Consider the following 215,285-nt stretch of genomic DNA (forward strand, 5'->3'; position numbering starts at 1 on the left):
ACGGTCTTGGTGATCCCGGCCAGCAGCCCATCCGGCCCGACCAGCGACACTCCTTCAGCCTTGGCCCGCTCGATCAGCTCAGCCGCGAGCTGGACATCCAACCCGCTACCTGTCTCGTCCTCATCGTCGTTGGTCACGCATGATCCTTCCCGGCCGGGGCCTCAGCCCCAGCCTTCCGGATCACCACCCCACCCACACGATCTTTCAGACAGTCCCCAGTCGTCGGCATGACTTTCGAGAAGCCGGAGTAGGGCGACGACCAGGACCAATCCGGCGACAAGGGCGAGACGCGCTCCAGGCCGAACGGGAGCTCACCCGACGTCACGACATTGCCGAGGAGAGCAGGACACCGCGAGGCGGCAATCCGATGGCCTCGCATCACCGGATCCCCTTACCTGCCAATCCGTAGTGCAGCGAGGCGGGTTCGAGGTTCAGCGCTCGGTATGGGGCTGAGATACGGGCTTGGTATAGCGATGGCAGGGCACCGTGATTGGACCGTCGGGACCGGGGGCTTGATGGCCGAACGGGCCTTCGTCGGCCCAGCCCTGCCGCTCGTAAAAGCGCCGAGCCCGGCCGTTGCCCGCGACGACCGCGAGCCAGGCCTTGGCGTGGCCGTTCTCGCCGACCTGCCGTTCCGCCTCAGCGAGCAGGATGGCCGCGATGGTGGACCCACGGTGGCGCGCGGCAACATAGACCTGCTCGACCTCGTCACCGACCACCATCACAAAGCCTGCGACCTCGTCGTTGACAACCGCCACCGTGGTGTCCGTGACACGTTCCGCAGCGCGGCTCTCGAACGATTCAGGCGTACGCGCCGCGACCAGCTCGTCGGGAACGTGGCCGAGATGGCCGTCCCGCCATCCGTCCCGCCAGATGACGGCCACTGCGGCCGCATCGTCCGAACTGGCTGGGCGCAGGCCGAGGGATGACATCCAGCCAGCGTACTCAGGTCGATCAGCGGACCGAACGGAGGAACGCGACCCACTCGGTGCACGTTGGTGACGTTCGGGGATGTGCGGTGGCTGACGCACGAATTGGTGTTGTCGGATGTGGGCATGCCTGTAGGCCCGGCGTGGTGGTGCGCCGGGCCGCAGGCTGGATTATGGGTGTTTCAAGCCGCCAAGTGGTCGTCGTGCCAGGGGTTGGCGGCCGGGTCGATAGGTCTGCCGCGTGTGGATCTGGCGATCCCGTCGGGTGGCAGGGCCCGATATCGGTAGCGTCCCTCGTCGGTTTTGGTGATCTGTATTTGGTCGGGGCGGGTGTGTTTCCACCGGTTGTGCCAGCCGCAGCACAAGGCCAGTTTGTCGATGTCGGTGGGGCTGTTGCCCAGCGCCCACCCATCGACATGGTCGACTTCGCACAAGAATCCCGGCACCTCACAGCCCTGCACCGCGCAGCTGTCGTACAGGGTTTCCAGCACCCGGCGTTGGCCGTGGCTGGCGATCCGCACGGCGTGGCCCAGATACAGCGGCTCGTGGTCCGGGCCCAGGATCAGGGGCGAGACCCCCGCGGTCAGCGCCAGGCGCCGCACCTGGACCGGTATCGGATTGTGACATTTCGCCCCGGTCTCGTCCTGGTCGTCCCCCTGCGGGTCGTCGGGGTGTGGGTGGACGGATGCGGCCTTGAGTGGGGTTGCGGGCCGCTTAGCCTGTCCCGGCGTACGGGTGCCCCTTGGGGGTCCCCGGCGAAACGCCCGCTGTGCGGTCCGCTAAGGGGTCCCCGGTCAAGGCCGCATCCGGCCGCCCGTGCGCACGCTCAACCCCCCGGGATGGGGCGCGCCTGGTTGGGCCTGCGGGTCGGTGACTTAGCGCGCGGGCAGGGTCGCACCGCTCTTATGAGTACTGCCCAACGCCGGAGGCGGGTCCGGTTCCGGGGTGGGGGCCGGGGTTAGTTGGGAACCGAATGAACATCAGCGCTCCTCGCCTACTGGGGCGCAGAGCGCGGGGTGTGAATCTTCGGTGTGCGCTTGGCGTCCGGATTGCTCGGGTACCTCCTGGTGTGGTCGGGGGGTGGATGTCACGGGAGGCGTGCATGGGTCGGTTTCGGGTGGTCTTCACTGAAGAGCAGAACCTGTCGGGGACGTTGCTGACAGAGATCACGGTGGATGCGGCGCGGCTGGTGCTGCTGAGTGCGGACAATGACGCGCTGCTGGATGTGCCGGTGGATGTGGTGCAGTCGGCGGACCGGGGATCGACGGCACGCACCGAGCGGTTGCGCGGGACGCACAGCAATCACGGGCGGGCGTGGACGGCGCAGGAGGAAGCCGAGCTGCGGCGGCTGTGGAGTGAGGGCAAGGGCGTGCAAGAGATCGCCGAACGGCTGGGACGTTCGCGCGGCGCGGTGGGTTCTGCGGCTCGGCGCCTGGGCCTGGTGGACAAGCCGGTGGGGAGCTCGTAATCGTCGCGAGATGGCGGAGCCGGGGGCGGTCTGCGACGGAGGTCAGGGCCGGTGGATGGGACAGCGCTCGGTGCCGGACCGGCATCCGGCCGCAGACCCGAGCCGAGTGGGGTAGGGGCCCCGCTCGGTCTCGTGGGATTGCGTGTCGGAATGCCGGTGACGGCGCCGTGGGTGCTGTCCCGGAACGCCGGTCCCGCGCCACGGGCGCAGACCGACCCCGGCGGCGCCACCGATCAGGGCGACGTGCCGCGCGCCGCTGGCGCGCGGACGTTCTTGACCTGAGTAGGGAAACTCTCAACACACAGGGGTCGGTGCTGGCCTCGGGGCGGATGGACAGTGCCGGGGTGTGTGGGGGTCTAGGAGCGCTTGCGTCGCTGCCGTTCCCGGGTTGGGCGGGTCGGCATGCTCGGGGGTCTGCTGACCGTGGTGACGGAGATGCCGTGCGTCTTGGTCAGGTTGTCTTTGATTTCACGCTCGTAGGCGGCGAGTGTCTCCGCGCATGTGGTGGCCATGCACTCGCGAAGGCTCCATTGAACTAGCGCCGTCTCACTGGGCCGGTAGATGTAGGCGGCCCGCTCGCCGTGCTCGGGCATCTTCTCGACGGTGTCGGCCAGGGACTTTTTGGCCTTGAGGAATGGAAACCAGTTCACCACGTCGGCGGCCAATGCCAGGGTGGCCGCCGCCGCGTCAGGGAATTGATCAAGAAACATGAACAAGTCCAGCTCTGGGTTCGCTGCCAGATCGACTCTGGTCCGCGTGAAGTGCCAGTGGCTCACCGCCGGTCCACCTGCCACCCCGGATCACGGTTGACTCGTCTGCACGGCATGGGATGTGTTCCCTTCGCGACTGGTGGGCAGTGATCACGGCCCGTGTGGGCTGACCTTCTGCCGTCGGGGTTCAGTACGTGATGCGTGCCCAGACCCATTTGCCATGGGGCCGGGTGCGGGTGGTGCCGCATTCGGAGGCGAGAGCCAGCACGAGCGGGAGACCCCATCCGCCGTTGTTGTCGAAGTTCTGTGGAGATAGGTCGAGGTCTTCGGGCTCCAGCTCGACCACGGGGCGGGCTTGGGGCATGGCGTCGGAGGAGTCCCACACCGCCAGCAACACCGCACCCGGCTGACGGGTGAACCAGACACGGATCTCACCCTCAGGGGTTTCGGTGCATGCGTTGACGATCAGCTCGTCAGCGATCACGAAGGTGTCTGCGGCGATGTGCGGCAGCCGCCAATCCGCGAGGCGGAGTTCTATCCGCCGACGTACCTCGGCCGCTACGGTCCCGGCCGCGATGCACGTCATGTCCAACTCGCTGGGGGTTACCGTCTGGCTGCCCATCTCATCCTGCTCTCGTTTCTGGCTTCTAAGAGCCAGAGTGGCCGTCGCGCGCTATCTTGTCGCGTATCGGCGATACTCCCGATACCCCGGAGCGTGGTGGATGGCCCCCATAGAGTCACTGAACCCCGATCTGTCGTTCAAGCACTGGATCGCGTCTGACTTGCGCTTCTATCGTGAGCAGAACGGAAAGTCGCTCGCTCAGATGGGGGTGATCATGGGTTGCGCGAAGGCGACCGTATCGAACCTTGAATATGCGCGAGATGGCTGGAACATGAACGAAGACCAGGCCGGGAAGCTAGATGAGCACTTGAAGCTCAACGGGCACTTCGCGCGCCTGGTTCGATACGCCCGGACCGCTCACGATCCGGACTGGTTCGCCGAATACGCCAAGCACGAGGGGAAGGCGCTGGCGGTCCGCTCGTACCGGCTCTCGCTGTTCCCGGGTCTGCTCCAGACGCCTGAGTATGCCCGCGCGCTGCTCACCGCGTCCCGGCTGGTCGCAGATGTGGAGGGGGCGGTCGAGAACCGTATGAAGCGCCAGGCGGTGCTCACGCGAGAGACACCACCGCATGTCTGGATCCTGCTGGATGAGAACGTGCTACACCGGCCGGTCGGCGGGGCTCGCGTCATGCGGGAACAACTCGCAAGGCTGCGGGACGCGATCGAGCTACCGCACGTGACGATTCGAGTGGTGCCGCAGACGGCGGGCTTCTACCTGGGGCTGGACGGCTCGTTCAACACTCTGACCATGGACACTGGGGACCTGGTTTACGTGGAGGCGCCGGGCGGTGGAAGGCTGATCCAGGGGAGCACAGAGGCACGCGAATTCGGGGTACGTTGGGACCGTATCGGAGCAAGCGCCCTACCGTGGGACGCCTCGCGAGATCTCATAGCACAAGCGATGGAGCGGTTTTGATGATCACCTGGCGCAAGTCCAGCCGGAGTGGCGGCGGCGGCTCGGGCGGCCAAGAGTGCGTAGAGGTTGCCCAGGTCTCTGGGGCGATTGGCGTACGGGACAGCACAGCTCCAGACGCCGGGCATCTGTCAGTCTCGACTCAGAGCTTCGCTGACCTTGTTGCGCGAGTGAAGCGGGATGAATTGGATCTTTGAGGCAGCAGGAATCGACGCGAGCCCCGGCTACGGCCGGGGCTTCTTCGTTCCCGGGGAAGTGTCCGTTAGCACGGTGGATAACCGTCAGGCAAGAGACCGAATGGGGTGGACCACCCGGGGCCGTTCCCGTTAGCCCGATTGACCTGCGGCGTCACGAACATTGGCCGGATACGGCCATCGCTACGTGTTGGACGCTCGGCAAACGCATTTGTCAAGAGGGGGCACTGTAGGGGTTGCTGGTTAGTTTCGCAATGGTTGCGTGCAGATTGTTGGTAGGGATCTGCGACGTGAGGTGATGCGGAATGACCGGGGCAGGCACGACGGGGCCGGTAGCGGGATCGGTGTTGTCGGGGATGGTGGCGCGGGTATCGGCGGGTGAGTGGGGGCCGTGGTCGCGTCAGGTGGAGCGGGCGGGGTTTTGCTGGCGGCCGGTGCGGCTGCGGGGCCGTGCCTTGGCGGTGGACACCACCACGGGCGAGATCGCGGCGGAGTACTCGACCGGTGATCAGCCGGATGGGTCGGTGTTGGTGGCGTGCAAGGACCGGCGGGCGGCGGTGTGCGGTCCGTGTGCGGAGACCTACCGGCGTGATGTGTGGCATCTGGTGGCGTCGGGGTTGCGTGGCCGGAGCGTGCGTGAGCTCCGTCCGAGGGCGCGGGCGGGTGCGGCGGTGGAGGTGGTGCCGGGGTCGGTGGCGGCGCATCCGGTGGTGTTCGCGACGTTCACGGCGCCGGGGTTCGGGGCGGTGCACGCGGCCCGTGATGGTGGGCGGGGGGTGTGCCGGGAGCGGCGCGGGGATGTGCGGTGCCGTCATGGTCTGCCGGTGGGCTGCTCGCATCGTCACGCAGAGGATGACGGGCGGGTGGGTGATCCGCTGTGCTGGGGCTGCTACGACTACGACGGGCATGTGCTGTGGCATGCGGCGGCTCCGGCGCTGTGGGCACGCACGATCATTTACCTGTACCGGGCGCTGGCACGGCTGGCACGTCTGACGGTTCGGGCGGTCCGGCAAGAAGTGCGAGTCAGCTACGTGAAGGTGGCCGAATGGCAGCGGCGGGCGGCGGTGCACTTCCACGCGGTGCTGCGGCTGGACGGCGTGGCTGCGGGTGACCCGGACGCGGTGGTGGCTCCTCCGGCGTGGGCGGACGCTGCGGTGCTGGAGGCGGCGATGCGGGACGCCGTTGGACGCGCTCAGGTGCCGTTGCCTGCGGTGGGCGGCGGGGCACGGGCGGCGCGGTGGGGCGCTCAGCTGGACGTGACGGCGGTGGCCGATCCCATGCGGACGGCGGCGTATGTGGCCAAGTACGCGACCAAGACGGCGGGCGACACGATCGCCGGGTTGCCGGTGCGGGCGTTCGGCCGGGGCGAGGCCGCGCGGGTGCGTGAGCAGGTTCGGTCGTCGCATGTGATGCTGCTGGTGGCGGCGTGCCTGCGGCTGTCCAAGCGGGAAGACTGCGCGGGGCTGCGGCTGGCCGACAACGTTCATGCGCTGGGGTTCGGCGGGCACTACTGCACCAAGTCGCGGCACTACTCGGTGACGCTGGGCGCGTTGCGGCAGGCCCGGCGGACCTGGCGAGCGGAAGCGGCGGGCGAGGATGGCGGCCCGGTCGATCCGTGGGCGGCGGCGCGGGGCCAGCACGACTCGGGCGGGGTCGGGGCGGTGACGCTGGTGGGTGACTGGCGGTATGCCGGGTCGGGGTTCACCCGGCTGGGAGATGCGGACCTGGCGGCGACGCTGGCCCGCGACCACGCGGCGTGGCGAGAACACGAACGCGATCGGCGGGCTGAAGATCACGCCTGGCGGCGGCTGATCCATGACAACGACGCGATCGTGGTGGGTGAACCGCTATGAGGCGGCGCGCTGCTGACAGGGATGCGGGCATGGAGCCACTGTTCAGCATGCAGGAAGTAGCGCAGGAGGCGGGCGTGGACGCGACACCGGAGCCTGAAGCAGTGCCGGTTGGTGGGCCGGTGCCGGAGGCGGAGGCGGTGCCGGAGGCGGAGACGGTGCCGGTGGCGGAGACGGTGCCGGTGGCGGGGGAAGAGGATGAGTTGGCGGCGCATGTGCGGGCGGTGGTTGACCGGATGGGCCCGCTGAGCCCTGCGCAGGGGGACTTGCTGGCGCTGTTGTTCCGGCGCAGTGCGTGACGGGCGACAGGGGGCAGGGGCCGCGGCTTCCCGGTTCGGAGACAGGGTCGGGGCCTGCCGGTATGGCCGTAGGCCACCCCGTAGGGGCAGCCGTTCAGGCGAGTCCGGCCGGCGCCGTTGCGGCAATTCCAGGCAAATGTGTGGAGTGCTAGAAGCCGCTGCCCCGGGCGCAGCGGTGCGGAAGGTCGCGGCCAAACGGCCCTGGTCTGCGCGACGGCGCGGGCTGGCAACAGCAGGGACGCATGGGGAAGGCGCGCCGCTTGCGGCTCATTGAGGGGTGGTTGGGCGGGGGCTTGTGGGACAGGCCACCGACCCGCAGATGATCTTGAACCGGTGGCGGGCATGCCATGGCCCCCACCGTGCGGGCGGGGGCCGTGAACCGGGGTGCGGGACTAGGCGGCGCGGGCCTGGGTGACGCGGGGCGCGGGCTGGCTCGCGTGGCCGGTGGCGGGCGTGGTGGCGGGCGGGCCGAAGGTGATGCGTTCGTGGATGGGTACGCGCTTGCCCTTGCCGCACGGCTGGATGCTGATGGTGAACAGGGCCTTGATCGCGGCGCGTTGCTGCCCTAGGGGAAGGTCGTGCCATGCCTGGGCGACGTCGGCGACGTCGATCAGCGGGGCTAGCGGGGACTGCTCGGTGGCCTGGTCCAGCTGGGCCTGGATGGCGGCGGCCTTGGCGCGGCGGCGGTCGGTCTGGGTGAGGAACTGGGCGCGGGTGATGCGGTCCTGTTCGTAGTCGTCGGCGATCTGTTCAAGGCGGGCGTTGTGCACGGCCAGTTCGGCCCTGAGCGCCGGTACGTCGATGGTGGCGCTGGGGGTGGCGATCAGCTCGGCGGCGTCCGGGCGCGACAGCCGCTCGATCACCACGCGGGACACGTACTCGTCGGCGTCGGCGCGCGGGATGGTGACGTGTCCGGGGGCACCGGTGTCCTTGCACCGGTAGACCGGCCGGTGCGCCACGCTGGCGGTGGTGTTGGAGCGCATCTTGCCGCCGCACGGGCACCGGTAGATGCCCGATCCCAGCCACTTGGCGGCCGGTCCGGGCTCGTGGTTGGTGCGGCGGGCCGGGTCGGTCAGCTTGGCGACGATGCTGCGCCACACGTCCTCGGGCAGGATCGGCTCCCACGGTGCGGTCCCGATGATGTCGGCCTCGGTATAGGGGCTGCGGTCCCGCTTCTGCCCATGCTTGGGCTCGGGCCGGTACACCAGAAACCCGGCGTTGCGCGGGCGCAACAGGATCTCCCGCACGTTGTTACTGGTCCACCGCAGGCTACGGGTGTTGGGCACCTCGCGTTCCCGCAGATCACGGGCGATCGCCTTCAACGGCACCCCCGACAGCACGGCGTTGGCCATGCGCACGATCTCGGCGGCCTCCTCGGGCTTGATCGTGCTCCCATCGGCTTCGAAGCCGTACGGGCGGGTCCCGCCGCTGAACACCCCGCGCTTGGCCTGGCGCTGCTTGGCGAGCCTGACCCGTTCAGACCGGTGCTCGGACTCATACCGGGCGATCGCGCACAACTGCCGGGCGACCATGCGGCCGGTCGGCGTGGCCAGATCCAGCGGACCGGCCTTCACGGTCTCGGTCGCGACTTGGTGCGTCTCGACGACGTTGATGTAGTCCTCAAGCTCGGTGTTGGAGCGGTGAAGCCGGTCGGTGTGCCACGCCAGCACCCGATCCGCGTTCCCAGCGGCCAGATCCCGCATCATCCGCAGATAGGCCGGGCGCGGCTTTCCCGAATACGCCGACAGGTCGTTATCCACGTACACCTTCACCACCGAATAACCGCACCGGTCCGCCAATTCCCGGCACTGTTCTTCCTGCGAATCCACCCCCAGACCCGCCCCGGTCCTGTCGCGAGAGATACGCACATAGATAACCGCGCGAGTCTCGCTCATGCCACTGCCCTCCGCTGTCCCGATTTCGCTTTCCATACCTCCATTCTTCCCTTTCAGAGTGCCAATATCCGCAGTTCGCGTGCGCGGCCGGGATCGGCGTGCCATCACGCAGCCACCCCGGCTGGTCGTCCCCGGTGAGGGTGTCCAGGTGGGCGATGACGGTGACGCGGGTGTTGCGGTGCCCACCCGACAGCACCGCGGTGAGGGCGGCGGCGGTGCGTTCGGCCAGATCGCGGCGGTCGTCGCTGCCGGCGGGCTTGGCCAACGGCGCCAGGGTGCCGTCCAGGAGGGCGGTGTCTTCGGGATTGAGCCAGCCCTTGACGTAGCAGCCACCATCCAGCGACCGGCTCACCGCCAGCCACGACCGCTCATACCCACGCCGCACATCCTCCGGCTTATCGTCACCGTTGTGTTCGGCGACCAGGTCATGAATCTTGTTAGCGAGCCGGGCGACCTTGCCCGCTGACAACCCATCCTCGGCGGCCTGTAGCAGGATGTCTTCAGCGGTCGCGCAATCCTCATTGCTCAAGCGGTGGACGGCGTCGGCGATGGTCGCGGCGAACCCGTACGACAGGTCCCCGGTGGCCATCTGCGCCTTCACCCTCTCGAGCCGGGGCAGTTGCCGGGCCAGGGTGATGCGCTCTTTGGCGCGGCCTTCGCGCATGCCCATCCGGCACCGCAACCACGCCTGGGTGGACGGCAGCCCCCAATGTTTCATTTCCCCGGTCCGGTCCACCACCGCGATCAATCCGGCGAGGGCGTATTCGGTTTGGTCGATGGCGGTGGCCAATTGCTCGGCCAGCTCCATGCACGCAGAACCAGAATCCGGAGCGGATCGTTGCGCGAGTTGGGCAGCGATCGCGGCTGCCGCTTCCACCAATTGCGCGGTGGAAGCGGACGAAAGATCCGCGATCGAATTCATACTGTTATGATATCGTCACGAACAGTCACACTGCAAGGCATTGAGGTGTATCGGCGGCTGTATCTGGCCACCGGATTTCCTGCGTCGGTTTGGGTGTTTTGCGCACCGGCCTTCGTTGCTGAACGACGGCTGAGTCGAGGCCAGGTCAACATTGTCATGCGTGATCAGTATTGTTTGTGGCCGTCGTTGATGGATGGTCGCCCGGATTGCCGTCCCACGGTTGCAACCTAGTTGGGGACGGGTGAGTCGGAGATTAAGTCGGCTGAGCTGGGTGGGCGGTTGAGCGGTGCCGAAGTGACCCTTTGCGCGCCCGTACGGCTGGCTGTGTGTTGCTGTCACGTTGGTTGCGGTTGCGGAAGTTCAACCATGCACGAAGGTTGAGCCGCCACCATTCTTCAGTGCCACATGTCCATGCGGTGGCCGTCGTTGATGGATGGTCGCCCGGATTGCCGTCCCACGGTTGCAGCATGCCTGAGGGCGGGTGAGTCGGAGATTAAGTCGGCTGATCTAGGTGGGCGGTTGAGCGGTGCCGAAGTGACCCTTTGCGCGCCCGTACGGCTGGCTGTGTGTTGCTGTCACGTTGGTTGCGGTTGCGGAAGTTCAACCATGCACGAAGGTTGAGCCACCATCATTCTTCATGGTCAGCATGTCCATGTGGTGGCCGTTGTTATGGATGGCCGGGTGGTGAGGTTCCCCTGTAGCACGGCCACCTGCGGTGAGATGGGTCAGTCTGCGGTCAGTGAGGTGCGGTACTGCTCCTCGTAGGTGACCGGGCTGAGCATTCCGATGCTGGAATGCCGTCTGAAAGGGTTGTACCAGCATCAACGTGGCCGTGGAACGGGGGGAAGCTCAGTGGGCGGCCGTCCCACGGTTGCTCCGTGGTTGGGGGCGGGTGAGTCGGAGATTAAGCCGGCTGATCTGGGTGGGCGGTTGAGCGGTGCCGAAGTGACCGTTTGTGAGTACGTGCAGTTGGCTGTGTGTTGCTGTCACGTTGGTTGCGGTTGTGGGGGTTCAGCCAGGGTCGCGTCCATGGGGTTGGTGCATGGGTTTGGCCAGGTCAGAGGGTGCGGCGTCGTGGCGTGAGACGGCCATCGCGTGATCCTTTGAATCGACCAAGATCGAAGGAGAAGAAACGCGATGGCCGTGAACGACAGTGTGGACCTTGCGGGCTGGTTGGCCGAGTAGATCGGGGCGGGTGAGCCGGATCTGTTGCGGCAGATGGTGACCACGATGGCGAATGCTTGATGTCGGCCGAGGCCGGTGCGATGTGCGGCGCCGGCTACGGGCAGCGGTCGCCCGAGCGGGTCAATCGCCGCAACTGGGTAGCGGGAGCGGGAGCGGGACACCCGGGCCGGCACCGTGGAGCTGCGATCCCGAAGCAGCCACTCGGGGTCGTACTTCCCCTAGTGGCTGCTGGAACGCCGTCGGCGGGCCGAGCAGGCCCTGATCTTGGTGGTGGTCTTATCTGCTGGGTGTGTCGACGCGGCGGGTGGACAGCTGGTGGAGCAGAGGGGCATCAAGAACATCTCCAAGAGCCAGGTCAGCGAGATGTCCAAGGTGCTGGAGGTCCAGGCGCAGGCGTTCGGCAACCGGCCGCTGGAGGCAGGGCCATATGTGTTGGTGTGGGTGGACGCCCTCACTCACAAGGTCGGTGAGGGCGGCCGGACCCGTGAACGTGCACGTCCTGGTGGCCGCCAGCGTCAACGCCGACGGGCACCGCGAGATCCTCGGGGTCGAGGTCACCTCATCCCAGGACGGCGCGGGCTGGCCGGCGTTCCTGCGCGGCCTGGTCGCCCGCGGCCTGACCGGCGTCCAACTGGTCATTTCAGATGCGCACCGCGGCCTGGTCGAGGCGATCGGATCGACGCTGCCGGGCGCGGCATGGCAACGCTGCCGCACCCACTACTTGCGCAACCTGCTCACCAAGGTCTCCAAGTCCACCCAGCCCTGGGTAGCCACGCTGGCGCGCATCATCTTCGGCCAGCCCGCTGCCCAAGGGCAGCTCAGCATGCCCGGGTGGTCGACTGGCTGCAGGCCAAGCACCCCCCGACGCCGCCGAGCACCGCGACCAGGCCAAAAGCGATCTGCCTGCCTTCACCGCGTTCCCGCGGCAGGTGTGGCGGCAGATCTGGTCGAACCATCCCCAAGAACGGCTGAACAAAGAAATCCGGCGCCGCACCGACGTGGTCGGCATCTTCCCCGACCGGACCGCGATCGTCCGCCTCGAGGCACCGTTGTGATGGAACAGACCGACGAATGGACCAAGGCCCGCCGCTGCATGGGCCTGGAATTCCCATCCCAAGCCCGCCTGACATCTCATCAAGGGCACCACACCCGCCCCCACCATCGGCCAGCACGAACTCACCGCTTAACCTGCAACAACAGGACCACGCGGACCTGCTCGTACACCACCTCGCCGGACGTGACCTCAGCCAGGCGCGAACGGTGAGGGTGGGCCGCCGCCTGAGGTTGCGCCACATCCCGCTGGTTTCACGCGTGAGTCATAGCTCCACGTTCAGCCCCTTCTGGCGCCACCTCGTCGCACGTGATGGTGACTTGGGGAAGATCATGCGGTCCTTGCCGGGTGGCATCGGCGCACGTAGTAGGCGTACGTCAGCGCCAGCGTCAGTGGGCCCCACAGACCGACCGGACTGATGCAGATCTTCGCCAGCGCCTCCCACCAGCCGTTCTCGTAGCCGGTTCCATCGATGACGCCGATCCAGGTGAGCGCCATCATCACCGAGACGGCGGTCATGACCAGGCCGCCGATCGCCGCCGGGACGATTACTGCTGCCGGACGGATGCTCTTGCCGCCGATGAAAGGGATCCAGGCGGGGGCGACCTCGCCCCACCCTCGTACCAGGCCGATGCCCAACAATGCCGCCGCCTCCGTGAGCACGCTGAGGCCGAAGACGTACGGAATGCTGATCCACAGCGCCGCCGTGGCCGCAGCGTCGACCTGGCCCATCTCGAAATGGAAGGCGAACGGCAGCCGCCACAGGCACGAAGGCAGGACAAGCAGCGGGATCGCATAGGCGGTTCGCAGCGCCCAGCGCGGGACGGGCCGTTGGGTGTCGCTGACAGAGGGGGCCGCGTGAATCAGTTTGATCGCCATGCCCCGACACTCTTCGACCTGCAAGGACTGGTGATCACTCGTTCAGGGGAACCGGCTCCCCCGCCGGAGTGAGATGCCAGAGGGTGGTGACCGGGTCGGCGACCGGCACGCACTGCGCGAGCCGTCGTCCTGCCCTTCATCGAGCCCGGCGGACTCACCAAGCCCAGGAAGGGCCAGGAGCGCCAGAGCCCGCAGGGTGGGGCCAAGAACATGTTCGAAGAACCAATCCCGCGCTCTTCGCGGCAGAGGCCGAACATCAGCAACGAGCAAGGGGGCGCATCTGAACGTGCGGAGCGTTGCTGCGAACGTCCAGTGCGTTGCTGTCACATTGGCGAGGTTTGCAGGGAGCCTGGTCTGGGCGAAAGGGTGGCGGTGGCCTGGGGTGGGTAAATCCCGCGCCCCGCGCGGCTCAGGGCTCGGGCATCAGCCACCAGGAAACCTGCGCCTTCCCAACGTGCCTTGCCCGCCGCATACTTTCTTGTCGCTGCCGCTTTTGGTCTTTAGCCCCCTCCTGTCGGCGGCCGGACGGGGTGCTGCGCCAGAGGGGTGACCGCTGCCGTCAACCGCGAAGCGGCATAGCAGTAATCGCCCGATACGCAAAGCCACAGGCAACAACAATCAACAACCACAGCCCCAGGTGGCTACCCGCACAACACTGCCGCGCCTCACCCAATACCTACATTCTTATCGCCACCGCTTTTAGATTATTAACCCACCCGCCGACTGCCGGATGGTTGAGCGGTGCCGAAGTGACCGTTTGTGGGGCCTGCGGGTTTGCTGTGCGTTGCTGTTACGTTGGTTGCGGTTGCGGGCGCCCGGTTTGTGCAAATGTGTGAGGGTAGGCAATGGCCAGGAGTTGCATAAATCCGTGCGCTCCGCGCGGCTATGGTTCGAACGTCAGCCACCAGGAAACTTGCGCCATCTGAACGCGCCAGGTCCGCTCCGCAGCTCCATGTTCGGACATCAGCCGCCAGGAAACCTGCACTTTCCGAACGTGTTTGGCCTGCCGCCTACTTTCTTGTCGCTGCCGCTTTTGGTCTTTAGCCCCCTCCTGTCAGCGGCCGGACGGGGTGCTGGGCCAGAGGGGTGACCGCTGCCGCCAACCGCGAAGCGGCATAGCAGTAATCGCCCGATACGCAAAGCCACAGGCAACAACAACCACAACCCAGGCAGCTACCCGCACAACACCAACACCTACATTCTTATCGCTACCGCTTTTAGGCCTTAGCGCTCCTGACAAATTGATCGTTGTGGCTGCCTTGCAGTGGGAGTGCCGGTTTGATCAATCTTTGTGAGAAGGGGGTGAGCAGGCGCGGTGGGTCGTGCGTGACAGCTTGTGGGAGCGGGTCGGGCCGCTGTTGCCGAAGGCGGAGCGGTGCACTGGTTACCTGGGCCGCAGGCGGCTGGGCGACCGCAAGGTGTGGTGCGGGCTCTTGTTCGAGCTGCACACCGGCATACCGTGGGAGTTGTTGCCCCGGGAGCTGGGGTCGGGCGCTGGGGTTGGGGTCGGGCATGACCTGCTGGCGCCGGTTGAAGGAGTGGCACCAGGCGGGCGTGTGGGAGCGGCTGCATCAGGTGCTGCCGGCCGGGGTTGCACGCGGCCGGGAAGCTGGACTGGTCGCGGGCGGTGATCGACAGCCCGCGCGTGCGGGCGCTCACGGGTGGCCCAAAACCGGGCCGAGCCCGGTCGACCGCGCACGAACGGGCTCGAAACACCACGTCCTCGCCGGCGGCCACGGCACCCCGCTCGCCGGTCAGCCTGACCGGCGGCAACCGCAGCAAGGTGACTCAGCCGATGCCGCTGCCGGCCGCCATCCCACGTGGACACGTCCGGGCAGCCGCGCCGACGGCCCGACTGCCTGGACGCCGACCGTGGCCACGACCACGACAACTACCGGCGGCCGGACGGCGCCAAGGGCATCAAACACCAGATCGGCCGCCGCGGCACCGCGCACGGCTCTGGCCCGGGCAAACACCGCTACATCGTCGAACACACCATCGCGCTCCCGCACCGGTCCCGCCGTCTGCGCATCCGCTGGGAAATCCGCGATTACATCCACCAAGCCCTCATGACCCTGGCCGCAGCCATCATCTGCTGGCGACGCCTCGTCCGCTGACCTTTCTGTTAGGACCTCTTAGCCCCGTTCCTGTCGGCTGACGGGCGGGATGTTTAGTCAAATCGCTGCAGCCGAGCGCGAAGCGGCGCAGCAGGGACCTACGGATGCACAAGCCAGCAGGCGGGCGCAGAACCCAACGGCCCCAGCGACTTTTTCTTCGCTGCCGATAGCTATGTCGTGTTGTATCCGGCGCGGACACATCATGTTGGGCGTCCGTCAACGGCCGAGAGTTGCGGAACCTCGCCACGGGGGTGGATCGGGTTCGGCAACTGACCGTAGAGGCTTGGGCAGTGCTTCGCTAGCGTCGGCGTCCAGCGGGGTGGAGGCCGCGCCGTTGGGGGTTGGGAGCGGTCCTCAGGGGCGGGCGAGCGCGGCGATGACCTTGTCCCATACTCGGGGCGGCAGCTCCTGGCCCGTGCCGGGCAGGCGGATCAGCTCGGCCCCGGGGATCTCCCGGGCCAGCGCCTGGCCGTTGCCGATCGGGAAGAACGGGTCGTCCTCGCCGTGGATCACCACCGTCGGGGCGCCGATTCCACCCAGCCGTTCGCGCCAGCGGTCACCGGAGTCCATTGCCGCGAACGCGCTCGCGAGCTGGTTGGAGCGGTGCACCGTGGCGGGGTCCGCACCGAGCGGCACCACCGCGCGGTCGAAGATCCGGCCTGCCCGCTCACGCGCCGCGGCCTCGTCGAATCCTGCCCGGCCGGCCATGTGCCGCGCCTTGTCGGCCATGGCCGCCACCACCGACGCGCGGTCGGTCCAGTCCGGCTGCGGCGCCGAGATGATGAACCTCATCAGCTCCGGATCGTGCTCGGGGAGGTCGGCGTCCACCGGGCCCGGCGGGTTGGGGCGGGTCGCGATCAGGGTGAGTGCGGCCACCCGATCGGGGTGGTCCAGCGCCAGCAGCTGCGCGATCCACCCGCCGACCCCGAAGCCCGCCACGTGCGCGCGGGGCAGCCCGAGCGCCGCCAGCAGTCCCGCCGCGTCGGCGACCAGGTCGCGCAGGGTGTAGCCAGGGGTGCCGGGGTCGATGGTGGTGGACCGGCCGGTGTCGCGCAGGTCGTACCGCACGACCCGGCGCGGCGTCCGGGCCAGCCGCTCGCACAGCTCGTCCGGCCAGGTCAGCAGCGTGTTGCCGATCAGCAACACGGGCGGCGCGGTCGGCTCGCCGAAGGTCTGCACGCACAGTTCCACACCGTTCACCGGCACCAGGCACTCGTCATCCACGTTCGCTTCCTCCTCCTACGTCCAGGGACCCAGTGATCCTTGACCTGCTGACTCGGACGCGGACGGAAACTCATCGGGTCCTAATACGACAGGGCGCCGGTCGTTTTGACGCTATGCCGGGTGCTGCCCTAAGCGGGGGGACTGCCTGGGAGGGCAGAAGCGGTTGGATTCGGCCTGAAGGGGACGAAGGCCGCCAGGAGCAGCAGGGCGTAGACGATCGCGTCCAGGGCGGTTCTGATCTGGTTCAGCGATGACCACCGTTCGATGTCGGCCTCCACGTCCGCCGACATCACGTTGCCGGACTGGATGAGCGCGTCTTCGATGGACACCACGTGCGGCCCGAAATACAGGTAGGTCCAGGCTCGGACCAGGTAGAAGACCGCTGCCGCCGCGACCACCAGATGTCGCCGCCGCCCGCCGACACGCCAGGCCAGCAGCACCGCGACAGGCATGATCAGCCACTCCGTGGAGCCGTTGGCGACGTTGAAGAAGACACCCATGGCGTCGGCTGCCGGGCCGTTGAAGTCCTCGGCCGTCATGTGGCCCGGTCCGACCGCCGAGCGTTCGATCGCACCGAGAAATCCGCTGGCGAAGACCAGTCCCGTGGTCACTGTTCCCGCGAACAGCAGCGTGTTCGACGCTCCTGGCAGGAGGCGATCGCCTATGAAGCGGGCTGCCAGGAGCGCGGCACCGAGCCCCCACGCCAGTCCAACGGTCGCGCCCACCAAGGCGGGGAGCACACCGTCCCCGACGAACGCTCCCTGCAATCCACCGGTGACGGCGAGCATGATGGCTGCGAATCCGGCCGGCCGGATGTTCACACTTTCTCGCGTCATGAACAGATGGTCGGCGAACTGTCGGCGACCGACCATCAGGGATGTCCCCGAGTCGCCCCTGAGATGGATGACTTCACACCACGGTGACAGGGAAGATTCACGGTGGCCAGAGGATGCAAGCAAGCGTACGCTTGGGCGCTGAATGTCCGTTCGAGATGGTGCGGAGCCGTGGTGGACCAGGTCGGAGCGTCGCGCAGGCAGGTGCTGGGCGCGGGTGCTCTGCTTGCGGCGGGCCTGCCAGGTAGGGCCCTGGCCGACGGCGGGCGGCGCGGGCCGAACATCGTGTGGCTGGTGAGCGAGGACAACAACCCGTTCATCGGCGCCTATGGGGATCGGCTGGCGCGGACGCCCGCCATCGACCGGCTGGCCCAGGAGGGCGTGCGGTATGAGAACTCCTTCTCCACCGCGCCGGTGTGCGCGCCCTCCCGGTTTGCGATCATCACCGGCATGTCTCCGGAGAGCTGTGGTCCGGCCGAGGACATGCGGGCCAGCGGGAGGATTCCCGCGTTCCTGCGCGGCTTCCCCGAGTACCTGCGGGAGGGCGGTTACTACTGCACGAACAATGCAAGACCGACTACAACGCGCCTATCGATCCGCGGAAGACCTGGGACGACTCTGGTGTCTTCGCGCACTGGCGTAACAGGCCTAAGGGCGCGCCTTTCTTCGCAGTCTTCAACTCTGACATCACGCACGAGTTCTTCTTGTCCCTGGCAGGTCCCGGAAAGACTCGGCCAGCGGACGTACGGGTGCCGCCCTACCTGCCCGACACCCCGGGGATCCGCGCGGATCGAGCTCGGTATTACGACCTGATGGAGGTGATGGACCGGCAGGTCGCCGCACGCCTGGCGGAGCTGGACGCGGATGGTCTGGCGCAGGACACCATCGTCTTCTACTACTCCGACAACGGTGGAGTTCTGCCACGCAGCAAACGGTTCTGTTTCGACAGCGGCCTGCGCACCGCCCTGATCGTCCGCTACCCGCCCAAGTGGGCGCACCTGTCACCGGCCGGGCCGGGATCGGTGGTCACCGCGCCCGTATCATCGGTCGACCTGGCTCCGACGGTGTTGTCGCTGGCCGGTGTGGGGGTTCCGGCGTATATGCAGGGCACCTCCCTGACCGGAAGTCGCCCCCGATATGCGTTCGGTATGCGCAACCGCATGGATGAGCGGTACGACATGATGCGGACTGTCAGGGACGAACGGTTCCGCTACATCCGCAACTATTCGCCGCACCGCGTCTACGGACAGCACCAAGCGTTCGCCTGGCGCCAGAAGGGCTACCAGGACTGGGAGCAGGCCCACATCGACGGCACGCTGAACGCGGTGCAGGACCGGTTCTGGCGGGAGAAGCCGGCCGAGGAACTCTACGACCTTCACGCCGACCCCGACGAGGTCCGCGACCTCGCTGCCGACCCTCGCCATCGAGGCCGGCTCGACCGCATGCGCAGCGCCCTCGACGCTCACATCATCCGGACCAACGACAACGGCTTCATCCCCGAGGGCTCGCCGCTGGAGGGCTACGACCAAAGCCGCGTGCCGGGCGCCTATCCGCTCCGCCGCGTCCTGCGGCTGGCAGGGACCGCGATCCGCCGAGACCCGGCCAACGTGCCGCTCTTCATCCGCTCCCTCGACGACGGCAACGAGGTGATCCGTTACTGGGCCGCCTCCGGGTTGTTGATGCTCAAACGGCGGGCGGCCCCCGCAGCCGAGGCGCTCGCCCGGCGTCTTGATGACGACTCTTCCCCGCAGGTACGCATCGTGGCGGCGGAGGCGCTGGCCGTGCTAGGTCGTACCGAACGGTCGGTGCCATTTCTCGCCGACACCCTCAGCGAACACGCCGACCTCAAGGTGCGGCTGCAGGCGGTCAACGCGCTCACCTACATCGGGCCAGCGGCTCTGCCCGCGCTTCCGGCCATCAAGCGTGCTGCGTTCTCGACCGACGAATACCTACGAGGAGCAGCGCGTTACCTGCAACTGGTCCTGACCGGTGCCTACACACCGGGCTCCATCATCTGGTGACCACCGCAGCCATGAAGGGAGGCGGCACCATGCCCTCAGCCTCGGCACCGAAGAGTCCGTGCTGCGCAACGGGCATAGGGACCACCGGTGCCGCCGCCCGCGTGGTGCCCGACCAGGCGCCCACGAGCACGCGCGGGCAGGTGCGCATCCCCGGCGGCACCTTCGTGATGGGCGACCACTTCGGCGAGGGGTACCCCGCCGACGGCGAGGTGCCACTGCACGAGGTCGAGCTGTCGCCGTTCTTCATCGACCCGACCCCGGTGACCAACGCCCAGTTCGCCAGGTTCGTCAAAGCGACGGGATGGGTCACCGAAGCCGAGGAACTCGGGGTTTCCGCCGTGTTCCATCTCGCCTTCCAGGGGTCACCAGGCGACATTGTGCAAAGCGTCGCGGAGGCGCCATGGTGGCTGGCCGTTCGCGGCGCGGACTGGCGGCACCCTCAAGGCCCAGGGTCGGACATCACCCGTCTGCAGAACCACCCCGTCGTCCATGTGACGTGGCACGACGCCCAGGCATACTGCGCCTGGGCGGGGAAGGTGCTGCCGACCGAGGCCCAGTGGGAGTACGCCGCGCGTGGCGGTCTGGCCGGGGCACGGTTCCCGTGGGGCGACGAGCTCACCCGGCGCGGACGATGGCGGTGCAACATCTGGCAGGGAACCTTTCCCGTCGAGAACACCTGCGATGACGGCTACTTCACGACCGCGCCCGTCAAGACCTTCGCTCCGAACGGCCATGGCCTCTACCAGGCCTCGGGCAACGTCTGGGAGTGGTGCCAGGACTGGTTCGCCGCCGACTACTACGCCCGCTCCCCGCGCACGGACCCGCCCGGATCGGTGACCGGGACGGCCCGCGTGATGCGTGGCGGCTCCTACCTCTGCCACTCCTCGTACTGCCAGCGCTACCGTGTCTCGGCGCGCTCCGGCAACACGCCGGACTCCGCCTCGGCCAACATCGGCTTCCGATGCGCGAATCCCGGTAACGCCTCCGCCTAACGAATGGCTGTGAACGGCTGAGGCATGGCGGCACGTGGGCATCGTCGAAGTGTTCGCCCTCGGCCAAACGCAGTCGCGAGTTCGGATGGCGTGGCAACAGGATGGGCGTATGCAGCCGATCTTCGTGCTCGTTCACAGTCCGTCGGCAGACCCCTCAACCTGGCACCCGGTGGCCGAACATCTGACCGAGACGGGATAGCAGGCGAGGGTGCCATCCCTGCTACATGTGGGCGCCGGTGGCCCGCCCTTCTGGCCCCGGATCGTCAGCGCCGTCCGCGACGACCTCCAAGAGGTCCCGCCCCTCAACCCCATCACGCTGGTGGCGCACAGTAACGCAGGCTTGTTCATCCCGGCGATCCGCTCAGGTCTCGACCATCCAGTGACCAACTCGATCTTCGTCGACGCCGCGCTGCCGGCCCGGACCGGGCCAACGCCTGTCCTCTCACCCGAGTTGCTGGAGTTCCTCCGCCCTATGGCCGTCAACGGCACACTGCCCCGCTGGACCGACTGGTGGGACGAGGCAGATCTCGCCCCGATGTTCTCTGATCCGACAATGCGCCAGACAGTCATCGACGAGCAGCCCACCCTGCCACTGTCCTACTACGAGCAGCAGATCCCCGTTCCTGAGGGCTGGAACGACCACTCCTGCTCCTACCTGCTTTTCAGCCCTCCATACGACGACGTCGCCGCCGAAGCACACCAACGCGGCTGGCCCGTGGCACACCTGCCCGGCGCACACCTGCATCAGATCGTCGACCCCGCCGGCACGGCCCGGCACCTCATCGAGCTCGCCTCCAAGCCCTGATCCACTTCTGAACTGGCGTCGCCGTAGGCGTCCCACCAGCCTTGCTCAGTGGGCGTTCTCCAGTCGAGAGATCTTCGTACGGGACTGGCAGTGAGGTGTGACGGTGCGTTCCGATTCCGAACGTTCGGCTGCCGCACGTTCCCGGTGAGCGCGTGCCGATCCTCACTTGGAGGTGACGGACACCCATATGTGGGTGCCTGGGCGAGCACACACAGTGACGATGGAGACCGTTCGAACCGTTCCCCGCGTTCCGTGAGGTGGCCGATGTTGCCCGCCGTCCCCGACCAAGCCGACTACGAGACACCGATGATCTGGAGGCGCGAATTCCCCGGCACCGATGACCAAGCCCGGGCCGTGCGGGTCTTCGCCGCGACGCTGCTCGTCACCTGCCCGGTGCTCGACGATGTCCTGCTGGTGCTGGACGAACTCGTGGTGAACGCGTTGCTCCATACCCGTTCAGGGCTCGATGGAGGTCGTCTCACCGTGGAGATCTCCAGGGACGCGGGCGGGATCGCCGTCAGTGTGGCGGACGAGGGCGGACCGGAGGTGCCGTGCGCCGGCGTTCCCGCCGTGCTGGCGGAGTCGGGCCGCGGCCTGCTCACCGTGGCGGCCCTGTCCACCGGGTGGTCGTGGACGGGTGACGAACGGGGCCGGACGCTCCGCGCCACCTTCGCCGTGCCTTGAGGTGATGCCCGAATGGGCATGATTTTGGGGGTGTGGGGGCGGGGCACATCACGTCTTACCGCATCAGCGATGTCGGGAGACATGATGAGAATGCACCTCGCTGCCGTGGCCGCCGTGGCCGCGCTCGCCGGTGCCGCGGCCGGTTATCTCCTTTCCCCGTTGCCGGGGACGGCCGGGACGGAGCACGTGTCGTTCGCGCCGGTGAAGACCAGGCATGTCGCGCTGAACATGCCGGCCCACGATCGGGCCAAGGCTGCCGCGCTGGGCTACGACCTGTTCGACGTCGATCCGGATGAGGGTGAGATCGCCTCGCTGCCGAAGGGCAGCCAGGCGTTGGTGTGGGTCGGCAACACCACCTGCGGCGGCTTCGGGATGACCGAGGACGCGTTCGCCGACACGGTGCGGCGGCTGGCGCGCAACCCGCGGGTGTACGGCTGGTATCTCAGTGACGAGCCGAATCCGGCGGAGTGCCCGGACATCGTCGCGCAGATCCGCCGGCGGGCCGACGTCATCCACCGGTACGCGCCGGGGCAAAAGGCGTTCGCCTCGCTGACGGACTGGACGATGACGCCGCTCAGACCGTCCGCGACGCACCTCGACCTCATCGGGCTCGATCCGTACCCGTGCCGGACCGACGACCGGGGCTGCGACCTCCGGGCGATCGACCGGATGGTGGGCCAAGCCGTCAAAGCGGGCTTTCCGAAGAGCATGATGGTGCCGGTCTTCCAAACGTTCGGCCAGTCGTGCAACCAGGGCGAACGGAACTGGCGGCTGCCGACAGCGGGCCAGCTCCGATCGATCCTGGAGCGCTGGAACGCCCTGCTGCCCACGCCCGCGTTCGACATCAGCTACTCGTGGGGCCGCCAATCCGAGTGGGCCTGCCCGACGCTCGCGGACTCCCCCGCGTTGCAGGCGGTCATGAAGGAGCACAACAACAGGCGGCTGGGTCCGGCTCCGAACGCGCCCGCCCCGCCACCTCGGAACGTACCGCCCGCGCCCGCCACGCCGCCTCGCGATGCACCGCCCGCACCCCCTCGCGCACCGGCGGAGACGCCGTCTCCGTGTACGACCGTCAGCTGACGGCCAGCGCCCGGCCTGCCTGAAGCGCGGTCCCGACCGAGTCGCGCAGCATGGTCTCGGCGCGCTGGGCGTCGCCCGCCAGCCGTTCGATCTCGTCGCGGGCCAGGTCGTGGCCGACGGTCCGGGCGAGCAGGTCGCGGTAGCGGGCGTTCTGCTCAGGCAGCCGTTCGACCACCTGCCATTCGTGGTACGCGTCGTCGGCGTCGCGCGCACGGCGGGCGTAGGTCTCCAAGGCCTCGATGCGGTCGGTGATGGCGCGTACGGACAGGTCCATCGCGCGGCGCTGAGGTTCGAGGAGGGCAAGGACACGGGGTGTGAGGCGTTCGGGACGCTGGGCCCGGCGTTCCCGGCGGAGTTTGGTGTGCTCCGCCAGCGCCCACGCGATCTCCCATTCCTGCCGGGGCAGCACAACGGTGTTGTCGACGTCGTCGAGCAGCCCGGCCCGGTGCGACTCGGAGCCGAGGACGGCGTCGATGGCCCGCTGGGCGCGCAGGAGCAGCTGGGCGGCGGGCCGGTCGAAGTCGGCGGGCAGCAGGTACCGCCCGTGGTAGTCCCGCGCGGCGCTCGCGGCGGCCGGTTCGCGCAGGTGCCGGATCGCGCCGATCGTCCATCCCGTGAAGCTGGCGGCGGCGAGCACCGCCGCGGCCTCGCCCTGGCCGAGGAGGATCAGCAGGATCTGCACGGCCGGAAGCGCCATCATGGCGAGCAGCGCCGTGCGTCCCCACCGGAAGACGCCGTCCAGCAACGTGTCGTCGTCGAGCGAGGCCAGGAAGAACACCCGGAACCAGCCGCCCGGCAGGACCCCGTAGAAGAACGCGAAGGCCGGGATCCAGAAGGCGCGGGCGACGATGGTGGCGGCGCCGACGCGAGGTGCCTGCGGGGCGGGCAGGCTCGCGGCGACGAGGCGTTCGGGGTCGGCCGCCAGGAGGGCGCGCTCGCGGGTGGGAACGGACGGGTCGAAGACGGGCCGGGGGCGGCTGTCGCTCATTGGCTCTCCCACCGAAGAGGAACCGTTATCTCATAGTGGGCTTCTGGCTCGCCCCGGTCCACCGGGATGCGTGTGACCGGTCACCGGCTGACCGGTCGCCCGCGCGAGAGCGGCGGCGATCTCGTGCGGCCCGGGGTTGGGGAGGATCGCGGCCAGGTGGGCGTCGGGACGGATGAGCCAGGCTTCGCCGGGGCGCATGTCGACGGCAGCCGAGCCGAGGTCTTTCAGGTGGACGATGTTGACGGGCGCGGCGGTGGCCGAACGGGCGGCGTCCGCGAGCCGCTCGGCCTCCCCGTCCAGCAGCTCCCCCTCCACCAGTTCCCCGTCTGGCAGCTCTCCGTTCAGCAGCAGCGTGAAGCCGTCCCGCAACAACTCCCTCAGCCGGATGATCTCAGGACGCCCCGCGAGCCGGACGCGGGCGTCGGGCACGATGACGCCCGGCGCCAGGGTCTGCGGCGCGCCCTTGGGCGGTCGGCCGGCGGGCGGCGGCCGGGAGGGCTCGGGGGTGGTGAGAGGCGAGCCGGTGTACCAGAACGGCTCGGCGAAGCGACCCGAGTCGACCTCCGCGGCCATCGCGGGATCAGCTGCGGCCCGGTCCAGCACGGCGCGGCGATGGTCCCGTTCGGCGGCCGTCTGCGGGACGAGGAAGCGCATGGTGGCGGTGGTGACGTCGAGGTTCTCCAGCGCGGCCGCGTGCCGTTCGAGGTGATAGGTCTCCAGCAGCTCGTCCGGCGCCCAGCCACGGGCCACGAACGCGATCTTCCAGGCGGCGTTCTCGGCGTCGGGGACACCGGAGTTGAGGCCCCGCGCGCCGAACGGGGCGTACAGGTGCGCGGAGTCCCCGGCGAGCAGCACCCGCCCGGCCCGCATACGGTCGGCGACGCGGGAGTGGAACCGGTACACCGACACCCATGACGTCGTGTACGGGACGTCCCCGATGATCTGCCGGATCCGGCGGTCGAGGCCCCCGCTCGCGCGTTCCTCCGCCAGCGAGAACCCAGGCGGCACCTGCCAGTCGACGCGGTAACACGAGTCCGGGCAGGGGTGGATCAGCACCTGGCGTCCCGGGTTCCACGGCGGATCGAAGTAGAACCGGCGCTCGCACTCCCATCCGGCCAGATCCGCCCGCAGGTCCACGATCAGGAACCGGTCGTCGAAGCTCTCCCCGGGGAAGCTCACGCCGAGCGCCCGCCGCAGGGCGTCGGAACGGGCCCCCGAGCAGGCCACCACGTACGACGCCCTGATCTCCTCCCCCGTCGCGCAACGCAGCGTCACGCCCCGGGCGTCCTGCACCAGCCCGACGACCTCCATCCCGCGCCGGACCTCGATCAGATCGGCCCGCGCGGCGACGCGCTCTTCGAGGATCTCCTCCGTCCGGATCTGGGAGATGTTGACGCACGGCGGCAGCGTCTTGGTGTCGGCGAACCGCCACGAGTACAGCTCCTGCTCCCCGTAGTAGGTGCGGGCCGTGGTCCAGGCGAGGCCCTCCTCAGCGACCGCGGAGGCACCGGCGGACGCCCAAATGTCCAGCACGTCGCGCTGCTGGCAGATCGAGCGGGAACCTTCGGGGGAACGGACGGGTTCGCGTTCGAGCACGATCACGGGAAGGCCCCACCGGGCGAGGAGCAACGCGGCGGTCAGGCCGACCGGACCGGCGCCGATCACGACGACCGGCTCCGGGAGCTGCTCTGGAGGCTGCTCTGTGGGCTGCTCCGGCTGTCGTTCCGGGACCGGGCTCGCCATCACATCAGTCCTGCAGTTCCGACCACACCTGGCGGTCCCGCTCGGCGGTCCAGATGCGGGGCCGTTCAATGCCGTCCAGCTCGTCCCACAGCCTGGAGACGTCGAACGGGAGGCAGTGCTCGAAGATGGGCCAGCCGCCGTAGTCAGGAGCCAGGGCCCCGTGCACGGCGTGGAAGGCGTCCTTGAGCGTGCCGCCCCGGTCCCGTACCGCCTGGACCTCGCGGATCATCACCGTGAGGAACTCGCGGGTCTGGCCGATGGCCGCCCGTACGCCGGCGCGGCCGTGCGCGATCGCGCCCCGGCCGCCGACCAGCGTCTCGGCGGGGAACCCGGCGATGTGGTCGAGGGTGCCGGACACCCACTCCCGGTGGAAGGCGTCGCCGGTGTAGAGCGCCGCCTGCGTCTCCACCAGGTCACCGGCGAACAGGATCCGCTGCCGCGGCAGCCAGGCGACGATGTCGCCCTCGGTGTGACCGCGCCCGCAGTACGCGAGGTCCAGCTCGCCACGGTCGCCGCCGAGGTCGATCGAGAGCGTGCGGGAGAACGTGACGGTCGGCCAGGTGAGCCCCGGGATCGTCGCAGGATCCTTGAACAGCCGGGGCATCCGGCCGAACTCCGACTCCCAGTCCTGCTTGCCGCGCTCGGCGATGAGCGCCCGGGTGCGGTCGTGCGCGATGATCGACGAGGTGCCGAACGCGCTCGCGCCGAGGGTGCGCACCGCGTGGTAGTGCGAGAGCACCAGATGGCGGATCGGCTTGTCGGTGTGCGCGCGAAGGACGGTCAGCCAGTCGCGGGCGGCCGCCGGGGTCGCCAGGGCCTCGAAGCAGACGAGGAAGTCCTCGCCCTCGACGGCACCCACGTTGGGGTCGCCCTCGGCGGTGAGGGCGTACACCCCTTCGGCGAGGATCTCCAGGGTCTGCGTCTTGTCGGAGAGATCGGCTGAGGACGCGAACGGCTTGGGCATCGTTGCCCCTTCGCTCTGTGGACTTGATGCGCTCTGTGGACTTGATGCGCTCTGTGGACTTGATGCGCTCTGTGGACTTGATGCGCTGAGTGGACTTGATGCGCTGAGTGGACTTGATGCGCTGAGTGGACTTGATGCGCTGAGTGGACTTGATGCGCTGAGTGGACCTGGCGCGCATTGGTTCATTCCACGGCGGAGGGGCCGATAACCGTCAGGCGGGTCGCGGCCCGTCAGGTAGGTCGCGGCGATTCGATCCAGGTCTCATGGAGGTGACGCCACCGGAACCCGGATCCGTCCCGGACGAGGACGACGGTGCTGCGGCGGGCGCTGCGTTCGGCCGGGGACGCCTGGTGCTCCTCGTAGACGGCCACGACCAGGTCGTCGCGCTCCGCCAGGACTCGCACGTCCCGGATCTCGATGACCAGTCCCGGCATGGCGCCGTGCGCCCCTTCGAGCCCGGCCATCAGCTCGTCGCGGGGCGTCGCGTCGCCGCCGGGGCCGTTCAGCACGAAGTCGGGCGTGTGCCGGGCCACGAACGCCCCGTACTCCTGCGCGGATCGATCGGCGTCCCCGCGCAGCCACGCCTCGATGAATCGGTGCTGATCGACGATCTCGGCCTCGACCTGGCTCTCTGTGCCATATGTATGAGTGTCATTACCGTGTGTGCCGTGCAAGTGCGGACCTCTCTCGCGATACAGGACATCCAGGGTAAGAAGATCTTGAATGGGGAAGGAAATCCAGGGTGAACGTCGTGCTCGGCCTGGCGGCCGTCCTGGTGCTGACCGCCGCCACCGGCTACTTCGTGGCGCAGGAGTTCGCCTACGTCACCGCCGACCGCCTCGCGCTGGACCATCAGGCCAAGGACGGCGACCGCCGCGCGGCCCGCGCCGTGCGGGTGATGGAACGCCTGTCCTTCATGCTCTCGGGCGCCCAGCTGGGCATCACCGTGACGGCCCTGGTGGTCGGCTTCATCGCCAAGCCGGCGCTCGCCGACCTGATCGCCCCGCCGCTGCGGGCGTTCGGCGTCCCGGACGCGGCGGTCGGCGGCATCGCGGTGGCCACCGGCTTCGCCCTGGCGACGATCATCCAGATGGTGCTGGGCGAGCTGTTCCCCAAGAACCTGGCGCTCGCCCGCGCGGAGGTGCTGGCCCGCGCGCTGGCCTCCTCCACCCTGATCTACCTGACGCTGGCGGCGCCGCTGATCAAGCTGTTCGACGCCTCCGCGAACAGGCTGCTGCGCTCCGTCGGCATCGAGCCGGTGGAGGAGCTGCACCACGGCGCAACGCTGGAGGAACTGGGCCACATCATCGGCGAGTCCGGCGAGCACCTGGAGGCCGGTCACACCGAGCTGCTCGAACGTGCGCTGGCCTTCTCCGAGCGCACCGCCGACGAGGTCATGGTGCCGCGCGTGGACGTGGTCACCGTTCCTGCCTCGGCCATGGCGAGCGAGCTCAGCGACGTCATCGCCGCCCACGGGCACACGCGTTATCCGATCGTCGGTGAGAGCATCGACGACGTGGTCGGCACCATCGGGCTGGACGAGCTGATCCGGCTCACCCCCGAGGAGTCCGGCCGGACGCCGGTGCGCGGCCTGGCCCAGCCCGCCCTCCTCGTGCCCGGCACGCTGCCCCTGCCCGACCTGGTGACGCAGCTGCGCACGGACGGCGGCGCGATGGCCTGTGTGATCGACGAGTACGGCGGCTTCGCCGGCGTGCTCACCTGGGAGGACCTCGCGGAGGAGCTGGTCGGGGAGATCGCCGACGAGAACGACGTCGAGGAGGACTTGGCCGTGCGGCGCGGCGAATGGTGGACGACCGACGCCGGGCTGCGCGTGGACGAGGTCGCGCACGAGACCGGCATCGCCCTGCCCGAGGGCGACTACGAGACCGTCGCGGGCCTGATCCTCAAGCAGCTGGGCCGGATCGCCGAGCCGGGCGACCGCGTCACGGTGGACGTGCCGCCGCAACATCTGGACGACCCGCCCCGCCAGGCCACGATCGAGGTGCTGAACATCCACCGGCACGTGCCGGAGATGATCCGCATCCGGTCCGTCGAACGCGACCTCGGACACTCTGAAGGCGGGAACCGATGAGCCTCTCCGTCGGCATTCCGCTCACCATCCTCCTGCTGCTGGGCAACGGGTTCTTCGTGGCGGCGGAGTTCGCGCTGGTGGCCGCCAAACGGCCGCGGCTGGAACGCGCCGCCGCCCGGGGCAGCCGGGCGGCCGCGTCCGCCGTCGCCGGGATCCGCGAGCTGTCGCTGATGCTCGCGGGCGCCCAGCTGGGCATCACGATGTGCTCGCTGGGGCTGGGCCTGGTCTCCGAGCCGGTGATCGCCCAGACGTTGACGCCGGTGTTCCACGACACCGGGCTGCCGGACGCCGGCGCTCACGCGGTGGCCTTCGTCCTCGCCCTGGCCCTGGTGACGTTCCTGCACATGGTGATCGGCGAGATGGCCCCCAAGTCATGGGCCATCGCCAGTCCCGAACGTTCGGTCCTGGTCCTGGCGCCGCCGTTCCGCGCGTTCACCGCGGTCGTCCGGCCGGTGCTCGCCGCGCTCAACACCGTCACCAACCTGCTGCTGCGGATGATCGGTGTGCCGCCGCGGGACGCGCTGAGCGTGTCCCGGACCCCGGAGCAGCTGCGTGACCTGGTGGAGGAGTCGCGGCGGCTGGGGCTCATCGAGGAGCCGGACGTCCAGCTGCTCAAGGCGGCCCTGGAGGCCCCGGAGTCACCGCTGGAGAACCTGATGACGCCGGTCGGCGAAATCGTGTCGGTCCCGCCGTCGGCCACCCCGCAGGAGGTCATCGACACCTCGATCAGCACCGGCCGCACCCGGATCATGCTCCGTGGCCGCGGCCGGCCGGGCCCGCCCCGCATGGTCCACGTCCGCGACGCCTACCTTGCCCGCGCCCGCGACCGCCGCACCCCCGCCGGCCAGCTCGCTCACCGCGTCCCCACCCTCACGGTCGGCACCCCGGTGACGGAGGCCGTCACCACGCTGCAGAACCACCAGAGCCAGCTGGGCCTGGTCCTGGGCGGCGACGGCACACCGGCCGGCCTGATCAGCCTCGACGATCTGGTCACCACCCTGCTGACCCCCGAGCACACCCCCTGACCCCCGAGCACGCCTCCTGATGCCCGAGCACGCCCCTCTCACGTCAACTCTGGTTGACATCCGGCGAGTGTCAACCTAGATTGACACCATGAGCGACGGAGTGAAGCTCGCCCAGGAGGCGGGCAGCCGGGATCCGGCGGTCGGGCTGCGGGCCGTGCGGGCACTGCGCGAGCTGGCCGAACGCCTGGAGGCGCTCCAGGTGGCCAGCGCCCGCGACCAGGGCTGGTCCTGGCAGGAGATCGCGGTCTGCCTCGGCGTGAGCAGGCAGGCCGTCCACAAGAAGCACGGCGGCGGCCGGCGGATTCTGAAGAAGGAGCGCTGACGGATGTTCGAACGGTTCACCCAGCAGGCCCGGGACGCGGTGACCGGGGCCCAGCAGGAGGCCCGCGACCTCGGCCACGGCCGGGTCGGCCCCGAGCATCTGCTGCTCGCCCTCCTCGCCTGCGACGGCCCCGCCGCGGCGGCGATGCGGGCCCAGGGGCTGGAGATCACGGCGATGCGCGCCGCGGTCGCGCGGCTCGCGGCCGACGCGAGCGCCGACCCGCTCGACTCTGAAGCACTGCGGACCCTTGGAATCGACTTGGACGCGGTACGCCAGGCCACTGAGCAGACGTTCGGCGAGGGGGCCCTGGACGCTCCGCCCGGACGGTTCCGGGCGTCCGGCAAGCGGCATCTCCCCTTCGCCCCATCGGCCAAGAAGTCGCTTGAGTTGAGCTTGCGGCAGGCTCTGCGCCTCAAGCACAACTACATCGGCGCCGGTCATGTGCTGCTGGGCATCCTGCAGGACCGCGACCCGCGAGCCGTCCGGGTGCTGGTGGAGTCGGGGGCCGACATCGACGAGCTCCGCACCGAGGTCACGCGCTCCATCGCGACTGAGGCGGCCTGACCATGGCCTCACTGGTGGAAGCCCTCAAGGCCCTCATCCCCACCGATCGCGTCGTCACCGATCCCGGTGTCGTCTCCGCCTACGTCCAGGACGAGGCGCAGTGGGCGCCGTACGGAGTTCCGGCGGCGCTCGTGCGGGCGGCGAGCACGGAGGACGTGCGGGCCGTGGTCTCTGAATGCGCGGAACGCGGCGTGCCGGTCGTGCCGCGCGGCGCCGGGACGGGACTGTCGGGCGGCGCCAACGCCATCGAGGGATGCGTGCTGCTCTCGCTGGAGGCGATGAACGAGATCGTCGAGATCGACCCGCGCGAGCGGCTGGCGGTCGTCCAGCCCGGTGTGGTCAACGACCGTCTGCGTGCGGCCTGTGCCGAGCAGGGGCTCTGGTACCCGCCGGACCCGGCGAGCTCGCCCTGGTCCACGATCGGCGGGAACGTGGCCACCAACGCGGGCGGGCTGTGCTGCGTGAAGTACGGCGTGACCCGCGACTACGTGCTGGCCGTCCAGGCGGTCGTGGGCCGGGGCGAGGTCGTCCGGCTCGGCCGCCGCACCGCCAAGGGCGTGGTGGGGTACGACCTGTGCGGGCTGATGGTCGGTTCGGAGGGCACGCTCGGCGTCATCACCGAGATCACCGTGCGGCTGCGCGGTGCGCGGGCCGCCGAGCGCACGGTCGTCGGCTACTTCGACACCCTGGAGGCCGCCGGGGAGGCGGTCAGCGCCATCACCGCCGCCGGGGTCGTGCCGAGCGCGCTGGAACTGATCGACCGGCACTGCCTGCGCGCCGTGGACGAGTGGAAGAACATGGGCCTGTCAGCCGACGCGAACGTGCTGCTCCTCGGCCGCACCGACGCCCCGGGAGAGGCGGGCGACGCCGAGGCCGACACGATGGCCGACTGCTTCAAACGAGCCGGGGCCACGTGGAGCACCCGTTCGACCGACCAGGAGGAGGCCGAGGCGCTCTTCTCGGCACGCCGGCTCGCCTACCCCGCGCTCGAACGGCTCGGACCGGTCCTCACCGAGGACGTCTGCGTCCCGCGCGGGCTCGTTCCGGAGATGCTCTCCCGCATCGAACGCGCCGCCCGCGACCACGGCACCCACATCGCCAACGTCGCGCACGCGGGCGACGGCAACCTGCACCCGCTGATCATCGTGCCCGCCGGCGATGACGGCGCCCGCGCCCGCGCCGAGCGCGCGTTCGACCAGATCATCGACGACGCGATCGCGCTCGGCGGCACCGTCACCGGCGAGCACGGCGTCGGCCTCCTCAAGCGCCGCGGCCTGCACGCCGAGCTCGACCCCGCAGTGGTCGCCATGCACCACGCCGTCAAGAACGCGCTGGACCCGGCCGGCATCTTCAACCCCGGCAAGGTCTTCGGCACCCCCGGCTGACTCGGGTACCCCCGGCTGACTCAGCAGGGCGGCGCGGCTAGCCGGCGACTGGTGCCAGGTCACCGCGCAACACCTTCTTCAGCTCGGCAATGGCGGCGGCCCGCTCGTCACCCTCGGCGGAGGTCACGAGCGGGACCATCGCCTTGATCCGGGGCGTGCTGCTGCCCGCGTTCATGCGGCTCGCCGGTCCGGCCAACTGGTGGGCGCCGCGCCCGCTGCGCAGGCTGCACAACCTGGCACGAAGCGGGTATGCGTACCCCATGAATGATCGCGAAGATCTGGGCCATGAGCCCGAGGAGACCCACGACAAGGAGTTCGCGCCGGTCAACCGGGGTGCCGACGCACGCGGCCGCCAGCGGGGAACCGGCCCACGGGATCTCAGCGGCACCGGCACGCCCGGTGTGGACACACCCCATCCCGACACCCTTCCGCCCACCGAAGAGGGGGTGCAGGAGGCCGAGCGTCACGACGACTCCAGTTGACGGCGCCAACGCCCGGGGGACTGCGCGCCGTCAGCCGTAGATGGCGTCCCGGGTCCGGTCCAGGGCGGTGAGGACGGCGCCCTGGAGGATGGCGTTGCCCTCCACGGTGGTCGGGCGGACGGCGGTGGGCGCGGGCGTGCGGGCGTTGAGCCGGTCGGCGACCAGGGCCGCCAGCTCGTCCCCGCCCTCGCGGCCCGTCGTGCCGCCCAGAACCACCAGGCCGGGATCCAGGACGGCCACCAGGGTGAGCGCGCCCTTCATGATCCGGTCCGCGAGGGGTTCCAGGGCCAGGCCCTGGGTGTGGCGGTCCTCCAGCAGGCGGCAGAAGTCGATGCCGTCCGCGTCGAGGAAGCCCACCTCCCCGGCGCCGCCTGAGACGCCACGGCGCAGGCGGCCGTTCAGCACGACACCGGCGCCGACGCCGTCGTCCAGCCAGAGGAGGGCGAAGTCCTCATGGCCGGTCGCCGAACCGAGCCGGTGTTCGGCGACGGTGGCGAGGTTGACCTCGTTCTCCAGCACCAGGTCCTGGACGGGGGCGAGCTCGGCGAGGGCGTCCCGTACGGCGGCGGCGAGATCGGGCCGCCAGCCGGGCAGGCCGCTGTCGGTCGTCAGCCCGGTGCGGGGATCGACCAGCCCGGGCGCGCCGAGGACGACGGTGTGCAACTCGCGGCCGGCGGCGGCCTCGGCCACGGTGGCGGCGATGAACGACGCCAGGTCGTCCGGCTCGGCGACCTTCGTGGTCGTGCCGACGGCGCCCCCCGTGATGTCGGAGACGGTGACGTGCAGGGATCCCCGGCGCACGTCCACCCCGGCGACATGGGCCCGGTCGGCCACGAGCCCGTAGAGGCGCGCGTTGGGGCCGCGGCGGTCCTCGCCGTACTCGCCGGTGACCCGGATCAGCCCCTCGGCCTGGAGGCGCTCCAGAAGGTCCGACACGGTGGGCCGCGACAGGCCCGTGAGCCCGCGGAGCTGCGGGGCGGTCAGCGGACCCTGGTCGAGCAGCAGGTCCAGGGCCAGCCGATCGTTGATCGCACGGGCCATGGCGGGCGTGGCGGTCTTCACCCCGCCCATATTAGTCAGGAAGCCTGCCTGATATCCCTTTTCATCAGGAAGCCTGCCTGTTAGTTTCTGGAACCATGAGCCATCAGCGCGCGATCACTCTTGTCTTCGCCGTCCACGGGGCGGTGGCGGGGAGCTTCGCCACCCGCATCCCGTGGATCCAGGACCAGCTGGGCCTGAGCCCGGGCGTACTCGGCGTCGCGCTCCTCTGCCCGGCGATCGGCGCCATCATCGGCATGCCGATGGCCAGCCGGCTGGCACACCGCATCGGCGAGCGCCCCGCCATCCAGCTCCTGCTGGCCATGTGGTGCGGGCAGCTCGCGCTGCCCGCGCTCGCACCGGCCTCCGTCTGGCTGTTCGGGGCGATGGTGCTGTTCGGGGTGACCGCGGGCATGTCGGACGTCGTCATGAACGCCCACGCGGTCGGGCTGGAACGGCATCTGGGGCGTTCGATCATGACCGGCCTGCACGGGATGTGGTGCGTCGGCAGCCTGGCCGGTGCCGGTGCCGGCATGGTGGCCGCGCAATTGGGCGTCGACGCGAGGGCCCACTTCGGGGCGGTCGCGCTGGTCCTGCTGAGTGTGGGCCTGGTGAGCGGACGCTCGTTGTTCACCGGGCGGGCGGGGGCGGCGGCACCGGCCCCGCGCCGGTTCGTCCTCCCGTCCAAGGCGATCGCCGGCATCGGTGTCGTCGGGTTCTGCGGGACGTTCGCGGAGGGCGCCACCGCCGACTGGGCCGCCGTCTACCTCACCAGGGTGACCGACGCCGGGCCCGGGGTGGCCGCCGCCAGCTACACGATCTTCATGCTGACCATGGCGTCCGCCCGCCTGGTCGCCGACCGGTTCGTCCGGCGCTTCGGCCCCGTCGCCGTCGTGCGCTGCGGCGGCTCCGTGGCCGCCACGGGCGGCGTGCTCGTCGTCATCGCCCGGACGCCCGCCCTCGGCATCGCGGGCTTCGCCCTCCTCGGGCTGGGCGTCGCCGCGATCGTGCCCCTGGTCTTCGCCGCCGCGGGGAACGCCGGCCGAACCCCTGCCGAGGGCGTCGCGGGCGTCGCCACGATCACCTACCTGTCCGTGCTGGCCGCGCCGGCCGTCACGGGCTGGACCGCGGACGCCACCTCCTACCCGGTGGCCTTCGCGATGATCACAGGGGTGCTCGTGGTGATGACGCTGCTGGCGGGCGTGCTGAAGGTGCGCGACGAGCTCCCGGCCCCGGCCGGCGGATTCCCCGCCCCCACTTCCGCTCCGCGAGGGATGGAGGAGCAGGCGCAGGAAGAACACGCCAGCCCGGCCTCGGCCTGACGCCTGCCCCGCCCGCCGCCTGCCTGCGTCCGGCGTCAGCCGAGCGTGTGGCCGCCGTTCACCGTGATCCGTTCCCCCGTGATGAACGCGGCGTCCGCCGAGACCAGGAAGGACACCACCGCCGCCACCTCCTCGGGAATCCCCATGCGGCCGAGGGCGACACCCGACCGGTAGCCGAGCAGCTCTTCCTCGGACACCGCCGCGTGCCGCTCGACCGGGATCCAGCCGGGCGCCACGAGGTTGACCGTGATGCCGGACGGCCCGAGCTCGCGGGCCCAGGTTCGGGTCAGCCCGAACTGCGCCTCCTTGGCCGCCACGTAGGCCGACATCCCCGGCAGGGCACGGTCCACGATGTCGGAGCCGATCTGGACGATCCGGCCGGCCCTGCGCTCCTTCATCCCAGGAAGAACCGCCTGCACGAGCAGGGTCGGGCTCTTCACGAAGAACGTCAGCTGGTCCAGATGCGCCTGCCAGGTGAGATCCTCCAGCGCCACGACCGGTTGCGGACCGGTCGCGTTGACCACCAGGGCCCCGACCGGGCCGAGCCGTTCCGTCACGCGCGTGACCAGGTCCGCCGTAGCCTCCTCGTCGGTGACGTCGGCGGTGAACGCCGCGGCGGAGCCGCCCGCGGCACGGATGCCGTCGACCACCTGATCGGCCTCGCCGCCGCCGGACCGGCTGTTGACCGCGACCGTCCAGCCGTCCGCGGCCAGGCGCCGGACCATGACCGCACCCAGACCCCGGGACGCGCCCGTCACAAGGGCCACCCTGCTTCCATCAACCATGATCGTCCTTTACCCCGGTTAGCCTCGGAGCCGATCGGGCAGGGGCTCGCAAATGAGATTGGCTGGTCAGGTGGTGCGGGCTCGGGGGCACTTGGAGCAGACCCGGCGGTCGCTGCGGCGGGCCGTGCGCGGACCGGGGCGGGAACGGGACCTGCTCGTCCAGTCCATGAAGGCGGCCCTGGCCGCGTTGCTGGCGTGGATGATCGCTTACGAGTGGCTCGGGGCGCCGCTGTCGTTCCTGGCGCCCTGGGTCGCCCTGGTCATGGTCCACGCGACGGTCTACCAGTCGGTGGTCAAGGGCGTGCAACAGGTGCTCACGGTGCTCATCGGCCTGCTCGCGGCGGCCGGCGGGCATCTGGTGACCGGTGACCCCACGCTGGCGCTGGCCCTCGTGCTGGTCGCCACCGCACCGCTGGCGAACTGGCACGTCTTCGGCGACCAGGGCATCTACGCGCCGCTCACGGCGGTCTTCGTGATCACCACCGGCGCGCCGGAGCCCGCCGAGCTCGTCTCCCGGCTGGCCGAGACGGGGCTGGGCATCGTGGTGGGCGTGGCGGTGAACGCCGTCCTCCTGCCGCCGGTGCACCTGCGCGACTCGCGGGAGGCGATCGACACCCTCGCGGACGAGATCACCGGATGCCTGCGGGACGTGGCCGGCGGGCTGCGCGGCGAGTGGGGCGCCGACGAGGCTCGTGACTGGCTGCGGCGCGCGGACCGCGCCATGCGCCTGACCGACGACGCCCGGTCCGCGGTCGGCTGGGGGCAGGAGAGCCTTCGCCTGAACGTGCGCCGGTCACGGTGGCACGACGACCACTCTGCCCAGCTGCAAGCGCAGCTGCTCCCCTTGGAAATCGTGGCCAAGCAGAACCAGGGCATCTGCCGGACCCTCGTGGACGCCGTCGCGGACGGCATGCCCAGCCCAGACCCCCGGTTCGTGACGCACTACACCAAGCTCCTCGACCACGCGGCCGCCGTGGTCGAGGCGTACCGCCGCTCCAGGCTCAGTGGCACGCGCCCCGACACCGGGCCTGAACACGCCGGGCCTGAACTCGCCGATGCGATCGGCGCAGCCCGGCAGCGCCGCAGGCGCATGCAGGAGCTCCTGCACTCGGACGAGTTCGAGACCGACGGCTGGGTGATCTATGGCGCCCTCCTGCTCGAGGTCGACCGTCTCCTGACCGGCATGACTCCACGCTGACCTACATGGCCGGTTCCGGCGTGACGCACAGGGGTAGGCGTGCGATGTGCGTGACAAGAACCTGCCCACGATCACCACCCTTGACGAGCTCGCCGAGCTGGTGGAGGGAACGGACGCCCTGTTCGTCCGGTGGTCCCGCGGCCCGGAGGCCGACTCCGGCGGGACCAGCAAGGACGCCCTGACCGGCGTGGATCTGCCGGGGTTGTCGGCCAATCCGCTGGCCGTGGAGGACTGGTGGCGGCCCCGGCCGACCTGGATCTGGGTGGCCCGCCGCCTCTACGACTACTCCCATCTCAAGCGGGAGAAGGGTCCCGGCGTACAGCCGTGGGTCCTGGAGGGCGAGGAACTTGCGCGCGGCCCGGACAACGAGCCGCTCGTCCGCGTGAGCCGGCCGGTGGCCTGGGTGGCGGAGTCCGTGCTGGCGGACGCCAAACGGGTGATGACGGAGCAGAACGGCGAATGGGGGCCGCTGCGGCGACCGTGACCCAGACCTCAGGTTCGAACCCGTCGTGGGGGTAGGGCAGGCGGTCCAAGGCAATCGCCCTGAAGGCAGGGCGCATGGAGTGAGGAGCCATTATGGCCAAGCAGAACGACGACACGGTGGTGGGCCTGCTGCTGCGGCAGCACACCGAGATCCGCAACCTGTTCTCCAAGGTGGAGAAGAGCAACGGGAAGGCCCGGGAAGAGGCGTTCGGGCAGCTTCGCCACCTGCTGGCCGTGCACGAGACGGCCGAGGAGGAGATCGTGCACCCGTTCGCCCGCCGGACCATCGGCAACGGTGAACGGATCATCGACGCGCGCTTGAAGGAGGAGAAGAGCGCCAAGGAGATCCTGCAGGAGCTGGAGAAGTCCGGCACCGAGTCGCCGGAGTTCGACCGGCTCTTCGAGCGGCTGCACAAGGCGGTCGAGGCCCACTCCGAACAGGAGGAGCGCCTGGAGTTCCCGGAGATCGCCGAGAAGGCGTCAGCGCAGCAGCTCAAGGGGATGCAGGCGGCGGTGAAGGCGGCCGAGGCCGTCGCGCCGACCCATCCCCATCCCGGCACCGAGTCGGCGACCAAGAACATCGCGCTGGGCCCGATGGCCGCGGTGATGGACCGCACGCGTGACGCCATCCGCAAGGCGATGGGCTGAAGGCGCGGGATGATGGGCTGAAGCGATGGGCCGAGCGATCGCCCACCGGCCCGGATACGTCGAGTGACCGGCACGAGATCCCCAGGGGATGTGTGGTCCCGTGCCGGTCACTCGGCGTATCCCGGCCCCGTTGACATGGCCGTGTGTGACGACCACATCGAATGATGTACCCAAGGAACGCCCCTTAAACGGCTGGCCGAATCCCCCCTTGACGGATAGGTCCCACCCCGCAGGGCACACCCGTGCCATGCGAACCGCGATTCTGGACGTGGGCTCGAACTCCGCCCATCTGAAGGTCGTCGACCTGTCGGCGGGCAGGCCGATACGCACCGTGCTGTCGGTGAAACGGCCGACGCGGCTGGCCGAGGCGATCCAGGAGGACGGCCGGATCTCCCGCGACGCGGTAGAGCGGCTGGTGTCCTCGGTGTCCGCGGCGCACTGCATCGCCCGCGCCCAAGGCTCGGCCGAGCTGATCGCGTTCGCCACCTCGGCGGTCCGCGACGCCGTCAACCGTTGCGACATCGTCGACCAGGTCACCGGCCGGACGGGTGTCGACCTCGGCTTCCTGTCGGGCCGGGACGAGGCCCGCCTCACCTTCCTGGCCGTCCGTGCCTGGTACGGCTGGTCGGCCGGGCCGCTGCTGATGGCCGACATCGGCGGCGGCTCCCTGGAGATCGCCGCCGGGGACGGAGCGGAGGCGGGCACCGCGCTGTCGCTGCCGCTGGGCGCCGGCCGGCTGACCCGCGACCATCTGCCGGACGACCCGCCCTCGCGCAAGCAGATCCGGCGGCTGCGCCGTTTCCTCACCACCCAGCTCGCCGAGCATCTCGGCGCCGGGGATCTCAGCGCCGGGGACCTCGGGCAGGCGGAGGCGCACGCCGTCGCGACCTCCAAAACGTTCACCCAGCTCGCCAAGCTCGCCCGTGACCGTGGCCCCAATGGATATCGCGTGTTGCGCCTCAAAGCGCTCGACAGGCAGATTCCGCGGCTGGCCAAGCGCACCGCCACGGAACGCGCCGAACTCAAAGGGATTTCCCGCTCCCGGGCCCGGCAGATCCTCGCCGGCGCGATGGTCGCAGAGGCCACCATGGCCACCCTGGGCCTCACCCGTATCGAAATCTGCCCCTGGGCATTGCGCGAAGGCATCGCGCTGCGCCGCCTCCAGCAACTGCGCTCGGGCAGCGTTCACCAAATCGACGACATCGGGCATCTTCTGCAGCCGCTCCGGGACGCCCCGGCCCCCATCCGCTCGCTCACGACGGTCAGCGCATAGCGACGCGACCGGACGAATACCCCACAAAACAGCTCAGCCAAGCGTGGAACGCTTGGCTGAGTGGGGACGGCTCTGGGCAATACACAGCCCCGAAGCCGGAAACGCACGCCGGGGTGCGTCAGTGCGCCTGTTCGTACTTCTCGATCACGTTGGCCGGAATACGGCCGCGGGCGTTGACCTCGATGCCGCTCTTGCGCGCCCATTCGCGGATCGCGGCGGACCGCTCCCGGCTGCCGGCGGCGGACGAGGCCGCGCCGCGCCGGCGTCCCGGCTTGGCCGACTTGCGGGCGCCGGCCAGGAACGGCTCGATGCCCTTGCGCAGCTTGGCGGCGTTCTTCTTGCTCAGGTCGATTTCGTAGGCGGTGCCGTCGAGCGCGAACCGGACGGTCTCGTCGGCCTTCCCCCCGTCCAGGTCATCGACCAGCAGAACCTCGATCTTCTGTGCCATGCGAGCCCCCCAATTCGCTTACTTCCTGACTATGCGTCCGGCTTGGCATCCGGGTGATCAATAATGAACGCCGCATAGACCTCGTCGGAAATCTTACCGCGTTCCGGCACTTCTACGCCCTTGCGACCGGCCCATTCCCGGACTTCGGCATTGGTGTACCCCTTCACCTTTGCCTGGCTGGGCGCTTTGCGCCCCTTACCGGGTCGCTTCACCTCAGCGGACTTGTCGATGTACAACGCCACGGTCTCCAGCGCCTCGATCAGGCGCTTGTGGTTGTCATCGCTCAAGTCGATCGTGAACATCCGGTCCAGGATTTCGAAGTCGCGCCTGGCGACATCGCCCCCTTCGGAACCATCGATGTCATCTACGCGAATGACCTTCTCGGCCATATGTGTCCCGTCTTCCTTCCCCTTGCCAGTACGGCGACCATGACCTTAGCGGATTGCGCGCCCCTCCCTGACCTCCAGATGGCCCCACGTTCTGAGATCCGCCCTCGCCGGGTGACCACCCTCAGTGGACGGTCTCTGGTTCGGGCGCGGCCGGCGCGGCCGTCGCAGCCGGCTCGGCGAGAGCCACGCGGTCGTGCACGCGGCGGAGCGGCCGGGGCAGCCACCAGTTGCGGGCGCCGAGAAGCGTCATGGTCGCCGGCACCAGCAGCATCCGTACGATCGTCGCGTCCAGGGCGATCGCCAGGACCAGGCCCAGCCCGATCGCCTTGATCGGGGCGAAGCCGCCGAACACGAAGCCGGTGAACACCACGGCGATCAGCAGGGCGGCCGCGGTGACGATGCCGCCGGTGCGCTGCAGGCCCTCGGCGACCGCACCCTGAGGTCCGTCACCGGCCAGCCAGCGCTCCCGGATCCGCGACAGCAGGAAGACCTCGTAGTCCACCGACAACCCGAACGCGATCGCGCCGACCAGCACCGGGACGGTCAGGTTGAGGTAGCCGAGGCCCTGGGTGCCGAGGAGCTCGGCGAAGTGGCCGTCCTGGAACACCCAGACGACGATGCCGAGGGCGGCGCCGATGCTGAGCACGTTGGTGAGGACGGCCTTGATCGGAAGGACGATCGAGCCGGTGAAGGCGAAGAGGAGGACCAGCGTGCCGAGGGCCATGAGCGCCGCGGCCCACGGGATGCGCTCCGTCAGCATCGCGCGGTAGTCGACCATGCGGGCCGAGTCGCCCGTCACCTCGACCTTGAACGGAACCGGGAGATCACGGATCGCCTTGACCGCGTCCTCGGCGGGCTTCTCGCCCGGTCCCTGAGGAGTCGCCAGGAGCACGGTCTGTGTGGGCCCGAGCTTCACCTCTTCCACCTCGGCGGCTCCCGGCATGGCCTCGATGGCCTGGCGCATCCGAGCAAGGTCGGGATTCCCTGCCGGAGCGTCGGCGAGCACCTGGATCCGGCCCGCCCACTGGGCGCGTTCGGGGTAGTGAACGGCCAGCTTGTCCCACAGCTGGCGGGTCGAGGTCGACTCGGGCAACATCCGCGGGTCGCCCTGCGAGATGTGCATGCCGAGCACGGGCCCGGCGAGCGTGGCCATCACACCGAGCGTGGCCACCAGCGTCAGAACGGGGCGGCGCTGGACGCCACGGGCGACGCGGGCGAAGACGCCGCGCCCGCCGCCTTCCCTGGCTGGGGAGATCCGGTGGCCGAAGCGGCTCAGCAAGGCGGGCAGGAGGGTGAGAGCGGCGAGCATGTCGGCCAGGACGACGGCGCCGCCCGCCATGCCCATGGAGCGGAGGAACGGGTCGGGGAAGACCATCAGGCCCGCGAACGCCACCATGACGGTCAGGCCGGAGAACACGATCGTCCGGCCGGCGGTGGCGGTCGTCCGGGCGACGGCGGCCGCGACATCGGGCCCTGCCTCACCGGGCCCCGTGCGCCGCTCCTCCCGGAACCGGCTGACCATCAGCAGCGCGTAGTCGACCCCGAGGCCGACGGCCAGCATCGTGGTGATCTGGCTCGAGTAGACCGAGACCTCGGTGACCGTGCTGAACACGTACAGGATGCCGAACGTCGAGCCGATGCCGACCACCGCGATCAGGAGCGGCAACCCGGCCGCGAGCAGCCCGCCGAAGATGACCAGCAGCAGGATCAGCACCACGGGCATGCTGAGCATCTCGGCGCGCGCCACGTCCTCCTGCGCCTGCTCGTCGAACTCCGCTTCGGACAGCGGCCCGCCGGCGATGGTGACCTCGGCTCCCACGACGCCGCGCAGCTTGGCCGCGGCGGCCTCCGCCGCGTCCTCCTCGGTGTCGCCCGGCGCGACCATGACCTCCAGCAGCACCGCGTCTCCCCCGGTGGTCGCGGGCACGGCTGACGGCACGGGATCGGTGACCCCTGCGATGCCCGGGACGGCGCGCACGGCGGCGAGCGCCGATCGCAGCGCGGGGTCTCCGGCCGGCTTGCCGGTGATGACGGCGGTCAGCCGTTCGGGCCGGGGCGCGGCCTGGTCGAGCCGCTTCTCGGCGCGGGCGGACTCGCTGCCCGAGACCTTGCCGACCTCGGGGGTCAGCCGTTCGAAGACGCCGGTGCCGATCCCGAAGCCGCCGGCCAGCACGGCGATCCATATCACGATGACGATGTAGGGCCGGCGAACCGAGAATCCGGTGACGGTGCGGACCATGACAGCCTCCATGGGTTGAGAGCTGTCCTGATGGTCTGCCTTGGACCTGCGGTGACGCCTCGCCGTGAGGAGCGGATCAGCGTCCCGCTCTCAAGAGCGGGGGCCTCACTCTGGAGAGGGAGACTCGCCGGGCCGCACGAGTCCCGACTCGTACGCCAGCACCACCGCCTGCACCCGGTCCCGCAGCGCCAGCTTGCTCAGCACGCTGCTGACGTGGGTCTTGACGGTGTGCTCGGTGACGTACAGCTCCCGCGCGATCTCCGCGTTCGACAGGCCCCTGGCGACCTGCCGCAACGTGTCGGTCTCGCGGGCGGTGAGCGTCTCCAGGCGCGCGTCCGCACGCGGCGACACGGGCGCTCGGCCACTCCGCCCGACCACGTCGGCGATCAGCCGCCGGGTCACGGTGGGCGCGAGCAGCGCCTCTCCCCCGGCCACCACGCGCACCGCCTCGACCAGCTCGGCGCGCCGCATGTCCTTCAGCAGGAAGCCGCTGGCCCCGGCCCGCAGCGCGTCGTACACGTATTCGTCGACGTCGAACGTGGTGAGCACCAGCACCTTCGCGGACGTGTCACGGCAGATCGCCGCGGTCGCCTCGATGCCGTCCACGTTCGGCATCCGCACGTCCATGAGGACGACGTCGGGCGACAGCTCGCGCGCCGCGCGGATCGCCTCGGCCCCGTCCGCCGCCTCGCCCACGAGAGCGAGGTCGGGCTCCTCGGACAGGATCATCCCGAAGCCGTCGCGCACCAGAGCCTGGTCGTCGGCGATGAGCACGCGGATCGTCTCGTGAGGCGGCACGGCCCTCATTCAACACGGCCCTAATTCAAAGGGAAACTGGCCTTCACGCGAAAGCCCGATCCGCCCTTCGCCGGTCCGAAAGTCAGCTCTCCCCCGGCCGCCGCGGCCCGTTCCCGCATCCCGGTCAAGCCGTGCCCGCCCGAATCGCCCGAACCGTCGCCCGGCCCGCGGCCGTCGTCGCAGACCTCCAGCCGCAGCGTGCCCTGCTCCCAGCCCACCCGGACCAGCACACTGCCGGCCTCCGCGTGCTTCACCGTGTTGGTGAGCGACTCCTGGACGATCCGGTAGGCGGTCGTCCCCAGGTCGGGCGGCACCGGCCTCGGCTCCCCCGCCTCCTCCAGCGTGACGGTCAGCCCGGTCTTCCGCACCCGGTCGACAAGGGCGGGCAACGCCCCCAGGTCCGGCTGCGGCCGCCGCGCCGCGCCCTCCGAGCGCAGCACGCCGAGCGCCCGCCGCAGCTGCGCCAGCGCCTCGCGGGACGTGACCGAAATGGTCTCGAAGACCTGCTCGGCCTTGGCCGGATCGCGGTGCACCACCGCCGACCCGCCCTCCGCCTGAATGGCGATCATGCTCATGGAATGGGCGATGATGTCGTGCATCTCCCGGGCGATCCGTTCCCGTTCCCGGGTCGCGGCGGCGTCCTGCTCCTCGGCGAGCCGGCGCGCACGTTCCTCCAGCATCGTGATCCTGTCGCGCCGCGCCCGCGCGCCCGTGCCGAGCGCGTAGGCCACCGCGAACCCGATGCCGACCAGCCCGAGGTTCAGCGCCTCGTCCTTGGGGATCACGATCGAGGCGGTGACGCCGATGACGGTGCCCACCACGGAGAGGGCCCTCTTCACCGGCGGGCACAGCTCGGCGAAGGTATAGGTGGCGACCAGCTGCACCGACGGGAACTGCCCCAGCAGTTCCGTCGGTGAGATCAGTGAGGTGCCGACGCCGCAGATGAACGTCACGGCGAACGGGTACTGCCGCCGCCACATCAGTGGCAACGCGTACACGCTCACCAGGAGCGGCACCCACCACTCCAGCTGCTCGTCCACGGCCGCCTGCATCAGGATCTGGACGGAGCAGACGATGGTGATCAACGCGTCCACCCCGCGCTGCGGCAACGCGCGCGCCCGCTCGATGATCGACACGTGGTCACTCCCGCCGTCGTGGCCGACCACCAGTATCGAGTCCGGGCCCCTCCCCGTCCTCACTCCCAGGAGGGAGGGCTCCCGGGCCCAGGACTCCGCGTTCAGCCTCCCAGGCGGTCGACGGCGGTCACCCGGATGACGGCTTCACCCGCCTCGTCGGATCCGGCCAGGTCGACCTCGGCGCTGATGCCCCAGTCGCGGTCGCCCGCCGGGTCGTCGAAGACCTGCCGCACCCGCCAGAGAGCGTCCTCGGGCACCTCCTCGATCTGGAGGAGCTTGGGACCGCGCGCGTCCGGGCCGGTGAGAAGCTCGTCATGCTCCTCGAAGTAGGCCCCCATGGCGTCTGCCCAGCCGCCGGCGCCGAGCTCGGGGTCCAGCTCGCCGAGCTCGCCGTAGCGTTCGAGCGCCGCCAGCTCCACCCGCCGGAACAGCGCGTTGCGCACGAGCACCCGGAAGGCGCGGGTGTTGGCGGTGACCTTGGTGACGCGCTCCTCCAGGTCCTCGGCGAGGGTCTCGTCGGTCGGGTTGGCCAGCTGCTCCCATTCGTTCAGGAGGCTGGAGTCGACCTGGCGGACCAGCTCGCCGAGCCACTCGATGAGGTCGATGAGGTCGTCGTTCTTGATCGACTCCGGCACGGTCTGCTGGAGGGCCTTGTAGGCGCCGGACAGGTAACGCAGCACCAGGCCCTCGCCGCGGGCGAGCTCGTAGTAGCCGATGTACTCGGTGAACGTCATCGCCCGCTCGTACATGTCCCGCACGACGGACTTGGGCCGCAGGGGATGGTCGCCGACCCAGGGGTGGCCGCGCCGGTAGATCTCGTACGCGGCCTCCAGCTCCTCTTCGAGCGGCTTGGGGTAGTCGACGTCCTGGAGCGCCTCCATGCGCTCCTCGTACTCCATGCCCTCGGCCTTCATCTCCGCGACCGCCTCGCCGCGGGCCTTGTTGAGCTGGGCGGCGAGGATCTGGCGCGGGTCGTCCAGGGTCGACTCGATCACCGACAGGACGTCCAGCGCGTACGTCGGGGAGGAGGGGTCCAGCAGCTCGAACGTGGCCAGCGCGAACGTCGACAGCGGCTGGTTGAGCGCGAAGTCCTCCTGGAGGTCCACGGTGATCCGCGCCCAGCGGCCCTGCTCGTCGGGGACCTCCAGCTGTTCGACCACTCCCCCGGCCAGCAGCGACCGGTAGATCGCGATCGCCTGGGAGATGTGGCGGCGCTGCTGGGGCCGCTCCTCGTGGTTGTCGGTGAGGAGCTTGCGCATCGCCTGGAACGCGTTGCCCGGCCGAGCGATCACCGACAGCAACATGGCGTGGCTGACCTGGAAGCGGGACTTCAGCGGCTCGGGCTCGGCGGTCTGGAGCTTGGTGAACGTCTCCTCGTCCCATCCGACGAAGCCCTCCGGGGGCTTCTTCCGCTGGACCTTGCGCCGCTTCTTGGGGTCGTCACCGGCCTTGGCGAGGGCCTTCTCGTTCTCCACCACGTGCTCGGGCGCCTGCGCGACGACATAGCCGACCACGTCGAACCCGGCCCGGCCCGCCCGGCCCGCGATCTGGTGGAACTCCCGCGCCCGCAGCCGCCGCACCCGGTGCCCGTCGTACTTCGACAGCGCCGTGAACACCACGGTCCGGATGGGGACGTTGACGCCCACGCCCAGCGTGTCGGTCCCGCAGATCACCTTGAGCAGCCCGGCCTGCGCCAGCCGCTCCACCAGCCGCCGGTACTTCGGCAACATCCCGGCGTGGTGCACGCCGATCCCGTGCCGCACGAACCGCGACAGGTTGCGCCCGAACTTCGTCGTGAATCTGAAGTTGCCGATCAGCTCGGCGATCTGGGCCTTCTCCTCCTTGCTGCACACGTTGATGCTCATCAGCGACTGCGCCCGGTCGATCGCGGCCGCCTGCGTGAAGTGCACCAGGTAGACCGGGGCCTTCTGGTCCGACAACAGGTCTTCGATCGTCTCGTGCAACGGGGTGACCCGGTACTCGTACTTCAGCGGTACGGGCCGTTCCGCCGACGTCACCACCGCGGTCGGCCGCCCCGTCCGCCGCTTCAGGTCCTTCTCGAAGCGCGCGACCTCCCCCAGCGTCGCCGACATCAGCACGAACTGGGCCTGCGGCAGCTCCAGCAGCGGGATCTGCCACGCCCACCCCCGCTCCGGCTCGGAGTAGAAGTGGAACTCGTCCATCACCACGAGCCCGATGTCGGCGTCCGCGCCGTCCCGCAGCGCGATGTTGGCCAGCACCTCGGCCGTGCAGCAGATGATCGGCGCGTCCGCGTTCACACTCGCGTCGCCGGTCATCATCCCGACGTTCTCGCTGCCGAACATCTCGATCAGGTCGAAGAACTTCTCCGACACCAGCGCCTTGATCGGCGCGGTGTAGAAGCTGACCTCGTCCCGGCCCAGCGCCGCGAACTGCGCCCCCGCCGCCACCAGGCTCTTGCCCGACCCCGTCGGTGTCGCCAGGATCACGTTCGATCCGGAGACGGCCTCGATCAGCGCCTCCTCCTGCGCCGGATACAACGTGATCCCGCGCTCGGACACCCACCCCTCGAACGCTTCGAAAAGGGCATCGGGGTCGGCGGGCTCGGCAGGAAGGCGGTCGATGAGGGTCACGGCTCCATCCTGCCGCAATGACGGCTATGCGCCTGCCTCGGTCATGCACCTGCCTCGGTCATGCCCCTGTCTCGGGGTCATGCGCCTGTTTCGGTGCGGTCGCCGCCCCAGAGGGTGTGGAAGGAGCCGTCGCGGTCGGTGCGGCGGTAGGTGTGGGCGCCGAAGAAGTCCCGCTGGCCCTGGGTGAGCGCGGCGGGCAGGCGCTCGGCGCGCAGCGAGTCGTAGTAGGCGAGCGCGGCGGAGAAGCCCGGCGTGGGGATCCCGAGGCGCACGCCAGTGGTGATCACCTGCCGCCAGGCGTCCTGGGCGGCGCCGACGGCCTCGGCGAAGTGCTCGGCCTTGAGAAGGGTGGGCAGGCCGGGGTCGGCGTCGTAGGCCTCGCGGATCTTGTCGAGGAACCGGGCCCGGATGATGCAGCCGCCGCGCCAGATGGTGGCCATCGCGCCGGGGTCGATGCTCCAGTCGTACTCGGCGCTGCCCGCCTGGATCTCGTGGAAGCCCTGCGCGTACGCGACGATCTTGGAGGCGTAGAGGGCCTGTTCGACCGCGTCGGCGAAGCCCGACTCCTCGACCTTGGCGCGGGAGGGGCCCGGGAGGTTCTGGGAGGCGTTCCGGACGTCGGCGTGGCCGGAGACGGCGCGGGCGAAGACTGCCTCGGCGATGCCGCCCACCGGGACGCCCAGGTCGAGGGCGGTCTGCACGGTCCAGCGGCCGGTGCCCTTCTGCTCGGCCTGGTCGAGGACGACGTCCACGAACGGCTTGCCGGTGGCGGCGTCGGTGTGCGCCAGCACCTCGGCGGTGATCTCGATGAGGTAGGACTCCAGGCGGCCGGTGTTCCAGGTGCGGAAGACCTCGGCGATCTCGGCCGGCGCGAGCCCGGCGGCGTGCCGGAGCAGGTCGTAGGCCTCGGCGATGAGCTGCATGTCGGCGTACTCGATGCCGTTGTGCACCATCTTGACGAAGTGGCCGGCGCCGTCCGGGCCGACGTGGGTGGCACACGGGGTGCCGTCGACCTTGGCTGAGATGTCCTCGAGGAGAGGCCCGAGTGCGTCGTAGGACTCGGCCGAGCCGCCCGGCATGATGCTCGGGCCGTTCAGCGCGCCCTCCTCGCCGCCGGAGATGCCGGTGCCGACGAAGTGCAGGCCGCGCTCGCGCAGGGCGGCCTCCCGGCGGCGGGTGTCGGCGAAGTGCGCGTTGCCGCCGTCCACGATCATGTCGCCCGGCTCCAGCAGCGGCGCGAACTCGTCGATCACCGCGTCCGTCGGAGCGCCCGCCTTGACCATGATCACCAGCCGGCGGGGCCGTTCCAGCGCGGCGACGAAATCCTCGGCCGACTCGGCGGGCACGAACGTGCCCTCGTGGCCGAACTCCTCCACGAGAGCCTTGGTCTTGGTCGAGGTGCGGTTGTGCACCGCCACCGGGTGCCCGTGCCGGGCCAGGTTGCGGGCCAGGTTGCGGCCCATGACCGCGAGTCCGGTGACACCGATACGCGCCTGCTCTGCCATGGCGATGATCCCTCTCCGTTGTGGCTCCCACGCCGTACACCAACGTACGCGCGCCGCGGGGCCACCGTTCGACCGGGCCCGAAATTGATCAACCCCCGAATTTGATCAAGGGTGGCGCATGTCCTTGTCTTCCTTGGGGAGAAGTCGAACAGTGGGACAGAACAGTAGGACCACCACCTGAACGTGGAGGGACGGCGTGCTGGGATTGCCGGAGCAGGTCGAGGCCTGCCTGTTCGACCTGGACGGGGTACTGACCCGGACGGCCTCGGTGCACGCGGCCGCCTGGAAGGAGATGTTCGACTCCTTCCTGCGTGACCGCGCCGCCGCCACCGGCGGGCCGTTCGTGCCGTTCGACCCGGTCAAGGACTACGCCGCGTACGTCGACGGCAAGCGCCGCGAGGACGGCACCCGCTCGTTCCTGGCCTCGCGGGGCGTCACGCTCCCCGAGGGCGCGCCGGACGATCCGCCGGAGGCGGAGACCGTGCACGGCCTGGGACGGCGCAAGAACGAGCTGGTGCTGAAACTGATCGAGGAGAAGGGCGTCGAGGTCTTCGACGGCTCGGTGGACTACGTGCGCGCCGTCCGCGCGGCGGGGTTGCGGACCGCCGTCGTCTCGTCCAGCGCCAACACCGTCCAAGTGCTGAAGGCGGCCGGGATCACCGGCCTGTTCGACGCGCGCGTCGACGGGGTGGTGGCGCAGGAACGCGACCTCCCGGGGAAACCGGCGCCCGACATGTTCCTGGCCGGCGCGCAGGCGGTGGGGGTCCCGGCGGACCGGGCGGCCGTGTTCGAGGACGCCCTGGCCGGCGTCGAGGCGGGACACGCGGGCCGGTTCGCGGTGGTGGTGGGGGTCGACCGGATCGGGCCCGAGCACGCGGCCGCCTTGGCCGAGCACGGCGCGGACGTCGTAGTGTCGGATCTGTCCGAACTCCTCGAGTCAGGCAAGCCCGAATCCGACGAGCCCGAGGGGGCCCAGTGAGCGACCAGAAAGAGGACGACGCCCCCGCCATCGACCGGCCCGTCTTCACGGTCGAGCCGTGGTGCGTGCGGGAGCCGGAGCTACGGCTGGACCGGCTCGCGCAGACCGAGTCCGTCTTCGCCCTGTCGAACGGGCACGTCGGGCTGCGCGGGAACCTCGACGAAGGCGAGCCGCACGGGCTCCCCGGCAGCTATCTCAACTCGTTCTACGAGCAGCGGCCGCTGCCGTACGCGGAGGCCGGCTACGGCTTTCCCGACTCGGGCCAGACCGTCATCAACGTCACCAACGGCAAGCTGATCCGGCTCCTGGTCGACGACGAGCCGTTCGACGTGCGCTACGGGCGCCTGCACTCGCATGAGCGCGTCCTGGACATGCGCGCCGGGACCCTCACCCGCACCGTCGAGTGGACGTCTCCCGCCGACCGCACGGTCCGCATCAACTCGGTGCGGCTCGTCTCGCTCACGCAGCGGGCCGTCGCGGCCATCTGCTACGAGGTCGAGCCCGTCGGCCACCCCGTGCGGATCGTGGTCCAGTCGGAGCTGGTCGCCAACGAGTCGCTGCCCGACATGGGCAAGGACCCCCGCGTGGCGGCGGCGCTGGAGTCGCCGCTGATGAGCGAGGAGCACCAGACCAACGGCACCAAGGCGATCCTGGTCCACCGGACCAGGTCCAGCGGGTTGCGCATGGCCGCCGGGATGGCCCACCACATCGAGGGGCGCGACCGGATCGCGGTCGACTGCGAGAGCTTCCCCGACGTCGGGCGGATGACAATCGCCACACGGCTGGAGCCCGGCGAGAAGCTGCGGATCGTCAAGTTCCTGGCGTACGGCTGGTCCAGCCAGCGGTCACGGCCCGCGCTGCACGACCAGGTGGTGGCGGCGCTCGCCGGTGCCCGGCACGCGGGGTGGGACGGGCTGCTGGCCGAGCAGCGCGCCTATCTCGACGAGTTCTGGTGCGGCGCGGACGTCGAGGTCGACGGCGACGCCGAGGTCCAGCAGGCGGTGCGGTTCGCGCTGTTCCACATCCTGCAGGCCGGTGCCCGTGCCGAACGCCGGATGATCCCGGCGAAGGGCCTCACCGGGCCGGGTTACGACGGGCACACGTTCTGGGACACCGAGACGTTCGTCCTGCCGGTCCTCATCTACACCCACCCGTCCGCCGCCGCCGATGCGCTCGCATGGCGGCACATGACGCTGCCGCTGGCCTTCGAGCATGCCGACAAGCTCGGCTTGGCGGGCGCCGCGTTCCCCTGGCGGACGATCCGGGGCCAGGAGTGCTCGGGTTACTGGCCGGCGGGCACGGCCGCCTTCCACATCAACGCCGATATCGCCGACGCCGTGGTCCGGTACGTGGACGCCACGCAGGACGAGGGATTCGAACGCGAGATCGGCCTGGAGCTGCTGGTGGCGACCGCGCGGCTCTGGCGGCGCCTTGGCCACCACGATGTGGAGGGCGTGTTCCGCATCGACGGTGTCACCGGCCCGGACGAGTACAGCGCGGTGGTCGACAACAACGTCTACACCAACCTCATGGCCCGCCGGAATCTGCGGGCGGCGGCGGCGACGGCGATGCGGCACCCCGATCGCGCCGAGGAGCTGGGGGTGACGACAGAGGAGGCCGCGTCCTGGCGGGACGCCGCGGCGTCCATGCTGATCCCGTTCGACGAACGGCTGGGCGTGCATCCCCAGAGCGAGGGCTTCACCAACCACGCCCGCTGGGACTTCGCCGGCACGGCGCCCGAGCACTACCCCCTGCTGCTCAACTATCCGTACTTCGACCTTTACCGCAAGCAGGTCGTCAAGCAGGCGGACCTTGTGCTGGCGATGCATCTGTGCAGCGACGCGTTCACGGCCGAGGAGAAGGCCCGCAACTTCGCCTACTACGAGGCGCTGACCGTGCGGGACTCCTCGCTGTCCGCCCAGACGCAGGCGGTGATCGCAGCCGAGGTCGGGCATCTGGACCTCGCGCACGACTACCTGGCCGAGACCGCGCTCATGGACCTGCACGATCTTGCGCGCAACACCCGCGACGGCCTGCACATCGCGTCGATGGCGGGGGCCTGGAGCGGCCTGGTCGCCGGGTTCGGCGGGATGCGCGCCTGCGACGGCCAGTTGAGCTTCGCGCCCCGGCTGCCGGGCGGGATCAGCCGCGTGGCGTTCCGGCTCCGGTACCGCGGCAGCCGCCTGTGCGTGACGGTGACCGCGAGCACCACCTCGTACGAGCTGCTCGAAGGGCCGGAGCTGAAGCTGGTGCATCACGGCGAGCCCTTCACCCTCAGCGACAAGCCCGTCGTGCTGGACGTGCCCGCGATGCTCCCGCTGCCGCGACCCAGCCAGCCGCACGGCCGCGGGCCCCATCCTCGCCGCACCGACCCCACGTTCCAGGGTCCGCACCACCACTAGGGGCGCGAGTGGGCTGAGAGAGCGGGTTAGGAGCGTGGGGCAGGGAGGCCTGGGCTCGGGCTAGGCACAAGGGCCGACGTCGCAGCCGTCGCCGCGGTGGCGTTCCTCCGTGCCGTCGCCGCCGGGCTGTGGACGGTCGGCGGCGGCTGCGTGCCGGACGAGCAGGCGGCGCGGTCCAGGGCCCTCGTCACCGAGCTGGTCGTACGGGTTGGCCAGGGCGCACTTGTTGATCGACAGGCATCCGCAGCCTATGCACTCGGTGAGGCTGTCGCGCAGGTTCAGGAGTTGCGCGATGCGCTCGTCCAGCTCCTTGCGCCAGGTCTCCGACAGCCGCGCCCAGTCGTCCACGGTCGGGGTCCGCTCCTCGGGGAGGGTCTCCAGGGCCTCTTTGATCTGGCTCAGCGGGATGCCGACCCGCTGCGAGACCCGGATGAACGAGACCCGGCGCAGCGTGTCGCGGGAGAACCGGCGCTGGTTGCCGGCCGTCCGGCGGCTGCTGATCAGCCCCTTGGACTCGTAGAAATGCAACGCCGAGACGGCGACACCGCTCCGCTCGGCCAGCTGGCCGACGGTCAGCTCGTGCACCCTGTGTTCCAGCCTCGTCATGCCGTGCATGCTATTCGGCCGGGACCGGCGTCCAGCATGTTTCCGGCAGCGATGATCAGCCGGATGCGGCCGGGCGGTCCGAGGGCGAACGCCAGAGGGGCCGCGCCCGGCAGGCGCGGCCCCTCTGATCTCCTCAGCTCCTGCGAACTAGCCGAGGCGGTTCACGAGTGCGTTGTACTCGTCCCACAGCTCCTTGGGCAGGTGGTCGCCGAAGGTGGCGAAGTGGTCGGGGACCAGGGCGGCCTCCTGCTTCCACACCTCGTTGTCGACCGAGAGCAGCGTGTCGAGGTCGGCCTCGTCGATCTCCAGCCCGTCGGTGTCCAGGGCCTGCTTGGTGGGCAGGTGCCCGATCGGGGTCTTGACCGCGTCGGCCTGGCCGTTGAGGCGCTCGACGATCCACTTGAGGACGCGGCTGTTCTCGCCGAAGCCGGGCCAGATGAACGTGCCCTCGGCGTTCTTGCGGAACCAGTTGACGTAGTAGATCCGGGGCAGGTTCTCGGCGTCGGTGGACTTGCCGATCTTCAGCCAGTGGCCGAAGTAGTCGCCCATGTTGTAGCCGCAGAACGGCAGCATGGCGAACGGGTCGCGGCGCAGCTCACCGACCTTGCCCTCGGCGGCGGCGGTCTTCTCCGACGCCACGTTGGCCCCGAGGAAGACGCCCTGCTGCCAGTCGAACGACTCGGTGACCAGCGGCACCGCGGTGGCGCGGCGGCCGCCGAACAGGATGGCCGAGATCGGCACGCCCTTGGGGTCCTCCCACTCCGGCGCGATGATCGGGCACTGCCCGGCCGGGGTGGTGAAGCGCGCGTTGGGGTGGGCCGCCGGCGTCTCCGACTCGGGCGTCCAGTCGTTGCCCTTCCAGTCGGTGAGGTGGGCGGGCGGCTCGTCGGTGAGGCCCTCCCACCAGATGTCGCCGTCGTCGGTGAGCGCGACGTTGGTGAAGATGCTGTTGCCCCACAGCGTCTTCACGGCGTTGGCGTTGGTGGAGTCGCCGGTGCCGGGCGCGACGCCGAAGAAGCCGGCCTCGGGGTTGATCGCGTAGAGGCGGCCGTCCTCGCCGAACCGCATCCAGGCGATGTCGTCGCCGATGGTCTCGACCTTCCAGCCCGGGATGGTCGGCTCCAGCATGGCGAGGTTGGTCTTGCCGCAGGCCGACGGGAACGCGGCGGCCACGTAGCGGGTCTCGCCGCTGGGCGGGGTGAGCTTGAGGACGAGCATGTGCTCGGCCATCCAGCCCTCGTCCCGCGCCATCGTCGAGGCGATCCGCAGCGCGTAGCACTTCTTGCCCAGCAGGGCGTTGCCGCCATAGCCGGACCCGTACGACCAGATCTCCCGGGTCTCGGGGAAGTGCGAGATGTACTTCTCGGAGTTGCACGGCCACGGCACGTCGGCCTGGCCCGGCTCCAGCGGGGCGCCGACGGAGTGCACCGCCTTGACGAACTGGCCGCGCTCCTCGATGAGGCGCAGCGCGCCGTCGCCCATCCGGGTCATGATCTTCATCGACACCGCGACGTACGGCGAGTCGGTGATCTCGACGCCCAGCTGCGAGATGTTGCCGCCGAGCGGTCCCATGCAGAACGGCACCACGTACATGGTGCGGCCCTTCATACAGCCCTTGAAGAGACCGTCGAAGGTCTTGCGCATCTCCGCCGGGGCGATCCAGTTGTTGGTGGGCCCGGCGTCCTCTTCCTTTTCGGAGCAGATGAACGTACGGTCCTCTACTCGCGCGACATCACTGGGATCAGAGGCGGCGTAGAAGCTGTTGGGACGTTTTTGCGGATTGAGGCGTTTGAAAGTGCCCTGCTCGACGAGGAGGCTTGTCAGGCGCTCCCACTCGGCTTGCGAGCCATCGCACCACTCGACTCGGTCAGGCTCGGTCAGCTCGGCGATCTCCCGCACCCAGTCGATGAGCTCGGTGTGACTGGTCGGGGCCTGGTCGAGGCCGGGGACGACCTGGTTGGACACGGGCAACTCCTTCAGCTGTTCGCAGGATCCTTGCATCATGAACAAGGACCCGCGTTTTTGCCATTTGGTCTGGACCACTCAGACCGCACTATTGGGCCTTGCGGGGACCTTTTGTGAGAGAAATCACCGGCACCGTCATCCGTTCTCCCGCTGCGCTCCGGCCTCGACATACAGCCGGTCAGGCTGGGTAGACATGCGTTTCAGTGGCCTTGACGGCTGCCCATATGACGCTGCCTTCAACGAGACCCAGCTCGGCCACGGCCCCCGGCGTCACGTCTGCGGCGGCCGCCAGGGGTGGACCTTCCAGCCTCACTCGGACCCGGTCGCCCTGCCTTTCGATGGCCTCGACGCGCGCCTGCCAGAGATTCCGCGGGCTGCCGTCCGGTCGGCTCCGGTAGAGCGCCACCGAGGATGGCGCGAACGCCAGGAACACCTGGCCTTCAAGTCGGTCGACTGTGTCCAGCTTGATAGCACCATCATCGATGAGGACGGTTCCGGCTGCGGCATGACCTCGGTAAAGATTCAGCCCGACCAGGCGCGCCACATAGTCCGTCCGGGGCCGCCGCGCGACCTCGGCGGGCGGTCCCTCCTGCACGAGCCGCCCGCTCTCCAGCACCACCAGCCGGTCGGCGAGGACCATCGCGTCCAGCGGATCGTGGGTCACGAGCACGGCGGCGCCGTCGAAGCCGGCCAGATGGCGTCGCAGCGCGGCCCTGATCTCCAGCCGGGTGTGGGCGTCGAGCGCCGCCAGCGGCTCGTCGAGCAGCAGCAGCCGGGGCCGCACCGCCAGGGCCCGGGCCAGCGCCACCCGCTGTGCCTGCCCGCCCGACAGCGCCCGGGGCCGCGCGTCGGCATGGTCGGCCAGCCCGACGTGGGCCAGCCACTCGGCGGCCCGGCGGCGCGCCTCGCGCTTGCGCGTCCCTTGGCTGCGAGGGCCGAACGCCACGTTCTCCAGCGCACTCAGATGCGGGAACAGCAGGTAGTCCTGGAACACCATCCCGATCCCGCGACGTTCGGGCGGCAGCCGGCTCAGATCTGTCCCGTCCACGCGAAGATGCCCGTCGTGCAGCGGCACCAGGCCCGCCAGCGCCCGGAGCGCCGTCGACTTCCCCGCGCCGTTGGGCCCGAGCAGCGCCACGACCTCGCCCGGCTCCGCCCGCAGTTCCAGGTCTAGGTCGAACGCGCCGCGCCGGACGACCAGGCGCGCGTCGAGTCCCGTCACCCCGCTCATGTGGTGTTCACCCATCGATCCCGCAGGGCGGCGAGGACGAGGACGGACACGACCAGCAGGACCAGGCTGAGGACGATCGCCGCCTCCGGGTCGGTCTCCAGAGCCAGGTAGACGGCCAGCGGCATGGTTTGAGTACGGCCCGGGAAGTTGCCCGCGAACGTGATCGTCGCGCCGAACTCGCCCAGCGCCCGCGCCCAGCACAGGATCGCCCCGGCCGCGATGCCCGGTGCCACCAGCGGCAGCGTGACCCGGCGGAAGATCGTCCAGCGGGTGGCGCCGAGCGTGGCGGCCGCCTCCTCGTAGCGCAGGTCGGCCGCCCGCAGTGCCCCCTCCACGCTGATCACCAGGAACGGCATCGCCACGAACGTCTCGGCGAGCACGACGCCGGCCGTGGTGAACGGCAGGGAGATCCCGAACGTGTCGTACAGCCAGCCGCCGACCAGGCCGCGGCGGCCCAGCACCAGAAGCAGGGCCACACCGCCCACCACCGGCGGCAGCACCAGCGGAACCGTCACCAGAGCCCGGACCAGGCGCGCCCCCCGGAACGACACCCGGGCCAGAAGCCAGGCGAGCGGCACCCCCAACAGGAGGCACAGGGCCGTGGCGAGGGTCGCGGTGACCAACGAGAGGCGCAGGGCCTCCAGCACCTGCGGCTCTGCCAGCCGGGTGCCGATCGTCGACCAGGGCGCGCGGATCAGCAGCCCCGCCAACGGCAGCACGAGGAAGGCCAGCCCTGCCAGCGCGGGAAGGACGAGGATCCACGGCGGACGGCCCGGCAGCTTCTCGGCGGCTCGGCTCGGCTTGGTGCTCAGCATGAGATCAGCCGGGGCTCGCGGGCTCGAAGCCGGCCTGGGCCAAGACCGCCTGCCCCTGCGCGGAAAGCACAAGCTGGACGAATTCCTTGGCCAGCGCGGACTGCGGGGCCTTGGGCAGCGCCACGATCGGATAGTCGTTGATCGCCTTGGCCGACTCGGGGAACTCGATCCCCCGCACCTTGGCGGCGGCGGCCTTGGCATCCGTGCGGTAGACCAGGCCGGCGTCGGCCTCCCCCAAACTCACCTTCGTCAGCACGGCCCTGACGTCCTGCTCCTGCGAGGCGGGCTTCACCCGCACCCCGGCCGCCGCGAAGGCCTTGGTCGCCGCGGCGCCGCAGGGCACCTGTTCGGCGCACACCACGATCTTGAGCCTCGGCCCGGCGAGATCGGCGAGCTTCGTCACCTTGCCGGGGTCGTCCTTGGGCACCGCGATCACGAGCCGGTTCCTGGCGAACACCCGCGACTCGTCGCTGACCTGCTTCATCGGGGCCGGACTGGCGGAGGCGAAGACATCGGCCGGAGCGCCCTGCCCGATCTGCTGCGCCAGCCCCGAGCTCCCGCCGAAGTTGAACCGCACCTTCACACCCCGATGCGAGGCCTCGAACGTCGTGCCGAGCGAGGTGAACGACTCCGTGAGCGAGGCCGCCGCGAACACCGTCAGGGTCTTCCCGCCCGACGCCTCCCCGGTGTCACCGCAGCCCGCGGCCAGCAGCGACAGGCCGGCGGCGACCGCGACGCGCATCGGCATGCTGCACTTCGACATGCTGCGCTTCGACATGCACGACTCCTTGAGATCAGTCGGGCAGCTCGACGACGACGTTGGTGGACTTCACGACGGCCTCGGCGACGACCCCGACCTCGAGCCCGAGCTCGTCGGCCGCCTCCCGGCTCATCAGCGAGACCACCCGGAACGGCCCGGCCTGGATCTCCACCTGCGCCATGACGCCGTCGCGGATGACGTCCGTGACGATGCCACGCATGCGGTTACGGGCGGAGGAGGCCCGGTGCTCCCCCCGCTCGTTCTGCCAGGACTGCGATCGCACGAAGGCCGCCAGCTCGGGGCCGGGCACCAGCCGATGGCCGTGCTCGTCGCGCACGGCGTTCAGCCGCCCGCCGTCCACCCACCGGCGGACGGTGTCCGCGCTGACGCCGAGCAGCCCTGCGGCCTCACTGATCCGGAACGTCGCCACAGCTAAAGGGTACACATTGCATATGCCAGGAACATCCGGCATATGCTCCAGAAGATACGACCCCACGGTGCATCTGTCCTTGGCAGATGCACCAACGCCGATCAGCCGCGGAAGGCGCGGGGCCTGCGGACGTAGTTGGGCCGCAGATCGAGCTCCTCGTACAGCCGGTGAAAGACCGGGGTCGCCGACCCGGAGATCGGCGGCACGATCCAGCTCCAGTCGGCCGGGCACGGCCGCCCGGCCGACTCCTCCTTCGCCAGATGGGTGAGGAACCGCCGCGACTCGGTGTGGTGGTCGGTGATGGTCACGCCCGCCTCCTCGAAGGAGTGCAGGACGGCGACGTTCAGCTCCACCAGCGCCCGGTCGCGCCAGAGCGTGATCTCGTTCGACGTGTCCAGGCCCAGCCGTTCGGCCACCTGCGGCAGCAGGTTGTAACGGTCCTCGTCACCCAGATTGCGGGCGCCGATCTCGGTGCCCATGTACCAGCCGTTGAACGGGGCGGCCGGGTAGGTGATGCCGCCGATCTCCAGATTCATGTCGGAGACGGCCGGGACGGCGTGCCAGCGGAGCCCGAGGTCGGCGAACCAGCCGAAGTCGGGATGCGTGAGCTCCACCTCCAGCACGCCCGCCCGGGGCACGTCGAAGTACCTGATCGGCTCGCCCGGCACCTCGATCATCAGCGGCAGCACGTCGAACGGAGTGCCATGCCCGCCCTCCCAGCCGAGCCTGCGGGCCATCCGGGTCAGCGCCCGGTTCTGCGGATCGCCCACGATCGCGCCGTCGGGCCGGCGGTGCCCGGCGTACCGGATCAGCTGGTCGTTCCAGATGCGCGGGCCGGGCTCACCGGGCCGGTCGGGGGCGAACACCGTCACGATCGGGCGGATCCGCCCCGCACCGGTCGCGGTGACGAGATGCTCGAAGCACTCGGACGCGATGTCCCGGGCGGCGCGCACGTGGCGCCGGTCGCGAACCCGCAGCCCGCGCCAGTAGAGGCGGCCGATGCAGCGGCTGCTGTTGCGCCAGGCGACCCGCGCCCCGAACTCCAGCTCCGCGTGGGTGTGCCGGTACGTGCCCGTACGGTAGATCTCCGCTCGCACCTGCAACGACCGTGACGTCAGGTTTCCCGCGGAGGGGTTCTCCGCGTAGAACACGTCCAGGAACTCCGCCGCGGCGTGTTCCAGCTCGGTGGTGGACCGCGATGACGAGAAATGCCCAGAAGGAACCATTGATACACCCGGTGACCGTTCGCGACTGTTTGATCACAAGAGGTCACATGGTGCCATGGTGGACCGGGATCAGCCGGGCTTAGCCGCGTTTCCCTAGGGATCGGCACTCTGTGTACATGAGGGTCGTACAGGAGTGTCGGGGTCATGAGGCGCCGCGCAGGACCTGGGCGATCATGCCGACCGTTCCCCAGTCGACGAGCCGTTCCCGCAGGATCTCGCCGAACGTCGCGATCTCGACGTACGTGCGCTCGCTCTCGGCCGCCACCCCTCCCGGCCCGGCCGCCCGGAGCAGGGCGATCTCGCCCTCGGTGATCTCCGCGGAGAACAGGTGAGCGCGGTGCGCGGACAGGGTGGCGTTGACCTGACGGTCGCCGTGCGGCCGCAACCGCTCGGCGGGGAGGCGCAGGCCGGTCTCCTCGGCGACCTCCTGGACGGCGCGCTCCAGCGGGTCGGCGGGCCCCGCGCCGCCGGGCAGCTCGTGCACGAACCCGTCCGAGGTGGTCGCCGGGCTCCGGAACTCCCGGACGAGCACCACGAGGGTGTCTTCGAGCGCCGGAGCGGGACGGTAGAGGAGGACCGTGCTGATGTCGGGCCGGGCGATGACCATCTCGTTGCTCTTCACGCGGTCCTCGGACGCCACGTACACCTGGACGTGCAGTCCCCAGTGCAGGCCGAACCGCCAGTGCACACGCGCGCCGCGCAGGGAGTTGCCCGCTCCGCGCTGCGCCGCGTACCAGCGCTGGAACGTCTCGGTGCGCCAGATGAGCAGCGGCACTTCGCGCTCGCCGTCCACGCGAAGGTCTCCGTGGCCGATGCGCTCCAGCGCCGCCGCGACCGTCCCGGGCAGGTCCGTCGCCGTCGGCACGCCGAGCTTGCGGGCGTAGTGCAGCAGATAGTCGTTCTTGGGCGCCTCCGGCGGCGCGCCGAAGACAGCTCGGCCGCTGCCGTGCCACACGCCCCATTCGACGTTGGTGGTGAACGCGGGCATCGTCGCCAGATCACGCGGCACGTAGAAGAGCACCTCGTCGGCGAGGTGGAGGCAGCGTTCCTCCCACTCGACCTGGCCGACGTAGTCGTCGTACACGCCGTGCCGGTGTTCGGGCACGAAGACCACGAGGCGCCCGTCGCCGCGCCACTGCTCGCGCAGTTCCCGCAGTGCGGCGGGCCGCCAGGACTCCACATCAGGCGTACGGGGCGTCGGCCCGGCGAGGAATACCGCCGCATGCCAGCTCCCGGGTGGCTCCTCGTGCGCGTTGACAACGATGACCTCGTGTCCCACTCTGCTCTCCGCTCGGCGTGCTTGGACCGGCCTCTTCGGGGTAAACGGACCCCAAAACAATCACATAAGCCCGGTCAGGAGGACCGATCATGGCTGGGACAATGCACGTACCGCGCACCCGGGGTGTTCTGAGCGGCGTACTTCTGGTGCTGCTCGGACTGTGGGGCGGGCTGCTCCCGTTCGTCGGCCCGTACGCCGATTTCGGATTCGCCCCCGATGATCCCTGGGTCTACGACACCGACCGGCTGCAACTGAGCATCGCGCCCGCGATCGCCGTGGGGCTGGGCGGCCTGATCGTGCTGATCAGCGCCAACCGCGCGTTCGCCATGTTCGGCGCGTGGATCGCCGTCCTGGGCGGCGCCTGGTTCGCGGTGGGCGGGCTGGTCGCCACGCTCTGGGACGTCGAGGGCGTCGGCGCCCCGCTGGGCACGAGCGAGGGGCGGCAACTGGCCGAGCAGCTGGCCGGCTTCACCGGGCTCGGCGTCGTCGCGGTGTTCCTCGCCGCGCTCGCGCTCGGCCGCTTCGCGGTGGTCGGCGTCAAGGAGGCACGGCTGAACGAGTTCGGCGAGGAGAAGGCCGAGGAGGCACCGCCCGGGCAGACCGACGACACCAAGAAGACGCAGCCCATCGTCCGGTCGTCGTACGGGCGCTACGGGCGCGACTCGATGAACCCCCCGCCTCCGCCGCTGCGGGAGTCGGAGACCGCACCCGAAGATCAGCGGGTCGCCGGCGAGCGCGGAGCCGGGAAGCGCTAACGGCGTATCCGGCCCGGATCGAAACGGCGCATCGAGACGGCACAGGAGCAGGCACCGCTGATCAGCGGTGCCTGCTCCTCATGTTGCGGACGGACTTCTCGGTCTCGTAGCTGCTCTTCTCGTGGACGCGCACATCGTCGCGATCGGTGAACATCGCGGCGAAGGCGACCAGCAGTCCGACGCCGCCGATCCACGGCTCCTTCCACACGAAGCTGAGGGCCACGCACACGACCGCCACGGACATGAGAAGCAGAAGCTTCACGTTCGCACTCCCCGACCCCGCGCCACCGGAAGACGTCGACTGGAACAACAACGTGTTCTCGTTGTGCGATCAACGAGTAAGAGGGAGCTTACATCGGCGGGCGGCGCGGCGGGAAGGTCACTTCTTCTTGCCGCGCTTCTCCCGGATCTTCATGGTGATGTCGAGCGGAGTGCCCTCGAAGCCGAACTCCTCGCGGAGACGGCGCTCGATGAAGCGGCGGTAGCCCTCCTCCAGGAAGCCGGAGGTGAAGAGCACGAAGCGAGGCGGCCGCACCCCGGCCTGGGTGGCGAAGAGGATCTTCGGCTGCTTGCCGCCGCGGATCGGGTGCGGGTGGGAGTTGACCAGGTCGGCGAAGAACTGGTTGAGCTTGGACGTCGGCACGCGGTGGCCCCAGCCCTCCAGCGCCGTCTCGATCGCGGGGACGAGCTTCTCCATGTGCCGCCCGGTCTTGGCCGAGACGTTCACCCGGGGCGCCCAGCGCGCGTGGTGGAGCTGCCGGTCGATCTCGCGCTCCAGATAGTGGCGGCGCTCCTCGTCCAGCAGGTCCCACTTGTTGTACGCGATCACCAGCGAGCGGCCGGACTCGACCACCATGGAGATGATCCGCAGGTCCTGCTCGGTCAGGGTCTCGCTCGCGTCGACCAGAACGACCGCGACCTCGGCGCGCTCCAGCGCCGACTGGGTGCGCAGCGTGGCGTAGAAGTCGGCGCCCTGGTTCTCCCGGTGACGGCGGCGGATGCCCGCGGTGTCGATGAACCGCCAGGTCTTGCCGCCCAGGTCGATCAGCTCGTCCACCGGGTCGCGGGTGGTGCCGGCGACCGAGTCGACGACCGCGCGCTGCTCCCCCGCCACCTTGTTGAGCAGGCTGGACTTGCCGACGTTGGGACGCCCCAGCAGGGCGATCCGGCGCGGACCGCCGATCTCGCCGAACGTCTCGGCGGGGGCCTCCTCGGGCAGCGCCTCCAGGACCGCGTCCAGCAGGTCACCGCTGCCGCGCCCGTGCAGCGCGCTCACCGGATGGGGCTCGCCGATGCCCAGCGACCACAGGCCCGCCGCGTCGGCCTCGGTGCCCACGTCGTCGACCTTGTTGGCGACCAGCACGACCGGCTTGCCGGAACGGCGCAGGATCTCCACCACCGCCTCGTCGACGTCGGTGGCGCCCACGGTGGCGTCGACGACGAACATCACCACGTCGGCCAGGTCCACCGCCAGCCGTGCCTGCTCGGCGATCGCGGCGGCCAGGCCCTGGGCGTCCGGCAGCCAGCCGCCGGTGTCGACCACGGTGAACCGGCGGCCGCTCCAGGTCGCGTCGTAGGCGACCCGGTCACGGGTCACCCCGGGCACGTCCTCCACGACCGCCTCGCGGCGGCCGAGGATCCGGTTGACCAGGGTCGACTTGCCGACGTTGGGCCTGCCGACCACCGCCACCACCGGGGCGGGCGGCGCGTCCGGCGCCAGACCGTCCTCGTCGACGGTCACTGTCTCAAGTTCGTATTCGCTGCTCACGTCTGCTCTTTCGCGAGGCGGACGACCGCCTCGATGACCTCGCCGAGACTGAGCTCGGTCGAGTCGATCTCATGCGCGTCCGCCGCCATGGTCAGCGGGGACGCCTTGCGGGTGGAGTCGAGCTTGTCCCGGCGGGCCTGCTCGGCCTGCGTGACCGTCACGGTGGCGCCGGGGTCGGCGGCCAGGTCCTTGGCCCGCCGCGCCGCCCGGACCTGCTCGCTGGCGGTGAGGTAGACCTTGACCGGGGCGTCCGGCACGACGACCGTGCCGATGTCACGGCCCTCCACCACGATCCCCCCGGTACCGATGATCTCACGCTGCAGGGCCACCAGCCGCGCCCGGACCTCCGGAACGGCGCTCACCGCGCTGACGGCGTTGGTCACCTCGCGGGTGCGGATCGGCCCCGACACGTCGGCGCCGTCCACGCTGATCGTGGGCGCGTCGGGGTCGGTGCCGCTCTCCAGGACGGGGTCGCCCGCCTTGGCGGCCACCGCGGCGGCGTCCTCGACCGGTACGCCCTGGTCCAGCATCCACCACGTCATGGCCCGGTACATGGCGCCGGTGTCGAGGTAGCGGAGCCCGAGGGCGCGGGCCACTCCCTTGGAGGCGCTGGACTTGCCGGACCCGGAGGGGCCGTCCATGGCGATGACGAGCGACACGTTCGCTGCCTTTCGTTCAAGATCGAAAACATGACGAAACGGGCAGCGGGCACGAGTCGCGCCGCCCTCAGCTCCCTGCCGCCCTCTACTCCCGGCGGAGCCCCGGCCCTTCAGGCTACCGGCCCCGGGGCTCAGCCCGGGACGGACCAGCCGCGGGCCCGCAGCTCCTCGGCGAGCCGTTCGGCGGCCTCGGGCTTGACCGAGATCTCCAGGACGCCCAGCGGGCGGCCGGGCGAGTGCTCGATCGCCACGTCCTCGATGTTGACCCCGGCGATCCCGGCCGCCTGGAAGATCATCGCAAGCTCGCCCGGGCGGTCGGGGATCATCACCGGCACCACGGCGTAGGTCTTCTGGTCGCCGCCGTGCTTGCCGGGGATGCGGGCCCGTCCCGCGTTGCCGCGCAGGAGCAGGTCGGCGACGTGCGCGGCGGCGCCCTCGCTGCCGTCGCGCAGCAACGAGGCGGCGACGGCCAGGTCGGTCGCGACGGCCTCCAGGACCTCGGCGACCGGCTCGGAGTTGGCGGACAGGATGCCGATCCACAGCCGGGGGTCGCTGGCGGCGATCCGGGTGACGTCCCGGACGCCCTGCCCCGCAAGGCCCAGAGCCACGTCGTCGGCGACGGTGAGGCGGGCGGCGACGGCGGCCGACACCACGTGCGGGCCGTGCGAGACCAGCGCGACGGCCCGGTCGTGCTCCTCGGCGTCCACGGTGACCGGCTCGGCGCCACAGGCCCGGGCGAGCGCGGTGACGGCCTCGACCGCCTCGGGTTTGGCCTCGGGCGGCGCGCACAACGCCCACGGCCGGCCCAGGAAGAGATCGTCCTGCGCGGCGGCGGGCCCGGACCGTTCACGCCCGGCCAGCGGGTGCCCGGCCACGAACACGCTCAGATCGCAGCCCAGCTGGGCGGCCTGGGCCAGCGGCAGGGCCTTCACGCTGGCGACGTCGGTGTAGACCTTGGCCAGCCCGCGCTTCTGCGCGTCCAGCAGGGTGACCGCGACGGCGGCCGGCGGCACCGCCAGCACCGCGAGATCGGCGGGCTCCTCGGCGGCCCCGTCGGGGAGTGCCTGACCCGCGCCCAGCTCCACCGCCATCCGCAGCGAGGCCGCGTCCCGGTCGGTGAGCAGAACCTCGGCGCCGCGCTTGCGCATGGCCAGCGCGATCGATGTCCCGATCAGCCCGGTCCCGACGACGACGACGCGCCCTGGAATGCCCTCTTCAGCCACCGCCACAGCCTATCGGCCCCGGCCCTGCCCGGTTGACGAACGCGCCCCCACCCGCGTCACCGGGCAGTGTTCGCTGGTGCGGTGTTCTTTGGTGCGGTGTTCATGAGTGCGGTGTTCACTGAGCGATGTCGAGACGCAGTGCGGTGGCGCCGCGCAGGTAGACGTGCTGGATGTCCGACCGCGGGCGGTCGACCTCGACGTGCGCCATGATCCGGATGACGCGGGGCAGCGCGTGCGGCACCGCGATCTCGCTCGCGCACAGCAGCGGCACCTCGTGGAAGCCGAGCTTGCGGGCGGCGAGCGCCGGGAACTCCGCGGTGAGGTCCGGGGTCGCCGTAAAGATCACGCTGATGACGTCGTCGGTGGTCAGCTCGTTGCGGGCCATGACCTCGGTGACGAGCTCGGTGGTCGCCTCCAGGATCTGGTCCCGGACGTCGGCGTCGACCTGCGTTGCCCCCCGGATCGCGCGTACCGCCACTTGCGTCCCTCCTACAGATCCACGGCCTTGTAGAGCTCTCCGACCTCTTTCACGGTCAGCGCCCGCATGTTGCCCGGCTTGAGCAGCCCGAGCTTGATCGGTCCGAACTCTATGCGCGCCAGCTGCTGGACGGGGAATCCGACCTCCTTGAGCAGCCGCCGCACGATGTGCTTGCGGCCCTCGTGCAGCGTGATCTCCACCAGGACGCGGCGGCCCACCTGGTCGAAGATCCGGAACTTGTCGGCCTTGGCCGGGCCGTCCTCCAGCCGCACGCCCACCTTGAGCCGCCGGCCGAGGTCGCGCGGGATCGGGCCGTGGATCTCGGCCAGGTAGGTCTTCTCCACGCCGTAGCTCGGGTGGGTCAGCCGGTGCGCCAGCTCGCCGTCGTTGGTGAGCAGGATCAGGCCCTCGGTGTCGGTGTCGAGACGGCCCACGTGGAACAGCCGCTCGGGCACCTCCACGTAGTCGGCCAGCGACTTGCGGCCGCGCTCGTCCTTCATCGTGCTGACCACGCCGCGCGGCTTGTTGACCATGTAGTAGCGCATCTCGGCGCGGGTCTCCACCCGGCGCCCGTCGACGTGGATGACGGCCCGCTGGGGGTCCACCTTCTCGCCGAACCGGAAGACGACCTTGCCGTCGACGGTGACCCGGCCCTCGCCGATCAGTTCCTCGCAGTGGCGGCGGCTGCCGATCCCGGCGTCGGCCAGGACCTTCTGCAGGCGCACGGCCTCGTTCTCGCTCAATGTCCCTCGATGATCTCTTCAGGTAGGTCGTCGGGCAGGTAGGGGGCCAGGTCGGGGAGCTCCTCGACGCTGCGCAACCCCAGCCGCTCCAGGAAGTACCCGGTGGTGCGGTAGAGGTGCGCCTGCGTCTCGGGGTCCTGTCCCGCCTCTTCGATGAGGCCGCGCAGCGTCAGGGTCCGGATGACCCCGTCGCTGTTGACGCCGCGGATCGCCGACACCCGGGCCCGGCTCACCGGCTGGCGGTAGGCCACCACGGCGAGCGTCTCCAGGGCGGCCTGCGTCAGCCGGGCCTGCTGCCCGTCGGTGACGAAGCGTTCCACCACCGGGGCGCACACGTCCCGGGTGTAGAACCGCCAGCCGCCGGCGATCTCCCTCAGATCGAACCCCCGGCCCTGCTCGGTGTATTCCGCGGCCAGCTCCCGCAGGGTGGCCACGACCTCGTCGCGCGGGCGCTCCAGGATCTGCGCCAGCGTGATCTCGGGGACCGGCTCGTCCACGACCAGCAGGATCGCCTCGACCGAGGCGCGCAGCCCCGGAAGATCATCCGCGGTGGCGTCCTCGCGGGGTCGCTCAGTCATCGTCGTCGTCTTTCCCGTCCTTGGCGGGCTCGGGTGAGCCCTCGTACTCGTCGACATCGACGTCGCCGCCGTCGCTGCCGGTCCAGGTGATGTGCAGCTCGCCCAGCGGCTCGTGCTGCTCGAACGACACCGCCAGCTCGCGGTAGAGCTCCAGCAGCGCCAGGAACCGGGCCACGACCTGGTAGGTGCCCTCCACGTCGTCGGTGAGCTCGCGGAAGGTCGTCGTGCCCAGCCGCCGCAGGCGCTCGACCACGATCGCGGCCTGCTCCTTGATGCTCGCCTTCGGCTGGTACATGTGCTGGACCGAGACCGAGGGCGGCTCCTTGGGCGCGAAGACCTTGCCGGCCAGGCGTGCGAACTCGGCCGGGCCGAGCCCGAGCAGCACCTCCGGCAGGAGGCCCGCGAACCGGGGCTCCATCGGGACGATGCGCGGGTAACGCTTGGCCTCCTCGGCCATCCGCGCGGTGAAGGCCTTGGCGACCTCCTTGTACGCACGGTACTGCAGCAGCCGCGCGAACAGCAGGTCGCGGGCCTCCAGCAGCGCGAGGTCCTCCTCGTCGTCCACCTCGCCCGAGGGCAGCAGGCGGGCGGCCTTCAGGTCGAGCAGGGTCGCCGCGACCAGCAGGAAGTGGCTGGCCTGGTCGAGGTCCCACTCCTTGCCGTGCGACCGGATGAAGGCGATGAAGTCGTCGGTGACCTTGTGCAGCGACACCTCGGTGATGTCGAGCTTGTGCTTGGAGATGAGCCCCAGCAGCAGGTCGAACGGGCCTTCGAAGTTGTCCAGGTGGACCTGGAAGCCGCGTGCCTGCTCGGCACCCGGCTCCGCCGAGTCAGCCGACGTCTCGTCCACGCCGCTCACGCTAGCCGACGCCAACTCAGCCCTCGCCGTCGCGGAGGCGGCGGACCAGGGTGCTGCGCTCGCCGCGCGCCTCGAAGTCGGCGAGGATCGCGGCGACCGCCTCGCGGACGATCCGGCCGCGGTCGACGCTCAGCGCGTGCTCGGCGCGCAGGGTGAGGCGCAGGCGCTCCAGGTCGAGCAGCTCGCCCGCGGACACATAGACCGTGATCTTGGAGTCATGGCGCTGGCGGCCGGTGGGGCGGCGGGCCGCCACCGGAACGGTGGCCGGTGCGGGCACCGGTAGGGCGGTCTGCGCTGGCAGGACGGTCTGCGCGGGCACCGGAGCAGCGGCGGGCGCGGTGGCCGGTGCGGCGGGCGCGGTGGCCGGTGCGGCGGGCGCGGTGGCCTTGCCGGGAGGTTTCGGGGCGGTGGGACGGAAGATCTCATCCGCTCCGGGCAGCCTTACCCGACGTGACGCCACCTTTCGAGCACCTCCCGCGCGAGACCACGATATGCGTTCGCCCCCATCGAGTTGGGGTCGAAGTACGTGATCGGCTCCCCGGCGACGGTCGCGTCAGGAAACCGTACCGTGCGATTGATGACCGTGTGGAAGACCTGGTCACCAAAGGCCTCGACGATTCTGCCGAGGACCTCGCGGGTGTGCAGTGTGCGGGAGTCGTACATGGTGCCGAGGACGCCGTCGATCTCCAGGCCCGGGTTGATCCGGCCCTGCACCTTCTCGATGGTCTCCATCAGCAGCGCGACACCGCGCATGGCGAAGTATTCGCACTCCAGCGGGATGAGCACGCCCTCGCTGGCGGCCAGCGCGTTGACCGTGAGCAGGCCGAGCGACGGCTGGCAGTCGATCAGGATGTAGTCGTAGTGGGGCACGGCGGGCTTGAGCACCCCGGCGAGGATGTACTCCCGGCCGACCTCGTGCACGAGCTGGACCTCGGCGCCCGACAGGTCGATGTTGCTGGGCAGCAGGTCGAGTCCGTCGACGCCGGTGTCGATGACGACGTCTTCCCACTCGACGTCCCGCTCCAGGAGCAGGTTGTGGATCGTGATGTCGAGCTGGCGCGGGTCGCCCTTGCCCAGGCCGACCGAGAGCGCGCCCTGCGGGTCGAAGTCCACCAGCAGGACCTTGCGGCCGTACTCGGCGAGCGCCGCACCCAGGTTGATGGTGGTGGTGGTCTTGCCCACCCCGCCCTTCTGGTTGCAGATCGACACGATCCGCGCCGGCCCGTGCTCGGCCAGCGGCTCCGGTTCGGGGAACGTCGGCACGGGGCGTTGAGTCGGCCCGAGGGCTCGACTCGGATCGGTCTCTATGGTGGCAGAGGACAGAACGCCCTCCGCAGCGTGTGTGCTGGTCACCAGATCCCTCCCGGGCGGCCCGAAAATGCCATCCAGAACCGGGACTCTAGGGCTTGACACCGTGCGTCTCAAGCCGACGCGCGCCGTTAGTCGGGATTCATGAGCCTCTGGCACGGGGGTGAGAGGTCGCGTAGACCTCTCGCAGGAGCTGGACCGTCACCAGCGTGTAGACCTGCGTCGTGGTCACGGAGGCGTGACCGAGCAGCTCCTGGACGACCCTTACGTCCGCTCCCCCGTCCAGCAGATGCGTGGCGAAAGAATGCCGGAGCGTGTGCGGTGAGACGTCCGACAGCCCGGCACGTTCAGCGGCGGCGCCCAGGACCATCCAGGCGCCCTGCCGTGACAGCCGCCCGCCGCGCGCGTTCAGGAACAGCGCGGGCCCGCCGCGCCCTGCTTTCGTGTGCCCTGATTTTGTACGCCCGGCCTTGGCGAGCTCGGGCCTGGCCCGGACGAGATAGGCCTCGACGGCCCGCCGGGCGTAGTCGCCGATCGGCACCACGCGCGTCTTGCCGCCCTTGCCGGAGACCCGGGCGAACCCCTCGTCCAGGTCGAGGTCGTCGATGTCCAGGCCGACCGCCTCGGAGATGCGGACACCCGACCCATACAGCAGCTCCAGCAGGGCGCGGTCGCGGAGCCCACGGGCGGCCTCGGCGGGCCCGCCCGACTCCCCCGCCGCGCCGGCCGCCGCCAGCAGCCGCTCCACGTCGCTGAGCGAGATGGCCTTGGGCAGCCTGCGGGGCGGTGTCGGCGGTTTGACGTCCCGGGCGGGGTCATCGGGCGCCAGTCCCTCGCGGAGCGCGAACCGGTGCAGGCCGCGGACGGCGACGACCGCCCGCGCCGCCGAGCCGGCCGACAGCGGCGGATGTTCGTCGTCGCCCTCGCGCAGGCCCACCAGGAACGCCCGCACGTCGTCCTCGGTGACCTGGTCGAGGGCGTCGCGCCCCCGGGCGGTCAGCACCGTGACGTAGCGGCGCAGGTCGCGCCGGTAGGAGCTGAGCGTGTTGGCGGCCAGCCCCCGTTCCACGGCCAGGTGGCCCAGGTAGGTGCGCACGGCGGACGCCAGCCTGGTCTCCGGACCGGCGGGGGCTCGCCCGGCGTACCGGCCGGTCGTGCTGGGTGACAGTTGCGGCACCTCTTCCGGGCGGGGCTGCGGACAGCCGCTTGCCGGCCGTACTCGCCGACCGGATGGGACGTGCCCATCATGCCGTCTCCCGCCACCGGGGAGGACGCTGACGCCCCGGCGGCCGATCGGACCGCCGGGGCGCCGCCGCCGATCATTCCTCCGGCGCCTCCGCCGGGCGCAGGTCGCGGAAGCCGCGCGCGTGCGCGGCGTTGACCGCGAGGATGCCGGTCGCGGCGATCATGTTGTGGATCTCACCGGCGAGGACCTTGCGGACCGCCTCGGCCAGCGGCACCCAGACGACCGGCATGTCGGCCTCCTCGTGCACGCGCTCGAAGTCGATCTCGTCGGCGGGGACCTCGGTCAGCTCGCGGGCCAGAAAGATCCGGGTGCGCTCGTCCGACATCCCCGAGGACGGGAAGACGTCCACGAGCGTGTCCCACCGGCCGGCGCGGTAGCCCGCCTCCTCCAGCAGCTCGCGCTCGGCGAGCTGCCGGAGCGGCTCACCGTCCTTGTCGCGGAGCCCCGCGGGCGCCTCCCACAGCAGGTGGCCGACGGGATGCCGGTACTGCCGGACGAGGAGCACGCGGTCCTGGTCGTCGAGCGCGAGGATGCCGACCGAGCCGAGGTGCTCGATGACGTCCCGCTGGACGATCTCGGTGCCGGCGCCGTTGGGCATGCGGACCGAGTCGCGCCGGACCTTGAAGACGTGCCCGTCGAACTCCCCGCTGCTGCCGGTGACCTCCCAGCGCTCCGGCTGGTCGCGCACGTCGGCCGGGCCCAGCCCATGGCCGGTCGCTGAACCCGTCACCGGACCGGTCACCGGGCTGCGCCGGCGCGGCTGTCGGCGTAGTCGAGCGCGGCCGAGATCAGGCCGGTGAACAGCGGGTGCGGGCGGGTCGGCCGGGACCGGAACTCCGGGTGGGCCTGGGTGCCGACGAAGAACGGGTGCGCCTCGCGCGGCAGCTCCACGTACTCCACCAGGCGGCCGTCGGGCGACAGGCCGCTGAACCGCAGGCCGGCCTTCTCCAGCTGGTCGCGGTAGGCGTTGTTGACCTCGTAGCGGTGCCGGTGCCGCTCGGACGCCTTGGCCTCCCCGTACAGCTCCCGCACGATCGAGCCCTCGGCCAGATCGGCCGGGTAGAGGCCGAGCCGCATGGTGCCGCCCATGTCGCGCTCGCCGGCCACCACGTCGATCTGGTCGGCCATCGTGGCCACCACCGGATGCGTGGTGGCGTGGTCGAACTCGGTGCTGCCGGCGTCGGCCAGCCCGGCCAGCGTCCGGGCCGACTCGATCACCATGCACTGCAGGCCGAGGCAGATGCCCAGCAGGGGGACGCGGTTCTCGCGGGCGTGCCTGATCGCGCCGAGCTTGCCCTCGATGCCGCGCACGCCGAAGCCGCCCGGGATGAGCAGGCCGTCCACGCCGTCGAGCTCGCGCTTGGCGCCCTCGGGCGTCTCGCAGTCGTCGCTCTTGACCCAGCGGATGTGGACCTTGGCGTCGTTGCCGAACCCGCCGTGGCGCAGCGCCTCGGTGACCGACAGGTAGGCGTCGGGCAGGTCGATGTACTTGCCGACCAGCGCGATGGTGACCTCGCGGGCGGGGCGGTGGACGCGGCGCAGCAGCTCGTCCCAGGCGCCCCAGTCGACGTCGCGGAACGGCAGGCCGAGCCGGCGCACCACGTAGGCGTCCAGCCCCTCCGAGTGCAGCACCTTGGGGATGTCGTAGATGCTGGCGGCGTCCACGGCCGAGACCACGGCCTCGCGGTCCACGTCGCACATCAGGCTGATCTTGTGCTTGAGCCCGTCGGTGATCGGCCGGTCCGAGCGGCACACGATCGCGTCGGGCTGGATGCCGATGGACCGCAGCGCGGCGACCGAGTGCTGCGTCGGCTTGGTCTTGAGCTCGCCGGACGGCCCGATGTAGGGCAGCAGCGAGACGTGCAGGAAGAAGCAGTTGTCGCGGCCGATCTCGTGCCGGATCTGCCGGACCGACTCCAGGAAGGGCAGGGACTCGATGTCGCCGACCGTGCCGCCCACCTCGGTGATCACCAGATCGACGTCGCCCTCGGCCATGCCGATGATGCGGTCCTTGATCTCGTTGGTGATGTGCGGGATCACCTGGACGGTGTCGCCGAGGTACTCGCCGCGGCGCTCCTTGGCGATCACGTTGGAGTAGACCTGGCCGGTGGTGACGTTGGCCGAGCCGTGCAGCTCGGTGTCCAGGAACCGCTCGTAGTGGCCGATGTCGAGGTCGGTCTCGGCTCCGTCGTCGGTGACGAAGACCTCCCCGTGCTGGAACGGGTTCATGGTCCCGGGGTCGACGTTGAGGTAGGGGTCCAGCTTCTGCATGGTGACGCGGAGGCCGCGCAGGGCCAGAAGCCGCCCCAGGCTGGACGCCGTCAGTCCCTTGCCGAGGCTGGAGGCGACACCGCCGGTGACGAAGAGGTGCTTGGTAGGACGTGACCTACCAGTGGCTGCCGAAGGCAAGAAGACGCTCCCGTGGTCGTTGCGAGGCGGACGTTACCGCACTGTCCACGGGCCACCAGGATAACAGCCGCTCGGACCTGCGGCGCCCGCGACGGGGTCCCATCGGGTGTGTCGCGCCCCTGGTCAGGGCCCACACACCCCTGCCCGCGCCCGAAATCGCCGCGCGCGTAGGCCTTTCGCGCCGATTTCGGCGGCCAAGGGTGGGCCGGCCGGGGTGGACCGGTCAGGCGGGCTAGATGCGGGGGGCCGCCGTCGGCATGATCGTGCGTAGCTGGCGGGTGAGTTCGTCGATGAGGGACCGGGCCTGGTCGGCGGCGTTGCGGGCCTGGTCGCGCTCCTGGGAGAGCTCGGCGATGGCGGCGCGCTGCTCGGTGACGGCCTGGGCGAGCTGGTCGACCCATTGGTCGCGTTCGGCGAGCTTCTCGGCGATCGCGTCACGTTCGGCGGCCAGCTGGCGCAGGCCGGCGGTGGCCTTGTCCAGCTCGCGGGTCGCCTTGTCGGCCCGGCCGCGGTCGAGCGTGCGCTCGGACTCGACACGGGCCTGAGCCTGGACCGCGGCCTCCCGGGCCCGCTCGGCGACGTCCCTGGCCTGCTCGGCCTTCTTGGCGGCCTCCAGGGACTGCGCGGCGGTGTCGAGGGCCTGCTGGCGCTCGTTCTCGGCGTCCTGGGCGCGGCGCCGGGCGTCCTCGGCGTCCTTGGCCGCGGAGGCCGCCGTGTGCTGCAGGTTCTGGGCGGTCATCTCGGCGTCGGTGAGCTTGGCGCGGAGCGCCGACAGCTCGCTGTGCGCCTTTTCGAGCGCGCGGGACAGCTCGCCGCTCTGCTCGGCGACCCGGTCGCGCTCGGTCTCGGCCGACCGGCGGGCGCTGACGGCGTCCTCGAGCGCACGGTTGGCGTCGTCGCGGGCCTCGCTCATCGCGTCGCGCTGGGTGACCGCCTGGCGGACGGTCGCCTCGGCCTCGGCGATCCTGCGTTCCACCTGCTCGACCTGGGCCTGGGCCTGCTCCATCTGGGCGCGCGCGTGGTCGGCCTGGGCTCGGGCCTGCTCGGCCTGGGCCCTGGCCTGCTCGGCCTGGCCGCGGGCCTGGTCGGCCTGGACGCGGCCCTGCTGGGCCTGATTCCAGGCGGCTGCCGCGTCGCGCTGGGCGGACTCCTTCTCGGCCTGGAGTGCGGCGACCTGCGCGGTGGCCTCGTTCTGCACCTCGGCGGCGCGATGCTCGGCCTCGGCCAGGCGGCGCTCGGCGTCGATGGCGCGGCGCTCGGCCTGCTCGGCCTGGCCACGGGCACGCTGCACCTCGCCCCAGGCGGCGGCCGCGTCGCGTTGCGCGGACTCCTTCTCGGCCTGGACGGCGGCAAGCTGCGTGGCGCTCTCGTTCTGGACCTCGGTGAGGCGGCGCTCGGCGTCGATGGCGCGGCGCTCGGCCTGCTCGGCCTGACCGCGGGCACGCTGCACCTCGCCCCAGGCGGCGGCCGCGTCGCGCTGGGCCGCCTCCTTCTCCGACTGCACGGTGGCCACCTGCGAGGCAGCGTCGGTCTGCGCCTCGGAGACCTTGCGTTCACCGGCGGCCAGCGCGTCGCCGATGAGGTCGGCCATCTGGCGCAACCGCTCGACGATGTCCCAGGGCTGCGCCTCGGGAGGCTGAGGCTCGGCCTGCCGGGCGGGCTCGCCGCCGGAACGCTCCGCCTCATGTGCTGGATTGACGGAGTGGGTTGCTTTGATGGGCACGTCGGGCTGCGGCCCCGGATCACGTCCCGGGATCGGCCAGGGCGAGCCGGCGTCCGGGACGGGACGCGAACCACCCGATCCGTTGAGATCGCTCACGGAAAGCACTCTAGTGGGGACCCGGACGGCGTTTGCCCAGTTTGGGGTTTAGTTTCTTGATCCTCATGGTCTCTTCGGCCAGGTCCGGCCGCAGGTGGAGTAATTGATGGGCGTGGAAGAATCACAGCTCATGGAGCTTCGCACCCTGTACCCGCCGATCGAGCCCTACGACTCCGGGACGCTCGACGCAGGCGACGGTAATCACATTTATTGGGAGGCCTGCGGAAACCCCGACGGGAAGCCCCTCGTGATGTTGCACGGCGGGCCCGGCGCGGGCTGCAACGCCGAACACCGCCGCCAGTTCGACCCGGCGGCCTACCGGATCGTGCTCTTCGACCAGCGCAACTGCGGCCGCAGCACGCCGCACGCGAGCGATCCGGAGGTGTCGCTGGAGGCCAACACCACCTGGCACCTGGTCGCCGACATGGAGCTGCTGCGCGAACACCTCGGCATCGACCGCTGGCTGGTCTACGGCGGGTCGTGGGGCAGCGCCCTCGCGCTCGCGTACGCCCAGACGCACCCGGACCGGGTCACCGAGCTGGTGCTGCGCGGGATCTTCATGCTGCGGCCGTTCGAGCTCTACTGGTTCTACCAGGAGGGCGCCTCGCTGATCTTCCCCGATCTGTGGGAGAAGTACCTGGCGCCGATCCCCGAGGACGAGCGTGAGGACCTCATGAGCGCGTACGAGGAGCGCCTCAACTCCCCCGACCCCGCCGTCCGGATCCCGGCCGCCAAGGCCTGGGCGCAGTGGGAGGCCGGGACGGTCCGGCTGGTCCCCGACGCCCGCTCGATCGAGGAGGCGGGCGAGGAGGGCAGTGCCGTGGCGTTCGCCCGGATCGAGAACCACTACTTCGTCAACGAGGGCTTCTTCGACGGCGAGCAGCTGATCGAGGGCGTGGACAAGATCCGGCACATCCCGGCCGTCATCGTGCAGGGGCGTTATGACGTCTGCACCCCGGCCGCGACCGCCTGGGACCTGCACCGCGCCTGGCCGGAGGCGGAGTTCCACATGGTCGACGACGCGGGGCACGCCTTCACCGAGCCGGGAATCACGCACCGTCTCATCGAGGCGACCGACCGCTTCGCCAAGGGCTCCTGACGCGCTTGCGGGGCCTGGCGGGCCTTCTGGCTCACGCCCGCCGGGCCCTCTGCGTTCATCGAGGTCTCACTCTGCGGGTGTGCAGCGTGTCACCAGACGCCCGGCGGCGGTATCCAGTTGTCATTAATTCTTCGTGATTCAGCTCACACAAATGTGATGTGACGCCTGTGCCGGAGTTGTCACCTTTCACTCTCCGTCATCACCGAGGGGTGACATCTGATCACCCTCGGAGACCCCCCGGAAAGGCCCAGGTGAGACGGGGACGCGTCACTTTTGAGGCGACAGCGTGACGCCGATGCGATTGTCCGGATCGAGTAATTAACCACCCCTACCCGGGCCTCCGTTGGCCAAACATCCTCTTGATAACAATCGCGATGAGGCTATTCGCGAAGTTCGCTAAGTTGCCTGGGCATGGCACCACAACCCCTGCGATCACGACTACGACGAACTGACGAGGACTCGAAGGTACGACTCTCAGAGCCGAGCCTGGAGGACGGCCGGGAGTTGTGGCGGATGGCACGGGAGTCGCAGGTTCTCGATGTCAACTCGCCCTACAGTTACACGCTCTGGTGCCGCGACTTCGCCGACACTTCGGTGGTCGCCAGGTCCGGGGACGAGGTCTGCGGGTTCATCACCGGATATGTGCGGCCGCAGCAGCCCGACACGTTCTTCGTGTGGCAGGTGGCCGTCGACCGCGAGTACCGCGGGCAGGGGCTGGCCCGGCGCATGCTGGACCGCCTCGGCAACCGGATGGCCGCGCGCGGCTGCCGGTACATGGAGGCCACCGTGACCCCCGCCAACGCCGCCTCCACCGCGATGTTCGAGTCGTTCGCGCGTGACCGGGGCTGCACCCTGGCCCGCAGCCCGCTGTTCGGCTCCGAGCACTTCCCGGCCGGCCACGGCCACGACCCGGAGGTGCTGTTCCGCATCGGCCCGCTCTCGGTGAGCCCCGCCGGCAACGCCCCCGCCTCGTTCGCCCGCTGATCCGCCGACCGTCCCGCCACCGTCCAGACGACCGTCCCGCCACCGTCCTGACGCCGACCGACCGCCGACGACCTCGCGGCCGGCGCGGCCGCGTGCACGTGATCACTCCCACCCTGTTTCGCTCCCATTTCACGAGCCGGAGGAAAGATGGACGTTTTCGCACGTCTCGAATCGGAAGTTCGCGGCTACTGCAGGGGCTGGCCCACGGTGTTCAGCACCGCTCGAGGCAGCCATATCACCGATGAGAACGGTACGACCTATCTCGACTTCTTCGCCGGCGCAGGCACGCTGAACTACGGGCACAACAACCCCGATCTGAAACGCCCGCTGATGGATTACCTCGCCGGCGACTCCATCGTCCACAGCCTGGACATGTACACGGACGCCAAACGCACCTTTCTGGAACGTTTCAACGAGGTGGTGCTCGCCCCGCGCGGCCTCAACTACAAGGTGCAGTTTCCCGGCCCCGCGGGCAACCACTCGGTGGAGGCCGCCCTCAAACTCGCCCGCAAATACACCGGCCGCGAGACCATCGTCAGCTTCACCAACGCCTTCCACGGGATGACGCTCGGCGCGCTCGCGGTGACGGGCAACTCGATGAAGCGCACCGGCGCGGGCGTGCCGCTCGGCCACGGTGTGGCGATGCCGTACGACAACTACCTCGACGGCCGCACCCCCGACTTCCTGCTCTTCGACACGATGCTCGACGACAGCGGCAGCGGCCTGGACAAGCCCGCCGCGGTGATCGTCGAGACCGTGCAGGGCGAGGGCGGGATCAACGTGGCCACCCCGGAGTGGCTGCGCGGGCTGGCGGACCTGTGCAAGCGCCACGACATCCTGCTGATCGTCGATGACGTGCAGATGGGCTGCGGCCGGACGGGCCCGTTCTTCAGCTTCGAGGAGGCCGGCATCACGCCGGACATCGTCTGCCTGTCCAAGTCGCTGAGCGGCTACGGCCTGCCGTTCGCGGTGACGCTCATGCGGCCCGAGCTGGACGTGTGGGAGCCGGGCGAGCACAACGGCACGTTCCGCGGCTTCAACCCCGCTTTCGTCACCGCGACCGCCGCCCTCGACGAGTTCTGGTCCGGCGAGGGCCTGGAGAAGCAGACCCTGGCCAAGGGCGAGCAGGTCGAGCGCGCGCTCAACGAGATCGCACTCGAGCACGCCGGGGCCATCGACGCCGTCCGCGGCCGCGGGCTGGTGTGGGGCCTGGTCATGAAGGACCCGGAGCTGGCGCCCAAGATCTGCGCCGAGGCGTTCATGCGCGGCCTGCTCATGGAGACCTCCGGCCCGGAGGGCGAGGTCGTCAAGCTCCTGCCGCCGCTCACGGTCACCGAGGCCGAGCTCGCCCAGGGCCTGCAGATCATCGCCGAGTCGGTGCGCGCCGTCCGCGCCGCCGTCACCGTCTGAGGAGTGAGTGAATGATCGTTCGATCGCTGAACGAGATCGTCGGCACCGAGCGCGAGGTCCAGGCCGAGACCTGGTCCAGCCGCCGCCTGGTACTGGCCAAGGAGAGGGTCGGCTTCTCGCTGCACGACACCGTGCTCTACGCCGGCACGGAGACACGGATGTGGTACGCCAACCACATCGAGGCGGTCTACTGCATCGAGGGCGAAGGGGAGCTGATCAACGACGAGACCGGAGAGAAGCACCGGATCGAGCCGGGCGTGATGTACCTGCTCGACGGGCACGAGCACCACACGCTCCGCGCCCACACCGACGTGCGCACGGTCTGCGTCTTCAACCCGCCCTGCACCGGCAGGGAGGTCCATGACGAGAACGGGGTCTACCCGCTGCTGACCGAGCCCGCCGAGACGCCCACCGGCAAGCCCGCTGTGAAGCCCGCCGAGAAGGAGGACGCATGAGTCTCATCGAGTCCCACCCCACGATCAACGACGCGTACCCGACCCGGGTGTCCAGTGAGCCCACCCTGCTCTACCGGCAGGACCCGGTCGTCTACGGCGGCCCGGACGACGGGCCCATCGACGCCGCGACGCTCGACTCGTTCGAGGCCAACGGCTTCCTGAGCGTCGAGGAGCTCATCGGGCCCGAGGAGGTCGAGACCTACCGGGCCGAGCTTCGCCGGATGGTCGCCGACCCCGCGATCCTCGCCGACGAGCGCACGATCACCGAGCGCGACTCCGACGAGGTGCGCTCGATCTTCGAGGTGCACAAGATCAGCGACGTGTTCGCGGAGCTCGTCCGCGACCCGCGCGTGGTCGGCCGCGCCAGGCAGATCCTGGGCTCCGATGTTTACGTGCACCAAAGCCGGGTCAATTACAAGCCAGGTTTCACTGGTAAGGACTTCTACTGGCACTCGGACTTCGAGACCTGGCACGCGGAGGACGGCATGCCTCGCATGCGGGCGGTGAGCATCTCCATCGCGCTCACCGAGAACTTCGTGCACAACGGAGGTCTCATGATCATGCCCGGGTCCCACAAGACCTTCGTGGCGTGCGTCGGCGAGACCCCGGCCGACCACTACAAGGCCTCCCTGAAGTCCCAGGAGGTCGGCACCCCCGACCCGGGCAGCCTGTCGATCCTCGCCGACAAGCACGGCATCGAGCTGTTCACCGGCCCGGCGGGCTCGGCGACGATGTTCGACTGCAACTGCATGCACGGTTCCAACGGCAACATCACCCCGTTCCCGCGCTCGAACGTCTTCGTCGTCTTCAACAGCGTCGAGAACACCTGCGTGGAGCCGTTCTCCGCCCCCTCCCCGCGCCCCTCGTTCATCGGCGCGCGTGACTTCACGCCCATCACCGACTGACCTGCCCGATTTAGCCGACCCGTCCATCACCGACCGATCCGATCGTCCCGGGGACCGGCTGTTCCCCCCGCTCCCAGCCCCCGGTTCGCCCCCCGTTCCCCATCCCTCCCAACCCCATATCCCGCGCCCGCCGGAGGCCTCCGAGCCCCCGGCGGGCGCGGCGGCGCAACCATCAGGAGTTCAAGGATGACTTCCTCCCGTCGCGATTTCCTGCGCACCAGCGCTGTGCTCGCCGGCGCCGTGCCCCTGCTCGGCGCGGCCGCGTGCTCGACCACCGACCCCGAGAAGGAGCGTTCCGGCGGCGGCACGCTGGAGCGGGCCAAGAAGCAGGGCTACATCCAGGTCGGCTACGCCAACGAGGCGCCCTACGGCTTCACCACCAGCGACGGCAAGCTCACGGGTGAGGCCCCCGAGCTGGCCAAGGTGATCTTCAAGGAACTCGGCATCAACGAGGTCCGGGGCGTCCAGGTGGAGTTCGGCGGACTGATCGCCGGTGTGCAGGCGCGCCGGTTCGACGCCATCGCGGCGGGCATGTTCATCAATCCGGAGCGGTGCGGCCAGATCGCCTTCGCCGACCCCGAGTACATCGCCAAGACGGCCTTCATGGTCCCCAAGGGCAACCCCAAGGGCCTCAAGACCTTCGACGACGCCATCAAGCAGAAGGTCAAGGTCGGCGTGATGAACGGCGCGGCCGAGGCCGACTACGCCGCGAAGCTTGGCGTCAGCAAGGGCAACATCAAGGGATTCCCCGACCCGCCTGGTGCCTACGACGGCCTCAAGGCCGGTCGCTGCGACTGCATCGCCCTCACCCGCATCTCGCTGGTGGATCTGCTGTCCAAGCACAAGAGCGACCCGTTCGAGGTCACCCCCGCGTTCGACGTGGTGATCGAGGGCAAGGAGCAGTCCGGCGCGGGCGGCTTCGGCTTCCGCAAGGCCGACACCGACCTCGTCCAGGCGTTCAACGGCGAACTGGCCAAGCTCAAGTCGAGCGGCCGGCTGCTGGAGATCCTCAAGCCCTTCGGGTTCAGCCAGGCCGAGATGCCCGGCAACCGCACAGCCGCCGAGTTCTGCAAGGCCTGATCCCGTGTCAGAGATCATCAACAGCCCGCTCCTGTGGAAGGGGGCCGTGGTCACGCTCCAGCTCACGCTGTATTCGGCGGTGCTGGCGCTGATCCTGGCCTTCTTCTTCGGGCTGCTGGGCTCCTCACGGCACGGCTGGGCCCGCGCCATCGGCCGTTTCTACGTGGAGTTCTTCCGCGGCCTTCCCGCCCTGGTGCTGATGTTCTGGTTCTTCTACTCGCTCCCGCTCGTCGGCATCCGGTTCGAGACGATGGTCGCGGGCGTGCTGGCGCTGGGCCTCAACTACGGCGCCTACGGCGCCGAGGTGGTGCGCGGGTCCATCAACGCCGTGCCCACGGCACAGTACGAGGCGACCGTCGCGCTGAACATGCTGCCGCGCCAGCGCATGTGGCGGGTGCTGCTGCCCCAGGCCGTCCCGCTGATGCTCCCCCCGTTCGGGAACCTGCTGATCGAGCTGCTCAAGGCCACCGCCATCGTGTCGCTGATCACCATCAGCGATCTGATGTTCCGGGCCCAGCAGTTGCGGGCCTCCACGGGCAAGGGCACCGAGGTGTTCCTGGTCGTGCTGGTCATGTATTTCGTGATGGCGCAGATCCTGCAGCTGCTCATCCGCTATCTGGAGCGCCGTAGCGAACGGATTCTCGGCCGCAGGCCGCGACGGCGTGCCGCGACCGCCATCGCGGGCACCACCGGTACGGGCAGCCTCAGCGGCGTAGGGGGTGAGGGCTCATGACCTGGGACTGGTCCTATGCCGGAGACCTGGTGGGCCCGCTCTTGGGCGGCCTGCGCCTCACGATCGCGGCGACCGCCCTGGGCTATGTGCTGGCGCTGGCTCTCGGCCTCGTCTGGGCGATCCTGCGCCGCTCACCCAATGTCGTGCTGAACCAGGCGGTTCGCTGGGTGATCGAGTTCATCCGGAGCACCCCGCTCCTGGTGCAGCTGGTCTTCCTGTTCTACGCGCTGCCGACGACAGGGATCCAGTTCAGCGCCTTCTGGACCGGAGTGATCGGGCTCGGCGTGCACTACTCCACGTACATCTCCGAGGTGTACCGGGCCGGCATCGAGAACGTGCCCCGCGGCCAATGGGAGGCGTGCACCGCCCTCAACCTGCCACGCAGCCGGGTGTGGTTCGCCGTGGTGCTGCCCCAGGCCATCCGCAAGGTGATCCCGACGCTGGGCAACTACCTCATCGCGCTGTTCAAGGACTCACCGCTGCTGCTGGTGATCACAGTCCCCGAGGTCATGCGCGTGGCGTACACCGAAGGCGGCAAGTCCGGGTTCCTTGAGCCGTTCACCGTCACCGCCGCTCTCTTCGTCATCGTCAGCGTCCTGTCCTCCATTTTGATCCGACGTCTGGAGGGGCGCTATGCCATCATCTGACACCATGTCCGAGGTCCCCACGCCCGAGGACCCGCAGGGAGCGCCGATGGACAAGACCGCCGCCGACGGCGCGCTGCCGCACGGCAGCACGCCGGGCATCCGATTCGAGAAGGTCGTCAAGCGCTTCGGCGACAACATCGTCCTTCGCGAGCTGAACTTCACCGTCGCGCCCGGCGAGCGGGTGACGCTGATCGGTCCCAGCGGATCAGGCAAGACCACGATCCTCCGGTTGCTGATGACGCTGGAGAAGCTCGACGACGGGGTCATCTGGATCGGCGATCGGCCGCTGTGGCACATGCCGCGCGGAGACGGGCTCGCGCCCGCCAACGAAAAGCACCTGCACGAGATGCGCAAGCAGGTCGGCATGGTCTTCCAGCAGTTCAACCTGTTCCCCAACATGAACGTGCTGCGCAACCTCATCGAGGGGCCGGTCCGGGTGCTGGGCCTGTCCAAGGACGAGGCCGTGGAACGTGCCCGCGAGCTCCTGGACATGGTCGGCCTGGTCGACAAGATCGACGCCCATCCCACCCAGCTTTCAGGTGGCCAGCAGCAGCGGGTGGCGATCGCCCGTGCGCTGGCGATGCAGCCGAAGGTGCTGCTGCTGGACGAGGTCACCTCGGCCCTCGACCCGGAACTGGTGGTGGGCGTGCAGGACCTGCTGCGCGACATCGCCCGTGCGAGCGACCTGACCCTGCTCTGCGTGACCCACGAGATGCACTTCGCCAAGGACATCTCCGACCGGGTCCTGATGTTCGACAAGGGGCAGATCGTGGAGGAGGGGCCGCCGGAGCAGATCTTCGGTGAGCCCACCGAGCAGCGCACCCGGGACTTCCTGCAGGCGATCCTCGCGACCTGATCTCGGACGCGGTCTCGGGCGCGGTCTCGGGCGCGGCGCGGTCCGGGCCCCGTGCGTCTCTTCGCCCAGGGACGCGCGGGGCCCGAAGCTTGCGGTTTGCGTCCCAGATTCCTCTCGTTCGGGACGGGCCGTTCTTGCAGGCTGGACCGCATGACCATCACCGATTCGCGGGTCGCCGCGTCCACTCGGCGGCCAGGGCCGCGCGGTCACCGGGCCTGGTGGATCGTGGCGGTCGCCGCGACCGCGATCATGGCCGCCGGCGCGTTCAGCACCCTGCCCGGCCTCCTCGTCGCCCCGCTCCAACGCGAGTTCCAGTGGTCGCACGGCACGACCGGCCTCGCCATGTGGGTGAACATGGCGCTCAACGGCCTGGTCGCCCCGTTCGCCGCGGCCCTGATGGAACGGTTCGGGCCACGCCGGGTCGCCGCCGCCGCGCTCGTGACCATCGCGGCGGGCGCGGCGCTGACCACGGTCATGACCGCGGCCTGGCAGCTCACCCTGTACTGGGGAGTGCTGATCGGGCTTGGCACCGGGGCGCTGGGCGGCACGTTCGCCACGGTCATCACCAACCGCTGGTTCGTGCGGCGGCGGGGCTTGGCCACGGGGATCCTGACGGCGTCGAGCGTGTTCGGCCAGTTCGTGTTCCTGCCGCCGCTGGCCTGGATCGTCGACCACGTGGAGTGGCGCGCCGGGACGGTGACCGTGGCGCTGGCCGCGCTGGTCGTGGTCCCGTTCGCCTGGTTCCTGCTACGGGATCATCCGAGCGAGGCCGGGACGACCGCGTACGGCGCCGCTGATCCGAGCCCGCTCGCTCCCCCGCTCCCGTACGCCTTCCGCCGTGCGTTCCAGGTCCTGCGCGGGGCGGCGCAGACGCGGACGTTCTGGCTGCTGGCGGGAACGTTCGCGATCTGCGGCATCTCGACCAACGGGCTGATGTGGACCCATTTCGTGCCTGCGGCCGGCGATCACGGCATGGCGCCGACGACCGCGGCGTCCATGCTGACGCTCATCGGAATCTTTAACGTCGGCGGGACGATCGCGTCGGGCTGGCTGACCGACCGGTACGACGCGCGGCTGCTGCTGGCCGTCTACTACACGCTACGGGCGGGCACGTTGTTCGCGCTGCCCCATCTCCTCGGCCCCGCCGTCCATCCGCCGCTGATCGCGTTCGTCGTGCTGTTCGGCCTGCTCGACGTCGCCACGATCCCCCCGACGATCGCGCTGAGTGCCATCCGGGACCGCTTCGGGCCGGAGGAGAGCGCCGTCGTCTTCGGCTGGACGCTCGCCGCCCACCAGGTGGGCGCCGGGCTGATGGCACTGGCCGGCGGGCTCCTCCGGGACGCGCTCGGCACGTACACCCTGGTCTGGATCTTCGCGGGGCTGCTGTGCCTCGTCGCCGCACTCCTGGCGGCGGTGATCCCGCGTGCGACCGCGCATTGAGCATCGGCAAAGATCGAAGGCATGGCGATCGATGGCTCTCACCTGGTCGCGGTGCTGGTCCGGCATGGCGTGATGCCGCTGGAACTGGGCATCGTGCACCAGCTGTTCGGCAGCGCGCAGTCCCCCGACGGCAGGCCGCTGTACGACGTCGTCACCTGCGCGCCCGAGCCCGGGGACATCCGTACCGACGCCGATTTCACCATCCGCGTGCCGCAGGGGGCCGACGTCGTCGCGCGGGCCGGCACGGTGATCGTCCCCGCCGCGCACGTGCCCGACGAGACCGAGACGGAGGGGAGGCTGGGCACCGCGCTCGCCGCCGCGCTCTCCCGGATACGGCCGGGCACCCGCATCGCGTCCATCTGCACGGGCTCGTTCGTCCTCGCCGCCGCCGGACTCCTGGACGGGCGGCGGGCGACGACCCATTGGCGGTCCGCCGGCCACTTCCGCGAGCTCTACCCGCGGGTGCGCCTCGATCCCGACGTCCTCTACACCGACGAGGGTGACATCCTCACCTCCGCCGGGGAGGCCGCGGGCATCGACCTCTGCCTCCACATGATCCGGAACGATCACGGAGCGGCCGTCGCCAACGACGTCGCGCGCCGCACGATCGTTCCTCCGTACCGGGACGGCGGGCAGGCCCAGTACATCCCGCGGCCCGTCGCCGAGCCCGCCTCTCCCTCCACCAGCACCGCCCGCGCCTGGGCCCTCCGGCACCTCGGCGAGCCCATCTCGCTGCCTGATCTCGCCGCCCTCGAATCGGTGAGCGTACGGACGTTCACCCGCCGGTTCCGCGAGGAGGTCGGGGTCTCCCCGGCCCAGTGGCTGACCCGGCAGCGGGTCGACCGGGCCCGGCAGCTGCTGGAGACGACCGACCTCCCCATCGAGAAGATCGCGGCCGAGGTCGGCTTCGGCACGGCGGTCTCGCTCCGCCAGCACCTGCACGCGGCGGTCGGGGTCTCGCCGCGCGCCTACCGGCGCACCTTCCGCGGCCCGCGCTAGGCAGCCGGCCCGCATGAGGCGGGCGGCCTGCGTCAGGCGACGCCGTGCCAGGCCCGGGCCGCCGTCTCGCGGAAGTCCGGAACGGACAGATCGGGCTCGGCCTTGCGGAGGAGCTCGAAGGCGAGGGATGAGAGCGGCGCCTTGCGCGGGTTGCGGAGCGCCTGATCGAGGATGGCGTCGGCCAGGCCCGCGTCCGGCAGCAACCGCGGGAACGCGGCGTGCACGCGATCGGCGAAGCCTTCGGGGAAGGCCTCGACGCCGTCGCCCACGACGTCGGCCCCGGCGCCGAGATGGGTGAGGGCGATCTCCGGGCGCAGGCGGTGGGCGATCCCGACGCTCGTGTGCAGCGCGATCGCCTGCCAGACAAGCTCGATCCGGTCGTCGGCGAGCCCGTGGCCGCGCAGGAACGCGGCGGCCACATCGGCGCCGTCCACCTCGAAGCGCTGGTCACGGTCGCCGGGCTCGCTGAGGCCCGCGTCGTGCAGCACGCACGCCAGGAAGAGCAACTCGTCGTCGTAGTCGGCCCCCGGGCGGAGGCCCTGCCCCTCGCCGACGGCCCGGCCGAAAAGATAACTCCGCACGCAGTGGTTGACGAGGGCCGGTGTTTCAAGTTCCTCGGCGTACTCCAGCGCCTTGCGGGTCAGGTCGGTGTCGGGAAGGGCGAAGTCTGCGAAGTGGTCTGCCATGCGTCGATCGTCGGTTTTGGCGGACCATCCCGGAAGTGTCCAGAATGCCGATATGCGCTAGGTTCTGGCCATGCACATCGTCGCCGTTCTCGCTCTCGACGGCGCCGTCGCCTTCGAGGTGACGGTGCCGTGCCAGGTCTTCGGGTCGTCCGTCGGTGAGGACGGCGACCTGCTCTACGAGGCCCGGGTCTGCACGGCCCCGGAATCGTCCGTCACCACGGGCGTCTTCGGGCAGATGACGCTCTCAACCCCGTGGGGCCTGGAGACCCTGGCCACCGCTGACACCGTCGTGATCCCCGCGCACGACTCGTTCCTGGCAGAGCCTCCACCGGAGGTGGTGGAGGCACTGCGCGAGGCCGCCGCCCGCGGGGCGCGCATCGCCTCGATCTGCGTCGGGGCGTTCATGCTGGCCGCGACCGGGATGCTGGACGGCCTGCGGGCGACCACGCACTGGATGCACGCGGCGGAGCTGGCACGCCGCCATCCGAAGGTCGAGGTCGATCCGGCGGTCCTGTTCGTCGACAACGGATCGCTGCTCACCGCGGCGGGTGTCGCTGCGGGCATCGACCTGTGCCTGCATCTCGTCCGCCGAGACCATGGATCCGCCGTGGCCGCGCGGACGGCGCGCGGCATCGTCATGCCGTTGCAGCGGGACGGCGGGCAGGCGCAGTTCATCGACCACGAGGACCCTCAGGACATCGGGACGGCCCTGCAGCCGACGATGGCATGGATGGAGGCCAACCTGCACCGGCCGCTCACGCTGGACGAGATCGCCCGGGAGGCGGCGGTGAGCGTCCGCACACTGACACGGCGGTTCCGGGCACAGGTCGGCACGACGCCGTTGCAGTGGCTCCTGCGTGCGCGGATCCATCGTGCGCAGCAGCTGCTGGAGAGCACCGATCTGCCGGTGGAACGCGTCGCGGCGGAGGCCGGGTTCGGATCGCCGGTGACACTGCGGGCACATTTCGCCCGTACGGTCGGCGCCTCGCCGCTCGCCTACCGCAACGCCTTCCGCGCCCGCCCCCAGGCCGACGACTCCGAATCAAGTTCGGTAATGTAAGTGGTCACCTACTGAAGGGTGGCGGCGGTGATCCATGGTTGACGGCGCGAGCATCGTGGGACTCGGCATGACCGAGCTCGGCCGGGTGTACGGGCGCAGCCCGCGCCGGCTGGCGGCCGACGCGGTCCGGCTCGCGGTCGCCGACGCGGGCCTGGCCCTCGGCGACGTGGACGGCCTGCTCGTCAGCCACGGCATGGGCGGCTCCCCCGGCATCGAGCTCGCCGACACGCTCGGCCTGCGCGATCTGCGCCTGCTCGCCAAGATGGAGGCCTTCGGCGCGACCGCGGGCGCGATGGTCTCGTACGCGGCGATGTCGGTGCTCAGCGGCACCGCGTCCACCGTGGTGTGCGTGTTCGCCGACGCCCCGCTCAAGCCGGAGCAGTCGGCGGGCTCGGCGTACCACCGCAACGCGCCTGCGGGGTCCGGGGTCGCCCCCGGGAAAGCAGAGTGGTATGGATTTGGCGGGATGACGGCCGCGCTGGGTTTCCGCAGCGTCAACGCGTTCTACGCGCTCGCGGCGCAGCGGCACATGGCGCGCTACGGCACCACCAGCGAGCAGCTCGGCGCGATCGCGGTCAGCACGCGCGCGTGGGCCGCGCGCAACCCGCTCGCGCAGATGCGCGAGCCGATCACGCTCGCCGACCACCAGAGCTCGCGGTGGGTGGCCGAGCCGCTGCACCTGCTCGACTGCTGCCTCGTCTCGAACGGCGCCATCGCCGTCGCCGTCACCACCGCGGAACGCGCCCGCGACCTCGCCCAGCCACCGGTGCACGTGTGGGGCTGGGGGCAGGGACATCCAGGCCACCGCAAGGAACGCGGGAGCGAGTTCGGCCTGACCACGGGCGCGGTGACGTCCGGGCCGATCGCGATGAAGATGGCGGGCGTGACCGTCGACGACATCGACGTGTGCCAGCTCTACGACTGCTACACCTACACGGTCCTGGTCTCGCTGGAGGACTACGGCTTCTGCGCCAAGGGCGAGGGCGGCGCGTTCGCCGCGTCCGGGGCGCTCGGTCCCGGCGGCGCCCTGCCGACCAACACCGGCGGCGGACAACTGTCGGCGTACTACATGTGGGGCATGACGCCGCTGTCGGAGGCCGTGATCCAGGCCCGCGGGCACGGTGGCGAACGCCAGGCGGACAAGCACGACGTGGTCCTCGTCAGCGGCAACGGCGGCATCCTCGACCACCACTCGACGCTCATCGTCAGCCCGCATCCGAAGGGGATCTGACCGATGGAGACGGCAATGGGGGCGGGAATGGACATCGGCATCCTGCGGCGCGACGGCCGCACCGACCCGTTCTTCGACGGCACCGCCGCCGACCGGCTGATGATCAAGCGCTGCGAGGCCTGCGACCGGTGGTTCGCGCCGGACGCGGGCAGCTGCCCCGGTTGTGGCGACGAGGAGCTGGCCTGGGCCGAGGCCGCCGGGGACGCCGTCCTGGTCACCTGGACGGTCACGCACAGCCGTCCCGATGGCGACGGGAACGCCCCGCCGCCCGCCTACCTGGCGCTGGTCGAGCTCACCGAAGGGCCGTGGCTGCACGCACGGCTGGACGGCGCGGACACCGCAGTGCTGCGCGAGGGCCTGCCGTTGCGGGCGACGTTCGAGCATCCGGCCGAGGGTGAGGCGTACGTGCTGTTCCGCCCGGTGTGATCGTGGCACGGAGCCTATGGACCGAATCACGTTCGGCCCATTAGCGTCGGGTCATGCGTACCGAGGTGTGTGAGAGGTTCGGGATCGAGTTCCCGCTGTTCGCCTTCAGCCACTGCCGCGACGTGGTCGCCGCCGTCACCAACGCCGGGGGCTTCGGCGTCCTCGGTGCCGTCGCGTACACCCCCGCCCGGCTCGAAGAGGAACTGCGCTGGATCGACGACCACGTCGGCGGCCGCCCGTACGGCGTGGACGTGCTCGTGCCCGGCAAGATCGACATGGCGGGGGTGCGCCCCCGCATGGGGGACGGAGAAAGCACAGCCGCGGAGAGGGCCGGGCGCGGGGAGGGCGGGCTCGACACCATGCTCGCCGCCGTCCCCGAAGAGCATTGGACGTTCCTTGCAGGGCTGTTCGAGAAGTACGAGGTGCCGCTGCCCGACTTCGAGAAGGCCAAGAAGACCCGGGACGCCGAAAGCATGGGCGCGCAGGTCACCAAGGAGGGCGCCACCGCCCTCATCGACGTGTCGCTCGCCCACCCCATCGGCCTCATCGCCAGCGCGCTCGGCACGCCGCCGCCCGTCATGGTCGAGAAGGCCAAGGCCGCCGGAGTGCCCGTGGCGGCGCTCGTCGGCACCGCCGAACACGCCCGGCGGCAGGTCGCCGCGGGCGTGGACCTCATCGTCGCCCAGGGCGGCGAGGCCGGCGGACACACCGGCGAGATCTCCACCATGGTCCTGGTGCCCGAGGTCGTGGACACCGTCGCCCCGATCCCCGTCCTGGCCGCGGGCGGGATCGCGACGGGCCGCCAGATGGCCGCCTCGATGGCCCTCGGCGCCGCCGGCGTGTGGTGCGGGTCGGTGTGGCTGACCACCGAGGAGGCCGAGACGCCGCCGCATGTGAAGGCCAAGATGATCGCCGCGGGCTCACGCGACACCATCCGGTCGCGGTCCCGCACCGGCAAGCCCGCCCGCCAGCTGAAGTCGGCCTGGACCGACGAGTGGGAGGGACCCGCCAGCCCCGGCTCCCTCGGCATGCCGCTGCAGATGATCGTCGCCGAGGGCGCGATGCGGCAGATCAACAAGGTCGCCGAGAGCGGCAACGAGGGCGCCCGCGAGCTGGCCAACTACTTCGTCGGCCAGTGCGTCGGGCTGATGAACACCGTCAAGCCCGCCCGCCAGGTCGTCTACGACATGATCGAGGAGTTCGCCGGCGCCGTGGACCGCCTGAACACCATCACCGAGGCGGATTGAGCGGACGCCCGGGACCCCGGTTGACCTGGTCGATGAAGAGCCTGGCGAGGGCCTTGTAGCCGTTCGCCGTGGGGTGGTAGCTGCGCGACTCGGGGGCCAGCGCCGACAGGTTGACCGCCAGCCCGTTCATGTACGGGTCGGCGGTGCCCACCTCATGCCCGGCGAACGCGCTGTAGGCGTCGACGAACTCCACGCTCCCCGGCGCGCGGGTGGCCGCGATGCGGGCGTCGGCCTCCGTGACCGCCTGCCGGATGAGCTCGTTGAGATCGCGGGCCCGCCCGTTCAGCCACTGCTGGTCGGCGACGCTGATGTTGTCGCCGTCGCTGCCGGAGGACTCCTTGAACGCGCGCGGGTAGCCGAGCACGATCACGCGTGCCCGCGGTGCCCGCGTGCGGATCTCCTCCAGCACCCCGGGCAGCTCCTGCCGCAGCGTGGCCATCCGCGAGGCGATGTCGCGGCCCTGCTCCTCGCAGTTCTTGCTCCACGGCAGCTTGATCACGCATCCGGCGAGCACCTTGGAGAAGCCGACGTCGTTGCCGCCGATGCTGATCGTGACGAGGCTGGTGTTCTGGTCGACCCGGTCGATCTGCGGCGGCTCACCGGACTTGCCGCGCATCACATCGCCGGTCTTCGCGCCGGAGCAGGCCCAGAACGCACTCCCCCGGGCGAAACGGAAGGCCTTGGCGACCTCGTGGTAGTAGGCCTGGCCGGTCCGGTGACACCGGTTGAGCGGGTTCAGGTCGGCCGCGGTGAGGTCGGCGCCCACGCCCGCCGAGTACGAATCACCCAACGCCACGTACGATCCCTGCAGGGCTACCTGGACGGGGCTGACCTGCGCGGCTCCGGCTCGGATCGGCTCGGCCCGCGGCTCCTGGAACTTGGGCTTGCATCCGTTGCCGTCGCCGAACGTCTCGCACCGGACGGCAGGCAGCGCCACCAGGGGCACGACCATCACCAGGATCAGGCCGACGAGCAGGCCGAGCGCGAGTGCCCGGTCCCCGAACCGGTCCCGCGCACGGGCGGGCAGGCCCGTCACCAGGTCGCGCACGCTCCCCCGGCCGGGTGCCTCCTCCGGGTCCAGGGCCATCGCCGTTCCCGTGCCCGGCTCTGGCGTCGCTCCCATGCCCGGCTCGGTCGGATCATCCGGTCTCAGCTCGGGTCCCGGCCCCGTCATCGCCCGCCTTTCGTCACGCCGCCCGCATGTGGAGACGTTCATTCACCGCTCGAGGTTCCCGTGCCCGGAAAGGTTCCCGCCTTTACGTTGTAGATCAATGACTGGTGGAACACGAACGGGGAATCCCGCGTCCAAGGAAGAACGATACTTCCGGGGGGATCATGCTGGCGGTTCTGACCGGCCTCGGCCTGTCCGCGGCGGCGGGCCTGAACGCCTACATCCCGATGCTGGTCGTCGGGCTGCTCGGCCGCCACACCGATCTGGTGCGCCTGCCCGCTGAGTTCGAGTGGCTCACCAACGGCTGGGTGCTGGCGATCCTGGGCGTGCTGCTGGCCGCCGAGGTCGTCCTGGACAAGGTCGCCGTCGTCGACAGCCTCAACGACGCGGTGCAGACGGCCGTCCGCCCGGCAGCGGGCGGTGCCGTCTTCGCCGCCACCGACGCCGCCGGCCGGCTCGACTCGTCCGCGTCCATGACCGAGTTCATGGCGGATCACCCGTGGATCGGCTGGATCCTCGGGATCGTGGTCGCCCTCGTCGTCCACCTGACCAAGACCTCCCTCCGCCCGGTCGTCAACGCCGGCACCCTCGGCACCGGGGCGCCCGTCGTCAGCACGGTCGAGGACACCGTCTCCCTCGGCATGAGCGTCCTGGCGGTCCTCGCTCCGGTCATCGCCCTGATCGGCGTCATCATGCTGGCGTTCGTCTCGTTCCGCATGCTCAGGGCCTTCCGCCGCCGCAGACGGCGCAGGACCGAACCCACCCGCGCCTGAGCTTCGCGACGGGATTGACCCTCGGAACGGGCCTGACCGACGCTGCCACAAGGTGGTCGGAGCCGAAAACGGGATCTCGGCGTCCCGCCGGATTCACCTGGAAGGCCGAGGCCGGCTCGGAAGATCGATGCGGATCTCGCCGCCCAGGCGCGCGCCCGTCTCCAGGTCCAGGTCGTCGCCGCTCCAGAACCGGCCCGGGTCGAACCAGTTGGGCCGGCGCCCCTTGGGCAGCAGCCCCATGGACTGGTAGGTCACGGCCACGATCTCGGCGCAGAACGCGGTCTCCAGGTTGGGGTCGCGGTCGGCCGGGCGGCGGAACGGGATCCGGCCGCGTACCCAGCGGGACGCCATCCGCGAGGTGGACGGGAACGGCGTGCCGTCGAGCCGCGCGACCGCGCGCAGCGCCGCGTTCTCCATGTCCCTGGAGGCTGGGGGATCCAGCTGGCGCAGCCAGGCGCGCTGGTCGTACCGTTCGGCCCAGACCATCACCGCGTCGCGCAGGTCGTGCAGCTGCGCGCCCCGGTGGTGACCGCCCGTCCACATGTCGGGCAGTGACCGGCCCAGCTCGGCGTGCCACATCAGCGGCGGCAGGTCGTCCACCACGATGGCCATGCCGACGTGGTTGATGGGGCTGTTGGTCATCGTCTGGATCGCCCGGTCGGCGACGGTCCGGCCCCGGAAGAGCCAGATGTCGCCGGTACGGGTCAGGTCGACCGCCTTGTCAAGCGGGATGCTCATGCCGCTCATGGTCGCTAGCCTAGGCACATGCGTTGGTGGAAAGTACTGGGAGTGGCCGGACTGGCCGGGGTCGCCGCGACCGGCGCCGTGATCGCGCGCAACGAACGCCGCCGTCGTGCCTACACTCCGGACGAGATCAGGCAGCGCCTCCACGACCGCGCGAACGAATCCACCGAGCCCCGCTGACGTTCACCCTGTGCTATTTCCTGGCATTCCGGATCAGGTCACGGACGCGGTCCATCATCGCCATCGGCGGGCCCACGAGCATGTTCTTCGTGGCTGATTCCGTGCCCGGGTGCGGGTGGGTGGGGGCCATCGCCTCCGCCGCCTTCACGGCCGCGGCGAGCGACCGGCGCTCGGCTTCGCCGAACTCGCCCTTGAGCTGCTCGAACTCGTAGCGCTCCTCGGCGCGGGCGTGCGTGAGCACCTCCGTGCGGAGCCTGTCGAGCTTGGCCATGAACTGCGGGTCGCCGGTGTCCATGCCGTCCAGCTCGGAGAGCAACTCCTTCGCCGAGCGCTCCTCCTTGAGCCGGTCCTCCACGAGCCCGTCGCCGCCGGGCACAGCGCTCCGCGCGGCCGGGTGCACGATCTCCTCTTCGGCGGTCTCGTGGACGGCCAGCAGCCGCACGAGGCGTTCGAACGCCTCCCGCCGTTCGCCGGCCCCGCAGTTCTGGACCAGATCGAAGAGGTCGCGGATCTCCCCGTGCTGCTGCCGCAGCAGATCGATGACGTCCTGCTCCATCGCCGTGCTCATGTTCCCCCCGGTGGATCGGACACAGTGGATGGGACACACCCGGCCGTACCCATGACATACCGCGACCAATCTGTCGTCCAGGAATGTGCATATTTCTTGGGGTGGACGTGAATGCCCGTACCCCTCGGGTAGGCGAGAAGGCAGTCATCCATGCAAAGAGGCCGGGGGAGCAAATGTCTTTCAATCCGCTCGAACACAAGGGCATTCCGCTGGACCGTCAGGTCCGCAACTGGCGTGAGCTCGACGTGGAGCCCGTCGACCCGGACCGGAGCGACCCGTACACCAAGTGCCGGATCATCACGATGAACGGCATCGAGGTGGAGGCGATCATGTTCAGCCACCACTTCAACCGGATCTGCCCCGATCCCGACATCAAACGGCAGATGGCCGAGGTGCGCTACATCGAGCAGCAACAGCAGAAGGCCGTCAACTGGCTGCTCCCCGGCCAGGCCTCGGTGCTGGAGACGACCATCTCCTACGAGCAGGTCGCCGTCGACCTGACGGCCTGGATCGCGCGGATGGAACCCGACGCCTACCTGCAGCAGGCGTACGAGTTCGGGGTGCTGGAGGACTTCGACCACCTGTACCGCTACGCCAACCTCTACGAGATGATCGAGCACCGCAAGGCCGAGAAGATCGTCGGCGAGCTCACCGAGATCATGCCCGGCCGCCCGACCGTGGCCGAGCACCGGCACCCGGCCGACAACCTCCGCGACCCGTACGACAAGAACAAGGCCCAGCCGCTGTCCAAGCTGCACGCGCTGACCGTCATGTCGGCTGAGCAGCAGACGATGAACTTCTACATGAACGTCGGCCCGATGTACATGGAGCCGATCGCGCGACAGCTCTACCAGGAGATCGGGCTCATCGAGGAAGAGCACGTCACCCACTACGAGTCCCTGGTCGACCCGGGCGAGACCTGGTGGGAACGGCTGGTCAACCACGAATACAACGAGTGCTACCTCTACCACTCGTTCATGGAGACCGAGACCGACCCCAAGGTGAAGGCCATCTGGGAACTCCACCTCAACATGGAACTCGAACACCTCCGCCTCGCCTGCGACCTCATGCGCCGCTACGGCGGCCGCGACCCCGAGAGCATCCTGGCGCCCGAACTGCCGCCGCCCGTCACGTTCGAGCCCAACAAGGAATACCTGCGCGAGCTCCTGGCCACGCAGATCGACCTCACCACCCTCGGCGCCGGTTACGTGCGCGAGGCGCACGAGCGGTTCGAGAAGATGCAGCAGGAGCTCATGGGCGGCGAGAAGCCGCCGAGCGAACGGGTCATCGACGAGCACCGCGAGGCCTTCGGCTATGAGTACCGCTCCGAGCCCGAGGGCCCGCACCCCGTCAGACGCCTGCGCGAGACCGCAGGCGTCTGACGACAGGGCCGTCCACCATCGCGAGCTCATCTGCACCCTGAACCGAGGGTCAGGCGCGATCCCAGTCCTGGCGGCTCGCCCATTCCTTGAGCGTGACCACTCCGGTGCGGAGCACAGCCGGGTCAGGCTCAGGGGTGGGCGGAGCCCCGGGCGCCGGCGGGGCGTAGGCCGCCGCGATCCCCGCTGCGGCCTCCGTTCCAAGGTGTGGTGCGAGCATCCGTTCGTACTCGGCAGGATCAATGGTCCGCCACCGCACCTGATGGCCGAGCACGGCGCTCAGCTCGGCTGCCGCCTGCTCACCGGTCAGCGCCTGAGGCCCGGTCACCACCTGCAAGCCAGGAGGGGAGTCCATGCCGAGCAGGTCCACGACCGTGGTCGCGAGATCGTCCAACGCGACCCAGGGCACCTCGGCTTCGGCGTCGAGCGGGTAGGCGAGCTCACCCGCGCGCACTTTCGGCGCCGACCACGGCGCGACGAGGTTCTCCATGTAGGTGATCGCCGGGGCGACGACGGTCGCCGAGGGCACGTGCTCGGCCAGGCGCGTGGCCATCATGACCCGCGCGTCGACGAAGGGGACGCCGAGGGGGGCAGGCGGCAGCCTGGTTCCGCTGTTGAACACCACCCGGGGCACACCGGCAGACTGAAGAGCCCGGAGCACCGACTCGGCCTGCGCCAATGCCAGGTCGGGAGCGAAGACGAGGGGAAGCTGGACCACCACGCCGTCCGCTCCCCGGTAGGCGCCGGCCAGGGCATCGGTGTCGAGCAGGTCCGCCGGGACCGCCTGCGCGGCCGGATCCACCGAGCGTCCGTGGCGGGTCAGGGCCCGGACGTCGTGTCCGGCCGCGAGGAGATGGCGAACGACGGGAGCACCCTGCGCTCCGGAAGCGCCATGAACCACGATCCATGAATTCTTCATGGGCGGACCGTACTTACCGATGGTAAGCAGTACCTAGGCCGTAATATTGTTTCCCTATGGGAACCATCGGCACTGAGCAGCTGAAACATCTTCAAGAGGCGAAGCCTCACGGGTGCGGTGTCGAACGGACGCTGAGGGTGCTCGACGGAAAGTGGACGACCCTGGTGGTCCGTGAACTGCTGACCGGCCCCAAGCGCTTCGGTGAGCTGCGCGACGCGCTGGGTTCTCCCAGCCCGAAGACGCTCACCGACCGCCTGCGGTCTTTGGAGCACCAGGGGATCCTCACCCGCACCGTGTACGCCGAGGTGCCGCCGAGGGTCGTCTACGAACTCACCGAACAGGGCGCCAGCCTCACCGCCGTTCTGCACGCCATGCTCGTCTGGGGCGAACAACACCCGCACCCTTGAGCACGTCATGGTGAGCCGCCGTCCTTATCGGAGCCCGGTCACGCCAACTCTTCCTTGAAACCCTGCCTCCAGGACGGATAACGCAGCTCCCAGCCGAGCTCACGCTTGGCCTTGGCGTTGGAGAAGCCACGCCCCTCGGTCATCATCACCACAGCCTGCTCCCCGGCCAGCAGCCGGGCCAGCCACTTGGGCACCCGCATCGGCCGCTTGGCCCCCGCGCATGCGGCCAGATAGGGCAGCCACTCGCCGGCAGGGGCCGGCTCGTCGTCGACGATATTGAACACGCCCCGCGCCTTCTGCTCCACGGCCAGGACGGTGGCGCTCGCCGCGTCGTCCAGATGCACCCACGAGCAATGGCCGGTGGCGCGGCCGATGAGCGGGAACTGCCGTTTGCGCACCAGCTCGACCTGGTCGTCGATGGCGTCCGGCCCGTAGAAGCCGCCGTACCGCAGGACCGCGCCGTCGGCCTTGAGGACCACATCCTCCACGTGACGCATCGCCTCCATCCCCGCCTGCGCCGCCGTCCCCTGCATCAGGTCCAGCGGATCCTCCTCGGTCTTCACCCATCCGCCCTCACGGATGCCGTTCCACGAGGCGTAGCCCTGCGCGACGACATGGGACACGCCGACCGCCTCGGCCGCGGCCAGCAGGTGGTCGGTCCCCTCGGTGCGCAACCGGTTGGTGATGGCGAACCACTTGTCCATGCGCTTGAAATCGGGCTTGCCGGCGTGCGCTGGAGAGATGGCGGTCATCTGGTGCACGATCACCTCCGGCCGCGCCTGAGCCACGGCCTCACGGACCGACTCCGCGTCCAGACCGTCCATCACCAGGCCATCGGCGCCCAGCTGCGCCAGCAAGCCCAGCTTGGCCGCGCTCGTCGTCGTGGCCGTCACCTGATGGCCCCGCGCCACCAGCTGCGGCACCAGCCGCCTTCCCAGGACCCCGGATCCGCCCGCCACGAACACCCGCATGATCATCACCCTTCACGTCCAGAACTTCTCTCTGTCACCAAGGACGAGACAGCCCGGCCGTTTGTGAGATCGGGGGCTGGAAAGTCAGAGAGATTGTGCGCGCGGTCCCGCGGAGAGGGTCTCGCCGTACTCGTGCGCGGGTCGGCCGCCCAGGCGGGTGGTGATTGTGCGGGCGGCGGTGGCGAGGGCGGGGAGCCAGGTGGTGAGGTCCTCGTCGCGGCTCACCGGGACCACGACGCTGAGGGCGGCCTCGACTCCGGCAGGTGAGAAGACCGGGGCTGCGACGCCGCTGACGCCGGCGCGGAGCTCGTCATGGGAGTAGTCGTGGCCGGCACTGCGGACCTCGGCGAGGCGCGCGGGGTCCTCGACCGGGACGGGCGGCGGGTCGAGGTGGGCGAGGATGGCGCGGCCGGCGGCGCCGGCGGTGAGGGGACGGCGCTGGCCGGGCTGGTAGTCGACCTTCACCAGGTGGCGGGTGCCGGGAACCCGGTGGGCGACGACGATCTCGGTGCCTTCGCGGACGTGCAGGGTGATCGTCTCGCCGGTCGTCGCGCTGAGCTCCGCCATGACCGGCCGGGCGGCGGCCAGGAGGTCGTTCTCGACGGAGTCGGCCAGGTGCCGCAGGACCATGCCCAGGCCGTAGCCGCGGGGATGGCGGCGGACGAAACCCCGGCCTTCGAGCGTGGCCAGGAGGCGGTGCGCCACCGTGCGGTGCATGCCGAGGCGTTCGGCCAGTTCGGCCGCCGTGCCTGGGCCCTGCTCCGCCACGTTCAGCAGGAGGGCGAGCGCCTGGTCGGCGGTCTTGGAGATCTCCGGCATGCGTTCCCCACTCATTGACGTGACCGGACCCACATTCGTAGGCTATCCGATAATCGGGTATACGAATCCGATAATCGGACAAAGAGGAGGTCGGGCCGTGGCCTACTACCGGCGGGTCGGGAACGTACCGCCCAAGCGCCACACGCAGCACCGCACACCGGAGGGCGGCCTTTACTTCGAGGAGCTGATGGGCGAGGAGGGCTTCTCGTCCGACTCGTCGCTGCTCTACCACCGCCACATCCCGTCCGCGATCGTGGACGCGCAGCCGTGGGAGCCGCCGAGCCTCGACGTCGTCCCCAACCATCCGCTGCGCCCCCGGCATCTCAAGACCCACGACCTCACCCAGGACTGGAAGGCCCAGGACGCGGTCACCGGGCGGCGGCTGCTGCTCGGCAACGACGACGTGCGCCTGTCGTACGTCGCCGCCGGGGAGTCCTCGCCGCTCTACCGCAACGCGATCGGCGACGAATGCGTCTACGTCGAGTCCGGCGCGGGGACCGTCGAGACCGTCTTCGGTGCGCTGCCGGTTCGCCAGGGCGACTACGCCGTCATACCGCGTGCGACGACCCACCGGTGGGTGCCGGAGGGCAACGAGCCGCTGCGGCTCTACTGCATCGAGGCGAGCAGCCACATCACGCCCGTGCGGCGATACCTGTCGAAGTTCGGGCAGCTCCTGGAGCACGCCCCCTACTGCGAACGCGATCTGCACGGGCCCGAGGGGCTGCTGGAGGTCGACGGCGAGGACGTCGAGGTGCTGGTCAAGCACCGCGGCGCGCGGGGCGGGATCACCGGGACGCGGTACGTCTACCCCCGGCACCCGTTCGACGTCGTGGGCTGGGACGGCTGCCTCTACCCGTACACGTTCAACATCGCCGACTTCGAGCCCATCACCGGGCGCGTGCACCAGCCGCCGCCCGTGCACCAGGTCTTCGAGGGCACCAACTTCGTCATCTGCAACTTCGTGCCGCGGAAGGTGGACTACCACCCGCTGTCGATCCCGGTGCCGTACTACCACTCCAACGTCGACTCCGACGAAGTGATGTTCTACTGCGGCGGCGACTACGAGGCGCGCAAGGGCTCCGGCATCGGCCAGGGCTCCATCACCCTGCACCCCGGCGGGCACGCCCACGGTCCGCAGCCCGGCGCGTACGAACGCAGCATCGGTGCCGAGTTCTTCGACGAGCTCGCCGTCATGGTCGACACGTTCAGGCCACTCCAGGTCGGCGAAGGCGGGCAGGCCAGCGAGGACGAGGCATACGCCTGGACCTGGGCGGGCGGCCGCAAGTGACCTCCCGGCTGCTGGCGGGGCTGGTGGACGACGCCGGGCTCTTCCCGCCCACCGCGCTCGACATGGCCGGCGCCCTCCGCCGCCACACCGCGGACCAGGCCGCCGCCCACCCGATGCTCAGCCACCGGTTCCTGTGTCCCGCCAGTCGTCTGGGCGAGCTGCGGGGCCGGCTGAACGGCGCGCAGCGCCTCCGGCTCGGCCTGATCGCGGACACCGGACTCGACGGCCTGCCCGACGCGCTCAAGGAGATCGACGTCGATCCCCGCCTCGAGCTCGCCCATGTCGAGGTCCCCCTCGCCGCGATCCCGCACGAACCCGCCGCCGCGATCACCGAGACCCGGCAGATCATCGGCGACGCCCAGGCGTTCTACGAGCCGGCCTCCTACGACCTGGTGCCGGAGACCGTACGCGCAGTGAACGGCGATCCGAACGCGGAGGACGGCGCGAAGCCGGAGGACGGCGCGAGGCCGGGCGGCGGCCTGAAGCTGCGCTGCGGCGGTGTCCGGCCGGAGCTGTTCCCCTCCCCCGCCGAACTGGCGAACGCCCTGGTCACCGCGGTGGCGGTCGGCGTGCCGGTCAAGGCGACCGCCGGCCTGCACGAGGCCGTGCGGCACCATGACCCGGCGACCGGATTCACCCACCACGGCTACCTCAACCTGCTGCTGGCCACGGCCGAGGCGGTCGCCGGAGCCGGGGCGTACGGCGTCCGGTCGGCTCTGGAGATCACTGAAGCGGCCGTTCTGACCGCCCGGCTCACGGCGCTGAACGCAGAGGCCGTAGCCGAGTTGCGGCGGGCGTTCGTCAGCTACGGCTCGTGCAGCACGAGCACACCCATTGACCAGGCTCGTGACCTGGGCCTCGAGGAAGGACGACGATGACGGGCTTCGGCCTGAACAACCTCCCGTACGGTGTGTTCTCCACACCCGGCGGCGCGCCCCGCGTCGGCGTCCGGTTCGGCGACCAGGTGCTCGACCTCGCCGCCACGCTCGACGACTCCACGTTCGCCGCACCGTCCCTGAACCCCTTCATGGCTCAGGGCCGCGCCCGCTGGACCGAGGTCCGCGAGCAGATCACCGGCATCCTGTCGGGCGGCCGCCGGGCGGTGCTGCATCCCCTCGCCGACGTGCGGCTGCACATGCCGTTCGAGGTCGCCGACTACGTCGACTTCTACGCGTCCGAGGAGCACGCGACCAATCTCGGGCGCATGTTCCGCCCTGACTCGGCGCCGCTGCTGCCCAACTGGAAACATCTCCCCGTCGGCTACCACGGCCGTTCCGGCACCGTCGTCCCGTCCGGCACCGGCATCGTGCGTCCCACAGGCCAGCGCAAGCCGCCCGGTCAGGAGAGCCCCGACTTCGGCCCCTCCCGGCGCCTGGACGTCGAGGTCGAGGTGGGCTTCGTCGTCGGCACGCCCTCCGCTCTCGGCGAGCCCGTGCCCACCGGCGCGTTCGCCGACCATGTCTTCGGTGTGTGCCTGGTGAACGACTGGTCCGCCCGCGACATCCAAGCGTGGGAGTACGTCCCGCTCGGCCCGTTCCTGGGCAAGTCGTTCGCCACCTCCCTCTCCCCGTGGATCGTGCCCCTGGACGCCCTCGCCGAGGCCCGCGTCCGCACTCCGACCCAGGATCCGCGACCCCTCCCCTACCTGGTGGAGGATGATCCCTGGGGTTTGGACCTCTCGCTCGCCCTGGCGCTGAACGGCACCACCGTCTCCCGCCCGCCGTACGCGTCGATGTACTGGTCACCGGCACAGATGCTCGCCCACCTGACCGCCAACGGAGCATCCCTCCGCACCGGCGACCTCTACGCCTCGGGCACGGTCTCCGGCCCCTCCCCCGACCAGCGCGGCTCGTTCATCGAGCTCACCTGGAGCGGTCAGGAGCCCCTCAAGCTCCCCGACGGCAGCACCCGGACCTTCCTGGAGGACGGCGACGAGGTGACCATCAGCGGCAGCTGGGGCGACGTCTCCCTGGGAGAGGTGACGGGGCGGATCCTCCCGGCCAGGCGGTGACGAGAGGCCTGCCAGGCCGGGACGGTGTCCGGCTGCGTAGAGCCGTGGCACTGATGTGGAGTTAGTGCCGCAGGCCCTCCTTGCCCTCCCCGGGGGGCCACATAATCCCGAAGCATGACCCGAACCCCCCGAATCGCGGCACTCATCGGCGCTGCCGCCCTGGTGCCACCCCTGCTCGGCGCCGCCGCCGCTCCGGCCCACGCGGCACCCTCGGCAGCGGCTCCGGTGGCAACTCCGGTCGCCGCCCCGGCAGCACTCGCCGAGATCTTGGCGACCAAGAAGGTCACCATCAAGGCCCAGAAGCAGCAGCGCAGCTACTGGTGCGCCCCGGCCGCCGGACGCGCCCTGCTCTACCCCCTGCTCGGCTCGAGCCTGCCCAGCCAGAAAAAGCTGGCCGGCTACATGGGCACCGACTCCAGCGGCACCTCTGGTCCCGGCCTGCGCAACGGCCTGCGCAAGGCGCTGTCCACATACGGCAGCGGCCAGTACGACGTGGTGGCCCTGCGCCCGGGCTCGCAGAGTGCGTTCCTGACCAACATCAAGGCCGCCGTCGGCTCGAAGAAGGTCGCCCTGATCTACCGGGTGTACTTCGGCTACAAGCCGTGGGGCGCCCAGGTCAACAACAAGACCGGCCATTTCATGGTCGTCCGCGGCTACACCACCGGGTCGAGCCCCAAGGTCCTCTGGTGGGACCCGTGGGACAACACCTACCACACCGCGACCCTGGCCAAGTCCTGGGCGAGCGTCAAGAAGGCCGGCCGCCACGGCCACGTGGCCGCCAAGAGCTGACACGCCCAAGAGCTGACACGCCCATGAGCTGACACGCCTAGCCCCCTGGCACTAACGGCAGGTTGGTGCCAGGGGCCCTGATGCCGCCCCGCCAGAGCTCCCATAATCCCACGGTATGACCCGAACTCCCCGAATCACGGCGCTCGTCGGTGCCGCCGTCCTGGCGCCGCCGCTGCTGGCCGGCATCGCCGTCGCCCCGGCGCACGCCGCGCCGGCCGCCCCGCCGGCTCCGGTCGCCGCTCCGGCACCTTCCGCCGAGATCTTGGCGACCAAGAAGGTCACCATCAAGGTCCAGAAGCAGCAGCGCAGCTACTGGTGTGTCCCGGCCGCCGGGCGCGCCATGCTCTCCCGCCTGATCAGCCGTGGCCTGCCCAGCCAGAGCAAGCTGGCCGGCTACATGGGGACCGACTCCGGCGGGACGACCCCCGCCGGTTTCCGCAACGGGCTCCGCAAGGCCCTCAGCACGTACGGCAGCGGCCAGTACGACGTGGTGGCCCTGCGCCCGGGCTCGCAGAGTGCGTTCCTGACCAACATCAAGGCCGCCGTCGGCTCGAAGAAGGTCGCGCTGGCGTACCGGGTGTACTTCGGCTACAAACCGTGGGGCCGCCAGGTCAACAACAAGACCGGCCACATGATGGTCGTCCGCGGCTACACCACCGGGTCGAGCCCCAAGATCCTGTGGTGGGACCCGTGGGACAACACCTACCACACCGCGACCCTGGCCAAGTCCTGGGCGAGCGTCAAGAAGGCCGGTCGCCAGGGCCACGTGGCCGCCAAGAGCTGACGACGACGCCCACGAAAGCCGGCCCCGCCACCCAGCCCCCACGGTGGCGGGGCCTTTGGGCCCCGCCGGGGAAGCGGGGGATCGCCGGTCATCTGACGCCTGCCTCCTTCATGTCGCGGAGCTCGCGCTTGAGCTCCTTGATCTCGTCGCGGAGGCGGGCGGCGAGCTCGAACTGCAGGTCGGTGGCGGCCTGGTGCATCTGGTCGGTCATCTGCTCGATGAGCGACTCCATCTCCTCGCGGGGGCGCTCGCCGACGAGGTCGGCGGCGTGGCGGCCGACTTCCTTCCGGCGCGAGGCCAGGCCCGGGACGGGCGCCTTGCCGCGGCTCTGCTGGCGACCGGCGCCGCCGATGAGGGTCTCGGTGTCGGCGTCCTCGCGGGCGAGGGAGTCGAGGATGTCGGCGATCTTCTTGCGGAGCGCGGTGGGCTCGATGCCGTTCTCGGTGTTGTAGGCCTGCTGCTTGGCGCGCCGGCGGTTGGTCTCGTCGATCGCGCGCGCCATGGACGGCGTGACCGTGTCGGCGTACATGTGGACCTGGCCGGAGACGTTGCGGGCGGCACGGCCGATGGTCTGGATGAGGGAGGTCTCCGAACGCAGGAAGCCCTCCTTGTCGGCGTCGAGGATCGCGACGAGGGAGACCTCGGGCAGGTCGAGGCCCTCGCGGAGGAGGTTGATGCCGACGAGGACGTCGAACTCGCCGGCGCGCAGCTCGCGGAGCAGCTCGATGCGGCGCAGCGTGTCGACCTCGCTGTGCAGGTAGCGGACCTGGATGCCGAGCTCGAGAAGGTAGTCGGTGAGGTCCTCGGACATCTTCTTGGTGAGGGTGGTGACCAGGACGCGCTCGTCCTTCTCGGTGCGCAGCCGGATCTCGTGGATCAGGTCGTCGATCTGGCCCTTGGTGGGCTTGACGACGATCTCGGGGTCGATCAGGCCGGTGGGGCGGATGACCTGCTCGACGACGTCGCCCTTGACCCGGTTCATCTCGTACGTGCCGGGGGTCGCCGACAGGTAGACGGTCTGGCCGATGCGCTCCAGGAACTCCTCCCATTTGAGCGGGCGGTTGTCCATCGCCGACGGCAGGCGGAAGCCGTGCTCGACCAGCATGCGCTTGCGGGAGGCGTCGCCCTCGTACATCGCGCCGATCTGCGGGACGGTCTGGTGGGACTCGTCGATCACGAGCAGGAAGTCCTCGGGGAAGAAGTCCAGCAGGGTGTTGGGCGCGGTGCCAGCCTCGCGGCCGTCGATGTGGCGCGAGTAGTTCTCGATGCCGGAGCAGGTGCCGACCTGGCGCATCATCTCGATGTCGTAGGTGGTGCGCATGCGCAGGCGCTGGGCCTCGAGCATCTTGTTCTGGCGCTCCATGGCGGCCAGGGTCTCTTCGAGCTCGGCCTCGATGCCGCCGATCGCGCGCTCCATGCGCTCGGGGCCCGCGACGTAGTGCGAGGCGGGGAAGACGTAGAGCTCGTCGTCCTCGGTGATCACCTCGCCGGTGAGCGGGTGGAGGGTGGCGAGCTTCTCGATCTCGTCGCCGAACATCTCGATGCGGACCGCGAGCTCCTCGTACTGCGGGATGATCTCGACCGTGTCGCCGCGGACGCGGAACGTGCCGCGGGTGAACGCCAGGTCGTTGCGGGTGTACTGCATGCCGACGAGCTGGCGGAGGAGGTCGTCGCGTTCGATCTGCTGGCCGACGCGGAGCTGGACCATGCGGTCGACGTACTCCTGCGGGGTGCCCAGGCCGTAGATGCACGAGACGGAGGCGACGACGATGGTGTCGCGGCGGGTCAGCAGCGAGTTGGTCGCCGAGTGGCGGAGCCGGTCGACCTCGTCGTTGATCGAGGAGTCCTTCTCGATGTAGGTGTCGGTCTGCGGGATGTAGGCCTCAGGCTGGTAGTAGTCGTAGTACGAGACGAAGTATTCGACGGCGTTGTGCGGCATCATCTCGCGCAGCTCGTTGGCGAACTGCGCGGCCAGCGTCTTGTTGGGCTGCATGACCAGGACGGGCCGCTGGAGCTCCTCGACGAGCCAGGCGATCGTGGCGGTCTTGCCGGTGCCGGTGGCGCCCAGCAGCACGGCGTCCTTGTCGCCCCGCCGGATGCGCTCGGCCAGCTCGGCGATCGCCTGCGGCTGGTCGCCGGACGGCGTCATCTCCGTGACGACCTCGAACGGCGCCACCTTGCGCTGCAGGTCAGTGATCGGCCGCATGCCTTCAATCTCCCTGATCAAACCCCCGCGGGCCAGGTCGACCCGCATCCCCCCACTCTATGCAGGGGGTACGACAATCGCCCGAGCCGCGGTATTTCCGCTCTGGCGGTCAGGAGGCGGGGAGCGGGATCCTGGCCCGGACGGCGTAACCGCCGTTCTCGCAGGGGCCGGCCTCGAACGTCCCGCCCAGGGCCACGACCCGTTCCCTGAGGCCCACCAGGCCGTTGCCGCCGCTGGGCAGGCCGTGCTCCGGCCGGCCGTCCGGCGGGGCGTTCTCGACCTCCACCTCGACCGCCTCCGGCAACAGCAGCAGGCCGATCTTGGTGTCGGCGTCGCCCGCGTGCTTGTGCACGTTCGTCAGGCCCTCCTGGATCAGCCGGTAGACCGTCCGGCCGACCGCCGGAGGGATGGCACGTTCCTCCCCTTGGACGCACAGATCGGCGCGAAGCCCGGCGGACGTGGACTGGCCGACCAGCTCACGGAGATCGTCCAGCGTCGGCGTGCTCAGGGGCAGCGCCTGCTCGCCCTGCCGCAGCACCCCGATGACCTGCCGCAGCTCGTCCAGCGCCTGCCGCCCCATGTCGCCGATCACCGCCGCGGTCTCGGCGGCGCGCGCGGGATCGCGGGCGGCGACGGCCTTGAGGGCACCCGCGTGGACGACCATGACGCTCACCCGGTTGGCGACGACGTCGTGCATCTCGCGGGCGATGCGGGTGCGCTCCTCGGCCCTGGCCTTCTCGGCGAGCAGATGGACCTCGCGTTCGAGCCGCCGCGTCCGCTCCTGCAGGGAGGCGATCAGCTGTTTGCGCGCGCCCATGTAGAGGCCCAGCACCACCGGCAGCGCCGTGAACGCCACGCCGAGCGTCACCAGGGCCAGAAAGGGGTCATCGGTCGCCGTAGGGCCGGGCCATGCCAGGAACGCGAGGTATCCGGCCAACGCGACCAGGATCACCGTGCGCCGGGACGCCGTGTACGCCCCCAGCGAATACAGGATGACCAGGGAGGCGATGCCGCCCGCGCCCGTCACCGTGCCCCACACCACCTGGTAGACCGCGATCCCGACGGGATGGCGCCGCCGCAGCACCAGGCTCAGGGCCAGGATCGCGGCGCACACCGAGACCACCGGTGGCGGCAGCCAGAACTCCTGAGGCGCGAACCACAGCCAGGTCGCGTCGAAGACGGCGGTGCCACCGGCCAGGGAAAGGTCCAGCGCCCGAGACCGACGTGTCGGCCACAGCGCCGACCACCAGTTCCGAAAGCGCATGTGACGAGCCTATAGCGAGGCATTACCTGACCAGGCCAGATAAATACCGCAGCACACCGACTTTCCACCGGCACCTTTCCGACACCTTCTGGGCACCCTCCCCAGAGCGCCCTGGAGCACTCTCCCGGCAGCGCCCGGGCACCCGCGCGACACCGGGTCCGATGCGCGGAAGCCGTACCAGGACGGCGATTCCGGCGTGCCGCCGGCACCGTCGCAGGCGCCTATCGAGTGGCTTGCCACCGGCACTCTGGTTACGATGACGACGCCGCCCAGGGAACGGGGAATTAGCCCACGATGACCCGATTCGCCATCTGGCTCGGGAAGAACGCCGACGCCTTCATCGCGCTCGTCCTCGCCATCGTCGTCGCAGTGATCAGCATCGGCCTGAAGATCCCCAACGAGAACCAGGTGATCAACAGCGCCATCCTGGCGGTGATCGGCCTGCTGGCGTCCTCGATCCTGCGCGACCGCGGCCGCCGGATCCCCGTCGAGGCCGAGGTCCGCGACACGCTGCGGGCGTCCTCGGCCACGCTGGACGGGCTCAGCGAACGGCTCGAGCACATCGAGCGCTTCGAGAGTGTGATCTCCGACACCAAGCGGGCGCTCGACGAGACCGCCGTGGTCCGGGTGATCAGCGGCGCGCAGGTGGGCCAGGTCCTCGCCGAGGCGCGGCGCGACACCGACCGCTGGTTCTTCAAGGGCGGCACCGGCACCTACATCCGCGCCCGGACGCTCCCCGAATGCGTGGCGGCGGCCCGGCGCGAACGGCGCACCCTGCTGTTCCGGCTCGAGATCCTGGATCCGACCAACGTCGGGGTCTGCGAGGCCTACGCGCGGCACCGCCGGTCGGTCTCCGACGAGCCGGACGGCACCGGCGAGCAGTGGACGACCGAACGCACCCGCAAGGAGGCGTACGCGACGATCCTGGCGGCGTGCTGGCACAAGCAGCGGTTCGGCATGCTCGACATCGACATGGGCCTGTCCCAGACGATGACGACCCTCCGCTACGACCTGTCCAAGTCGTGGGTGGTGGTCACGCGGGACGACCCGCGCGGCGAGGCACTGGTGATCGCCGCTGACAAGTTCTACTACGGCTGGTACAGCGCCGAGCTCCAGATCAGCCTGGACCAGGCGCGCCGCGTCCCGATCGAGCAGGCCCGGCTGGCGCCGCTCGACGACGAGCCGACCGTCGAGGAGGCGCGCAAGCTCTTCGAGGTCCTCGGCATCGAGCTGGCCCGGGGCTACACCGACCGGGACATCGCCGAGATCATCCGCAAGGCCCTCCGGGCCAAGGACCCCTTCGAATGATGCGTTACGACGACATCCAGCGCGCGCTCACCGCGGGCACGGCGGCGGCCGTGCTGCCCGCGTGGGCCCACCGGGTGCTCGACGACGTCGCCGCCGGGCGGCTGGCGGTCGCGGCGGTGCGGCACCCGCTGGGTTTCCTGTGCCTGCCGGTGGAGCGCAGCGGCGACCTCGGCGTCTGCCTGCACATCTGGTCCCCGGAGGTGCCGGCGGCACCGGCGACCACCTCGCCGGTGCACTGCCACAGCTGGGACCTGATCAGCTTCGTGCTGTACGGGACCGTGCGCAACGCCCGCGCCGACGTCACCGAACCCCCGGAGCGCACCGCGGACCAGCAGCGGATCTTCGAGGTGGTCAGCCGCGGCGGGATCGACGAGCTGCACGCCACGTCCCGCACGGTCAGCTGCACCCCCGGCGACTCGTCGGTCCACCGGACGGGCGACACCTACACGCTCCCGGCCGGCGTCTTCCACAGCACGTTCATCGAGGGCGGCCCGGACGCGGCGACGATCGCGCTGGGGCGCCGGACGCCCGGACGCGGCGACCTGTCCATCGGCCCCCTCGACGTCCCCACCCACCGGACCCAGCGCGAACGCTGCGCGCCCGACGTGGCCACCCGGGCGGCCCTGCGGTCGGCGCGGCTGCTGTCCCAGGCTCACCCCGGCACGACCCGCTCCGGCACGGCCCGCTCCGGCACGGCCCGTCCCGGCACGGCCCGCCCTGGCATGGCTCCCGACGATGTCCATCCTTCGGCACGACTCTGACCGCACAGTATGTCTGACCGCGAGTACGCCTGACCGCAGAGTACGGAGAGGCCCCGATGAACTCATCGCACCCCGCACCGGCCTTTCCGGTCGATCTCATTGAGGCGGGACGCGTCGCCGCCGAGGCGGCCGAGGCCGCCGGGGATCTCCTGCGCGCCCGGATGGCGGGACCGCTGGACGTCCACCTCAAGGGCACCGGCGTGGACGTCGTCACCGACCTGGACCTGGCCTGCGAGGAGCTGATCCTGGAACGGATCGGCGGCGCGTTCCCCGGGCACCTCGTCATCTCCGAGGAGGCGGGTGCCGTCGGCGCGGGCGACAGCGGCTTCACCTGGCTGGTCGACCCGCTCGACGGGACCAACAATGTCGCGATCGGCATGCCGGTGTGCGCCGTCGGCCTGGCGCTCTGCGAGGGGCCGCTCCCGGTGCTGGGCGTCGTCCACGAGCCGGTCAGCCGCCGCACGTGGCGGGCCGTGCGGGGCGAGGGCGCGGTGGGCCCGGACGGAACGCGGCTGCGGCTGCCCGACCAGCCCCGGCCCGGCCGCGCCGACAAGCCGGTGCTCGCCTGGATCCAGGGCCACGACGTGGGCAGCGACGACGCGGTGGCGGTGCCGCTGAAGGCGATGCTGGAACGGCGCGGCGGCCGGCTGCTCCAGCTGTGGGCGCCGCTCGTCGCGTGGGTGATGCTGGCCCGCGGTGACATCGACGGCATCGTGGGCTACCGGCCCGAGCTCATCGACCTGCCCGCCGGGGCCCTCCTCGCCCAGGAGGCGGGCGCGGAGCTCCGCGCGCTCGACGGCGGGCCGTACCGGCCGAGCATCGAGCTGCCCCCGGCCGAGCGCGGCTTCGTGGCCGCCCGTCCCGAGTTGCTCGGCCGCCTGCTCCACACGGCCGAGGCCGCCCTCGACCCGGCCGCGGGCGTGCCCGTCAGCCGGTGAAAGGCTCATCCGGTGAAAGGGCTCAGCCGGTGACGAGCAGGGCGCCCACCGACGCCGCGCATCCCAGCACTGCCAGCGCCGTGCCCGTCAACACGAACTTGCGCATCGGAACTCGGACGTCCCAGCGCCTGCACCATTCGAACCACAACAACGTCGCCAGCGAGCCCCACGGCGTGATCACCGGGCCGACGTTCGTCCCGATGAGGAGCGGCAGCAGCTGATCCCGATTCTCCTTCGGGACAGCCGACTCCCCCGCCACGTACGCGGGCAGGTTGTTGAGCAGGTTCGACAGGCCGCCCCCGGCGAACGCGGCGCGCATCGCCCCGGCCACCCCGTCGTCGGTGCCGACGAGCGCCCGCATCACCTCGTCCAGCCCGTACCGCTCCAGCGTGGGCACCACCAGGAACAATCCGGTGACGAAGACCATCAACTGCCAGGGGATCAGCGACGGCCGGAGCGAGCCGCGGTCCCGCACCGCGAACGCGATCACCGCCACCACCGCCGCCACGGTCGCGGCGATGCCCAGCTGGATCCCGGTGTGCACGCCCGCGAGGATGGCCGCGATGAACAGCAGGCACGCCATCCCGGTCGCCCCGAACAACACGCGGTCCCGGACGGGCTCGGGCTCGGGCGGCTCGTAACGGTCCGCGTCCGCGCCCCGCATCGAACGGCGCCAGTAGAAGACCCACAGCAGCACCATCGTGACGGCGAGGGCCGCCAGCTGCGGCGCCCACATCCGCTCGGCGAACGCGGGAGTCTCCAGGGCGACCCGGCGCGCCGCCAGCAGGTTGGTCAAGTTGGACACGGGCAGCAGCAGGCTCGCGGTGTTGGCCAGCCACACGGTCGTCATCGCGAGCGGCAACGCCGCGATGCGCGCGCGCACCGCCAGCGCAAGCAGGACCGGAGTGAGCAGCACGGCCGTGGTGTCGAGGTTGAGGAAGACGGTGTTGACCGAGGCGAACGCCACGCACAGCAGGAACAGCGCGAAGTAGTCTCCACGCCCCCACCTGGCCAGCCGCTGCGCGATCGCGTCGAAGACGCCGGCCTCTTTGGTCAGCTCGGCCAGCACGATGACACTGAACAGGAACAACAGCAGCGGGGCGATGCGGCCGATGCTCGCTTCGGCCTCGGCACGCGGCAGCAGGCCGGTGGCCACGAAGAGCAGGCCGAGTCCGAGCAGGCCGAAGCGGATCCAGTCGAGCACGCCCATGTCACCCGCGGCTCGGCGGAGGACATGTCCGGGAGGTGACACGGCGACATGATCCCATATGTGTCGTCTGGTGCTACGCCCCGCCGCCGCCCGCGCGATAATCCACCCATGACACCCCCCGGCCCGCCACGACAGGAACGCCCGACCGATTTCTTCATCAGCTACTCCCCCGCCGACGAGCGGTGGGCGTCCTGGATCGCCTGGCAACTGGAGGCCGCCGGGCACCGGACGATGATGCAGGCCTGGGACTTCGTGCCGGGGACGAACTTCATCGACTTCATGGACCGGGGCCTGTCGGAGGCGAAGGTCGTGGTGGCGGTGCTGTCGCGCAACTACCTGCGTTCGCGGTACGGCCGCTGGGAGTGGATGACCGCGCTGCGCGCCGATCCGGACAACCCGGCCAACAAGCTGGTGACGGTGCGGATCGAGGACTGCCCGATCGACGGGCTGCTGTCCACCATCACCTACGTCGACCTGGTCGGCGTCGACGATCCCGACCAGGCGCGCGATCTGCTGATGCGCCGCATCGAGGAGGCCCTCGCGGGTCACGCCATGCCGATGGCCGGACCCGGGTTCCCCGGCGGTTCCGGTTCCACCGGGGGTTCCGGTTCCGCCGGTGGTTCTGGTTTCGCCGGTGGTTCCGGCCGGCTGCCGGAGCAGACCGGCGAACGCCAGGCCAGGCGGGCGCCGGTCGCCGCGCCGTCGTTCCCCGCCGCGCCGGGCGCCGACCAGGAGCCGCGCGAGCACATCAGCGTGCTGCACGTCGCGGGGCCGCGGTTCGGCCGCACGCTCGCCGAGCCGGGCGAGCCCACCACCGCGACCGAGCTGCAGGACCGGATCTGGAGCGACGTCACGCGGCTCGCGGACGCGGAGGTGCCGCGGCCGGACCTGCTCGTCGTCTCCGGCAACCTGACCCATTCCGGGAGCCGCAAGGAGTTCGCCGAGGCGCTGTCGTTCCTCACCAGCCTGCGCGCCCTGCTCGGGCTGGAGGCGCAGCGCGTGGTGATCGTGCCGGGCACCCACGACGTCAACCGCGCGGCGTCCCAGGCGTACTTCTCCAGCTGCGAGGCCGACGACATCGACCCGCAGCCGCCGTACTGGCCCAAGTGGCGGCACTTCGCCGGGCTCTTCAAGGAGCTCTACCAGGGCCTCGACAGCCTGGTCTTCGACAGCGCCCAGCCGTGGACGTTGTTCCCGGTGCCCGATCTCAAGGTCGTGATCGCGGGCCTCAACTCCACGCTCCCGCAGACCCACCGCCAGGACGACCGGTACGGGCAGGTCGGCCAGGCGCAGGCGGCCTGGTTCACCGAACGGCTGCGCCACTTCGAGGACGAGGGCTGGCTGCGCCTCGGGGTCGTCGAGCACACGCCCATCGCCGGTGAGCCGGGCGCGTTGCGCGATCCCGACCCGGCCACCGTGGACACGCTCCTCGGCGGCCACGTGAACCTGTTCTTCCAGGGCACCGAGCCCGACTTCGGCCGCGGCATCCCGCAGCTGCCGTCCGGGCCGCCGTGCGTCCCGGCGCTCGGTCCCGGCCGCCACCAGATCGTGGTCGTGCGGCGGGACGGCCTGGAACGCTGGATCCCCGAGGAGGCGACCCGGCGCGGACCCGAACGTCTCGCCCGGGAGTGGATCCGTGTCGGCGGCACGTTCCCGGTGCCGCGGCAGGAGGCACCGGCCGAGACCGCGGTCGGGCCGACACCCGAGCTCGGGCCGCACCAGCCGGAGGTCGAGCCCGCGCCCGACCCGACCGCGGAGCTGCTCGACCGCATCGCCGAGGCGTGCGAGACGCGCTTCGAGCGGGCCACGATCCGCAGGATCGTCCCTGCTCCGCGGGCAGACGGCAGAGTCGATCCGCCGCACCTGCTGCTGACGCACCTGGAGGACGGGTTCGTCCGGCAGTACCGCATCGGAGCGCACGTCGGCGCGCTCTCGGAGGAGGACGTCGACGCGTTCGTCAGGCACGTCCACGCCGACGGCGCCGACCACGGCTCCGAGCTGGTCTACATCGGCTCGGCTCCACCCCGGTCGCTGCGTGAGGACGCGCTGCGGCGCGGGATCAGGCTGCGAAGCCTCACCGAGTTCCAGGGGCTGCTCGACCTGTCGGAGTACGTGAGCGGGCAGACGCGGCGGCTGGCCTCCGGCGGCCTCTACCCGCCGTCGTTGTACGTGCCGCAGCGCTACCGCGACCTCGACCGTCCCGCGTCGGGCCCGGAGGTCCACGAGGACCTGGTCGGGGAGATGCTGCGGCTGCTGGCGGCCGACCATGGCCGGTTCCTGCTGCTGCTCGGCGACTTCGGCCGAGGCAAGACGTTCGCACTGCGCGAGCTGGCCCGGCGCATCCCGGCCGAGCTGCCGCACGTGATCCCGATCCTCATCGAGCTGCGGGCGCTCGACAAGGCGCACTCGGTCGACGGCCTGGTGGCCGCGCACCTGGCCAACCACGGCGAGGAGCTGATCGATCTGAAGGCGTTCCACTACATGCTGCGGCAGGGCCGCATCGTGCTGCTCTTCGACGGCTTCGACGAGCTCGTGACGCGCGTGACCTACGACCAGGCCGCCGACCACCTCGACACGCTGCTGCAGGCCGCGCAGGACAAGGCCAAGATCGTGGTGGCCAGCCGCACCCAGCACTTCAAGTCGCAGGCGCAGGTCCTGACCGCCCTCGGCGAGAAGGTCGGCGTGCTCCCCCACCGGCGGGTGCTCGGCATCGAGGACTTCACGCCCACGCAGGTCCGCTCGTACCTCGTGCACCGGTACGGGGACGAGGAGACCGCCGAGGCTCGGCTGCGGCTCCTGTCGGGCATCGAGGAACTGCTCGGCCTGACCAGCAACCCGCGCATGCTGAGCTTCATCGCCGAGCTGCCCGAGGAGCGGCTGCGGGCCGTGGCGCAGGCCAGGCACACCGTCAGCCCGGCGGACCTCTACCGCGAGATCCTCGGCTCCTGGCTCTCCCATGAGGCCGACCGGGTGCGGGGCTCGGGGGGTCCCTCCGGGCTGGAGACCACGGACATGTGGCGCGCGGTCGGCACGCTCGCTCTGCGGCTGTGGGAGAGCAACGAGCCGTTCCTGCGGCTGAACGAGCTGTCGGACGTGGCGGACGCGCTCACGGACCTGGCCGAAGGACGCATGTCGCCGCATCAGGTGACGCACGCGGTCGGTGCCGGGAGCCTGCTCGTGCGGACCGAGGAGGGGCTCTTCGGCTTCATCCACAGCTCGGTGATGGAGTGGCTCGTCGCGCGGCACATCGCGGACGAGTTCACGCGTGCCGCCGAGCCGCGCACCCTGTCGCTGCGGGCGCTGTCACAGCTGACCGTGGACTTCCTGTGCGACCTCGCCGACACCCGCGCCCTCCAGGACTGGGCCGCCGGCGTGCTCGCCGACCCCGATCGCCATGATGTGGCCCGGACCAACGCCATCAAGGTCACCACGCGCCTGCGCACGCCCGCGCGCGCCGACCTGCGCGGCGCCAACCTCCAGGGCGAAGACCTGTCCTACCGTGACCTTCAAGAGGTCGACCTCACCGGGGCAGACCTCACCGACGCGCAGCTGGTCGGGGCCAACCTCTCGCGGGCGGTCCTGCGGGACGCGTCGCTGGTGGGCGCGCGCCTCGACGACGCCCGGCTGACCGGTGCCGACCTGCGCGGCGCCGATCTGGGCCGGGCGCGCCTGGCCAACGCCGACCTGCGGGACGTGGCCGTCGAGGGCAGCCGCTGGACGCGGGCGGCGCTCATCAGCGCGTCGCTGCCGGACCGGATCGCGCAGGCGCCCGAGCTCCGCGAGGCCGCCATCGCGCCAGGTCGGCCCATCGACGTCCAGGTCGCCCCGGCCGCGGTGGGCGTGCCGTACGGCTTCCACTTCCAGACGAGCCGCCTCCCGCAGCCCCTGGCGTACAGCCCTGGGGGCTCGGTCCTCGCGGTCGGCAGCGAGGACGGCGGCGTGCTGGTCGTCGACGCCGTCACCGGCACCCCGCTCCGCACCTTGGAAGGGCACCGCGACCGGGCCTACGCGGTCGCGTTCGACGCGGCCGGCAACATCCTCGCCACCGGATCCGCCGACGGGACCGTACGGATCTGGGATCTGGCGACCGGGCGCTGCGCGCACACGCTGACCGTGCATCCCGAAGGTGTGTGGCCCGTCGTCGTGGGGCCTCGTGACAGCTTCCTCGTGGCGGCGGGCGCGGCCGACGGAACGATCCGCGTCTGGGACACCAGGACCGGCGATCTCAGGCACGAGCTGCCCGGTCACACCGCGCCCGTCTACACGGCGGTCTTCGACCCGGACGCGCGGAGCATGGTGACCGGCGACGCCGGTGGCACGCTCCGCGTGTGGGACCTGGAGACCGGCGAGCTGCGGCGGACGCTCACCGGCCACCGGGGCGCGGTCTACCGGGCCGTCTTCCACCCGGACGGATCGTTGCTGGCCGCGGGCGACGAGGCCGGCGTGGTGCGGCTCTGGGACATCCGTACGGGCGACATCCGCCAGGAGCTCCTCGGCCACACCGGGCGTGTCTACGCCATCGCGTTCCACCCCCGCGGCGACGTGCTGGTCACGGGTGACACCGACGGCTCGGTGCGGCTGTGGGAGAAAGAGCGGCTGTGGGACGACGCGCGGCACACGCTGACGCTCTCCGGTCACGGCGGCGCCATCTACCAGGTGACGTTCAGCCCCGACGGCGGCCGCCTCGCCACGGCTGACAGCGCGGGCTCGGTGCGCCTGTGGGATCCCGAGACCGGGCACCAGCGCCTCGAACTCGCCGGGCACCGCGGCGCCGTCTGGCCGTTCAGCTTCCGGCCCGACGGCGCCCAGCTCGCCACCAGCAGCAACGACGGCACCGCCCGCATATGGGACGCCGAGACGGGCCAGTGCCGGGTGGTCCTGCGCGGTCACGGGCGGCGCGTCACCACCGTGGCCTTCAGCCCGGACGGCGGGCTGCTGGCCAGCGCGGGCAACGACGGCCTCGTACGGCTGTGGGAGCCGCGCACCGGCCGGCTCCTCCGGGAGCTGCGCGGCACCGCCGACAATCTCACCTCCGCCGCGTTCAACCCGCGCGGTGCGCAGCTGGCGACCGCCACCAACGACGGCGGCGTGCACCTGTGGCAGGCGGGCACCGGAACCTTCGAGCGCGAGCTCAACGTCGAGACCGACCACGTCTGGGCGCAGGCGTTCAGTCCCGCCGGTGACGTGCTGGCCACCGCCAACGACGACGACAGCGTCCGGCTCTGGTACTGGACGACCGGCCGCGAGACCGTCAACCTCGCCGACCACAGGGGCCGCGTCCGGTCGATCGACTTCAGCCCCGACGGCCGGCTGGTGGCCACCGGCTGCGACGACGGGGTCGTCCGGATCTGGGGTGCACGCAGCGGCGAGTGCGTGCGGGCGCTGCACGGCCACACCGACCGCGTCTACCGCGTGGCCTTCCATCCCGACGGCGAGACCCTGGCCAGCGCGAGCAACGACGGCACCGCACGCCTCTGGGATCACCGCACCGGCGAGAGCCGCCATGTGCTGACCCGCCACAACGGCAGGCTCTGGACCGCCGCCTTCCACCCCTCGGGCTCGCTTCTGGCGACCGCCGGCGACGACCTGGTGATCCGCCTTTGGGACCCGTCCACTGGACGGCACCTGCACACCCTCCCCGGGCACACCCGGCGCGTCTGGTCAATGGCGTTCGATCCGGGGGGCGCCACCCTCGCGAGCGCGGGCGACGACGGCGCCGTCATTCTCTGGGACGTCAGCGACCCGGCGGCGCCCGCCCGGAAGGCCACCCTTCTCGGCCTGTCGGAAGGCTGGGCCGCGCTCACCCCTGACGGGCGCTACAAGTGGGAGGGCAACTCGACCGCCGAGTTCTGGCTCGGCATCGGCATGTGCCGTTTCGAGCCGGGAGAGCTTGACCCGTACCTGCCGGAGGTGCGCCGCCTCGCTCTAGACGCCGACCTCTGACCGCCCTTCGGGCGAAGCCCTGGGGGTCTGGGGGTCCACCCCCAGAGGCGACTCTGACCGCCCTTCGGGCGAAGCCCTGGGGGCCTGGGGGTCCACCCCCAGAGGCGACTCTGACCGCCCTCCGGGCGAAGCCCTGGGGGTCTGGAGGTCCACCCCCAGAGGAGACTCCGACGGCCACCCGGACGCCGCCTCCTCCGGGCTGAGGGTGCGGCCCCGGACGAACTCCGCTTCGAATGTGTCGTCGTCCAGAGCGGCGCGCACGGCGGCCGTCACGCGGGCGTTCTCGTCAAGGGCCGTACGGCTGGGGCCTTCAGTGGGGGTGCAGCTCTGGTGAACGTCACCGGGGTCGGCCGCCGCGCGGAGGCCTGCGGCCGAGCCGAGCAGCCGGGCCGCCTGGCGGGCCTGGCCGTCGACGAGCTGGATGGCCGCGAGTCCTTCGAGAACGAAGGCGACCCTGCGGGCGTCCCGGTCGTTCTGGAGGATCTCTCGATGCTGGGCTTGGGCCTGGACGAGCACTTCCGCCAGCGAGCGGCGCGCCTCGTCCAGGCGGCCGGTCTGGACCCAGTACCAGGCGAGCGCGCCGGCGAGGCGCACGGCCAGTTCGGTGTCGCGGCGGCGCAGGACGCTCTCGAACGAGGCGCGCAGGTTGGCCGTCTCGGCGGCGAGCCGTTCGGTCCACCGGACCCGGGCGGGACCGAGACGGTAGACCTCCGCGCACTCGGCGACCATCGTGTAGTAGAGGTCGCGGCGCTTCAGCGTGAGGTCGAGCTCGCCGGACTCCCGCAGGCGTTCCATGCCGTAGGCCGCGATCGACTCCAGCAGCGCGTAACGGCCGGCTTGGCCGGCACCGTCGGCGCGCAGGACCAGCGAACGGTCGACGAGGGCCGCCATCAGGCTCGGCACCTCCTGCGCGTCCACGCCGTGTCCCGCGCAGACCTCCTCGGCCGCCTCGAGGGTGAGGCCGCCCGGGTGGGCGGCGAGCCGGCGGAGGAGGATGCGCTCGGGATCGGTCAGCAGCTCCCAGCTCCACTCGATCGTCGCGCGCAGCGTGCGCTGGCGGTCCGGCGTGCCGCGGCGGCCCCCGGCCAGGAGCCGGAAGCGGTCGTCCAGGCGGGCGGCAAGCTCCGTCACGCCGAGACCGTTGACGCGGGCGGCGGCCAGTTCGAGGGCGAGCGGCAGCCCGTCCAGCCGCCGGCAGATCGTCGCCACGGCGGCGTCGGCGGCGGGCCCGGGCACGAAGCCCGGCGCCGCGGCCGATACCCGGTCCAGGAGCAGCCGCACGGCGTCGGGCTCCGGCAGCGGCGGGACCGTGCGGACGACCTCGCCGGAGATGCCGACGGGTTCCTGGCTGGTGGCGAGGATCCTGAGCTCGGGCGCGGATTTGAGGAGGTGGTCGGCGAGCTTGGCGACCGCCTCGATGACGTGCTCGCAGTTGTCCAGGAGGAGGAGCGCGCCGGCGCCGGAAAGGGCCTCGACCGGATCGGCGTCGTCCAGACCCAGGGCGCCGGCGACCGCCTCGGCCACCTTGCCGGGGGAGGCGCCGGGGGCGAGCGGGGCGAGCTCGACGATGTGCGCGCCGTCACGGAACGGGGCGGCGGCCTCGATCGCGAGCCGGGTCTTGCCCACTCCCCCGGGGCCGGTGAGCGTGACCAGCCGTTCCTTGGTGATCAGTATGCGGATCTCCTCCACGAGGTCCGCGCGCCCGACCAGTCCGGTCAACGGGACGGGGAGGCGGGCGGGCGGCGTGCGAGGCCGGACGCGCGGCGCCTCCAGGGCGGGGTCCTGGGCCAGGATCGCCTGCTGGAGGGCGTTCAGCTCATGGCTCGGCGTGAGGCCGAGGTCCTCGCCGAGACGGTGGTGCAGGGCCTGGTAGACGTCGAGTGCTTCGTTCTGCCTTCCCGACCTGTAGAGAGCCAGCATGAGGGCGGCGTGGAAACGTTCCCGCGACGGATGGCGATCGACGTGGTCGGTGAGCTCACCGATGAGCGCGCTGTGCTCGCCGAGCTCCAGGCGGGCCTCCGCGAGATCCTCCTGCGCGGTCAGCCGCTGCTCGTCCAGCCGCGTGATGGCGCTGCGCGTGAACGCCTCGTCCGCGAAGTCGGCGAACGCGGGACCTCGCCAAAGCCTGAGCGCCTCCGTCAGGAGCGCCGCCTTGGCGGCGGGTCGATCCGCCTCGCGTGCCTGGGCGGTGAGCTCCTCGAAGCGGCGGGAGTCCACGGCATCGCACTTGAGGACGTAGCCCGGCGGCCGGGAGATCACGAGTTCCGGCCCGTCCGGCTCGGCCTCGCGCAGGGCACGGCGGAGCTGCGAGACCTTGGCGCGCAGGGCGGCCAGGGGCTTGCCGGGCATGTCCCGCGGCCACAGGTCCGCGATGAGCCGGTCCGGCGACACCGGATGTCCCTCGTTCACCAGCAGATCGGCCAGCAGCGCGCGGACCTTCAGCTCGGGCACCTTGACCGGGCTCCCGTCGTCCGCCCAGACCTCCAGCGGGCCGAGCACCTCGAAACGCATGGGTCCACGCTAACCGGTGCATAACCGCACCCGAATCTCTCCATAACGACCTCGGCGCACCGTGGGGACCGATAGCTCAGCCGTTTGCGAGAGTTCGAGAAGGGCTCTGTCATGTCATCGACCGCATCCCCCGAGGCAGGTGCCCGCGCCGGGGCCAGAGAATGGGCCGGCCTCGCCGTCCTGGCCCTGCCGGTCCTCCTGCTGGCGCTGGACAACAGCGTGTTGTTCCTCGCCGCCCCGCACCTGGGCGCCGACTTGCGCCCGTCCGGGACCCAGCTGTTGTGGATCATGGACGTCTACGGCTTCATGGTGGCCGGCTTCATGATCACCATGGGCACGTTGGGCGACCGGATCGGCCGCCGGCGGCTGCTGCTGACCGGCGCGGCGGCGTTCGCCGGTGCGTCCGTGCTCGCCGCGTACTCCGTGAACCCGGAAATGATGATCGTGGCCCGGGCGCTGCTGGGCGTCACCGGCGCGACGCTGGGCCCCTCGGCGCTCGCGCTGATCGGCACGATGTTCGGCGACCCGCGCCAGCGGGCCATGGCGTTCGGCATCTTCACCGCGTGCTTCATGGGCGGCGCCGCCCTGGGGCCCGTGGTCGGCGGGATCCTGCTGGAGTCGTTCTGGTGGGGATCGGTGTTCCTGCTGGGCGTCCCCGTGATGGTGATCCTCCTGGTGGCCGGGTCGTTGATCCTCCCCGAGTACCGGGACACCGCGGCGGGCCGCGTGGACCTCGCCAGCGTCGCCCTGTCGCTCGCCGCGATCATGCCGGTCATCTACGGGGTCAAGGAGATCGCCGACGAGCCCGCACGGGCGGTGCCGTACGTGGCGGTTGCGATCGGCCTGGCCTTCGGTCTGTGGTTCGTCCGGCGGCAGCAGTCCCTGGAGACCCCGCTGCTCGACCTGGCGCTCTTCAAGGGGCGGGGCTTCACCGCCGCACTGGCGATCCTGCTGCTCACGGGAATCGTGCAGAGCGGGCTCTATCTGTTCGTCAGCCAGTACCTGCAGCTGATCGAAGGAATGTCGCCCCTCAAGGCAGGCCTGTGGCTCGTGCCGCCGGCACTGGCCCTGGCGGTCGCGTCCGTGCTGGCTCCGGTCGTCGCCCGCCGGTTCCGCGCTTCGCACGTCATGGCCGCGGGGCTCGGGCTGGCGGGAGCCGGGTTCCTCGTCCTCGCGGCAGCCGACGGCCTGGGGCTGCTCATGACCGGCGCCGTCGTCGGGTTCTTCGGCACCGCGCCGGTCAGCGTCTTCGTCTTCGACCTCATCGTGGGCACGGCTCCGGTCGAGAAGGCCGGCTCCGCGTCGGCCGTCGCGCAGACGTCCGGGGAGTTCGGGATCGCGCTGGGCGTCGCGACGCTCGGCAGCCTCGGGGCCGCCGTCTACGGCAGCCGGATCGACGTGCCCGGGCAGGTGCCGGCCGGATCCCGGGAGGCCGCCGCCGACTCGCTGAGCGGGGCCGTGGAGGTCGCTGCGGGTCTCCCAGGCGCTGTCGCCGCCGACCTGCTGAGCGCCGCGCACGCCGCGTTCACCGACGCGCTGGCCGCCGTCTCGGTCGCGAGCGCGGCCCTGATGATCGGCCTCGCCGTCGTCTCGCTCGCCGTCCTGCGTTCGGCACGGCTTGCCGGAGAGGACGCCGGCAGCGCTGACCAGGCAGCGCCCGCCACCGGAACGCGATCCGAGACGGCCCCCGTCGGAGACCGCTGAGCTCCACGCCACCGCGCCCGCCTGGCCCTCCAGGCGGGCGCCCGGGTCACAGGCTGACGATGGCCAGGGTCGCGTCGTCGTGGATCTTGTTGCGGGGCCAGCGGTCGCCTTCCGGGTCGGTGCGTTCGGTGTCGCGGGTATGGCCGATCAGCCCGCCGGGACCGTGCTCGTCGATCAGCTGGACGAGGCCGGGCCAGTCGGTCAGGCCGAACTCGTCGACCAGCCGGGTGGCGCCGTCGGTGAGCAGGAAGGCCCGCCGGAGGTCCCGCAGCGGGATCGTGCCGGTGATGGCGTGCTCGGCCACCCCCGGGTCCGCGGCGGCATAGACATGGCCGCCGGTGATCTCCTGGAGGAATTCCGTCCCGTCGATGAGCAGGGTGGAGTCGGCGAGGACCAGGTAGTCCAGCACGTCGCCGCGCACGCGCAGGGCCAGGACCGTGGCGGCGGGCGTCGTGGCGAGTCCGAGATCGCAGGTGGCGCGGTGCGAGGCCGCGACGTCGGCGATGGCCCCGGCCAGCCGGGCGACGAGCGGCCGGCGCGCCGGGCGGTGAGCACCCTCGGGCGGGCCGACGGGCGGACCCGCCTGCGGCGCCGTCCCCATGCTGTCGGTCAGCCGTGCCAGCAGCCTCGTGCCGAGGGAACGCGCGTACCAGGCGGTGCCGTGGACGCAGCCGAGATCGGTGTCGAGCGGGAGCCCACAGCCGTCGATCACCACCACGGCACCGGGCGCGGCCGCCACGAAGTCCTCGTTGGGCCGCTCGGGGCTTCCCTGGTCGGTCGCCCACGCCATCTGCATCACGCGTCCTCCTGGGGGTGTCCGCGCCCGACGGCGAGGCTCAAGCGCCGTCGCTTCCCTCCCGGGCCGCCTGGGCGCGGCGGGTCAGTTCTTCCCAGAGCTCGTCGACCTGAGCCTTGAGATCGTCGAGCGAGCCGGAATTGTCGATCACGTGGTCGGCGACGGCACGGCGGGCCTCGCGGGTGGCCTGGGCGCCGATCCGGGCCCGGGCGGCCTCCTCGGTCATGCCGCGCCGGGTGGTGAGGCGGTCGAGCTGCGTCTCCACCGGGGTGTCGACGACCACGACCATGTCATAGAACCCGGCGAGGTCGTTCTCGGTGAGCAGGGGGACGTCGTAGACGACGATCGCGTCCTCCGGGGCGGCGTCCATCAGCTCCTGCATGCGTTCCCCGACCAGCGGGTGCACGATGGCGTTGAGGGCCCCCCGCCGGTCGGCGTCGCCGAACACGATCGTGCCGACCTTCTCGCGGTCCAGCCCGCCGTCCGGGAGCAGGACCTCCTCGCCGAACTCCGCCACGACCGCGGCCAGGCCGGGGGTGCCCGGCTCGACCACCTCGCGCGCGATCTTGTCGGCGTCGATGATGACGGCGCCATGGCCGGACAGGCGCCTGGACACCTCGCTCTTGCCCGAGCCGATCCCGCCGGTCAGTCCCACTCGCAGCAGCACGGGATCACGCCTCCTGGGCGGCGGGCACCAGGGGCTTGCGCATGTGCACAAGGGTAAGGTGCGCGGCGACGCGTTCACGGTGGGTCTCGGTGTAGCCCAGCCGGCGGTACAGCCTCAGGTTGCCGTCGCTGAGATGGCCGGTGAAGAGCACGCACGCGTCGGCGCGTACCCTCACCTCGCGTTCGAGGGCCTCCATGAGCCGCCTGCCGATGCCGCGGCCCTGCATGTCGGGCGCCACCACGAGCCGGCCGATCAGGCAGGTGTGATCGCTGAACTGGGCGCGCACGGCACCGACCAGCCGTGAGCCCGCCATCGCCTTGAGCACCACCGAGTCGGCGTTCAGCACCTTGTGGAGCTGCTCGTGCGACTCGACCAGCGGCGGGATGAAGGGATCGCCGTACAGCTGCGCCTCGCTGACGTACGCGGCGCGCTGCACGGTCAGGATCTCCCCCGCGTCGTCGGGCTTCGCCGGCTCGATCCTGACGTCCTCAGTGCTCATAGGGCGACCTTACCGGGGTGCCCGCCGCCGGTCCGCTCAGCGCCCGATCCGGACGGTCACCCCGACGGGATAGTGATCGGACGCGTCGGACCGGGTCACGGTGTAGTCGTCGAAGACCAGGTCGTCGGTGCCGATGATCCAGTCGATCCGGTCGCCGTCGGGGGTGGTGGGCGTGGCGTCGCCCCGAGCCGCGCTGCGCAGCTCGGCGCTGCCGCCGTTGCCCTCCAGCAGCCGGCTGATCTCCGGGCTGCCCGGCCGGGCGTTCATGTCGCCGCCGATGATCGTCCGGGGCGCGCCGCCCCAGCTCCGCAGCAGCGCGGTGACCTCGCGGACGCGCTCGTCACCCTGGTCGGCTCCGCCCTCCAGGTGCGTCGACCAGACGTCGATCGAGGTGTTGCCGACACCCAGCCGCGCCCATACGAAGCCACGGATCTGCGACCAGTCCCCCTTGGGCATCCGCCCGGTGCCCGACTTCTTCACCGGCAGTGACGTGAGGATCGCGTTGCCGAACTGGCCGTCGGCGGCGGGGCCCCACAGCAGTTTCATGCCGAGCCGGCGCGACAGCCATACGCCCACGTCGGTGGTGCCCGAAAGCAGGGAGCCGCGGCTGGCCTCCTGGAGCAGGACGACATCGGCCTTCTGCGCCTCGATGGTCTTGGCGATGCCCTCGGGATCGAGCCGGCCCTTGGTGTTGACGGCGTCGTGGATGTTGTAGGTGACGACGCGCACCTGGCCGGGGGTGGCCGCGCGGGCCTGGTTCTTCGGGGCGGCGATCGTGAAGATCGCGGTGCCTGCCAGCAGTCCGAGCGAGGCGGCGCCGGCGGTCACCGCCCGCAGCGGCGCACGGGCGGGCAGCGGCCCTCCCCGCGCCGCGGCGATCGCGGCGAGCGCGCCCAGCAGGATCCCGGCCAGGCCGGGGAGCACGTTGTTGGGCAGCGGCAGTGGCGTGACAGCGCTGACCTGGTACGGGATAAGGATCAGCGCCACGAGGCAACCGCCGATGGCGGCGCCGACGTCGATCCGCCACACCGGCCCGCCGGCGCCGGCACGGCGCAGCGGAGCCCGGCACGCGACCGCCAGCAGCCAGGCCGCCAGGACCTGGCCGACGATCACGACGGGAACGATCTCGACCCCGGCGACCGCGTAGGTCCCGGCGATCGCCCCGGCCCCCACCCCGAGCAGCGTGCCGCCGAGCACGCAGACACCGCCCGGGACGGCGCGTACCGCCAGACCCGAGGCGAGGAACGCCAGAGCCAGCCCCTGGCCGACAACGATCACAATGTGCGCGCCGACGAGCGACTGCCAACCGGATGAGGCGACGAACGCCGGGCTGGACAAGATCAAAATCTGCAACGCGAGGAACGGCCCGAACGCCGCCGCCCCCAGCGCGTCCCGCCAGGAGATCCCCGGCGGGGCGACAGACCCCGACGACATCTCCCGGTAGAGCGCAGCCGCCCCCAGGCCGACGTACAGCAAGCAGGCGAGCCACGGCCAGACACCCGAACGCCAGGCCGGATCCCACGTCGCGAACGCCATCCGGACGGCGGAGTCGACCGCGAGGCCGGCGACCGCCGCCGTGGCGAAACCGACTCCCGACAGGCCCCGAGCGCCCTCGTACAGCGCCGCCACCGCGATCATGCCGATGGCCGTGCCGAGGAACGCCAGCCAGAGCTGCGGCGACAGCGCCTGCGCGAGCAGGCGCACGGCGAACAGGCCGCCCACGCCGGCCAGCAGCAGGCCCTGCGGCCCGGCCGCCCGTCTGATCAGCGGGCTGAGGAGGCCCGCCAGGTAAACGAGCACGATCAGCGCGGCGGCCGCGCCGGTGCCCGCGGTGTCGGCGAACCGGTCGAGCTGGGGAAGCGAGAAACGCAGGGTCTGCGCGAGGACGGCGACCGTGATCGCGATCAGCACGAGCCGCGCCGGGCCCTGCGGGACGATCGAGGGACCGGTGGGCTGGGCGGGGCCACCGGTCTGATCAGGTCGGGGAGTGCCTACGTCTGTACTGGCCAAGGGAAACAACTGCTCCGGAGGACGAGCGGGTACATGGGGCCGTGCCCCGGGATCATGGCCCGGGATCGGCGCCGGGGAACACGGATCCGAGCGTATCGGCAACGACCCCGACGGGTCGAAAAGCACGCCGAACACCCCGTTGGCCGGGTGGAAAACAGATCACGGCCGGAGGGGGATCCTGGGGATCTCCCTCCGGCCGTGATCTCAGGTCACCGACCGGGCGTGGGGGCCGGGGCCCCCACTCGGCTTACTGGCCGCCGGAGAGCTTCTCGCGCAGGGCGGCGAGGGCCTCGTCGGTGGCGAGGGCGCCACCGGTGGTCTCGGTGTCGTCACCGCCCCCGGAGTACGAGGTGTCGCCTCCGCCGCCGCCGACCGAGGTCGTCCCGCCGGTGGCCTCGGCCTCAGCCTCGGCCTTGCGGGCGTCCTCGATCTGCTTGCGGTGCGCGTCGAACCGCGACCGGGCCTCGGCGTACTGCCGCTCCCAGGTCTCACGCTGCTCGTCGAAGCCCTCGAGCCACTCGCCGGTCTCGGCGTCGAAGCCCTCGGGGTACTTGTAGTTGCCCTGCTCGTCGTACTCGGCGGGCATGCCGTACAGGGTCGGGTCGAACTCCTCTTCCTCGACCACGACGCCCTCGTTGGCCTGCTTGAGCGACAGGCTGATGCGGCGCCGGTCGAGGTCGATGTCGATGATCTTCACGAAGATCTCGTCGCCGACCTGGACGACCTGCTCGGGGATCTCCACGTGGCGCTCGGCCAGCTCGGAGATGTGGACCAGGCCCTCGATGCCCTCCTCGACACGGACGAACGCGCCGAACGGCACCAGCTTGGTGACGCGGCCGGGCACGACCTGGCCGATCTGGTGGGTCCGGGCGAACTGCTGCCACGGGTCTTCCTGGGTCGCCTTGAGCGACAGGGAGACGCGCTCGCGCTCCATGTCGACGTCCAGGACCTCGACCGTGACCTCCTGGCCCACCTCGACGACCTCAGACGGGTGGTCGATGTGCTTCCAGGACAGCTCGGAGACGTGCACCAGACCGTCGACGCCGCCCAGGTCCACGAACGCACCGAAGTTGACGATCGAGGAGACCACGCCCTTGCGGACCTGGCCCTTCTGGAGGGTGTTGAGGAAGGTCTGGCGGACCTCGCTCTGGGTCTGCTCCAGCCAGGCACGGCGGGACAGGACCACGTTGTTGCGGTTCTTGTCCAGCTCGATGATCTTGGCTTCGAGCTCGCGGCCGACGTACGGCTGCAGGTCGCGGACCCGGCGCATCTCCACGAGGGAGGCGGGCAGGAAGCCCCGCAGGCCGATGTCCAGGATGAGACCACCCTTGACGACCTCGATGACGGTGCCGGTGACGATGCCGTCCTCGTCCTTGATCTTCTCGATCGTGCCCCAGGCCCGCTCGTACTGAGCGCGCTTCTTGGACAGGATCAGACGGCCTTCCTTGTCCTCCTTCTGAAGGACGAGGGCCTCGACGTGGTCTCCGACGGTGACGACCTCGTTGGGGTCGACATCGTGCTTGATGGAGAGCTCGCGAGAGGGAATGACACCCTCGGTCTTGTAGCCGATGTCGAGGAGGACCTCGTCACGATCGACCTTGACGACGGTGCCTTCGACAATGTCGCCGTCGTTGAAGTACTTGATGGTCTCATCGATCGCCGCGAGGAATGCTTCCTCGGAGCCGATGTCATTGACCGCTACCTGCGGGGTGGTCGAGGTGGCCTCGGTGCTACTCGTCATGTGTCGGCTGGCTCCGGATACGGACATGCGTAGGTGTCATCAACGCGCGGAGGGCCTTATATCCGCCCTGCCGAGGACCGGGAAGGGACGCAGCCTGAGCGACGTCAATGAACCGAACCGAAGTCAACGACCTGACCGAGCGCGAGCCTGCTCCGTCTGAAGCACGCGCAAGCCCACAGCGCAGCGATCAGGATATGGGACGAGACACGTGCGGTCAATCGGAGGGGGCCTGCTTGTGCCCCTCCACTCAGTAGGAACGCCCAAAGGGCCGGTACTTCTTGGCGAGCAACCTCTCGTCCGACGCCCTGAATGAAATGGTATTCGGATCGCCATCCGATGTGTACCGCGTGTCCGGATCCTTGTTCAGCTTGTCCAGCCAGGCGATCGAGCAGAACTCCCGGCAGTCGTTTTCGCTGATCTTGCCCTCGGATCGCACCCGCAGGATCGCGAACGGGTCGAAGTCCTTGTCGAACGGCGAGCCGGAGGGCTTCCAGCCGGCCAGCAGGACCCCCTTGAAGTCGTACTCCCCGTCCTTCTTCTGGGCCCAGGACCGCTTCTCGGGCACCGACCCGAACGGGTAGGCGAGCGTCGCCGCATGCGTCCCCGTCAACGAGAAGATCTTGCTCTCCATCCCCCCGATCTCCTTCTGGACCTCCTTCTGGGACAGCTGCGAGAGGTCCGGATGGCTCACCGTGTGGTTGCCCAGGTCGAACCCGTGCTGCTGGAGCCACTTGAGCCCCGCGCCCGCCTGGTCGCCCATCCCGAAGAGATCGTCGTTCAGGTAGAACGTCGCGACCGGCCGGAACCCCGGGAACTTGGCCGCGACCTCCATCAGGATCGCCACGGCCGTGTCGGGCTTGGGCCTGCCCTGCGCGTCGAGCCCGAAATGACCGGGGGTGCTGTCGTCGAAGGTCAAGACCACCGGATGTTTACCGAGCGGCACATCGATCCGCCCGCTCACCAGCTCGGCCGCCGTGATGGGCACATAGCCCTCCTTGGCGAGCCGGGTCACCTCGTTCCGGAACTCGGTGACCGACCGGTCCAGCGACAGCTCGGTCTTCTTCATGATCCGGTGGTACATGAGCACCGGGATCTCGCCCAGCTCGTTGGCCTTGGCCGACACCGCCGCCGGACTCGCCGCCCCGATCTTGACCGGCCCCGTCGGCGTCGCCGACGGCGTGGCGGCCCCCGCAGGCCTGGCCGTGGCCGTGACACCCGGTGAGGCCTTGCCTCGCTGCGCCGCCCGTGCCGCGTCCGCAGGGGGCTTCTCATCGCGCCGGGCCCCTGGCAGCGTGAGCCCGAGGACCACCGCACAAACGATCAGGAAACCGGCGAGCTTGTGGAGGGTTGGCACAGGCCTCCCGTCGATCGTCACTGACACGACCAGAACAGCCTAGGGCCGCCCGCACCCACTCGAACAGAAGGCCGGACGCCCCACAAGGGAAACGCCCGGCCATCTGAGCCGACCCGGCTAGCCCTCGCTCCCCTCAGCCTTTGTCAGCAGACCGACGATCTGCTCGAACCGCTCGTCGATCTTCTTGTCGATCACGTCGAGCTTCCTGTCGAGTGCATCGACTCTCTGGTTGAGAGCGCTGATCTGGACCTCGACGCGTTCGACCCGGATGTCGGTCGAACGGAGCCGAACGTTCATTCGCTCGAGCCCGGTGGCCATGTCACCGAGGTCGCCCTCGATCTGGTCGAGGCGAACGCCCTGCTGAAGCAGTCGCCCACCGAGGTGATTGAACTGCTTCTTCTGTGTGTTCTCGACCTCCCTGATGAGGTCGTAGACGGCGTAGAACTCGTTGCTGTGCTGGGAGATCTTCCGGTTGATCTCTTCGGGGCTCCTGAACATGCGGGGGGCGGCCGCGTCGAACTCTTCCAGCGGAGGGGTGCTGGACTCTTCCGGCGAACTCACGTGAGGGTTTCCTCTCTCGCATCGTTGCGGACCGAAAGGTCATGGGTGGGTTTCGTGTATGGCGGATCGGCGTGGCTGTCGTGTGCCCCTTGCGGGCATCAGAGGGAGCGGCGTCCTGCTGCGTACGACCGTGACCCAAGGGAGACCTCGGTTGGACCGCGAGCCGGGAGTGGCTCGCTGGAGCGATGTTATCGCTCTCCGTGCCCGCCGGGCGACGGACACGGAGACGGGTCGGTCAGTGCGCCGCATCCTGCCAGGTGCGGCCGGTGCCCATGGAGACCTCCAGGGGGGCCTTGAGCTCGTAGGCGCCGACCATCTGCTCGCTGACCAGGGCCTTGAGGTCGTCGTGCTCGCCGGGGGCCACTTCGAAGACGAGCTCGTCGTGGACCTGGAGAAGCATGCGGGACCGGAGGCCGTGGGAGCGCAGGGCCCGGTCGACGTTGAGGCTCGCGACCTTGATGATGTCGGCCGCGGAGCCCTGGATGGGGGCGTTGAGGGCCATGCGTTCGGCCATCTCGCGGCGCTGGCGGTTGTCGGAGTTGAGGTCGGGCAGGTAGCGGCGGCGGCCGAGGATGGTCTCGGTGTAGCCGTCGTGGCGGGCCTTGGCGACGACGTTCTGCAGGTAGTCGCGGACGCCGCCGAACTGCTGGAAGTACTCCTCCATGAGGCCGCGCGCCTCGTCCGGCGAGATGCGCAGCTGCTGGGAGAGCCCGAACGCCGACAGGCCGTAGGCGAGGCCGTAGTTCATCGCCTTGATCCGGGCGCGCAGCTCCGAGTCGATCTGGTCGGCGGGCAGGTCGAAGACCCGGGACGCCGTGATCGTGTGGAAGTCGGCCCCGGAGGAGAAGGCGTCCAGGAGCGCCTGGTCCTCCGACAGGTGCGCCATGATCCGCAGCTCGATCTGGCTGTAGTCGGCGGTCAGGAGCGACTCGTGGTCGGCGCCGACGACGAAGGCCTCGCGGATCTGCCGGCCCTCCGCGGTGCGGATCGGGATGTTCTGCAGGTTGGGGTCGGTGGAGGAGAGCCGTCCGGTGGCGGCGACCATCTGGTTGAACGTGGTGTGGATGCGACCGGCGTCGTCGGCCATCGGGATGAGCGAGTCGACGATGCTCTTGAGCTTGGCGACCTCGCGCCAGCGCAGGATGTGCTCCAGGACGGGGTGGCCGTCCTTGGCGAGCAGGCCCGTGAGCGCGTCGGAGTCGGTGGTGTAGCCGGTCTTGGTGCGCTTGGTCTTGGGGAGGTTGAGCTCCTCGAACAGGACCTGCTGGACCTGTTTCGGCGAGCCCAGGTTGAACTCGTGGCCGACGGCGTCGTGGGCCAGCTGCTCGGTCTCCTTGACCTGGCCGCCGAGTGAGGCTGACAGGCCGGCCAGGTGGTCGGCGTCGACGGCGATGCCGGCGCGCTCCATGTCGGCCAGGACGCGGACCAAAGGCAGCTCGACCTCGTGCAGCAGGCGGGTGGCGCCGCGCTTTTCCAGGTCCTTGTCGAAGACGTCGGCCAGCTCGGCGACGGCGCGGGCGCGGACGGCCAGGTCGTTGGCGGCCTCCTCCTCGCCGGAGCCGTCGAGGGTCAGCTGGCCGGAGTCTTCGGTCTCGCTGCGCAGCTCGCGGTGCAGGTAGCGCAGGGCCAGGTCGGCCAGGTCGAACGTGCGCTGGCCGGGCAGCGCGAGGTAGGCGGCGAGCGCGGTGTCGCTGGTGAGCCCTTCGAGGGTGAGGCCGCGGGCGTACAGGGCCAGCATCGGGCCCTTGGCCTCGTGCATGGCCTTGGGGCGGGACGGATCCGCCAGGTAGGCGGCGAGGGCGCGTTCGTCGTCTTCGATCAGCTCGGCCGGGTCGAGGAAGATCGCGGGGCCCTTCTTGGACGCCGGGTCCGTTCCACGGCGAGCAAGGGAGATCGCGGTCAGCTCGCCGGTGCCGCGGCCCCAGCTCCCGGTGACGGCGATGCCGATGCGGTCGGCGGTGGTCGCGTTCTGGTCCAGCCAGGCGCCGAGGCCTCCGGGCTCCAGGTGCTCGAGGTCGATGTCGAAGCCCTCGTCGGCCTCCGGCTCGGGCGCCGAGAGGGACGCGTAGAGGCGCTCGCGCAGCACCCGGAACTGCAGCGAGTCGAAGAGGGCGTGGATCTCCTCGCGCTCCCACTGGCCCATCGACAGCTGCGGCGGGGTGAGCTCGAGCCCGACCTCGCAGTCGAGCTTGTTGATCTGCTGGTTGCGCAGCACGTCGCCGAGGTGCTCGCGCAGGTTGTCGCCCGCCTTGCCCTTGATCTCGTCCACGTGGGCGACGAGCTCGTCCAGGCCGCCGTACTTGGCCAGCCACTTGGCGGCGGTCTTGGGCCCGACGCCGGGCACGCCCGGCAGGTTGTCGCTGCTCTCGCCGACGAGCGCGGCCAGCTCGCGGTAACGCTCGGGCGGGACGCCGTACTTGGCCTCGACCGCGGCCGGGTCGTAGCGGCCCAGCTCCGACACGCCACGGATCGGGTAGAGGATCGTGACGTCGTCGTTGACCAGCTGGAACGCGTCGCGGTCGCCGGTGACGATGAGCGTCTTCATGCCGGCCTCGGTGGCCTGCACCGCGAGCGTGGCGATGACGTCGTCGGCCTCGAACCCCGCCACCGACAGGCGCGGGATGCGCAGCGCGTCCAGCACCTCGAAGATGAGGCTGATCTGGCTCCGGAACTCGTCGGGGGTCTTCTGCCGGCCGGCCTTGTACTCGACGTACTGCTCGTGCCGGAACGTCGGCTCGGACCGGTCGAACGCCACCGCGATGTGAGACGGCTGCTCGTCCCGCAGCACGTTGATCAACATCGACGTGAAGCCGTAGACCGCGTTGGTCGGCTGCCCGTCGGTCGTCGAGAAGTTTTCGACCGGGAGCGCGAAGAACGCCCGGTAGGCCAGGGAATGCCCGTCGAGGAGGAGGAGCGTCTGCTTGTCAGGGGTCGATGGTTCTTTCGCCACACCAGGACTCTAGTCTGCCCGTACGACAGTTTGAGGGAGGCATACGTGACTGACACCGCCGATCAGCGGGCGAAGATCTTGGAGGAACGCGGGATCGACGCCCACGGCGATCTGGCGCAGGCGATGGGGGTCGAGTACCTGGAGGCCTCACCGGAGCGCGTCGTCGGCCGCATGCCGGTGAAGGGCAACACCCAGCCGTACGGCCTCCTGCACGGCGGCGCCTCCTGCGTCCTCGCCGAGTCGGTCGGCTCCGTCGGCGCCGCCCTCACCGCGGGCGAGGGCCGCATCGCCGTCGGCATCGAGATCAGTGCCACCCACCACCGCTCCGCCACCGAGGGCTTCGTGACCGCCGTCGCCACCCGAGTCCACGGCGGCCGCACGCTCGCGACCTACGACATCGCGATCACCGACGACCAGGACCGCCGCGTCTGCACCGCCCGGCTCACCTGCATGCTCCGCGACGCCCCCGCTTCTTGACACGACGCCCCCATTTCCTGACAACAGGATCTTTCTCGGGTCAAGTCGCGACTTCCTTTGCGGTCGGCGTTGAACGGTCGGTAGCGTGGATTGGAACGGCCCGGGATCACCGAGTAGACAACGTACGTGTCCGGGGAAGGCCCGTGCGGCCCCAAAGGTGATCCCGGGCCCGAGCACGTTCAGCCCACCGAGCACGTTCAGCCCACCTGGCACAGTGTGTCGGCGTCCGGGATACAGGCGGGCGACGTGTCGAGCTTCCGCCCGCTCGGCCGATCCTCGAAGGTGACCGTGTCGCGGTGGCCCGACAGTGGCCGGCTGGACGCGAAGACTCCCAGACGCAGCGCGCGAGGCCTCGGCGGCCCGCCTTCGACCGCTTCTTCCGGGGTCGGCACGGCGTCACGGGGAACGACGGCACGTGCATCCACGAGCACCGTCGCTCCTTTGGGCACAGGGAGCAGGGCCCCCGTGTCCTGCCCCCTCCCTCCGAGACACGGCAGGATGTGCCTGTGCGAGCTCGCGGTTCCCCCGTCGACCCGGATGCTGAGCTCGGCCACCGCTTCGAGGTAGTTGTTGCATGCCAGGCGCAATCTGAGCGGCTCGTCCACGCGCCGCACCCGCATGGACACGTAGTCGCCCTGAGGCCAGGTGAACACCACTGAGGCCAGCTGACGGCCCGGTCCCTCTCCGAACGCAGGCGCCGCCGGCACCTGTGCCGCCGCCGGCAGACGATCGCCGGTCTCCCCTTGCGCGAGTGGCAGGGCGACCGCCACCGCCACCGCGATCGCCGCGATCGAGCCGGCCGTCCGCCGCCGTCGGCGCGCGCGCCGGATGCGAGCCCGCACCTGTCGTACGCGGTCGGCGTTGGGCGCCGGCGCTTCACCACGGCGGGCCGCGAACGCCCTCCGCACCAGGTCTTCCTCGGTCGTCGGCATCCGGCTCAGGCCCCCTCGATGACGGGAAGCGGGACGATCGATTCGTCCGCCCGCAACTTGGTCAAGGCCTTGCTGGTCTGGCTCTTGACGGTCCCCTCCGTGCAACCGAGGATCTCCGCCACCTCCCCGATCGTGAGCTCCTCGTAGTAGCGGAGCACGAGCACGGCGCGCTGCCGGCGCGGGAGCCTGCCCACCGCCTGCCAGATCGCGTCACGATCGTCGTAGCTGCGGTACTCGTCCGGGCCGTCCACGCGTTCGGGCAGGTCGGCCGAGGGGTCCTCGCCACCCCACCTCCGCCACCAGGAGATGTAGGTGTTGACCACGACCTTCCGGACGTACGCGTCGGGCGACTCAGCCAGCCTCGGCCACGCCCGCCAGGCCTTGACCAGCGCCTCCTGCAGCAGATCCTCAGCGGTCGCCCAGTTGCGCGTCAGCAGGTAGGCGGTCAGCAGCAGGCCCTCCCCGCGCGAGGCCACGAACTCCGGATAGTCAGACCGGTCCGCCACGTGCCGCCCTCCCAATCCGCCACTTCTCGGGATCTATTACGCGGAGCGACACTCCAAGGTTGCCCGGCGAGACACTCTTTTTCGAGACCCGGACAGGCGCGGCATGTGACCGGCTAAGGGCGGTCACCGGTTGCGGTTCGGTTGCAAAAGGGTCTGCGGTGTTCCTGCGGATGAGGGACGCTGCCTACCGTCGCGTCATGCGCTTGATCGTTGTTGTGGCGGCAGCCGGGGCCGTGCTGGTCTCGTCGGCGGCGTGCTCCGGGGACGACGAGTCTCCCAAGGCGCCGGCCACGTACGAGTTGTCCCCCCGGCCGGTCCGGCCCGACGAGAAGGCGCTGAAGCTCGCCCCCATCTCGGATGGGGACACCTCGTTCAGCGTGATCGGGCTGACCGTCATGCCGGAGATCACCGGGAGCCACGCCAACGTGAAGGCGAAGGGCCAGTTCGTCCGGGTCCGGCTCGTGATGGTCAACAACGGCCGCACCACGACGCTCGTGGACGTGAACAAGCAGCGGTTGCTCTCCTCCGACGGCGCGGCCCACAAGCCCGACTACGACGCGATGATCGTCAAGCGGCAGCCGTTCACGTTCGACCTGGGCGCCGCCATGCGCGTGGAGTTCGATCTCTGGTACGACCTCCCGGCCGGAGCCAGGGCCACGGGCCTGCGCCTGTTCGGCGGCTCCACGCTGACCGACATGAAGGACGAGGAGGGCACCGACCTCCGCCTGCCCTGAGGGACGTACGCCTGCCCTGAGGGACGTACGCCTGTCTTGGGCACGTGCCTGGGAACGACGGAAGCCGTGGCCCCGCGAGGGTCGCCCCGCAGGTGCCACGGCTTCCGGTCAGACGACTGGTCCGATCAGGCGGCTAGTCCTGGCCGTTCCGTGGGGTGGTGTCGACGGCGGTGTCGTTCGCCGCCTCGTCCACGGCCAGGTCGCCACCGAGGTAGGCGGCCCGGACCTCCGGGTCGGTCAGCAGTTCCGCGGCGGGCGCGGACTTGACGACCTTGCCGGTCTCGATCACGTACGCGCGGTGCGCCAGCGAGAGCGCCTGCTGGGCGTTCTGCTCGACCACCAGGACCGTGGTGCCGCGCCGGTTGATCTCCTCGATGATCTTGAAGATCTGCTGGATCAGCATCGGTGCCAGACCCATCGAGGGCTCGTCGAGCAGCAGCACCTTGGGCTTGGTCATCAGCGCGCGCCCGATGGCCAGCATCTGCTGCTCACCGCCGGACATGGTGCCGCCGGCCTGCTTCTTGCGCTCACCGAGCCGCGGGAACAGGTCGTACACCTCGGCCATGTCCTTGGTGAGGTCCCCCTTGCGGGCGTACGCGCCCATGTGGAGGTTCTCCTCGACCGTCATGCCGGGGAAGATGCCCCGGCCTTCCGGCGACTGGCCGATGCCCAGGAGCACCCGCTTGTGGCCCGGGACCTTGCTGATGTCCTTGCCGTCGAAGGTGATCCGGCCGGACGTCAGCGGGCGCAGCCCGCTGATCGTCTTCAGCGTGGTGCTCTTGCCCGCGCCGTTGGCGCCGATGAGGGTGACGATCTCACCCTCGTCGACCTGCAGCGACACGCCCTTGAGCGCTTCGATCTTGCCGTAGTGGACGTGGATGTCCTCGATCTCAAGAAGCATCGGCGGGAGCCCCCAAATACGCTTCGATCACCTTCGGGTTGCTCTGGACCTCCGAGGGCAGCCCCTCGGCGATCTTCTCGCCGAAGTCCAGGACCGCGAGCCGGTCGGCGATGTTCATCACCAGGCCCATGTCGTGCTCGATGAGCAGCACGGTGCGGCCGGAGTCGCGGATCTTGCGGATGAGCCCCTGCAGCGCGACCTTCTCGGCGGGGTTCATGCCCGCCGCGGGCTCGTCGAGCAGAAGCAGCTTCGGATCGGTCGCCAGTGCGCGGGCGATCTCCAGGCGCCGCTGGTCGCCGTACGGCAGGTTCTTGGCCGTCTCGTCCGAACGGTGACCGATGCCGACGAACTCCAGCAACTCCCTGGCCAGCTCGCGGCCTCGGCGTTCTTCCTTGTAGTGCCAAGGCAGACCGAGGATCGCGCCGACCGCGCCGGTCTTGTGGTTGGCGTCGGCGCCGACCATCACGTTCTCCAGCGCCGACATGTTGTGGAACAGCCGGATGTTCTGGAACGTACGGGCGACACCGCGCTTGGTGACCTTGAACCGCTTCATGCCGCTGATGCGCTGGCCGTCGAAGTGGATCGCGCCCTCGGTCGGCTTGTAGACGCCGGTGGTCACGTTGAACACCGTGGTCTTGCCGGCGCCGTTCGGGCCGATCAGCGCGAAGATCTCGCCCTTGTTGACGTTGAACGCGACCTTCTTGAGCGCCACGACGCCGCCGAACCGCATCACGACGTCGCGCAGTTCCAGCAGCGGGGTCGCCGTGCCGGGAGCCGGCGCGCCGGCCGCCTTGTCCATGCTCACGTCGCTCACTTGCCGCCCACCTCCGGAGCCGCCGTCGTCGGGGTGGCCACCTCGGCGCCCATGGAGCCCATGCCGCCGGTGCCCTCCTGCATCTCGGCCTTGCGCTGCCGGGACGGCAGCAGGCCCTCGGGCCGGACGATCATCATGATCACCAGCACGGCACCGAACAACATGTAACGGTAGTCGTCCAGGAACCGGAACCGCTCCGGCAGCCAGGCGATGATGAACGCGCCCAGGATCACACCCGGGATGTTGCCCGAACCACCGAAGACCACACAGACCAGGATGGTCGCCGACAGGATGAACGGGAAGTTCTCAGGCTGGATGTAGCCCTGCACGCCGCCCATCTGGCCCGTTCCGGCGAGACCGCCGACCATGGCGCCGACGAAGAACGCGAGCAGCTTGAACTTGAACGTGGGCACGCCCATCAGCTCGGCGGCGTCCTCATCCTCGCGGATCGCGGCCCAGGCCCGGCCGACCCGGCTCTTGTTCAACCGCACCGAGATGACGATCACTAGCACGATCATCGCCACGATGAGGTAGTAGAACGCGCTCGCGTCCAGCACGTCGTTGAAGTCCAGGCCGAACATCGACGGTGGCCGGGGCAGGTCGGAGATGCCGCGCGAGTCGCCGATGTAGGTGGTGTTCCGCGCGACGATCCGGATGATCTCACCGAAGCCCAGCGTCACGATCGCGAGATAGTCGCCGCGCAGCCGCAGCGTCGGCGCGCCGAGGACGATGCCGGAGATGGCGGCGATGGCGAGCGCCGCCACGACCGTGCCCCAGAACGGCCAGCCCTCCCGGCCGAGCACGCCGACGCTGTACGCGCCGATGGCGAAGAACGCGACGAATCCGAGGTCGAGCAGGCCGGCCTGGCCGACCACGATGTTGAGGCCGAGCGCCAGCAGGATGTAGATCCCGATCGGGTCCCACAGGGTGGTGATCCAGTCGGTCTGCGGCGACATGATCGACGCGACGCCCTCGGTCGGCAGGACGAAGACCACGAAGAGGAGCAGCAGCAGGTATACGAGCCAGCGCGTCCACATGGGCGCGCCCGCCCACCAATCGCGGATCCGGTCCGACACACCGCTCCTTGCACTGAGTGTCTGCTTGAGGTTCATGCGCGCGCCTGCTGGAGAGATTCACCGAGGATACCGGTGGGACGGAACATGAGGATGACCACGAGAACGGTGAAGGCGATGACGTCCTTCCACTCGGAGCCGAAGAAGATCGCACCCCAGTTCTCGATCAGTCCCAGTGCGAAACCGCCGAGCAGCGCACCGCGCAGGTTGCCGATTCCGCCGAGCACGGCGGCGGTGAACGCCTTGACGCCGAGCACGAACCCGACGTTGTAGACCGTCAGCTCGAACTCCACGACGTAGAGGACGGCGGCGACACCGGCCATGGCGCCACCCAGCAGGAAGGTGGTGCGCACGATGGTGTCGATGTTGACGCCCATCAGGACGGCCGTCTCGGGGTCCTGGGCCGTCGCGCGGATACCGCGGCCGACCTTGGTCCGGTTCACGAACTGGTCCAGCAGGACCATCATGACCACCGCGGCGATGATGACGATCACGTGGTCCAGGCGGACGGTGGCACCGAAGATCTCGAAGAGCTTGTCGCGTTCGACGATCCGGGGCACGCCGACCTGGTTGCGGCCCTCGGGCCGGTCGAACAGGTTGGGGATCACCTGCAGGGCGAACAGCTCCTGCAGGAAGAAGGAGGCGCCGATCGCCGAGATCAGCGCGGCCAGCCGCGAGGCGCCCTTCTTTCGAAGCGGGCGGTAGGCGACGACCTCCAGAAGGACCGCCGCACCGCCGGAGGCCGCCATCGCGACCGCCATGATCAGCAGCAGCATGCCGATCATCGCGAAGCCGGTGTACGGGGAGGTCACAGTGAAGATCTCCGTCACCGTGAACAGTGCCGCGACCGTGCCGATCATGAAGATCTCGGAGTGCGCGAAGTTAATGAGGCGCAGGACGCCGTAGACCATCGTGTAGCCGAGCGCGATCAGCGCGTAGATGGCTCCGACGGTCAGGCCACCCACTGTGGACGGCCAGAACTGGTTGATGAAGTCGTTGAGCAATGGGGTTTCGCCTTCAAGACGGGGACGGCGGTCAGCCGTCCGACTGACAGAGGCGGGAGCGCGGTAGCGCTCCCGCCTCGGCGCCGTCACATGCGTGGCAACTGGGCCCTATCAGCCCTTCGGCTTGGCCTCATCGGACTTGCCGAGCCACTTGATGGCTCCGTCCTGAACCTGGTACAGGTGAATCGTGGTCTCGGCCAGCTCGCCTTCCGGGCCCCACTTGACCTGCTTGGAGACACCCTTGGTGTCGTAGGTCTTCAGGAAGTCGTTGATCTTCTCGCCGGTCTCGTTGCCGCCCTTGATCGCTGCGATGAAGGCCGTCGCGGCGTCGTAGCCCTCGGTCGAGTAGATCGCCGGGTTGGCGTTGACCTTCGCCTTGTAGTCACTGACGAACTTCACCAGCGTCGGGTCGGTCTGCTCACCGAACGGGATGAAGCAGGGGCAGCCGAGCAGGGCGTTCTCAGCCTGCTTGGCACCGGCCGCCTCGACCAGCTTGGCGTCCAGCGAGCCGTCGCCGGAGGCGAACAGGGCGGTCACGCCGCCGTCGCGCAGCTGCTTGAGGAGCTTGCCGCCCTCGGAGTAGTAGCCGCCGTAGAAGATGACGTCCGGCTTGGCCGCCACGACCTTGGTGACGGTCGAGGAGAAGTCCGACGCCGTCTCATCGATCTGGTCACGCTGGGTGTCGATGCCCTTGGCCTTGAACGCCTGGAAGGCGAAGTCACCGATACCGATGCTGTAGGCCTTCTTGCCGTTGATGACGTAGGCCTTCTTCGGCGACTTGGCCTTGATCAGCGCCTCGGCGATGCCGGTGCCCTGGGCCTGGTCGGTGGCGACCAGGCGGTGCCAGAACTTGTGGCCGGCCTTGGACAGGTCCGGGTTGGTCGCCGACGGCGTGATGCTCGGGACCTTGCCCTTGTCCAGGATGCCGTTGGCGGCCTTGGACTCGCCGGAGAACGCCGGGCCGATCATCGCGACGATCTTGTCGTCCTTGATCGCCTTGGGAGCCAGCGCCGCGGCCTGGTTCTCCTTGCCCTGCGTGTCATAGCGGATCAGCTTGACTTTTTTCTTCGGGTTCGTCGCGTTGTACTGGTCGATCGCCAGCTGCGCACCGTTGAACGGCGGGATGACGATCGCCGAGTCCGGACCCGTAAGGTCACCCATGAAACCGATGTTCAGGGTGTCGCCGCCGCTGCCGCCATCGTCGCCGCCGCAGGCGCCCGCACCGAGCGCCAGCACCGCGCTCATCGCCACCGCTCCGGTGACTCTCATCATGTTGCGCCGCAAGGTGCCCAACCTTTCATCCGGATCCTCATGGATCGGGGTACGAGTGTTGACCCCCGCGACTTCGCCCTCAACGGGTGAAAGCGGTCAGTCGGGGACCTGTCCGTAGTACACCGAGGTGACATCACAGTTCAGCACCCAAGGGCAGAAGGGTTACCCCTTCGTTACGCCTCCGTGCCCATGTGACACCGGCCCGTACATGGGGTGATTACAGAAAGTTACCACCCGACACAGACGTCCCATGAATGCACGGCGAAGACTCGCTGACTTTTTGCGGTGGCTCGCCACCCGCCCGTTCTACTTTTGACCTAACGGGGTGGTCAGGGAGCCGGAGGGTCCTCTGAGGGCTTGCCCAGGGCGCCGGCCAGGACGGCGTCGGCCACGGCGCGCATGGTGAGGCGGCGGTCCATGGAGGTCTTCTGGATCCAGCGGAACGCCTCGGGCTCGGTCCAGCCGTTGGCCTCCTGCAGCAGCCCCTTGGCGCGGTCCACGACCTTGCGGGTCTCCAGGCGGTCCTGAAGGCCCGCGACCTCGGCCTCCAGAGCGCGCAACTCGGTGTAACGGCTGACGGCCATCTCGATGGCCGGCGCCAGGTCGGTCTTGGTGAACGGCTTGACCAGGTAGGCCATGGCGCCCGCCTCGGTGGCCCGCTGCACCAGCTCGCGCTGGGAGAACGCGGTGAGGATGACCACCGGCGCGATCCGGTCGGCGGAGATCCGCTCGGCCGCCGAGATGCCGTCCAGGATGGGCATCTTGACGTCGAGGATCACCAGGTCCGGCTTCAGCTCGGCGGCGAGCCGCACGGCGGTCTCGCCATCGCCCGCTTCGCCGACGACCTCGTAGCCGTCCTCCTGCAACATCTCCTTGAGGTCCAGGCGGATCAGTGCCTCGTCCTCAGCGATCACCACACGTCGCGCGCTCTCCGTCACGCGCACGAGACTACCGGGACGCGCTAGTCTGGTCTGCGGCAGGTAGGGCGATCCTCTACGGGTTTTTAACCTCCGAGGAATGTCCGGTATGCGCCCCGATATCCCAATGGCAGAGGAAGCGGTCTCAAACACCGTTTAGTGTGGGTTCGAATCCCACTCGGGGCACCCGTCACGGCTTTCACCCTCCTTAAGTGCACCGTCCTGAAGTGCACCCTCCTTGAGCACACTCTCCTTGAGGGCACCGTCCTGGAGTGTGAGGACGCGGTCGCACTGGCCCGCCACCTCGGGGTCGTGCGTCGCGACGACCAGTGCCGCGCCGCGTTCCGCCTCGGCCAGGAGCCGCTTGAGCACCAGGTCACGATGGGCGGCGTCCTGCTCGGCCGTGGGCTCGTCCGCCAGCAGGAGCGCGGGGCGGCGGGCGATGGCCAGCGCGACGGCCGTGCGCTGTTGCTGGCCTCCGGAGAGCTCTTCGATCAGATGGTCGGAATACGGCGTCAGGCCAAGGGTCTCCAATGCCTCCGCCGCGATCTCGCGTGCTTTCACCGGGGTACGGCCTGCGGCGCGGAGCGCGATTTCCACGTTTTCCGCAGCGGTGAGCAGGGACACCAATCCGTAACCCTGGAAAACGTAGGCGATCCCCTGGCGTGCCGATTCGTCCACAGGGGCACCCCGAAATCTCACCTCTCCCTGCGTAGGCACGCTGACCCCGGCCAAAAGGGTCAACAGTGTGGACTTGCCCGAGCCAGACGGGCCGATCACGGCGATCCGTTCGCCGGCGGCTGCCGTCAGGCCGACGTCCCGCAGGATGGCGCGGCCGTCGATCGTGTGGGACAGGCCCTCGGCGTGCAACAGCTCGGTCACTCGGCCTCCCTGCGCAGTTCGACGCCGTCGGGCAGGGCGCGGGCGACGGCCCTGGTGCCCGGCGGCAGGATCTCCTGGAGCGCGGGCGGCAGCTGAACGGAGCCGTCCCGGCCCACGACCAGGTATTCGGTGCCGTCCTTTCCCTCGGAGCCCACGCGGCCGTCGCGGATGGTGAGGCTGCGGTCGAACGCGGTGCCCACGGCCGGGTCGTGGGTCACCACCACCACGGTCGTTCCGCTCTCACTCGCGGCGTCGCGCAGCAACTCGATCACGGCCGTGGCCGAGGCGCGATCGAGCTGGCTGGTCGGCTCGTCGGCGAGGAGGAGGCGCGGGCGGTGCGCCATCGCGATGGCGACGGCGAGACGTTGCTGCTCGCCGCCGGACAGGCGCCCTGCCGGGCGGCGCGCGACGTGCCCGAGCCCGGCGCGTTCGAGCAGTTCCCCGATCGGGCGGCGGGTGCGGCCGATGCGCTGGGCCTGCGCCACGTTCTGGGCGGCGGTGGCGTAGGCCAGGACGTTACGCGCGGGATTCTGCAGGACGACGCCGATCTCGCGGGCACGCAACCTGGACAGGGCACCGGGGCTGAGCTTCTCCACGTCGCGGCCAAGGACGTGGAGGCCGCCGGCGCTCGGTCGCAGCAGCCCGGCGAGCAGCCACAGAAGGGTTGTCTTACCGGCACCCGACGGCCCCAGGAGGGCGACGGACTCCCCCTGTCCGACCTCCAGATCCACGCCGCGCAGGGCGACGACGTCGTCGTCCTCGGCCCGGTAGATGTGCACGACGTTGTCGCAGCGTACGACCGTCATGGTGGGGCCTCCCTGAGCTGGTCGGCACGGACGCGCGCCATGATGGCCCTGGACATCAGCCAGGCCCCGCTCAGCGTGACGGCCACGGCGGCGGCGACCACGGCAGTCAGCAGCAGCGGATCGGGTGCGTAGGTGAGCTTGGGCGCGGCGGGCCGGTGGACGAACTGCGGTACGGAGGGCAGCACGAGCCAGACGGTGAGGAGCCCGGCCCCCACACCGACGAACGTGCCGTATCCGAGCACGACGAGCTGTTCGAGGAGCAGGCTCCGGCGCAGCGCGCGGCGGCGGGCTCCGGCGACGCCCAGCGCGGCCAGTTCGTACGTCCGCCGCCGTCCCGACGCGTACAGGCTGAGCAGCGCGCCCGCCGCGGCCAGCAGCGCGGCGGCCACCGACGCGGCGAGCAGCAGCGTCAGCGCCAGGCCCGGACCCTGCTGGCCCAGATCGCGGATCTCCTGTTGGAGGGTGCGTTCCGCATGGACGGTCATCCCGGCGGCGCGGACCTTGTCCTTGATGCCGGGGGCGGCGTCGGCGGTGGTCCAGATCTGGTGCTCCACCCACTTCTCGGCGATGGTGCCGGCCGCCCGGCGGGCCTCGGCCTCGTCCACGACGACCCCCGACTCGGCGGCCGCCGGCAGCACGCGCACGGTGAACGGAGCGGTCACCGCCATGCGTTCGCCGTTGAGCCCGCGGATCCTCGCCTTCGTCGTCTCGTCCTCGAGGACGCCGGTGGTCACGATGGCGGTCGACTCGTGCGGGCCCGCGACGGGCTTCATGCCCTGCCAGAGCCCCAGCGGCGTGTCGAACGTGACCCGCAGGCCGCCCCGCCCAGAGCCGCCCTCGACGCCGTAGGTGCTCATGAAGTCCTGGTCCTCGACCCCGTAGACCCTCCAGCGGTCCGGATCGTCCAATCCGGCGTCGACGGGCCGCCATCCGCTCGGCGTGCGCTCCCACATTCCCCGGACGCCCAGCGTGCCCTTGATCGTGCGCGGCCGGACGGTGACGGGTTCGGTCAGGAAGACCCGCCGGATCTCGCAGCCGCGGGAGCACCCGGGCAGCGTGCCGGTGAGGCTCCGGCGGCCGGGATCGGAGATCGTGCCGAGGGCGACTTCAACGGGGCGAAGCCGGCCCGGAAGCACGACCTCGGCCCGTACCTGCACGCTTGCGTTCTCCTCGGAGCCCACGACCGAGAGCTCCGCCACGTCCAGGTCGAGGCGCAGCCGGTCGCCGCGCAGGACCACCGGGCGGACCCCCCGCCGTGGGAGGGCGCGCACCATCGAGTCGAGGGAGCGGTCGCCGAAGCCGGACCGCCAGTGGGCGACGGCGCCGAAACGCCCGGGATCGACGGCGAGGGTGACCGGCGCGCCCGGCTCGCTCCGGCGGGTGACCATGACCCCGGCGGACCGGCCGGCGGGATCGGCCTGCCGGACGAAGTCGGCGATCCACCGGCCCGGCGGCGGGCTCACGGTCAGCACGACCGGCGCGCCGAGGCGGGTCAGGGCGACCTCACGGTGGTTGGTGCGCGTCGCCGACCAGGAGGCGGTGGCGAAGACGACCAGGGCGAGGGACGTCGCCAGCGAGATCGTGATGCGGTTGCCGCCGGGCCTGCGGGCGATCTGGCGCAGCGCCAGGAAACCGCCGATGCCGCCGTTGCGCCGCGTTCGGGCGAAGAGGGCGCGGCAGGCGAGGGGCAGCAGCCGGGCGGCGATCAGCGCGGTGCCCATCGCGAGCAGGCCGGGGACGACCAGGGAGACGGCGTTCTGCCGGCCGGCCGAGGCCAGCGCCCCGGAGCCGACGATCTGGGCGAGCCCGCCGGCGACGAGGGTGAGCAGGATCGCCTCGGGCACCCAGCCGCGGGCCGCGCGGCGGCCCTCGGTGCGGCGCCACTGCTCGGTGACCGGCCGGGTGAGTGCGGCACGGGAAGCGATCACGACCGCCGCCACACCGCCGGCGACGGTGCCAGCGGCGGCCAGCCACACCGTCGGCGGCATGCCCATCGGAACGGTGCTGCCGAAGAGGGCGGCCGCCATCGCCCGCGCGGTGACCCGTCCCAGTGCGACACCGAGAGGCAGCGCGGCGAGAAGGAGCAGCAGCGGCTCGGCCAGCCCGAAGGCCAGCAGGCGGACACCCGTCAGGCCGCGGAGCTTGATCAGGGCGATGTCGGGGGCGCGGGCCTGGGCGATGTCGGTCATCAGGAAGAACAGCAACAACCAGCACAGCACGACGAGCTGGAGGGTGACCACGAGGATGGGGACCTGGAGGGTGCCGAGCGAGGCCTCGATCTCGTCCAGGGACTTGGCGAGTCCGGAGTTGAACGACAACCGCGCCTTGTTGGCCTCCGCGAAACCCGCGACGTCCCGTACGGCCTGGCCGAGCTGTTCCCGGTCGGCCGAGCGCAGCCCGTCGGCCCGCACCGGCATGAGAATCCGGCCCATGACCCCGATCTCCTCCGGGAGCCTCGGGTCGAGGAACTGGAAGAGGCTGTCGTCGACGAAGAGCGTGCCCGTCTCCGCCTGGGCGGTGGGGTCGGCGTCGCGGCCGTACCAGTAGGGCTCCCCCGGGTCGCGGATCGTGTAGACGCCCACGACGGTGAGGCCGACGGTCGCCCCCGTGGAGTCGCGGAGCGGGGTGGAGATCCGGGTGCCGGGCCGCCAGCCCCGCGCCGCCGCCGTCTGCCGGTCGACGATCACCTCCGTATGGCGCGTCTTGCCGACCCGGGGACCGGTCGGCAAGCGGAAGCAACGGCCCGCCTCGAAGGACAGATGGGCGCACACTCCGTCGCGCCAGGCCAGCTCGGAGGCGTTGCCCTTCCCGAAGACCCCCGTGGCAAGGATCTCCCCGACATGCCGCTGGAACAGGCGCTCGTGGCGGCCGAGGGCCGACGCCGCGTTCTGTTCCAGGGCCGAGGGATCCAGCAGCTCCGCCGGTACGGGCGGTCTGGCGGGCTTCGCCAGCACGGTCAGGTGCAGGGCCTGGCCGGCCGGCGGTGCCTGGTTGATCGTGCGGCGCAGCGCGAACGTGGCTGCGGCATCGTGGTAGGAAGGCCCGATCGAGGCGGCGGCCACCGCGACCATCGCCATGAGCAGGAGCCCGGCCGACATGCCGCGCCGGAACCACAGGCCGCGCCAGAGGGTGGCCGGCCGTCCCGTTCCGCGCATGATCCTCGCCCCGTCCCGTCGCCCCTGGTGGGGATCGACCATGGGGCCAACGTCGCACGGAAGGGATCACACTGGTGGGTTTCGGCCGGTGACGGTCGTCCGGGCAACCTCTGAACACCCGCGCAGATGTCCGGGACTGCCCTGGTGGGCGGACTCAGACGGGATAACGGGTGGCCTCTTCCAGCTTCACGTTGCCTGGCTCGGCGATGGCTTGAGGCTTGGGCGGGACCTCCTGCGAGGCCGTGGTGGCGGCCAGCGGCGTGTGCGACGGCAGGGAACGCCACCGCGCGGCCGTGCCCGGCCCTCCGGTCTGCTCTCCGGCCTGGTCGCCGGTCTGCTCGTTGCCGTCGTCATCCCTCGGGTGATCACTCATACCGGCATGATGCGATCACCGGAGCCGGAATGTCCAGCCGGAATGTCCGGATCGCCGGAGTTCGGAGCTCAGTCGCGGACCGCGATGGCGTCGCCGATGCGGTGGACGCGGAGCGCGTTGGTCGAGCCGGGCGTACCGGGGGGCGAGCCGGCCACGATGACCACGCGGTCGCCCTTCTGGACCTGCCCGGTCTCCAGCAGTCCCTGCTCGACCTGCCGGACCATGTCGTCGGTGTGATGGGCGTGCGGGACGATGAAGGTCTCGACGCCCCACACGTGGGCGAGCTTGCCCCGCACGGCGGGCACCGACGTGAACGCCAGCAGTGGGATCGGGGAGCGGTAGCGGGACAGCCGGCGGGCGGTCTCCCCCGACATCGTGAACGCGACGAGGGCCTCGGCGCCGATGATGGCGCCCACCTCGGCGGCGGCCCGGGCGATCGCACCGCCGACGGTCTCGGGGATGCGGTCGAGCGCGTGCGTGGCCTGCAGCGACGCCTTCTCGGCCGTGGTGACGATGCGGCTCATCGTCTCGACCGCCTCGATCGGGTACTGTCCGACGCTGGTCTCGCCGGAGAGCATCACCGCGTCGGCGCCCTCGAAGACCGCGTTGGCGACGTCGGAGGTCTCCGCGCGAGTGGGCCGCGGCGCGGAGATCATCGATTCGAGCATCTGGGTGGCGACGATCACCGGGCGGGCCTTCTCGCGGCACAGCTCGATGGCGCGCTTCTGGACGATCGGCACCTCCTCCAGCGGCAGCTCCACGCCCAGGTCGCCGCGGGCGACCATGATGCCGTCGAACGCGGCGACGATCTCCGGCAGCGCGGCCACGGCCTGCGGCTTCTCGATCTTGCCGATGAGGGGGACGCGGACGCCCTCCTCCTCCATGATCCGGTAGCAGATGTCGGCGTCCTCGGGCGTGCGCACGAACGAGAGCGCGACCATGTCGACGCCGAGACGCAGCGCCCAGCGCAGGTCCTCCTCGTCCTTGTCGGTGAGCGCGGGCACGCTCACCGGGACGCCGGGCAGGTTGAGGCCCTTGTTGTCGGAGACCATGCCGCCGACCGTCACCCGGGTGTGCACGCGCGCGCCGTCGACCTCGGCCACCTCCAGGGCGACCCGGCCGTCGTCGATGAGGACGGTGTCGCCCGCCTTGACGTCCCCGGGCAGGCCCTGGTAGGTCGTGGACACCTCGCGGCGGTTGCCCGGGATGTCGTCGGTCGTGATGGTGAACTCGTCGCCGAGCGTCAGCCGTACCGGGCCGTCCGGGAACCGCCCGATGCGGATCTTGGGGCCCTGGAGGTCGGCCAGGATGCCGACGCCGCGGCCGGTCGCCTCGGCGGCGGCGCGCAGGCGGTGGAACACCTGCTCGTGGACGGCGTGCTCGCCGTGGCTCATGTTGAGCCGGGCGACATCGATGCCGGCCTCCACGAGGGCGTGGATCTGCTCGGGGCTGGAGCAGGCGGGGCCGATAGTGCTGACAATCTTCGCTCGACGGGTCACGTGCACAACGCTACTTAGTTACCAGCCGGTACGGATATTCGTGCAGGATGCGGTCGCCGAAGATTCACGTACTGGTCTAGGTCAGAGGTCTAGACCATAGGTCGGAATGTGACCTGAATCACCATTGCCCCGGCCCGCGATTCACCGTTCGCCGACCTCGGCGGTCACCGCTTGAACGCCTCGACGGCCGCCTGGCAGAACGCCTTCAGGTCGTCGGGCTTGCGGCTGCTGACAAGGACGTTCGGGCCGTCCTCGCAGATCTGGACCTCCTCGTTGACCCACGTGGCGCCGGCGTTGCGCAGGTCCGTCTGGAGGCTCGGCCACGAGGTCAGCGTGCGGCCGCGGACGACGTCGGCCTCGATGAGCGTCCAGGGCGCGTGGCAGATCGCCGCGACCGGTTTGCCCGAGTCGAAGAAGGCCTTGACGAACGCGACGGCGTTCTTCTGCATCCGGAGGAAGTCGGGATTGGCGACGCCACCGGGCAGTAGCAGCGCGTCGAACTCCTCCGGCGGTGAGACGTCCACGGTCGTGTCGACCGCGAAGGTGTCGGCCTTGTCGAGGTGCTCGAACGCCTGGATGCGGCCGGACTGCGTCGAGACCAGCCGGGGCTGCCCACCCGCCTGCTCGACGGCCTTCCAGGGCTCGGTCAGCTCCACCTGCTCGACGCCCTCGGGCGCGCAGAGGAAGGCGATGGTCTTGCCCTGCAGATCGGTGGCCATGGCGGATTTCTCCCCTTCTAGTCGGTTTCGACTGCTACCTACGCCCTGCCCACCGGCGGGAGTGGTATGCAGGAAGGGTGAATGCCGGCCGCTATCTTGAACGTCCCCCACCCGCGGGAGCCGGGCTGGCCTGCGTATGGCGTCACGAGCTCCCGGACGGGGCGGACGGGCCGTTCGAGCAGCGCGTGGTCCCCGACGGGTGCGTGGACCTGATCTGGTGGAGCCGGGACGCCCGGATCCAGGTCGCGGGCCCCGACACCGGCCCCACCCTGGCCAGGCTGGAGCCCGGCGACCAGCTGATCGGCGTGCGCTTCAAACCCGGCATGGCCGCGCCCATCCTCGGCGTCCCGGCCGACGCCGTCCGGGACGGGCGGCTGCCGCTGCGGGATCTGTGGGGAGCCGGCGCCGACCGCCTGGGCGAGGCACTGGCCTCGGCCGCGGACCCGGCGGAGGCCATGGCCAGGGCCGTGATGCGGCGGAGCACCGAGTCCGAGCCCGCCGACCCGATCGTGGTGCCGCTCCTGCGCAACCTGGCCGACCACCCCGTACGGGACGCCGCCGACGCGCTCGGCCTGGGCGAACGGCAGTTGCGCCGGCGGGTCCAAGCAGCCTTCGGGTACGGGCCGAAGACGGTCCAGCGGGTGCTGCGCTTCCAGCGGGCGCTCAAACTGGCGTACAAGGGCAGCCCGCTCGCGGACATCGCGTACGCCACCGGGTATTCCGACCAGGCGCACCTGGCACACGAGGTGCGCGAGTTGGCGGGCGCCCCGTTGACCGCCCTGCTGGAAAGCCCCGCCTCAGGCCCGAGCACCCTCTGACCGACGCCATGCCCGGCCGCTGAACGATCAGGCCACCGGCCGGTCAGGCGTCGCCGTGCCTCCGCGCGGGGGCCTCTGGCACGGGCGGGATGAAGCCCGGGCGGAGACGGCGGGGCAGCGTCGCGACCACGACGTCGTACGCCTGGTCGATGAGCGCGCGCACCTCGTCGCCCTCCAGTTCCCCGTCCAGCACCACCGTCACCCAGTGCCGCTTGTTGAGGTGGTAGCCGGGCAGGACGGTGCCCGGGTACTGGGCCTGGAGGGCCTGGACCTCGTCCGGCGGCAGTTTGAGGCTCACCCTCGGCGGCTCGGCGTCCTCGCTGAGCAGGGCGAAAATCTTACCCGCGATCCGGTAGACGGCGGGCTGGGGACCGAAGGGGAAGTCCTCCTTCGCCTGCTCCAGCCCGAGGCAGTGCCGGGTGACGTCGTCGGGGGTGAGACGGCTCATGCGGACAGTCTCCCGTATGCCCGCAATGTCCGGAGCCGATCGACGGTGATGAAGCCGCGCCACTCCGGCTCAGTCTGGGGCGTCCAGAACGGGAAGCCGACCGTCCAGCCGCCGTCGTCCCGCTGCGCCTTCACCAGCGCGTCGAGATGAGCCTCGATGATCCCGTCGTCGAAGAGCCGCCGGCCGAAGCCGTCCGGGGCCGCCGCGTAGTCGAGCGGCAGGTGGACGTCACCCTCCGCCTCCGGGTCAAGGTCGATGTGGGCCAGCATCGGCGCGCGGAGCCGCTCGAACGCCGACTCCGCCCGTTCCCGGTCGGGCACATGGTCGAGGAACGCCAGGATCGCGTAGATCTCGTACGGCGGCACTTCGGTCGCCTCGTCCAGCCACGCCCAGCAGAAGTCGGTCGCGCGCCCGAGCCACGGATGGCTCGCGCCGATCCGGTACAGCTGCCCGGCCAGCGTGCCGGTGGGAACGATGTGGCCCGGCGGGTCGTCGGGCGCCTGCCACCAGGGCGCAGCGGGCGCGTCCCGCACGGTCGTCAGGACGAACGGCACACCCCCGTCCGGCCTGGCGATGGACGTCAGGTAGCCGCAGATCCTGCCCACCGCGGGATCGCCGTCGGCGCCCGCCTCGTGCAGGAATTCCAGGGCGTGCTGGGCGGGGACCGGCTGGCTGGCCTCGCCGCGCAGGTCGGGTTCCAGGCCATGGCCGTAACCGCCGTCGGGGTTCTCGTACGGCCGCAGCGCCGCCGTGATCGCGGTGGCCGGGCCTCCACGGAAATGGAACGCGAACCGGTGCCGGTCGATGAGCCGTGCGTTGCGGCGCATGAAGTCCTCGGCGCGGGCGAGCCGTTCAGGGTCGATCGTTTCAGGATCGATCGTGTTCATGCCCCCACGTTAGGAGCGCCGGCCCGTCCGGGTCTTGTAGGGAACGGACGTCGAGGGCTCGGACGTCAAAGATCGGATGTCCAGGGATGGACGTCGAGGGATCGGAGGCGCGGGCGGCCCGGTCATCCCAGCGGTGGATGACCGGGCCCCGAGTCCCGCACGCGGGGTGGCGGGAGTCCATGGCGCGGACGAGACGTCCCGCGACTGACGTGGCCAAAGGCATGCCAGCGCGAGAATTAAACCTACCCTGACCGCGGAGCACAACCGCCCCCGACCAGGGATGCGGGGTGTGGCCACGACCGGTCGCAGGCATGAACGGCGATCCGCCCGGTTTCGCAGCCCGTGGCCACCTCGTCCGCCTGATCGTCCAGGACGAATGATCATTTACGTGGCCGCGGCGTCCTGCTTCACTGACGTCATGAGTGACCCGATCCATGAACATGACACCGCGGCCGAGGGCCTGGCACTGGTCGCGAACGCGGCCGCCCCCTACCTCCAGAGCCTGGACACGCGGCTCGTCCACGACCAGGCCCGCGACGGCGTCCTCGCCGGCCTGGAGGGACCCCTGCCCGAACGGGGCGAGGGCGGGCCGGCGGCCGTGGGGGAGCTCCTGCGCATCGGAACCGAGGCCGCCACCCATGTCTCGGGTCCCCGCTTCTTCCACCTGGTGACCGGCGGGTCCACGCCCGCCGCGATGGCGGGGGACTGGATCACCTCGCTCCTCGACCAGGCCGCCGGTCTCTGGATCTCCTCCCCCTTCGCCGCCCGCGCCGAGACGGTCGTCCTCGGCTGGCTCAAGGAGCTCTTCGGCATCCCGGCCTCCTACGGCGGCGTGCTGACCCCGAGCGCCACCTTCGCGCACGTCACAGGGCTCTCCGCGGCCCGTTACTGGTGGGCCGAAAAGCACAACGTGGACGTGAGCTCCCAGGGCCTGGCCGGACTCCCCCAAATGCCCGTCTTCAGCAGCGGCCTGGTGCACGTCAGCACGCGCAAGGCCCTGCAGATCCTCGGATGCGGCCGCGACACCCTCCGCACGTTCGCCCGTGACGGCTCCGGCGCGATCGACCTCCCCGCCCTGGAGGAGGCCCTCGCCCAGAACGGCCCGGCCATCATCGTCGGCAACCTCGGCGAGGTGAACACCGGCGACTCCGACCCGCTCGACGATCTCGCCGACCTGGCCGAGCGCCATGGCGCCTGGCTGCACGTCGACGGCGCGTTCGGCATGTTCGCCGCGCTGTCGCCCCGTACGGCGCACCTGGCTCGCGGGGCCGCCCGCGCCGACTCCATCACCGCCGACGGCCACAAATGGCTGAACGTGCCGTACGAGAGCGGCTTCTCGTTCGTCCGCGACCCCGCCTACCTGTCCAAGGCCTTCGGCGCCTGGGGCGCCGCCTACCTGCCGGAGGCCGACGGGGAACGCGTCAACTACAACATGCTCGGCCCCGAATCCTCCCGGCGCGCCCGCGCGCTCCCCATCTGGGCCACGCTCCGCGCGTACGGCCGGGAGGGCTACCGCGCGATGGTCGAACGCCACCTGGACGCGGCGGCGCACCTCGCCAAGCTGGTCGAGGCCGCCCCCGATCTGGAACTCCTCGCCCCGGTCCAGATGTCCATCGTCTGCTTCCGCTACCGCCCGCCCGGTGTCCCGGAAGAGGAACTGGACGCCCTCAACGCCCGCCTGGGCGCCGCCCTCCTGGCCGACGGCCGCGTCTACGCCGGAACGAGCACCTACCGCGGCATGACCGTCTTCCGCCCCGCCATGGTCAACTGGCGCATCACCGCCGCCGAAGCAGAACAGCTGATCACAGTCCTCCACGAGCTCGCCCCCCGGCTCGGCTGAGACACGCTCTAGCTGTCGTTCCAGTCGGCGGTCTCGTCCAGCTTGTCGAAGGGCTGGGTGAGGCTGTACCAGCTGCCGGAGTCGTCGCGGAAGATGGCCTCGATGCCGTAGGGGCGCTTCTCGGGACGCTGGATGAAGGTGACCCCGGCGGCGGACAGGCGCTCGTACTCGGCCCGGCAGTCGTCGGTGGTGAACGCGCCGGCACCGAGGACGCCCTTGGCGATCAGGCCCTTCAGCTGGTCGGCGGACTCGGGGTCGAGGGAGGGCGGGCCGGGCAGCATGAGGGCGAGCTGGAGCTCGGGCTGGTCCTTGGCGCCGACGGTGACCCAGCGCATGCCGCCCTCCCCCATGGTCATGTCGGTGCGTTCCTCCAGGCCGAGCTTGGTGGTGAAGAACTCCTTGGCGGAGTCCTGGTCGAGTACCCAGATGGTGGCCAGGCCGAGTCCAGTGATCATGAGTTTCCCTTCGTGGTGTGGAGTCCACGGTAGGAGGGGAGCCTCACCTCGGGCTTCTTGAAAATTGCTGGTCCTTGCGGAAGCCGCCCGCCCAGTAGAGGACGAAGCAGCCGGGGATGGGGGGCGTTCCGGAGCGCCGGGCCGCGCGGCGGAACTCGGTCGGCGTGACGCCGACCTGTTTCTTGAACGTGGTGGAGAACGTGCCGAGGCTGGTGAAGCCGACGAGGAGGCAGATCTCGGTGACGGTGAGGTTCGCCGAGCGGAGGAGCTCCTGGGCGCGCTCGATGCGGCGGCGGCTCAGGTACTGGCCCGGCGTCTCTCCGTAGACCTCACGGAACAGCCGGACGAAGTGGTACTGGGAGTAGCCCGCCTCGGCCGCGACGGTGGGCAGGTCGAGGGGGCTCGCCCAGTCGCGGTCCATGGTGTCCTTGGCCAGCCGTACCCGTCTCAGCTGGTCGGTGTCCATGTCCTCAGTGTGCCCTCAGCGTGCGCCCGGCCAGGGGCCCGGTGGGGTGTGGTCTCGGATCTCGGTGGAGGAGCGGACGTCGAACACGCGGAACCCGCGGGCCTGGTAGTTGCGGAGGGCGTGGGGGCCGTCGTTGGAGCAGGTGTGCAACCAGACCCGTTCGGTGGGCTTGCGGTCGGCCCAGCGGGTGGCGAGGTCCCAGGCGCGGGCGGCGCCGACGGTGAGCAGGTGGCCGCCGAGGCCCTGGCCGGTGAACGCGCGGAGGAGGCCGAAGCTGGTGATCTCGACCTGGCCGTCGGGTTGCGGGTCCAGCTCGACATAGCCCGCGGGCGTGCCCTGGAGGTAGGCGACCCAGGTCTCCACGCCGGGGCGTTCCAGCCAGTTCTGCCACTGGTCGTACGACCACGGCAGGCGATCGGTCCAGTACCAGTCACCGCCGACGGCGGTGTAGAGGAAGCGGCTCAGCTCGGGGCTGGGTATCTCCGCGCGGACGATGTCCAGGCGTGTCTCGGGAACGCGCGCGGGGCGCAGTTCGCCGGGCGCGCTCTGCTCCAGGTACCACGTGGTCACGTCCATCTGGCGAGTCGGCATAGAGGTCCCCCCTGGACACGACTCCGCCGCGCCCCGTCGTCCGGTGGGACGCCGGGGCACGGCGGGATTTGCCGGATCAGGCTATCGGACGCGCGGTGGGCACGATCGGGTAGGGCAGGGACGTTTCGCCCATCAAGTGCTTGTCCACGCCGTGCGCGGCGGCACGGCCCTCGGCGATCGCCCACACGATCAGGGACTGCCCGCGGCCCATGTCGCCCGCGGCGAAGACGTTGTCGACCGTGGTCCTGTAGTCCTTGTCGCGGACCACGTTGCCACGCTGGTCCAGCTCGACGCCGAGCTGCTCCAGGAGCCCTTCCTTCTGCGGGCCGAGGAAGCCCATGGCGAGCGTGACCAGTTCGGCCGGGATCTCGCGCTCGGTGCCCGGGATCGGCTTGAAGCCGGTCTGGGGGCCCTCGACCTCGACCAGGCGCAGAGCCCGGACGTTGCCGTCCCCGTCGCCGACGAACTCGGTGGTGGAGACCGCGTACACCCGGTCGCCGCCCATGTCGTGGAGCTCCTCGTGGGCGCTCTCCATCTTGAAGAGCATGGGGTAGGTCGGCCACGGCTGGGTGTCGGGGCGGGCCGCGGGCGGCTGCGGCATGATCTCCAGCTGGGTGACCGAGGCGGCCCCCTGCCGGATCGCGGTGCCGATGCAGTCGGCGCCGGTGTCACCGCCGCCGATCACGACCACGTGCTTGCCCTCGGCGGAGATCGGGGACTCCTCGAAGTCGCCCTCCTGCACCCTGTTGGCGGGCGGCAGGTACTCCATGGCCTGGTAGACGCCCTTGAGCTCACGGCCGGGGACGGGCAGGTCGCGCCAGGCGGTGGCGCCGCCGGCGAGCACGACCGCGTCGTAGCGCGACCGGAGCTCGTCGGCGGTGACGTCCACGCCCACGTTCACCGAGGTCTTGAAGTCGGTGCCCTCCGCGCGCATCTGGGCGACGCGCCGGTCGACGTGCCGCTTCTCCATCTTGAACTCGGGGATGCCGTAGCGGAGCAGGCCGCCGACGCGGTCGGCCCGCTCGTAGACCCTGACGTCGTGTCCGGCGCGGGTGAGCTGCTGCGCGGCGGCGAGCCCGGCCGGGCCGGAACCGACGACCGCGACCTTCTTGCCGGTCTTGACAGCGGGCGGCTGCGGGCGCACCCAGCCCTCCGCCCAGGCCCGGTCGATGATCTCGGCCTCGACCCGCTTGATGGCCACCGGGTCCTGGTTGATGCCGAGGACGCACGCCGCCTCGCACGGGGCGGGGCAGAGCTTCCCGGTGAACTCCGGGAAGTTGTTGGTGGCGTGCAGCCGCTCGATCGCCTCGTGCCAGTCCTTGCGGTAGACGAGGTCGTTCCACTCGGGGATGAGGTTGCCGAGCGGGCACCCCTGGTGGCAGAACGGGATGCCGCAGTCCATGCAGCGGCTCGCCTGCTTCTCGAGCTTTTCGTTGCCGAAGCTCTCGTACACCTCGGACCAGCTCTTGATGCGCACGTCGACCGGGCGGCGCTTCGGGAGCTCCCGCGGTACGGTCAGGAAACCCTTCGGGTCAGCCATGTGGAAGCCCCCCTCTCACTTCTGCGCCGCGGCCATGACGGCCTCGTCGACGTCCCTGCCCTCGGCCTCGGCTTGCGCCATGGCGGCGAGCACCCGCTTGTAGTCGCGCGGCATGATCTTGGTGATGCGCGCGAGCGCGCCGTCCCAGTCGGCCAGCAGCCCCTCCGCGACCGTGGAGCCGGTCTCGGCGCGGTGCCGCTCGACGATGTCGCGCAGGAACGCGCGGTCCTCGCCGGTGAGCGCCTCCAGCTCCACCATCTCGGGGTTGACCCGTTCGGTGACCAGGTCCAGCACGTAGGCGATGCCGCCCGACATGCCCGCCGCCAGGTTGCGCCCGGTGCCGCCGAGGATCACGGCGCGGCCACCGGTCATGTACTCCAGCCCGTGGTCGCCGACGCCCTCGACGACGGCGGTCGCGCCGGAGTTGCGCACGCAGAACCGCTCGCCCACCACGCCCCGGGCGAACAGCTCGCCCGAGGTGGCGCCGTAGAGGATCACGTTGCCGCCGATGATCTGGGTCTCGGCCGCGAACGTCGCGTCCAGCGGGGGCCGCACGGTGAGGCGGCCGCCGGACAGGCCCTTGCCGACGTAGTCGTTGGCGTCGCCGATCAGCCGCAGCGTGATGCCGCGGGGCACGAACGCGCCGAACGAGTTGCCGGCCGACCCGGTGAACGTGACGTCGATGGTGTCGTCGGGCAGCCCCTCGCCTCCCCACTTCTTCGTCACCGCGTGGCCGAGCATGGTGCCGACCGTCCGGTTGACGTTGCGGATGGGCAGGTCGAGCTTCACCTTGTCGCCGAACGCGATGGCGCCCTCGGCGAGCTGGATCAGCGTGTTGTCCAGCGCCTTCTCCAGCCCGTGGTCCTGCCCGGTGACCTGGCGCATGGCGGCGCCGTCGGCCAGCTCCGGCTGGTGCAGGACCGGGGTCAGGTCGAGCCCGCCGGCCTTCCAGTGGTCGACGGCCTTGCGGGTGTCGAGCATCTCGACGTGCCCGATGGCCTCGTCCAGGGACCGGAAGCCGAGCGCGGCCAGGTACTCGCGTACCTCCTGCGCCACGAACTCGAAGAAGTTGACCACGAACTCGGGCTTGCCGTTGAAGCGCTCCCGCAGCACCGGGTTCTGCGTGGCGACGCCGACCGGGCAGGTGTCCAGGTGGCAGACCCGCATCATGATGCAGCCGGAGACGACCAGCGGGGCGGTGGCGAAGCCGTACTCCTCGGCGCCCAGCAGCGCCGCGATGATGACGTCGCGGCCGGTCTTCATCTGCCCGTCGGTCTGCACGACGATGCGGTCGCGCAGGCCGTTGAGCAGCAGCGTCTGCTGGGTCTCGGCCAGGCCGAGCTCCCAGGGCGCGCCGGCGTGCTTGAGCGAGGTCAGCGGCGAGGCGCCGGTGCCGCCGTCGTGCCCGGAGATGAGCACCACGTCGGCGTGCGCCTTGGACACGCCCGCCGCGACCGTGCCGACCCCGACCTCGGCGACGAGCTTGACGTGCACGCGCGCCGCGGGGTTGGCGTTCTTGAGGTCGTGGATGAGCTGCGCCAGGTCCTCGATCGAGTAGATGTCGTGGTGCGGCGGCGGCGAGATCAGGCCCACGCCCGGGGTGGAGTGCCGGGTCTTGGCGATCCACGGGTAGACCTTGTGGCCGGGCAGTTGCCCGCCCTCGCCGGGCTTGGCGCCCTGTGCCATCTTGATCTGGATGTCGTCGGCGTTGGTGAGGTACTCCGAGGTCACGCCGAACCGGCCGGAGGCCACCTGCTTGATGGCGCTGCGCCGCAGGTCGCCGTTGGCGTCCGGGACGAACCGCGCCGGGTCCTCGCCGCCCTCACCGGTGTTGGACTTGCCGCCGAGGCGGTTCATCGCGATGGCGAGGGTCTCGTGCGCCTCCGCCGAGATGGAGCCGTACGACATGGCGCCGGTGGAGAACCGCTTGACGATCGACTCGACCGGCTCGACCTCGTCGATCGGCACCGGCGGGCGCTCGCCCTCCTTGAGCTTGAACAGGCCGCGGAGGGTCATCAGCTCCTCGGACTGCGAGTCGACCTTGCCGGTGTACTCCTTGAAGATCTCGTACCGGCGGGTGCGGGTGGCGTGCTGCAGCTTGAACACCGTGTCCGGGTTGAACAGGTGCAGCTCGCCCTCGCGGCGCCACTGGTACTCGCCGCCGACGTCGAGGGTGCGGTGCGAGACCTCGTTGCCGCCGGGCGGGTAGGCCTTCTTGTGGCGCTGCGCGACCTCGGTGGCGATGACGTCGAAGCCGACGCCGCCGAGCCGGGAGGTGGTGCCGGTGAACGCGCGGTCGATGATCTCGCTGCCGAGACCGATGGCCTCGAAGATCTGGGCGCCGGTGTACGAGGCGACCGTCGACACGCCGATCTTCGACATGACCTTGAGGACGCCCTTACCGTACGCCTTGACAAGATTGCGCACGCCCTTCGCCGGGTCGATGCCGTCGATGACCCCGGTCTTGATGAGGTCCTCGACGGTCTCGATCGCCAGGTAGGGGTTGATCGCGGACGCGCCGTACCCGATGAGCAGCGCCATGTGGTGGCACTCGCGGGCCTCGGCGGTCTCGATGACCAGGCCCACCTGGGTGCGGGTCTTCTCCCGGATCAGGTGGTGGTGCACCGCGCCGGTCAGCAGCAGCGACGGGATCGCGGCCTTGGCCGAGTCCGAGCCCCGGTCGGACAGCACGATGATCCGCGCACCCGCGGCGATGGCCCGGGAGACCTCGGAGCAGATCTCCTCGAGCCGGTGCTCAAGGGCCTCCCCGCCGCCTTCCACGTCGTACAGGCCATGCACGACGTGTGCTTCCAGATGCGGCAGCGAGCCCTCGTCGTTGATATGGATGATCTTGGACAGCTCGTCGTTGTCCAGGATCGGGGTGGGCAGCACGAGGCGGCGGCAGGACTCCGGCCCGGGCTCCAGGAGGTTGCCCTCCGGGCCGAGGGTGGACTGCAGCGAGGTGATCATCTCCTCGCGGATGGCGTCCAGCGGCGGGTTGGTGACCTGGGCGAAGAGCTGCTTGAAGTAGTCGAACAGCAGCCGCGGCCGCTCCGACAGCACCGCGATGGGGGTGTCGGTGCCCATCGAGCCGATCGGCTCGGCGCCCGTCCTGACCATCGGAGTCAGGATGATGCGCTGCTCTTCGAGCGTGTAGCCGAACGTCTGCTGGCGCTTGACGAGCGTCTCGTGGGTCGGCACCTCGCGCTCGCGCTGCGGCAGCTCCTCGAACCGGACCAGGCCGTCGTGCAGCCACTGGCCGTACGGGTGCTGCGCCGCGAGCTCGGCCTTGACCTCGTCGTCCTCGACGATCCGGCCGGCCTCGGTGTCGACCACGAAGATCTTGCCGGGCTGCAGGCGGCCCTTGCGGACGACCTTGCCGGCCGGGATGTCCAGCACACCGGCCTCGGAGGCCAGCACGACGAAGCCCTCGTCGGTGACCCAGTAGCGGCCGGGGCGCAGGCCGTTGCGGTCCAGCACGGCACCGACGACCGTGCCGTCGGTGAACGTGACGGACGCGGGGCCGTCCCAGGCCTCCATCAGCGTGGAGTGGAACTCGTAGAAGGCCCGGCGGGCCGGGTCCATCTCGGTGTGGTTCTCCCACGCCTCGGGGATCATCATCAGCACCGCGTGCGGCAGCGACCGGCCGCCCAGGTGCAGCAACTCCAGGCACTCGTCGAACGAGGCGGTGTCGCTGGCCTCGATGTCGATCACCGGGTAGATGCGGGACAGGTCGCCGGGGATCAGGTCGGACTTGAGCAGCGCCTCGCGGGCGCGCATCCAGTTCCGGTTGCCCTTGACCGTGTTGATCTCGCCGTTGTGCGCGATGAACCGGTACGGGTGGGCCAGCTCCCAGGCGGGGAAGGTGTTGGTCGAGAACCGCGAGTGCACCAGCGCGATGGCGCTGCCGAAGCGGCGGTCCGACAGGTCGGGGAAGAACGGCTCCAGCTGCGGGGTCGTCAGCATGCCCTTGTAGACGATGGTCCGGCTGGACAGGCTCGGGAAGTAGACCCGTACGTCCTGCTCGGCGCGCTCGCGCATGCAGAACACGACACGGTCCAGCTCCAGGCCGGACTTGCCGGCGTGGGGGCCGTCGGCGGCGGCGGTCAGGAACAGCTGCGCGAAGTGCGGCATGGCCCGCCGGGCCGCCGGGCCGGCGAAGGTGGGGTCGTGCGGGAGCTCGCGCCAGCCGAGAACGGTGAGGCTCTCCTCGACGCAGAGGGTCTCGATGTGGGCGACCGCGGCGGCGCGCTCGTCGCCGTCGACCGGGAGGAAGGCGAGCCCGGCCGCGTAGGAACCGGCCTCGGGCAGCGCGAAGTCGCAGACCTCGCGGAAGAAGGAGTCGGGGATCTGGACCAGGATGCCGACGCCGTCGCCGTCGTCCGGCTCGGCGCCCACCGCACCGCGATGGTCGAGATTCTTCAGGACGGTCAGGGCGTTCTGAACGATGTCGTGGCTCTTGCGGCCGTGCAGGTCGGCGACCATGCCGACGCCGCAGGCGTCGTGCTCGTTGGCAGGGTCGTAAAGACCCTGGTTAGGAGGCAGGCCCGGAGTGAGGGCAGCAGCAGCCATCAACCCTCCCGTCGTCTTCGTCGTGTCACTGGCTTCGATGTCAGTGCAGTCCGGGACGACGTTGGCCCTGCTGCGGTGTGATGACATTACATCACTGCCGGGATCATGCCCGACTCGACCAGATCGCGAAACTCCTCCGCGCTGGTCTCCTGGAGGCCACTCATGAGTGGTTTAGACCAGGATACCGGGCAAATTTCCCACAAAAACGCCCTGACCTCGGTGATCATCATCACCGGCCGGAGATGTTTAGCGGGTTAAGGCGTATACCCGCAAGTAACGTCGGCTACACACGACGGGCCTGATGTGGCCTCGATGATCAAGGAATGGCGGCGGTGGGAAGGGCGGTCAGGAGGCCTTGGCGGCGCGGCCCAGCACGGCCGGCGCCTTGCCGCCCTCGATCAGCAGCGACAGCAGGTCCTCGTCCTGCTCGTCGCCCGAGCCGTCCAGGTGCTGCGCCCACGACACGACGACGTAGTGGCCCATGGCCAGCCCCCGCGCCATCCCGAAGCCCTGCCCGAACTTGTCCAGCGGGGCCGCGGCGTTCAGGGGGCGCACGAAGCCGCCGCCGCGCACGTTGCCGAGTTGCTCGACGATCCGGTCGGCGTGGTCCGCGCTCGCCAGGTTGAACACCGTGACGGCGAGGGCGTACCCCTTCTTGGTGTCGGCATGGAGGGTGCGCGCCGCCTGCGTGCACCCGCCCTCGCCGAGAGCGGCCGCGACGGACCGGCCCCAGATCGCGGCGGCGCAGTCGGTGTCGAGCCGCTTGCCCTTCAGCGTCAGCTTGGCCTTGGCGGAGGACAGGGTGATCGTGGACGCGGACGAGGGGAACAGCTCCGCCGCCGTGAGCGGTGCGGCGTCGGCCGACCGCTGGGCGATGCCGGAGTACGCGTCGGCGGACGGCGAGCTGGAGTAGGAGGCGGGCGCCGGCCCGCTCGCGGCCACCGGGCCCACCCGGGGAGCGACCGGGGACCGCGTGGGCGCGTCGTCCCGCCCGCCGATCACCACCATCGCCACGGCGGCCAGGACGACGACGAGCCCGAGTGCGCCCGCCGCGAAGAAGAACCATCGCGGATCGTGTCCCGGCCGGCCCCCCCGCCCCTGCCGCTTGGCGGCCTTGGGAGCCTTGGGGTTCTTGGGAGCCTTAGGGCTCTTGGGACCCTTGGCGGACTTGGGAGCGTGAGGACCTTTGGTGGCCTTGAGGGCTCGGGGCCGAGGGGGAACGGGCGGCTCGTTCGCCTGGACGTCGATCGGCTCGGCCGGCGCCGGTGGACGCTGCGCCTGCAGGGGTGGGCGCTGCGCCTGCCGGGGCGGGCGGGCGGCGCCGCGTCCGGAGGCCAGCTTGCGCGGCGCGCCCGCGCGGCGTGCGGATCCGCGGGGCGGCTGCTGCCGGGGACCGGGCCGCCCTCGCTGGTCTCCCGGCACGGGGCCGGGGCGGGGGCGGCCGGAACGCCGGCCGGGCTCGTCGTGGTCCACGAAGGCGCAGACTACTGCCCGGGACGCGGTGCCGTGACCATGCCCGCCCGGATCACTGTGTTCTCCGGGTGGGGACCAGCTCGAGCCGTCCCCACACGAAGTCGGCGGGCTTCTCGATGGCGAGGCTCGCGTCGATCATCTCGTTGAGCGAGGCGGGCTGGACCCCGCCGGCGCGCTGCACCCAGGTGATGATCACGTAGTGGCCGTAGACCTGGGAGTACGCGGCGCTGAAGCCCTTGCCGAAGGCCGGCTGTCCCGTGGCGTTCAGCGGCAGCACGAACCCGGCGTTGGTGGCGGGATCGAGGTCGCGGACGATCTGCTCGGCGCCGTTCTCGTCGACCATGTTGAGGACTGCGATCTGGCCGAGGTGCCGCTTGTCCTGGCTGACGTAGGAGCCGCGGGCGACCTGGGTGCACCCGTACTTGGCGAGATCGCCCCGCAGGCGCTGGCCCCACGTGACGCCCACGCAGTCGTCGGACACCTGCGAGGCGGCCAGCGAGAACGCGTACGTGCGGTACTTCACGGCCTTCGCGTCGGCCGGGAAGACCTCGTCCTGGGTGACCGGACGCGGATCGGCGGTCCGCTTGGCCAGCTTGACCATGGCCTTGTCGGCCATCTGCGGGGTGTAGGCGACCGGGAGCACACCCGGGCCGTTGGACGTCCCGGCGGCCTTCTCCCCGCCGTCATCACCGCCGGTCAGGACGACGGCGGCCACCACCGCGAGCACGACCGCGACCAGCGCGGCCACGACGCCGAACAGCAGCTTGGGCTTGGGACCGCGCGAGCCGGGCTTGTCGTCGGGCCAGAAGTCCCGGCCACTCGTCCCGCCCTTCGCGGCCTTCGCCTCGGTGTCACGAGCCTCGATCACAGTCCGGGACTCTATCGGTACCCGCGCCCGTCGCGTGCCCAAAAGGGTGTTTCCGGTGCTTTCCGATCAAAGCCCGTTCGCCCCGATGAGGGCGCCCAGGCCGTAGGTGAGCGCCGCGGCCGCGGCACCCAGCGTGAGCTGCCGCAGCCCGCTGAACCACCAGGTGCGGTTGGTCACGCGGGACACCAGCGCCCCGGCGGCGAACAACCCCAGCGCCGCGATCACCGCGGCGGGCCAGAGGCTGGAGGCACCGAGCAGGTACGGGAGCACCGGCAGCGACGCCCCCACCGCGAACGACAGGAACGACGAGCCCGCGGCCAGGTACGGGGAGGGCAGCTCGCCAGGGGCCACGCCCAGTTCCTCGCGGGCGTGCACCTCCAGGGCCTCCTCGGGGTCGCGCGACAGTTGCCGCGCCACCTCGGCGGCCACGTCGGGATCGACGCCGCGCGCCTCGAAGACCCCGGCCAGCTCGCGCATCTCGGCGTTCGGGTGGCGCCTCAGCTCCAGCCGTTCGACCTCGATCTCCGCCTCGGCCAGCTCGGACTGCGAGGCCACCGAGATGTACTCTCCTGCCGCCATGGAGAACGCGCCCGCCGCCAGGCCCGCGAGACCGGCGAGCAGGACGACGTGCCGGCTCGCCTGGCCGCCCGCGACACCGGCGATCAGGGCGAAGTTGGAGACCAGCCCGTCCATCGCCCCGAACACCGCGGGACGCAGCCAGCCTCCGGTGACGTCGCGGTGCCTGTGGTGGATCTCCGCGGTCACCCCGGTCCTTCGGTCGCCTACGTGGCGTCCTTCACAGGCGCGCCCTTACCGTCCTCATTGTCCTCCGCCTCCGCAGCGGGCTCCTCATCGGGGGCGGCACCGCCCTTGGCGGATTTGTCTTCCGCAGCCTCGGTCTCGGGTACAACTGCGGGCTCAGCCTCAGCCTCGGGTTCAGCCTCGGGCTCGGCTTCGTCCACCGGCTCCGCCTCTGCCGCCGGCGCGGGCTCAGGCTCGTCCTCCGCCACAGGCTCGTCCTCGTCCTCAGCCGCGGGCGCGGGCTCGGCCTCCGGCTCGGGCTCAGCTTCAGGCGTCGGCTCGGTCTCCGGTGCGGGCTCGGCTTCGGCTGCCGGCTCGGTCTCCGGTGCGGGCTCGGGCGCAGCCTCGGCCCCTGGCTCCGGCTCAGCCGCAGGGGCAGGCTCGGCGTCCGCCTCGGACTCCGCCACCGCCTCGACCTCCGACTCCGGCTCCGGCTCCGGCTCCGGCTCGGGCTCGTCCTCCGCCACAGGCTCGGGCTCAGCAACCGGTTCCGCATCGGCCTCAGGCGTGGCCTCGGGCTCGGTCTCCGCGACCGGCTCGGGCTGCTGCTCGGCGGGCTCCTCCGAGGCGGTTTCCCCGGCTGCCGGTTCAGCCTGCGCCTTGGCGACCGGCTCTTCCTCGGCCGCCGGGTCCGGTGCGGCGCCGACGTTCTCGGGACCGGTCTTGCCACGAGCCCAGTAGAGGTAGCCCACGGCGCCCAGGAAGACGATCAGCGACGTCCAGTCGTTCAGGCGCAGGCCCAGAATCTCGTGGGCGTCGTCGATGCGCAGCCACTCGATCCAGAACCGGCCCACGGTGTAGCCGGCGACGTAGAGGGCGAACGACCGGCCGTGAGTGAGGTCGAAGCGGCGGCCGGCCCAGATGACGAGGATCGCGACGCCGACGCACCACAGCGACTCGTACAGGAACGTGGGGTGGTACGTGCCGATGTCAGCGTACTTGGGGTCCACGCTGCCGTCCGGCAGCTTGGGCCGGTTGCCGTAGTCGATCTTGAGCGCCCACCAGGTGTCCAGCGGCCGCCCGTACAGCTCCTGGTTCCACCAGTTGCCCCACCGGCCGATCGCCTGTCCCAGCGCGACACCGGGCGCGATCGCGTCGCCCAGGGCCAGCACCGAGACGCCGTGGCGGCGGCAGCCGATGAGCGCGCCGACCGCGCCCAGCACGACGGCGCCCCAGATGCCGAGCCCGCCCTCCCAGATCTTCAGCGCGTCGACCGGGTTCCGGCCGTCGCCGAAGTACCGCTGGTAATCGGTGATGACGTGGTAGAGGCGGCCGCCGACGAGGCCGAACGGCACCGCCCAGACCGCGACGTCGATGATGACGCCGGGGGCGCCCCCCTTGGCGGCCCAGCGGCGCTCACCCAGCCATACCGCGACGACGATGCCGATAATGATCATCAACGCGTACGCGCGGATCGGGATGGGCCCGAGGTGCCAGACACCTTCGGAGGGGCTCGGAATGTAGGCGACCGACTGCATGAGCATGGACGTTACCGCCTCCGGGCCCTTCCGTGCCCCAAGATCGGCATCGTCTGCGGCAACGGCGGCCCGATCAGGCCGCGGGTGCTCGGAGCGTGGTCCGGATGCTACGTTCCGGCGGCCTCGATCGCCTTCGTCAACCCGTCGGGCGTGAGGGCGCCGCCGGCGACCTGCTTCCCGTCGAGCATGAGCGTCGGAGTCGCCGACACCCCCGCCTTCGCCGCGTGCGCGGTGGCCTGGTCGACCATGGCGTTCTTCTCGCCGCCGTCAACGCACTTGGCGAACGCGTCGCCGGTGATCCCGGCCTCGCGGCCCCACTCGACCAGGTCGGCGTTCTCGAAGCCGGCCTCACCCTCATCGGGCTGCTCGGCGAACAACCGGTCGTGGAACCGGATCCACGAGCCGGCGGGCGCGCACGCCGCCGCGTTGGCGGCGCGCTGGGAGTTGGACTTCAGCGGCTCCTGCCGGAAGAGCCGGAACGGGCGGTAGACGACCTTGACCTTGCCCGCGGCGGCCTGCTCCTTGATCGTCGCGCCCAGCCTGTCCTCCAGGTTCTTGCAGGCCGGGCACTGGAAGTCCTCGTACAGCTCCAGCATCGGCTTGGCGACGCCCGCCTTGGCCATCGCGACCGAGCCGTCCGGCTGCCGGGTGGCCGGTGCGAGCTCGCCCTTGTAGTCCGAGCCCGGCTCGGAGCCGCCCCCGGCGTTGCGCACCAGCACGACCGCCACCACGATGATCGCCGCGGCGGCCACGGCGCCCAGCACGATGACGAGCAACCGCTGCTGTCTCTCCCGAGCCGCCTGCCTGGCGCGTTCCTCGGCCAGCCGCTGCCGCGCCGAACGCCCCCTGTCCGCCTTGCTCATCAATCCCCCGATCAGCGCGTCGACCTGCGTTTTCGCGGCTCGACACTAGCCCCGGGCAGCACGTGGGCCACGGTGGCCGAGCCGGAAGGAGGGAGAGAAAACACCGAGCCGTGGCCCTCTCGGGGGCCACGGCTCGGATGGGAGCGACCAGCGCGGGTGCTTGTCGGCCCTGTTACTGGTTGGTCTTGGTCTTGGCGGCGTCGCTGACGGCCTTCTCCAGGCCGTCGGGGCTGCCGAGCTCGTTGTCCTCCAGCTTGCGGCCGTTGAGGAAGACGGTCGGGGTGCCGGTGACCTTGCGGGTCTGGAGCGCGTACGTGGTCATCGTGTCGACCTGCGACTTCTTCTGCTGGTCGGTGACGCACTTCTCGAAGCCCGCGTCGGCCACGCCGACGTCCTTGCCCCAGTTGACCAGTTCCTTGGTGGCGAAGCCCTCGTCGCCCTCCTCGGGCTGGAACTTGAAGAGCGCGTCATGGTAGGAGAGCCACTTGTCGGCCGGGACGCACAGGGCCGCCGCGGCGGAGCGGAGCGAGTTCTCCTTGATGGGGTTCTGCGACTGGCCGAACAGGTGGAACGGCCGGTAGACGACCTTGACCTTGCCGGCCGCGGCCAGCTCCTTGACCTTCTTGCCGGTGCTCTCCTCGAACGACTTGCAGGCCGGGCACTGGAAGTCCTCGAAGATCTCGATCGTGGGAGCGGTGACGCCGGCCTTGGCCATCACGATCGAGCCGTCCGCGTCGCGGGTGAGCGGGGCCTGTGGTCCGGTGTAGGCGGTCGCCTTCTGATCGCTCTTGCCACGCTGGTCGAGAACGATCACGGTGACCACCACGACCGCCGCGACGGCGACCACCGCGCCGAGGACGATCGCGAGCAGCTTGCGCTGCTTGTCACGGGCCTCCTGACGCTTGCGCTCGGCGGCCAGCCGCTCCCGGGCGGACCGCTCGCGTGCGGCCTTGCTCATTGTGGATCTCCTCATCGGGGACCGCGCGGCGGACGGCCGCGCGGGCTCGGCGGGGGGCCGGGTCGGGTCCTAGTCGACCTGGCCGATCCGCCGGAACTCGTCGGACAGGACAAGGACGAACAGCAGGACGGTGACGGCGTGGACGCCGGTGCACCACAGGCAGATCTTCTGCAGCAGCGCCAGCTCCACGGTCACCAGGTAGATCACGAAGACCATCCCGACGCCGGTGGCGGCCAGCCGGCCCCAGCGGAACAGCGGGTTCTGCGAACGCAGCGCGAACGGCGTGATCAGCACCACGAACGAGACGAAGAATCCCAGCCCGAGCAGGGGCAGCGGGATGCCCGCCAGCTCGGAGTACTTGCTGGTGGTGACCGCGTGGCAGTCCACCGTGCCGCTCGCCGAGCAGACCAGCGCCTTCTCGTCGTAGTGGCTGATCGTCAGGTAGATCGAGATGCCGAGCCCGGCGAGCGTGAGCACCCACGCCGAGAGCATGAACCACAACGGGCGGGCGGGCGCCTTGGCCGCGCTCGTGTCCCGCCCCTCGACCTGCTGAGCCATCATGATCATTCTCCAAGTCGGCACCCGCGGGCACCAGCCGAACAGCCCTTGGCCCGGGCGCGGCGTTACGCCGCCACTCCCGGGCTCGGAAACACCTTAGGGGACGCCACATAAACTCGCCGTACGAAAGTCGCGCCCGGCCGCCCCTTGGGCGTGTCCCAAAGCCAGATGCCCTACTTGGCCTTGCGCACACCCTCGGCGAGCTCGGCGGTCAGCGCGCGTACACCGGCAAGGCCCGCGGCGGCGTCCGGGGCGTCCAGGATGCGCCGGATGAACGCCGAGCCGACGATCACGCCGTCGGCGAAGCCCGCCACCTCCGCGGCCTGGGCGCCGTTGCCGACGCCGAGCCCCAGCCCGATCGGCAGGTCCAGGCCCTGCCGGACGATGCTCTCGCGGGTCCGCTCCACCAGCCGTGGCGCGCCGGTGTCGAGGGCGCTGCGGGCGCCGGTGACCCCCATCAGCGAGGCGGCGTAGACGAACCCGCGGCAGGCCTGGGTGATCTTCTCGATGCGCTCGTCGGTGGAGCTGAGCGCGACGAGGAACACCTTGTCGAGGTCGTGCGCGTCGGCCGCCTCCAGCCAGGGACCGGCCTCCTCGGGCGTGAGGTCAGGCGTGATGAGCCCGGTGCCGCCGGCCGACCTGAGGTCGCGCGCGAACGCCTCCACGCCGTAGTGGTCGACCGGGTTCCAGTAGGTCATCACCAGGGTCGGCACACCGGTCGCCGCCACGGCCTCGACGGTGCGGAAGACGTCGGCGACCCGGACACCGCCGACCAGGGCCTGGTGCACGGCGTCCTGGATGGTCGGGCCGTCCATCATCGGATCGCTGTAGGGCAGGCCGATCTCGATGACGTCGCAGCCCGCCTCCACCATGGTGCGCGCGGCCTCGATGGCGCCCTCGTACGAGGGGAACCCGGCGGGCAGGTAGCCGACGAGCGCGGCGCGCCCTTCGGCCTTGGCCTTGTCGTAGGCGGCCTGAACGCTCATCGTGCCTCTCCTTCCGGCATGAGGCCGAAGAAGTTGGCCGCCGTGTGCATGTCCTTGTCGCCGCGGCCGGAGAGGCACACGACGATCGTGGCATCGGGTCCCAGCTCCTTGCCGACCTTGAGCGCGCCCGCGAGGGCGTGTGCCGACTCGATGGCCGGGATGATGCCCTCCGTGCGGCAGAGCAGCGCGAACGCCTCCATCGCCTCGGCGTCGGTGATCTCGCGGTATTCGGCCCGGCCGATGTCGTGCAGCCAGGAGTGCTCGGGCCCGACTCCTGGATAGTCCAGCCCGGCGGAGATCGAGTGCGTCTCCATCGTCTGGCCGTCCTCGTCCTGCAGCAGGTAGGTCCGCATGCCGTGGATGACGCCGAGCGAACCGCCGACCAGGGTGGCGGCGTGCTTGCCGGTCTTGACGCCGTCGCCGCCGGCCTCGAACCCGTACAGCTTCACACCCTCGTCGGGGATGAACGCGTGGAAGGTGCCGATGGCGTTGGAGCCGCCGCCGACGCACGCGATCACGGCGTCCGGCAGCCTGCCGGTGAGCTCCAGGACCTGCGCGCGGGCCTCCACGCCGATCACGCGCTGGAGGTCGCGGACCATCATCGGGAACGGGTGCGGCCCCATGACCGACCCGATGCAGTAGTGGGTGGTGTCGACGGAGGCGACCCAGTCGCGGAACGCCTCGTTGCAGGCGTCCTTGAGCGTGCGGCTGCCGGTCATGACCGGGATCACCTCGGCGCCCAGCATCCGCATGCGGGCGACGTTGAGGGCCTGGCGCTCGGTGTCGACCTCGCCCATGTAGACGGTGCAGTCGAGGCCGAGCAGGGCGGCGGCGGTCGCGGTGGCCACGCCGTGCTGGCCGGCGCCGGTCTCGGCGATGATCCGCTTCTTGCCCATCCGCCGGGTGAGCAGTGCCTGCCCCAGCACGTTGTTGATCTTGTGTGAGCCGGTGTGGTTGAGGTCCTCGCGCTTGAGGAGGATCCGGGCGCCGCCCGCCTCCACCCCGAAGCGCTTGGCCTCGGTGAGCAGGCTGGGACGCCCTGCGTAGTTGGTGAGGAGGTCGTCGAGCTCGGCGACGAACCCGGGGTCCTTCTTGGCGGCCTCGAACTCGCGGTCGAGCTCGTCCAGGGCGGCCATGAGCGCCTCAGGGGCGAACCGCCCGCCGAACGCACCGAAGTGGCCGTTGGCATCGGGCACGGACGGAACAGTGCCGCGCGCGGCGTCGATGGTCATCTGAAGTCTTGTCCTGTCGTACGAGAGAAAGGCTTACCCGATCAGTTAGATGTCAGGTGAGCGCGCCATCGTTCGCGCAGCGGTTCCATCAGCATGACCGTAAACCTACCCCGTTCCCTCAGCCGCCCTGGCGGAGGGCGGGGTGCGCGCCGGCCGCGACCAGGTCGGCGACCGCCGAACGCGGGTCCTTGCCGGTCACCAGGCTCTCGCCCACCAGCACGGCGTCGGCGCCCGCCGAGGCGTACGCCAGCAGGTCGTGCGGCCCCCGCACCCCGGACTCGGCGATCTTGACGACGTCCTTGGGGATCAGCGGCGCCAGCCGGGCGAACACGTCGCGGTCCACCTTGAGGGTCTTGAGGTCACGGGCGTTGACCCCGATGACCTTGGCCCCCGCGTCGAGCGCGCGGGTGACCTCCTCCTCGGTGTGCACCTCGACCAGCGGGAGCAGCCCGATCGACTCGGCCCGCTCGACCAGCGACACCAGGGCGTCCTGCTCCAGCCCGGCGACGATCAGCAGGGCGACGTCCGCGCCGTACGCGCGCGCCTCCCAGAGCTGGTACGAGGTGACGATGAAGTCCTTGCGCAGGACGGCGATGTCGACGTTGGCGCGGACGGCGGCCAGGTCCTCCAGGCTGCCGCCGAACCGGCGCCGCTCGGTCAGGACGCTGATCACCTTGGCGCCGCCGGCCTCGTAGTCGCCGGCCAGCGCCGCCGGGTCGGCGATCGCGGCCAGCGCCCCCTTGGACGGGCTGCTGCGCTTGACCTCGGCGATCACTCCGACGCCGGGGCCGCGGAGCGCGGCCAGCGCGTCCTTCGGGGCCGGTGCCCGCTCGGCCTTCGCCTTGAGATCGTCGAGCGAGACGTCTCGCTGCCTTTCGGCGAGATCGGCCCGGACGCCGTCGATGATCTCGTCGAGAACACTCACGCGCTGGGCCCCCTATTTTCCGGTCGATCCGTCCACCGATCGTATCCGCAGGCGCCCGGAGCCCTCGAACCCGGCCCGGACTCACGCCGTACAGAACCCCCTCACGGGGCCAAGGCATGCGCAAACGGAAGATTGCGGACAACCCAGTACGCCATCATCACCGCCAGGAACACCCCCACCACCCGTGGCCGGAACAGGACGGAGCCCATCGGCTCGCCCCGTGCCGTGCGGACGGCCCAGCTCACCCACAGGTAGCCGAGCACCGGCAGCAGCAGGAAGAGCAGTGGGTTCAGGCCGAACGCGGCACCGACGTCCCCGTGCGTCAGCGAGTTGACCATGCGCATCGCACCGCAGCCGGGACAGTACAACCCGGTCAGCGCGAGGAACGGGCAGGTCGGGTAGTGGCCGGGCTCGTGCGGATCACGGAGTGACACCAGGGTCACGCCCGCGGCGACCGCCGCCAGGGTCCCGAGCGGCCCGGCCAGCGCCGCCAGACGGCTCCGGCCACCGCGCGGGCCGGCTCCGGGTTCGGGGCCAGAGCCGGATCCCGGTCCGTCGGGCACGGACGGGACAGGCTGAGCAGGAACGCGGGTCACAGGTCCAGCGTAGGGGCCGCTCAGGCGTCCAGGACGTATCCGACGCCCCGGACGGTCCGGATCGGGCTCTCCTCGCCGAGCTTGGCGCGCAGCTGGGCGATGTGGACGTCGACCGTGCGGTTGCCCGCGCCCGCGCCGGGGCCCCAGGCGGCGTCGAGCAGCTGCTCCCGGGTGAAGACCCGGCCGGGGTTGTCCATCAGGAACTCCAGCAGGTCGAACTCGGTCACCGTGAGCGCGACAGCGCGGTCGCCCACCGTCACGGCGCGCCCGCGCGGGTCCAGCGTGAGCGGCCCGGCGCGCAGGACACCCGGCGTCTCGGGCGGCGCGCTGCGGCGCAGCGCCTCGGCGACCGCGCCGACCAGCAGCCGCGGGCCGAACGGCCGGGTGACCTGGTGATCACCCAGTCCCGGCGTGGTGACCTGGTCGAGCGGTCCGATCACCGCGATCACCGGCGCCGGCCGGGCGGCCTCGGCGACCCGGTGGTAGAGCTCGGCCGGCAGGGCGGCCGTGGACAGGTCGAGCACGACCACATCCGGCCGCGTCAGCGCGGCGGTGGAGGCCGCACGGGCCGGATCGGTCTCCACCTCGACCTCGAAGCCCTCGCGCACCAGGTAGCGGCGCTCGAGCTCGGCGACGGCGGGCTCGTGCTCGATCACCAGGACCCTGCCGCCCGCGCCGTCGCCGGTCACGGCCGGCGCTCTTCGGCGGCTGTCGGATCCTCGCCGCGGTCCAGGGACTTCCAGAGGCTGTGCTGGTCGACAGGCAACGAGTCGTCGGCGGCCGTCCGTTCACCTGCCGCCCGCTCAGGGGCGCCGGCAGGCCGGCCTGCGGGCCCCTGCCGTTCGTACCGCGCCGACATGCCGGGCCAGCGCGCGCCGCGCACCACCGTGATCAGACCGGCGGCGGCGAGCAGCACCGCCCCGGCGACGGAGACCATCCACCACGGGCCCGTCTCCACCGCGGGATGCGCGGACAGGCCCTGCAGCAGGGCGCGTTCGTCCCCCGCGGCGGTGAGGACGTGGGAGCGCCGGACGGCCGCGACGGAGGCGTACCCGATCCCGGCACCGAAGATCACCAGCAGCAGGCCGACCCCGGCGCGCACCCGGCCGCGGGTCGCGAAGAGGGCCGCCAGCGCGGCCAGCCCGGCCCAGCCGAGCGCGCTCGCGGCGCCACCGAGGTCGCGCCCGGTCAACTCCTGGACGAACGGGGTGATCGCGTCCCTGGCGCGGACCGTCGCCCAGGGCCGCCCCGCGGCCAGCAGCACGAGCCCGGCACCGGCCGCGCACAGCAGCGCGGTCAGCCCGCGCTCACGGCCCGCCGGGGTCATTCCGCTCCCCGACCACCGCTTCGAGCACGTCGGCGTCGAAGCAGGTGCGGTCACCGGTGTGGCAGGCGGCGCCGATCTGGTCGACCTTCACGAGGATGACGTCCTTGTCGCAGTCCAGGGCGACGGACTTGACCCACTGCTGGTGGCCGGAGCTCTCGCCCTTCACCCAGTACTCCCCGCGGCTGCGGGACCAGTAGGTGGCACGGCCCGTGGTGAGGGTGCGGTGCAGGGCCTCGTCGTCCATCCAGGCCAGCATGAGCACCTCCCCGGTGTCGTACTGCTGGGCGATGGCGGGGACCAGGCCGTCCTCGGTGCGTTTGAGGCGGTCTGCGATCTTGGGGTCCAGGTTGGACGGGCGAGCCGACATGGGATCCATTGTGCCGGGTCCCCGTTCTCCCGTCGCACCGCCCCGCCGCTCCCGGCACGCGGCTCCCCTGGAAACGGCGCTGGAAACGATCCTGGACACGACCCCGGACACCCCCGGGACGCGACCCCGGACACAACAAGGCCCGCATCCTGGTGGGATGCGGGCCCGGCTGTACGGCTATCGGGTGTTACAGGGGGACGACCTGGTCGGCCTGCGGACCCCGGTTACCCTGCGTCACCTCGAACTGGACGCGCTGGTTCTCATCGAGGGTGCGGTACCCGGAGGACTGGATCGCCGAGTAGTGCACGAAAACGTCCGGCCCACCGCCGTCGACGGCGATGAAGCCGAAGCCCTTTTCGGCGTTGAACCACTTCACGGTGCCCTGCTGGGGCATGTCTTTCTCCTTGCGGCAAAACGTGGGCCCACACCTCGCGGGCCCAGCGCGGTCGCTGCGGAACGCTCTCGCCCCCGGCTCGTCCCGGAAAAGCCAAAACGCCCGCTGCCATCAGTCCGCGGGCGTCCATACAAACGATCGAGAACCACGACTGCAACCGACGAGCCCCACCGTATCACCGGTTCCACGTAAAGCGGAGGAGCTGCAAGCCCCGCGATTCACCTGACGGCGAACGACCGCGTTACCGCACCGATAAAGGCCGCAACTTGCTTCCGCCTGGGTCTTGACAGCCTCCCGCCGCGCCGACGCCACGGGCCCTGCGGAGCCCGCCGCCCGAGGCGTACGGGCGCCGTCGGCGGGTGGGCGATGCGCGCTCGCGGCAACTCCTAGAGAGGCACTTGTGTGACAAATTCTTTAGGACATAACAGCCAATTCTTGGCTTGCGGCACACGATTCTCCGAACCCCCGCCCTCACCACGGACGGTAAGCCCCCTCTTCCCCCGCCGGGAATAAGCGGCGGACGCGGATGGTAGGGATGTGCAGGCCCCGAAACCCCCACGATCCGGAGATAAGCCGTGCCAGCAGCCTCGACGCGCGTCAGTCCCCACATCCTGCGTGACGGCATGCGGGTGCTCGGGGTCGCGATCCGGGCGGAACCGAAGGTCTTCACCGTCTCGGTCCTCGGCAGCGCCCTCTACGCGGCGATGACGGTGGCCACGGCCACCGTCCTCGGCCGGGTGACGGAGGAGGTGGTCCTGCCGGCCTTCCGGACCGGCGACACGACGGCCGGGGCTCTGGCAGGCGCGGCCGTCGCGATCGTGGGCGTGGCCCTGTTCAAGGCGCTCGGGGTCGCGGCACGCCGGTTCTACGCCGGTCTGATGCAGTACCGCATGCAGGCGCGTTACCGACGGGCCGTCACCCGCCAGTACCTGCGGCTGCCGCTCGCCTGGCACCACCGCCACCCGACCGGGCAGCTGCTCTCCAACGCCAACGCCGACGTGGAGGCCGCCTGGGCGCCGCTCGCGCCACTGCCGATGGCCGTCGGCGTGGTCTTCATGCTCCTGATCGCCGCCGTGTCGATCGTCCTGACCGATCTGACGGTGGCCGTCGTCGGCTTCCTGGTCTTCCCCGCCATCGCCCTGCTGAACGTGGTCTACCAGCGGCGGCTGGCGCCCGTGGCCACCCGCGCCCAGCAGCTGCGCGCCGAGGTCAGCGAGGTCGCGCACGAGAGCTTCGAGGGCGGGCTGGTGGTCAAGACCCTCGGCCGGGAGCAGGCCGAGACCGAGCGGTTCGCCGAGCGCGCCGACGCCCTGCGCGACGCCAACGTGGCGGTCGGCCGGGTCCGCGGGCTCTTCGACCCGATCCTGGAGGCGCTGCCCAACCTGGGCGTGCTCGCCGTCCTGCTGATCGGTTCGGTCCGGCTGGAGGCCGGGGCCATGACGGCGGGCGACCTGGTGAACGTGGCGTACCTGTTCACCCTGCTGGCCTGGCCGATCCGGGCGCTCGGCTGGGTGCTGGCCGAGGTGCCGCGGAGCGTCGTCGGCTGGACCCGGGTCCGCTCGGTGCTCGACGCCACGGGAGATCTCCCGTACGGGCCGCATTCCCTGGACGGCGCCGGGAGGGCGGCCGAGCTGGAGGTCCGCGAGCTGCGCTTCGCCTACGAGTCCGACGACGAGTCCGGTGACGAGAGCGACGACGGCTCCAAGCGGCACGTCCTGCATGACGTGTCCTTCGCCGCCCGGCCCGGCCAGACGATCGCGGTGGTCGGGCCGACGGGCTCTGGCAAATCGACCCTCACCTCGCTCCTGGTGCGACTGGTCGATCCCGCCGACGGGTCGGTCCTGCTGGACGGGATGGATGTCCGGGACATACGCCAGGGCGGGGTGGCCGAGACGGCCGCGCTCGTCCCCCAGCAGACGTTCCTCTTCGACGACACCGTGCGCGGCAACGTCGTGCTCAATCTGGACGTACCGGACGAACGTGTATGGGAGGCCTTGCGGCTGGCCCAGGCGGACGGATTCGTCGCCGCCCTCGCGGACGGGCTCGACACCAAGGTCGGTGAGCGCGGCGCCACCCTGTCGGGTGGCCAGCGGCAGCGGCTCGCCCTGGCCAGGGCGCTCGTGCGGCGGCCCAGGCTGCTGATCCTCGACGACGCCACCTCGAGCGTCGACCCCCAGGTCGAGGCGCGGATCCTGAACGGACTGCGCGAGGCCCAGCAGTCAGAGGACGGGCCCGGAGCCACCGTCGTCGTGGTGGCGTACCGCAAGGCCACGATCTCGCTGGCCGACGAGGTCGTCTACATCGAGCACGGCCGCGTCCTCGACCGTGGCTCCCACTCCGAGCTGCTGCGGCGGTCCGAGGGTTACCGCAACCTCGTCAACGCCTACGAGCGGGCAGAGGAAGAGCACGAGGCCCTTGAGAGCGGCGACGACGAAAGGCAAGACGGCGAAAGAGAAGACAGCGACATCAAAGGCAGCGACATCGAAGGCAGCGAGGAGGCCCTCACGTGACCGCGCTCAGTGACGTCTCGGTCCAGGAAGGCGCCCTCAGCACGCTGCGGCGCGGCCTGAGGCTGAGCCCGGAGTTCCGCGCGGGGCTGGCCGGGACCCTGCTGCTCGCGCTGGTCGCGACCGCCGGGCGGGTCGTGGTGCCGATCGCGGTCCAGCAGACGATCGACAAGGGGCTGGGCGCCACCGGTGGCCCGGATGTCGGCTACATCCGCACCGCCGTGCTGCTGTGCGCGGTCGCGGTGCTGATCACGGCGGTCAGCGCGTACGCGATGAACGTCCGGCTCTACAAGACCTCCGAGACCGGCCTGGCCGCCCTGCGCGTCAGGGCGTTCCGCCACGTGCACGACCTGTCCATGCTGACCCAGAGCGGCGAGCGGCGCGGCGCCTTGGTGTCGCGGGTGACCGGCGACGTGGACCAGATCAGCCAGTTCATGCAGTTCGGCGGACTGATGATCATCATTTCGGTGGGGCAGCTGCTGGTCGCCAGCGTGCTGATGGCGGTCTACTCGTGGCCGCTGGCGCTCATGGTGTGGCTCGCCTTCGTGCCGCTGGCACTCGCACTGCGCTGGTTCCAGCGGCTGATCTCCACCGCGTACACCCGGGTGCGCGAGCGCACCGGCGACCTGCTGGCGGCCGTCAGCGAGTCCGTGGTCGGCGCGTCGGTGATCCGCGCGTACGGCTCGGAGGAGCGCACCGCGCGGCGGGTCGACGAGACCGTCGACGCCACCCGCACCGCCCAGACCCGCGCGCAGGGCCTGGTCGCGCTCACGTTCCCCACCAGCGAGCTCACCGCCGCGATCGCGACCGCGGCGGTCGTCGTCGCCGGAGTGCTGCTCGGCGTCGACGGCAACCTGACCGCGGGCAAGCTCGTCGCGTTCCTCTTCCTCGTGACGCTGTTCGTCAGCCCGATGCAGACCGCGACCGAGCTCCTGAACGAGGCGCAGAACGCGATCGCCGGGTGGCGGCGTGTCCTCGGGGTCCTCGACACGGTCCCCGACGTCGCCGATCCCGGCGAGGAGGGCACGGTCCTGCCCCGCGGGCCCATCGAGGTGACGTTCGAGGACGTCGGGTTCGCCTACCCGGGCGGTCCGCCCGTGCTGCACGGCGTGAACGTCTCCATCCAGCCGCGCAGCCGGGTCGCGATCGTGGGCGAGACCGGGTCGGGCAAGACCACGTTCGCCAAGCTGCTGACCCGCCTCATGGACCCCACGTCCGGCCAGGTGCGCGTGGACGGCGTGCCGCTCGGCCAGGTGAGGTTCTCCTCGCTGCGGGAGCGGATCGTGATGGTGCCGCAGGACGGGTTCCTGTTCGACGCCTCGCTCGCCGACAACATCCGGTACGGCAAGCTGGACGCGTCCGACGAGGATCTGCTGCTGGCGCTGACCGAGCTCGGCCTCGCCGACTGGCTGGAGGGCCTGCCGCGCGGTCTCGCGACCCCGGTCGGCCAGCGCGGCGAGTCGTTGTCGGCCGGTGAACGCCAGCTGGTCGCGCTGGCACGCGCCTATGTCGCCGATCCCGACCTGCTCGTCCTGGACGAGGCCACGTCGGCGGTCGACCCGGCCACGGAGGTACGGATCCAGCGGGCCCTGGACGGCGTCACCCGCGGCCGGACGGCGATCTCCATCGCGCACCGGCTGTCGACCGCGGAGGCCGCCGACGAGGTCATCGTGTTCGACTCCGGCCGCATCGTCCAGCGTGGCCCGCACGCCGAGCTGGTGACCGAGCCCGGCGTCTACGCCGACCTGCACGCCAGCTGGATCGCCCAGCGCCAGATCTGACGGTCTGGAGTCGGCCGGCCCGTGCTGACCAGCCCGTGCTGACCAGGTCGTTCGGCGTAAAACACTTGCCCGATATCGACTCTGATGCGCATTCTGGCGTGGTGAACAACGAGGTCGTCTTGGAATCAGCGGGCACGCTGCACGGGCAACTGCAGCGGGGTCTCGGCCGGGCCGCGCGCAGGGCGGCCGACACGTCGGGCGCGGGCGAGTACGTCTTCGACTGCATACGGCGCGATCCACGCTGGGACTTCCAATGCGAGACGAGGAGCCTCTATTACGCCCGCCTCGTGGTCGATCTCGAACTTCCGGTGCGGCCGATCGCCGACCATCTGTTCGACCCGTCCGATCATTCGGATGAGGACGAGCAACGGGTGGTGCTGGCGTTGCGCGTCCTCGGGGACCTCGTCCGGCTCAGCCGGCGTGAGGCCGCCGTGCTGCTGCGCGAGTACGCCGAGGAGGGCACGCACTGGTTCGACGCCCTCGACGAGCTGATCGAGCTGCGTGATCCCGCGCTGACGACCGGGCTGGCCACGCTCGTGGCGGCGCGCTGCGACGACGGCACCCTCGCCGACCTGGTCGCCGGGCCGCCGAATCCGGTGATCGAGAGCTGGGCCGCCAGGGAGCCGCGCATCGCGGCCGTGCTCAGCTCGCACCGGGAGGCGGCTCCGGCCGTGCGCCGCCCCGGCGGCCCGGGTGGCGGCGACCGCTCCGAACGCACCGAATCCGAACTCCTCGACATGGCCCGGCAGCGCGACGACGGCGCGGTCGCGGCCATTTTCGAGCTCGGGCGCAGACGTGCCCCCGCGTTGCTGGACCTCGCCGAGGAGCTCCTGCCGCAGCGGCCCAGCAGATGGGGCGGCGCGGTGTGCAGAGCGCTGCGGGAGTACGGGCCGGAGGTCCTCCCCCGGGCCCGAGCGTGGGCCGCCGCCCACAACGGCTGCGAGGACATGGCGCTGCGCATCCTGGCCCGCCACGGCACCCGCCAGGACATCCCGCTGCTGATGAGCGAGCTCCGCGACGCCCTCTCCCGGCGCGACTGGAGCGACGCCGCCGGCCCCATCGAGGGGCTCGGCAGGCTCCGCGCCGGCGAGGCCGTGCCCCTGCTCAAGGATTCCTGGACCGAGTCCGCCTACGCCTACCTGAGGCCCCGGGTCCTGACCGCCCTGACCCGCACCGCCCCGCACACCGCCGAGGCCTACACCGTCGAGGGCCTGTGGGACTGCGAGGAGGGCGTCCGTGAGATCGCCGCGCAGTCGGCCCCGCTCACGCGAGAGACCCGGATACGTCTCCAGCGCCTGCACCACGACCCCGCCGAAGAGCCCGAGGTCCGTGCGGCCGCCGCCGCCAGACTCATGTGAAATTCGACTGAACCCTCGCCCCGTCCGGCGCGTACCACTCCCCGGAATCGCATCTCCCCGGGAGGACGCACCATGGGTTTGCCGCACCTTCTCAAGGCCGCGCTGGTGGCCGTGCCCGCCGTGGCCTTGCTGGCCGGCTGCTCCGGCAAGCTGAACAACGGCGCTCACGCAGGCCACGACGGGCCGGAGGCCAAGGAGGCCACCATCGAGCAGATCGCCTCGCAGACGGGCTGCACGCTCTCGGGGCGGCGGAACGCCGAGGAACTGCGGCAGGGCGCGTGCCAGACCGGCACCGGGCGCTACACCGTGGTCGGCTTCACCAGCGAGCAGGGGCAGAAGAGCTGGCTCGAAGAGGCCAAGCCCTGGGGCGGCACCTACCTGGTCGGCAAGCGCTGGGTCATCGTCAGCACCGCGCCCACCCTGGAGACGCTGCGCCAGCAGCTCGGCGGCGACATCGTCAACGGCCGCAGCCACCACAGCTGATCGCCTCACATCACGGGCGCGGAGAGCCGCAGCGCGAGGCCGGGGGTCGGATCCTGCGCTGCGGCGAGGCCGTGTCACCGCGGAGTACTACTTCGGTTCGACACGGTTCCTCCCCCCGAATGGCGTGACGGCGAGAGTGCACCTCATAGACTCAGAGTCATGATCTCCCCTGTGAGGCGCAAGCTCGCCGTGCTCCCCCTCGTCCTGCTGCCGTTCGCGACGGTGGCGGCGTGCGGTGGGGAGAACACCAAGACCGACTGCAACCTGAACGCCTGCACGATCACCTTCGACCGCGGCGTGGACGCCAGCGCGTCGATCCTCGGCATCAAGGCCGAGCTGGTCAGCGTCCAGGGCAACAACGTCACGATGAAGGTCGGCGGCCAGCAGATCACCGTGCCGGTGGGCGAGGCCGAGCAGTCCGACGGGTTCGACGTCCAGGTCCAGTCCGTCACGAAGGACAACGTGGTCGTCAAGATCTCCAACAGCGGGTGACACGGGCATAGTATTCGCCCATGCGTTCGATCAGTAGGCGTTCGATCAGTGCGGCGGAACGGCGGGCCCGGCTGGCGCTCCGGCACCGGCTGGCCCCGGCGGTCCGGACCGATGACGTCGTCGAGATCGCCCGGTCGCTCGTGGCGTTGCACGCCACCGACCCGGCCACCGTCTTCCTGTCCGTGGCGGCGCGCAGCAGGGCGGCGACTCCCGCCCTGGTCGAGAAGACCCTCTACGACGACCGGACCCTGCTGCGGATGCTCGCCATGCGGCGGACCATGTTCGTCGTCCCGGTCGAGCTGGTCCCCGTCCTGCAGGCCTCCTGCGCCGACGCCCTCGCGATCAAGCAGCGCCGGACGTACAGCCGGTTCCTGGAGCAGGCCGGGGTGGTCGACGGCGACATCGACGGATGGTGGCGCGATGTCGAGAACGCCACCCATGCGGCGCTGCTGGCCCGCGGCGAGGCGACCGGGGCCCAGCTGAGCAAGGACGAGCCGCGGCTGCGCACCCAGGTCGATCCCGCGCCGGGCAAGTCCTACTCCAGGCCCACGAGCATCACCACCTGGGTGCTCGTCACCCTCGGCGTCGAGGGGCGCATCGTGCGCGGCCGTCCCAACGGCTCCTGGATCAGCAGCCAGTACAAATGGTCCCCCATCGAGGCGTGGCTGCCCGGCGGCGTCCCCGCGATGCCCGCCGACGAGGCCCGGGCCGTGCTGCTCCGCGACTGGCTCTGGTCGTTCGGCCCGGCGCCCGTGTCCGACCTGAAGTGGTGGACGGGCTGGACGCTGGGCGAGGTCAAGAAGGCCCTGACCCTGCTCGACGTCACCGAGGTCGATCTCGGCGGCACGACCGGGGTGCTGCTCACCGACGATCTCGAGCCGGTGGCGGCGCCCGATCCCTGGGCGTCGCTGCTGCCCGCGCTCGACCCGACGCCGATGGGCTGGCAGGCACGGTCCTGGTATCTGGGCGATCACGGGCCGGCGCTGTTCGACAAGAACGGCAACATCGGCCCGACCATCTGGTGGGACGGCCGCATCGTCGGCGGCTGGGCCCAGCGCAAGGACGGCGAGATCGCGATGCGCCTGCTGGAGGACGTGGGCGCCGACGCGGAGGCCGCGATCGAGGCCGAGGCGGCCCGTTTGCCCGGCTGGTACGGGGACGTCCGGGCGACCCCTCGCTTCCGCACGCCCCTGGAGCGCGAACTGACCACCTGAGCTTCAATGCGGTCGCCCCGATCCGGGAAGATAGGAGGCATGCCCGCAGAACGCATGCTCCCCACCCCGGAAGCCGAAGATCTCATCGCGCTGACCCGCGAGCTCTGCCGCAAGGAACTGGCGCCGCGCGCCGCCCCGGCGGAGGAGACCGGCACCTTCCCCCGCGACGTCTTCCGGCTGCTCGGCCGGAGCGGCCTGCTCGGCCTGCCCTACCCCGAGGATCAGGGCGGCGGCGGGCAGCCGTTCGAGGTTTACCTGCAGGTGCTGGAAGAGATCGCGTCGGTCTGGGCGTCGGTCGCCGTCGGCGTGAGCGTGCACTCCCTGGCCTGCTTCCCGCTGGCGAACTACGGCACCGAGGAGCAGCGCAAGCAGCTGCCCGAGCTGCTCGGCGGCGAACTGCTGGGCGGGTACGCGCTGTCGGAGGCGCACGCGGGCTCGGACGCCGGGGCGCTCAGCACCCGGGCGCTCGCCGTGGACGACCACTACCTGGTCAGCGGCACCAAGACCTGGATCACGCACGGCGGCGAGGCCGACTTCTACGTGCTGTTCGCCCGTACGTCCGACGAGGGCAGCCGCGGCATCAGCTGCTTCCTCACCGAGGGGCAGATGCCCGGGCTGACGTTCGGGCCGCCGGAGCGCAAGATGGGCCTCACCGGCTCGACGACGGCGCAGCTGCACTTCGACAACGTCCGCGTCCCGTCCGAGTGGCGGCTCGGCGACGAGGGCCAGGGATTCCCGATCGCGCTCGCCGCGCTCGACTCCGGGCGGCTCGGCATCGCCGCCTGCGCGGTCGGGCTGGCGCAGGGCGCGCTGGACCACGCGGTCTCCTACGCCACCGAGCGCGAGCAGTTCGGCCGCCCGATCATCGCGAACCAGGGGCTGGCGTTCCTGCTGGCCGACATGGCGGCCGCCGTGGAGTCCGCCCGGGCCACCTATCTCGACGCGGCCCGGCGCAAGGACCGCGGGCTCCCGTTCGGGCGCCAGGCCTCCATCGCCAAGCTGGTCGCCACGGACGCCGCGATGAAGGTGACGATCGACGCGGTCCAGGTGCTCGGCGGCTACGGCTACACTCGCGACTTCCCGGTGGAGCGCTACATGCGCGAGGCCAAGGTGATGCAGATCTTCGAGGGCACCAACCAGATCCAGCGCATGGTCATCGGCCGGCACCTCGCCAAGGACGCCGCGAAATGATCCTGGTGGTCAGCGGCTGAAGGGGCCCGGCGGGGGCATCTGGGGATACCCGCCGCCCGGCGGCCCCGCGGTCGGCGGCCCTGCGGTCGGCGGCCCTGCGGTCGGCGGGCGCTGCGCCCAGGCGCGGCGCTTGGAGTTGCGGCGCCGCAGCGGGATCACGATCGCGGCGATGACGCCGAGGCCGCCCAGGAAGAGCCCGCCGAGGAGGGCGAACCCCAGATAGCCGTCCACCGTGTCGTCGGGCGTGACCAGCAGCTCGCCGGTGGCACCCTGGCATGTCAGCCGCGCCTTGCCGGTCAGCGGCGCGTCGAAGGTCGCCACGTACCGGTAGGACGGGTAGTCCGTCGCGCTCCAGGAGTTCTTCTTGGTCAGCGGGATCGGGTCCGGCGAGCCCCCGTTGGCGGGGGTGATCGCGCAGGCCGCCGGCCCGGCGGCGTTGCCGCGGACGTAGACGAAGTAGGGGTGGCCCTGGTGGAGGTCGACCGTCAGGCCGTTCACCGGATCACCGCGCACCTTGGGGCCCGAGGCGATCTGGCTCTCCTCCCATTTGCCGATGAGCAGCCCGGTGAAGCCCACCACCGAACCCAGGATCAGCACGATCGGGAGCAGATACCACGCCGCGTGCGGCCGGATGGGCGCGGCCGGCGTCCAGGCCTGCCCCTGCGGCGGCAACATCGGCGCGTTCGGTCCAGCCCACATGCTCGATCTCCCCCGCTGGTCAACGCTGTGAGCGCCACGATGCCAAAGAAAACGGCCGCCCGCCATACGGCGTTTCACCAGGACGGAGCGGTGTCCCCGGCGCGATGGGGCACCGGCCGGGATGCCGTCAGGCGGCACGAACGGCTACCGTTACCAGGTAGTAGCACCCGACCTGGCCGACGGAGACCCGTTCACCCACCCCGCCGGGCTCGTACGGCGCTCTGGAGACAGCATGGCCTTGAGGGACCGCCTCCCCGCCTCGCCGATCAGACTCCCACGCCCGCGTGGCCTGCCCCGCTACACGGTCCACCGCGACATTCCCGTCGTCATGCCCGACGGCGCGACCCTGCTGGCCGACCGGTTCGTGCCGACCGGCGTGCGGCGCCCACCGCCCACGATCCTGGTCCGCACGCCGTACGGGCGGCGCGGCCCGGCGTCGGTCATCAACGGCCTGCCGCTCGTGCCGTTCGGCTTCCAGCTGGTCGTGCAGAGCGTGCGCGGCACGTTCGGATCCGAGGGCGAGTTCGACCCGCTCACCAACGAACGGGAGGACGGCCTCGCCACGGTGCGCTGGCTGAAGGACCAGGACTGGTTCAACGGCTCGTTCGCCACCTACGGGCCGAGCTATCTCGGCTACACGGCCTGGGCGTCGGCCGCCGAGGCCGGGCCCGAGCTGAAGGCGATGGCGCTGCAGATCACCACCTCGTCGATCTTGGACGCGGCGTACGTCGGCGGCTCGTTCGCCCTGGAGTCGGCGCTCACCTGGAGCGACCTCACCGCGCGGCAGCAGACACCGCTCGGCATGCTCACCGCGCCGCTCACCGCGCGGCGCCGGGTGCTGAGGGCGGCCCGCAGCGGCCGGGCACCAGTGGAGCTGGACCTGCTGACGGGCGGCTCGCCGCTGCGCTTCTACCGTGATCTGCTGGCCGGGCACGGCCACGAGCCGGGCTCGGACTTCTGGCTCAAGCGCGACTTCAGCGGCACGGTCGGCGAGGTCACCGCGCCCGTCTCGCTGATGGGCGGGTGGTACGACATCTTCCTGCCGTGGGAGATCAAGGACTATCTGGCACTGCGGGCGGCCGGGAACCACCCGTACCTCACCATCGGCCCCTGGTGGCACACCGACGCCCGGCACGGGCTGGTCGCGTTCCGCGAGTCGCTGGCCTGGTTCCGCGCGCACCTGCGGGGCGACTTCTCCGGGCTGCGCGCCAACCCTGTCCGGGTGTACGTCACGGGGGCGCGGGAGTGGCGCGACTACCGGGACTGGCCGCCGCCCGGGATGACGCAGCGGCGCTGGCACCTGCACTCCGGCGGTGGGCTCGGTGAGGACGGACCGCAGGAGCGGCCGGGCAGCTCCTACCGCTTCGACCCGGCGCGGCCGACGCCCGCGCTCGGCGGCCCCACCCTGCTGGGCAGCTCCAAGCCCGTCGACAACAGGCCGCTGGAGAATCGTCCGGACGTGCTGGTCTTCACCTCCTCCGAGCTCACCGAGGATCTGGACGTGATCGGCCCGGTGGCCGCCGACCTGTTCGTCCGGTCGAGCCGCGAGCACACCGACTTCATCGTGCGGTTGTGCGACGTCGCACCCGACGGCGTGTCCCTGAACGTGTGCGAGGGAGGGCTCCGGCTCGACCCGGACCGGCCGGTGGCGGACAAGCCCGTCGGCACCGAGGGGGTGCGGCGGATCGCGGTCGACCTGTGGCCGACGGGGCACCGGTTCCGGCGCGGCCACCGCGTCCGCGTGCACGTGACCAGCGGCGCCTACCCCAAGGTCGCCGCCAATCCGGGCACCGGCGGGCCGCTGGACGGGGTCGGCGAGTTCCTCCCGGCCGACCAGGAGCTCTTCCATGATCCCGACCATCCGTCGGCGATCCTGCTGCCCGTGGTCGAGCGCTCGCCCGAGGCGGCCATCCCCGACCCCGCCGCCGAGGAGACCTGACGCAAAATTGAGATGCCGTCCGCATGGCCTCCACCTACGATCGGCGTTTTGGGGAGGCCATGGGACACATCGACGTGAGCGGAGTGACGTTCGTCCTGCCGGACGGGCGGCTGCTCCTCAACGAGGTGTCGTTCCGGGTCGGCGAGGGCGTCAAGGCGGCGCTGGTCGGCCCGAACGGCGCGGGCAAGACCACGCTGCTCCGCCTGATCGCCGGAGAGATCACGCCGGTCGAGGGCGGTGTGGCCTCGTCCGGCGGGCTGGGCGTGCTGCGCCAGTTCGTCGCCGGCGACCGGACGCTCCGGGAGCTGCTCCTCGCCGTCGCGCCCGAACGGGTGCGCGACACCGCCGACGCGCTGGAGCGGGCGGAGGCCGCGCTGGGCGAGGACGAGGCGAGCCAGCTCGCGTACGCGCAGGCCATCACCGATTTCACCGACGCGGGCGGCTATGACCTCGAAGTCGTCTGGGACGCGTGCGCCACCTCGGCGCTGGGTCTCACGTACGACGCCGTCCGTGACCGCAAGGCGGGCACGCTCTCGGGCGGCGAGCAGAAGCGGCTGATGCTGGAGGCGCTGCTGCGCGGACCGGACCAGGTGCTCCTCCTGGACGAGCCGGACAACTACCTGGACGTGCCGGGCAAGGAGTGGCTGGAAGAGCAGCTCCGAGCCACGTCCAAGACCGTTCTGCTGATCTCGCACGACCGCCAGCTCCTCGCCAACGCCGCCGACCGCATCGTCACGGTGGAGGATCGTACGGTCTGGGTGCACGGCGGCGGCTTCGCCACGTACGCGCAGGCCCGGCAGGACCGCGCCGCCCGGCTCGACGAACTGCGCCGCCGGTGGGACGAGGAGCACGCGAAGCTGAGACGACTCGTCAGCATGCTGCGGCAGAAGGCCAGCACCAATGACTCGATGTCGTCCGCCTACCACGCCGCGGTGACCCGGCTGAAACGCTTCGAGGAGGCCGGGCCGCCGCAGTCCCCTCCCAAGGAGCAGAACATCCGGATGCGCCTGCGCGGCGGCCGCACCGGCAAGCGCGCGGTGATCTGCGAGGGGCTGGAGCTGACCGGGCTGATGCGGCCGTTCGACCTGGAGGTCTGGTACGGGGAGCGCATCGCGGTGCTGGGTTCCAACGGCTCGGGGAAGTCGCAGTTCCTCAAGCTCCTCGCGGGCCGGCCCGTCGCGCACACGGGCGTCGCGCGGCTCGGCGCCCGCGTCGTCGCCGGGCATTTCGTCCAGACGCACACCCGCCCGGACTTGCACGGCCGCACGGCGGACGAGATCGTCATGACCGAGAACGCGCTGACCCTCAACGAGGCCATGCGGGCGCTCGCGCGCTACGAGCTGGCGCCCACCCGCCGCCAGCCGTTCGAGACGCTCTCCGGCGGCCAGCAGGCGCGGCTGCAGATCCTCCTGCTGGAGCTGTCCGGCTGCACGCTGCTGCTCCTGGACGAGCCGACCGACAACCTCGACCTGGCCAGCGCCGAGGCGCTCCAGGAAGGCCTGAACGGCTTCGCCGGGACCGTCCTGGCGGTGACGCACGACCGCTGGTTCGCCGCCGACTTCGACCGCTACCTGATCTTCCGCGGTGACGGCCGGGTCCACGAATCCGCCGAGCCGAGCTGGCACGAACCCCGGGTCGACCGTCCCCGGGCCTGATCGTTCCCGTGCTTGACCTCAACCGCGGTTGAGGAAACAGGATCAGCGTATGAGTCTGAACGCGAACGAACTCGCCTATCTGAAGAGCCAGCCGTTGGCGCGGCTGGCCACCGTCGGCCCCAAGGGCGACCCGCAGAACAACCCCGTCGGAGTCAGCTACAACGCCGAGACCGGGACGATCGACATCTACGGCTACAACCTGGGCGCGACCCGAAAGTTTCGTAATGTCCAGGGGAACGACCAGGTCGCGCTGGTCATGGACGATCTCGTCTCCACCGACCCCTGGGAGGTACGGGGCCTGGAGATCCGCGGGCGCGCCGAGGCGATCAGCGGGATCACCCCGCCCGCGCCCTATTTCAGCAGCGAGGTCATCCGGATCCACCCGCGGACGGTGTTCTCATGGGGCGTCGAGCCCGGCACCGAAGGCATGATCAAGCGGACGGTCGGCTGACCCGGCGCGCGATGGCCCGGGCGTAGCGGGCGGCCGAGCCGGGGGCGTGCTGCAGGAAGAGCGCGGGCTCGGTCAGCTCCAGCTCCAGGACCACGGGCGCGCCGTCCGGGCCGGGAACGAGATCCACGCGAGCGTAGAGCAGATCGCCCGGAACGGCGGCGAGCGCCCGGGCCGCGACCGCGAGCTGCTCGGGCGTCGCCTCCGCGGCGGTGATGTCGCCGCCGTTGGGGGCGTCCAGCAGCCCGGCGCCGGCCTTGAGGATCGGTGCCTTGCGGGCGGCATGGCTGAACTCGCGGTCGCAGAAGAGCAGCGCGGTCTCGCCCGCGGTGTCGATCGCGGACAGATAGGGCTGGATCATGACCGTGCGACCCGCCTCGCGCAGGGACCGCAGATGGGCGCGCGCCTTGTCCTTCTCTCCGGCGCGCCAGCGGGCGGTGTCGCGCGAACCCGCGGAGACGGCCGGCTTGATGACGTACTCGGGCCAGTCCGCGGGGACGTCGTCCAGGTCCCAGCGGGTCGGGACGACCGGCACCCCCGCCTCGTCGAGGTCCCGGAGATAGCGCTTGTCGGTGTTCCAGCGCAGGACACCGGCGGGGTTGAGGAGGCGCGGGACCCGATCGGCCCAGGCGAGGAACTCGTCGAGGCGGGCGGTGTAGTCCCAGGTCGTACGGACGACGACGAGGTCGTAGGAGTCCCAGTCGGCATCGGGGTCGTCCCAGCTGACCACCTCGGCGCCGAGGCCCTCGGCGATGAGGGCCGCGGACAGCTCCCGGACGTCGTCGTTGCCGTCGGGCATGCCGGAGAAGGTCGCCAAGGCGACATGGGCTTGCGGAGTCATGCGGTGAACCTCGGGGGGAGACAGTAGTGGGGAGTGACGGTCGTTCAGCGAACGGGGTGGCCGGACGCGCGGAGGGCGTCCTTGACCTCGGAGATCTTCAGATCGCCGAAGTGGAAGACGCTCGCGGCCAGGACGGCGTCCGCACCGGAGTCGACGGCCGGGGCGAAGTGCTCCAGCGCGCCCGCGCCGCCGCTGGCGATCACGGGCACCGAGACGGCCGCCCGGACCTGGCGCAGCATCTCCAGGTCGAAGCCGTTCTTGGTGCCGTCGGCGTCCATGGAGTTGAGGAGGATCTCGCCGACCCCCAGCTCCTCGCCGCGGCGAGCCCACTCGATGACGTCGATGCCGGTGCCTTTGCGGCCGCCGTGCGTGGTGACCTCGTAGCCCGACTCGGTCGTGGTGTCGCCTGTCACGCGGCGCGCGTCGACCGACAGGACGATGCACTGGGAGCCGAAGCGGTGGGCGGCCTCCTGGAGGAACTCCGGGCGCGCGATCGCGGCCGTGTTGACCGACACCTTGTCGGCCCCGGCGCGCAGGAGCCTGTCCACGTCGTCCACGGCGCGGATGCCGCCGCCGACGGTGAGCGGGATGAAGACCTGCTCGGCCGTGCGGCGCACCACGTCGTACGTGGTCTCGCGGTCGCCGCTGGAGGCGGTGATGTCGAGGAACGTGAGCTCGTCGGCGCCCTCGGCGTCGTAGCGGCGCGCGAGCTCCACTGGATCTCCGGCGTCGCGCAGGTTCTGGAACTTGACGCCCTTGACGACGCGCCCGGCGTCCACGTCCAGGCACGGGATCACGCGTACGGCGACGCTCATTTGACGGCCTCCAGGGCCTCTTCGAGCGTGAACGCCTGGGCGTAGAGGGCCTTGCCGACGATCGCGCCCTCCACGCCGGCCGGCACCAGCGCCGCCAGCTCGCGCAGGTCGTCGAGCGAGGAGACGCCGCCGGAGGCGATGACCGGCTTGTCGGTGCGCGAGCACACCTCGCGGAGCAGCTCGGTGTTGGGGCCGCGCAGCGTGCCGTCCTTGGTCACGTCGGTGACGACGTAGCGCGGGCAGCCGTCGTCCTCCAGCCGGGCGAGCACCTCCCAGAGGTCGCCGCCCTCGCGCGTCCAGCCGCGGGCGGCCAGCGTCGTGCCGCGCACGTCGAGGCCCACAGCGATCTTGTCCCCGAACTCGGAGATGATCTTGCGGCACCAGCCGGGGTCCTCCAGCGCGGCGGTGCCGATGTTGACCCGGGTGCAGCCGGTCGCCAGGGCCGCCTCCAGCGAGGCGTCGTCGCGGATGCCGCCGGACAGCTCCACCTTGACGTCCAGCCGCCCGGTGACCTCGGCGAGCAGCTCGCGGTTGGAGCCGCGTCCGAACGCGGCGTCCAGGTCGACCAGATGGATCCACTCCGCTCCCGCGTTCTGCCAGGCCAGCGCGGCGTCGAGCGGCGCCCCGTAGGAGGTCTCGGTGCCGGCCTCGCCCTGCACCAGGCGGACGGCCCGGCCGTCGGCGACGTCGACCGCGGGAAGGAGTTCGAGAGTCATGGACAAACCTTATCTGCGCAGTTGGAAGGCGTTAGCGGCGGCGATCGAAGGCGAGGGTGACGAAGACGGGGACGAGGAAGACCGACAGGGCGAAGAGGGCGAGCCGGGCGCCCCAGGTGGCCAGCAGGAACCAGCCGACCACCTGGACGGCGAGGAAGGCCCCGAGGACGACGCGGTTCTGGATCCGGCGCTTGCGGGCCAGCTCGCCGCCCTGCCGCCGGACGCGCACCGGGCGCGGGACCATCGCCGCGAGCCGCCGGCGCCGGTCGCGCCGCCTGGTCTCCTTGGCCTGCCGTTCGGCGTGCTCGGCGGCGGCCTTGGCCGCCGCGGCCTCCCGTTCGGCGCGTCGCCTCGCCCGCTCTTTACTCATGACGCCCCGCTCACGGACAGCTCATGGACGGTCGTCCGTCGCGCGCTCACTCGACCGTGGACAGCCAGTTCTTGAGGAGCTCCGCACCCGCGTCCCCCGACTTCTCCGGGTGGAACTGGGTGGCGCAGAGCGCCCCGTTCTCCACGGCGGCGACGAACCGGTCGCCGTGCTCGGCCCATGTGACGAGCGGCGGCTTGAGATGGCCCATCGGGTCGGGCTGCAACTCCCAGCGGCGGACGCCGTAGGAGTGCACGAAGTAGAACCGGGTGCCGGCGTCCATCCCCTTGAAGAGCACCGTTTGGTCGGGCGCGTCCACCGTGTTCCACCCCATGTGGGGCACCACGGGCGCCTCCAGGCGTTCCACCGTGCCGGGCCACTCGGCGCAGCCCTCGGTGGTCACGCCGTGCTCGACGCCCTTGGCGAAGAGGATCTGCATGCCGACGCAGATGCCGAGGACCGGGCGGCCGCCCGACAGGCGGCGGCCGATGATCTGCTCGCCGCGGACGGACTTCAGCCCGGTCATGCAGGCGGAGAACGCGCCCACGCCGGGCACGATGAGGCCGTCGGCCTCGACCGCGGTGTCCCAGTCGGGGGTCACGGTGACGTCCACGCCGTGCCGGGCGACGGCGCGTTCGGCCGACCGCAGGTTGCCCGAGCCGTAGTCCAGGATGACGATCTTCTTGCTCACAACCACATCACTCCCCCGGCCGCCGCCAGCCCGGCCAGCACCAGGACGATCAAGGCAGCGATCTTGAGGCCCTGCTTGATGAAGCTGATGACGCCCATCAGCAGGAAGACCGCGAGTCCGAACAGCAGGACGTTGGCGTAGGTGAAGTCGAGGTCGCCGATCTTCACGGCTACAGGGCCCCCTTGGTCGAGGGGATCCCGTGCACCTTGGGGTCGAACGCCACGGCGTCGCGCAGCGCCCGGGCGAGGGCCTTGAACTGGCACTCCACGATGTGGTGCGCGTTGCGGCCGTACGGGACGTGGACGTGCAGGCAGATCTGCGCGTTGGCCACGAACGACTCGAAGATGTGCCGGGTCATCGTGGTGTCGTACTCCGGGCCGATCATCGGGGCCATGCCCTCGGGCTCGGTGTGCACCAGGTAGGGGCGGCCCGCGATGTCCACGGTCACCTGCGCGAGCGACTCGTCCAGCGGCACCGAGGCGTCGGCGAAGCGGCGGATCCCCGCCTTGTCGCCGAGCGCCTGGCGGAACGCCTGGCCGAGCGCGATCGCGGTGTCCTCGATGGTGTGGTGGCTGTCGATGTAGAGGTCGCCGGTGGTCTTCACGGTCAGGTCGAACGACCCGTGCTTGCCGAGCTGGGCCAGCATGTGGTCGTAGAAGCCGACGCCGGTCGCGACGTCGACCTCACCAGTCCCGTCCAAGTCGATCTCGACGAGGACCTCGGTCTCCTTGGTCCCGCGCTGAACACGGCCCTTGCGCGTCACAGACTCTCCTTCAAAGCGGTTCGGAAGGCCGCCATCTCCTCCGGAGTGCCGACGCTCACGCGCAGCCACTCGGGCGGTCCCACCTCGCGGATCAGCACGCCCCGGTCGAGCATCGACTGCCAGACCCTCCGCCGGTCCGCGAACCGGCCGAACAGGACGAAGTTGGCATCGGAATCGGCCACCTGGTGGCCTTCGGCCCGCAGCCACGCGACCAGGTCGTCGCGTGCGACGCGCAGCGCGTCGACCGAGCCGAGCAACTCGGCTCCATGGGCCATGGCGGTGCGCGCCACGGCCTGGGTGACGGCCGACAGATGGTACGGCAGCCGGACCAGCAGCAGCGCGTCGATCACGGCGGGGTCGGCGGCCAGGTAGCCCAGCCGGGTGCCCGCCATGGCGAACGCCTTGGACATGGTCCGGGTGACGATCAGGCGCGGGTTGCGGGGCAGCAGGGTCAGCGCGGACGGCACGCCCGCCCGCCGGAACTCGGCGTACGCCTCGTCCACCACGACCATGCCGGGCGTCACGCTCAGGACGGCCTCGATGGTGGAGAAGGGCAGCGCGGTGCCGGTCGGGTTGTTGGGAGAGGTGAGGAACACCACGTCGGGCCGGTGTTCCTCGACCGCCGCGACGGCGCGTTCGGCCTCCAGGCCGAAGTCCTCGTCCCGATGCGCGTTGATCCACGCCGTGCCGGACACGCTTGTGATGATCGGGTGCATCGAGTACGAGGGTTCGAAGCCCAGGGCCGTGCGGCCGGCGCCGCCGAACGCCTGCAGGATCTGCTGGATGATCTCGTTGGACCCGTTGGCCGCCCAGACCTGGCGCCAGGAGAGGCCGGCACCCGGCGTGTCGCGGTTGAGGAACGCCGCCAGGTCGGAGCGGAGCGCCACGGCGTCACGGTCGGGGTAGCGGTTGAGCGACCCGGCCACGTCCCTGACGGCCTCGCCGATGGCCTTCACCAGGGCCTCGGACGGGGGGTAGGGGTTCTCGTTGGTGTTGAGCGCGTACGGGACGTCGAGCTGGGGTGCCCCGTAGGGCTCCCGGCCCCTCAGGTCGTCGCGGATCGGGAGATCGTTCAATGAGGTCACGTGGGGATCTCCCAGTCGAAGCGGGCCTTGAGGGCGGCGCCGTGCGCGGGCAGGTCCTCGGCCTCGGCGAGCGCGACCACCCGGGCGGTGGCCTCGGCGAGGGCGGGCTCGTCGTACTCGACGACATGGATGCCGCGCAGGAAGGTCTGCACGGACAAGCCGGACGAGTGGCAGGCGCATCCGCCGGTGGGCAGCACGTGGTTGGACCCGGCCAGGTAGTCGCCGAGCGACACGGGAGCGTGCGCGCCGATGAAGATCGCACCGGCGTTGCGCACCCGGGCGGCCACGGCGCGGGCGTCCGCGGTCTGGATCTCCAGGTGCTCGGCCGCGTACGCGTCGACGACCTTCAGGCCGTCCTCCAGGTCGCCGACCAGCACGATGCCGGACTGCCGCCCGGCCAGCGCCTCGGTGATGCGCTCGGTGTGCTTGGTGCGGGCCACCTGGGCGGCGAGCTCGGCCTCGACCGCGCGGGCCAGCTCGGCCGAGTCGGTGACCAGCACGGCGGCGGCCAGGGTGTCGTGCTCGGCCTGGCTGATCAGGTCGGCGGCGACGTGCACCGGGTCGGCGGTGGCGTCGGCGAGGATGGCGATCTCGGTCGGACCGGCCTCGGAGTCGATGCCGATCACGCCCTTGAGGAACCGCTTGGCGGCCGCCACCCAGATGTTGCCCGGACCGGTGACCATGTCGGTGCGCGGGCACTCGTCGGTGCCGTAGGCGAACATCGCGACCGCCTGCGCGCCGCCCGCCGCGTACACCTCGTCCACCCCGAGCAGCGCGCAGGCCGCCAGGATCACCGGGTGGGGCAGGCCGCCGAACTCCCGCTGGCCCGGCGAGGTCACCGCGAGCGAGCGCACCCCGGCCTCCTGGGCCGGGACGACGTTCATGACCACGCTGGACGGGTAGACCGCCCGGCCCCCGGGGACGTACAGGCCCACGCGGCCGACCGGGACCCAGCGTTCGGTGACGGTGCCGCCGGGGACCACCTGGGTGGTGGTGTCGGTGCGGCGCTGGTCGCGGTGGACGATCCGGGTGCGGCGGATGGCCTCTTCGAGCGCGTCGCACACGGCCGGGTCGAGACCGGCGAGGGCCTCGTCGATCATGTGGACCGGGACGCGGGTGCTCGCCTGCTCGACGCCGCCGAAGGCCTTGTTGTACTCCCGTACCGCCTCGGCTCCCCTATGGCGCACGTCCTCGCAGATCGGCCGCACCTTCTCCAGGGCGGCCTCGACGTCGAGCTCGGCGCGGGGCAGCACGGAGCGCAGGTCCTCAGGGAGTGACCCGCGCAGGTCAATACGGGAAATCACCGGTCCAGTCTACGTAGTGCCCACTGTCGCCCGCGCAACGTCTCACTGGCCGAGACGCTATGCGAAGAAGAAGATCGTCAAGCCTTGAACTCGCCGTCCAGGACGGTCACCGCGCGGCCGCTCAGCTCGACCCGGTCGCCGCGCAGGGTGACGCCGACCTGCCCGCCGCGCTCGGAGGCCTGGAACCCGACGAGGCGATCACGGCCGAGCTCCGCTCCCCAGTACGGGCCGAGCGCGCAGTGGGCGGAGCCCGTCACGGGGTCCTCACCGTCACCGAGCAGGACCCCGGCCCCGAAGAACCGGGACACGAAGTCATACCCCCGTCCCGGGTCTGCGGTGGCCGTGACGATGATCCCGCGGGCGTCCATCCGGCCGAGGGCCGCCATGTCCGGGGCCAGCTTGCGCACCGCCTCCTCGTCGGCGACCAGCACGAGCAGGTCGTTCTGCGAGTTGCGGCCCGTCCAGAAGGGCGTCGTGCCGAGCGCCTCGCCCAGGTCGTCCGGCGGCTCGGTCTCGGCCGGCGGGCACGCGGGGAAGTCCATGAGCAGGCCGCCGTCGTCGGAACGGGTCACCGTGAGGACGCCCGAATGCAATGTACGGAAGCGGATCGGCCCATCGGCGGGGGCCACGCCGGTCTCGTACAGGGCGTGGGCGCTGGCGAGCGTGGCGTGGCCGCACAGGGCGACCTCGACCAGCGGGGTGAACCAGCGCAGCTCGAACTCGGCGTCCGGAGCCTCGATCGGGCGGACGAACGCGGTCTCGGAGTGCTTCATCTCGGCCGCGACCCTCTGCATCCAGTCCGCGTCCGGCTCCGGGGTCGACCCGGCCCCGTCGAGAAGGCAGACGCCGGCGGGGTTCCCGGCGAACGGGCGGTCGGTGAAGGCGTCGACGACGAGCATTCTCATGTCCACGACGCTAACCGGGCGCCGCTCGCCAGGAGAACGGCCAATTCATAGGTAGTGGCCTGTTCACCGGTAATGGTCTGTTCACTGGTAATGGCCTGTTCACCGGTACAGCCTGGACGCGTCGACACGGGCCACGGTGATCGCAAAGCTTCAGACTGTGATAAATCCGGCATGCAACGATCGTTGAATCCGGAAGTACTCTGGCGCCGTGGGCGAATCCCCCAGGGCCGCCCCCGGAGCGAGTTGGGGGAGACCGTGACCGAACGGCTTCCGTTGTTCCCACTGGGCACAGTGCTCTACCCGGGCCTCGTGCTGCCCCTGCACCTGTTCGAGGAGCGCTACCGCCTGCTCATCCATGACCTGCTCGAACGACCCGAGCCGCGTTACTTCGGGGTCGTCGGCATCGAGCTGGGCCACGAGGTGGGCGAGGACGCGGCCCACCGCCTGGCCGGGGTGGGCTGCGCGGCCGAGCTGCACACCGTGACGCCGCACGAGGACGGCCGGTTCGACATCGTGACGGTCGGCAGCCGCAGATTCATGCTCAAGGAGCTCGACCGCTCCCGCCCCTACCTGCGTGGGGACGTGGAGTTCCTGCCGGAGGAGGCGGGCACCGACCCCGAGCCGGTCGCCCGCCGCGTCCGGCTGCTGTTCCAGTTGTACCGGCACCGGCTGGCCGCCGCGGGCGCCGAGCTGGCCGAGCCGCTCGACCTGCCCGTGGATCCCGTGCGCCTCTCGTACCTGATCGCCGCCGCCGTGGTCCTGGACGGCCACGAGAAGCAACGCCTCCTGCAGGCCGAGGACGCCACGGTGCGCCTCCAGATGGAACGCGACCTCCTCCAGCGCGAGAACCGCCTGCTCGACATGCTCCCCACGGTCCCGGCGGGCCAGTTCCTGGACGGCTCGTTCAACCCGAATTAGGAGCGCCCGAACCAGCATCGGCGGTCCGGATGCGGCCGGTATTCGGCACACTGGGCGCCATGAGCTCTGCGAAGGCCAAGTCCGCGAAGGCCCGGTCCGCGAAAGCCCAGGGTGCGAGCAAGGGCGGCGGCAAGGGCACGCCCGCGACGGTGGCGGCGACCAAGGCGAAGGTCGAGTTCAGCCTCCACACGTACGAGGTGGATCCGAACACCGAGCTGTCGTACGGGGAGGCGGCGGCCGACGCGCTGGGCGTCCCGCGCGAGCGGCTGTTCAAGACCCTCGTGGCCGAGGTCGACGGCAGCCTCACCGTCGGCGTGGTGCCGGTGTCGACCACCCTTGACCTGAAGGCGCTGGCCGCGGCGGCCGGGGGCAAGAAGGCCCAGCTGGCCGACTCCCAGGACGCCGAACGCGCCACCGGCTATGTCGTGGGCGGCATCAGCCCGCTGGGGCAGCGCAAGCGGCTGCCGACCGTGATCGATGAGACGGCGTCAGGGTTCGCGACGGTCTACGTCTCCGCCGGGCGCCGTGGCCTGCAGATCGAGCTCGCCCCGGCCGACCTCCTCCGGCTCACCGGCGGCCGCCTTGCCGCGATCGCCCGCGGGTAGGCGCTTCACGAACAGCTCCAGAGCGCCGTACGTGCCGACGGCCAGGATCGGCCAGAAGGTCACGATGCCGGTGGCGCGAAGCTCGGCGACGCCCTTGACGGTCGCACCGTCCTTGGCCGTGCGCACCGCGTCCTCATAGGCGGCCAGGCCGATCTGGTGACCTGTCTTCCAAGCGATGACGGCCGCGGCGATGCCGCCCACGGCCAGGCCCAGCACGAGCGGGATGTCGTTGCCGCGCCCCCCGGCCAGGTAGGCCAAACCCCCGCAGCCGATTCCGGCCAGCATGACGATCAGGGCGAACCGGCCGTCCATGCCGACCGGCCCCTGGCCCTCGGGGTCGGCGAACAGCGGTTCGCCCTGGATGACGACGTATTCGACCGTCGGAACGATCTTCGCCCAGAGCAGCCCGGCCAGCGGCCCGAGGAGCGTGACGACGATCGTCGCGGCCGCCCAGGTTCGCAAGGCCTTCCCGGTCGGTCCCCGCACCTCGTACGCTCCTAGGTGAACACAGTCGCCACACGTCCTCTGACAGCGAAAGCCTAACTCCCCCTGGTCAGCTGATCGACAACCGCATGGTGTCTGATTCTCGCCCGCGCACGACTCATTCCCTGGGATAATGTCCCCGATATGTCCGGATTCAGTCCAGCGTTCGAACGCCTCGGCGCCGCCCTCGCCGCGGTCGTCCTGCAGCAGCAGGAGACCCTCGCGGAGTTCCTGCCGCGCGAGGACTGGAGTGCTGACCTGACCGCGCGCACCTACACCAGCGGCGGCGTCACCGTCCGGGTGTCATTGCTCGGGAGCTACGCCGCCAACGAACGCACCTGGCTCTGGGGCTGGGCCAATCCGCAGTTCGGCGACGCCCATCCGGCGGTGACCCCCACCCTGGCCATCCGTGCGCTCGGCGAGCGCCTCGGCATCCCGGAGTTCACGACCCCCGAGATCGACCTCGGCTGGTACGAGGGGCCCGCGGGGCACGGCGGCGAGCTGATCGCGATGGCGGCCGGCGGCGTGCTCGGCGGCGGCGGCTACATCGGCGCCGGATACGACGGCGGCTCCGCCTACCTCCACGTGGACGACCCGCAGGCCCCGCCCGCCACCTGGGACCCCGTGCCGGTCCCCCGGTTGATCTCCAACGCGGTCAGCCTCTTCCCCCGCGAGCCCCGGCTGACTCTCGCCCGCCTGCTGAGCCACCACACGATCCCCTACCGCGAGACCGACGGGCAGACCGAGGTGCTGCTCCCCGGCGGCGGCAAGGCCCACGCCCAGTTCGACGGCCTGGGCCGCCTGGTGCACTGGGACGCCGAGCTCAGTCCCGCGAGCCTCTGACCGGTAGACCTACTGATTCGGCCCGTACCGCCGGCTCGCTAGCGTTCACCGCATGAACCTTCGATTCGGCATCCAGCTGGCCCCCGACACCACCGCGCTTCAGGATCTGCGGTCCCTCGCGCGCCTGGCCGACCGCGAAGGCCTGGACCTGCTGGGCGTCCAGGACCACCCGTACGCGCCTCAGCAGGTCGACACGTTCGCCGTCATCGCCACCGTCCTGGCCGAGACCGACAACCTGCGCGTCTTCCCGGACGTCGCGAGCCTGCCGCTGCGCGGCCCCGCGATGCTCGGCAAGCAGGCCGCCACCCTCGATCTCCTCAGCGGCGGCCGCTTCGAGCTCGCCCTCGGCGCCGGCGCCTACTGGCCCGCCATCGCCGCGATGGGCGGCCCGAGCCGTACAGGCCCCGAGGCCCTCCAGGCCCTCGCGGAGGCCACCGAGATCATCCGCGCGATGTGGCGCCCCGGCACCCGGGTCAAGGTGCACGGCGACCACTACACCGTCGACGGCGTCAAGCCCGGCCCGGCGCCCGCCCATCCCGTCGGCATCTGGTTCGGCAGCGTCGGCCCTCGCGCCAACGCCCTCACCGGTCGCCTCGCCGACGGCTGGGCCGCCCCGATCCCGCACTACCTCCCGTACGAGAAGTGGCGCGAGGCGCAGGACATCGTCTCCACCGCCGCGACCGAAGCCGGCCGCGACCCCGCCGCCATCACCCGCATGGCCCAGTTGGTCGGCGACATCACCGACTCCCCCGGCGCGGTCACGCTCGAAGGCGAGACCCCCATCCGCACCGATGCCGCCGGATGGGCCCGCGTCCTCGCCGACCTCGCCACCGGCACCGGCTTCGACACCTTCGTCTACTGGCCCGAGAACCCCGACGAGACCCAGCTCCGCCGCTGGGCGGCCGAAGTCGTTCCGGCCACGCGCGCCCTCCTGGCCGGGTGATACCGTTTCGAGCATGCGGATGAACGGCTCCTGCCTCGGCTGGTGGCGCCCCTGACGGGCGGCACCCCATCTTCCGCGTATCCACGACACCGCGGCCGCCCAGTCGGGCGGCCGTTCTGGTGTACGGCGCCGTCTCCGGCTGGCCGGCCTCCGATTCCAAGGAGTAAGCCAGTGCCACCGAACACGTCACTGCCAGCGAGCAAGCCAGTGCCACCGAGCAAGCCGATGCCACGACGGCTCACGGGATTCACCCCGTCCGGCGACCTGCACCTGGGCAACCACATCGGTGCGATCGCCCCGATCATCTCCGGACAGGCCGCGGCCGACACGGTCGTGTTCATCTCTGACTTGCACGCCCTGACCCTGGAGCACGATCCGGCGCAAGTACGGCGGCGGACGCTGGAGTTCGCCACCGTGCTCCTCGCCGCGGGCGCCGACCCTGACGCGTGCCTGTTCCTGGTGCAGTCCCACGTTCCGGAGCACACCGAGCTGCACTACCTGCTGGAGTGCGCCACGGGCTTCGGCGAGGCCCAGCGCATGATCCAGTTCAAGGAGAAGTCGCGCCGCCAGCAGCATGTGCGGCTGTCGCTGCTCACCTATCCCGTCCTGATGGCGGCCGACATCCTGCTCTACGACACCGCCGAGGTGCCGGTCGGCGAGGACCAGCGCCAGCATGTGGAACTCGCGCGCGACGTTGCGCAGCGGTTCAACGCCCGGTACGGCCAGACGTTCACGCTGCCGCAGGCCGTCCATCCGCCCGTCGCGGCCAGGCTCATGGACCTGGCCGCACCCGACACCAAAATGAGCAAGTCGGCCGCGTCACCCGCCGGCACGCTGCGGCTGCTGGACGAGCCCGATGTGCTGCGCCGCAAGGTCATGCGCGCGGTCACCGACGCCGGGACCGACGTGACGTACGACCCCGGGCACCGCCCCGGAGTGTCCAACCTGCTCACGATCCTGGCCTCGTGCACAGGCGGCAGCCCCGAGCAGCTGGCCGCACGGTTCACCAGGTACAGCGAGCTCAAGGAGGCCGTGGCCGACGCGGTCGTCACCACCCTGGCACCCGTGCGGGAGCGCTATCTGGAACTCGACCCGGACCATGTCCGCCTCGTCCTGCGGACAGGCGCGGAGCGCGCCCGAGATCTGGCAGGTCCCAAGGTCCGCCAGGTCAAGGAGGCGATCGGTCTCCTGCCGCCTGTGCCGCAGGCGGCCGGGCAGGTCAGAGGTTGAAGCAGGACGGGCCCAGGAGTTGCTTGAGGTCTCCCATGAGGGCGGGTGAGGGCGCCACCCGGAGCTTGTCGTCCAGGCGGACGACGGTGGTGCGCGGGCCGTTCTGCAGGTGCAGGTGGACCTCGGACGTGCCCGGGTGGGCGTTCAGGACCTCCTTGAGGCTCGCGACGATCGGCGGGGTGCAGCGGCCGATCGGGAGCGTGACCGAGAGCGGGCCGTGGGCGTCGGCGACGGTGAGGTCGGGCTGGGTGACCTCCATCGCGATGATCTTGGCGACGTCCTCGCGGCGGTCGATGCGGCCCTTGACCACCAGCACGGCGTCCTCGGCGAGGAGCGTCGAGCACAGCTGGTAGCTGGACGGGAAGCACATGACCTCGATGGAGCCGCCCAGGTCCTCCAGCTGGAACATGGCCCAGGAGTTGCCCTGCTTGGTGACCTTGCGCTGCAGGCCGGACAGGAGGCCCGCGACGGTCACCACCTGGCCGTCCGGGCCGTCGCCCTCGTTGATGGCCGCGATGGAACGGTCGGCCTCGCGCTCCAGGATGTGCTCGATGCCGAGGAGCGGATGGTCGGAGACGTAGAGGCCGAGCATCTCGCGTTCGAAGGCGAGGAGGGTGGTCTTGTCCCACTCCTCGGCCTCGGGGATGGCGACGGTGAACGCGTTCTGGCCGTCGTCCTCTTCGAGGGCGCCGAACAGGGAGTCCTGGCCGATGGCCTCCTTGCGCTTGATGTCGATGACCGAGTCGATGGCCGGCTCGTGCACCATGAGGATCGCCTTGCGCTGGTGGCCGAGCTCGTCGAAGGCACCGGCCTTGATGAGCGACTCGACGACGCGCTTGTTGCAGACGATCGGCGGGACCTTGTTGAGGAAGTCGTTGAAGTCGGTGTACGCGCCCTTCTCCTTGCGTGCGGCCACGATGCCCTCGACGACGTTGGTGCCGACGTTGCGGACGGCGGACAGGCCGAAGCGGATCTCGGCGTCGCCCATCGGCGTGAAGTCGGCCTCGGAGGTGTTGACGTCCGGCGGCAGGACTTTGATCTTCATGCGGCGGCACTCGTTGAGGTAGAGCGCGCTCTTGTCCTTGTCGTCGCCGACCGAGGTGAGCAGGGCGGCCATGTACTCGGCCGGGTAGTTGGCCTTGAGGTAGGCGGTCCAGTAGGAGACCAGGCCGTAGCCGGCGGTGTGGGCCTTGTTGAACGCGTAGTCGGAGAACGGCAGCAGGATGTCCCACAGGGCCTTGATGGCGGCGTCGGAGAAGCCGTTGTCCTTCATGCCCTTTTCGAAGAACTCGAACTGCTTGTCCAGCTCGGCCTTCTTCTTCTTGCCCATCGCGCGGCGCAGCAGGTCGGCGCTGCCGAGCGAGTAGCCGGCGACCTTCTGCGCGATGGCCATGACCTGCTCCTGGTAGATGATCAGGCCGTGGGTCGTGCCGAGGATCTCCTTGAGCGGCTCCTCCAGCTCGGGGTGGATCGGGGTGATCTCCTGCTGGCCGTTCTTGCGGAGCGCGTAGTTGGTGTGGGAGTTGGCGCCCATCGGGCCGGGCCGGTAGAGCGCGAGCGCCGCGGAGATGTCCTCGAAGTTGTCGGGCTTCATCAGCCGCAGCAGCGAGCGCATGCCGCCGCCGTCCAGCTGGAAGATGCCGAGCGTGTCGCCGCGCGCCAGCAGCTCGTAGGCCTTGCGGTTGTCGAGCGGGAGCTTGAGCAGGTCGAGCTTCTCGCCCTTGTTGGCCTCGATGTAGCGCAGCGCGTCCTGCATGATCGTCAGGTTGCGCAGGCCCAGGAAGTCCATCTTGAGCAGGCCGAGCGTCTCGCAGGTCGGGTAGTCGAACTGCGTGATGATCGCGCCGTCCGCGTCCCGCCGCATGATCGGAATGTGGTCGGTGAGCGGCTCGGCGGACATGATGACGCCCGCGGCGTGCACGCCGGTCTGGCGGATCAGGCCCTCCAGGCCCTGCGCCAGATCCATGATCTGCTTGACGTCGGGCTCTTCCTCGTACAGCTTGCGCAGCTCGCCGGCCTCGCCGTAGCGCGGATGCTTGTCGTCGAAGATGCCCGAGAGCGGGATGTCCTTGCCCATGACCGCGGGCGGGAACGCCTTGGAGATGCGGTCGCCGAGCGCGTAGGGGAAGCCGAGGACGCGGCCCGCGTCCTTGACGGCGGCCTTCGCCTTGATGGTGCCGAACGTGGCGATCATGGCGACCTTGTCGGCGCCCCACTTCTCCGTCGTGTAGCGGATGGCCTCCGCCCGCCCGGCTTCATCGAAGTCGACGTCGATGTCGGGCATGGACACGCGTTCGGGATTGAGGAACCGCTCGAAGATCAGCCCGTGCGGGATGGGGTCGAGGTCGGTGATGCCCATCGCGTACGCGACCAGCGAGCCGGCCGCCGAGCCGCGGCCCGGTCCGACGGCGATGCCGTTCTGCTTGGACCACATGATGAAGTCGGCGACGACCAGGAAGTAGGAGGGGAACCCCATCTTGCAGATGATGTCCATCTCGTACTCGGCCTGGTTCCGGTGCTCCTCGTCGTAGCCGTCGGGGAAGCGCCAGTCCATCCCCTTCCAGACTTCCTTGCGGAACCAGCTCTCCTCGGTCTCGCCCTCGGGGACCGGGAACTTGGGCATGAGGTTGCGGTATTCGAACATGCCCTCGGGGTTGACCCGCTCCGCGATGAGAAGCGTGTTGCGGCAGCCCTCGGCCCAGATGTCGGACGAGTCGATCGTCCGCATCTCGTCGGCGGTCTTGATGTAGTAGCCGCTGCCGTCGAACCGGAACCGGTCGGGGTCGGCGAGCTGCTTGCCGACCTGGACGCACAGGAGCGCGTCGTGGGCGGTCGCCTCGGACTCGTGCGTGTAGTGCGAGTCGTTGGTCACCACCGGCGGGATGCCGAGCTTCTTGCCGATGTCGATGAGGCCCTGGCGGACGCGGCGCTCGATCTCCAGTCCGTGGTCCATCAGCTCAAGGAAGTAGTTGTCCTTGCCGAAGATGTCCTGGAACGTGGCGGCGGCCTTGAGCGCCTCGTCGAACTGCCCGAGGCGCAGCCGCGTCTGGATCTTGCCGGACGGGCAGCCCGTCGTGGCCATGACGCCCTCGGAGTGCTCGGCGAGGAGCTCCTCGTCGAGGCGCGCGTACTTGAACACGAAGCCCTCGGTGAACCCGCGGCTGGAGAGCTTGAAGAGGTTGTGCAGGCCGGTCTTGTCACGCGCCCAGAGCGTCTTGTGGTTGATGAGGCCGCCACCGGAGACGTCGTCGCGCTTCTGGCTGGGCTCGCCCCACTGGACCTTCTTCTTGTGGAAGCGGGACTCGGGCGCCATGTACGCCTCGATGCCGATGATCGGCGTGACCCCGACCGCGGTGGCCTGCCTGTGGAAGTCGTACGCGCCGTGCATGTTGCCGTGGTCGGTCATCGCGATCGCGGGCATGCCCTGGCGGCTGACCTCCTCGAACATCTGCTTGAGCCGGGCGGCACCGTCCAGCATGGAGTACTCGGTGTGTACGTGAAGGTGTACGAACGAGTCCGCCATGCTCAGTGCGCCTCCTAGTCAGGCCATGCGACCGCGCACGTGCGTTCGGCACGTGTCTGCGTTGTCCACTCCGGGGGAAGATCGCCGCCCCGGAACGGGCCCGGGACGACGCGGCTCTGAGAGCCTAACCCTCCCCACCGACACCCCGCGCCCCGACACTCCGGATGCCCGGTGGGCCCGCTGTCGACCGTTACGCACGGCACCCGGCCGCATGCCCGGAGTGCCCTCAAGCGGCGCTGCGGGAGCGCCGGTAGGCGCCCGGCGGGACCCCGATCGTGCGTTTGAAGTGACGCGTCAGATGCGCCTGGTCGGCGAACCCCGTCCTTGTGGCGACCTCCGCGGGACGCCCGCCCGCGTCCAGCAGCCTGCGGGCCTCCCGGACGCGGATCTGGTTGAGGTAGGCGTGCGGCGGCAGTCCTGTGGCCGCGCGGAACGCACGCAGGAGGGAGAACGGGCGCACCCCCACCGCCTCGGCCAGTTCCTCCAAAGACGGCGGCTCCACCAGGCGTGCGTGCAGGATGTCCCTGGCCGCGCGGACGGAGTCCGGTACCGCCAATGCGACCTTTTCCGTGCCCGAGTACTGGGCATGGCGCCGCAACATCCCGGCCAGCGCGGACCGCAGCAGGGATGTGGCCGCGAGCGCGTCGCCGTGCTCCCCTGCCCTGTGCGCGGCGCTCAGCAGCTGAGCCGCGGCGGGGTCGTGCAGGACGGTGTCCGGGAAGTGCGGGGTGCCCGGCGGGAGCCCCAGCTCGGCGGCGACGTCGGCGACGAGCTCCACCGACGGGTACATGCCGCGGTAGCCCCAGCCCTCCGGGTTGACGGCCTGGCCGGTGTGCACGGTGTCCGGGTTGACCACGACGATCGAGCCGGGACCGGCGCGCAGCAGGGTGCCGCGGTGCTCGAACTCCTCGACCCCTTCCTCGATCACGCTGAAGTTGTAGCCCTCGTGGACATGCCGCCCGAACCGGTGGGTGATGAAGCGGGCGCGCAGCAGATCGACATCCGGCAGCGCCGGATGCCGCCAGTAGTGCGCCCGTTCCTGACTCATGACCGAGATCGTACCGTCTCAATAACTGAGACGATTGTTCCGGAAATTGGCGCGCTCACCGAAGGCACCCTACGATCGAGCGCATGGATCGTCGTTATTTCGGGTTTACGCAGCCGGCTCTGGTCGAGCCGGTCGGCGCGACCTGAGCGACGACCCCGGAGCCGGCAAAGAGGCAGCGCCCACCCATCGGGCCTGCCTTTTCTCATTTTCAGAAGGCGGCTCTGGACACGGACGACCCCCGCTGCGCGGACGCCGCCGCGAGAGAGAGAACCCCGACATGCACGAGCTGATCGACTCCACCGAACCGGCCATCGGCTCGCTGGCCGAGGCGCGCGCCGCCATCGACGAGATAGACGCCGCCCTCGCCGTGCTGCTGGAACGGCGGACGGCGGTGGCGGGGGCGGTGCAGCGCCTCAAGCCGGTGGGAGGCTTCGCGGGCCGCAATCCCGAGCGCGAGCGCCAGATCGTCACGGCGATGGCCGAGAAGGCGCCGTCCCTCGGTCCCGAGCGGCTGGCAAGGATCATGAATGTGGTCATCGAGGCGGGCCTGGAGGTCGCCGAGCAACGCCGGATCGAGCAGCACAGGGGCGCCCCGGACGAATCGTGACCACCCGTCACACGGGTGCAAGAACGTTCAAGACCGGGTCGTGCGTGCCTCACTACGGTCACCCGCATGGTTTCGACGGATGAGGTCACCACCACCGCCGAAGAGAACGCCGCCTCCTCTGCGGCCCGTTCAGCCGCCATACGCGACGGGCTTGGGGTGGGCCTGGCGGTGGGCGTTTCCGGGCTGGCCTTCGGCGCGGCGGCGGTCACCGCAGGGCTGTCGGTGGCCCAGGCGTGCGTGCTCAGCCTGCTGACGTTCACCGGCGCGTCCCAGTTCGCTCTGGCGGGGGTCATCGGCGGTGGGGGCGGGCTGGTGGCCGGAACACTCGGCGCGGTCCTCCTGGGCGGACGGAACGCCCTGTACGGACTGCGCCTGGCAGAGCTTCTGCGCGTACGAGGATGGCGGCGGCTCCTCACCGCCCAGGGCGTCATCGACGAGTCGACGGCGGTCGCCACAGCCCAGCCGGACCGTGAATCGGCCCGCGTCGGCTTCTACGTCACCGCCATCAGCCTCTACCTGACCTGGAACCTCACCACGCTGGCGGGCGCGGCGGGCGCCTCCAGGTTGGGCGACCCGGACACCTTCGGGCTCGACGCCCTAGGGCCCGCGGTCTTCCTCGCCCTGCTCTGGCCCCGGCTGGCGGCGGGACGCACGGAGATCAAGGTGGCGGTCGCCGCCGCGGTGCTCGCGATCGCCGCCACTCCTCTGCTGCCGCCAGGCGTCCCGGTGATGCTGGCCGCCGCGGCGGCGCTCATCGGCTTTCTGCCCGGCCGCCGCGGCGAGAGCCGAGACGAGAAGCGTGCGGGGGGACAGGCGTGAACGTGTGGATCGCGGTGATCGCGACCGGGCTCGGGTGTTACGCCCTCAAGCTCGGCGGCCTGGTCACGCCGCAGCGGGTGCTCGACGACCCGCGGGTGCGCAGGTTCACCGATCTGGTGCCCGTGGCCCTGCTGACCGCCCTGATCGCGGTCCAGGCCCTGGCCGACGGCCGGGACCTGGAGTTCGACGGCCCGCGGATGGCGGGCCTGGGCGCGGCGGTCGCGGCCCTGCTGCTGCGTGCCCCGTTCCTCGTGGTGCTCGCGGTCGCCGCCGGCGTGGCCGCCGGACTGCGGCTGCTCCTGTGAACGAGGCTTGGGACGTGGACGGGGCTCAGGACTCGCCGGCGACGATCTCCAGGGCCCGGGCCAGGTCGTCGGGGTAGGGGCTCTCGAACTCGATCCAGTCGCCCCCGGTGGGGTGGTCGAATCCGAGCCGCACCGCGTGGAGCCACTGGCGGGTCAGCCCCAGCCGGGCCGCCAGCGTCGGGTCGGCACCGTAGGCCATGTCCCCCACGCACGGGTGCTTGATCGCGGACATGTGCACCCGGATCTGGTGCGTGCGCCCCGTCTCCAGGTCGATGTCCAGGAGCGTGGCGGCGCGGTAGGCCTCGACCGTGTCGTAGTGCGTCACGGAGGGCTTGCCGCCCGCCACCACGGCGAACCGGCCGTCCCCGGACGGATGCCGGTCGATCGGCGCGTCCACCGTGCCGCGGAAGGGGTCCGGGTGGCCCTGCACCAGCGCCTGGTAACGCTTGTCGACGCGGCGTTCCTTGAACGCGCGCTTGAGCCGCGAGTAGGCGACCTCGCTCTTGGCCACGACCATCGCCCCGGTGGTGTTGGCGTCGAGCCGGTGCACGATGCCCTGGCGTTCGGCCGCGCCGCTGGTGGCGATGGTGTGCCCGGCGCCGAGGAGCCCGCCCAGGACGGTGGGGCCCGTCCAGCCGGTGGTCGGATGGGCGGCGACGCCGATGGGCTTGTTGACGACGACGATGTCGTCGTCCTCGTAGAGGACGCTCATGCCCGGGACCGGCTCGGCAACCGGAGCGGGCGCGGCGGGCGGCGGCGGGAGCGTCACCTCCAGCCAGGCTCCGCCGTGGACCCGGTCGGACTTGGCGACCTCCCTGCCGTCGACGAGAACGTCACCGGCGGCGATGATGTCGGCCGCCCGGGCCCGGGAGAGGCCGAACAACCGCGCCAGCGCGGCGTCCACCCGTTCGCCCTCCAGGCCGTCAGGCACCGGGAGGCTGCGCACGTCAGCCATCAGGACTGCTCTTCCGGCGTCGTCCCGGCCTCGGGGGCCGCCTTCCGCTCGGCCTGCCCGCCGACCTTGCCGTTCGGCGCAGCGCCATCGGACGGGCCGTCGGCCTCTGCGGCGGGCCTGGGCTCCACGTCCGCCTTGGGCTCTATGTCCGCCTTGAGCTCCACGTCGGCCTTGAGCTCCACGTCGGCCTTGAGCTCCACGTCGGCCTCGGGCTCCGTGTCGGCCTTGGGCTCCGTGTCCGCCTTGGCCTCGGAAGGCTTGTCCTTCTCGTTCGTGATCCGGGTGCCGTCGAGCTGGAGGCCCCGGGCGGCCAGCAGGACCGCGAGTGCGCCGCCGCAGACGATCGCCGAGTCGGCGAGGTTGAAGACCGGCCAGTGGGGCAGCTCGATCCAGTCCACGACATGGCCCTTGAGCGGGGCCGGCGCGCGCAGCATCCGATCGATCAGGTTGCCGACCGCCCCGCCGAGCAGCAGGCCCAGGCAAACGGCCCAGGGCAGGCTGCGCAGATTGCGCGCGGTGCGCAGGATGGCGACGACCACCCCGCACGCGATCACCGTGAAGATGATCGTGTAGCCGGTCCCGATGGAGAACGCGGCGCCGCTGTTGCGCGTCTCGCGCAGCGTCAGCAGGCCGCCCAGCAGTGTGATCGGCTCCTTGTCCTGCAGGGTCGCCACGACGATGATCTTGGAGACCACGTCGAGGGCCAGCGCGGTCAGCGCGACCAGGAGCAGGACGCCGATGCGGCGCGGCCGAGGGGATCCCGCAGATCCCTCGGCCGCGCTCGTGGTGTCTGGGTCGTCGCCCCTTCTACTCAGTGACGTTCCTCGCGTTTCGGACGGGGTGGCTTGCGTCATTCAGCGACGTTCCTCGCGTTGTTTGCATGTCACACATAGGGTCGCACGTGGAAAGGCCTGCAAGCGCCCTTTGCCGATCGGCCTGCCGCACGATTCACAGATCCCGTACGTGCCGGCGTCCATCCGCTCGATCGCCCGCTCGTTCTGGGCGAGCAGGTCACGGGCGTTGTTGACGAGGGCCATCTCGTGCTCGCGCTCGTAGGTCTTGGCGCCCACGTCGGCCTGGTCGTCGCCCGCGCCGTCGGTGGTGTCCCCGTCGGCGATCTGCGTCGCGGCGGCGGCGATCTCCTCGCGCAGCGCGGTGACCTCCGCCTCCAGGGCCGACCGGACCTCGGCGAGCTCGTCCTCGGTCCAGCGGTCCTCACCCTCGCGGACCGGCAGTTTCGCGGCCTCGGCCGGCGCCTTCGCGGCGGCTGAGTCCTGCGAGGCGGGCTCAGAGGAGGGTTTCGCGGCGGGCACCGACGCCTCCGCCTTGCCCTTGGCCGTCGCGGAAGCCTTGGTGGCTGGGGCCTTGGTGGCGGGAGCCTTGGTGGCCGGGGTCTTCTTGGCGGGGGCCTTCGTGGCAGGCGAACGTTTTCCCTGAGCCGACCCCTTCGGCGGCGTCGTGCCGTTCCCCGCGCCGGCCATGTCGGCCCCCCTCGCGCTGATCTCCTCGACAGGCAGTGCGGGCAGCATAAGTCCCCTTTCGCGGCACGGCAAACAGCCTCGACCTCGCCGAACGACCTTGGTCGACTACAGGCGGCATATGCCCGGTGACGGCTGGACGAGAACCCATGAGGAGGTCGATCTCTGGAGTGACCTGCGCCACATCGTTCCCCGGAGGCCCAGGCCGGCGGTTAATGGGAAGAGTTTGCCGCGCGGGTGCGTTAAGGTCGCAGCGAGCAGTCTCATCGGCACGGCCATGATGGGGACAACTGCCGCCGCAAGCAGCCATGAGCGATCCGGGGACGGTGCGAGCCCGGAGGCGGGCCCGGCGGTCTGATCACCCCTGAGCCGCCGGAAGAACCGCCCGGTGCCGGCACACGGCACCCGGCGAAGTAGACCCGGCCGCCCGAGACTCGAACGAAGCGGGCCGTCTCGATTCGACCTTGACTCAGGCGGCCAAGGAGGGTGGTACCGCGGGGCCCCGCCAGGGCGTCTCGTCCCTCCGGACACGTAGCAGGCACATGCTCATACGTCGATCCGGAGGTTGAACCCACGTGAGCCGTCAGTTCCGGCCCCTGCCCACGCAGGTGGACCTGCCCGCCCTGGAGCGGGACATGCTGCGCCGCTGGCAGGAGAACAAGGTCTTCGAGCGGTCGCTCGAGCGCACCGGGTCCGGGCCGCGCTGGGGCTACTACGAGGGCCCGCCCACCGCCAACGGCATGCCCGGCGTCCACCACGTCGAGGCCCGCGTCTTCAAGGACGTCTTCCCGCGCTTCAAGACCATGAAGGGCTTCCACGTCGCGCGCAAGGCCGGCTGGGACTGCCACGGCCTGCCCGTCGAGGTCGCCGTGGAGAAGGAGCTCGGCCTCACCGGCAAGAAGGACATCGAGGCCTACGGCGTCGCCGAGTTCAACGCGCGCTGCCGCGAGTCGGTGCTCCGGCACGTCGACGCGTTCGAAGAGATGACCGAGCGGATGGGTTTCTGGGTCGACATGTCCCAGGCCTACCGGACCATGGACCCCGAGTACGTCGAGTCCGTCTGGTGGTCGCTCAAGACCGTCTTCGACAAGGGGCTGCTGTTCCGCGACTTCCGCATCACCCCGTACTGCCCGCGCTGCGGCACGGGCCTGTCCGACCATGAGCTCGGCCAGCCGGGCGGCTACGAGACGATCTCCAGTCCGTCGGTGTACGTGCGGATGCCGGTCACCTCCGGCCCGCTCGCCGAGCTGGGCGCCGCCCTGCTCATCTGGACCACCACGCCGTGGACGCTGGTGTCCAACACCGCCGTCGCGGTGCACCCCGACGTCACCTATGTCGCCGCCCGCGCGGCCGGCTCCGACGAGGTCCTCGTCGTCGCGGAGCCGCTGTTGGGACAGGTGCTGGGCGACGACGTCGAACGCCTCGCCACCTACCAGGGCCGCGAGCTCGAACGCACCGCCTACGCGCGCCCGTTCGAGCTCGTCGACATCCCCGAAGCGCACTACGTGGTGCTCGGCGACTACGTCACCGTCGAGGACGGCACGGGCCTGGTCCACCAGGCGCCCGCGTTCGGCGCGGACGACATGACCGTCTGCAAGGCCTACGGCATGCCGATCGTCAACCCGATCGGCCCGGACGGAAAGTTCCTGCCCGACGTGCCGCTCGTCGGCGGGACGTTCTTCAAGGACGCCGACGAGACGCTCAGCGCCGACCTCAAGGCCCGCGGCCTGCTGTTCCGCGGCGGCCACTTCGAGCACAGCTACCCGCACTGCTGGCGCTGCCACACGGCGCTGCTCTACTACGCGCTCCCGGCCTGGTACATCCGGACCACGCAGATCAAGGACCGGCTGCTCCAGGAGAACGAGAAGACCAACTGGTTCCCCGAGACGGTGAAGGAGGGCCGGTACGGGGAGTGGCTCCGCAACAACGTCGACTGGTCGCTGTCGCGCAGCCGCTACTGGGGCACGCCGCTCCCGCTGTGGGTGTGCAGCGAGAATGACGACCACATCACGTGCGTCGGCTCCCTCAAGGAACTGGGTGAGCTCGCCGGGCAGGACCTCGACAAGCTCGACCCGCACCGCCCGTACGTGGACGACGTGACGATCCCGTGCGGTGCTCGTGTCGGAGACGCGTCCGACAGCGTGTGCGGCGCCGAGGCCCGGCGCGTGCCGGACGTGATCGACGTCTGGTACGACTCGGGCTCGATGCCGTTCGCCCAGTGGGGCGCGCCGCACCGCAACAAGGAGATCTTCGAGGAGTCCTACCCGGCGCAGTTCATCTGCGAGGCGATCGACCAGACCCGCGGCTGGTTCTACTCGATGATGGCGGTCGGCGCGCTCGTCTTCGACCGGTCGTCGTACGAGAACGTCCTGTGCCTGGGACTGATCCTCGCCGAGGACGGCCGCAAGATGAGCAAGCACCTCGGCAACGTGCTGCAGCCCATCCCGCTGATGGACGAGCACGGCGCCGACGCGCTGCGCTGGTACATGCTCGCCAGCGGCCTGCCCTGGGCCTCGCGCAAGATCGGCCACAACGCGCTGGAGGAGGTCGTCCGCAAGGTCCTCCTCACGTACTGGCACACCGCCTCGTTCTTCGTCCTGTACGCCAACGCGGCGGCAGCCCAGGGCCGGGCCTGGACGCCGGACCGCCTCGCCGAGGCCCCGGCGCCCGCCGACCGCCCGCTCCTGGACCGCTGGGCCCTGGCAGAGCTGCACCGCACGGTCAAGGAGGTCGACGCCGCGCTGGAGGAGTTCGACACCGCCCGTGCGGGGCGCCGCCTGGCCGAGTTCGTCGACGACCTGTCCAACTGGTACGTGCGGCGCTCCCGCCGCCGCTTCTGGGACGGCGACGACGCCGCGTTCGCCACGCTCTACGAGTGCCTGGAGACCCTGACCCGCCTGATGGCGCCGATGGTGCCCTTCGTCACCGACCACGTGTGGGACGTGATCCGTCCCGCCGACGCCCCCGAGTCGGTCCACCTCACCGACTGGCCCGCCGTGAACGAGGAGCTCCTCGACCCGGCCCTCACCACCCAGATGGCCCTCGTACGGCGCCTGGTCGAGCTCGGCCGCTCGGCGCGCGCCGCCAGCGGCGTGCGCACGCGCCAGCCGCTCGGCCGTGCCCTCGTGGGCGCCCCGGCGTGGGCCGGCCTGCCCGCGGAGCTCCGCGCCCAGATCTCCGAGGAGCTCAACGTGCTGGCGTTCGAGGAGCTCTCCTCGATCGGCGGCGACCTGGTCGAGTACGAGGTCAAGCCGAACTTCCGCGAGCTCGGCAAGCGCTACGCCAAGGACACGCCGAAGGTCGCCAAGGCCGTCACCAGCGCCGATCCGACGTGGCTGGTCACCACCCTGCGCGCCGACGGAACGGTCACCCTCGACAGCGAGATCGGCGCCCAGACCCTCTCTCCCGACGACGTGATCGTCACGGAACGGCCGCGCTCCGGCTGGGCCGTGGAGAGCGCCGCGGGCGAGACCGTCGCCCTCGATCTGGAGCTCACGTCCGAGCTCCGCCGCGCGGGCCTGGCCCGCGAGGCGGTCCGGCTGATCCAGGAAGGCCGCAAGTCGAGCGGGCTGGAGGTCACCGACCGCATCGAGCTCTGGTGGAGGGCCGCCGGTGACGACCTCGCCGAGGCCTTCCGGGCCCATGCCACCGAGATCGGCACCGAGGTCCTGGCCGAGTCCGTCCAGGAGGGCAAGCCCGGCGACCTCCCCGCTCACCGCGACGACGAGCTGGGCCTGACCTTCTGGCTCCGCAAGGCCTAGCGCACATCCGGACACCCGCATCCGGGTCAGGCGCCCGCCTGATCCGGATGCGTCATTTTCACCGCGGGCCTTTTTCGAGACACATCGCGTTTGAGATGATGGCTCGCGTGAACGACTCCGAGAACCTCCGCGCGTCCGACGCCGACCGCGACCGGGTCGCCGACCGGCTGCGCGAGGCCCTCGCCGAGGGCCGCATCACGCCGGAGGAGCACGCCGAACGCATCGACGTGGTCTACCGGGCCAAGACTTATGCCGACCTGGAGCCGGTCCTGCGGGACCTTCCCGGCGAGACCGGCCCGGCGGTCCGCCTCACCAAGGACGCGCCCGCCGAGGATCCGCTCGCCAAGGACGCGTTCGGCAAGGACGCGCTCGCCAAGGACAGGGCCGAGCCGCCGCCCACACCCCAGTCCACCAGCATCGTGGCGGCCTTCGCGGGCGCCGACCGCCGCGGCCGGTGGCTCGTCGAACCGCTGACCAACGTCACCTGCGTCTTCGGCGGCGTGGAGCTCGACTTCCGCCAGGCGGTGCTCTCCCAGCGCGTGGTCACCGTCAACATCGTCTGCGTCTTCGGCGGCGTCAACGTCACCGTCCCCCCGGGCGTCCGCGTCGTCAAGTCCAACTCGGCCGTCTTCGGCGGCGTGAACATCCCCGAGGACGACGTCCTCGACCACGACGCCCCGACCATCCACCTGACCGGCTTCACCCTGTTCGGCGGCGTCGACGTCCGCCGCCGCGAGCCCGGGAAGACGCGGCACCGAGACACGGTCCGCGATCTCCATCGCGATCTGCACCGCGACATCCACCATCGGCACCGCGAGCTGCACCATGACCGGCGCGAGCGTCTCCGTCAGCTCCGGGAGACGCGCCGCTCCACCCGCCGCGACCACTCCTGATGCCGGGGCTCCTGATGCCGGGGCTTCTGACAGGGCGATCCTGATACCAGGACGCGGCCGGGCTTTCTGGAGATCGGGCCTTCCGAGCTCCAGGGCCACGGCCGCGGTAGGCGGTCGGTCTGCGGACGGGTCAGTCCCGGGCGTGCTCCTTGTCGGGCTGGCAGACCAGGCACGGGGTGCAGCCGCGGGCCTTGGCCTCCGTACGGGAGAGCGCCTCGAGGTCGTCCGCCTCGTCGCCGATGTCCTCGATCAGGGCGCAGTTGGTGCGGTGGTAACGCTTGGTGCCGCTGAGGATCCGGACCTGCGGGCCCTCGTCGGGCTCGGCGGAGGCGCGGGGCTTGGGCGGGGCGCTTTCCTGCTTCGCCTCGCCCGCGGGCGGCTCGGCGGTGGCCGGACGCTCAGCCGCCGGACGGTCGGCCGGCGACGGGCCCGGGTCCGGCTTGGGCGGGCTCACCGGCGAGGCGGGAGCGGGCCAGGCCGACGGGAGGCTCGAGGCGGAGCCGACCGGCTTGTCCGCGGGCCTGGGGGTGGCGGGCTTGGCCGCGGCCTGTGCGATGTCACCCACCGGGGTGGGCGCCGTAGGTGCCGTGGACGCGGACGGCTGGGGCTCTGGAGTGCCCGGGCCCTTCGCCGGTGTCGCCGGCGGCTTGGCCGGGGCCGACTTCGACGGAGTACGGGGAAGCTCGGCCGTCTTGGCCTTCGCCTCTGCGGGTGCCGTGGGGACCGACACCGCGGCGCGCGCCGCCAGTGCGGTGTCGGGCATGCAGGCGGTGCAGGGGCTGAAGCCCTCTTCCTTGGCCTCGGCGTAGGTCAGCTCTTCCTTGTCACGACCGGCGAGCTGACGGCAGGTGCTGAGGTGGTAGCGCTTGCGTCCGCGGACCACGAAGACCATGGCGTCGTCGGGGACGTCCGCCGGAGGAGCGGGGATGGTGACCTCGTCGGCGGCGGGCTCGTCCTTGGCGGGGGCCGCCTTGCTCCGCGCCGGGGTCCGCGCTGGGGCGGCCTTCTTGCTCTTGCTCTTGCGCTTGTTCTTGGCGGCGGCCGGGGCCGCTCCCACGCCGAACAGCTCCTTGCGCCGCAGGAAGACCCCGAGGGCGAGACACAGCGCGGACACGACGCTGACGGCGATCGAGATATAGATCACCACCAGCGCGTCCAGCCCGAAGACCTGTGCACTCTCTCCGTTGCCGGCCACGATGCCCGCGACCAGCAGGGCGATGGCGACGACGACGAGGACGCCACTCAGGATGATCAAGGGTCTCTCCCCCTCTAACAGGCGTACGCTCCGAGCCGCCTGCACCTCAATGAACAGGCGCGCCTAGTCAACAGGCCCGGAGGCGACCAACGACGTTCCGGAACGCCGAACGCCGCCGGGATGGCTACGGCGCCATCCGCGGCGCGGCGGTCGGGAAGACACTATCGCCTGAGCGATGCGCCTCAACGCCTCTCGTGCGGCGGGTTGTCGCCGCCCGAGTGGAACGCGCCGGTCGCCGAGTGCTGGACCTGCTGGGTGTGCTGAGCGGGCTCCGCTGGCGGCGGGAACGGCGCGGGGCCGGTCGCCGTCGAGCCGGCGGTGCCGTTGCGGTTGTCGGCGTGCGGGATGGCACTCTGCGGGCCGGTCTGGGTGCCCGCCTGAACGTTCTGGCCACCGGGGGCGGGCGGGAAGCCGCCTGCCTCGGTGCTGCCCGCCTCCAGGTCGCGCAGCTGGCCCTCCAGATAGACCTTCAGGCGGCTGCGGTATTCCCGTTCGAAGGCGCGCAGGTTGTCGACCTCACGCTCGAGCTCCTCGCGCTGCTGCACGAGGGAGCCCATGACCTGGCGGTGCCGCTCCTGGGCGTCGCGGTCGAGGGCCTCGGCGCGCGAGCGGGCCTCGCTGACGATCTGGTCGGCCTGCCGACGGGCCTTGCCGAGGATCTCCTCGGCCTCGCGGCGGGCACGGCCGAGCGTCTCGTCGGCCTCGCGGCGGGCGTCGGCGATCGCCTGGTCGGCGGTCTGCTGCGCCAGCGCGAGCACGCGCGCCGCGGTGTCCATGTTGTCCTCGCCGGACGGGGCGGACATGCCGAGGCCCCCCAGGGCGGGCTCGGGCTCGGGCTGCGGCTGCGGCTCGGGCCGGGGAGGCTCGGGGATCTTGGCGACGTCGGGCTTGGGCTCCACGATCGGGGCGGCCATCGCGGGGACCTTGCCGCGCAGGCACTCGGCCAGCTTGGCGCGCAGCTCCTCGTTCTCCTGGATGAGGCGGTCGAGCTCGGCCTCGACCTCGTCGAGGAAGGCGTCCACCTCCTCCTCGTCGTACCCCGGCCTCAGCCTGGTGGTACTGAACTGCTTGTTCCGCACATCGGCGGGTGTCAGCGGCATGTTCGTCTCCTTGGCGCGCTTGGAGTCTGTCCCAAAGGACGGTATCCGATCAGAGCTCCTGCACGAAGATGATCATGACCCAGACCACAAGGATGAGGACCGTGAAGCTGAGGTCGAGAGCCACGTTACCCAGACGTATGGGTGGGATGAAACGCCTCAGGAGCTTCAGTGGCGGATCGGTGACGGTGTAGGTCGCCTCCGCGATCACCAGCACCACCCCCGTGGGACGCCATGAACGCGCGAACGACTGCAGGACTTCGAGGATCAACCTCCCGATCAGGAAGAGGAGGAAGATGTAGAGCAGTGCGCTCAGCACGGTTCCAACAATTGTCACGGACACTCTCGCATGTGGCTGTCAGCTTTGGTTGAAGAATCCTCGTTCTGCCATCCGGGCCTTGTCCTCGGCCGTCACCTCCACGTTGGCAGGTGACAGAAGGAACACCTTGTTCGTAACACGCTCGATGCTCCCATGCAGGCCGAATACGAGACCTGCCGCGAAGTCGACCAGACGCTTGGCGTCGCTGTCGACCATCTCGGTCAGATTCATGATCACCGGCGTTCCCTCACGGAAATGCTCCCCGATGGTCCTTGCCTCGTTGTAGGTCCTTGGATGCAGCGTAGTGATACGCGCAAGGTCTGTGGTACCCGACTCGTACAGCGCTACCGACCGCTGTCCGGTGGTCGACGGAGCGTGATGATCACGATCCCGGTCCGCGCCGTCCTCCGCTCGGGTAAGCTGCCCCGCGGACTCGTCGTCCCGCAGGCGGCCCTGCCTCCCCGCGCCCGGGTCGGCCTCGTCGTCGTACACCTCGTACTCGTCATAGTCGTCGTACTTGGCGTACTTGTCGTCGTATCGGTCGTCCTCCACAAGGCCGAGGTAGACCGCCATCTTGCGCATCGCGCTGGCCATATGCCCCTCCGTCGTCCTGTGGGCCCCGGCGCCCCGGCACCGCGATCGGACCGATCCGACCGACCCGGAGGCGACCCCGGGCCGGTGTGGCCTGCCGTTTCGGCAGGTACCACTGGGGGGACATTACCTGACGATTGCCCGTCGGCCGCCGAGCAACGCCGTACCGACACGTACGTGTGTCGCACCACATGTGATCGCGGGCTCCAGATCCCCGCTCATCCCCGCCGAGACGACCCTTGCCGCGGGGTGCGATTCCCGTACCTCCGCCGCGATGCGGGCCAGCCGCGCGAAGGCCTCGGCCGGGTCCCCGCCCAGCGGCGCGACCGCCATGACGCCGTCCAGCTCAAGGTGCCCGGCCGCGGCGATCTCGTCTGCCAGGGCGAGCACGTCGCCCGGCGCGGCCCCGCCCCGGCCTTCCCGCTCGTCGAGCGACATCTGGACGAGGCAGCGCAGCCGCCGGCCGGCGCGCCCGGCGGCGCGGTCCAGCGCGGCCACCAGCTTGGAGCGATCCACCGACTGCACGACATCGGCGTAGGACGCCACCGAACGGACTTTGTTGGTCTGCAACTGACCCACGAAATGCCAGGTCAGCGGAAGGTCTTCGCATGCGGCCGCCTTGGGGGCGGCGTCCTGGTCGCGGTTCTCGGCGACATCGGCCACGCCGAGCTCGGACAGCAGCCGCACATCCGAGGCGGGGAAGGTCTTGGTCACCGCGACCAGCGTGATCTCGTCCGCGTCGCGGCCCGCCGCGGCGCAGGCGGCCTCGATCCGCTTGCGGACCTCGGCCAGATTGGCCGCCAGCTCGTCCTTGCGTTCTTCAGTCACGTGAAAGCCAGACATATCCAGCGAACCGTCCCGTCCGGCCCTCGCGCCGGAACGAGAAGAGCTCTGCGCTCTCGATCGTGCACCGGGGGTCCATCCGCAGGTCGGTCACCCCTGCGGCGGCGAGCTGCGCGGCGATCCCGGCCCGGATGTCGAGCCCGGGAGTGCCGGCCGTCGTGGTCGCGTACGCCTCGGGCACGGCCTCGGCGACCTTGTCGCGCATCTCGGCGGGCACCTCGTAGCAGCCCCCGCACGCCGCCGGGCCGATGGCCGCGCGGATCCGCGCGGGATCGGCGCCCTTGGCGCACATCTGCTCGACCAGTGCCGGGACCACCCCGGCGGCCGTCCCGGGCCGGCCGGAGTGCGCGGCGCCGACGACGCCCGCTTCGGGATCGGCGAGCAGGACCGGCGCGCAGTCGGCGACGAGGACCGCCAGGGCCAGCCCGGGCTCCGTCGTCACGATCGCGTCCACCGGCGGGAGGTCGTCGCGGCCGCCGTCCGGCGAGGCGGAGCCGGTGACGAACGCGACGTCCGCGCCGTGCACCTGGCGCATCCAGACGGTGCGCGCCGGGTCGATGCCGAGCGCGGCGGCGGCGCGGCCGCGGTTGTCACGCACCGAGGCGGCGTCGTCTCCGACGGCGCCGCCCAGGTTGAGAGAGTCGTACGGGGCCTTGCTCACGCCGCCCGCACGCGCGGTGAACGCCGCGCCGACACCCGCGCCCAGCCCGACGTTCGTGATCACTTGAGGAAATCGGGGACGTCGAGATCGTCGTCCTCGTCGAACACGACCGGGCGCCGGCGCTGGCCGGTCGCCGCCGAGCCGCTCTCGCTGTCGCCGGCGTGCACCCGCGCCGGGGCGGGCTCGGCCGACGGGCGCGGGGCGGGCGGGCGG

General features: G+C 70.5%; 202 protein-coding genes, 1 tRNA gene and 3 pseudogenes. 83 read left to right on the plus strand and 123 right to left on the minus strand.

All coding sequences use genetic code 11. The features are described from left to right. Window positions 1-431: 431 nt before the first annotated feature. Together F8566_RS36830 and F8566_RS36835 are read right to left on the minus strand one after the other, a co-directional pair. A complete protein-coding gene (locus tag F8566_RS36830; RefSeq protein WP_151566613.1) occupies window positions 432-932 on the minus strand; it encodes a GNAT family N-acetyltransferase in 501 nt (166 codons plus the stop codon). 179 nt (window positions 933-1,111) lie between these two features. Then, complete coding sequence (locus F8566_RS36835; RefSeq protein ID WP_151566615.1) at window positions 1,112-1,531, minus strand: HNH endonuclease signature motif containing protein; 420 nt, start codon at window positions 1,529-1,531, stop codon at window positions 1,112-1,114. A 500-nt stretch (window positions 1,532-2,031) separates the two neighbouring features. On the opposite strand from F8566_RS36835, the gene F8566_RS36840 reads away from it, so the two are divergent. Both F8566_RS36840 and F8566_RS50370 read left to right on the plus strand, forming a co-directional pair. Next, window positions 2,032-2,397, plus strand: coding sequence for a hypothetical protein (locus F8566_RS36840; protein ID WP_151566617.1), 366 nt, complete (start codon window positions 2,032-2,034; stop codon window positions 2,395-2,397). Window positions 2,398-2,529: 132 nt separating this feature from the next. After that, the gene (locus tag F8566_RS50370) at window positions 2,530-2,679 is read left to right on the plus strand and encodes a hypothetical protein (RefSeq protein WP_192810050.1); all 150 of its coding nucleotides are present in this window, start codon (window positions 2,530-2,532) and stop codon (window positions 2,677-2,679) included. Between the two features lie 74 nt (window positions 2,680-2,753). Here F8566_RS50370 and F8566_RS36845 read toward each other — a convergent pair whose 3' ends face one another. Together F8566_RS36845 and F8566_RS36850 are read right to left on the minus strand one after the other, a co-directional pair. Next, a complete protein-coding gene (locus tag F8566_RS36845; protein ID WP_151566619.1) occupies window positions 2,754-3,173 on the minus strand; it encodes a hypothetical protein in 420 nt (139 codons plus the stop codon). A 121-nt stretch (window positions 3,174-3,294) separates the two neighbouring features. After that, window positions 3,295-3,693 carry an ATP-binding protein gene (locus tag F8566_RS36850; RefSeq protein ID WP_151566621.1) on the minus strand — a complete coding sequence of 133 codons (399 nt, stop codon included), beginning with the start codon at window positions 3,691-3,693 and terminating at the stop codon, window positions 3,295-3,297. 136 nt (window positions 3,694-3,829) lie between these two features. Between F8566_RS36850 and F8566_RS36855 the strand changes: the two genes are divergently transcribed. The 4 genes from F8566_RS36855 (at window position 3,830) to F8566_RS36870 (ending at window position 6,985) form a co-directional block, all read left to right on the plus strand. Further along, on the plus strand, window positions 3,830-4,645 hold the full coding sequence (locus F8566_RS36855; protein WP_151566623.1) for a DUF5753 domain-containing protein: 816 nt from the start codon (window positions 3,830-3,832) through the stop codon (window positions 4,643-4,645). Next, window positions 4,645-4,839 carry a DUF397 domain-containing protein gene (locus tag F8566_RS36860; RefSeq protein WP_151566625.1) on the plus strand — a complete coding sequence of 65 codons (195 nt, stop codon included), beginning with the start codon at window positions 4,645-4,647 and terminating at the stop codon, window positions 4,837-4,839. Before F8566_RS36855 ends, F8566_RS36860 begins: the two co-directional genes overlap by 1 nt. Window positions 4,840-5,141: 302 nt before the next feature. Next, window positions 5,142-6,689, plus strand: a complete 1,548-nt coding sequence (locus tag F8566_RS50375) for a replication initiator (protein ID WP_192810051.1) — start codon at window positions 5,142-5,144, stop codon at window positions 6,687-6,689. 29 nt (window positions 6,690-6,718) lie between these two features. After that, window positions 6,719-6,985 carry a hypothetical protein gene (locus F8566_RS36870; RefSeq protein WP_151566627.1) on the plus strand — a complete coding sequence of 89 codons (267 nt, stop codon included), beginning with the start codon at window positions 6,719-6,721 and terminating at the stop codon, window positions 6,983-6,985. Window positions 6,986-7,377: 392 nt separating this feature from the next. Here F8566_RS36870 and F8566_RS36875 read toward each other — a convergent pair whose 3' ends face one another. After that, on the minus strand, window positions 7,378-8,853 hold the full coding sequence (locus tag F8566_RS36875) for a recombinase family protein (RefSeq protein WP_192810052.1): 1,476 nt from the start codon (window positions 8,851-8,853) through the stop codon (window positions 7,378-7,380). After that, the gene (locus tag F8566_RS36880) at window positions 8,738-9,802 is read right to left on the minus strand and encodes a DUF222 domain-containing protein (RefSeq protein ID WP_151566631.1); all 1,065 of its coding nucleotides are present in this window, start codon (window positions 9,800-9,802) and stop codon (window positions 8,738-8,740) included. The genes F8566_RS36875 and F8566_RS36880 overlap by 116 nt, the downstream gene beginning before the upstream one ends. A 1,455-nt stretch (window positions 9,803-11,257) precedes the next feature. On the opposite strand from F8566_RS36880, the pseudogene F8566_RS53125 reads away from it, so the two are divergent. Together F8566_RS53125 and F8566_RS53285 are read left to right on the plus strand one after the other, a co-directional pair. Beyond that, window positions 11,258-11,386 (plus strand): annotated as a pseudogene (locus F8566_RS53125) (hypothetical protein); the annotation flags it as partial. A gap of 85 nt (window positions 11,387-11,471) precedes the next feature. Beyond that, window positions 11,472-12,251: a transposase gene (locus F8566_RS53285; RefSeq protein ID WP_449693220.1), complete on the plus strand. Its 780-nt coding sequence runs from the start codon at window positions 11,472-11,474 to the stop codon at window positions 12,249-12,251. 117 nt (window positions 12,252-12,368) lie between these two features. Here F8566_RS53285 and F8566_RS36890 read toward each other — a convergent pair whose 3' ends face one another. Further along, window positions 12,369-12,917: a hypothetical protein gene (locus F8566_RS36890; protein ID WP_151566633.1), complete on the minus strand. Its 549-nt coding sequence runs from the start codon at window positions 12,915-12,917 to the stop codon at window positions 12,369-12,371. Between the two features lie 1,322 nt (window positions 12,918-14,239). Here F8566_RS36890 and F8566_RS36895 point away from each other — a divergent pair. Continuing rightward, window positions 14,240-15,034 (plus strand): annotated as a pseudogene (locus tag F8566_RS36895) (IS5 family transposase). 354 nt (window positions 15,035-15,388) lie between these two features. On the opposite strand, the gene F8566_RS36900 reads toward F8566_RS36895, so the two are convergent. Then, window positions 15,389-16,258, minus strand: a complete 870-nt coding sequence (locus F8566_RS36900) for an alpha/beta fold hydrolase (RefSeq protein ID WP_225993842.1) — start codon at window positions 16,256-16,258, stop codon at window positions 15,389-15,391. 128 nt (window positions 16,259-16,386) lie between these two features. Further along, a complete protein-coding gene (locus F8566_RS36905; protein ID WP_151566635.1) occupies window positions 16,387-17,094 on the minus strand; it encodes a hypothetical protein in 708 nt (235 codons plus the stop codon). 291 nt (window positions 17,095-17,385) lie between these two features. Between F8566_RS36905 and F8566_RS53140 the strand changes: the two are divergent. From F8566_RS53140 to F8566_RS36930, 6 genes and pseudogenes are all read left to right on the plus strand, one after another. Then, window positions 17,386-17,586: pseudogene (locus F8566_RS53140) on the plus strand (sulfatase-like hydrolase/transferase); the annotation flags it as partial. Next, complete coding sequence (locus F8566_RS53145) at window positions 17,508-19,112, plus strand: sulfatase-like hydrolase/transferase (RefSeq protein WP_404800378.1); 1,605 nt, start codon at window positions 17,508-17,510, stop codon at window positions 19,110-19,112. The pseudogene F8566_RS53140 and the gene F8566_RS53145, both read left to right, overlap by 79 nt. A 29-nt stretch (window positions 19,113-19,141) precedes the next feature. Then, entirely contained in the window at window positions 19,142-20,104 is a 963-nt protein-coding gene (locus tag F8566_RS36915; protein WP_151566637.1) for a formylglycine-generating enzyme family protein, read from the plus strand. Between the two features lie 208 nt (window positions 20,105-20,312). After that, complete coding sequence (locus tag F8566_RS36920; protein WP_225993843.1) at window positions 20,313-20,909, plus strand: alpha/beta hydrolase; 597 nt, start codon at window positions 20,313-20,315, stop codon at window positions 20,907-20,909. 264 nt (window positions 20,910-21,173) lie between these two features. Then, window positions 21,174-21,593: an ATP-binding protein gene (locus tag F8566_RS36925; RefSeq protein WP_151566639.1), complete on the plus strand. Its 420-nt coding sequence runs from the start codon at window positions 21,174-21,176 to the stop codon at window positions 21,591-21,593. Window positions 21,594-21,674: 81 nt separating this feature from the next. Then, window positions 21,675-22,673 carry a hypothetical protein gene (locus tag F8566_RS36930; RefSeq protein ID WP_151566641.1) on the plus strand — a complete coding sequence of 333 codons (999 nt, stop codon included), beginning with the start codon at window positions 21,675-21,677 and terminating at the stop codon, window positions 22,671-22,673. Here the strand turns inward: F8566_RS36930 and F8566_RS36935 are convergent. The 4 genes from F8566_RS36935 to F8566_RS36950 all read right to left on the minus strand — a co-directional run bounded on the left by F8566_RS36935 (window position 22,666) and on the right by F8566_RS36950 (window position 27,042). After that, entirely contained in the window at window positions 22,666-23,661 is a 996-nt protein-coding gene (locus F8566_RS36935; RefSeq protein ID WP_151566643.1) for a hypothetical protein, read from the minus strand. The genes F8566_RS36930 and F8566_RS36935 overlap by 8 nt on opposite strands. 30 nt (window positions 23,662-23,691) lie before the next feature. Next, on the minus strand, window positions 23,692-25,404 hold the full coding sequence (locus tag F8566_RS36940; protein WP_151566645.1) for an FAD-dependent monooxygenase: 1,713 nt from the start codon (window positions 25,402-25,404) through the stop codon (window positions 23,692-23,694). 4 nt (window positions 25,405-25,408) lie between these two features. Beyond that, the gene (locus F8566_RS36945; protein ID WP_151566647.1) at window positions 25,409-26,368 is read right to left on the minus strand and encodes an MBL fold metallo-hydrolase; all 960 of its coding nucleotides are present in this window, start codon (window positions 26,366-26,368) and stop codon (window positions 25,409-25,411) included. Window positions 26,369-26,598: 230 nt separating this feature from the next. Further along, complete coding sequence (locus F8566_RS36950) at window positions 26,599-27,042, minus strand: nuclear transport factor 2 family protein (protein ID WP_151566649.1); 444 nt, start codon at window positions 27,040-27,042, stop codon at window positions 26,599-26,601. A gap of 68 nt (window positions 27,043-27,110) precedes the next feature. On the opposite strand from F8566_RS36950, the gene F8566_RS36955 reads away from it, so the two are divergent. The 5 genes from F8566_RS36955 (at window position 27,111) to F8566_RS36975 (ending at window position 31,756) form a co-directional block, all read left to right on the plus strand. Further along, window positions 27,111-28,460, plus strand: coding sequence for a hemolysin family protein (locus F8566_RS36955; RefSeq protein ID WP_151566651.1), 1,350 nt, complete (start codon window positions 27,111-27,113; stop codon window positions 28,458-28,460). Beyond that, window positions 28,457-29,485 carry a hemolysin family protein gene (locus F8566_RS36960; protein ID WP_151566653.1) on the plus strand — a complete coding sequence of 343 codons (1,029 nt, stop codon included), beginning with the start codon at window positions 28,457-28,459 and terminating at the stop codon, window positions 29,483-29,485. The genes F8566_RS36955 and F8566_RS36960 overlap by 4 nt, the downstream gene beginning before the upstream one ends. An 88-nt stretch (window positions 29,486-29,573) precedes the next feature. Further along, on the plus strand, window positions 29,574-29,807 hold the full coding sequence (locus F8566_RS36965) for a helix-turn-helix domain-containing protein (RefSeq protein WP_151566654.1): 234 nt from the start codon (window positions 29,574-29,576) through the stop codon (window positions 29,805-29,807). Between the two features lie 3 nt (window positions 29,808-29,810). Continuing rightward, a complete protein-coding gene (locus F8566_RS36970; RefSeq protein ID WP_151566656.1) occupies window positions 29,811-30,371 on the plus strand; it encodes a Clp protease N-terminal domain-containing protein in 561 nt (186 codons plus the stop codon). Window positions 30,372-30,373: 2 nt separating this feature from the next. Continuing rightward, complete coding sequence (locus tag F8566_RS36975) at window positions 30,374-31,756, plus strand: FAD-binding oxidoreductase (protein ID WP_151566658.1); 1,383 nt, start codon at window positions 30,374-30,376, stop codon at window positions 31,754-31,756. A gap of 37 nt (window positions 31,757-31,793) precedes the next feature. Here F8566_RS36975 and F8566_RS50380 read toward each other — a convergent pair whose 3' ends face one another. Then, window positions 31,794-32,018: a hypothetical protein gene (locus F8566_RS50380; protein WP_192810053.1), complete on the minus strand. Its 225-nt coding sequence runs from the start codon at window positions 32,016-32,018 to the stop codon at window positions 31,794-31,796. On the opposite strand from F8566_RS50380, the gene F8566_RS36980 reads away from it, so the two are divergent. After that, entirely contained in the window at window positions 32,017-32,238 is a 222-nt protein-coding gene (locus tag F8566_RS36980; protein ID WP_192810054.1) for a hypothetical protein, read from the plus strand. The genes F8566_RS50380 and F8566_RS36980 overlap by 2 nt on opposite strands. A gap of 30 nt (window positions 32,239-32,268) precedes the next feature. Here the strand turns inward: F8566_RS36980 and F8566_RS36985 are convergent, their stop codons facing one another. After that, a complete protein-coding gene (locus F8566_RS36985) occupies window positions 32,269-33,300 on the minus strand; it encodes an ROK family transcriptional regulator (protein ID WP_225993844.1) in 1,032 nt (343 codons plus the stop codon). 74 nt (window positions 33,301-33,374) lie between these two features. Here F8566_RS36985 and F8566_RS36990 point away from each other — a divergent pair, with 74 nt between their 5' ends. Then, window positions 33,375-34,598, plus strand: a complete 1,224-nt coding sequence (locus F8566_RS36990; protein ID WP_151566664.1) for an MFS transporter — start codon at window positions 33,375-33,377, stop codon at window positions 34,596-34,598. A gap of 35 nt (window positions 34,599-34,633) precedes the next feature. Here F8566_RS36990 and F8566_RS36995 read toward each other — a convergent pair whose 3' ends face one another. Further along, window positions 34,634-35,365 (minus strand): SDR family NAD(P)-dependent oxidoreductase, encoded by a 732-nt coding sequence (locus tag F8566_RS36995; protein WP_225993845.1) that lies wholly within the window; start codon window positions 35,363-35,365, stop codon window positions 34,634-34,636. A 70-nt stretch (window positions 35,366-35,435) separates the two neighbouring features. Between F8566_RS36995 and F8566_RS37000 the strand changes: the two genes are divergently transcribed. The 4 genes from F8566_RS37000 to F8566_RS37015 all read left to right on the plus strand — a co-directional run bounded on the left by F8566_RS37000 (window position 35,436) and on the right by F8566_RS37015 (window position 38,985). After that, on the plus strand, window positions 35,436-36,581 hold the full coding sequence (locus tag F8566_RS37000) for an FUSC family protein (RefSeq protein WP_151566668.1): 1,146 nt from the start codon (window positions 35,436-35,438) through the stop codon (window positions 36,579-36,581). 46 nt (window positions 36,582-36,627) lie between these two features. Beyond that, a complete protein-coding gene (locus tag F8566_RS37005; RefSeq protein ID WP_151566670.1) occupies window positions 36,628-37,065 on the plus strand; it encodes a DUF6098 family protein in 438 nt (145 codons plus the stop codon). 92 nt (window positions 37,066-37,157) lie between these two features. Then, entirely contained in the window at window positions 37,158-37,712 is a 555-nt protein-coding gene (locus F8566_RS37010) for a hemerythrin domain-containing protein (RefSeq protein ID WP_151566672.1), read from the plus strand. Window positions 37,713-37,959: 247 nt separating this feature from the next. Further along, window positions 37,960-38,985 carry a Ppx/GppA phosphatase family protein gene (locus F8566_RS37015; protein WP_151566674.1) on the plus strand — a complete coding sequence of 342 codons (1,026 nt, stop codon included), beginning with the start codon at window positions 37,960-37,962 and terminating at the stop codon, window positions 38,983-38,985. A gap of 118 nt (window positions 38,986-39,103) precedes the next feature. Here F8566_RS37015 and F8566_RS37020 read toward each other — a convergent pair whose 3' ends face one another. From F8566_RS37020 to gndA, 7 genes are all read right to left on the minus strand, one after another. Continuing rightward, window positions 39,104-39,433 carry a histone-like nucleoid-structuring protein Lsr2 gene (locus F8566_RS37020; RefSeq protein WP_151566676.1) on the minus strand — a complete coding sequence of 110 codons (330 nt, stop codon included), beginning with the start codon at window positions 39,431-39,433 and terminating at the stop codon, window positions 39,104-39,106. 29 nt (window positions 39,434-39,462) lie between these two features. After that, window positions 39,463-39,822, minus strand: coding sequence for an Lsr2 dimerization domain-containing protein (locus F8566_RS37025; RefSeq protein WP_151566678.1), 360 nt, complete (start codon window positions 39,820-39,822; stop codon window positions 39,463-39,465). Window positions 39,823-39,943: 121 nt separating this feature from the next. After that, a complete protein-coding gene (locus F8566_RS37030; protein WP_151566680.1) occupies window positions 39,944-42,061 on the minus strand; it encodes an MMPL family transporter in 2,118 nt (705 codons plus the stop codon). Between the two features lie 105 nt (window positions 42,062-42,166). Beyond that, window positions 42,167-42,859: a response regulator gene (locus tag F8566_RS37035; protein WP_225993846.1), complete on the minus strand. Its 693-nt coding sequence runs from the start codon at window positions 42,857-42,859 to the stop codon at window positions 42,167-42,169. 20 nt (window positions 42,860-42,879) lie between these two features. Beyond that, window positions 42,880-43,995 carry a sensor histidine kinase gene (locus F8566_RS37040; protein WP_151566684.1) on the minus strand — a complete coding sequence of 372 codons (1,116 nt, stop codon included), beginning with the start codon at window positions 43,993-43,995 and terminating at the stop codon, window positions 42,880-42,882. Between the two features lie 101 nt (window positions 43,996-44,096). After that, the gene (locus F8566_RS37045; RefSeq protein ID WP_151566686.1) at window positions 44,097-46,607 is read right to left on the minus strand and encodes a DEAD/DEAH box helicase; all 2,511 of its coding nucleotides are present in this window, start codon (window positions 46,605-46,607) and stop codon (window positions 44,097-44,099) included. A gap of 77 nt (window positions 46,608-46,684) precedes the next feature. Continuing rightward, window positions 46,685-48,112, minus strand: coding sequence for an NADP-dependent phosphogluconate dehydrogenase (gene gndA / locus F8566_RS37050; protein ID WP_151566688.1), 1,428 nt, complete (start codon window positions 48,110-48,112; stop codon window positions 46,685-46,687). A gap of 196 nt (window positions 48,113-48,308) precedes the next feature. Between gndA and F8566_RS37055 the strand changes: the two genes are divergently transcribed. Both F8566_RS37055 and F8566_RS37060 read left to right on the plus strand, forming a co-directional pair. Continuing rightward, window positions 48,309-49,091 carry a beta-phosphoglucomutase family hydrolase gene (locus F8566_RS37055; protein ID WP_151566690.1) on the plus strand — a complete coding sequence of 261 codons (783 nt, stop codon included), beginning with the start codon at window positions 48,309-48,311 and terminating at the stop codon, window positions 49,089-49,091. After that, on the plus strand, window positions 49,088-51,493 hold the full coding sequence (locus F8566_RS37060; RefSeq protein ID WP_151566693.1) for a glycoside hydrolase family 65 protein: 2,406 nt from the start codon (window positions 49,088-49,090) through the stop codon (window positions 51,491-51,493). Before F8566_RS37055 ends, F8566_RS37060 begins: the two co-directional genes overlap by 4 nt. Before the next feature lie 60 nt (window positions 51,494-51,553). Here F8566_RS37060 and soxR read toward each other — a convergent pair whose 3' ends face one another. From soxR to F8566_RS37100, 8 genes are all read right to left on the minus strand, one after another. Next, window positions 51,554-52,099 (minus strand): redox-sensitive transcriptional activator SoxR, encoded by a 546-nt coding sequence (soxR, locus tag F8566_RS37065; RefSeq protein WP_151566695.1) that lies wholly within the window; start codon window positions 52,097-52,099, stop codon window positions 51,554-51,556. A 147-nt stretch (window positions 52,100-52,246) separates the two neighbouring features. Continuing rightward, window positions 52,247-54,064 (minus strand): phosphoenolpyruvate carboxykinase (GTP), encoded by a 1,818-nt coding sequence (locus tag F8566_RS37070; RefSeq protein ID WP_151566697.1) that lies wholly within the window; start codon window positions 54,062-54,064, stop codon window positions 52,247-52,249. Window positions 54,065-54,242: 178 nt separating this feature from the next. Continuing rightward, window positions 54,243-55,295: an ABC transporter ATP-binding protein gene (locus F8566_RS37075; RefSeq protein WP_225993847.1), complete on the minus strand. Its 1,053-nt coding sequence runs from the start codon at window positions 55,293-55,295 to the stop codon at window positions 54,243-54,245. Beyond that, window positions 55,292-56,110 carry an ABC transporter permease gene (locus tag F8566_RS37080; protein WP_151566701.1) on the minus strand — a complete coding sequence of 273 codons (819 nt, stop codon included), beginning with the start codon at window positions 56,108-56,110 and terminating at the stop codon, window positions 55,292-55,294. The genes F8566_RS37075 and F8566_RS37080 overlap by 4 nt, the downstream gene beginning before the upstream one ends. A 4-nt stretch (window positions 56,111-56,114) precedes the next feature. Beyond that, a complete protein-coding gene (gene modA, locus F8566_RS37085) occupies window positions 56,115-56,888 on the minus strand; it encodes a molybdate ABC transporter substrate-binding protein (RefSeq protein ID WP_151566703.1) in 774 nt (257 codons plus the stop codon). A 16-nt stretch (window positions 56,889-56,904) separates the two neighbouring features. Continuing rightward, on the minus strand, window positions 56,905-57,300 hold the full coding sequence (locus F8566_RS37090; protein WP_151566704.1) for a TOBE domain-containing protein: 396 nt from the start codon (window positions 57,298-57,300) through the stop codon (window positions 56,905-56,907). 101 nt (window positions 57,301-57,401) lie between these two features. Continuing rightward, entirely contained in the window at window positions 57,402-58,526 is a 1,125-nt protein-coding gene (locus tag F8566_RS37095; protein ID WP_151566706.1) for a nitric oxide synthase oxygenase, read from the minus strand. Window positions 58,527-58,668: 142 nt separating this feature from the next. Beyond that, entirely contained in the window at window positions 58,669-59,805 is a 1,137-nt protein-coding gene (locus tag F8566_RS37100; protein WP_151566708.1) for a nucleoside 2-deoxyribosyltransferase domain-containing protein, read from the minus strand. An 89-nt stretch (window positions 59,806-59,894) separates the two neighbouring features. Here F8566_RS37100 and F8566_RS37105 point away from each other — a divergent pair, with 89 nt between their 5' ends. Continuing rightward, window positions 59,895-60,560 (plus strand): hypothetical protein, encoded by a 666-nt coding sequence (locus F8566_RS37105; RefSeq protein ID WP_151566710.1) that lies wholly within the window; start codon window positions 59,895-59,897, stop codon window positions 60,558-60,560. 61 nt (window positions 60,561-60,621) lie between these two features. On the opposite strand, the gene F8566_RS37110 is transcribed toward F8566_RS37105, so the two are convergent. The 14 genes from F8566_RS37110 to F8566_RS50385 form a co-directional block, all read right to left on the minus strand. After that, the gene (locus F8566_RS37110; RefSeq protein ID WP_151566712.1) at window positions 60,622-60,822 is read right to left on the minus strand and encodes a hypothetical protein; all 201 of its coding nucleotides are present in this window, start codon (window positions 60,820-60,822) and stop codon (window positions 60,622-60,624) included. 117 nt (window positions 60,823-60,939) lie between these two features. Next, a complete protein-coding gene (der, locus tag F8566_RS37115) occupies window positions 60,940-62,328 on the minus strand; it encodes a ribosome biogenesis GTPase Der (RefSeq protein WP_151566714.1) in 1,389 nt (462 codons plus the stop codon). Beyond that, a complete protein-coding gene (gene cmk / locus F8566_RS37120) occupies window positions 62,325-62,987 on the minus strand; it encodes a (d)CMP kinase (RefSeq protein WP_225993848.1) in 663 nt (220 codons plus the stop codon). Before cmk ends, der begins: the two co-directional genes overlap by 4 nt. A gap of 131 nt (window positions 62,988-63,118) precedes the next feature. Beyond that, a complete protein-coding gene (locus F8566_RS37125; RefSeq protein ID WP_404800379.1) occupies window positions 63,119-64,216 on the minus strand; it encodes a prephenate dehydrogenase in 1,098 nt (365 codons plus the stop codon). Between the two features lie 109 nt (window positions 64,217-64,325). Beyond that, window positions 64,326-64,688, minus strand: coding sequence for a chorismate mutase (aroH, locus tag F8566_RS37130; RefSeq protein ID WP_151566718.1), 363 nt, complete (start codon window positions 64,686-64,688; stop codon window positions 64,326-64,328). A gap of 11 nt (window positions 64,689-64,699) precedes the next feature. After that, window positions 64,700-65,431 (minus strand): pseudouridine synthase, encoded by a 732-nt coding sequence (locus F8566_RS37135; RefSeq protein WP_151566720.1) that lies wholly within the window; start codon window positions 65,429-65,431, stop codon window positions 64,700-64,702. After that, entirely contained in the window at window positions 65,428-66,009 is a 582-nt protein-coding gene (scpB, locus tag F8566_RS37140; protein WP_151566722.1) for an SMC-Scp complex subunit ScpB, read from the minus strand. Before scpB ends, F8566_RS37135 begins: the two co-directional genes overlap by 4 nt. Further along, window positions 66,002-66,859 carry a segregation and condensation protein A gene (locus tag F8566_RS37145; RefSeq protein WP_151566724.1) on the minus strand — a complete coding sequence of 286 codons (858 nt, stop codon included), beginning with the start codon at window positions 66,857-66,859 and terminating at the stop codon, window positions 66,002-66,004. The genes scpB and F8566_RS37145 overlap by 8 nt, the downstream gene beginning before the upstream one ends. 25 nt (window positions 66,860-66,884) lie before the next feature. Then, window positions 66,885-67,328 (minus strand): hypothetical protein, encoded by a 444-nt coding sequence (locus tag F8566_RS37150; RefSeq protein ID WP_151566726.1) that lies wholly within the window; start codon window positions 67,326-67,328, stop codon window positions 66,885-66,887. Then, window positions 67,310-68,176 (minus strand): ParA family protein, encoded by an 867-nt coding sequence (locus tag F8566_RS37155; protein ID WP_225993870.1) that lies wholly within the window; start codon window positions 68,174-68,176, stop codon window positions 67,310-67,312. Before F8566_RS37155 ends, F8566_RS37150 begins: the two co-directional genes overlap by 19 nt. Before the next feature lie 142 nt (window positions 68,177-68,318). Then, window positions 68,319-69,284, minus strand: coding sequence for a site-specific tyrosine recombinase XerD (locus F8566_RS37160; RefSeq protein WP_151566949.1), 966 nt, complete (start codon window positions 69,282-69,284; stop codon window positions 68,319-68,321). A gap of 211 nt (window positions 69,285-69,495) precedes the next feature. Then, window positions 69,496-70,152, minus strand: a complete 657-nt coding sequence (locus F8566_RS37165) for an NUDIX domain-containing protein (RefSeq protein ID WP_225993849.1) — start codon at window positions 70,150-70,152, stop codon at window positions 69,496-69,498. An 8-nt stretch (window positions 70,153-70,160) separates the two neighbouring features. Further along, the gene (locus tag F8566_RS37170) at window positions 70,161-71,831 is read right to left on the minus strand and encodes a CTP synthase (protein ID WP_151566728.1); all 1,671 of its coding nucleotides are present in this window, start codon (window positions 71,829-71,831) and stop codon (window positions 70,161-70,163) included. 232 nt (window positions 71,832-72,063) lie between these two features. Continuing rightward, window positions 72,064-73,650 (minus strand): coiled-coil domain-containing protein, encoded by a 1,587-nt coding sequence (locus F8566_RS50385; RefSeq protein ID WP_192810056.1) that lies wholly within the window; start codon window positions 73,648-73,650, stop codon window positions 72,064-72,066. 130 nt (window positions 73,651-73,780) lie between these two features. Here F8566_RS50385 and pip point away from each other — a divergent pair, with 130 nt between their 5' ends. The 11 genes from pip to F8566_RS37230 all read left to right on the plus strand — a co-directional run bounded on the left by pip (window position 73,781) and on the right by F8566_RS37230 (window position 84,258). Next, window positions 73,781-74,749 (plus strand): prolyl aminopeptidase, encoded by a 969-nt coding sequence (gene pip / locus F8566_RS37180; protein WP_151566730.1) that lies wholly within the window; start codon window positions 73,781-73,783, stop codon window positions 74,747-74,749. 411 nt (window positions 74,750-75,160) lie between these two features. Beyond that, window positions 75,161-75,733: a diaminobutyrate acetyltransferase gene (gene ectA, locus F8566_RS37185; RefSeq protein ID WP_151566732.1), complete on the plus strand. Its 573-nt coding sequence runs from the start codon at window positions 75,161-75,163 to the stop codon at window positions 75,731-75,733. 147 nt (window positions 75,734-75,880) lie between these two features. Next, the gene (gene ectB / locus F8566_RS37190; protein WP_151566734.1) at window positions 75,881-77,143 is read left to right on the plus strand and encodes a diaminobutyrate--2-oxoglutarate transaminase; all 1,263 of its coding nucleotides are present in this window, start codon (window positions 75,881-75,883) and stop codon (window positions 77,141-77,143) included. 11 nt (window positions 77,144-77,154) lie between these two features. Further along, window positions 77,155-77,598, plus strand: coding sequence for an ectoine synthase (locus F8566_RS37195; RefSeq protein WP_151566736.1), 444 nt, complete (start codon window positions 77,155-77,157; stop codon window positions 77,596-77,598). Then, window positions 77,595-78,503, plus strand: a complete 909-nt coding sequence (gene thpD, locus F8566_RS37200) for an ectoine hydroxylase (protein ID WP_151566738.1) — start codon at window positions 77,595-77,597, stop codon at window positions 78,501-78,503. Before F8566_RS37195 ends, thpD begins: the two co-directional genes overlap by 4 nt. Window positions 78,504-78,689: 186 nt before the next feature. Continuing rightward, complete coding sequence (gene ehuB / locus F8566_RS37205; protein WP_151566740.1) at window positions 78,690-79,583, plus strand: ectoine/hydroxyectoine ABC transporter substrate-binding protein EhuB; 894 nt, start codon at window positions 78,690-78,692, stop codon at window positions 79,581-79,583. 4 nt (window positions 79,584-79,587) lie between these two features. Continuing rightward, the gene (ehuC, locus tag F8566_RS37210; protein WP_151566742.1) at window positions 79,588-80,316 is read left to right on the plus strand and encodes an ectoine/hydroxyectoine ABC transporter permease subunit EhuC; all 729 of its coding nucleotides are present in this window, start codon (window positions 79,588-79,590) and stop codon (window positions 80,314-80,316) included. Continuing rightward, on the plus strand, window positions 80,313-80,963 hold the full coding sequence (gene ehuD / locus F8566_RS37215; protein WP_151566744.1) for an ectoine/hydroxyectoine ABC transporter permease subunit EhuD: 651 nt from the start codon (window positions 80,313-80,315) through the stop codon (window positions 80,961-80,963). Before ehuC ends, ehuD begins: the two co-directional genes overlap by 4 nt. Beyond that, window positions 80,950-81,819, plus strand: coding sequence for an ectoine/hydroxyectoine ABC transporter ATP-binding protein EhuA (ehuA, locus tag F8566_RS37220; RefSeq protein WP_151566746.1), 870 nt, complete (start codon window positions 80,950-80,952; stop codon window positions 81,817-81,819). The genes ehuD and ehuA overlap by 14 nt, the downstream gene beginning before the upstream one ends. Window positions 81,820-81,969: 150 nt before the next feature. Next, window positions 81,970-83,259 (plus strand): MFS transporter, encoded by a 1,290-nt coding sequence (locus F8566_RS37225; protein WP_151566748.1) that lies wholly within the window; start codon window positions 81,970-81,972, stop codon window positions 83,257-83,259. Between the two features lie 21 nt (window positions 83,260-83,280). Next, window positions 83,281-84,258 (plus strand): GlxA family transcriptional regulator, encoded by a 978-nt coding sequence (locus tag F8566_RS37230; RefSeq protein WP_151566750.1) that lies wholly within the window; start codon window positions 83,281-83,283, stop codon window positions 84,256-84,258. A 32-nt stretch (window positions 84,259-84,290) separates the two neighbouring features. Here F8566_RS37230 and F8566_RS37235 read toward each other — a convergent pair whose 3' ends face one another. Further along, window positions 84,291-84,944 (minus strand): HD domain-containing protein, encoded by a 654-nt coding sequence (locus F8566_RS37235; protein WP_151566752.1) that lies wholly within the window; start codon window positions 84,942-84,944, stop codon window positions 84,291-84,293. Window positions 84,945-85,014: 70 nt separating this feature from the next. Between F8566_RS37235 and F8566_RS37240 the strand changes: the two genes are divergently transcribed. From F8566_RS37240 to F8566_RS37255, 4 genes are read left to right on the plus strand one after another with little or no spacing between them, the layout of a single operon-like run. Next, window positions 85,015-86,004: a GlxA family transcriptional regulator gene (locus F8566_RS37240; protein WP_151566754.1), complete on the plus strand. Its 990-nt coding sequence runs from the start codon at window positions 85,015-85,017 to the stop codon at window positions 86,002-86,004. A gap of 34 nt (window positions 86,005-86,038) precedes the next feature. Continuing rightward, on the plus strand, window positions 86,039-87,235 hold the full coding sequence (locus F8566_RS37245) for a thiolase family protein (RefSeq protein WP_151566756.1): 1,197 nt from the start codon (window positions 86,039-86,041) through the stop codon (window positions 87,233-87,235). Window positions 87,236-87,238: 3 nt separating this feature from the next. Further along, window positions 87,239-87,661: a Zn-ribbon domain-containing OB-fold protein gene (locus tag F8566_RS37250; protein WP_225993850.1), complete on the plus strand. Its 423-nt coding sequence runs from the start codon at window positions 87,239-87,241 to the stop codon at window positions 87,659-87,661. 53 nt (window positions 87,662-87,714) lie between these two features. Further along, on the plus strand, window positions 87,715-88,908 hold the full coding sequence (locus tag F8566_RS37255; protein ID WP_151566758.1) for an NAD(P)H-dependent flavin oxidoreductase: 1,194 nt from the start codon (window positions 87,715-87,717) through the stop codon (window positions 88,906-88,908). Here the strand turns inward: F8566_RS37255 and F8566_RS37260 are convergent. Continuing rightward, complete coding sequence (locus F8566_RS37260; protein WP_225993851.1) at window positions 88,892-90,031, minus strand: SGNH/GDSL hydrolase family protein; 1,140 nt, start codon at window positions 90,029-90,031, stop codon at window positions 88,892-88,894. The two genes, F8566_RS37255 and F8566_RS37260, sit on opposite strands and share 17 nt — an antisense overlap. A gap of 212 nt (window positions 90,032-90,243) precedes the next feature. Here F8566_RS37260 and F8566_RS37265 point away from each other — a divergent pair, with 212 nt between their 5' ends. Continuing rightward, window positions 90,244-90,852, plus strand: coding sequence for a DUF4126 domain-containing protein (locus F8566_RS37265; RefSeq protein ID WP_151566760.1), 609 nt, complete (start codon window positions 90,244-90,246; stop codon window positions 90,850-90,852). A 93-nt stretch (window positions 90,853-90,945) separates the two neighbouring features. On the opposite strand, the gene F8566_RS37270 is transcribed toward F8566_RS37265, so the two are convergent. Next, entirely contained in the window at window positions 90,946-91,590 is a 645-nt protein-coding gene (locus F8566_RS37270; protein ID WP_151566762.1) for a hypothetical protein, read from the minus strand. A gap of 27 nt (window positions 91,591-91,617) precedes the next feature. On the opposite strand from F8566_RS37270, the gene F8566_RS50390 reads away from it, so the two are divergent. Next, window positions 91,618-91,776, plus strand: coding sequence for a hypothetical protein (locus tag F8566_RS50390; RefSeq protein ID WP_192810057.1), 159 nt, complete (start codon window positions 91,618-91,620; stop codon window positions 91,774-91,776). Between the two features lie 13 nt (window positions 91,777-91,789). Here the strand turns inward: F8566_RS50390 and F8566_RS37275 are convergent, their stop codons facing one another. Beyond that, window positions 91,790-92,344: a hemerythrin domain-containing protein gene (locus F8566_RS37275; protein ID WP_151566764.1), complete on the minus strand. Its 555-nt coding sequence runs from the start codon at window positions 92,342-92,344 to the stop codon at window positions 91,790-91,792. 173 nt (window positions 92,345-92,517) lie between these two features. Here F8566_RS37275 and F8566_RS37280 point away from each other — a divergent pair, with 173 nt between their 5' ends. Continuing rightward, window positions 92,518-93,726, plus strand: coding sequence for a hypothetical protein (locus tag F8566_RS37280; RefSeq protein WP_151566766.1), 1,209 nt, complete (start codon window positions 92,518-92,520; stop codon window positions 93,724-93,726). Between the two features lie 49 nt (window positions 93,727-93,775). Here the strand turns inward: F8566_RS37280 and F8566_RS37285 are convergent, their stop codons facing one another. After that, window positions 93,776-94,642 (minus strand): SDR family oxidoreductase, encoded by an 867-nt coding sequence (locus F8566_RS37285; protein ID WP_151566768.1) that lies wholly within the window; start codon window positions 94,640-94,642, stop codon window positions 93,776-93,778. Between the two features lie 137 nt (window positions 94,643-94,779). On the opposite strand from F8566_RS37285, the gene F8566_RS37290 reads away from it, so the two are divergent. Beyond that, complete coding sequence (locus F8566_RS37290; protein WP_225993853.1) at window positions 94,780-95,049, plus strand: winged helix-turn-helix transcriptional regulator; 270 nt, start codon at window positions 94,780-94,782, stop codon at window positions 95,047-95,049. Window positions 95,050-95,087: 38 nt separating this feature from the next. Here F8566_RS37290 and F8566_RS37295 read toward each other — a convergent pair whose 3' ends face one another. Together F8566_RS37295 and F8566_RS37300 are read right to left on the minus strand one after the other, a co-directional pair. Beyond that, window positions 95,088-96,020: an NAD-dependent epimerase/dehydratase family protein gene (locus F8566_RS37295; RefSeq protein ID WP_151566772.1), complete on the minus strand. Its 933-nt coding sequence runs from the start codon at window positions 96,018-96,020 to the stop codon at window positions 95,088-95,090. Window positions 96,021-96,104: 84 nt separating this feature from the next. Beyond that, complete coding sequence (locus tag F8566_RS37300; protein ID WP_192810058.1) at window positions 96,105-96,839, minus strand: IclR family transcriptional regulator; 735 nt, start codon at window positions 96,837-96,839, stop codon at window positions 96,105-96,107. Between the two features lie 97 nt (window positions 96,840-96,936). Here F8566_RS37300 and F8566_RS37305 point away from each other — a divergent pair, with 97 nt between their 5' ends. The 5 genes from F8566_RS37305 (at window position 96,937) to F8566_RS37325 (ending at window position 101,711) form a co-directional block, all read left to right on the plus strand. Next, complete coding sequence (locus F8566_RS37305) at window positions 96,937-98,127, plus strand: homogentisate 1,2-dioxygenase (protein WP_151566775.1); 1,191 nt, start codon at window positions 96,937-96,939, stop codon at window positions 98,125-98,127. After that, window positions 98,124-99,005: a hypothetical protein gene (locus F8566_RS37310; RefSeq protein WP_225993854.1), complete on the plus strand. Its 882-nt coding sequence runs from the start codon at window positions 98,124-98,126 to the stop codon at window positions 99,003-99,005. The genes F8566_RS37305 and F8566_RS37310 overlap by 4 nt, the downstream gene beginning before the upstream one ends. Next, a complete protein-coding gene (gene fahA / locus F8566_RS37315; RefSeq protein ID WP_151566777.1) occupies window positions 99,002-100,138 on the plus strand; it encodes a fumarylacetoacetase in 1,137 nt (378 codons plus the stop codon). Before F8566_RS37310 ends, fahA begins: the two co-directional genes overlap by 4 nt. Before the next feature lie 114 nt (window positions 100,139-100,252). Beyond that, window positions 100,253-100,927, plus strand: coding sequence for a C39 family peptidase (locus F8566_RS37320; protein ID WP_151566779.1), 675 nt, complete (start codon window positions 100,253-100,255; stop codon window positions 100,925-100,927). A gap of 115 nt (window positions 100,928-101,042) precedes the next feature. Next, the gene (locus tag F8566_RS37325; RefSeq protein ID WP_151566781.1) at window positions 101,043-101,711 is read left to right on the plus strand and encodes a C39 family peptidase; all 669 of its coding nucleotides are present in this window, start codon (window positions 101,043-101,045) and stop codon (window positions 101,709-101,711) included. Window positions 101,712-101,799: 88 nt separating this feature from the next. Here F8566_RS37325 and uvrB read toward each other — a convergent pair whose 3' ends face one another. Together uvrB and F8566_RS37335 are read right to left on the minus strand one after the other, a co-directional pair. Further along, the gene (gene uvrB, locus F8566_RS37330; protein ID WP_151566783.1) at window positions 101,800-103,917 is read right to left on the minus strand and encodes an excinuclease ABC subunit UvrB; all 2,118 of its coding nucleotides are present in this window, start codon (window positions 103,915-103,917) and stop codon (window positions 101,800-101,802) included. Between the two features lie 109 nt (window positions 103,918-104,026). Continuing rightward, entirely contained in the window at window positions 104,027-105,181 is a 1,155-nt protein-coding gene (locus F8566_RS37335) for a sensor histidine kinase (RefSeq protein ID WP_151566785.1), read from the minus strand. A 294-nt stretch (window positions 105,182-105,475) separates the two neighbouring features. On the opposite strand from F8566_RS37335, the gene F8566_RS37340 reads away from it, so the two are divergent. The 3 genes from F8566_RS37340 to F8566_RS37350 are packed head-to-tail and all read left to right on the plus strand — an operon-like array spanning window position 105,476 to window position 108,188. Continuing rightward, window positions 105,476-106,489, plus strand: coding sequence for a hypothetical protein (locus F8566_RS37340; protein WP_151566787.1), 1,014 nt, complete (start codon window positions 105,476-105,478; stop codon window positions 106,487-106,489). After that, entirely contained in the window at window positions 106,486-107,250 is a 765-nt protein-coding gene (locus tag F8566_RS37345; RefSeq protein WP_192810059.1) for a hypothetical protein, read from the plus strand. The genes F8566_RS37340 and F8566_RS37345 overlap by 4 nt, the downstream gene beginning before the upstream one ends. A 56-nt stretch (window positions 107,251-107,306) precedes the next feature. Further along, entirely contained in the window at window positions 107,307-108,188 is an 882-nt protein-coding gene (locus F8566_RS37350; RefSeq protein WP_151566789.1) for an inositol monophosphatase family protein, read from the plus strand. A gap of 22 nt (window positions 108,189-108,210) precedes the next feature. Here the strand turns inward: F8566_RS37350 and F8566_RS37355 are convergent, their stop codons facing one another. Next, window positions 108,211-109,440 (minus strand): ArsB/NhaD family transporter, encoded by a 1,230-nt coding sequence (locus tag F8566_RS37355; RefSeq protein WP_225993855.1) that lies wholly within the window; start codon window positions 109,438-109,440, stop codon window positions 108,211-108,213. Window positions 109,441-109,506: 66 nt separating this feature from the next. Between F8566_RS37355 and F8566_RS37360 the strand changes: the two genes are divergently transcribed. Then, the gene (locus F8566_RS37360) at window positions 109,507-115,341 is read left to right on the plus strand and encodes a WD40 domain-containing protein (protein WP_151566791.1); all 5,835 of its coding nucleotides are present in this window, start codon (window positions 109,507-109,509) and stop codon (window positions 115,339-115,341) included. On the opposite strand, the gene F8566_RS37365 is transcribed toward F8566_RS37360, so the two are convergent. After that, on the minus strand, window positions 115,324-117,852 hold the full coding sequence (locus F8566_RS37365; protein WP_225993856.1) for a BTAD domain-containing putative transcriptional regulator: 2,529 nt from the start codon (window positions 117,850-117,852) through the stop codon (window positions 115,324-115,326). The genes F8566_RS37360 and F8566_RS37365 overlap by 18 nt on opposite strands. Window positions 117,853-117,963: 111 nt before the next feature. Between F8566_RS37365 and F8566_RS37370 the strand changes: the two genes are divergently transcribed. Next, window positions 117,964-119,556, plus strand: coding sequence for an MFS transporter (locus F8566_RS37370; RefSeq protein WP_151566793.1), 1,593 nt, complete (start codon window positions 117,964-117,966; stop codon window positions 119,554-119,556). Window positions 119,557-119,602: 46 nt separating this feature from the next. Here the strand turns inward: F8566_RS37370 and F8566_RS37375 are convergent, their stop codons facing one another. The 8 genes from F8566_RS37375 to polA all read right to left on the minus strand — a co-directional run bounded on the left by F8566_RS37375 (window position 119,603) and on the right by polA (window position 130,134). Further along, window positions 119,603-120,352, minus strand: a complete 750-nt coding sequence (locus tag F8566_RS37375) for a hypothetical protein (RefSeq protein WP_151566961.1) — start codon at window positions 120,350-120,352, stop codon at window positions 119,603-119,605. 40 nt (window positions 120,353-120,392) lie between these two features. Beyond that, entirely contained in the window at window positions 120,393-121,016 is a 624-nt protein-coding gene (coaE, locus tag F8566_RS37380; protein ID WP_151566963.1) for a dephospho-CoA kinase, read from the minus strand. A 7-nt stretch (window positions 121,017-121,023) separates the two neighbouring features. Beyond that, on the minus strand, window positions 121,024-121,518 hold the full coding sequence (locus tag F8566_RS37385) for a GNAT family N-acetyltransferase (RefSeq protein ID WP_151566795.1): 495 nt from the start codon (window positions 121,516-121,518) through the stop codon (window positions 121,024-121,026). 36 nt (window positions 121,519-121,554) lie between these two features. After that, window positions 121,555-123,528: an endonuclease/exonuclease/phosphatase family protein gene (locus F8566_RS37390; RefSeq protein ID WP_151566797.1), complete on the minus strand. Its 1,974-nt coding sequence runs from the start codon at window positions 123,526-123,528 to the stop codon at window positions 121,555-121,557. Window positions 123,529-123,775: 247 nt separating this feature from the next. Then, window positions 123,776-125,269, minus strand: coding sequence for a 30S ribosomal protein S1 (gene rpsA, locus F8566_RS37395; protein ID WP_151566799.1), 1,494 nt, complete (start codon window positions 125,267-125,269; stop codon window positions 123,776-123,778). A gap of 247 nt (window positions 125,270-125,516) precedes the next feature. Next, on the minus strand, window positions 125,517-126,623 hold the full coding sequence (locus F8566_RS37400) for a polysaccharide deacetylase family protein (RefSeq protein ID WP_151566801.1): 1,107 nt from the start codon (window positions 126,621-126,623) through the stop codon (window positions 125,517-125,519). Between the two features lie 117 nt (window positions 126,624-126,740). After that, the gene (locus tag F8566_RS37405) at window positions 126,741-127,184 is read right to left on the minus strand and encodes a hypothetical protein (RefSeq protein ID WP_151566803.1); all 444 of its coding nucleotides are present in this window, start codon (window positions 127,182-127,184) and stop codon (window positions 126,741-126,743) included. Between the two features lie 235 nt (window positions 127,185-127,419). After that, entirely contained in the window at window positions 127,420-130,134 is a 2,715-nt protein-coding gene (polA, locus tag F8566_RS37410) for a DNA polymerase I (protein ID WP_151566805.1), read from the minus strand. Between the two features lie 45 nt (window positions 130,135-130,179). Here polA and F8566_RS37415 point away from each other — a divergent pair, with 45 nt between their 5' ends. Beyond that, complete coding sequence (locus F8566_RS37415) at window positions 130,180-130,611, plus strand: PaaI family thioesterase (protein ID WP_404800380.1); 432 nt, start codon at window positions 130,180-130,182, stop codon at window positions 130,609-130,611. Window positions 130,612-130,808: 197 nt separating this feature from the next. On the opposite strand, the gene F8566_RS37420 is transcribed toward F8566_RS37415, so the two are convergent. Then, entirely contained in the window at window positions 130,809-131,543 is a 735-nt protein-coding gene (locus tag F8566_RS37420; protein ID WP_151566807.1) for a hypothetical protein, read from the minus strand. Between the two features lie 5 nt (window positions 131,544-131,548). Next, entirely contained in the window at window positions 131,549-132,049 is a 501-nt protein-coding gene (locus F8566_RS37425; RefSeq protein WP_151566809.1) for a SigE family RNA polymerase sigma factor, read from the minus strand. 197 nt (window positions 132,050-132,246) lie between these two features. Here F8566_RS37425 and F8566_RS37430 point away from each other — a divergent pair, with 197 nt between their 5' ends. Continuing rightward, entirely contained in the window at window positions 132,247-132,783 is a 537-nt protein-coding gene (locus tag F8566_RS37430; protein ID WP_151566811.1) for a DUF4352 domain-containing protein, read from the plus strand. A 133-nt stretch (window positions 132,784-132,916) separates the two neighbouring features. On the opposite strand, the gene F8566_RS37435 is transcribed toward F8566_RS37430, so the two are convergent. The 6 genes from F8566_RS37435 to F8566_RS37460 all read right to left on the minus strand — a co-directional run bounded on the left by F8566_RS37435 (window position 132,917) and on the right by F8566_RS37460 (window position 138,791). Then, on the minus strand, window positions 132,917-133,684 hold the full coding sequence (locus F8566_RS37435; RefSeq protein ID WP_151566813.1) for an ABC transporter ATP-binding protein: 768 nt from the start codon (window positions 133,682-133,684) through the stop codon (window positions 132,917-132,919). After that, window positions 133,674-134,483, minus strand: coding sequence for an ABC transporter ATP-binding protein (locus F8566_RS37440; protein WP_151566967.1), 810 nt, complete (start codon window positions 134,481-134,483; stop codon window positions 133,674-133,676). The genes F8566_RS37435 and F8566_RS37440 overlap by 11 nt, the downstream gene beginning before the upstream one ends. An 11-nt stretch (window positions 134,484-134,494) precedes the next feature. After that, a complete protein-coding gene (locus tag F8566_RS37445; protein ID WP_225993857.1) occupies window positions 134,495-135,574 on the minus strand; it encodes a branched-chain amino acid ABC transporter permease in 1,080 nt (359 codons plus the stop codon). A gap of 32 nt (window positions 135,575-135,606) precedes the next feature. Then, window positions 135,607-136,575, minus strand: a complete 969-nt coding sequence (locus F8566_RS37450) for a branched-chain amino acid ABC transporter permease (RefSeq protein WP_151566817.1) — start codon at window positions 136,573-136,575, stop codon at window positions 135,607-135,609. 111 nt (window positions 136,576-136,686) lie between these two features. Next, on the minus strand, window positions 136,687-137,847 hold the full coding sequence (locus F8566_RS37455) for a branched-chain amino acid ABC transporter substrate-binding protein (protein ID WP_225993858.1): 1,161 nt from the start codon (window positions 137,845-137,847) through the stop codon (window positions 136,687-136,689). A gap of 329 nt (window positions 137,848-138,176) precedes the next feature. Then, window positions 138,177-138,791, minus strand: coding sequence for an ANTAR domain-containing response regulator (locus F8566_RS37460; protein ID WP_225993859.1), 615 nt, complete (start codon window positions 138,789-138,791; stop codon window positions 138,177-138,179). A gap of 86 nt (window positions 138,792-138,877) precedes the next feature. Here F8566_RS37460 and F8566_RS37465 point away from each other — a divergent pair. Further along, window positions 138,878-138,950 (plus strand) — tRNA-Leu (locus F8566_RS37465). Here F8566_RS37465 and F8566_RS37470 read toward each other — a convergent pair. The 6 genes from F8566_RS37470 to F8566_RS37495 form a co-directional block, all read right to left on the minus strand. Further along, window positions 138,921-139,646 carry an ABC transporter ATP-binding protein gene (locus F8566_RS37470; protein WP_225993860.1) on the minus strand — a complete coding sequence of 242 codons (726 nt, stop codon included), beginning with the start codon at window positions 139,644-139,646 and terminating at the stop codon, window positions 138,921-138,923. The two genes, F8566_RS37465 and F8566_RS37470, sit on opposite strands and share 30 nt — an antisense overlap. Further along, window positions 139,643-140,452 (minus strand): ABC transporter ATP-binding protein, encoded by an 810-nt coding sequence (locus tag F8566_RS37475; RefSeq protein WP_151566819.1) that lies wholly within the window; start codon window positions 140,450-140,452, stop codon window positions 139,643-139,645. The genes F8566_RS37470 and F8566_RS37475 overlap by 4 nt, the downstream gene beginning before the upstream one ends. Further along, window positions 140,449-143,649, minus strand: coding sequence for an FtsX-like permease family protein (locus F8566_RS37480; RefSeq protein ID WP_151566821.1), 3,201 nt, complete (start codon window positions 143,647-143,649; stop codon window positions 140,449-140,451). Before F8566_RS37480 ends, F8566_RS37475 begins: the two co-directional genes overlap by 4 nt. Window positions 143,650-143,761: 112 nt before the next feature. Beyond that, window positions 143,762-143,980 carry a hypothetical protein gene (locus F8566_RS37485; RefSeq protein ID WP_151566823.1) on the minus strand — a complete coding sequence of 73 codons (219 nt, stop codon included), beginning with the start codon at window positions 143,978-143,980 and terminating at the stop codon, window positions 143,762-143,764. Between the two features lie 68 nt (window positions 143,981-144,048). Then, window positions 144,049-145,479 carry a pyruvate kinase gene (gene pyk / locus F8566_RS37490; RefSeq protein ID WP_151566825.1) on the minus strand — a complete coding sequence of 477 codons (1,431 nt, stop codon included), beginning with the start codon at window positions 145,477-145,479 and terminating at the stop codon, window positions 144,049-144,051. Window positions 145,480-145,643: 164 nt separating this feature from the next. Further along, on the minus strand, window positions 145,644-146,198 hold the full coding sequence (locus tag F8566_RS37495; protein WP_151566827.1) for a type 1 glutamine amidotransferase domain-containing protein: 555 nt from the start codon (window positions 146,196-146,198) through the stop codon (window positions 145,644-145,646). A 77-nt stretch (window positions 146,199-146,275) separates the two neighbouring features. Between F8566_RS37495 and F8566_RS37500 the strand changes: the two genes are divergently transcribed. Next, entirely contained in the window at window positions 146,276-147,016 is a 741-nt protein-coding gene (locus F8566_RS37500; protein WP_151566829.1) for a helix-turn-helix domain-containing protein, read from the plus strand. A 43-nt stretch (window positions 147,017-147,059) separates the two neighbouring features. Here F8566_RS37500 and F8566_RS37505 read toward each other — a convergent pair whose 3' ends face one another. Together F8566_RS37505 and F8566_RS37510 are read right to left on the minus strand one after the other, a co-directional pair. Further along, window positions 147,060-147,464, minus strand: a complete 405-nt coding sequence (locus F8566_RS37505; RefSeq protein ID WP_151566831.1) for an MmcQ/YjbR family DNA-binding protein — start codon at window positions 147,462-147,464, stop codon at window positions 147,060-147,062. Then, complete coding sequence (locus F8566_RS37510) at window positions 147,461-148,351, minus strand: hypothetical protein (RefSeq protein ID WP_151566833.1); 891 nt, start codon at window positions 148,349-148,351, stop codon at window positions 147,461-147,463. The genes F8566_RS37505 and F8566_RS37510 overlap by 4 nt, the downstream gene beginning before the upstream one ends. 418 nt (window positions 148,352-148,769) lie before the next feature. Between F8566_RS37510 and F8566_RS37515 the strand changes: the two genes are divergently transcribed. Beyond that, complete coding sequence (locus tag F8566_RS37515) at window positions 148,770-150,191, plus strand: pyridoxal phosphate-dependent decarboxylase family protein (RefSeq protein WP_151566835.1); 1,422 nt, start codon at window positions 148,770-148,772, stop codon at window positions 150,189-150,191. 8 nt (window positions 150,192-150,199) lie between these two features. Here F8566_RS37515 and F8566_RS37520 read toward each other — a convergent pair whose 3' ends face one another. From F8566_RS37520 to F8566_RS37615, 20 genes are all read right to left on the minus strand, one after another. Beyond that, the gene (locus tag F8566_RS37520) at window positions 150,200-150,646 is read right to left on the minus strand and encodes a VOC family protein (protein WP_151566837.1); all 447 of its coding nucleotides are present in this window, start codon (window positions 150,644-150,646) and stop codon (window positions 150,200-150,202) included. Window positions 150,647-150,689: 43 nt separating this feature from the next. Continuing rightward, window positions 150,690-151,112 carry a helix-turn-helix transcriptional regulator gene (locus tag F8566_RS37525; RefSeq protein WP_151566839.1) on the minus strand — a complete coding sequence of 141 codons (423 nt, stop codon included), beginning with the start codon at window positions 151,110-151,112 and terminating at the stop codon, window positions 150,690-150,692. 15 nt (window positions 151,113-151,127) lie between these two features. Beyond that, a complete protein-coding gene (locus F8566_RS37530; RefSeq protein WP_151566841.1) occupies window positions 151,128-151,703 on the minus strand; it encodes a GNAT family N-acetyltransferase in 576 nt (191 codons plus the stop codon). Between the two features lie 76 nt (window positions 151,704-151,779). Continuing rightward, on the minus strand, window positions 151,780-153,243 hold the full coding sequence (locus F8566_RS37535; protein ID WP_151566843.1) for a glutamate synthase subunit beta: 1,464 nt from the start codon (window positions 153,241-153,243) through the stop codon (window positions 151,780-151,782). A gap of 15 nt (window positions 153,244-153,258) precedes the next feature. After that, window positions 153,259-157,815 carry a glutamate synthase large subunit gene (gene gltB, locus F8566_RS37540; RefSeq protein WP_151566845.1) on the minus strand — a complete coding sequence of 1,519 codons (4,557 nt, stop codon included), beginning with the start codon at window positions 157,813-157,815 and terminating at the stop codon, window positions 153,259-153,261. Window positions 157,816-158,160: 345 nt separating this feature from the next. Next, window positions 158,161-159,288 carry a hypothetical protein gene (locus F8566_RS37545; protein ID WP_151566847.1) on the minus strand — a complete coding sequence of 376 codons (1,128 nt, stop codon included), beginning with the start codon at window positions 159,286-159,288 and terminating at the stop codon, window positions 158,161-158,163. Window positions 159,289-159,340: 52 nt separating this feature from the next. Continuing rightward, on the minus strand, window positions 159,341-160,156 hold the full coding sequence (locus tag F8566_RS50395) for a hypothetical protein (protein WP_192810061.1): 816 nt from the start codon (window positions 160,154-160,156) through the stop codon (window positions 159,341-159,343). 66 nt (window positions 160,157-160,222) lie between these two features. Continuing rightward, window positions 160,223-160,921 carry a VIT1/CCC1 transporter family protein gene (locus F8566_RS37555; protein WP_225993861.1) on the minus strand — a complete coding sequence of 233 codons (699 nt, stop codon included), beginning with the start codon at window positions 160,919-160,921 and terminating at the stop codon, window positions 160,223-160,225. 17 nt (window positions 160,922-160,938) lie between these two features. Then, the gene (lgt, locus tag F8566_RS37560) at window positions 160,939-162,435 is read right to left on the minus strand and encodes a prolipoprotein diacylglyceryl transferase (protein WP_151566849.1); all 1,497 of its coding nucleotides are present in this window, start codon (window positions 162,433-162,435) and stop codon (window positions 160,939-160,941) included. Between the two features lie 107 nt (window positions 162,436-162,542). Beyond that, entirely contained in the window at window positions 162,543-163,298 is a 756-nt protein-coding gene (locus tag F8566_RS37565) for a DsbA family protein (RefSeq protein WP_151566851.1), read from the minus strand. Between the two features lie 172 nt (window positions 163,299-163,470). After that, window positions 163,471-164,256, minus strand: a complete 786-nt coding sequence (locus tag F8566_RS37570) for a DsbA family protein (protein ID WP_151566853.1) — start codon at window positions 164,254-164,256, stop codon at window positions 163,471-163,473. Between the two features lie 69 nt (window positions 164,257-164,325). After that, on the minus strand, window positions 164,326-164,817 hold the full coding sequence (locus F8566_RS37575; RefSeq protein WP_225993862.1) for a vitamin K epoxide reductase family protein: 492 nt from the start codon (window positions 164,815-164,817) through the stop codon (window positions 164,326-164,328). 170 nt (window positions 164,818-164,987) lie between these two features. Then, on the minus strand, window positions 164,988-165,800 hold the full coding sequence (gene trpA, locus F8566_RS37580) for a tryptophan synthase subunit alpha (RefSeq protein WP_151566855.1): 813 nt from the start codon (window positions 165,798-165,800) through the stop codon (window positions 164,988-164,990). Further along, window positions 165,797-167,032 (minus strand): tryptophan synthase subunit beta, encoded by a 1,236-nt coding sequence (gene trpB / locus F8566_RS37585; protein WP_151566857.1) that lies wholly within the window; start codon window positions 167,030-167,032, stop codon window positions 165,797-165,799. The genes trpA and trpB overlap by 4 nt, the downstream gene beginning before the upstream one ends. 118 nt (window positions 167,033-167,150) lie before the next feature. Beyond that, window positions 167,151-167,957, minus strand: coding sequence for an indole-3-glycerol phosphate synthase TrpC (gene trpC / locus F8566_RS37590; RefSeq protein ID WP_151566859.1), 807 nt, complete (start codon window positions 167,955-167,957; stop codon window positions 167,151-167,153). A gap of 101 nt (window positions 167,958-168,058) precedes the next feature. Then, window positions 168,059-168,553 (minus strand): DUF2752 domain-containing protein, encoded by a 495-nt coding sequence (locus F8566_RS37595; RefSeq protein ID WP_225993863.1) that lies wholly within the window; start codon window positions 168,551-168,553, stop codon window positions 168,059-168,061. Window positions 168,554-168,573: 20 nt separating this feature from the next. After that, the gene (locus F8566_RS37600; RefSeq protein WP_151566861.1) at window positions 168,574-169,242 is read right to left on the minus strand and encodes a response regulator transcription factor; all 669 of its coding nucleotides are present in this window, start codon (window positions 169,240-169,242) and stop codon (window positions 168,574-168,576) included. Continuing rightward, window positions 169,239-169,880, minus strand: a complete 642-nt coding sequence (locus F8566_RS37605) for a TIGR02234 family membrane protein (protein ID WP_151566863.1) — start codon at window positions 169,878-169,880, stop codon at window positions 169,239-169,241. Before F8566_RS37605 ends, F8566_RS37600 begins: the two co-directional genes overlap by 4 nt. Further along, the gene (gene hisI, locus F8566_RS37610) at window positions 169,861-170,247 is read right to left on the minus strand and encodes a phosphoribosyl-AMP cyclohydrolase (protein ID WP_192810062.1); all 387 of its coding nucleotides are present in this window, start codon (window positions 170,245-170,247) and stop codon (window positions 169,861-169,863) included. Before hisI ends, F8566_RS37605 begins: the two co-directional genes overlap by 20 nt. A 187-nt stretch (window positions 170,248-170,434) precedes the next feature. Beyond that, window positions 170,435-170,641, minus strand: coding sequence for a cold-shock protein (locus F8566_RS37615; protein WP_018657218.1), 207 nt, complete (start codon window positions 170,639-170,641; stop codon window positions 170,435-170,437). Between the two features lie 623 nt (window positions 170,642-171,264). On the opposite strand from F8566_RS37615, the gene F8566_RS37620 reads away from it, so the two are divergent. From F8566_RS37620 to F8566_RS37650, 7 genes are all read left to right on the plus strand, one after another. Then, window positions 171,265-173,151 (plus strand): ABC transporter ATP-binding protein, encoded by a 1,887-nt coding sequence (locus F8566_RS37620; RefSeq protein ID WP_151566980.1) that lies wholly within the window; start codon window positions 171,265-171,267, stop codon window positions 173,149-173,151. Next, a complete protein-coding gene (locus tag F8566_RS37625; protein WP_151566867.1) occupies window positions 173,148-174,929 on the plus strand; it encodes an ABC transporter ATP-binding protein in 1,782 nt (593 codons plus the stop codon). Before F8566_RS37620 ends, F8566_RS37625 begins: the two co-directional genes overlap by 4 nt. A gap of 101 nt (window positions 174,930-175,030) precedes the next feature. Then, a complete protein-coding gene (locus tag F8566_RS37630) occupies window positions 175,031-176,287 on the plus strand; it encodes a hypothetical protein (RefSeq protein ID WP_151566869.1) in 1,257 nt (418 codons plus the stop codon). A 72-nt stretch (window positions 176,288-176,359) separates the two neighbouring features. After that, window positions 176,360-176,770 carry a hypothetical protein gene (locus F8566_RS37635; protein ID WP_151566871.1) on the plus strand — a complete coding sequence of 137 codons (411 nt, stop codon included), beginning with the start codon at window positions 176,360-176,362 and terminating at the stop codon, window positions 176,768-176,770. 159 nt (window positions 176,771-176,929) lie between these two features. Further along, entirely contained in the window at window positions 176,930-177,262 is a 333-nt protein-coding gene (locus tag F8566_RS37640) for a hypothetical protein (RefSeq protein WP_151566873.1), read from the plus strand. A 20-nt stretch (window positions 177,263-177,282) separates the two neighbouring features. Next, entirely contained in the window at window positions 177,283-178,476 is a 1,194-nt protein-coding gene (locus F8566_RS37645) for a winged helix DNA-binding domain-containing protein (protein WP_151566875.1), read from the plus strand. Window positions 178,477-178,515: 39 nt separating this feature from the next. After that, window positions 178,516-179,667, plus strand: a complete 1,152-nt coding sequence (locus F8566_RS37650) for an acyl-CoA dehydrogenase family protein (RefSeq protein WP_151566877.1) — start codon at window positions 178,516-178,518, stop codon at window positions 179,665-179,667. A gap of 9 nt (window positions 179,668-179,676) precedes the next feature. On the opposite strand, the gene F8566_RS37655 is transcribed toward F8566_RS37650, so the two are convergent. Beyond that, the gene (locus tag F8566_RS37655; RefSeq protein ID WP_151566879.1) at window positions 179,677-180,366 is read right to left on the minus strand and encodes a hypothetical protein; all 690 of its coding nucleotides are present in this window, start codon (window positions 180,364-180,366) and stop codon (window positions 179,677-179,679) included. Window positions 180,367-180,487: 121 nt separating this feature from the next. Between F8566_RS37655 and F8566_RS37660 the strand changes: the two genes are divergently transcribed. Genes F8566_RS37660 through F8566_RS37670 form a run of 3 tightly spaced genes read left to right on the plus strand, consistent with a single transcriptional unit; the run spans window position 180,488 to window position 184,411 of the window. Then, window positions 180,488-182,305, plus strand: a complete 1,818-nt coding sequence (locus F8566_RS37660; protein ID WP_225993864.1) for a CocE/NonD family hydrolase — start codon at window positions 180,488-180,490, stop codon at window positions 182,303-182,305. Window positions 182,306-182,364: 59 nt separating this feature from the next. After that, window positions 182,365-183,960: an ABC-F family ATP-binding cassette domain-containing protein gene (locus tag F8566_RS37665; protein ID WP_151566881.1), complete on the plus strand. Its 1,596-nt coding sequence runs from the start codon at window positions 182,365-182,367 to the stop codon at window positions 183,958-183,960. Window positions 183,961-184,009: 49 nt separating this feature from the next. Next, window positions 184,010-184,411: a PPOX class F420-dependent oxidoreductase gene (locus tag F8566_RS37670; protein WP_151566883.1), complete on the plus strand. Its 402-nt coding sequence runs from the start codon at window positions 184,010-184,012 to the stop codon at window positions 184,409-184,411. Here F8566_RS37670 and F8566_RS37675 read toward each other — a convergent pair. The 10 genes from F8566_RS37675 to F8566_RS37715 form a co-directional block, all read right to left on the minus strand. Continuing rightward, window positions 184,392-185,249, minus strand: coding sequence for an ATP-grasp domain-containing protein (locus F8566_RS37675; protein ID WP_151566885.1), 858 nt, complete (start codon window positions 185,247-185,249; stop codon window positions 184,392-184,394). The two genes, F8566_RS37670 and F8566_RS37675, sit on opposite strands and share 20 nt — an antisense overlap. A 44-nt stretch (window positions 185,250-185,293) precedes the next feature. After that, a complete protein-coding gene (gene hisF, locus F8566_RS37680) occupies window positions 185,294-186,064 on the minus strand; it encodes an imidazole glycerol phosphate synthase subunit HisF (RefSeq protein WP_151566887.1) in 771 nt (256 codons plus the stop codon). Continuing rightward, window positions 186,061-186,786 (minus strand): bifunctional 1-(5-phosphoribosyl)-5-((5-phosphoribosylamino)methylideneamino)imidazole-4-carboxamide isomerase/phosphoribosylanthranilate isomerase PriA, encoded by a 726-nt coding sequence (gene priA, locus F8566_RS37685; protein WP_225993865.1) that lies wholly within the window; start codon window positions 186,784-186,786, stop codon window positions 186,061-186,063. The genes hisF and priA overlap by 4 nt, the downstream gene beginning before the upstream one ends. Window positions 186,787-186,811: 25 nt before the next feature. Then, entirely contained in the window at window positions 186,812-187,150 is a 339-nt protein-coding gene (locus F8566_RS37690; protein WP_151566891.1) for a hypothetical protein, read from the minus strand. 46 nt (window positions 187,151-187,196) lie between these two features. After that, the gene (gene hisH, locus F8566_RS37695) at window positions 187,197-187,838 is read right to left on the minus strand and encodes an imidazole glycerol phosphate synthase subunit HisH (protein ID WP_151566893.1); all 642 of its coding nucleotides are present in this window, start codon (window positions 187,836-187,838) and stop codon (window positions 187,197-187,199) included. Further along, window positions 187,835-188,005: a hypothetical protein gene (locus F8566_RS50400; protein WP_192810063.1), complete on the minus strand. Its 171-nt coding sequence runs from the start codon at window positions 188,003-188,005 to the stop codon at window positions 187,835-187,837. The genes hisH and F8566_RS50400 overlap by 4 nt, the downstream gene beginning before the upstream one ends. A gap of 2 nt (window positions 188,006-188,007) precedes the next feature. After that, window positions 188,008-188,601, minus strand: coding sequence for an imidazoleglycerol-phosphate dehydratase HisB (gene hisB / locus F8566_RS37700; RefSeq protein WP_151566895.1), 594 nt, complete (start codon window positions 188,599-188,601; stop codon window positions 188,008-188,010). Next, on the minus strand, window positions 188,598-189,686 hold the full coding sequence (locus F8566_RS37705) for a histidinol-phosphate transaminase (RefSeq protein WP_151566897.1): 1,089 nt from the start codon (window positions 189,684-189,686) through the stop codon (window positions 188,598-188,600). The genes hisB and F8566_RS37705 overlap by 4 nt, the downstream gene beginning before the upstream one ends. After that, complete coding sequence (gene hisD, locus F8566_RS37710) at window positions 189,683-190,990, minus strand: histidinol dehydrogenase (RefSeq protein WP_151566899.1); 1,308 nt, start codon at window positions 190,988-190,990, stop codon at window positions 189,683-189,685. The genes F8566_RS37705 and hisD overlap by 4 nt, the downstream gene beginning before the upstream one ends. 77 nt (window positions 190,991-191,067) lie before the next feature. Further along, window positions 191,068-191,895: a PhzF family phenazine biosynthesis protein gene (locus F8566_RS37715; protein ID WP_151566902.1), complete on the minus strand. Its 828-nt coding sequence runs from the start codon at window positions 191,893-191,895 to the stop codon at window positions 191,068-191,070. A gap of 255 nt (window positions 191,896-192,150) precedes the next feature. On the opposite strand from F8566_RS37715, the gene F8566_RS37720 reads away from it, so the two are divergent. Both F8566_RS37720 and ybaK read left to right on the plus strand, forming a co-directional pair. Next, complete coding sequence (locus F8566_RS37720; protein WP_151566904.1) at window positions 192,151-192,813, plus strand: LON peptidase substrate-binding domain-containing protein; 663 nt, start codon at window positions 192,151-192,153, stop codon at window positions 192,811-192,813. Between the two features lie 59 nt (window positions 192,814-192,872). Beyond that, complete coding sequence (gene ybaK / locus F8566_RS37725; protein WP_151566906.1) at window positions 192,873-193,418, plus strand: Cys-tRNA(Pro) deacylase; 546 nt, start codon at window positions 192,873-192,875, stop codon at window positions 193,416-193,418. Here the strand turns inward: ybaK and F8566_RS37730 are convergent. Then, on the minus strand, window positions 193,302-193,904 hold the full coding sequence (locus tag F8566_RS37730; protein WP_225993866.1) for a hypothetical protein: 603 nt from the start codon (window positions 193,902-193,904) through the stop codon (window positions 193,302-193,304). The two genes, ybaK and F8566_RS37730, sit on opposite strands and share 117 nt — an antisense overlap. Before the next feature lie 141 nt (window positions 193,905-194,045). Between F8566_RS37730 and F8566_RS37735 the strand changes: the two genes are divergently transcribed. The 3 genes from F8566_RS37735 (at window position 194,046) to trpS (ending at window position 196,917) form a co-directional block, all read left to right on the plus strand. Beyond that, a complete protein-coding gene (locus F8566_RS37735; RefSeq protein WP_151566908.1) occupies window positions 194,046-194,744 on the plus strand; it encodes a DUF6882 domain-containing protein in 699 nt (232 codons plus the stop codon). Between the two features lie 52 nt (window positions 194,745-194,796). Beyond that, entirely contained in the window at window positions 194,797-195,687 is an 891-nt protein-coding gene (locus tag F8566_RS37740) for an LLM class flavin-dependent oxidoreductase (protein ID WP_151566910.1), read from the plus strand. 225 nt (window positions 195,688-195,912) lie between these two features. Beyond that, the gene (trpS, locus tag F8566_RS37745) at window positions 195,913-196,917 is read left to right on the plus strand and encodes a tryptophan--tRNA ligase (RefSeq protein WP_151566912.1); all 1,005 of its coding nucleotides are present in this window, start codon (window positions 195,913-195,915) and stop codon (window positions 196,915-196,917) included. Here the strand turns inward: trpS and dnaE are convergent. Then, window positions 196,907-200,440: a DNA polymerase III subunit alpha gene (dnaE, locus tag F8566_RS37750; RefSeq protein WP_151566914.1), complete on the minus strand. Its 3,534-nt coding sequence runs from the start codon at window positions 200,438-200,440 to the stop codon at window positions 196,907-196,909. The genes trpS and dnaE overlap by 11 nt on opposite strands. Before the next feature lie 226 nt (window positions 200,441-200,666). Further along, on the minus strand, window positions 200,667-201,488 hold the full coding sequence (locus tag F8566_RS37755; protein WP_151566916.1) for an AraC family transcriptional regulator: 822 nt from the start codon (window positions 201,486-201,488) through the stop codon (window positions 200,667-200,669). A 277-nt stretch (window positions 201,489-201,765) separates the two neighbouring features. Here F8566_RS37755 and F8566_RS37760 point away from each other — a divergent pair, with 277 nt between their 5' ends. The 3 genes from F8566_RS37760 to F8566_RS37770 all read left to right on the plus strand — a co-directional run bounded on the left by F8566_RS37760 (window position 201,766) and on the right by F8566_RS37770 (window position 203,219). Further along, window positions 201,766-202,095 (plus strand): chorismate mutase, encoded by a 330-nt coding sequence (locus F8566_RS37760; protein WP_151566919.1) that lies wholly within the window; start codon window positions 201,766-201,768, stop codon window positions 202,093-202,095. A gap of 66 nt (window positions 202,096-202,161) precedes the next feature. Then, window positions 202,162-202,914, plus strand: a complete 753-nt coding sequence (locus tag F8566_RS37765; RefSeq protein ID WP_151566921.1) for an AzlC family ABC transporter permease — start codon at window positions 202,162-202,164, stop codon at window positions 202,912-202,914. Continuing rightward, window positions 202,911-203,219: an AzlD domain-containing protein gene (locus F8566_RS37770; RefSeq protein WP_151566923.1), complete on the plus strand. Its 309-nt coding sequence runs from the start codon at window positions 202,911-202,913 to the stop codon at window positions 203,217-203,219. Before F8566_RS37765 ends, F8566_RS37770 begins: the two co-directional genes overlap by 4 nt. Window positions 203,220-203,244: 25 nt before the next feature. Here the strand turns inward: F8566_RS37770 and F8566_RS37775 are convergent, their stop codons facing one another. From F8566_RS37775 to F8566_RS51830, 3 genes are read right to left on the minus strand one after another with little or no spacing between them, the layout of a single operon-like run. Then, the gene (locus F8566_RS37775) at window positions 203,245-204,174 is read right to left on the minus strand and encodes an RluA family pseudouridine synthase (protein ID WP_151566925.1); all 930 of its coding nucleotides are present in this window, start codon (window positions 204,172-204,174) and stop codon (window positions 203,245-203,247) included. Beyond that, on the minus strand, window positions 204,174-205,028 hold the full coding sequence (lspA, locus tag F8566_RS37780; RefSeq protein WP_225993867.1) for a signal peptidase II: 855 nt from the start codon (window positions 205,026-205,028) through the stop codon (window positions 204,174-204,176). The genes F8566_RS37775 and lspA overlap by 1 nt, the downstream gene beginning before the upstream one ends. After that, the gene (locus F8566_RS51830) at window positions 205,029-205,409 is read right to left on the minus strand and encodes a TraR/DksA family transcriptional regulator (protein ID WP_225993875.1); all 381 of its coding nucleotides are present in this window, start codon (window positions 205,407-205,409) and stop codon (window positions 205,029-205,031) included. It abuts the gene before it with no gap. Window positions 205,410-206,227: 818 nt separating this feature from the next. Here F8566_RS51830 and ileS point away from each other — a divergent pair. Continuing rightward, window positions 206,228-209,413 (plus strand): isoleucine--tRNA ligase, encoded by a 3,186-nt coding sequence (gene ileS, locus F8566_RS37790; protein ID WP_151566929.1) that lies wholly within the window; start codon window positions 206,228-206,230, stop codon window positions 209,411-209,413. 107 nt (window positions 209,414-209,520) lie between these two features. Beyond that, window positions 209,521-210,306 carry a DUF1707 SHOCT-like domain-containing protein gene (locus F8566_RS37795; RefSeq protein WP_318836466.1) on the plus strand — a complete coding sequence of 262 codons (786 nt, stop codon included), beginning with the start codon at window positions 209,521-209,523 and terminating at the stop codon, window positions 210,304-210,306. Between the two features lie 130 nt (window positions 210,307-210,436). Here the strand turns inward: F8566_RS37795 and F8566_RS37800 are convergent, their stop codons facing one another. The 6 genes from F8566_RS37800 to pgeF all read right to left on the minus strand — a co-directional run bounded on the left by F8566_RS37800 (window position 210,437) and on the right by pgeF (window position 215,135). After that, window positions 210,437-211,561 carry a hypothetical protein gene (locus F8566_RS37800; RefSeq protein WP_151566931.1) on the minus strand — a complete coding sequence of 375 codons (1,125 nt, stop codon included), beginning with the start codon at window positions 211,559-211,561 and terminating at the stop codon, window positions 210,437-210,439. 182 nt (window positions 211,562-211,743) lie between these two features. Then, complete coding sequence (locus F8566_RS37805; RefSeq protein ID WP_151566933.1) at window positions 211,744-212,661, minus strand: DivIVA domain-containing protein; 918 nt, start codon at window positions 212,659-212,661, stop codon at window positions 211,744-211,746. A gap of 49 nt (window positions 212,662-212,710) precedes the next feature. Beyond that, a complete protein-coding gene (locus F8566_RS37810) occupies window positions 212,711-212,995 on the minus strand; it encodes a YggT family protein (RefSeq protein ID WP_151566935.1) in 285 nt (94 codons plus the stop codon). Window positions 212,996-213,016: 21 nt separating this feature from the next. After that, window positions 213,017-213,571 carry a cell division protein SepF gene (locus tag F8566_RS37815; protein ID WP_151566937.1) on the minus strand — a complete coding sequence of 185 codons (555 nt, stop codon included), beginning with the start codon at window positions 213,569-213,571 and terminating at the stop codon, window positions 213,017-213,019. A 123-nt stretch (window positions 213,572-213,694) separates the two neighbouring features. Beyond that, window positions 213,695-214,411: a YggS family pyridoxal phosphate-dependent enzyme gene (locus F8566_RS37820; protein ID WP_151566939.1), complete on the minus strand. Its 717-nt coding sequence runs from the start codon at window positions 214,409-214,411 to the stop codon at window positions 213,695-213,697. Beyond that, entirely contained in the window at window positions 214,389-215,135 is a 747-nt protein-coding gene (gene pgeF / locus F8566_RS37825) for a peptidoglycan editing factor PgeF (protein ID WP_151566941.1), read from the minus strand. The genes F8566_RS37820 and pgeF overlap by 23 nt, the downstream gene beginning before the upstream one ends. Window positions 215,136-215,285 lie beyond the last annotated feature (150 nt).

The sequence above is a fragment of the Actinomadura rudentiformis genome (assembly GCF_008923185.1).
Lineage (GTDB): Bacteria > Actinomycetota > Actinomycetes > Streptosporangiales > Streptosporangiaceae > Spirillospora > Spirillospora rudentiformis.

Excerpts from the sequence above, each read along its gene's own strand:
- F8566_RS36830 (WP_151566613.1), bottom strand. The coding sequence starts at position 932 with ATGTCATCCCTCGGCCTGCGCCCAGCCAGTTCGGACGATGCGGCCGCA.
- F8566_RS36840 (WP_151566617.1), top strand. The coding sequence starts at position 2,032 with ATGGGTCGGTTTCGGGTGGTCTTCACTGAAGAGCAGAACCTGTCGGGG.
- F8566_RS36850 (WP_151566621.1), bottom strand. The coding sequence starts at position 3,693 with ATGACGTGCATCGCGGCCGGGACCGTAGCGGCCGAGGTACGTCGGCGG.
- F8566_RS36855 (WP_151566623.1), top strand. The coding sequence starts at position 3,830 with ATGGCCCCCATAGAGTCACTGAACCCCGATCTGTCGTTCAAGCACTGG.
- F8566_RS36860 (WP_151566625.1), top strand. The coding sequence starts at position 4,645 with ATGATCACCTGGCGCAAGTCCAGCCGGAGTGGCGGCGGCGGCTCGGGC.
- F8566_RS50375 (WP_192810051.1), top strand. The coding sequence starts at position 5,142 with ATGACCGGGGCAGGCACGACGGGGCCGGTAGCGGGATCGGTGTTGTCG.
- F8566_RS36870 (WP_151566627.1), top strand. The coding sequence starts at position 6,719 with ATGGAGCCACTGTTCAGCATGCAGGAAGTAGCGCAGGAGGCGGGCGTG.
- F8566_RS36880 (WP_151566631.1), bottom strand. The coding sequence starts at position 9,802 with ATGAATTCGATCGCGGATCTTTCGTCCGCTTCCACCGCGCAATTGGTG.
- F8566_RS36890 (WP_151566633.1), bottom strand. The coding sequence starts at position 12,917 with ATGGCGATCAAACTGATTCACGCGGCCCCCTCTGTCAGCGACACCCAA.
- F8566_RS36905 (WP_151566635.1), bottom strand. The coding sequence starts at position 17,094 with ATGACGCGAGAAAGTGTGAACATCCGGCCGGCCGGATTCGCAGCCATC.
- F8566_RS36915 (WP_151566637.1), top strand. The coding sequence starts at position 19,142 with ATGCCCTCAGCCTCGGCACCGAAGAGTCCGTGCTGCGCAACGGGCATA.
- F8566_RS36925 (WP_151566639.1), top strand. The coding sequence starts at position 21,174 with ATGTTGCCCGCCGTCCCCGACCAAGCCGACTACGAGACACCGATGATC.
- F8566_RS36930 (WP_151566641.1), top strand. The coding sequence starts at position 21,675 with ATGATGAGAATGCACCTCGCTGCCGTGGCCGCCGTGGCCGCGCTCGCC.
- F8566_RS36935 (WP_151566643.1), bottom strand. The coding sequence starts at position 23,661 with ATGAGCGACAGCCGCCCCCGGCCCGTCTTCGACCCGTCCGTTCCCACC.
- F8566_RS36940 (WP_151566645.1), bottom strand. The coding sequence starts at position 25,404 with ATGGCGAGCCCGGTCCCGGAACGACAGCCGGAGCAGCCCACAGAGCAG.
- F8566_RS36945 (WP_151566647.1), bottom strand. The coding sequence starts at position 26,368 with ATGCCCAAGCCGTTCGCGTCCTCAGCCGATCTCTCCGACAAGACGCAG.
- F8566_RS36960 (WP_151566653.1), top strand. The coding sequence starts at position 28,457 with ATGAGCCTCTCCGTCGGCATTCCGCTCACCATCCTCCTGCTGCTGGGC.
- F8566_RS36965 (WP_151566654.1), top strand. The coding sequence starts at position 29,574 with ATGAGCGACGGAGTGAAGCTCGCCCAGGAGGCGGGCAGCCGGGATCCG.
- F8566_RS36970 (WP_151566656.1), top strand. The coding sequence starts at position 29,811 with ATGTTCGAACGGTTCACCCAGCAGGCCCGGGACGCGGTGACCGGGGCC.
- F8566_RS36975 (WP_151566658.1), top strand. The coding sequence starts at position 30,374 with ATGGCCTCACTGGTGGAAGCCCTCAAGGCCCTCATCCCCACCGATCGC.
- F8566_RS36980 (WP_192810054.1), top strand. The coding sequence starts at position 32,017 with ATGAATGATCGCGAAGATCTGGGCCATGAGCCCGAGGAGACCCACGAC.
- F8566_RS50380 (WP_192810053.1), bottom strand. The coding sequence starts at position 32,018 with ATGGGGTACGCATACCCGCTTCGTGCCAGGTTGTGCAGCCTGCGCAGC.
- F8566_RS36990 (WP_151566664.1), top strand. The coding sequence starts at position 33,375 with ATGAGCCATCAGCGCGCGATCACTCTTGTCTTCGCCGTCCACGGGGCG.
- F8566_RS37000 (WP_151566668.1), top strand. The coding sequence starts at position 35,436 with ATGAGATTGGCTGGTCAGGTGGTGCGGGCTCGGGGGCACTTGGAGCAG.
- F8566_RS37010 (WP_151566672.1), top strand. The coding sequence starts at position 37,158 with ATGGCCAAGCAGAACGACGACACGGTGGTGGGCCTGCTGCTGCGGCAG.
- F8566_RS37015 (WP_151566674.1), top strand. The coding sequence starts at position 37,960 with ATGCGAACCGCGATTCTGGACGTGGGCTCGAACTCCGCCCATCTGAAG.
- F8566_RS37020 (WP_151566676.1), bottom strand. The coding sequence starts at position 39,433 with ATGGCACAGAAGATCGAGGTTCTGCTGGTCGATGACCTGGACGGGGGG.
- F8566_RS37025 (WP_151566678.1), bottom strand. The coding sequence starts at position 39,822 with ATGGCCGAGAAGGTCATTCGCGTAGATGACATCGATGGTTCCGAAGGG.
- F8566_RS37030 (WP_151566680.1), bottom strand. The coding sequence starts at position 42,061 with ATGGTCCGCACCGTCACCGGATTCTCGGTTCGCCGGCCCTACATCGTC.
- gndA (WP_151566688.1), bottom strand. The coding sequence starts at position 48,112 with ATGGCAGAGCAGGCGCGTATCGGTGTCACCGGACTCGCGGTCATGGGC.
- soxR (WP_151566695.1), bottom strand. The coding sequence starts at position 52,099 with ATGACGAGGCTGGAACACAGGGTGCACGAGCTGACCGTCGGCCAGCTG.
- F8566_RS37075 (WP_225993847.1), bottom strand. The coding sequence starts at position 55,295 with ATGAGCGGGGTGACGGGACTCGACGCGCGCCTGGTCGTCCGGCGCGGC.
- F8566_RS37080 (WP_151566701.1), bottom strand. The coding sequence starts at position 56,110 with ATGCTGAGCACCAAGCCGAGCCGAGCCGCCGAGAAGCTGCCGGGCCGT.
- modA (WP_151566703.1), bottom strand. The coding sequence starts at position 56,888 with ATGTCGAAGCGCAGCATGTCGAAGTGCAGCATGCCGATGCGCGTCGCG.
- F8566_RS37095 (WP_151566706.1), bottom strand. The coding sequence starts at position 58,526 with ATGGTTCCTTCTGGGCATTTCTCGTCATCGCGGTCCACCACCGAGCTG.
- F8566_RS37105 (WP_151566710.1), top strand. The coding sequence starts at position 59,895 with ATGGCTGGGACAATGCACGTACCGCGCACCCGGGGTGTTCTGAGCGGC.
- scpB (WP_151566722.1), bottom strand. The coding sequence starts at position 66,009 with ATGACTGAGCGACCCCGCGAGGACGCCACCGCGGATGATCTTCCGGGG.
- pip (WP_151566730.1), top strand. The coding sequence starts at position 73,781 with ATGGAGCTTCGCACCCTGTACCCGCCGATCGAGCCCTACGACTCCGGG.
- ectA (WP_151566732.1), top strand. The coding sequence starts at position 75,161 with ATGGCACCACAACCCCTGCGATCACGACTACGACGAACTGACGAGGAC.
- ectB (WP_151566734.1), top strand. The coding sequence starts at position 75,881 with ATGGACGTTTTCGCACGTCTCGAATCGGAAGTTCGCGGCTACTGCAGG.
- F8566_RS37195 (WP_151566736.1), top strand. The coding sequence starts at position 77,155 with ATGATCGTTCGATCGCTGAACGAGATCGTCGGCACCGAGCGCGAGGTC.
- thpD (WP_151566738.1), top strand. The coding sequence starts at position 77,595 with ATGAGTCTCATCGAGTCCCACCCCACGATCAACGACGCGTACCCGACC.
- ehuB (WP_151566740.1), top strand. The coding sequence starts at position 78,690 with ATGACTTCCTCCCGTCGCGATTTCCTGCGCACCAGCGCTGTGCTCGCC.
- ehuD (WP_151566744.1), top strand. The coding sequence starts at position 80,313 with ATGACCTGGGACTGGTCCTATGCCGGAGACCTGGTGGGCCCGCTCTTG.
- ehuA (WP_151566746.1), top strand. The coding sequence starts at position 80,950 with ATGCCATCATCTGACACCATGTCCGAGGTCCCCACGCCCGAGGACCCG.
- F8566_RS37225 (WP_151566748.1), top strand. The coding sequence starts at position 81,970 with ATGACCATCACCGATTCGCGGGTCGCCGCGTCCACTCGGCGGCCAGGG.
- F8566_RS37230 (WP_151566750.1), top strand. The coding sequence starts at position 83,281 with ATGGCGATCGATGGCTCTCACCTGGTCGCGGTGCTGGTCCGGCATGGC.
- F8566_RS37235 (WP_151566752.1), bottom strand. The coding sequence starts at position 84,944 with ATGGCAGACCACTTCGCAGACTTCGCCCTTCCCGACACCGACCTGACC.
- F8566_RS37240 (WP_151566754.1), top strand. The coding sequence starts at position 85,015 with ATGCACATCGTCGCCGTTCTCGCTCTCGACGGCGCCGTCGCCTTCGAG.
- F8566_RS37245 (WP_151566756.1), top strand. The coding sequence starts at position 86,039 with ATGGTTGACGGCGCGAGCATCGTGGGACTCGGCATGACCGAGCTCGGC.
- F8566_RS37250 (WP_225993850.1), top strand. The coding sequence starts at position 87,239 with ATGGAGACGGCAATGGGGGCGGGAATGGACATCGGCATCCTGCGGCGC.
- F8566_RS37255 (WP_151566758.1), top strand. The coding sequence starts at position 87,715 with ATGCGTACCGAGGTGTGTGAGAGGTTCGGGATCGAGTTCCCGCTGTTC.
- F8566_RS37260 (WP_225993851.1), bottom strand. The coding sequence starts at position 90,031 with ATGGGAGCGACGCCAGAGCCGGGCACGGGAACGGCGATGGCCCTGGAC.
- F8566_RS37265 (WP_151566760.1), top strand. The coding sequence starts at position 90,244 with ATGCTGGCGGTTCTGACCGGCCTCGGCCTGTCCGCGGCGGCGGGCCTG.
- F8566_RS37270 (WP_151566762.1), bottom strand. The coding sequence starts at position 91,590 with ATGAGCATCCCGCTTGACAAGGCGGTCGACCTGACCCGTACCGGCGAC.
- F8566_RS50390 (WP_192810057.1), top strand. The coding sequence starts at position 91,618 with ATGCGTTGGTGGAAAGTACTGGGAGTGGCCGGACTGGCCGGGGTCGCC.
- F8566_RS37275 (WP_151566764.1), bottom strand. The coding sequence starts at position 92,344 with ATGAGCACGGCGATGGAGCAGGACGTCATCGATCTGCTGCGGCAGCAG.
- F8566_RS37280 (WP_151566766.1), top strand. The coding sequence starts at position 92,518 with ATGTCTTTCAATCCGCTCGAACACAAGGGCATTCCGCTGGACCGTCAG.
- F8566_RS37285 (WP_151566768.1), bottom strand. The coding sequence starts at position 94,642 with ATGAAGAATTCATGGATCGTGGTTCATGGCGCTTCCGGAGCGCAGGGT.
- F8566_RS37295 (WP_151566772.1), bottom strand. The coding sequence starts at position 96,020 with ATGCGGGTGTTCGTGGCGGGCGGATCCGGGGTCCTGGGAAGGCGGCTG.
- F8566_RS37300 (WP_192810058.1), bottom strand. The coding sequence starts at position 96,839 with ATGCCGGAGATCTCCAAGACCGCCGACCAGGCGCTCGCCCTCCTGCTG.
- fahA (WP_151566777.1), top strand. The coding sequence starts at position 99,002 with ATGACGGGCTTCGGCCTGAACAACCTCCCGTACGGTGTGTTCTCCACA.
- F8566_RS37320 (WP_151566779.1), top strand. The coding sequence starts at position 100,253 with ATGACCCGAACCCCCCGAATCGCGGCACTCATCGGCGCTGCCGCCCTG.
- F8566_RS37325 (WP_151566781.1), top strand. The coding sequence starts at position 101,043 with ATGACCCGAACTCCCCGAATCACGGCGCTCGTCGGTGCCGCCGTCCTG.
- uvrB (WP_151566783.1), bottom strand. The coding sequence starts at position 103,917 with ATGCGGCCGATCACTGACCTGCAGCGCAAGGTGGCGCCGTTCGAGGTC.
- F8566_RS37335 (WP_151566785.1), bottom strand. The coding sequence starts at position 105,181 with ATGCGCTTTCGGAACTGGTGGTCGGCGCTGTGGCCGACACGTCGGTCT.
- F8566_RS37340 (WP_151566787.1), top strand. The coding sequence starts at position 105,476 with ATGACCCGATTCGCCATCTGGCTCGGGAAGAACGCCGACGCCTTCATC.
- F8566_RS37345 (WP_192810059.1), top strand. The coding sequence starts at position 106,486 with ATGATGCGTTACGACGACATCCAGCGCGCGCTCACCGCGGGCACGGCG.
- F8566_RS37350 (WP_151566789.1), top strand. The coding sequence starts at position 107,307 with ATGAACTCATCGCACCCCGCACCGGCCTTTCCGGTCGATCTCATTGAG.
- F8566_RS37360 (WP_151566791.1), top strand. The coding sequence starts at position 109,507 with ATGACACCCCCCGGCCCGCCACGACAGGAACGCCCGACCGATTTCTTC.
- F8566_RS37365 (WP_225993856.1), bottom strand. The coding sequence starts at position 117,852 with ATGCGTTTCGAGGTGCTCGGCCCGCTGGAGGTCTGGGCGGACGACGGG.
- F8566_RS37370 (WP_151566793.1), top strand. The coding sequence starts at position 117,964 with ATGTCATCGACCGCATCCCCCGAGGCAGGTGCCCGCGCCGGGGCCAGA.
- F8566_RS37375 (WP_151566961.1), bottom strand. The coding sequence starts at position 120,352 with ATGCAGATGGCGTGGGCGACCGACCAGGGAAGCCCCGAGCGGCCCAAC.
- F8566_RS37385 (WP_151566795.1), bottom strand. The coding sequence starts at position 121,518 with ATGAGCACTGAGGACGTCAGGATCGAGCCGGCGAAGCCCGACGACGCG.
- rpsA (WP_151566799.1), bottom strand. The coding sequence starts at position 125,269 with ATGACGAGTAGCACCGAGGCCACCTCGACCACCCCGCAGGTAGCGGTC.
- F8566_RS37420 (WP_151566807.1), bottom strand. The coding sequence starts at position 131,543 with ATGCCGACGACCGAGGAAGACCTGGTGCGGAGGGCGTTCGCGGCCCGC.
- F8566_RS37430 (WP_151566811.1), top strand. The coding sequence starts at position 132,247 with ATGCGCTTGATCGTTGTTGTGGCGGCAGCCGGGGCCGTGCTGGTCTCG.
- F8566_RS37435 (WP_151566813.1), bottom strand. The coding sequence starts at position 133,684 with ATGCTTCTTGAGATCGAGGACATCCACGTCCACTACGGCAAGATCGAA.
- F8566_RS37440 (WP_151566967.1), bottom strand. The coding sequence starts at position 134,483 with ATGGACAAGGCGGCCGGCGCGCCGGCTCCCGGCACGGCGACCCCGCTG.
- F8566_RS37455 (WP_225993858.1), bottom strand. The coding sequence starts at position 137,847 with ATGATGAGAGTCACCGGAGCGGTGGCGATGAGCGCGGTGCTGGCGCTC.
- F8566_RS37475 (WP_151566819.1), bottom strand. The coding sequence starts at position 140,452 with ATGACGGTCGTACGCTGCGACAACGTCGTGCACATCTACCGGGCCGAG.
- F8566_RS37480 (WP_151566821.1), bottom strand. The coding sequence starts at position 143,649 with ATGGTCGATCCCCACCAGGGGCGACGGGACGGGGCGAGGATCATGCGC.
- F8566_RS37485 (WP_151566823.1), bottom strand. The coding sequence starts at position 143,980 with ATGAGTGATCACCCGAGGGATGACGACGGCAACGAGCAGACCGGCGAC.
- F8566_RS37495 (WP_151566827.1), bottom strand. The coding sequence starts at position 146,198 with ATGGCCACCGATCTGCAGGGCAAGACCATCGCCTTCCTCTGCGCGCCC.
- F8566_RS37505 (WP_151566831.1), bottom strand. The coding sequence starts at position 147,464 with ATGAGCCGTCTCACCCCCGACGACGTCACCCGGCACTGCCTCGGGCTG.
- F8566_RS37510 (WP_151566833.1), bottom strand. The coding sequence starts at position 148,351 with ATGAACACGATCGATCCTGAAACGATCGACCCTGAACGGCTCGCCCGC.
- F8566_RS37515 (WP_151566835.1), top strand. The coding sequence starts at position 148,770 with ATGAGTGACCCGATCCATGAACATGACACCGCGGCCGAGGGCCTGGCA.
- F8566_RS37520 (WP_151566837.1), bottom strand. The coding sequence starts at position 150,646 with ATGATCACTGGACTCGGCCTGGCCACCATCTGGGTACTCGACCAGGAC.
- F8566_RS37525 (WP_151566839.1), bottom strand. The coding sequence starts at position 151,112 with ATGGACACCGACCAGCTGAGACGGGTACGGCTGGCCAAGGACACCATG.
- F8566_RS37530 (WP_151566841.1), bottom strand. The coding sequence starts at position 151,703 with ATGCCGACTCGCCAGATGGACGTGACCACGTGGTACCTGGAGCAGAGC.
- F8566_RS37535 (WP_151566843.1), bottom strand. The coding sequence starts at position 153,243 with ATGGCTGACCCGAAGGGTTTCCTGACCGTACCGCGGGAGCTCCCGAAG.
- gltB (WP_151566845.1), bottom strand. The coding sequence starts at position 157,815 with ATGGCTGCTGCTGCCCTCACTCCGGGCCTGCCTCCTAACCAGGGTCTT.
- lgt (WP_151566849.1), bottom strand. The coding sequence starts at position 162,435 with ATGCAGTCGGTCGCCTACATTCCGAGCCCCTCCGAAGGTGTCTGGCAC.
- F8566_RS37565 (WP_151566851.1), bottom strand. The coding sequence starts at position 163,298 with ATGAGCAAGGCGGACAGGGGGCGTTCGGCGCGGCAGCGGCTGGCCGAG.
- F8566_RS37570 (WP_151566853.1), bottom strand. The coding sequence starts at position 164,256 with ATGAGCAAGGCCGCACGCGAGCGGTCCGCCCGGGAGCGGCTGGCCGCC.
- F8566_RS37575 (WP_225993862.1), bottom strand. The coding sequence starts at position 164,817 with ATGATGGCTCAGCAGGTCGAGGGGCGGGACACGAGCGCGGCCAAGGCG.
- trpA (WP_151566855.1), bottom strand. The coding sequence starts at position 165,800 with ATGAGCGTTCAGGCCGCCTACGACAAGGCCAAGGCCGAAGGGCGCGCC.
- trpB (WP_151566857.1), bottom strand. The coding sequence starts at position 167,032 with ATGACCATCGACGCCGCGCGCGGCACTGTTCCGTCCGTGCCCGATGCC.
- F8566_RS37605 (WP_151566863.1), bottom strand. The coding sequence starts at position 169,880 with ATGACCCCGGCGGGCCGTGAGCGCGGGCTGACCGCGCTGCTGTGCGCG.
- hisI (WP_192810062.1), bottom strand. The coding sequence starts at position 170,247 with ATGTCGGCTCGCCCGTCCAACCTGGACCCCAAGATCGCAGACCGCCTC.
- F8566_RS37615 (WP_018657218.1), bottom strand. The coding sequence starts at position 170,641 with ATGCCCCAGCAGGGCACCGTGAAGTGGTTCAACGCCGAAAAGGGCTTC.
- F8566_RS37620 (WP_151566980.1), top strand. The coding sequence starts at position 171,265 with ATGCGGGTGCTCGGGGTCGCGATCCGGGCGGAACCGAAGGTCTTCACC.
- F8566_RS37635 (WP_151566871.1), top strand. The coding sequence starts at position 176,360 with ATGGGTTTGCCGCACCTTCTCAAGGCCGCGCTGGTGGCCGTGCCCGCC.
- F8566_RS37640 (WP_151566873.1), top strand. The coding sequence starts at position 176,930 with ATGATCTCCCCTGTGAGGCGCAAGCTCGCCGTGCTCCCCCTCGTCCTG.
- F8566_RS37645 (WP_151566875.1), top strand. The coding sequence starts at position 177,283 with ATGCGTTCGATCAGTAGGCGTTCGATCAGTGCGGCGGAACGGCGGGCC.
- F8566_RS37650 (WP_151566877.1), top strand. The coding sequence starts at position 178,516 with ATGCCCGCAGAACGCATGCTCCCCACCCCGGAAGCCGAAGATCTCATC.
- F8566_RS37655 (WP_151566879.1), bottom strand. The coding sequence starts at position 180,366 with ATGTGGGCTGGACCGAACGCGCCGATGTTGCCGCCGCAGGGGCAGGCC.
- F8566_RS37660 (WP_225993864.1), top strand. The coding sequence starts at position 180,488 with ATGCCGTCAGGCGGCACGAACGGCTACCGTTACCAGGTAGTAGCACCC.
- F8566_RS37665 (WP_151566881.1), top strand. The coding sequence starts at position 182,365 with ATGGGACACATCGACGTGAGCGGAGTGACGTTCGTCCTGCCGGACGGG.
- F8566_RS37670 (WP_151566883.1), top strand. The coding sequence starts at position 184,010 with ATGAGTCTGAACGCGAACGAACTCGCCTATCTGAAGAGCCAGCCGTTG.
- F8566_RS37675 (WP_151566885.1), bottom strand. The coding sequence starts at position 185,249 with ATGACTCCGCAAGCCCATGTCGCCTTGGCGACCTTCTCCGGCATGCCC.
- hisF (WP_151566887.1), bottom strand. The coding sequence starts at position 186,064 with ATGAGCGTCGCCGTACGCGTGATCCCGTGCCTGGACGTGGACGCCGGG.
- F8566_RS37690 (WP_151566891.1), bottom strand. The coding sequence starts at position 187,150 with ATGAGTAAAGAGCGGGCGAGGCGACGCGCCGAACGGGAGGCCGCGGCG.
- F8566_RS37715 (WP_151566902.1), bottom strand. The coding sequence starts at position 191,895 with ATGAGAATGCTCGTCGTCGACGCCTTCACCGACCGCCCGTTCGCCGGG.
- ybaK (WP_151566906.1), top strand. The coding sequence starts at position 192,873 with ATGAGCTCTGCGAAGGCCAAGTCCGCGAAGGCCCGGTCCGCGAAAGCC.
- F8566_RS37735 (WP_151566908.1), top strand. The coding sequence starts at position 194,046 with ATGTCCGGATTCAGTCCAGCGTTCGAACGCCTCGGCGCCGCCCTCGCC.
- F8566_RS37740 (WP_151566910.1), top strand. The coding sequence starts at position 194,797 with ATGAACCTTCGATTCGGCATCCAGCTGGCCCCCGACACCACCGCGCTT.
- trpS (WP_151566912.1), top strand. The coding sequence starts at position 195,913 with ATGCCACGACGGCTCACGGGATTCACCCCGTCCGGCGACCTGCACCTG.
- dnaE (WP_151566914.1), bottom strand. The coding sequence starts at position 200,440 with ATGGCGGACTCGTTCGTACACCTTCACGTACACACCGAGTACTCCATG.
- F8566_RS37755 (WP_151566916.1), bottom strand. The coding sequence starts at position 201,488 with ATGAGTCAGGAACGGGCGCACTACTGGCGGCATCCGGCGCTGCCGGAT.
- F8566_RS37760 (WP_151566919.1), top strand. The coding sequence starts at position 201,766 with ATGCACGAGCTGATCGACTCCACCGAACCGGCCATCGGCTCGCTGGCC.
- F8566_RS37765 (WP_151566921.1), top strand. The coding sequence starts at position 202,162 with ATGGTTTCGACGGATGAGGTCACCACCACCGCCGAAGAGAACGCCGCC.
- F8566_RS37775 (WP_151566925.1), bottom strand. The coding sequence starts at position 204,174 with ATGGCTGACGTGCGCAGCCTCCCGGTGCCTGACGGCCTGGAGGGCGAA.
- lspA (WP_225993867.1), bottom strand. The coding sequence starts at position 205,028 with ATGACGCAAGCCACCCCGTCCGAAACGCGAGGAACGTCACTGAGTAGA.
- F8566_RS37805 (WP_151566933.1), bottom strand. The coding sequence starts at position 212,661 with ATGCCGCTGACACCCGCCGATGTGCGGAACAAGCAGTTCAGTACCACC.
- F8566_RS37815 (WP_151566937.1), bottom strand. The coding sequence starts at position 213,571 with ATGGCCAGCGCGATGCGCAAGATGGCGGTCTACCTCGGCCTTGTGGAG.
- F8566_RS37820 (WP_151566939.1), bottom strand. The coding sequence starts at position 214,411 with ATGTCTGGCTTTCACGTGACTGAAGAACGCAAGGACGAGCTGGCGGCC.